Source organism: Bacteroides sp. L008 (assembly GCF_040812255.1).
GTDB lineage: Bacteria > Bacteroidota > Bacteroidia > Bacteroidales > Bacteroidaceae > Bacteroides > Bacteroides vicugnae.
The window spans coordinates 3,515,001-3,745,686 of the sequence record NZ_JBFNXO010000001.1 but is presented as its reverse complement, the minus strand read 5'-3'; the positions used below and the strand labels follow the sequence as shown (position 1 = coordinate 3,745,686).

Genomic DNA, 230,686 nt, shown 5'->3' with positions numbered 1-230,686 from the left:
CTTCCGTCAAAGGTTATCAAGGAGATGACTTGTCAGCAGAAAACCGTATGGCAGCTTGTCTGAAACATTATGTAGGTTACGGGGCATCCGAAGCCGGGCGTGACTATGTCTATACCGAGATCTCCAAACAAACTCTTTGGGATACTTATCTGCTCCCTTACGAGATGGGTGTGAAAGCAGGTGCGGCAACACTGATGAGTTCCTTTAATGATATCAGCGGTGTGCCGGGTTCGGCCAATCCTTACATAATGACCGAGATATTAAAGAAACGTTGGGGGCATGATGGATTTATTGTTTCCGATTGGGGAGCCATCGAACAGTTGAAAAATCAGGGATTGGCAGCGACCAAAAAAGAAGCAGCCTGGCATGCGTTTACTGCCGGTCTTGAAATGGATATGATGTCTCATGCTTACGACCGCCATTTGCAAGAGTTGGTAGAAGAGGGCAGAGTATCGGTAGCTCAAGTAGATGAAGCTGTACGTCGTGTTTTACTTTTGAAATTCCGTCTCGGCCTTTTCGAACGTCCTTATACTCCCGCAACAAGTGAGAAAGAACGTTTCTTCCGTCCGCAAAGTATGGATATTGCAGCCCGGCTTGCGGCGGAATCCATGGTCTTGCTGAAAAATGAAAACAAAACATTACCGCTGACTGATAAAAAGAAGATTGCCGTGATAGGACCAATGGCAAAAAATGGTTGGGACTTGTTGGGTTCCTGGTGTGGTCATGGAAAAGATACGGATGTTGCCATGCTCTATAATGGACTGGCTACTGAATTTGCAGGAAAAGCTGAATTGCGTTATGCAGCAGGCTGTGCTACGAAAGGAGATAACAGAGAAGGATTTGCAGAAGCATTGGAAGCTGCACGCTGGTCTGATGTAGTTGTTCTTTGTTTGGGTGAGATGATGACCTGGAGTGGTGAGAATGCTTCCCGTTCTTCTATCGCATTGCCGCAGATTCAGGAAGAGCTGGCCGCAGAACTGAAGAAAGCCGGAAAGCCTATTGTACTGGTATTGGTGAATGGACGTCCGTTGGAATTGAATCGTCTGGAACCGATTTCCGATGCTATACTGGAAATCTGGCAACCGGGTGTGAATGGAGCGTTGCCGATGGCCGGTATATTATCAGGACGTATCACCCCATCCGGTAAACTTGCCATGACGTTCCCTTATTCCACAGGACAAATTCCTATTTATTACAATCGCCGCAAGAGCGGACGTGGGCATCAAGGATTCTATAAAGATATAACAAGCGATCCGTTGTATCCGTTCGGGCATGGATTAAGTTATACCGAATTTAAGTATGGCACCGTTACCCCTTCTGCTACTAAAGTGAAGCGCGGCGATCGATTGTCTGCAGAAGTGACTGTCACCAATGTCGGTGCTCGCGATGGAGCAGAGACTGTTCATTGGTTTATATCCGATCCGTATTGCTCGATTACCCGCCCGGTGAAAGAACTGAAGCATTTTGAAAAACAGTTGATTAAAGCCGGAGAAACGAAGACTTTCCGTTTTGACATAGACCTGGAACGTGATTTCGGTTTTGTCAATGAGGATGGTAAACGATTCCTTGAAGCCGGAGAATATCATATTTTGGTACAGGGACAGACCGTTAAAATAGAACTGATAGACTAAAAATGTAAAGAACAAAAGTGTGTCAAGAGCTGATAGCCAAGTTGGTTTTTGACATATGCTATATTAATACAAAATCACCATGAAAAAGAAAATAGGAGGCATAGGTTTATGTATGCTTGCATGGAGCATATTAACCTGTGCGCAGACAATCACTCCCCAAGCCGAACAACGTGCCAGGGAAATTGTATCTAAAATGACTTTGCAAGAGAAAATAGAGTATATCTCCGGATATACCAGCTTCTCGCTTCGTGCAATCCCCCGTTTGGGAATTCCTGAAATAAAACTGGCGGACGGACCGCAGGGAATTCGTAATCATGCCCCCAAGAGCACTCTCTATCCTTCTGGAATACTTTCCGCTTCTACCTGGAACCGGAGTCTGCTTTATCAACTGGGGCAAGGATTGGGACAGGATGCCAAAGCTAGAGGAGTGAATATACTGCTCGGGCCGGGAGTAAATATCTACCGCGCTCCTATGTGTGGACGTAACTTTGAATACTTTGGCGAAGACCCTTATTTAACGGGTGAAACGGCTAAACAATATATCCTGGGCGTGCAATCGGAAGGAGTTATTGCCACCATCAAGCACTTTGCAGCTAATAATCAGGAATGGAGCCGTCATCATGCCAGTTCGGACATAGACGAACGTACTTTGCACGAGATTTATTTTCCGGCCTTTCGGAAAGCTGTACAGGAAGCGAATGTGAGTGCTGTTATGAACAGCTATAATCTTCTGAACGGTGTCCATGCTACCGAACATAAATGGTTGAATATTGATATCTTGCGTAATCTCTGGGGATTTAAAGGTATCTTAATGTCGGACTGGACTTCCGTATATTCTGCCGTAGGAGCCGCTAATGCCGGACTTGATCTTGAAATGCCGAAAGGACGTTTTATGAATGTCGACAATCTTATACCTGCTATCAAAAACGGTACGGTGACAGAAGAAACCATCAATCTGAAAGTGCAGCATATCTTGCAGACCTTGATTGCTTACGGCATGCTGGATAAGGAACAGAAAGACAGTAACATCGCGCAGGATAATCCTTTTTCCCGCCAGGCTGCTTTAGAACTGGCACGCGAAGGTGTAGTCTTACTGAAGAATGAAGGAAATCTACTCCCCTTAAAAGGAAAGACTGCTGTGATGGGACCCAATGCCGACCGCATTCCTACAGGTGGTGGAAGTGGTTTTGTAACTCCATTTTCTACGGTATCTGTTAGTGAGGGACTGGGAAAACTGAAAAAAAAGAACCTCGTTCAGTTGACGGACGATGTGATTTATGAGGATATTCTTCATGAATTTTATGCGGATGCCGCTCGGCAGACGAAAGGATTTAAAGCCGAATATTTTAAGAATAAAACGCTTTCGGGACAACCGGAGGTCACTCGTACAGAAGCATCAGTTGATTATGACTGGCAATATGGAGCACCACTGGAAGGTTTTCCGGAAGATGGATTTTCTGTCCGTTGGACAGCCAGTTATATGTCTCAAAAGGATGGATTATTAAAACTATCCATTGGTGGCGATGATGGTTATCGCCTGTTTGTGAATGATAAGCATATTACAGGCGATTGGGGTAATCATTCATATTCAAGCCGTGAAGTGGAACTGCCGGTTGAGGCAGGTAAAGAATACAGTTTCCGAATCGAGTTTTTTGATAATATCTCTTCAGCAATTATCCGTTTTAAAGCATCCAGGCTGAATGAAGAGAAACTTCGTCAAGGATTGGCAAAGGTGGATAACGTTGTATTCTGTACCGGTTTCAATAGCAATACAGAAGGAGAGGGGTTCGATCGCCCGTTTGGCTTGTTACATTATCAGGAATTATTCATTCAGAAAGTAGCTTCTCTGCATCCGAATCTGGTAGTAGTGTTAAATGCTGGCGGTGGAGTTGACTTTACCTCTTGGCATGAGGCTGCAAAAGCGATTTTGATGGCATGGTATCCCGGACAGGAGGGTGGACAGGCAATAGCCGAAATATTGACTGGAAAGATTTCTCCGAGTGGTAAGTTGCCGATTTCTATCGAAAAGAAATGGGAAGATAATCCGGTGCATGACAGCTATTATGAGAATCTGAAAGCGGAAATTAAGCGTGTCGATTATTCAGAGGGTGTTTTTGTTGGCTATCGGGGATATGACCGTTCGGGCAAAGAACCTTTTTATCCATTTGGCTATGGGTTGTCTTATTCTACTTTCGCTTATAGTAATTTAGCTGTGGAGAAAACCGGTGAACATCAGGTGACGGTTAGCTTTGATATAAAGAATACAGGAAAAATGGATGCTTCGGAAATAGCCCAGGTATATGTGCATGATGTAGAATCTTCCGTTCCCCGTCCTTTGAAAGAACTGAAAGGCTATGATAAGGTGTTCTTGAAGAAAGGAGAGACACAACGCCTTTCTATTGTATTGAATGAAGACGCATTTTCTTATTACGATATGAATCAACATCGCTTTGTAGTGGAAAAGGGTGTATTTGAGATTCTTGTCGGTCCGGCTTCCAATCAATTACCTTTAAAGGCTGCGATTGAATTATAATTACCGATGCATCAAAAGCCTTGTTCATGCCGGTAAACAATCTGTTTCGAGGCATGAAACAAACTGTTCGCAGGTTTAAAACAAATAAAACTGCCGTCAACCGGAAATTAGCACCTAAGTAATCAGGCACTAATACTCTATCCCTAGGATATTAATACCTGATTTGTAGAGTATATATACGCAATGTGTTGGATATATATATCCAACACATTGCGTATATATGCCCTGTATATTGGATCTATATGTCCTTAATCTATATGAAAGACCCTAATGGTGAAAGATGATATCTTCTGTATTTTGTGCTTTATGTCACTGTAAAACGTTGATTCATAGTTGTTAAACTGAAAATGAAACCTGTGAACCTTCTAAATGCTTCTTAATAGTTGTATATTCGTTTTCAGAAATCTAGTGTTGAGTTTATAACTATGAACCAGGTTCCAGTTTTCTACCCTTTTCTCCACTCTTCTCCATTTTTTATTTATAAATAAGTACCTGTTAAAATAGCTTCTTATCATCAGTTCTCTATCCATAAAGTTAATGATATTGATAGATAGGTGTTATTTAGTCAAAGGAAATGGGTAGTGTATATTGCAATATCGATTAGAGAAAGAGAGAAATGAAAACCGAGTTCTTGACGAACTTGGTTTTATTTTGATATGAAAACGAATGCCTTATTATTTTTAATTCTTAATAACAACAAAATAATCGTTCAGAATATCATTATAGTAAAACAAAAGTAGAATAAAATAAAGTATTACGCAAGTGAATCTACTAAAATATTTTAAAATAAAATAGTTGGATCGTTGTGCTTTCTGGCAACAAAAATGTGATAACAGTTTTATCAACTTGCCTTCGGTACCAAAATAAGTATTTATTATATAGCAATTTACATACAAATAGTATCGAACTCAAAACTGTGCGAGTGTATGGATGATTGTTTTATCTAAAATGTCCTTCCAAGTTGTATTTCCAAGCATAGGTAAAACCAAGTTCGTCAAGAACTCTGGCAAATATTAACCTAAGATAAAAATAGAAAAGCCTATGGAAAACTAAACACACAAATTGCCTGAAACATGGTGTCAAATAATATATGAAGGCACCACAAAACCTTAGAAATTCTAACTTACTAATGTCTAACTGAATAAATTAAAGTATGACAAGAAAAACTAACCGATGCCCGGCCTTTATGGAAGGACGGGGAACACGTTGCCTGAAAATGGCAGCAGTTGCTACTTTATTGTTATGGTGCACACAACCTATGCAAGCAGTAGCTAATACTAATGAAACACAGGAAACTGCTGATATACAGCAGCAAAAAGTAAAGACCACAGGTGTTGTAGTGGATGAAAACGGAGAACCTCTTATTGGAGTCTCTGTAAAGGTGCAAGGTACTGCCACAGGTACTGTTACTGATCTCAACGGACGCTTCTCTATCGATTCCCCCAAAGGAGCAGTTCTCTCACTTTCGTTTATTGGTTATAAAACTATTACCGTGAAAGCTGATGGGACACCCCTTAATATCGTTATGAAAGAAGATTCGGAACAGCTCGACGAAGTAGTCGTTGTAGGCTACGGAACACAAAAAAAAGTAAATGTAACCGGTGCGGTAGGTATGGTCGATGCGAAAGTGTTGGCTGCACGTCCTGTAACCAATGTGGCGCAGGCCCTACAGGGTACAGTGCCAGGCTTGAACTTCACGGTAGGAAGTGAAGGTGGAGCCTTGGATGGTTCGATGAGTTTTAATATTCGTGGTGCAGGAACAATCGGTGATGGTTCCGGGTCGTCTCCACTTGTGTTGATTGACGGTATCGAAGGTAATCTTAATTCGTTGAATCCGAATGATATAGAAACGGTTTCTGTTTTGAAAGACGCTGCTTCTGCCTCTATTTATGGAGCGCGTGCTGCTTTTGGTGTTATTCTGATTCAGACCAAGAAAGGGAAAGCGGGTAAAGCCAGAGTCAGTTATAATGGAAATGTCCGTTTCAGCGACGCGGTATCAGTGCCTGAAATGATGGACTCATATACTTTTGCACAGTACTTTAATCGTGCCGCAGAGAATGCGGGCAGATCCGGTGAGGCTCCGTTCTCATCCGAGCAGTTACAGAAAATAAAAGATTATCAGGAGGGAAAGATAACATCCGTCACAACACTGAATACGAATAATAACCGTTGGAACAATTATGGCGGAGCGAATGCCAATACGGATTGGTTTAAAGAATTCTACAATGACTGGGTGCCATCTCAAGAACATAATCTAAGTATTTCGGGAGGTAATGAGAAAATCCAATTTTCATTGAGCGGTAGTTTTATGGACCAGAACGGTCTGTTGCGGCATGGTGAAGATAATTTGCAACGTTATACAATGAACAGCACCATTACAGCGCAGATCACAGATTGGTTCCGAGTGAACTATTCTACCAAATGGACACGTGAGGACTTTGACCGACCCTCTTATCTGACCGGGCTATTCTTCCATAATATCGCTCGCCGCTGGCCCACCTGTCCGGCTTACGATCCTAATGGCTATCCCATGAATGGTGTGGAAATTACAGAATTGGAGGATGGTGGCCGACAAACCAACCAGAAAGACTTGAATACTCAACAGTTGCAGTTTGTGTTTGAACCGGTCAAGAACTGGACAATTAATATCGAGGGTGCTCTAAGAACGGAAAACAAAAATGAACATTGGGAAGTATTACCTATCTTCTCTCATGACGGTGACGGTAATCCGTATTCTATACCATGGGGAAGTTATGGAGCCGGCAGTTCCGTTGTGAACGAATATAATTATAAAGAGAACTATTACAGCACGAATATCTATTCCGATTATTTTAAACAATATGAAAGCGGTCATTACTTTAAAGTGATGGCAGGTTTTAATGCGGAGTTGTATAAGACAAGAAGTTTGTCGGGGCAGAAGAATACGCTGATCTCCAATTCTGTGCCTACACTGAATACAGCAACGGAATCTCCTACTACTTCCGGTGGATATGCACACAATGGGGTAGCCGGATTCTTCGGGCGTATCAACTATAATTATAAAGAACGCTATCTGATAGAGTTGAACGGTCGTTATGACGGTTCGTCCCGTTTCATTAATGACAAGCGTTGGGGATTTTTCCCGTCATTGTCAGTCGGATGGAATATAGCACGTGAAGATTTCTTCAGGAATATAGCCGATAAAGCTCATATTGATGTATTGAAATTAAGAGGTTCATGGGGGCAGTTGGGTAATACGGATACTAAGGATGCATGGTATCCTTTCTATCAGACGATGCCACAAGGCACTGATTATAACTGGTTGGTGAATGGAAAAAGACCGAATTATGCAAGCCTACCCGGTATCGTCTCCAGCTTGAAGACTTGGGAAACGATTGAAACCTGGGATATCGGTTTGGACTGGGGGCTGTTTAATAATCGCTTGACCGGTTCGTTCGACTACTTTGTGCGTTGGACGTATGATATGATTGGCCCGGCTCCGGAATTGTCTTCGGTACTGGGTGCTACTCCTCCGAAAATCAACAATTCCGATATGAAATCCTATGGTTTTGAGCTGGAACTGGGGTGGAGAGATATGATTGGTGATTTCTCTTATGGTGCCAAATTTACGTTAGCCGATGACCAACAGAAAATCACTCGCTATCCGAATGAAAACAACAAACTTTCCGAAGCATATTATCCGGGAATGATGAAAGGAGAAATCTGGGGATATGAAACGGTAGGTATCGCACAATCACAGGAAGAGATGGATGCTCACTTGGCCAAAGTGGATCAGTCTTCTTTGGGAAGCAAGTGGGGAGCAGGTGATATCATGTATAAGGATGTAGACGGCGATGGAGTGATCTCGACAGGTGATAATACCACAGAGAAACCCGGTGACCGTGTGATTTTGGGCAATAATACACCTCGATTTAAATATGGTATCACGTTGGATGCAGCATGGAAAGGTGTGGATTTCCGTATATTTCTGCAAGGAGTGGCCAAGCGCGATTATGTGTTGAGCGGTCCCTATTTCTGGGGAGCCAATGGAGTGGACGAATGGCAGGCTACCGGATTTAAGGAACATTGGGACTTCTGGCGCCCGGAGGGTGACCCGTTGGGTGCTAATACAAATGCCTATTATCCACGCGTGTTGAAAAGTGATTCGAGAAATATGGCGGTGCAGAGCCGTTATATTCAGAATGCAGCTTACTGCCGTATTAAGAATGTTCAGATTGGCTACACGTTGCCTAAGAGCTGGACGAATAAAGCTGGAATGTCTTCAGTTCGCGTATATGTGTCGGGTGACAATCTGTTGACATTCTCTCATATGTCCAAGATTTTCGACCCGGAGGCTTTGGAAAGCACTTATGATGCGAATAATGGTAAACTCTATCCGTTGCAGCGCACCATCTCGGTAGGTTTAAATGTTAACTTCTAATTTTAAGGCTTATGAAACTGAAACATATTATATTACAAACAATCTTGATGGCAGGAGCTACGTGGTCGCTTACATCTTGTAATGATTTTCTGGATATGGCGCCTCTGGATCAGGTGACTCCGCAAGAGTATTTCAATACGACGGACCACTTGGCTGCATATAGTATCTCGCAGTACAACAGTATCTTTTCAACGCATGGTGGATATGGAGTCGGTACAGTGAACAATGACCAGAATACAGATAATATGGTAGCCGGAGGATATTCTTCTACCTATTTTGAGAAAGACCAGTGGCGTGTTCCTAATACTGGAGGTGGCTGGGATTTTACTCAAATCCGCTATTGCAATTATTTCTTCGAAAATGTGCTTCCTAAATTCGAGGCGGGCAAGATTGAGGGCAATCGTGAACAGATTCTTCACTATGTCGGCGAAATGTACTTTATCCGTGCATGGATTTATTACAGTAAGCTGAAATCATTCGGAGATTTTCCAATTATAACCGAAGTCTTGCCGGATGATCAGTCTGTTTTGATAGAGAAATCTGTTCGTCAGCCGCGTAATCTCGTAGCTCGTTTTATCATCAATCAGCTCGATTCCGCCGCCAAATATATGGTGGATGATATTTCAGGAAACAAAACACGATTAACAAAGAATTGTGCGTTATTAATAAAGTCGCGTGTTGCTTTGTATGAGGCTACATTTGAAAAGTATCATAAAGGGACAGGGCGTGTGCCAGGGGATGCGACCTGGCCGGGTAAGAGAATACATACCGATTTCTCCACGAACATGGATAATGAAATCAATTTCTTTCTGGATGAGGCTATGAAAGCAGCGGAACAGGTGGCTGATGATATTACTTTGACCAATAATACCGGTCTGACCAATCCGAAAAACATATCGGGGATTGTTGGCTGGAATCCGTATTTCGAGATGTTTGCGGAAGAAGATATGAGCAGTTATTCCGAAGTTCTTTTCTGGAAGCAATATATGAATGGTAGTGGCGTGTCAATCACGCATGGTACACCGGCTTATATTTTTAGTGGAGGCAATAATGGTATGCTGAAGAGTTTTGTAGATTGTTTTGTCATGGAAGACGGACTTCCCTATTATGCAGCAGGAAATGAATATAAAGGTGACAAAACTATCATGGATGTGAAAGAGAATCGTGATCTGCGTCTGCAAATGTTTGTTTTGGGCGAGAAGGATTTGCTTCCATCCAGTTCGACAGAAGAGCCTGCACTTGAAGAATTCAAACAGCCTAATATTATATCATTGGAAGCCCAAACATCTGATAATACAGGGTATCGGATTCGGAAATGCTTGACATATAATAATAAGCAGATTATTTCCGGTCAGTCGCAATCGACTACAGGGTGCATTATCTTTCGTGGTGTCGAAGCTTATCTGAATTATCTGGAAGCCTACTATTTGCGTAATAATAAGGTAGATGGCAAAGCGAAAAGCTATTGGGATGCAGTACGCAATCGGGCAGGCATTACAGGCAGTTTCCAGACAACCATTGACAATACCGATATGAATAAGGAGACAGATTTGGCCGCTCATCCCGGTTCGTATGAAGTGGATGCTACCTTATATAATATCCGTCGAGAACGTCGTTGCGAGTTTATAGGTGAAGGAATGCGTTGGGATGACCTGGTGCGTTGGAGAGCTTGGGATGGCATACTTACTAATAAGTTTATTCCTGAAGGGTATAACTTTTGGGAAGAGGCTTATAAAACTTATGAACTTCCGGAAGACGTTACTTTAAAAGATGATCCGGATGATGCTACTTCTAATATTTCCTCCAGAGAATTCAAGTATGTTCGTCCTTTTAGCAAGGTGAGAATCAATAATCAGGTATATGATGGATATTCTTGGGCTAAAGCCAACTATTTGAGTCCGGTTGCTATTAATGAAATGAGACTTGCGTCTCCTGATAATAGTACAGATAATTCTGTTATTTATCAGAATCCGTATTGGCCGGAAAAAGTGGGTGGCACTGCTCTCGAATAGGTTGATATAACTATAGGTTACACGATAGAAAGAATGAAAGGCGTAGACAAGAGAATCAATTCTCTTTCTACGCCTTTCATTCTTTTATGGATTGAAGTGGTGAATTACTTCACTTCCCAAGTATCATTAGTCATTAGCAATTCCTGGAAATTATGATATTTCTTCTTGCCTTTGATTTCTTCAATCTGTCCAATTACAGCATCATTGTAGGTTGGAGCATCTACATCGCGGATCACACCGAGTGCAATCGGGAAATCAGGACCTTCCATTAACGCTAGTTTCAACTGAAGCGTATTATCTTGGCAGTGGGCATCGTGAATAAGAATATCTTTTTCTGTGATACCATTTTCACCAAGTTTCACCACTTTCAGTCCGAAACCTTCCTGCATCAATCCGAATTCCTTGTTTTCACCAAACAACATGGGTTTGCCATGTTCCAGATAGATAGCGTTCTTGGCACGTCCTTCTTTGGTGGCTACAGAAGCATGAGTGCCATCGTTGAAGATCACGCAGTTTTGCAGAACTTCTATAACAGAGGCGCCTTTGTGATTAGCAGCAGCTTTCAATACCTCTACAGAAGCGGCACCGTCTACTGCAATACAACGTGCAAAGAAATGTCCACGGGCACCAAAAGCAAGTTCTGCCGGATGGAATGGATCTTCTACGGTACCGTAAGGAGATGATTTCGTAACAAGTCCACGTTCCGAAGTCGGTGAATATTGTCCCTTTGTCAAACCGTAGATACGGTTGTTCAGCAGGATCATATTCAAATCGATGTTACGGCGTAATGCGTGGATGAAGTGGTTACCACCAATTGCCAGACCGTCACCGTCACCGGAAATTTGCCAGATTGTCAAATCAGGGTTGGCCACTTTTGCACCTGTTGCAACAGCAGCGGCACGTCCGTGAATCGTGTGGAAGCCATACGTATTTACATAGTAGGGCAGGCGGGAAGAACAACCGATACCGGAAATGACGGCAATATTGTGCGGAGCTACTCCCAATTCGGCCATAGCTTTGTGCAGTGAGTTCAGGAAAGCGTGGTCACCGCATCCCGGACACCAGCGAGGTTGGCCTGATTTATAATCTTGTACGGTATATACTTTATCGCTCATCTTTTATTCCTCCAATAATTTAGTGAATGCATCTATCAATTCTCTCGTAACGAAAGGTTGTCCTTTCACTTGGTTGAACTGGCTGATGTTCAATCCGGGTATCTTCATCCGTAAAAAACCTGCGAATTGTCCCAAATTCTGTTCAGCTACTACGATCTTCTTGTATTTACGCAATACATCGGCTGTATTCTTTGGCAGCGGGTTGATGTACTGGAAGTGTGCGAAAGCCACTTTCTTTCCATGATCGCGCATAAAGTCCATAGCCAGACGGAGATGACCATACGTGCCGCCCCAACCAACAATCAGTAAATCTGCATCTTCATCACCCAGTACTTCGAGTTCGGGGATATAGTCTGCAATCTTATCCACTTTAGCTTGGCGGAGATGAACCATCTTATTATGGTTTTCAGGTTCGGTAGAGATCGCACCTGTTTCATTGCTCTTTTCAAGACCACCGATGCGGTGCATGAATCCTTCAGTTCCCGGAATCGCCCAGTAGCGTGCACCGGTTTCTTCATTGCGTTGGTATGGAGTCCAGTTACCAGCCATGTCCGGAGTCACGTATGGAGGATTGATGGCAGGATATTCGTTTAAGTTAGGAAGTTTCCAGGCAGCCGAGCCGTTAGCAACGAAAGCATCTGTCAGCAGTACAACCGGAGTCATGTGTTCCAGAGCAATCTTACATGCCATGTATGCGGCATCGAAACAGTTTGTCGGTGAAGTTGCGGCAATCACCGGCATTGGACTTTCACCATTGCGTCCGTAAAGTGCCTGCAATAAGTCTGTCTGTTCTGATTTAGTAGGCAAACCTGTTGACGGACCGCCACGTTGCACATTCACAATCACCAATGGAAGTTCGCCAATTACAGCAAGGTTCATAGCCTCACTTTTCAAACAAATACCGGGGCCGGAAGTAGTCGTTACAGCCAAAGCACCGGCAAAAGCGGCACCAACGGCAGAAGCACAACCTGCGATTTCATCTTCGCACTGTACGGTTTTTACTCCCAGTGATTTATGTTTAGCTAATTCGTGCAGAATATCAGTGGCCGGAGTGATAGGATAAGAACCCAGGTAGAGTTCCAGACCTGCTTTCTCGGCAGCAGCAATCAAGCCATAAGCCGTTGCTTTATTTCCGTTGATATCTGTATAAAGTCCTTTTGATTTCGGAGCTTTACTTTCAATTTTATAAGTAGAGACAGAAGCATGTGTGTTGGCACCATAGTTGAAACCATCGTTCAATACCTTAATATTAGCTTCTGCAATTTCGGGTTTCTTGGCGAATTTCTCACGCAACATTTTTTCAGCAGCGGCAAGGTTGCGGTTGAACAACCAGCAAACCAGTCCGAGTGCGAACATGTTCTTACAACGGAGTGCTGATTTATTGTCTAGTCCGGAGTCTTTCAGGCTCTCTTTACACATGGAAGAGATGGGAACTTCCAGCACTTCCTGTTTTATGCCTAATTCCTCAAAAGGATTGTCAGTCTTGAATTGTGCTTTTTCCAAATCTCTGGCTTCGAATGAGTCGGAGTCGGTAATGATAAGTCCTTGCGGTTTACAGAATTTGATTTGTGTTTTCAGTGCGGAAGGATTCATAGCCACTAATACGTGGCAACGGTCTCCGGGAGTGTAAACCTGTCCGGCACCGATGTGGACCTGAAAACCGGAAACACCGGTCAGTGAACCTTGCGGGGCGCGGATGTCTGCCGGGTAGTCGGGGAATGTACAGATGTCATTTCCTACCGTAGCCGACACGTTCGAGAAGATGTTGCCGGCCAGCTGCATACCGTCGCCGGAGTCGCCGGAGAAACGTACTACTACTTCCTCCAATTCTTTAACCATCATTTCGTCTGCCATAACTTTAATTACTATATTTAATTTAAAAACTGATTTTACTTTCAATTTGTGAGCGCAAAGGTCGGAAAGTTAATCGAATTATCAAAATAAATCGAACTTTATTGTCCTATTGACGCCAATTATTTGAAATATCTGAAAGGAACCTGTATTTTTATTCTTGTTAAATCGACAGAAACCGTTATCTTTGCAAGCAAATTTGAAGCGGCCTTGTAGTTCAACGGATAGAATAGAAGTTTCCTAAACTTTAGATAGGGGTTCGATTCCCCTCGGGGCTACTACGGAGAATCTGTGAGAAGTTGTTTTGGTTTGCTTTCATGCTGTATCTGGTTTTAAGTTTAACAATGGCTTCTTTTAAGATGAACGTCTTATAGCTTCTATTTGTTTTAATAATCAATAGAAAAAGCCTCTACCGAATTGTTCGGAAGAGGCTTTTTCTATTTCTGGAATTTATTATTCTTCCGTAGTTACTGGTACAACTTTTTTGTTCTTCATCATGTTGTATGCAATCGGAGATGCAATGAACAGTGATGACAATGTACCGATAACAACACCCAAGATCATTGCGAATGCAAAGCTGCGGATTGAATCACCGCCAAGGATGAAGATACACAGCAATACGATCAATGTACTTAATGATGTATTGATAGTACGTGCAAGTGTAGTGTTCAATGAATCGTTGAACAACTGACGTTTGTCACGTTTCGGATACAGGCCGAAGAACTCACGCACACGGTCGAAGATTACCACCTTGTCATTGATAGAGTAACCGATAGCTGTCAGGATAGCCCCAATGAATGTTTGATCGATTTCCAGTGAGAATGGAACGATGCCCCATAACAATGAGTAAGCACCGATAATCATGATGGTATCGCACGATAGAGCTACGATAGAGCCAATACTATATGCGATGTTGCGGAAACGGATTAAGATATACAGACCGATAGCGATCAATGCCAATACTACAGAATAAATAGCACCTGTCTTGATATCGTCTGCGATACTTGGACCCACTTTTTGAGAACTTACAATACTACCACCTGTGTGATTATCACGGTCGATAAAGGTAGCTAGAGTGATGTTTTGAGTCAGCACAGGTTTCAAAGTCTCATATAAGTATGCTTCGATTTGAGAGTCAACATCGTTTCCTGCATCTTCAATACGGTAGTTGGTACTGATACGTACAGTTTTCTTGTCTGTACCGATAGCGATAACACTAACGTTAGCATCACCGAACTTGCTGGAGATCAATTCACGAATCTGTTCGGGTTCTACCGGATTCTCGAATTGTACTTTGAAATTACGTCCACCGGTAAAGTCGATACTCTGACTTAAACCACGCATGGCAAATGAACCGATACAAACGAGGATGATGGCTACAGTGATGATAAGGGATTTTTTGTTTGTTCCCATAAAATCAAAACGTGTGTTGGTCATCAAATTTCTTGAAACAGGGGTTGTGAATGTAAGGTTCAACAGTTTGTCCTTGTTCATGAAGTGTTCGTAAACTATACGAGTCATGAACACAGCGGTGAAGAAGGATACCAGAATACCGATAATCAATGTCGTGGCAAAACCACGGATCGGACCGGTACCGAAGTTAAACAGAATGATACCTGTGATGATGGATGTCAGGTTCGAGTCGAAGATAGCGGAGAATGCGTTGGAATAACCGTCAGCAAGTGCTTTCTTCACACCTTTACCCGCACGAAGTTCTTCTTTTGTACGTTCGTAGATAAGTACGTTCGCATCCACTGCCATACCTAGTGACAACACCATACCGGCAATACCGGACATTGTCAATGCTGCCTGGAAGGAGGAGAGGACACCTAATACGAAGAAGAAGTTCAGGAACAATGCACCATTGGCAATCATACCCGGTATGAAGCCGTACATCATACACATATAGATCATCAACAGAATCAGAGCCACTACGAATGAGAATACACCTGCATTGATAGATTCTTGACCCAATGACGGACCAACGATATCTTCCTGTACGATGTGAGCCGGAGCCGGCATCTTACCTGATTTCAATACGTTTGCCAAGTCTTTTGCTTGTTCAGGGGTAAAATGACCTGTAATCTGTGAACGTCCACCTGTGATTTCAGAGTTTACGTTTGGTGCAGAATATACATAGTTATCAAGAACGATAGCAATAGAACGACCGATGTTCTGTTTGGTCAACTGTGCCCAACGACGTGCACCGTCAGAGTTCATTGTCATGCTGACAGCCGGTTTGCTGTATTGGTCGAATTCGTCTTTCGCATCTGTTACTACATCGCCTTCCAACGGAGCTTTGCCGTTACGTTCGGTAGACTTGATAGCATATAATTCGAAAGTCTGTCCTTTCTTGTCAAATTCAGAAGGAGAAACACCCCATTTCAGACGAAGGTCTTTCGGGAGTTCTGCTTTAACTTCCGGCATAGCCAGATATTTGTTGATATCAGCAGTATCTTTGTAGTTAGCGTAACCGATGACAGGACCTTGTCCGCTAGAGTTCAATTGCAGGATAGCCAGCAGAGGATATTGCTTTTTAATTTCTGCCAGGTTGGCTGTTGAATTCTCTTCAGCAACTGCATCTCCTTTCAGGGCAGCAGCAAGACTGTCGGCAGCACTTACGCTTTTCTTGGCCGGAGTAGCTTCTGCAAGCGGAGCTTCTTTGGAAGAATCTACAGCGGCAGAGTCTACATCTGTCTCCTGTGCCAATATAGCGCGCAATTTAGCGTCTGCAGATTGCATGGCAGGAAGAACTTCTTTAGCTGTATAAGTTTCCCAGAATTCCAGGTTAGCAGAACCTTGGAGAAGTTTTCTCACACGTTCCGGCTCTTTGATACCCGGCAATTCCACCATGATACGCCCCATTTTGTCTTCCAGGCTCTGGATATTCGGCTGAACAACACCGAAACGGTCGATACGGGTACGAAGTACGTTATATGAGTTCTCAACAGCAGCTTTTACTTCTGTTCTCAATACTTTTTCAACTTCTGCATCCGATGATTTTTGGTTAACTTTGTCTTTCAACTGTTGTGTTGCGAAGAGTTCGGAAAGTTTTGCGTTAGGAGCAGCTTTGTGATATTCTCTAACAAACAGGGTGATGATATCGTCCTGGCTGTTGACAGCCTGTTTTGCAGCTTCTGCCAATGCATTGTTGAAAGCTTCATCCGGCTTGTTGTCAGCCAGTGCTTTGATAACATCAGGTACAGATACTTCAAGGATAACGTTCATACCACCCTTTAGGTCCAAACCTAAACTAATCTCCATCTCACGACATTGTTTCAGCGTCCAGTTACCCAACCATACTTTCTCATTGGAGAGAGAGTCGAGGTAGTCTTGTTCCACTTTCGGGTCACCGTTCGCAACTTCTTTCGCCTTGTTGGTATAATGGCGTGTTACGAAGGAGAAGGAAAGGTAGAACAAACATACCAATGTGAGTAGTACCGCAAAAACCTTTACAAATCCTTTGTTTTGCATTTTACTTTTAATTTATGATGATTACTTTTTTAATTTAATTTTCAGTTAAATTCTGTCGTACACAAGTTCTTTTTGCCGTATACAAGGCTGCAAATATAGTTTTTTTTTCACATTTATATGTAAGAAGCCCTCAAATATTTGATGTTTAAGGGCTTTTTTGCTGAATTATTTCATTCCTCTGTTTTTCAGTAGTGGTTCCAGGCTTGGTTCCGTTCCACGGAAATTTTTATAAAGCACCATCGGGTCTTCGCTGTCTCCCTTCTCCAATACGTTATGGCGGAACAGGTCGGCGGTGTTTTTATCAAAGATTCCGTGTTCTTTGAAAGCTTCGAAAGCATCATTGTCCAATACGTTGGCCCATAGGTAGCTATAGTATCCGGCCGCGTATCCGCCAATGATATGGTTGAAGTAAGTCACACGATAACGCGGTGCTATTTCGGGAATCAAATTAAGCTTGTCCATCGCTTCTTTTTCGAATGCAAGCATATCCAGATTCTTTACATCTGTCATCGTGTGCAGGTTCATGTCGAGGATGGCGGCAGCCAGTAATTCGGTGGTCATGAAGCCCTGGTTGAAAGTTTTCTGTTGCAGTATCTTCTCGATGATTTCGTCGGGTATCACTTCTCCTGTCTGATAATGTTTGGCATACATTTTCAGCACTTCCGGTTCAGTCGCCCAGTGCTCGTTGATTTGAGAAGGAAGTTCTACAAAGTCACGTACCACATTGGTTCCTGATGTTCCTTTGTATTCACATTTGGTCAGCAGTCCGTGCAGGGCGTGACCAAATTCGTGGAACAAGGTTTCCACTTCATCCATGGTCAATAAAGAAGGAGTGTCGCCTACCGGCTTGGTAAAACTACAAACATTGCATACCAACGGACGGGTTGTTCCACATTGCTCACGGTAGTTGCTCATCCATGCACCCCCGCTTTTCCCGGAACGTGGGAAATAGTCTACATAGAAGATACCGAGCTGGGATCCGTCTGCATCTTTCACCTCAAAGACTTCTACATCCGGGTGATAAGTCGGTATGCCTTCCAGTTTGCTTAGGGTGATGCCATATAATTTGTTGGCTACGGCGAAAGCACCATCGCGTACATTTTCCAGTTTGAAGTAAGGTTTTGTATCTTCTTCTGACAGATTGTATTTTTCTTTCCGCAATTTTTCGGTGTAATACCACCAGTCCCATGCTTCCAACTTTTCTCCTTTTCCTTCCTTGTCCATTAACTTTTGGAGTTCGCCAGCTTCTGCTTTCGCTTTGGGGAGTGCATAGCTCCATAGATTGTTCAGAAGGTTCATTACGTTGCTGGCGTTCTTTGCCATGGTTTCATCCAGGACGAAGTTTGCGTAACAGTCGAAACCTAATAAGTTCGCTTTTTCCAGGCGGAGAGAAACGATTTTGCGGATATTTTCCTTGTTGTCATTTCCATCGTTGTTGTTGCCGCGGTTGATATAGGCTTTGTATATTTGCTCCCGGAGAGGGCGATTTTCTGAATATTGCAGGAAAGGCAGACGGCTGGCGTTGTGCAAGGTGAACAGCCATTTTCCCGGTTGTCCGGCTGCTTTCGCTTCTTCAGCGGCACTTTGGCGGAACCATTCAGGCAATCCTGCCAGATCTTCTTCCTTGTCAACGAAAAGTTGGAAAGCATTATTCTCATTCAACACATTGTTGCTGAAAGTGATACCAAGTGTAGAAAGCTCCTTGTTGATTTCGCGGAGGCGAGCTTGATCTTTTTCGCTAAGGTTTGCTCCGGAACGGACAAATCTTTTATAAGTCTTGTCCAGCAGACGTTCTTGCTCCGACGTCAGATTCAATGAATCTTTCTTTTGGTAGACATCGTTCACCCGTTTGAATAGTTTCCCATTCAGGGAGATATTATCATTATGTTCCGAAAGAACCGGTGCCAGTTTGATGGAAAGTGCGGTCAGCGAATCAGTAGTTTCCGCATCTGTCATATTGAAGAAAATGGCGCTTACCCGGTCTAAGATAGGTGCGCTGTTATCTAAAGCTACAATCGTATTTTCGAATGTCGGAATTTCCGGACTTTCGATGATGGCTTCGATGTTTTGATTTTGTTCTTCTATACCTTTTAAAAAGGCAGGTTCATAGTGCTCTAATTCAATCTTGTCAAAAGAAGGAACACCATACTCGGTTTGAAACTCTGTAAAGAAAGGATTGCTTTCTGTTTTCGTAGCACAGGAGTACATCATACAACTTACTGCTAAAATGGTTAGTGTCTTTTTAATCATCATAAGTGTTTTTTTATTAGAGTTTTCAGTTCTCATCGTTTACTGATATAGCACCAGATCGGGTAATGGTCTGATGCCTTGATAGACCGGTCTACGGTGCAATTGTAGGCCTTCAGGTTGGGACTGATCAAGATGTTGTCTATGCGGAAATAGAACTTGTTCAGATTGTAGGAGATCCCCAGACCTTTGCCGGATTGTGTGAATGCGTCGTCCAGCTCTTGAGTTAGGATGCGGTGTGTGTACGAAATGGAACCATCGTTGAAATCACCGCATACGATGGTTGTCGGGTATTTACTTTCGGCAATGACTCTCGCCACGGAATCTGCTTGTGAAGCCCGAATGGCCGATGCTTCCGCTAGTTTTCTTATTAACTGTCTGAGTCCGGTTTTTACTTTCCTGGCATTCGGGTCTTTAATCATATCTTCATAAATCCCTCTGTCTTCTTTGGTGAGTTTGTTAGATTCCAGATGATTGTTGATTAATGTAAGAGTGTCGTTATTCACATTCAGTACATATCTCATGGAACCGTTATAATTGCTTTTATATTCGATAGGATGTGTCGAAAGTATAGGGAATTTGGAGAAACAGGCAAGCTGAACATCTCCTTTTCCTTGCTGGTGGATGGATTGGTAAGGATAGGCCTTCAATGCTTTTTTTACATCCTGTTCTGTCAGATACTTTTTGTTGGTAGCAGTGTTATATTCTTGCAGACAGATAATATCGGCATTGCTATCTGCAAGATAAGACAATATCGGGTTCTTTCCGCCTTTCTTCTCCAGATTGCTGAAACTCATTACATTGTACGACAGGATTTTGATGCTTCCTTCCGGAATAGTTTTAGTGGTGGAGTTGAAAGGGATATAAGTCCGTATCTGTGGAATACAAATGAGAAGGCCAATGGCGGGCAAAAGAGCATAGCGGTAATTGACGAATGCCCAGAAACCGATAAAAATTAGATTAATAGTCAGGAATATCGGAAATGCAAGTCCCAGACTGGAGGCAAGTGGATTTATTTTCGGGTTAAGGTAAGGGCTATAAGCACTTAATATCAACGTTCCCACAAAGAGAGCGTTGACAGCAAGTATCAAATATGTGACAAATTTGCCAATATGTTCCATTCTTTTATCTTTTGCTTGCGTCGAACAAGCTTTTCTTTTCTTCTGTTGTCAGACTGTCGTAACCGGATTTTTTTAGTTTTTCCAGGATACGGTCTACTTCATCAGACTGTGCTTTCTTTTGAGCGTTGTAATCATAATCCTTCTCACGACCGGTAGCACTGTTGCCATAGTGTACTTTCATTTTCGGTTTCCGTTTCCATGTTTTTTTCTGAAACAGGGAGATGAAACCATCCAGAATCCAGTTGATCCAGGAAGTTAAATCAGTTCCTTTGCTTAGGCTGGCGGCAAACCAAAGTCCTGCAAGGGCACCGCCTAAGTGGGCGATATGTCCTCCGGCATTGCTTGAGGTAATGGACAATACATCAATTCCGATAACGATCAGTGCCAGGTATTTGAGACGGATGGCACCGAAAAGAAAAAGTTGTACCCTGTAATTAGGCTCACGATAAGCTGTGGCAGCTACGATGGCTAACACGGAGGCCGATGCTCCTACTAATGTTGCCCCCGCTACTTGCGAGCTGAATAAAGGAAATACATTGTAGGCAACCATATACAGCAACCCTCCACAAATACCTCCCAGTACGTATAAACCTCTTAAATGTTTTGCCGAGAAAAAGTAGAGAAACAAACTTCCGAACCAATACAGCCAAAGCATATTGAATAGAATATGCAGGATGCCGGCATGCATAAACATATAAGTAAATAACGACCACGGCTGATGAATAAATCCGATAAAGGATGCCGGCAGGGCAAATATACCGAATATATCGGGGGTGCTTACTTCAAACAGTCGCAAGAAAACGTTGATCAACGTGCCGATTACAAAGATGCCTACGTTGATATAAATCAGTTGGATAAAAATATTTCCTCTTCTGAATGTCTCCTTTAAATCAGCTATGATATGTCCCATTGTTATTGCTTTTTTTTCTCCAGTACAAAATCAGGATCAATCCGAACAGCATTCCTCCCAAATGTGCAAAGTGAGCGACATTGTCTCCGGCACTATTGGCAAGTCCTGACCATAATTCAATTGCGGCATATCCTATAACGAAGAACTTCGCTTTGATAGGAAAAGGCAGCGGGAAGATAAACAACCGGTTATTGGGAAATAACATACCGAATGCCAGCAATATGGCGTAAACGGCTCCCGAAGCACCTACGGTAGTCATCATGTTCAGATACTCTTCCATTGGGATAACGCCTGTACCTATATTCACTTGTGCGTAGTGACTAAGTTCCGTTACATATTGAATATACTGTACTCCTTCTTGAATAAGTCCCGCACCGATACCGCATAGAATATAGTAGAAGAGGAAACGTTTGGGGCCCCAGGTTTGTTCGAGAATCGGTCCGAACATAAAAACGGCAAACATATTAAAGAAAATGTGGCTGAATCCGCCGTGCATGAACATATAAGTGATTAGCTGCGCCGGATTAAAGTCACTTGCAAGGAAAAAATGTAATCCCAGATAATTCGTTAAATCCAGACCGTAACGTTGGGCTACGATTGTTCCGAAAAATACTAGTACATTGATAATTATCAGGTTTTTAGTTACAGTTGGCATCATTTTAATTTCTGAATATTTAGATAATAGACGCAAAAGTACGAATAAATTCTGTTTTAAAGCATGAAAAATGCTTCCTATTAGCTCTTTTTCAATAATTTGCTGCGTTTTTTTTATGTTTTTATTTGATATGTTGTTTTGTTCGGCTATATTTGTGAAATCAATCCATTGTGGGATAATCTTTTGTGTAACATATATATTAATTAATCATTTTACGTATTATGAATAAGTCTGATCTTATTAGTGCAATGGCTGCCGAAGCTCAAATGAGCAAAGCCGATGCAAAAAAAGCACTTGATGCTTTCATCACTTCAGTTACTAACGCTATGAAAGCTGGTGACAAAGTATCTCTCGTAGGTTTTGGTACTTTCTCAGTAAGCGAAAGAGCTGAAAGAACTGGTATTAACCCTTCTACAAAGGCAACTATTACTATTCCTGCTAAGAAAGTAGCTAAATTTAAAGCTGGTGCTGAATTATCTGCAGCTGTTGAATAAGATAGATAGTTGAAAGAAATTAAGAGAGGAGACGTGATGCGTCTCCTTTTTTTGTATCTTTGCGCGCAAGAAATAACTTGATTATGAAGATAGAAGATAAACTTGTAGCGTCCGTTATCAGCGGACTCAAAGCACTTTACGGTCAGGAAGTCCCTGAAAAGATGGTGCAGTTGCAGAAAACGAAGAAAGAATTTGAAGGACATTTGACGTTGGTGGTATTTCCTTTCCTGAAGATGTCAAAAAAAGGACCGGAACAAACGGCACAGGAAATTGGTGAATATCTGAAGGTAAACGATCCGGCTGTAGCAGCGTTTAATGTGATAAAAGGCTTCTTGAACCTGACTATTGCATCGGCTACATGGATTGAGTTGCTGAACGAAATCCAGGCAGATGAACAGTACGGCTTGGTGCAGGTTACTGATGCTTCTCCATTGGTGATGATTGAGTATTCTTCTCCGAATACAAACAAACCGCTTCACTTGGGACACGTGCGTAATAACCTTTTAGGCAACGCATTGGCTAACATTGTAGCGGCAAACGGCAATAAGGTAGTCAAAACAAATATTGTAAACGACCGTGGTATCCACATCTGTAAGTCCATGCTGGCATGGAAGAAATACGGAAACGGTGAAACTCCTGAAACTTCGGGTAAGAAGGGTGACCATCTGGTAGGCGATTATTATGTATCTTTCGATAAGCATTATAAAGCGGAAGTAAAGGAGCTGATGGCTAAATTTACAGCGCAGGGAATGAGTGATGATGAGGCGAAGGCAAAGGCTGAAGCTGAATCTCCGTTGATGCAGGAAGCCCGCGAAATGCTGGTGAAGTGGGAAGCCGGTGATCCGGAAGTACGCGGATTGTGGGAAATGATGAACAATTGGGTATATGCCGGATTCGACGAAACCTACAAGAAGATGGGTGTCAGCTTCGATAAGATCTATTATGAATCCAATACTTACCTCGAAGGAAAAGAAAAGGTTATGGAAGGTCTGGAAAAAGGTTTCTTCTACAAGAAAGAAGACGGTTCCGTATGGGCCGACCTGACTGCCGAAGGACTGGATCATAAACTCCTTCTCCGTGGTGACGGTACTTCTGTTTATATGACACAGGATATCGGTACGGCTAAACTTCGTTTTGCCGATTACCCGATTAATAAGATGATTTATGTAGTAGGTAACGAACAGAACTATCACTTCCAGGTGCTTTCTATCTTGCTCGATAAACTTGGTTTCGAATGGGGTAAGAGTCTGGTACACTTCTCTTACGGAATGGTGGAACTGCCGGAAGGTAAGATGAAATCCCGTGAGGGTACGGTAGTTGATGCTGACGACTTGATGGAGGAAATGATTGCCACTGCTAAAGAAACTTCACAAGAACTTGGAAAACTGGATGGTTTGACGCAGGAAGAAGCTGATGATATTGCCCGTATTGTGGGGCTGGGAGCATTGAAATATTTCATTCTGAAAGTCGATGCCCGTAAGAATATGACATTCAATCCGAAAGAATCTATCGACTTCAATGGTAATACAGGTCCGTTTATCCAATACACCTACGCACGTATCCAGTCTGTACTTCGGAAAGCTGCCGAATCAGGTATCACAATTCCTGAACAGATTCCGGCTGGTATTGAATTGAGTGAGAAGGAAGAAGGGTTGATTCAGATGGTTGCCGACTTTGCTGCTGTTGTAAAACAAGCCGGTGAAGATTACAGCCCGTCTATTATTGCCAATTATACTTATGACTTGGTGAAAGAATACAATCAGTTCTATCATGACTATAGTATTCTGCGCGAAGAGAATGAAGCGGTGAAAGTATTCCGTATCGCTCTGTCTGCTAATGTGGCTAAAGTCATTCGCTTAGGAATGAATTTACTGGGTATCGAGGTTCCTTCCAGGATGTAAGACTTTCTCTGAATAAAATATACTTTTGCGGGGTTTCTTTTATATAAAAGGAACCCCGCATGTTTTATTCTCCCCATCCAATATCCGGCCTGCTCTTATTTAAATCGTATTAATCTTTATTTGTACCAATCTTTATTTTGTTTTCCATTCGATGATACCCATCCTGCGAACTTAGGATATGATTGATCGATTCGTTTCCCTTCCTCCGGAACCGGGAGATTACTTACCGGCATATTGATAGCAAACGGCATCAAGTCTGCTGAAACATAATACATCCCTTCTTCCGGTCTGTAGATGTCTTTTCCGGTTCCCAGTATTGATAAGTCGGCTTTGTCAGTCGGGGGGTAATTTATCAGATGTAATTCTTTGCCTCTACCCTCATTGGAACTGATGAAGATAAACGGATTGTAAGGAGGTACCACATCTTTCTCACTGGCTCCATCAAGCGTGATGGTTACAGTATATTCTTTCTTTGATTCATCAGTGACGTTTTTGAATTTGGTCATGTCGTCATACAACAAAATGGTTGGGTGAGACTGTCCAGGCTCTGTTTCTTTTCCTTCCATGTATATAGAACTTGATAAACCATTGGCATCAGGCCCCGTTATTTTTACACTCTTGACATTGCTGTTTGAGAGCTTGTGGAATTGATATCCAAATCCGTTTTGCAGATAACCTCCACAGTGCTGTGAGATAAACTTGTCTTCTATTTCGTAAATGCGATTGTCGAGAGCGTTTCGGGTCATGGTACTGGTGTACTTTACCATTACGTCATTCATATCGTAATCACCTAACTTAGGCCATAAATCTTCAAAAGCCAGTGTGCCGGAATAAGAAATTTTATATTGCTCAGGGATTGCTTCGGGGTTCTCAGGCAGTGAAGGCAATGTCGGGTCAATCGCATTCTTTTCTGACGTATGAATATAGAATATGGCATCTGCATAATCAAAGTCAGTATTATCTTCAAATCCTACCGCTACAATCTGCCCGGACTTGGAATCACGGAGAGATACGGTTCTTTGTGTATTATTCGTGTTTAGATTCCTGGTGGAGTAGCGTGCTCCCATACCTTTTATAATATCACCCACTTTGTCTTTATCTGTTTCTGAGGTGAGTTTGCTCTTGAATCCCATACCTTGCAGGCACCAGCCAATTGTGACTCCGGCGGGAAATTTGTCCTCGTATTCTTGTGTAGCTTCATTCCAATATTTGAGTTTTATTTCTTCGCCACACACTAATGCTCCTGCTCCTAAAGTCTTGTAAATAGGAGAGGTGTTTGGAAATGCGATTATTTGTTTTATATCACTTGCGCTCTGGGGCGGATTATCGGTCGGATAGGTATAATATCCAACTGTATTGTACCATGCAGCAGAGCTGGTTATAAATACGAGGCTCACTTCGGTCGGGTTAACAATTGGAATATCTGAAGTCATTTTAATGGTACCATCAAAAAACTCCGTATAATTCTGACTGATGTTCATAACCTTGTTTTTACCGTTTTCATCTTTGACTGTAACCTTTCGGAAAACATACTTGATGTTGTATAGTACGTCTGCCGGCGGTATATTTATTTTAGGTTCCAGGTTGGTTGGTCTTCCTCTGTCATCCCAGTCTGCATCGGGAAGAACATTCCATTCTTTTAGATAGGTATGTTGGTTCGTGGTTACTCCTCTGGTTTTTGATGCCGTTTGTGAACGTAAGGCAGCGATATATGCATCTTGATTAAATAAAAGCCGATGACTCTCGTCAATCGTTAGTTTAAGAGGAGATACGGTAGCTAAATAATCCGATGATAACCATACTTCCGAGATGTCCGCCGAGATATTATTCATCTCCCCGCTGAATTTGCCATCTTCATCTGTAACTGCGCGGTAGATAGGCTCTATGTCTTTTTTGGACGCGGTGCCGTCAGTTGAGTATTCAATGGGATCTTGATCGTAAACATCAAAAAGGACACGATAATTTTCGCTTTTAAAACAATAATCAATATCCAAAGCAACAGCTTGGGTCATGTTGAAGTCGAAGTATGCTTCTTTTGGCATATGTCTTCTCTCCCAGGATAAGTCACGCTCTTTGTCCATGCAACTGATGGAAGATATGATAAGTGCTCCTATCATTAAATACTTTAAATTTGTTTGCTTCATAAGTTTGTGTATTAAATAGATAAAGAGCAAATATATACATTTAATTATATAATTTGCTCTTTTTCTGTTTTTTTTTATTTCTTTTTTGCGAATCGTCCTTTTTTTGTGGTCGCTGGTCCTTTTTCATCTTGCAATTTGATGAGTTCCAAACAGCTAGCCAAACTCAAATCCTGCGGGACGATATCTTTAGGTATTTTATAATTGGAACCCTTATAGGTAATATAAGGTCCGTAACGTCCATTCAGAATCTCAAGTTCCGGCTCCTCTTCAAACGTCTTGATGTGGCGTTCCGCTTCCTTCTGGCGTTTCTCCAGAATCAACTGTTCTGCCTCTTCCAAAGTAATTTCCATCGGGTCAAGTGTTTTCGGGAGCGATACATATACCTTATTATGCAGGACATACGGACCGAAACGGCCTACGCCTACACTGACTGATTTTCCTTCATATTCGCCCAGTGTACGAGGTAATTTGAATAATTCCAGTGCATCTTCCAAAGTGATGGTTTCCATGGATTGACCTTTTTTCATTTGTGCAAAGCGTGGTTTTTCTTCATCTTCTACAGTACCAATCTGTACAACAGGACCGAAGCGACCAATCTTAACAGAAACAGTCTTACCTGTTCCCGGTTCTTCTCCCAGAATACGTTCGCCTACTTTATGTTCCGTCTTGATAGCCAATGTGTTTTCTACAGACGGATGGAACTTATCATAGAAATTCTTCATGATAGAAGTCCATTTCACTTCTCCTTCTGCAATCTCGTCAAATTCCTTTTCTACGCTGGCGGTAAAGTTGAAATCCAGAATGTCCGGGAAATATTCGGTAAGGAAATCATTTACCACAGTGCCGGTGTCTGTCGGGAATAACTTCGCCTTTTCTGCACCGGTAATTTCAGTATGGTTTTCATCCTTAATCTGACGATCTTTCAATGTCATGACATTAAACTGCCGTTCTTCCCCGTCTTTATTACCTTTTTCCACATATTCGCGTTGCTGGATGGTAGAGATAGTAGGTGCATACGTAGACGGACGTCCGATACCCAGTTCTTCCAACTTGCGTACAAGACTTGCTTCCGTATAGCGTGGAGGACGTTGGGTGAAACGTTCTGTTGCGGTGATAGGGCCGTGTTCCAACTTCTGGCCTTTTTTCAGAGGAGGAAGCAGGTGGCTCTCATCTTCCTGTTCGTTGTCATCGTCATAAGATTCACGGTATACACGCAGGAATCCGTCAAACTTAATCACTTCACCGATGGCTGTAAATACATCGCTGCTGCCACTTATTGTTATGGTAGCAGTTGTTTTTTCCAGTTCCGCATCTGCCATTTGTGAGGCAATGGTACGTTTCCATATCAAGTCGTACAGTTTCTTTTCCTGTGCTGTTCCTTCAATGGACTGGTTTTCCATATAGGTAGGACGGATGGCCTCATGCGCTTCTTGTGCACCCTTAGTCTTTGTTTCGAAATGGCGGGGATGTACGTAACGGTCGCCCATCATTTTAATGATAGCGTCTTTACTGCCTGCTGTCGCAAATTCCGAGAGGTTGACAGAGTCCGTACGCATATAAGTGATGAATCCCGATTCGTATAAGCGTTGCGCGAGCATCATGGTCTGCGCTACGGTATATCCCAGTTTACGTGCGGCTTCCTGTTGCAACGTAGATGTTGTGAACGGAGCAGGAGGTGTTTTCTTGACCGGGCGGGTAGTGATATCGTCGATGGCAAAGCTTGCTCCCTGACATGCGTTGAGGAAAGCTTTTGCTTCTTCTTTTGTTTTGATACGGCGAGCCAGTTCAGCTTTCATTTCCACCAGTTTTCCGTCCGTGTCCGGAACGAGGAATACGGCAGTGATACGATAAGCAGCTTCCGTTTGGAAAGCATGTATTTCACGTTCACGTTCAACGATCAGGCGGACAGCAACTGACTGAACACGTCCGGCAGAAAGTGCCGGTTTCACTTTTCTCCAAAGCACGGGAGAGAGTTCGAAACCTACGATACGGTCCAGAATCCGTCGTGCTTGCTGTGCATTTACGAGATTGAGGTCTATGTCTCGTGGTTGTTCAATCGCTTTTAAGATAGCGCTTTTCGTAATTTCATGAAATACGATTCGTTTTGTGTTTTCCGGTTTTAGTTTTAAGACCTCATAAAGATGCCAGGCAATCGCTTCTCCTTCGCGGTCCTCATCGGATGCGAGCCATACGGTTTCTGCGTCTTTAGCTTCTGTCTTCAGCGTGTTAACCAGAGCCTTTTTGTCTGCCGGAATTTCGTAGCTGGGTGTAAAATTCTTCTCTACGTCGATGCTGAATTCTTTTTTCTTCAGATCACGTATATGTCCGTAACTAGAAAGGACTTTAAAATCTTTCCCAAGAAACTTTTCAATCGTTTTTGCTTTTGCCGGAGACTCGACAATGACAAGGTTTTTCTGCATAATTCTTTCTTTTATAATGGCTTGTACCACAATATTCGGGGACAAAAGTAAAAAAAAAGATTCTCCCTACCTTATAATATAAGGAGAATTTAATAAAATCTTAAGATTTACATTTTATTGCAGGAAATAAAATATCAATTGGTATAGGTTAGTTTCTCTATATTCTACGTACATTTGTCTCATTAGTAAGTTGGTTTTCGTTTGACTTAAGTTGAACTATCGCTTGACTTAACTAAAACTATCGCTTGACTTAAGTCGAACGAAGATTCAATAGCATGATAAATAATTAATAATAGGGAAGTGGAGTTTAATCTTTCCTAATGAAATACTAATAGATAATGAGTGTAAATTATGATCTTTATGAGACTCCCGATCTCACAAAAAGTGGGGAAGAACAACCTTTGCATGCACGTGTCGTTTTGAAGGGAAGTTATACAGCCGAAGAATTTGTAGAACAAGTGACTGCATTTCAGCATATGCCTCATGCACAAGTGGTGGGTGTCATAGAAGCTATTTCGAAAGAATTGAGACATTTGCTTTTGAAGGGATTTTCCGTTGAATTGGGTGATATTGGCTATTTTACTCTTTCTTTGAGTGTGAACAAAGAAGTGACTGATTCAAAAGACTTGCGTTCACCGTCAGTATCTCTTAAAGATATTAATTTGAGAATCAACCGTCAGTTTAAGAAGGATATTGAGACTGAATTGGTATTACAACGTTATCATTCGCCTTTTCGTGTGAAGAATCTATTGGCAGAAGAAAAGTGCTTGCAGCGACTTAATAAATTCTTGGAAAAGAATCCATGTATTAACCGGCAGGATTATGCCTTACTTGTTGGAAAGACAAAAACACAGGCATTGCAGGATATTAATGCATTTATTGAAAAAGGAATTTTGAAAAAATATGGTTCAGGACGTTCGGTCGTATATATTAAGGCTGGATGAACCATTTTATCGGATATATATACTTGATATTAAACATTTTCTGCTTACCTTTGTTTGCATGAAAAAAGAAAATGGGAAAGGAGACGAACCTATGGCCAGTAATTATATTCGTTTCGATTGGGCTATGAAACGCTTATTGCGTAATAAAGCCAATTTTGCAGTTCTTGAAGGCTTTCTGACTACTCTTCTCAATGAAAAGATTGTCATTCAGAAATTGTTGGAAAGTGAGGGTAATCAAGAAGATGAGTTTGATAAGTATAATCGTGTTGATATGCTTGCGGAGAACTCTAAAGGAGAACTTATTCTGATTGAAGTTCAGAATAACAATGAGTATGCTTATTTCCAACGTATGTTGTTTGGTACTTCTAAATTGGTGACCGAGTACATCAATCGTGGAGAAGGTTATGATAAAGTACGTAAAGTGTATAGCGTCAATATTGTCTATTTTTCATTAGGCAATGGAAAGGATATAGTATATCATGGTAAAACGGAATTCAGAGGGATTCATCAGAATGATGTACTGGAGTTGACTCCGTTCCAAAAACAGACGTTTAAGGTCGATGCTGTCAGCCAGCTTTATCCTGAATATTATATACTAAAGGTGAATGACTTTAATCAGGTTGCCAAGAGCCCGTTGGAAGAATGGATTGGCTATCTGAATACAGGTGATATTCCTGATAGTGCTACTGCTCCCGGTTTGACGGAGGCTCGTGAACGATTGAAACTTGATAAAATGACGAAAACCGAACTTGAAGCATATTATCGTCATTTGGATAATATTGTAATATTGAAAGATAATATATTAACAGAACGTGCGGAAGGTCGTGCGGAAGGTCGTGCAGAAGGTCGTGCGGAAGAAAAAAAAGAAACAGCACGTAATATGAAGATTTTGAATATTCCTATTAATACTATTTCACAGATAACAGGTCTGTCGGTAGAAGAAATACAAGGCTTATAAATCTATTGGTGGCGGATTTGTGGTGGAGACAACGGAATAATTGAAGTTTAAGTTTTTGAGAAGGGGCGTTATCCGGAAATGGAAACGCCCCTTTCATTAATTTAGAACCGGAAACTCAATCCTCCTAAGAAGTTGAATCCTTCTGTAGGATAACCCAAATAATATTGATATTTCTTATTCAGCAGGTTATGTACTTGCGCATAAACGGATACTCCTTTGAATACATTATAGCTGGCTCCGATATGCAAATCATTAATTGCGGTCATTTTTGCATATTCTTTCACTTCTTTCCGGCTGATGTAATCATAGCCCAGATTTATGTTAAGAGCAGAGATCGGATGAATACGTACATTGAAAGACATTTCACTGACGGGTTTCACAGCCAACAGATATTCCTCTGTTTTGCTGTCCCAATTATGATAAGTGTATTTAGCTGATATTCCGAGGATATCTTTGTAATCGTAACTGATTTCACCGCCAAGGTAGAGATTATCTGTATTATCTTGAGCAAAAGTAAGATAAGAGCCTGAATGAATATTACTCGGGTCAAAACCTAAATAAGATAAGTCGTTCTTTAGATTTTGATAACCACCGAACACGTTGAACCAAAGTCCCGGATAAGGGCTTGCTTTGAATCCGATACTACCGTTGATTTGCTCGTAAGTATCATAAGGACGTTGTACATATCCCAAAGTAGCAGTGGTATTTGCCTCCGGCAGTTCACCGTAAGGACAGATGTTTTCTAATCTGCGGAAATCATTCAGTTGCTTACCGCCAGTTGCTTTTGCATAAACAATGTAGCTGTCAGAAAAAATATACTGTGCAGTGATATCGGGTGAGATACGGAAAGACTTGTCAAATCCGAAAGATAAATCTACATTGGCTCCGATATGCAGTTTCCAGTCATCATTATCCAGTTCATAATATGGATTTAAAAGAAGCGTTGTGTAGTTCTTGAAATATTCATCTCCGGTGGAAACATTCTTTGTATATCCGCTGTAGAGAAGATTGTTCATTTCCAAAGCGATAGTTATTGATTGTTGGTCGCCGATAGCTCCCGTGACATCGCCTTTGGTACGTATGATTGTCTCCTTGATACCTGTATTGGCTTCAGATTCATTGAACATATTATGCTGACGTTCATACATCAACAGATTTGTTTCTGCATTGAAATGCAGTGGTGCAGTCTCATCAATGAAATGAATGCCTGCATGAAAGTCACCGGATGTGAATTTCTGCTTGCTGTTTACGCTTTCCGGTTGGAAGTTGAAGTTGCTCAATCCGAAGTTTCCGGCAATATTTAAATCCAATTGATCGAATTGATGCGTATAATCCACATTAGCACGTGTGCGGTAGTAGAAAGCGTTCCATTTCTCTCCATCTGTGAAAGGAAGAGTTAACTTACCATCCATCCCATCCATTTGGAAACGTACATTCAGCTTATCTTTCTTCGACAGGCGGAATAGATAATTGGCAAGAACATCCAAATTGCCATAATTGCCATATCCGGCACGTACATATCCGGGAGTAGTGCCTGGCTGAATTTCTTTTCCGGTATAGGGACGCATCAGACCTGCCGGAACAGAAGTAGCCGGAAAGAATGTCGTAGCATATTCCACCTCTTTCTTACTCACTGTCGGTTCTTCTACTTTAGGCAGGACGTTCACTTTCGAAGCATCCATAATGTCCGGGTTATATTCTTGTTCCACAACGACCGTGCGGTTCATTGTCGTATCCTTCGGTTGGGTAGTTTGGGCTTGAAGGCAGGATGGCATTGAGATTGCCAATGCGAGTCCTCCTATTATATAATAAGATCGTTTCATACTTTTCTATTTTTTAATTCTCAATTCTCAACTTTCAATTTATGAAGTCTGCTTTCAATCATACTTTGAATATCGTCATTACCCTGGTAATTCTGTTGCAAACTTAACAGATACTGACGTGCATCCAGATCTTTACCCGTAGCGTGGTAAACATCAGACAGAAGGACAAAACTACGTGCCAGCCAATAAGCATGAGGTGTGCTCTGTTCTATATAGTTGAGCAACTCTTTCTCTGCAGCGGCATATTCTTTTGCATCGTAAAGTGATTGTGCAACCTGATATTTTGCTTCGGCACCATAAGAGTTACGCGTATCTTTAGCCAGTTCACGGTAGTCTTCCAGTGCTTTTTTGTCAGCCTTTTGCTTGGCGTAGGCTTTAGCACGGTAATAAAGAGCTTCGTTCCTTAACTCCGGACTTAGTTTGGCTTCTGCAAGTAGGTCAGTAGCTGCATGGATGGTTTCTATATCATCTCTCAACAGGAAGGCGCAACGCAAAATACCTGTTTCGGCAAGTTGGCGACGTTCTACGCTAGTTGCTTTTTCTTTCAGCATTTTATAGCTAGCCAATGCTTCAGCCATGTTTTGTTGGTTGAACTGCACTTCGGCACGCAAGATTAGCGCTTCTTCTGCAAATGGGTTGTTAGGATATTCCAATAACTTATCGGAATGGAGAAGTACCATATCGTAATTCTTCTGTTCGTTACCAATCAGGCAGAGGTAATAATGCGCATTCAGACTGAAAGCACCTTCCGGGAAAGTCTGCAAGTATTTGTTGAAACTTGTTTTGGCTTCTTCCATCCGGCCTTTTATATAAATCTTTTCTGCAGCGGCATACGTAAGTGAGTCTTGTTCATTGGCATCGAAACGGATATGTCCCGGCATGGCATTTGCTAAAGCTGCAAATTCGTCGATGCGGTTCAGGTCTACATAAATAGATTTCAAGTCACGCATGGCAAGGCGGGCTTCTTCGCTGCCCGGATATTTCTCGATCACTTCCTTGTAAGCTCCGATAGCCTGATTGTAGTCTCCTTTCTGATAGTACAATAATCCGATTTCTGCAGCGGCTTTCCGGCTGACAGGGCTTTCGGGGTATTTGTTCAGTAATTCTTTAAAAGAGGTAATGGCTTGATTGTTGTTATCCATCAGGACATAAGAACGTCCTTTCTCATAAATGGCATTTACTGCATAAGGAGAAGAAGGATATTTACCCACCAGTCGGTTTAATAAAGTGATTTTGCCGGAATAGTCTTTCTGTAATCCCGATACGAGAGCGAGTTGATAGAAAGAATAGTCGCCGGAAGAAGTATTCATTTGTTCCGCTTGTGAGTAGTAATGTTTGGCCTCTTCGAAGCTGCGTACATGCAGGTAGCAGTCGCCGATACGGTTATAGGCATCGGCAAGTGCGGTTGTATTTTCACCTTTTTCCAGTTGAATATATTTCTGAAAGTAGTTACTTGCCTGTGTATAGTCTTTGCGGTGGAAAGCGATATACCCTAAGTTGTAGTTGGCAAGTGCGTACATTTCGTTATTGGGCTGGGTGGTGAGTTGCAGGTAAGCGTTGAAGTCACGGGTTGCTTCCGTCATTCGGTTAAGGCGATAGTAAGATTCGCCGCACCAGTAGTAAGCGTCTGCTTTGGTCTGCCGGTTGTATTGTCCGATGGCGATGGATTGATTCAGATATTTAATAGCCTGTGTGAAATCAGCATTGGCAAATGCTTGTGTACCTAGTTGGAACAGGATTTTTTGTTTGGCTTCCAATATTTGTGCACTTGGTTTGGCAATCCGGTCGATGGATTTCAGGGCTGCATCATAACTGCGGGTATTCATGTAAACTTCTACCAAATAGCTGCTGACTTTTTCAGCGTAAGGAGAAGTCGGAAATTCATTCAGGAACTTTTCGAAGGCAGTGACGGATTCGCCGAAAGCGGAGAAGGAAGTTTCATGCAGGCAAAGAGCGTAATTGTAAGCTGCCTGTTCCTTGATTTGCATATTGGCACTGGAGGCGGCTGCCTGTTCGAAAGCCATGCGGGCTTTGCTTTTTTCCGCCAGTTGCAGATAAGAGAGCCCCATGTGGAGGTATGCGTTTTGAGTAAGGGCATCATTGGCAGTTGTAACCTTGCCTAATGTTTCGGCTGCTTTGGAATAGACTTTCGTCTGATAGTAGGAGAGCCCTAACATATAAAGAGCATCGCGACGTGGAGCCGAATGATCTTTGTTCAGGTAATTGTTGAATGCTTCTACAGCTTGGTGATATTGTCCGAAGTGGTAGTAGGCATCTCCCAGAATGCGATACATTTCTGCGGCATGTTCATTATTTGGATAGGCCGACAGATAGTTTTGTGCTACAATCTGTGCCTTATCATAGTTTTGGAGCTGTGCATAAATTTCGGCAATGTAATAGGGGACAAGTGCCTTGTATTTTGAATCGTCCTGCAACGGCAAGAAACCTTTCAGTGCTTCGTTATAGCGTTTTTGCGTATAGCGGATATAAGAGAGATAATAATCACAGTCTTTAGCATATTTGGGACTGTTGGCGCGCAATGTTTCAAACCAAATTGCGGCTTCTCGTAGATTATCGGTTTTCAGATAACAGGTAGCCAATTGGTAAGTGCAGTCATCCCGTTCCTCATTACCCAGTAGACCGAGGTCGGCAGAGTTGAAGAGTGCCAGTGCTTCGTCGTATTTTCCTTCATAGAAATAGCAGGAGGCTAATAGTGCATAAATACGGTTGGCGTAAGGAGTGTCAGGATAGCGGTCGAGATACTTGCGCAGGATTTCGATCCGGTTCTTGTCTTTCAGTTCATAAGCGGAACTGGCCAGCATGTATTCAGCGTCTTGAAGAAGGCTGGCGGCAGGCTTTTGTTTTACAAATGCTTTCAGTGCCGGTAGGGCGGCTGCATAATTTTTTTCCTGGAAAAGTTCTTTCCCTTCTTTATAAAGGTTGTCGGTCGAAGTGAACTTATCACTTGTCTGGGCAAATCCTATCATAGGAGTGCAGCAGATAGCCGCACAAATGAGTCTAGTAATTTCTTTTTTCATAATCGGGTGTTTATGCAAAAGTACAGAATGAAAGGGGATATGTTTCTGTAGTTTGTTATATTTTAACGAATTATCTGCCAGATAAGAACTTTTTAAGTCCTCGCCGGATAGAATCCAGCCCAAAATCTTCCGGTTGAATCTCGGAGAGAGGTAGGAAGAGAGAATCTGCTACATCATCCATGGCGGAGAAATGGCTCATGTCTTCTACGGTACAGAGGAAAAACATATCAAGTGTGTGTACAGGAAAACCTGAATAAACATAAATATTGGGAAGTGTGAACTGGTAAACGGCTTTTTTAACTTTCAGCCCTGTTTCTTCCAGTACTTCGCGGGTAACACCTTCTTCGCCTGTTTCATTCATGTCGATGAATCCGCCGGGTAGGTCGAGAGTTCCTTTGGCCGGCTCTTTGGCACGTCGGCAGACAAGCAGTTCATTTTTCTCATTCAAGATAAGTGCTACTGTGGCGGCAGAAGGATTGAAGTAATAGACAAAGCCGCAATCTGCACATTTTTTAGATTTCTCGTTGTTGACCTCAAAATGAGGGGAACCGCATTCAGGGCAATATAGGAATTGGGCAAGAGGATGTTCCATGATCGTATATATTTTCAGGTTTTTGTTTATGCTTGCAAAGTTATAAAATGCTTTTATTAATTTCATCTATCATGGCATAGAAATATTCGATTGGACTTTTTTTGCAAAGGCGGGGGGGCTGCCTTTATCTTTGCATCAGAAACAAAAAACAAAACGTTGTTTCTGATGTTATAAGTCAAATCAATTAATAACAATAAAAGCAATAAAGATTATGGAACCAATTTTAAATTCTCAACTTCCTGAATTCAGCGTTCAGGCTTTTCACAACGGAGCTTTCAAAACTGTAACCAACAATGACCTGAAAGGTAAATGGGCGATTCTTTTCTTCTATCCTGCTGACTTTACTTTCGTATGTCCTACTGAATTGGTGGATATGGCTGAAAAGTACGATCAGTTCAAAGCGATGGGGGTAGAAATCTACTCGGTAAGTACTGACTCTCATTTCGTGCACAAAGCTTGGCATGATGCTTCTGAAAGTATTCGCAAGATTCAATATCCGATGTTGGCAGACCCGACTGGCGCTTTGAGCCGTGCACTGGGTGTATATATCGAAGAAGAGGGTATGGCTTATCGCGGTACATTCGTTGTCAATCCGGAAGGAAAGATTAAAGTGGTGGAATTGAATGATAACAATATTGGCCGTGATGCAAGTGAATTGCTTCGTAAAGTGGAAGCTGCACAGTTTGTAGCCAGCCATGACGGAGAAGTTTGCCCGGCTAAATGGAAGAAGGGTGAGTCTACCCTGAAACCAAGCATCGACCTGGTAGGTAAGATTTGATAGATCTTGATAATGGTGATTATGGGAGGTCGGTAACGGAAGACGCTGCCGGCCTTTTTTCTCAAAAAACGAAAGGAAAAAGATATGTTAGAATCTGCATTAAAAGAACAACTAAGGGGTATTTTTGCTGGGCTGGAGGCAAACTTTACTTTTGATATATCCGTATCATCCGGCCACGAAAACAAAACCGAACTGGTGGAACTGCTGGGAGATGTAGCGGATTGTTCCGATCACATCACTTGTGTAGTGAATGAGGGAGACGCGTTGAAGTTTACTTTACTGAAGAATGGCAACCGTACCGGAATCACATTCCGTGGTATTCCTAACGGACATGAGTTCACATCGTTGCTTCTGGCTATCCTGAATCTGGATGGCAAAGGAAAGAACTTTCCCGATGAGGCCGTTTGCAACCGTGTGAAAGCACTGAAAGGCCCTATACATCTGACCACTTATGTTTCGTTGACTTGTACGAACTGTCCTGACGTAGTGCAAGCTCTGAATGCAATGACTACTTTGAATCCGGCTATTACGCATGAAATGATAGACGGTGCGCTTTATCAGGATGAAGTAGATGCACTGAAGATACAAGGAGTGCCCTCTGTCTTTGCAGACGGAAAATTACTTCATGTAGGCCGTGGTGAATTTGGCGAATTGCTTGCCAAGTTGGAAGAACAATATGGTATTGACGAAACCAAAGCGAATGCAGAGGTGAAAGAATATGATGTGATTGTGGCCGGTGGAGGACCTGCAGGAGTATCGGCAGCTATTTATTCTGCCCGTAAAGGACTCCGTGTAGCTATCGTGGCCGAGCGTGTCGGCGGACAGGTGAAAGAAACGGTAGGTATTGAAAATCTAATCTCTGTTCCGGAAACGACAGGAAATGAACTTGCCGATAATCTGAAAACACATCTCTTACGCTATCCGGTGGATTTACTGGAGCATCGTAAAGTAGAAAAAGTAGAAGTGGTTGGAAAACAGAAGCAGATCACTACCTCTGTTGGTGAGAAATTCCTGGCTCCGGCACTGATTATTGCAACTGGTGCAAGCTGGCGTAAACTGAATGTTCCGGGAGAAGCCGAATATATAGGTCGTGGTGTCGCTTTCTGTCCTCATTGCGATGGTCCGTTTTATAAAGGAAAGCATGTAGCAGTAGTAGGTGGAGGAAATTCCGGCATTGAGGCAGCCATTGACTTGGCCGGTATCTGCTCCAAAGTGACTGTTTTTGAATTTATGGATGAGTTGAAAGCAGACAGTGTACTTCAAGAGCGACTTAAATCATTGCCGAATGTGGAAGTGTTTGTAAGTTCACAGACTACAGAAGTGATAGGAAATGGTGATAAGCTGACTGCCCTGCGCATCAAAGACCGCAAAACGGAAGAAGAACGTTTGGTTGAATTGGATGGTGTATTTGTACAGATCGGGCTTTCTGCGAATAGCAGTGTGTTCCGCGACATAGTGGAAACTAACCGTCCGGGCGAAATCATGATTGATGCACATTGCCGTACGAATGTGACGGGTATCTATGCAGCCGGAGATGTTTCTACGGTTCCTTATAAGCAAATTATTATCTCTATGGGCGAAGGGGCGAAAGCTGCGCTTTCTGCATTTGACGATAGAGTGAGAGGGATTATTTAAAATGTACAGATAGAACTGGACACACACAAACAATTCATGGTAAAGGCAATAAAGGTATGAATACATATTTTTGTTGCCCTTTATTTTTTTTCTTACCTTTGGGGCACTTAACATTAACCCCCAAAAATGAGAAACATGAAAAAGATCTTTTTACTAATTTTCGTTATCCTATTTATTTTTCCGGTACAGGCCCAGCATACATTGAGACTGATGACTTATAATATTAAAAATGCGAACGGCATGGATGATATTTGTAATTTTCAACGGGTAGCCAATGTGATAAATAATGCTTCTCCTGATGTTGTGGCTATACAAGAGGTAGACAGTATGACCCGTCGGAGCGGACAGAAATATGTGCTGGGTGAGATAGCTGAACGTACACAGATGCATGCTTGTTTTGCACCTGCCATAGAGTTTGATGGAGGTAAATATGGAATCGGACTGCTGACAAAGCAAGTTCCGCTACGTTTACAAGCTATCCCTTTACCTGGTAGAGAAGAGGCTCGCACCTTGATTCTGGCAGAATTTGAGGATTATATTTATTGTTGTACTCATCTGTCATTAACGGAAGAAGATCGCATGAAGTCCCTGGAAATAGTGAAGTCATTTACTGCTTCCTATAAAAAGCCTCTTTTTCTGGCTGGGGACATGAATGCTGAACCGGAATCCGATTTTATAAAGGAGTTACAGAAAGACTTCCAGATACTCTCCAATCCTAAACAATCTACTTATCCGGCTCCTGATCCCAAGGAGACTATAGATTATATTACCGCATTGAAGTCAAATGCTAATGGCTTCGCTCTTATATCCTCTCAAGTGTTGGATGAACCGATGGCCTCCGATCATCGCCCTATCCTTGTAGAGCTGCGTACCGCTGAAAAGGCAGATAAAATATTCCGTACTAAACCTTATTTACAGAATCCCATAGGTAATGGTATGACAGTTATGTGGGAAACTACCGTTCCGGCATATTGCTGGGTGGAATATGGAACAGACACTACTCAACTGAAACGCGCTCGTACAATTGTTGACGGGCAGGTAGTCTGCAATAATAAACTACATAAAATACGTATCAACGATCTAATACCGGGACAGAAATATTATTATCGCGTATGTTCGCAAGAAATATTGCTTTATCAAGCATATAAGAAAGTATTTGGAAATACTGCCCAGTCAGATTTCTCAGAATTTACGCTTCCGGAAACGGATACAGATTCTTTCACTGCTATTGTTTTCAATGATTTGCATCAGCATACAAAAACCTTTCGTGCTTTATGCAAACAGATACAGAATATCAACTATGACTTTGTAGTTTTCAATGGTGATTGTGTAGACGATCCTGTCGACCACGAACAGGCAACGACTTTTATTAGTGAACTTACCGAAGGTGTACGCAGTGATCGCATTCCAACTTTTTTTATGCGTGGCAATCATGAGATTCGCAATGCTTATTCTATCGGTCTGCGCGACCATTATGACTATGTAGGGGATAAGACCTATGGTTCTTTTAATTGGGGCGATACCCGTATTGTCATGCTTGATTGTGGAGAGGATAAGCTAGACTCTCACTGGGTGTATTACGATTTGAATGATTTCACACAGTTACGTAATGAACAAGTCGATTTTCTGAAAGAGGAGTTATCTGCCAAAGACTTCAAGAAAGCGAAGAAACGTGTTCTTATTCATCATATTCCGCTTTATGGTAATGATGGAAAAAATCTCTGCGCTGACCTATGGACTAAATTATTGGAAAAAGCACCTTTTAATGTGAGCCTGAATGCTCATACTCATACGTATGCCTATCATCCGAAAGGTGAGTTGGGAAACAATTACCCGGTCATTATTGGTGGAGGATATAAGATGGATAGCGCTACGGTGATGATTCTGGAAAAGAAGAAAGATGAATTGAGGGTTAAGGTGTTGAATGTGAAAGGGGAGGTATTACTGGATATTACAGTTTAGAGAATGCTGTATAAAAATGATATAGAAATGAAGGCCACAGGATTATAAATGATTCCTGTGGCCTTTATTTTATAATCAGAGATATAGCTCGCACCGGCTTTGATTATACTCTTGTTTTTTATATATGAATAAAATTATGAGCTTCTTCGGGACTTAGAACTTTTGGAAACCACTCGCTTTTTCATAAGCTTTTTTCCCTTCCGTATCTTTATTGCTTGTATATCCGGGGCCGCCACCGGCAACATATCCATTACTTTCACCATTGGTACTTGGACTTACCCAAAATGCATACAAATCACCATTTTTGAGTTTGAATCTGAATCTGACTTCTTGTCCTGCCAGAGAGGATAAGTCACTGGCTCCATTCCATTCTACCTGTTGAATAGTAGAATCAATAGTAACTGCTTTACATTTGTCAGCCGAGAAGCCATCAATAACTTTATTATTTTTATCCAGGATCTCCACCTTGAGTTCTCCTGCCGGACAGTTGACATTGACAAACATATATTTTCCGCTGAATTTGACAGGGCGGGTTGTCAAGCTACCTTCTCCTGTTGTCGACATAGAAGCAAATCCGTCTCTGCGAAGAGTAGCCATACCAGTAGCACCGTTTGAATGCATATAGCTGGAGCTATCTCCACCTTTAAAACCGATGTAGTAGAATCTTAACTGGTCTCCTACAACAGTACAGATACCACCTACGGATTGTACATATCCACGATCCCAGCTACCGGGCACACGGGTAGCAGGAATAAATGCGTCCCTATAAGGTCTGTCCCAATGAAAACCATCACGGCTGAAAGAAACTTTCAACTCTGTGATTTTTGGTCTGTTGGCTGCTTTGGCAATTTCATTTTCATCCAATAGAATTTGGTGGAGTCCCAACATGATGCTTTCGTAACCTACAGCATTCAGATTATAAAGTTCCGGTGGCAGATTGAATTCCGGATCCGGGGTATCTTTATTATCTGCATTACACCAGAATACTACATCTGATTTTGACCAAACGGCTCCGGCCAGAAAGTCAGAGTGTTCCCGGTAATATCTGGCTCTTCCATGTGGAGAATTACCTAGTACACCCAGAGTACGTATGCTGAATACCCATTTCTTACGGAAAGGATTGTAGAACATAGTGCTTCTGTCACCGCAAGGACCAGTTTTGGTAAACCAGCTCCACTGCTTTCCATTCGAAGAAATCATACAATAGCCGGCATTGTCTGTTGCGTCAGCGTTCGGCGAGCGTAAAAACATTTTGTATCTCTCGTTGTCGGATGCCTCGTAATCCAGTACGACGGCGCATGAGTTTGCAGGAAATCTGGATAATGTCAGAAGTTCGTTCGAACCATTATTCAAATCCGGGCGTACCCAATTTACACCATCATTACTGGTCGCATAGGCCATTTTATTAAGCCATCCGGCCTCATACCACATTTTGAATATTTGTTCTCTGGGTTCCCACCACACACCACCGTCTTTGGCAGAAGCACCGGGAATGTTCGATGTTTCCAAAGCTGTTTCAGGTTTTAATATAGGGTTTTGTGCATACTTTTTAGGCTTATAGAATTTACGTTCCAGATCTGTGTTAGCAATCAGAAAATTGTCAAAGAACAATTGACGGCCTACATCAATGGGAACCACTTCCGGCGGAGTCTGCAAATAAGGGACATTCATCGGTTCATACGAACTGATATTGATGTTTTTGGGCGGCCATACGGAAGGTAGGATAATACCGTTGTATAAAGTTCTCCAGTCGTCCGATGGATCATCGGGATCTGGGGCAGGATCTGTTCCGGAATTTCCCGGAGGTTCGGATATTCCATCGTCTGATCCGCCACAACTATAAGATACTAAACATAACAAGAACATGCTAATGCATGCGTGCAGTTTTATTGATCTGCAAAGTGAGTACATATATTTCATAATCGTTCAGTTTATGTTTCTATTTATTCTTTGATTCGGCCATTAATTCGTCTGTCATATCTGTAGTTTTAGGGTTCAGCACTTTCAACTGCAGGAATATGGACAGACATACAGAGAAGATCATTATCAAAAAGACAAGATCTTTATAATTAGCTTCGAATGCTTTACCCAATTCATTGGTAATGATGGCTCCGGCAGCAATTCCGACAAAATTCATGAGACCGTAACCAGTGGCGCGGTAGCGTGAAGGGATAAACTGGCAAAGAATTGGCATATTATTGGTATCATACATTCCGAAGCCAAGTCCGAAGAGTATAGCTCCTGCTACAATAAACACAATGTTATTTCCGTAAACCATTAGCAAAAGAGCAGGAACGATCAGGGATAGTCCTGTGGCACTGGTGTAAACCCTTCCTTTGATATTCTTTTGCACCCACTTGTCGGAGATAAAGCCGCCAAGAAATACACCGACAAATGAAGAAAGGGCAAGGGTGGTGGTAGAAAGTGGCCCTGCGAATTCCATATCCATATTTAATGTATCGGAAACCATGGTCGGAAGCCAGTTTTTGGTAGTCCATCCAGGAAGATTAAGTGCGGCAAAATAATATAGCATTACCCAGAAGGCGATATTGCTGAACAATACAGCCAGTCCCTTGAAGGTCATAGAAAGATTTTCCTTAATGCTTTTCTTTTGTTCGGTTTGTACTGTATATGTTTTTTTCTCATGCAGCAATGCGATGAGTACCAGGCTATAAATAATACCTATCATACCAAAAGAATGAAAGGTAAATTGCCAAGAAGTATGTGCGGCTACTGTTGCTCCGAAGCCACCGATAGCTTGTCCCAGATAAATCCCCGAGGTCAGTACACCAATGGCGATTGACCTTGTTTTCCCCTGGTGATAATCGGCTGTGAGAGACAGAGCGGCAGGAATATAAAATGCTTCGCTGACACCCATTAAAGCTCTTAATATATACAAGTGGCTGATGTCATCAACGTATCCCATCATAAGAGTGACAGTAGACCATACGAACAAGCTGATGACAATTAGCCATTTACGGTTCAAACGGTCTGCAATCATTCCCGATATAGGGCTCATAATGGCATATATCCAGAGGAATATAGCCATCAACCGCCCGAAATTGGTGATAGACTCCAGCTCTTTGATGTCCACCATGATAAATGGACGCATCGTAGCCAGCATCTGTCTATCTAAATAGTTGAGTAGAGACACTACGACGAGCATCCCTACTACCATCCATGGATAAAATTTCTTATCTTTCAGCATATTTACATTTTGATTTTAATGACTATTTTCTTCACAGTCACCCCGTCTTCGTCTTTTATGCTGGGACGATGTGGATCCTTAGGGAAGAAAACATAGAAAAGATCGGGTGTTGCCACTTCATATATAGCCGATGCATCGGGTTTGAAGAAGACAATATCCTTTTCTTCATCATATTCACAAATAGGGACCACTTTGTCCAGTGTTGTTACCCCCATCTTCTCTTTTCCGCTAATCAGATATTGGAAGTCGATATATTTGCGATGTGCTTCAAAGTTGCATTCTGTTGCTTCTTTAGGGGTATATTCGCTGACAATAGCATATACTTCACGTCCTATGATTTCGTGTTCACCGGGAGACAGCCTGCCTAGATCTGTATTCTTCAGATACTCGAACGTGGCTTTCCATCTTTCCGGGTATTGGACCTGGTGCTTTTTCAGAGCATCCATATCGAGTATCGGACTGGCAGCTACTGTCCAACCGTATTTCCAATCTACTTCTGTAGAGTCGGTTGCGGATGTGGCAATGCTATTATTCTTTTTAATGTTTCCACAGGAACAAGTCATGGTAATAATTATTAGTAGAGTGATTAATTGGTTGGTTGTTCTCATAATACTTGAATGATTTGCTGTTTCAATTCTGCTACATTCTTTCTGATTGTTTCCAGATCGGCATTATTCACTTTTTGCAAAGGTTCGCAGATATAGTCGGTTATCAAGCCTTCTGTAAACAATGCCGCTTTCAGACCTTTGAGAAAGGATACACTTGACTTATCTACGGAATAAACTCCGGTGGAAACCTTCATTACCAGTTTCTGTAGTTTAAGTATTCTTTCTGTATCTTTCGCTTTGCAGGCTTTGAACAAGTTGACGTATAGTTTTGGAAACAGATTAGACCCGGAGTTCACGCCGCCATTGCCACCCAGTGCCATGGTAGAAGCCAACATTTCATCCGGCCCTACGAGAATGGTGAAATTGGGATATTCTGCTTTTATTTCTGCGAGTAGCGTGTTGAAGTAAGTACCATTACCGGAACTGTCTTTCATGCCGATGATGTTCGGATGCTTAGCCAATGTCTTGACTGCTTCAACGGAAATCATTAATTTGGTTTGCGCCGGGATATTATATAAGAACAAAGGCAGAGGTATATTATCGGCAATGGTAGTATAATAGTCGATAATTTCTTTTTGCGTCAGCCCTAGATAGAACGGAAGTGCGGATACTAAATAAGTAACTCCACATTCTTTTGCGTAACGGGCCATATTTAGGCTTTCTTCGATGCAGCAGTCGGCAATACTGACAAATACAGGAACACGTTCCTTTACGTATTCTACCGAATATTTGATTAAATCCTTTCTCATCCGGGGAGAAATACTTGTTCCTTCACCTGTAGTACCCATGAGAAACACACCGCTGACTCCGCCATTAATCAGATGATCCAGCAATTTTTCCAAGCCTTTGAAATCTATGTTTTCTCTGTCGATAAGGGGGGTAACCATTGGGGTTATCACACCTTCAAATAATTCTTTATTCATCATTCTTTATATTGTTATTACTGATTATTATCTTAACATCTTTCTAATAAGTTGGGAAAATCTTGTGCCTTTTTGTAAGCCCTCATCCCTTCTTTGTCTATACCACCGCTGAACCCCGGTCCTCCTGCTGCATTATATCCGTTGCTGGCACCTTCCGTATCGGGACTTACCCAGAATGAATACAAATCTCCATTGGTAAGATAGAATTTGAATCGGACCGGTTGGCTTTTTAAGGTAGACAGGTCTTTTTTATTCTTCCACCTGATCTGTGCAATCGTACTGTCTACTGTCAACGGTTTACAGTCATTGGCAGAGAATCCCTGAATGACTTTATTGTCTGCATCCAATACCTCGACCTTTAGTTCTCCGTTCAGACAGTTTACGTTTACAAACAGGTATTCCCCGGTAAATGTAACAGGACGTGTCACTAATGTTCCTTTCTCCTTTTGGGCGGAGTAAGATACAAAACCATCTCTGCGCAACACTGCTACACCGGTGCTTCCATTGGCATGCATCCCATTTTTCTCGTAGACAGTGCTTCTCTTTTTCTTGTTCCCTTCGAAGCCTATGTAGTAAAACCAAAGCTGATCTCCTACAATGGTGCACAGTCCACCCACAGATTGTACATATCCTCTGTCCCATGAGCCTTCTTTCCGTTCGGCCGGAATGAAAGTATGCCGGTCGGTACGATCCCAATAGAAACCATCGCGACTGTAAGCCACTTTCAGTTCGGTTATTTTAGGAACTCCGGCTTCTCTGCATCTCTCATTAGATGGTCCCAGGTGTATCTGGGGTAGTGATAGCATGATACTTTCGTAAGGAACTGCTGATAGATTGTATAATTGTGCCTTATCGCCAATATATGGATCCGGGTCATCCAGGTAATCGGCTCCTAGCCAGAAGATAAGGTCTTCTTTTGTCCATTTTGCCCCCTCCAGAAAGTTTGAATGCTCGTGGTAATAACGGAATCGTCCGATAGGAACCCGGTTTATGTTCTCCGGATTCCGAAGACTGTATACCCATTTCTGGCGGAAAGGATTGTAGAACATCGTACTTCGGTCTCCACATGGCCCAGTTTTGACTGGATTTCCCCAATGAATCCCATCCGGAGAAACCATACTAAACCCATAGTTGAAACGTTCCGTAGAGCCGGGTATGGAATTCGGAGAACGTAGGAACATCTTAAAACGTTCTTCCGGATTCTTAGTAAAATGATCCAGCCAAACCGTGGAAGAGTCTGCTACAATTTCCGGTACAATCTGGTTGGTTCCCGCTACTACATCCAGATTTGGGCGTTCCCAATGTATTCCGTCTTTACTTGTAGCGTAAGCCATTCTGTGCAACCAACCGGCTTCATACCACATTTTAAAAATATTATCTTTCGGATCCCACCATACTCCACCATCTTTGGCGCTCGCTCCGGGAATGCCATACGTTCCTTGTTCCAGTTCAGTTTCGGGTTTTAATACGGGATTAAAACTCATTTTGCGCGGTGTGTAAGATCTGCGTTCCATATCCGTTTGCTCAATCAGGAAATTATCGACAAAGAGTTGTCGGCCTAAATCGATGGGGACGATTGCCGGACGATTGATCAGATAGGGTAATGGCATAGGATCATAATTCATTCCAATATTTCTTGGAGGCCAGACGTCGGGAAGTGTGACGCCATTATACAGGGTGCTGTTTTGGGGAGCACCCCCTCTTAAAAAAGAGGGGAATGCTATATTAGGTACCAATGCAGCGGACAATGTTAAACCTGCGTTTCTTATAAAATCACGTCGTTTCATCTATATGCTTTTTATGATAGATTAGTTAATTGGAGGGGCTGTCCCAATGCGGATTTTGTTTCAGATTCGGATTGATGACGAGTGCGGAACTTGGCAACGGAGCCAGATAATCACGGTCTTCATTCCATGTTTTCACCTTGTCCGTATTAACTACTTTATTGCCGGAGTTTCCGTTGCTAAGGAAGATGCCAACATTTAGTCCGATTGAGTTTTTCTCTGTCAGATTACTGGGACGTTCGCCTATATATATGTAGAAATTGGCATTTCTGACTGTATACGCTGGTTTGTCCAGGTCATATTTGGTTGAAGGAGCTGATACTGTTGAAAAATAAACTCCCTTGAACTGCTCTTTGAAGAGATGCCCCGCTTTCCAACGCATGATATCGTCATAACGCAGATCCTCCATAACCATTTCAACTCTCCGTTCTCTCCGGATCTCGAGAATCACTCCTTTATTGCTACCGGATACCAACGGATATTGTGCTGCCAGTACTGGGTCCGGATTAGCATTTGCTGCTGCCATATTCATATTAGGCATTCCTACACGGTCGCGTATCAGTTTGATACTCTGTTCCAGATCAGTTTGGGTGAGCGTTCCCAATTCGGCCTTTGCTTCAGCGTAATTCAGCAGGACTTCGGCGTAACGATACAGGATGATGTCGTTCTCATTACTGGTTTGCTTATCATAATCTCCGGATTGTATGTATTTTATCGGCATATATCCGGTGGTAGAAATAATCATGGCTTCATACAATCTATTGACATCATGATCCTTACCGATACGGGCGTAACCGGGACATCTGACTGTTTGGAACATACGAGGATCTCTATTTTCAAACTCCTCGCCAAAAATCATAGTTGCGTATCCCGGTTTGTCGGTAAAGCGCGTACCGTCATTCATCAGATAAGAGTCCATGAATGCTTTACTAAGTCCAATCTGGTTTCCGCTGGCGTTAATGATCGAATAATTGGTGTTATGTTTTACGCCCAATGAAATGCTATAAGCATAGGCTGTGATTACCTCTACGTCACTCGCACTATTCGTCGCTGGCTGTGCAAACAGGTTGCGATAGGCTACGCTTGTTCCTTCCCCTTTATCAATGGTGTATTTGCCCGAAATCATCATTGCTTCAGAAGCTGCCACACATTCTTTCAGGAATTTCTCTGATCCCTCTATGTTATGGTATTTTCTGAATGTACCTTCGAACAGGCAGAAACGACTCTTCAGTGCTAATGCAGTCCATTTGGTTATCTCATTCAGGCTTTTAGTTTCCACTCCATTTTTAATGGCTTTATCCAGGTCTTCCAAAATTTTATCTGCAATTAGTTCTCGAGAGTCACGTGGTTTGTATAACTCCGGACTGTTATCTTCAAGTACGGTGTCATACCAAGGTACTCCGCCAAATGTTTTCAATTTGTCATAGTAGAACTGTGCCCTCAAATAATAAGCCATTGCATTATATTTCTCGCGTATAGTCTCATCCGGACAATTTACAGAGTATTTCAGAAAGATATTAATCTTTCGTAGATTATCCCAGTCCCAACTTCCAGCCGATTGTGTCGAGCTTCTTTTGCCAGTCATATAATCGGGGAGCGTAGGCCATATCACATCGTCAGTCTTTTCCATCATTTTCCCGGCGGCTACACTGGCGCCATTATCTACATTGGATGCTCCTGACAACATGGGGAGAAGTCCGTTGATGTATAACTTCAGTTCCGTTTCATTCTTTAGAGAGTTTTCCGGAGTCATCTGGTCCTGTGGTAACTGATCCAGTTCGCAGGCACAAAACGAAAGCGATAGTGAACTTATCAAAAAGGCTTTCTTTAGTATCGTTGTTGTTTTCATACTTATAGATGTTTAGTTTTGAAAAAATTAGAACGTCAGATTCACGCCGACAGACACCGTTTTAGAGAATGGATAAATACGTGCGTCATTGGCAGACATAGCTTGTTCCGGATCTATATAGTCTGTCTTGAAGGGTGACCAATAGCATAAATTTTCACCGGCAAAATAGATTCTCAATCGCTCGATTCCTGCTTTCGATGTAAGCTTAGCAGGTAATGTATAACCTACCGATAGATTTTTCAGACGCAGGTATGCCAGGTTCTGCAAATATCTGTCATTCACAACTTGCATCTGTCCGTCATCGTTATATGCGGCGCTACCACGTTCGAGGCGAGGGAAATATGCGCCCTTGTTCTCTTCCGACCATGCTTCTTCGGCTAGTCCTTTGGGGAGGAAAGCACTGTTGACACGTCCCCATGATCCCCAGAATTTTTCCATTTCTTTGTTCGGATATAAATCTCTTTTTCCAATACCTTGGAATGAGATGGCAAAATCAAATCCATTCCAGTTTATATTTGCTCCGAATCCATAGTTGTAACGCGGCGTTTCATTACCGATCACTTCGAGATCTCCATGATCGTCTAATGTATTTGCTCCATTGTTGATAATGTTATTACCATCCTTATCGAGGTATTTCATATCTCCACCACGGGCAACAGACCATTTACCCTGACTTTTCAAAATGTCTCTGTTTACTGCCGACTGGTCTATCTTACTAGTCCATTCCGTAGCTTCTTCATCCGATTGGAATAATCCGCCAGTTCTGTAACCCCAGATTTCACCGATTTTCTTTCCTACATAATAATCAGTCAGAATGTTCGTGTCATTTCCTTGGTATTTAGTGATTTCAGAGGTTGCGTCACCTATAGAACCGAAGATTTCATAATTCAGCGATCTTCCGGCCAGTTTGAAATTATCACGCCAGGTTACAGTGATTTCATATCCTTTTGTCTTCATTTCTCCAGCGTTTTGGCGGGGAGGGTTTGCACCGTAAACAGCAGGAAGAGTCACTCCGTCGACAAACATATCAGAAGTCTTTCGGATAAAGTAATCTCCGCTGAAGTTAAGTCTGTTGTCCAATACACTGATATCTATACCCATGTTGAGGGTACCTACCTTTTCCCAGGTATAATCGCCTGCTACAGGAGCGGGAGTCGTCAGATAATAGGCAAGCGAATTGCCAACAATATAAGAAGACTGTTTCTGGATAATGGTAGAATATGGATACATACTTACTCCCAACTGATTTCCCAGAACACCATAAGAGGCTCTTACTTTCAGATTATCGAAGATATTCAATCCTTTCATGAATTGTTCCTCGCTAATTCTCCATCCGGCTGATACGGAGGGAAAGAAACCATATCTATTTCCCGAAAGGAATCTGGAAGAACCGTCATATCTTCCGTTGACTTCCAACAAGTAACGTTCTTTATAATTATAATTGGCCCTAAAGAAAAGACCGAACAATTCGTAAGCAGATGCGCCTCCTGTGGCTTTGAGGTCTGAAGCTCCTGTTCCTGTTGCCAGATTCAAGTCGTTCAGTGTTTCAGATAGTACATCCGTGCGATAACCAAGTAGATCGTGGTTTTGTTGTTTCTCATAGTTCATACCTACTGTAGCCGATACATTATGTACTTTAGCAAAAGTATTGCCATAGGTAGCGTATGCATTGAATACGTGAGACGGATCGTAAGACATTGATTTCTGTATATAGTCTTTTTTGTGAGTGGAAGTTGTGCTCAACTGTGTCTCATCGGCATATCCGTTAGAAATATATACTAATCCCTGTCGTTTCCAATTATCATCCATAGTGAAACCGAATGTGTAATCAGCATTTACAGATAAATTCTTGATAGGAGTGATTTCAACAGAGAATGTATTCCGGAAACGCCTTTTTCCTACATTTCCTTTAGATACACCTCCGTAAATATCTGCTACACGTCCTTCATTGATGACTTTACCGTTTTTCATCAAACCAGTGTAGTTGCCATCCGGTCCGATGGGTACGTAATAAGGTGCACAGTTAATCATAGTTCTGGCAAAAGCTGCATTAGCTGCGTTCTCACCTGGATACGTGTGCGAACTATCAAAATAGTTTGTCTGGTTTCCGATTTTCAACCATGATTTTATTTCCGCATTGAATTTGGAAGTCAGGGTATACTGTGTGTATTTCTCATCAGCACGCTTCATCATACCATCTTTCGAATAGAAATTTGCAGATACGTAATATTGAATCTTGTCCGTACCACCGGAGATACTTACATTGTGAGATTGTGACGGCATTCTTTCTTTATACATCCAGTTCCACCAATCAAAGTTGGCATAATAATTGTATTTTTGTCTGCCATTACTTTCTGTGGTGGTAACTACCCATGGGCGATCCAGATTCTCTGTAGTGTCATACCGGCGTGCTTCCAATTCTTTATAATCTTCTTCCGTATATCCGGTGGCAGCTCCCATAAATCCTTTCTGTCCCATGTATGAAGTATCATAAATATAGGCATGGTCATAACCGGAGGTGACGAAATCGGTGGATACGGTCGGTTTCGACCACGAAAAATAACCGTCGTAAGAAACTTTGGCTTTGCCGGATTTAGCTTTTTTGGTAGTGACTAAAACGACACCAAAAGCAGCCCGTGCACCATAGATGGCTGCCGAAGAAGCATCCTTGAGTACGGAGATAGATTCGATATCATTCGGATTCAGTTGGTCTATGCTACCGGGAATACCATCTACCAGAATAAGAGGCGAACTGGAATTCACAGAACCCATTCCGCGAATGGAGATTGTTCCGCCTGCTCCGGGACTTCCCGTGTTTACCTGAATATTAACGTTGGGCATAGCTCCCTGTAGCATTTGTGTAACAGACGATGTAGACCTGTTTTCCAGTACTTCGGCTGTGACTTGGCTGACTGCGCCTGTCAGGTTCACCTTTTTCTGGGTACCGTAACCAACAACGACCACTTCGTCCAGCAATTGGTTGTCGTCATGCAGGGTTACATTGATCACTTTTTGGTTGGCTGGTACTATTACTGATTTGAATCCGATGAAACTGAATTCAATAGTAGCACTCGGATCTGCTTTTACCTGATAGTGACCGTTGAGGTCTGTGACAGTTCCGGTAGTCGTTTTCCCATGTTTGACGATGACGGAAACTCCTAACAAAGGTTCTCCGTTACCGTCTCTAACGGTACCAGATACAGAGTTTTGAGCATACATATTCATAGAGAAGATGAATAGGCAGCTTAATAACAGTATAAGTTTATGTCTTATACCGTCAGTTACTAACTGAAGATTTCTACCTGATAGAATAAATCGTCGGTTCGAGTAGGTTTTCATGTTCATTAAATTTAGAAGTTGAGCGATAAGGTAATTCGTTTTCTAGGATGAAGTGGTTCACTTCTTCGAGAGTAGGGATAGATGGTTGAGCACCTGAGCGGGTAACGGCAATTGCGGCCGCTGCATTCGCAAAATTGATGGCTTCCATATCTATCTCCTTTTGAGCACACATGACAGCCAATGCACCGCAGAATGTATCGCCGGCCGCAATTGTGTCAATGGCATTCACTTTGTAACTGGGAAGTCGGACGCTTGTATGAGCATTTTTCATATATACGCCATGGCTTCCCAGTGTTATCACAACATTTTGTGCACCTGCCGCCATCAAAGCTTCGGCTATCTTTTCCAGGTTATCCCCTGTATGTTTGATACCTGAAACAAATGCTGCTTCTACTTCGTTGACTACCAGAATATCGATAGCTTTCATCAACTCTGCATCAATCAGACAGGCAGGTGCAGGATTAAACAAAACCTTTTTACCTTTTTGTTGTGCTAATAGTGCAATACTCTTAATCGTATTGTAAGGAATCTCGGCTTGCATAACTACCATTTCCGTCTCATCGATCACTTTGGAAAAATGATTGATAGAGTCGGGAGATAAAGAGTAGTTTGCTCCCGGAGCTACGGCTATGCAATTCTCTCCGCTGTCTGCCACGAAAATTAGTGCGGTTCCCGTGGGGTGTTGGGTGTCATTGATAATATAATCCGTAGTGATTCCCTCTTTTTCAAAATTCTTTTTGAGTATGTCGGCATACATATCATTCCCTAGGGAAGTGACAAAGGTGACCGAACCTCCCAACCGTGCTGCAGCCACGGCCTGGTTTGCACCTTTTCCTCCAAGAGATTGCATAAAAGAGGCATCACCGACAGTTTCGCCGGGTGCCGGGAGATGGTTGACTTGGGCAACCATGTCGATGTTTGAGCTTCCAATAACTACTATTTTCATGTGAATCAGATTTATATTTAACCTAGGTCTATTTCTATTTATAAAGTGACTTCCATTTTATAAGGAATGGCACTTTGGGCACCGATACGGGTAACGGCAATTGCCGCTGCTGCATTGGCAAATTCAACAGCTTCTGTCAATGAGTGTTTTTCGGACAGACAAACGCTGAATGCTCCGCAGAACACATCTCCGGCTCCGGTTGTATCAATCGTTTCTACTTCTTTAGCAGGAATCATGGTATATTCTTCTTTCTCTTTCACGTAGGCTCCGTCTTTCCCTAAGGTGATGACGACATTTTCTATCCCTTTGTCTCCGATGGTTTTGGCGGCCCGGTGAGCACTTTTTATATCCATGACTTTAATCCCGGATAGCATTTCCGCTTCAATCCGGTTAGGAAGTATAGTGTGTACATTTCTTAGAAACGTATCACTAAGGGTAGATGCAGGTGCCGGATTGAGTATTACCTTTTTACCGTATTTGTTGGCAATAGTAGCTGCATATTCGGCAGTCTCTATTGGAACTTCAAGTTGCATTAATATAATATCAGCTTCCTTGATTTTTTCTTCAGCTTTGTTGATATCTTCAATGGAAAGGGAGCGGCTTGCACCCGGTGCAACAATAATGCTGTTTTCTCCGAAAGAATCGACAGAGATAAGTGCCACGCCTGATGGACTTTTCTGGTCAGTGAAGATAAATTCGGTATTAATTTTTTCTGATTTATATATTTCCAATGCCTGTAAACCGAACAAGTCATATCCGATTTTGGAAATGAAGGTGACTTCGGCTCCCAATCGGGATGCCGCAATTGCTTGATTGGCTCCTTTGCCGCCGGGATTCATATAAAATGTTCCGCCCAAGACGGTTTCTCCCGGTACTGGTAGTCTGTTGGCTTTTACAACCATGTCGGTGTTGCAACTTCCAATTACTACTACTTTGGGTTTATGAATAGATATAGTTTCCATAGTATTTAAAATTAGGATAATGCAAATGAAAGGAATAATAATGCATCGTTTTCTACATTAATAATTGATTTATATAATTTCAAAGATGATGTAATGAGACAAATTTTCCTTGATAATAAGGATGTATAGAATGAATATATAAAGTCTGTTTATATAATTACAAAGAGAAAAAGTGAACTTGAAAGATGCTTTTTTATAATAGGGAAAGGCTGCAATAACCTTCCTCTTTAAGGTTCTTTAGCATTTGCGCGTATTCTCAATACCTCGGAAAGCTTTTCTTTCCGGATTTTCGATTCTATCCATGCTGTGAAATCAAAGATGCGTAAAAGCTGGTTCTCGTATTTATCATTATATAGCTCCTGGATTTCCGGAGACAGCTTTTCCCAAAAGGCTTCCCGGTCTTTGCGCAGGATAGGGAGGTTCCTTTTATTCAGGAACCATAGAATAATTCGTTCAGTCTTAAATGTCTGTTCTTTCGGTGAAGAAAGACTTCGGGTAATGGAACGTGATTCGTGCCGGATCAGTTCGTATTCTTGTGTTTCGTAATAAGCGATGAGGCGAACCAGACGAATGGTTCTCATCAGTGGGAGGTATTTAATATTATGGTCGACAATAGCGTTACTTATATATTTTTTGGCTGCTTTATAGTTCTGATTACCAATATGCACAATCGTTGTATAAAGCAATAGTTCACTTTTACGTATAGGACTTAGCCATGCTTCTTTGTCGTAGAGCGTCTCCTGATAACGATTCATGACCTCTGTACAGTCTAAGAAATCTCCTTTGTCCAAATAAGGAAACAGTTCGTACTGAAAGAGCAGGCAGGTGGCATTCACTTTAAATTCAAGAGAAGAATCTTCAGCTATGAGTCTTTTTAATTTTTCCAAGAAATACGGCATCTCGTTGTAGTTGCCTACTGAACGTAAACTTCCGAGCACTCCTTCGAGCACTGACAAATAATAAATGGGTGGATTCGACCAAAACTGTTGGTTCTGTTCAAACAGAGAATTCAGTTCTTTGTATGAGTTTAGGGCGGCTCTGTAATCTCCCGCTCCCATTAAATAGTTTGCTTGAAAAAGTTTATGGTTTCGTGTCAATTCAAAATTCCCCTCCGCATCTGAAGAAGCGGCTATATAAAGTTCGTTGACCATGAGGTCATTCATATCCTGTTTCTGTTTTGAAGTCCGTATCGCCCCGATATGAGAGAGACGATATTTCAGTAAATTATGTAGTGAGGATTGCTCCGTTATCTTTCGGATTTTCTTTAAAGATTCATTCTGAATAAAATGCTTGTGAAAAAGTTCCTGTTCTGTCATGTTAGGGAAATTCAGCCGTAGCAGATATTCCAGTTCCTGTTTCAGGGCAATCGTCAGTATTTCGTTATTTTCATAGAATTGTGCTTGCTCTATTGTATTGGATAGAATCTCGAAACACTCTTCGAACAGAGAGCGCTCATAAAGCATACGGGCTTTGCATAGATCGTTTAGCAAATCATAGTAGATGTCTTTCTTCTTTCTTAATGTGAGTAGTGTGTCTACCAGTTTCTCATATAAATATTGAATGGATACTTCGAAAGAACCTTTAGGTCTGCGTTTATAAAATTCTTCTTTTACCGCATTTCCATTGGGCTGTTTACTCTTTGTGATAATATCATAAATGACCAGATAGTCTTTCTCCTCCTTATCTTTGACGACTTGCAAAGAGAAGTGTTTCTTTTCAGATTTCGATAGTGAATATATTAAGGAGATAACGGAATCGACTCTTTTCATGAAGCCCTTTCGATTAGTATTAGGCTGCAATAATCGGGAATTTCTGTGAGAAAAACAAGTTATTTGAGAAATTAACAAATCCGGCTTAAATGAGCTTAAGCCGGATTTGTCTTTAAATATTAATCATTAATACGGTTTCTTATGCTGCCGGATCCGGTGCTTCACCACCGCCTTCGTTTCCACCTTCTCCGCTGCCTCCATTTCCATTGTCAGGCGTACCGGAACTGTTGGTTTTAGAACTATCCAACTTTTGGATACTTATTGATTTTATCATACCTTTAAACATACTTCCGGGAGTGAAAATAATTTTACGGTTCTTCAGAGTTTCCGTAGTAACCTCTTTTTCATCATCCTGACTTTTACACCCGAAAGAAGGGCGGAAAGTTCCGAATTCTCCAAGGCTGACTGACGCCCCGATTTCCATATACGTTATCAGTGAATCAATCAATCCGTCTAGTACGGATTTTACAGTACCACGTGGAACGAATCCTACTTTTGTTACTTGATCGCATAGCATTTTAAAATCAACAGTAACCACGTTGAATGGTCTTGCTACATATTTTTCGGCTTTATCCTTATCAAAGCCAAAGGTTGTTTTCTTGACTACATATTTCAGTGCCATAATTCTTAATAGTTTTAATCGTTAGTAAATCTAGTTATTATTTTGTGATCACATTGCAAAGATATGGTGTCTGAATTTGCTGGGCAAGCGATTTTGAAGAAGTGCGTTCACAAAATAATTAATATTGAATCAATGGTTTGATTAGTAAGCGATTGTGTGTTTTATAATATTTACATGTGCTTATCCTTCTATCTTATGAGGATAGTTTAAGGGGGCTTATTCTATTTTTGTGTCTGTATACTGCTTTCCTCTAGTAAAATATATATTTGGTTAGTTATATTGTGACTGATAACTATTCAATAGGCGTATTTCTTTCCCGGTTATTTTTGAACTCGTTCGGTGTCATTCCTGTAAAGCGTTTGAACGTTTTACTGAAATAGCTCGGGTTGTTGAAGCCCAGTTGCCATGAGATTTCTGCGAAAGAAAGATTTGTCTCAATAATTTTGAGCTTGGCAACATCTATTTTTATTTTGTTGATAAACTCTGTAATACTTAAGTTGAGCAGTTTTTTGAGCTTATTGTATAAATGTGTTCTACTGATTTGCATATGATCTACTAAATGGTTGACATTTAAATCGGATTCTTGTATGTGTTCCAGGATATATTGGGTCAGAGTATTGATGAATTCCTCATCTTTATTATTCAATTTTTCATTGAGCTCGAATATTTTCATATCCTGATAATGCGCACGGATATTATTTTTAGCTTTTAGCAGATTGGTAATTCTCAAGTTCAGTTCGTCGAAAGTGAAAGGCTTTTCGATATATGCGTCCGCGCCAGCTGATAAACCTTGCAATTCATTTTCTTTAGAAGGTTGTGACGTGATTAGAATAACTGGTATGTGTGAATATTCATGTGATGTTTTTATATATTTACTTAAATCATATCCATCCATAAAAGGCATCATAATATCGCTAATAACTATATCGATAATGTGATTTTTGAGAATTTCGACTGCTTCACGTCCATTATAGGCGCTTTTAACTTTATATATTTTACAAAGTTTGCTTTTTAGAATTTTGTTAATATCTGGGTTGTCCTCAACTAGAAGTATCGATAGCTTTTTTTCTTTTTCCTGATAATTAATGTTTTCTTCCTGTATAGAGTTATCCAGTAAATATACTGTGTCGGCAACAATATCAGGTGAATTCACTATATTCGGCATTTTGTCCGGCACAATCATATCTTTTGTATCTTTTACTAACGGTAGTTGAATAATGAAAGTTGTTCCGGTTTCCTGTTTGCTTTCTATATCGATAGTACCCGATAATAATTGTACTAATCCGTTTACCAGTGCCAATCCGATTCCGGTATTAGAATATTTCGTATCTTTTGAACCTGTTTTATGGAACGGTTGCAAAACAGCTTCACGTTGTTCAGGATGAATATAAGAGCTCGTGTTTTGGCATGAAAGAATGAGCCGTTCCGTGTTTTTATCCACCTCAATACTAAAGTTTATTTCACTTTGGGCATCAGAGTGTTTGAAAGCATTGCTTAATAAGTTACTGATAATCTTTTCTATTTTGTCCTGGTCAAAAATCGTATAGAAAGTTTCCGGGCTCGATTTGTATAGATACCGTATTTGTTTTTGTTTGAAAACGGGAGTAAACAAATCAAATATAACCTTTCCATAACCCATGATGTCAGCTTTTACATACTTTATACTAGCATGGTCTGTTTCCACAGAACGGAAATCTAGTAACTGATTGATGAGGAACTGAAGTCGTTGGATATTTCGTTTGATGATATTGATTTCTTCTTTTTCCAATTGTTTTTCTTTTCCTATGGATATGTCTTCAAATATAGCCATAAGAATGGATAAGGGAGTTTTGAATTCATGGGTTATAAAAGTGAAAAAATTAAGTTTATGTTTATTCAGTTCTCGTAAGTTATTCTTTTCCATTCGTTCTATCTTGATATCCATTTTGTCTTTCATACGTGTCCTGTAGAAACGGATGATAATATATGCTATGCAGATACCTATAATGAAATAAACAGATATCATAAATTTGCTTGCGAGAAAATGAGGCTGGATATGAACATTTATTTCACGTTGTTCAATAATCGAACCATTCTTATGAATAACCCGTACATGGAATTTATATTTTCCCGGAGGAAGTGTATAAGTAATGGACTGTGGCATTTGTTGTGCAATATTCCAATTCTCTTCTATACCTTCCAGACGATATTCGCAGATATATTGTGATTGATAATTATCATTATAGTTAATGATTAGAAAATCAAAAGTAAGTGTATTCATGTCATGTTTTAAATCAATATTCGAGGTGTTGTCGATGTTGTTTTCTATTATTCCGTTTTTATCCGGTTGTATATGCTTGTTGAAAATTTTAAATTCGGAAAAAGTGATATGAATATTTTGTGTAGCGTTAGCTTGGTGTAATTCTTCCGGATGGAAAAAGCAGACTCCATTGATACTCCCAAAGTAAATAGTACCATCAGTGTCTTTATATCCTGAACATGCGTTAAATTGGTTTGAGATAAGATTGTCGGCTACCAAATAGTGAGTAAAGCTTTGGTTGTCGGGATTGAAACAGTAAATGCCATTATCTGTACTCATCCATAACAGCCCTGACAAATCTTCTTGTATGGAGTAGATATCTCTTTGTTTCAGTTCATTATCCTTGCCGTATATCTTCATATTGTTGCTGGAGTGATTGTATAACATAAGCCCTCCGTTGCTTGTGCCAAACCATATTCTTTTTCTGGAATCCATAAAGCTGCAATAAATATTATCACTGATTATTTCTTCGCATCCTTTCTTTCCTTTCCGGTATTGAGTAATCTTTCGATTGTCCGGATTATACATGAAAACTCCATCAAAGTGTGTTGCGAACCATAGACAGTTATGAGTATCCCGAAGAATATCATCTACGCGTATTGTTTTAAAAATATGGGGGAGAAAGCGAGTAAACCTGTCATCTTTGAAATGGTAAATATCTATGCCGGAACTAGTCCCTATGAACATTGAGTCGTTATTATGAATATATAGTTTGTATATTGAATTATCTGACAACCCGATACTGTCTCCTGTTATGTTCTTGTAGGACTGGACATGCCGGTTGCCATCTATTTTATGCAGTCCGTCTACGAAATTTCCTGCCCAGATATTTCCTGAAGGATCTTCAATTAATGCATGTACATTGTTTCCATTCAATTTAGGAGAAGTTGATTTATTGAGGTGCTGTATGCTTTGGTCGGGATATATGATAGAGATACCGTTATCTTCAGATGCGAACCATAAAGCACCTTTACCATCTCTTATGATATTGCTGATTGCTTTTCCTTTCAATGTTTGTTTCCCATTGTCAGGCAGTATATAGCTGAATTTATTATCAATGAGGCTTGTGTAGTTCACTCCGCCAAAGAAAGAACCGATCCACATCATTTCCTCCCGGCTTTTATAGATGGAATATATGGCATTGTCAGACAATCCGGTTTGTGATAGATTGGAATCTTGCAGATAGTGTTTGTAACTATCATCCGTATAGTCATAAATGAAGAGTCCATTTTCTGTCCCAATCCATAAATTTCCGCGCATGTCTTCTTTCAGACAGCGTATATAACGGATTTTTTTTCTATCTTGAGATGAGAGAGTAACAGGGAGAAAGGTTTCCCGGCTTTTATTATAACGGTATAGTCCATCTTCGGTAGTTCCCAGCCATATAGTTCCTTGTGAATCCCTGTAAATAGCTGAAAATTGGATGGAATATTGTGGCGATACTTCTGTTACCGCATACTTCCTTATAATATATCCACTATTGCGAAAACAATAAATTGTATCTGGAGTTATTCCCCATATATTGCTATTGATGTCAAGGGAAATCTTTAGGAGCCTGCCTTTAAATAAGCGGTTTATATTTTGTGAACGTTTGTCGTAGATATGTAATCCTGCCGTTGAAGCTACAAAAACCTTTGTTCCGTTTTCGGCCATGTCTGACACGTAAAAATTGCTATTGTCTGGGGAAGGAATCGATGAGAACTTTTCTTTTTGTGCATCATACAAACATAATCCTTCATTAGTTCCCAGCAATAAAGAGTCTTTGCCGATGAGGAGTATGCGTTCAATGCAATTAGATGATAATCCGTCTTCTGATTTATAAAATTGTTTGATATTATAGCCGTCATATCGGTTAAGCCCTTTTAAAGTAGCGATCCAGATATATCCATTGTTGTCTTGCACAATATCCCTGACTGCGCTATAGGTCAACCCGTGTTTACTTCCCAAATTATGGAAAATGAACTCATTCTGCTGTGCATAAGTAATAGTCGAGAATAATAGTATCAGGGTTAATGTAAATGTTTTCATGCGTATAAGAATTGTGTACGTCACAAATGTCTGAAATAAAAATGAATTAGGCTGTAACTATTGGTTATAAAGTGGTACTCATGTTCACTTCGCGTATTGGTAGTGTAAATGTGAACATAAGTATAAGTGAATAATTTATAGTTTTATGGTTTAGATGCTTTTTTCTCTACATTTGCCATCGAAACCAACTAATTATAATGCCTATGAACAGACCTTCTTTATTTCATGTCAGCGGGATATCCTTCCTTTTAAAGTTGACACTTTCTCTAAAAAAAGAATAATATAATCTTAATGACTAAATTACTAATATTATGAATCAAAGTTATCTACCAAAACTCAAGACAGGTATGGGGAATATGGCGAGGTTCTTTCTGCTGTTATGCCTGTTTTTATCTCTATCGATCGGGAGCTTTGCACAGGAAAAGAAAAGTATTTATGGCTACGTCAAAGAAACAGATGAGCAGCCTTTAGTGGGAGTAAATGTAAAAGTGAAAGGCACACAAAATGGAACTATCACTGATATAGATGGGAAGTATACTCTGAATAATGTGACTTCGGGTCAGGTTATCGTATATTCAATGATTGGAATGACAACAGTTGAAAAAACTGTGGGAAATCAGCAACAGATCAATGTCGTGATGAAATCAGGTATCGAGATTGATGAAGTTATTGTTACAGGATATCAGACACAACGTAAAATTGATTTGACAGGTTCTGTGTCCAGTTTGAATTCCGAACAATTTATGAAAACCAATCCATTAAGTATGGAACAGGCGTTGAAGGGAAAAATTGCAGGAGTTCAGGTGATGAACAATGATGGAGCCCCTGGCGGGGGAATTACCATCAAGGTGCGTGGAGCCAGTTCTATTACAGCGGGAAGTTCTCCTCTTTATGTGGTCGACGGTTTTCCCATCCCGATCTCGGATGATCCGCTTGACAATCCTCTGGCTACCATCTCTCCTGATGCTATTGAAAGCATTTCTATATTGAAAGATGTATCTTCCACCGCAGTTTATGGTGCACAAGGTGCCAACGGAGTAGTGCTGATAACTACCAAAAAAGGTTCTGCGGGGATGAGTGAGATTTCGGTAAAAGCCTCCTATGGAATTAGTAAACTGGCAAACTCTATCTCTATGTTGGGTGCAGAGGACTATATGCGAGCTTATATGCGGGATATGGTAATGAATGGTCAATGGCAGAATGCAGATTTCTATCAGGAATATAAAGACCAGATATGGAATACAGATCCTTCCCGTTTTCAATTCTATCCGGATCTTTGTCTTCAGAATGGAACCAAACAAAACTATGAGGTTTCTTATAGGGGAGGAACGGAGAAAATACAAAATTCTACGGTTCTATCCTTTATGAATGAAGACGGAATTGCAGTGAATACAGGGTTTAAGCGTTTTTATTTCCAAACGAATAACAGCATAAAACTCCTTCCGCAGTTGACATTGAATACAAATATATCTTATGAACATAATATACGCAGCGGTGCTTTTTGGACAGAAGACAATATCTTCAATGAAATACAGACATTCTCTCCGTTAGTTCCCAAAGAATGGACTTTTCAGGAAATAGATGATAATTTATATTACACAGGTAAAATGGATAATCCTTATCGAAAACTCAAGGATATTGATTATTCTAATAAGAATCATACTTTTTTCGGTCAGGCGGAACTTGTCTATAACATCACAGATAATTGGTTTGTGAAAGCGGGAATGGGTGTACGCACTCCTAAAGGGGAAATAAAAGAATTTGTTCCTAAAACTATTCAGCGAGGTTATGACAATAATGGATGGGCATCTTATGGGACGCAAAATGCACTGAATTTAAGAGGGGTAGTACAAGCAGGCTTCAATAAAGTATTTAACGAAGTGCACAATTTGTCTGTAAACGCTGTATATGAAGCCAATACGAATAAATATGAAACCTTTGGTCAGGAATATTCCCAGTTTAATACAGATTTGGGTTGGGAAGGAATATATGATGCAAAGAGTGGAAATCACGTGAAGTCTCCAACGATTGGTTATGAAAAGGTAGCCATGCTTTCCGGGGTGTTTATGGCAAACTATTCTTATAAAGGCCGTTATCTTCTCAAAGCCTCTATGCGTGCGGACGGTTCTTCCAAGTTCTCTCCGGATAATCGGTGGGGATTTTTCCCTTCAGGTGCTATTGGTTGGAGAGTTTCGGATGAGAGTTTCTTCAAGAATGTGTCATGGTTGAAAAAGAATGTTGATAATCTGAAGTTGCGTTTCAGCTATGGTCAGGTTGGTAATGACCAGATTGCGTCTTATGCTTATGCACAGACGTTGGCGTCAAGTAGTCGGCAAGCTGTCTTTGGTGATGGTACAATCTCTGCATTATACACCAATCGCATGGCGAACCCTGATATAAGTTGGGAAGTGACAGAAGAGTTTAATGGTGGTCTGGATTTGGATATGTTTAATAATCGTCTCAATATTTCTGTAGACTTATATACTAAAAAGACCAAAGACATGCTTCTGGAACAAAATTTACCGCGTATGTCCGGATTTAGTAAAGTGACGAGAAATATCGGTTCTGTTCGTAACCGTGGATTTGAGATCAGTGTAGGTGGACTAATCATCGATAAAAAAGATTTTAGTTGGAATGCTACGATTAATTTTAGTGCCAATCAGTCCAAAGTGTTAAGCTTGGGTACAGAGAACCAAATGCTTGAAAGCCGTCCTGTCGGTTCTGCTTCGGGTACGGAGAATGTACTTATCAAAGAGGGTTATCCGTTAGGACTGTTTTACGGATTACAAATGGAGGGTATCCGTAGTAACTGGTATTCCGATAGTAATGGTGTGGGTAGTGCCGATTCTCCTTGGTGGTATGCAACAGAGAGAGAAATGCCCTACGGATTCCCTTCCTTTGCCGATATAAACGGGGATGGTAAAATTAATATGGAAGACCGCGTTGTGATAGGAGATGTGAATCCGGTATTTATCGGAGGTTTGAATACACATTTCCGCTGGAAGTTTATTGAGTTGGCTATGGATTTCAGCTGGTCATATGGAAATGACATTATTAATGGTAACATATACAACCTGATGAATAACGGTGATATTCGTAATAAGTCATCTGTCTATTATAAAAATGCTTGGTTTGCTAACAACCCGACAGGTACGTTTACCGGTCCCGGTCCTATTTCCTGGTCAGGATATATGTGGACAGCTTCCAATTCCGAGATGGTGGAAGATGGTTCATTCCTGAAGATGAACAATCTGGCTATTACTTGCCATTTACCTAAAAAACTACTGAATGCCTGGAAAATAAAAGATATGTCTTTTACCTATTCTATTAATAATGTGTTCTGTTTGACAAAATATTCAGGATACGATCCGGAAGTACGTAGTGGGAACTCTGTAAATAATCGGATTTTGCCGGGAGTTGATATTTCATCCTATCCGTATGCAAGATCACACATATTTTCATTTAATTTTAAATACTAATCTGGTACTGTCATGAAAAAAATATTATTTATCCTTTTATCATCTCTTGTACTGGTATCGTGCGAGGGTTACTTCGATCAGTTGCCGAAAACGGAACTTCCGGCGGAGACATTCTATACTTCTTATGATGCTGCTTTACGTAACGTGGCTATTTTATATGCAAATGCGGGTAACACCAATGATGGAATTATGACGGACGACCGCTTTATGATGCCATCCCTGATAAACGAGGGTCCTTTTGACCTGACGGCAAGTTCGGGTAGTGTATTGAATTTATGGTCCAAACTGTATGCTTACATTGCCCAGGCCAATCAGATCTTGGAGAATCTGGAGGCACATCAGGATGCCATTGATTCCAGTATAGGCAGTTCCTCATTGGAGAAAGCTGCTATACAAGGATCCGCAACTGAAATGCTGATAGGTGAAGTCCGTTTTTTGCGTGCATACGCTTATTTTACGCTTTATCGTTATTATGGTGGCGTTCCTTTAATAATCAGACCGACGGGACCCAAGCCTGCTTACGTGCCCCGTGCTACCCGACAAGAAGTGTTTAAATTCTTATATGACGAAATGGAGTATGCTTTGAGTAAGTGTGCCGATAATAATTCGGGAATTGCTTATGGGCGTGTAACCAGGGGAGCAGTAGCTGGTATGCTGGCAAAGACGAAAATCTTTCATGCGTCTTATATTCGTCGTGCCGAAAAGTATGGAGATAAAATTGCCGAAAATACAACAGGAGACTTGTCTACTGTTTCTCTTTATACAGATGCAGTTAAATTATGCAATGATATTATATCCGGGGTTTATGGCAGTTATGAGTTGGAAGATTATTATCCTGCCGTATTTACGAAACGCAATAAAGAAATCATGTTCAGCGTACTTGCAGAAGAGGGCAATGGCACCGGTAATAAGATACCGATGGGATTTGCGGGAGAAGCCAAGTATGGGGCGACCAATGGTGTGCACCTGACTTCCTGGCTGACGCTATTATATGATATTCCGATGTGGGATCATAATTATAGTTTCAAGGAGGTATGTCGTGATTATGGGCAGATAGATCGATTTAATGCGGAATCTCCTAAAGCCGGAACCACTCCTAATGATTTGCAGAATCTGTATGAAAGTACAGGGAGATATACAATTACGGGAGATTTCACTCGTCGTATGTGGAGTTCTGTGAAAGGATGGGTCACCGGTCCCAGCAGTGGAAGCGCCCCGGTCGGACTCTGGGTATTTGAACCTGCCGGACGTGAACTGGGTACGAATTTCTATATTGAGCCGGGTAGAGGAAATAATTATTCTGATGATCAACTGAAAGTAATGGAAGTGGCACTGGAAACACACGAAAGGAACTGGTGGCAAAATGAAGCCAATGGAGCAAACAGACCTAATTTGTGGAATTGCAATTGGTGGCAACTTGGTAAATTCCGTAATTTGAATCCGAGTGAGATCGCTTCGACTTTTGATATAAATTATGCAGGAGTTGATTATCCGGTTTTGCGATTGGCCGAGATTTATTTGCTTAAAGCGGAAGCCCTGATTATGCAAGGGGAAATATCGCAAGGAGTGAAAGCTATGAACATTGTCCGAGACAGAGCTTGTAATCAAAGTACTGCGAAAGATATGTTTACCAGCCAGGGTGATGCTTCTTATACCTATCAGGAAAATTCTGTCATGATGATTCCGGAAGATATAAGTGCAGATAATGCGTTGAAAGAATTAATGTATGAACGTTTGAGGGAACTTGCGGCTGAAGATGATTGTGGCTGGCTCGATGTATCCCGTTTCCCGGATATTGCCATGAAAGATTTGGAAGATATTTGCCGTTATCGTGATCCTTTACAGTTCTATGCACCTTATGGTGATCCTGCACGCGGAGAATATTTGTGGCATCTTTTCAATGATGAAAAGGTATATCGTGTATTGATGCCTATACCATTTACAGAGTTGTCATTCTTCCCGGAAATGAAGCAAAACCCGGGTTATTAATTTAATTGCCAGAAGAATATGAAAACATATCAATCAATTTTAATTATAATAATGATGATGTCTGTTATGACATCATGCGAAAAGTATGGTTCGGATGTGGAAGCTCCGTCTGTTCATGTAACCGTATCTCCGGAGAATCCTAAAGTAGGAGATGAAGTGACGATTACCATTTCTACGGATGGTCAATATCTTTCTCTTTTTACGGGAGATGAGGGGAAAATGTTCGAGCGTTCACGCATCAAGGCAATCATGGAAAATGACTGGAATAGTTTTTATGAGAAAGGCTATCGGGTGTCTTATGCAAAGAATGGAGAGAAGACATTGTTCTATAAGTATTTCAAAAATTATCAGACGGTTGAAGATGTAAAAAAGGATTTTGAATTTTTTGGTGCGATAGAAAATATCCAATTGGTTCCTTATAAGAAAGGCGATTTTCCGGAAGCATTGATGGAAATGAGTTATATCGGGACCAATCAATTGAAGTTCACGGTATCAGATCGCAGAATCCCTTCGGGCATACGCATGAAGCCGGATATCCATATTCTGGGAGGTCTTGACAATCAACCCGGCAATACGGTAATTGAGAGTCGTTTTGTTGCTTGTGATGCGGACCGTGCGATCCGAAAATATTCCAATGATCCCTGGGTCGCTGCCTATTTTGGATTACATACGGAGCAACTGGCGGATTTTGCCGGACATGCTGCCGGTTATAAATACAACACTCTTATGGACGAACGTTCTTATGGAGCATTTCAAACGAACGATCCTATCTCCGGCAGACCGACAGAAGGCTTTTATAAACTCGGAGAGATGTATAATCGTGATTCGTATTTGCAGCAGTTTTTGAATGATGGAGAAAAGATAGTGCTTCGTCAAGTCGATATGTATGTGAATGGACGTTCTACTTATGCGGCGGCTGATGATTCACCTTATAAATATGATTTGGATGGAGATGGAATAGATGAGGCTTACGAATGTGAACTTAATCCTGCAACCGGTCTGCCTGTTCATGAAGCCGATTATGCTAAGTACAGAGGTTTTCAGGGCGATGTATACCTCTCGTTCATTGAGATGGGGACAGACGAATATGAGCCGTGGCATACGGGCGTCTCTCTGGGTTCTGTATATTCGACAGGGGGAATTCAGAAAACTTATAAGTATATTTACACCGAACCAGGTGAATTTACCATTACGGCTGTAGCTACCAACGTAGGTGATAAAAATTATAGTGGTATAGACTATAGCGAACAGAGAAGTAATTCACTGGACGATTATGCTCACAAAAGAACGTTGAGTACATTCAAAATAACAGTGAAAAATTAAACTTATGAGAATGAAGTTTTGTATGGCCGTTTGTTTGGCGTGGCTAGGTTTTTATGGGACTGCAGTGGCAACTGTGGTCCCTCGAATAGAGGTGAATCCGGATGGTAAGGGATTGAAATTGCTTGTTTTCGAAGGAAGCGACCATCACAGAAACTATATCGATCAGGGAAAGTTTCTGGGAGATTTATACTTTAATTACCTTGCAGACAATAAGACTTACGCAGTTAATCTTGCCGATCTACAACCTGAAATACTGGAAAATACGGCGAGAAAAGCACAGATCTTCTGGCAACTTCCTGCCGGAGTCCGGCTTTATCAGACTTTCTCTGTGAATGGAGAAGAGGTTGAGTGGGATCTTGAATTCTTCAACCGTAGCCGTCATGTGGTTCATATTACGGATATGTGCCTGACAGTGCCGATTGGAGCAATTGACGAATCCGTACAGGCTTGTCAGAACCTGAATAAACATTTCTCTTTAAATGGAAATTCGTCTTTTCTCTATTGGATACCATATACCGGTCAAGGAGATATTTTGTTGATGTCTATGAAGAAAGGAACTTCGTTGGAATATGCAACTTGGGACGGTAAGTATTATTTGCATGCAACGAATACTGTCGACCGGGTGAACGATACCTGGAGAATCCCCTCTACCTCAAAAACGGTAGCCCCTTATCAGCGTTATTCCGCAGGCTTTAATTTTGCTATTGCGAAGGACCATGCTGATTTAAGGAAAAGTTTATATGACAAAGAAAACGTTCTTGTGAAAATTGCTCCGGGAATGGTAGTAACGCCGGAAATGGAAGTGTATTGTGCTTTACAGACACATTTGCCCGTTGAACAGTTGACTGTTGAACATCCGGAGCAAATCAAAATAGCCAATATAGGCAAGACGAAAGATAATAAGTATATTTATAAGTTTCGTTTTTCTCGTTTAGGAGAGAATCTGATTACGGTAAATTATGGAAACGGACGAATGTGTTATCTGGATTTTTTTGTAACAGAACCTTTAGAAACGCTCATAAAGAAACGAGCCCGTTTTATTGTAGACAAACAGCAACACCGGGATTCCACGAAGTGGTACAATGGCTTGTATAGCTTGTGGGATATGCAAAAAGCCGAATTGCTTTCACCTGATTATTTGGGAGAACTTCGGGAAGAATTTATGGTGGGAGGTTCTGATGATCCTTCGAATAGTAAGCCTATTTATGTAAGCGAGAAGAATGTGATATATCCGGATAAGGACGAAATAGCTTCGTTGGAATATTATCAGAAGAATTTTGTTTGGGGTAAACTGCAGCGTACAGATAAGGAATTTCCCTATCCCTATGGTATCTATGGAAGTGAAAACTGGTATCAGAACCGTAGCGGAAAATCCGGAGGATATGAGGATGGAGGTTCGGGTAAAGGCCGTATGTGGAGAACCTTTGACTATACCACTCACTTTGCTATTTATTATAATTTGTACCGGATTGCGAAAGATCATCCGGATATGGTAACTTACCTCGATTCGGATGGATATTTAGAACGGGCTTACCGTACGGCAATGGCGTATTTTGAAGTGCCATATAATATATTGATGGGAAAACAATGGGCTTTCCACGGGTGGACTGACTGGGCTTATAAGCAAGGAAATTTTCATGAAAGGTATTTGTTATATATTATTTCAGCTTTAGAAAATGCAGGCAGGAAAGAAGCTGCAGCAAAATTACGCCGTGAATGGGAAAAGAAAGTGACATATATGATTTATGAAGATCCCTGGCCGTTTGGTTCCGAGATGTTTGTAGACCGTACTGCTTTTGAATCTTCCTATTACATTGCCGAATATGCGAAATTGAATCCGATGCAACCGGAGGAACAATTCTGGTATGATAAGAATAAGAAAAAATGGTATTCGTATACCTCCTTTGACACTGTTTCCATAGAGCGTTTCATGCAAAATCAGCTGGATGGGAATCTTGCTTTACGCGGAATTTTTGAACCGGGATATGCCAATCTGGGCACGGCATGGAGCGGGCATTACGTAAATCTTGATTATATGACGCAGATGGGTGGTGTGGCATTATTGGATTATGCGTATAGATTTTCCAATGAACCGGAGAAGTACATTAATTATGGCTATAATTCTCTGTTGGCTTCATGGGCGTTGATGAATACAGGTACGCAACAGACTGGCTTTGGGTATTGGTATCAAGGAAAAGAAAATGACGGCGCTGTGGGCTGGGCGTTTTCTCCTTATCAGAACTCCCGTACCTACATGGGTTATATAAAAACCGGACGTGCGCCGTGGCGGTATGACGGCGAAATAGATCATGGACTCACGGGTGGTATTCATGGAGCCGGAGTTTATTTAATAGATGATTCCGATTTCGGGCTGATAGCTTATGGAGGCAATGTGACGGTGGACAAAGATGGAACAATAAGCATGATTCCGTATGACGGGGTACGCAGACAGATACGGTTTCTTACGCCTGTTCAATTTTCGGTAGAATTGGGGCAGGATGGTTTCAGAAAGGATTATCCTGTTACGTTGAAAAAAACAAATGAGCTTGCTTTTGTTATCGAAAATCGTTCTGGGAAACCTCATCGTACAAGGATGACTCTTGAAGGTAAACTCCCTGAAGGAAAGTATACTGTTATAGCTGGACAAAAAGAAGTGAAAGATTTTGAAATAATGGATCAGGCGCATCCGTTTTGTCGGCTGGAAATACCGGTCATGGATAAATATACGCAAGTAATAATTAAAAAGAAATAGTAATGAGACATCTATTAGTAGGATTTAGTTTGTGCATCTTGTCGACGGCTTGTATGGAGGAAGAACAGCAGATCATCCCCATCCCCTTTAATCAGGTAACGTTGACTGATGGTTTTTGGAAAGAAAGAATGAAGACAGAGATAAGCGTTACAGTCCCTTTTTCTGTTTATCAGAGTGCACCGGCTGTTGAACGCTTCAGGCGTTGTGCTGCTTTTCGTGCAGGTAAACCCACCGAACTGCCGGAAACACATCGCTTCATCAGTTCAGATTTATATAAGGTAATGGAGGGAGTTGCCTACTCACTTATGATACAGCCGGATGAGAAACTGGAAAAGTTCATGGATGATGTGACAGAGTTGATTGCTGCTTCGCAACAAGAAGACGGGTATCTGTACATTTCTCATATTTGTGGTAATCCTGATCCTCGTGAGATGGGAGAGAAACCTTATTCTTGGTTGGTACATAGCCATGAACTCTATAATGTAGGGCATCTGTATGAGGCCGCTGTTGCTTATTATCAGGCAACGGGTAAAGATAAACTGTTAAATGTTGCTATTAAGAGTGCCAAGCATGTGAATAAGGTTTTCTTTGAAGGAGGAGACCCTCATTATAATAATGGAAAACCAATTAATCAAGCTCCCGGACATGAGGAAATAGAACTGGCTCTTTGTAAATTGTATCGGGTGACGAATGATCCATTATATCTTGATATGGCTAAAAAGTTTTTAGAGATTCGTGGAGTTACTTACCGTCCGGAAGGAGAAGGTGTGATGGCAGCTACTTATGCGCAGCAGCATGCACCGGTAAGCCAACAGACGGAAGCGGTGGGACATGCCGTGCGAGCAGCTTATCTTTATACAGCTATGGCACAGGTGGATGCACTGACCGGACGCCATGATTATGACAGGGCACTTCAGGCTATATGGAATAATTTGGTTACAACACGTATGCATATAACTGGAGGATTAGGTGCGGTAGAAGGTATGGAGGGGTTCGGTGCTCCTTACGAGTTACCTAATCTGACAGCCTATAATGAGACATGTGCTGCTGTAGCAAACGTGTTTTTTAATCAAGGATTATTTTGGGGTAGCGGTGATGCAAAATTCTGGGATATTGCCGAGTTGTCTTTATTTAATAATGCTTTGGCTGGAATTAACTTGAAAGGGGATCGTTTCTTCTATGTGAATCCTTTGGAGGCTGATGGGGAAAGACGTTTTAATCATGGTAATGGTGGTCGAGCCGAATGGTTTGGATGTGCATGTTGTCCTCCTAATATCTCTCGTCTCATCTTGCAAGTTCCGGGATATATGTATGCTTATAGTAAAGATAATATTTATCTTACTCTTTATGGTGGAAGCAGGACTAAGATTCCTTTAAAGGGAGGAAAAGTTGCTTTGGAACAAGAGTCTGGGTATCCATTTGACGGAAAAGTGCGCCTTGTTGTTAATCCGGAGAGGAAAGAACGTTTTTCAATCAGTATGCGTATTCCTACTTGGGCAGCGAAAGATGAATTTGTACCGGGTGGACTTTATCCTTACAAAGAACAACGGCATCTGCCAGTTGAGTTACGTGTAAACGGAGAAAAAGTGAAGTATGCGACAAAGAAAGGTTTTGCAGTAATAGAACGGGATTGGGTGAGTGGTGATATAGTAGAACTTGAATTGCCAATGCCTATTCGTTTTGTCGACTGTATTCCGGAAGTGAAGGATAATGTGGGGAAAATAGCTGTGACACGTGGCCCATTGGTTTATTGTGCGGAAGAAATAGATAATGGAAGACCTGTTCAGCAATTATTTCTGGGTGATGTGACAGAAAAAAAGGCGCAGGTTACGACTGAAGAAACTGGTGAACTAAAGGGACTTGATTTTATTAAAGTGGGCGGAATTTCTTTAGTGCCTTATTATGCTTGGTGTAACAGAGGAGATAATCGTACAATGCTTGTCTGGCTAAATAAGGAAGTTTCGACTGTAGGGATGCAATTAGAAAAAATGAAGTATATGGATTCGATTGAGAAAATAGCGGCTTCGTCTGTTGCAAGTGGGGATGCGATATCAGAGCAGGCGGTTTGTGATGGGAAAGTGGCTACTTCTTCTTCTGATTTTAGCCTGGAGAGATGGGTTTCTATTCCTGCAGAGAATGGAAAAGAGCAACAATTGACATTCGATTTTAAAACTCCCTATACTTTAAATTCTCTTTCTGTATATTGGCTGGAGAATCCTCAAGAAAACATTCTGCTACCTGTAAACTGGAAGGTAGAATATAAATCGAAAGGAATTTGGAAAGTGCTTGAATTATATGTTACAGATTCTTATCAGTTGGGTAAGGACAGGTTCAATGTTATCCATCCGAGTAGTAGTGTTGAGGTAGAGGCTATACGTTTGAATATAGATGCCCAACAGGGAAAATCCGTAGGCATTTCTGAAGTTCGCTTTGAATAGTAAATAATGAATGTGTCAAAAGTCTGAAGTATTTTTATAGCTTCACTTTTGACACATTTTTTTGGTCGCTTTATTTCTTTAAATATACCACCGTCTTGCCTCCTCCATATTTTCGTATCACCCCCTCTTCTATATATTTATTCAATAATCCAATCGCCTTATCCCGATTTATCCCGGCCAGTCTCATAAAATCGGCTCGGGTGATGCAACCTTGTTCTTCTAAATGTTGTATAAGGACGATACGGCAATTGTCTTCATTAAGACTGCCATCGTTGCGATAGGGAGATTCCATACGTTCCAACTGTAACGGTTCCATGCTTTCGCGGAATTTTTTGTTGACGCGAAGGTTTATCTTGTTCAAATGGATAGAAGGAGATCGGATTTCTTTCTTTTCCATTACCGGCCGACCGCATTTCAGCGATAAAGAGAAATGCCCTAATTCTCCGACTTCTACAATCCAACCTTGTTTTAACCAATGTTGTAATTCATCAGTAACAGCTTGCAGGCATCCTTCAATGGTAGCTTGACTGAAGCCATTACTTTTAGATACCAACTCTATGAATTTTTTGGCATCAAGAGTTCCTGACGGAATTATTCGTGCGTGAAGTGGCTGCTGCTCATCCTTTTTTTGTGGGTTGCCACTGGCATAAAGATCATAATAAATACTCATGTTTTATTTTGTTTTTAGTTATTCAGTAAATATTGCCTCCGATTGCATGATTTTATTCGTCGGACTATAGTCCGACGCAACATAAACTATAGTGCTTCTTTCGATGGACTATAGTTCTTCGAAAGAAGCACTACAGTCCGACGAATTGATTTGTGCACTCAAAGTTATTACTTTTTTCAGGTAAAGACACTAATTTGTGCATTAAATGAGGGAATACTATATGCCATATATATCCAATTAAGATTCATTAACTTATTTGCCGTAATACTTTTTAATATCTCTTGTGTATTAGCTAATAGATATCGAACTATAAACTTTAAAGACTAATATTATGGAAAAAGATTCTCCTTTTTCATCCACCGGCAGAAGGTGTATTGTAGCCCTAATGTGCATATTTGTCACAGCTCTTGTTTATGCACAGCAGCAAAAAATATCAGTTAGTATCAAAGAGCTTCCTCTTAAAGAAGCTATCAGTCAGATAGCAGAGAAGGCATCGATGAATGTAGCCTATAGCAAAGAATTTGTAGATACGAGTAGGAAAGTGTCATTGGAGGTGAAAAACACAGATGTAAACAAAGCATTAACTCTTTTGCTAAAAGGGACTAACATTGGGTTCCGTTTCTTGGATGACAGCATTTTATTTTATAATAAAGAATATCAAAATAAAAACACGTCCGAACCTGTTGATTCGCAAGAGAGTAAGAGAGAACTGTATGTGAAAGGTAAAGTTACTGATGAGAATGCGGAACCGATAATCGGAGCCACCGTGTCTGTAAAAGGATCGACTACGGGTACAATAACCGATATCAATGGTCAGTATTCCATCAAAGTACCCTATGGAAGTACACTTCGGTACTCATACGTCGGTTATCGTGAAGAAAGCATCATAGCGAAAGAAACGACAGTAAACGTAGTGATGAAAGAGAATGCTGTCAGCTTGGAAGACGTAGTAGTTGTGGGCTATGGCGTACAAAAGAAAGTAAACGTAACAGGTGCTGTATCTATGGTTAAAGCGGAGGCTATTGAGAACAGACCTATTACTAACGTAACTACGGGGTTACAAGGGTTGTTGCCCGGAGTTAGCATCGTTTCTTCTTCGGGACAGCCGGGTGCTGTGCCCAGTATCAATATTCGTGGTACGGGAACCATCAACAGTAGTACAGCACCTTTGATCTTGATTGATGGGGTAGCTGGGGGAGACATCAATTTATTGAATCCTTCGGACATTGAAAGTGTATCAGTGCTGAAAGATGCCGCCTCATCAGCCATTTATGGAGCACGTGCCGCCAATGGTGTTATTCTTGTAACTACTAAAAAGGGAGAAAAGAAAGAACGGGTAGTATTCCAATATAACGGATATGCCGGATTTCAGACTCCCACAGCATTACCGGAGCTTGTTAACGGAAGGGAATACATGGAACTCTCCAACGAAGCCATGAGTGCTGCCGGATTTTCCAAACCTTATACACAAGAGGCTTTCGATAAATATGATTCGGGACTGTACCCCAATGAATATTCCAATACTGACTGGATTGACGAAATATACAAAAGCCGGGCTTTTCAGACGGGGCATAATGTGAGTGCACGGGGTGGAAGCGAGAAAACCGGATTTTTTATGTCGTATGGTTTCTTGGATCAGGATGGGCTGATTGTAGGTGACGGATATAGTTCCAAAAGACATAATGCGCGTATCAGTGTAAACACAGAAGTGTACAATCGTTTGAAACTGAATGGGCAGATGAGCTATGTCGATTTCTACAAGAAGGACTTAGGTTATAGCGGCACATCAGGGGTATTTCGCCTGTCACAGCGTATGTCTCCGCTACTTCCTGTCAAGTGGCAAATTCCTGATGAAAACGGCCGGATGGTAGATAGCGAGAATTGGTCGTACGGTTCGGTGCGTAACCCCTTGCAGGTAGCCTATGAGTCGGGAATGGAAGAACGGAAAACTCGTGTGCTCAATGGAATATTCAATGCAGATCTCAAAATTATAGACGGATTGAATGTCGGTATGCAGTATTCTGCTAATATATACACCCGCCAGGTGGATGAGTTTAACCCGAAGATGTTGTCTTATTACTCGGACGGTAGCCCGTTGAAAGCAAATGAAGATGCCAAGGACTATATTTCCCAAAGCCATCTCGACGTTATGACCCAAACGTTGCAATTCACCCTGAACTTTAATAAAACCATAGGACGCCACGAGTTGGGAGCGTTGTTGGGATTTTCGCAAGAGTGGGAAAACCGAAGCACATTGGGTGCTACGCGTGATAATGTGATGGTTGAAGATATTCACGTTATCAGCGCCGGAATGATTAATTTCATGAATAGCGGAACAAAAGATGAGTGGGCTTTGCGCTCTTACTTTGGTCGTGTCAACTATGCTTTTGACGGTAAATATCTGTTTGAAGCCAACCTGCGTGCTGACGGAACTTCAAGATTTGCCAAGGGCAATCGTTGGGGATATTTTCCATCGTTCTCGGCAGGATGGAACTTTTCACGTGAAAAATTCATGGAGTTTGCTACTTCGGTATTGAACTCGGGTAAGCTGCGTGCTTCCTGGGGTGAATTGGGAAATCAAAATATTCCCGGTAATTACTACCCCTACTTGTCACCTATCATTACCGAGGAGTCCTATCCTATCGGAGCTTCTAATACACCTGTTATGGGACTTTGGCAGAACAAAATAGGTAATCCCGATATCAAGTGGGAAACCATTCGCATGATTAATTTTGGAGTAGACCTTAGTTTTTTGAGTAATAGACTGAATGTGGACTTTGATTGGTATAAGAAAGAAAATATTGACGCGTTGGTTCGTCCCGATGTTCCGGCTATTGTCGGGGTCTCCAGCAGTAACGTAGGCTATGTCAATCTTGGTAAGATTGATGTCAAAGGATGGGAACTCAATTTGTCATGGCGTGATAAGATCGGAAATGTAAATTACAATCTCGGATTCAATTTGTCGGATGCCCGTAATAAGATCACCGATTTGGGCGGAACTCCGGAGTCCCTGACCAGTACGGCTTCCGGTTCGTATCGTCGGGTAGGTGATCCGATAGGTGCTTTCTATGGTTATCTTACGGATGGGTTGGCACAAGTGTATGATTTCGAATCGGTGAATACAACTACAGGTAAGTATCAGAAACCAAAGTTCCCTCTTGTTGCCTCACAAAATGGCATTGTACAGCCCGGAGATATTAAGTATCGGGACATCAGTGGTCCTGACGGTGCTCCCGACGGGGTGATTGATGACTACGACAAAGTGGTATTTGGCGAGAAAGAGCCCCATTACACCTATGCAATCAAGGGTGGTTTGGAATGGAAAGGTATAGACTTCAGTTTCTATTTGCAAGGTGTAGGTAAAGTTGCCGGTTACCTTGAGGATGAGGCGCGGCATGCGTTTATCAATGACTACTCGATCCCTAAAAAAGAACATCTTGACAGATGGACGCCTATGAATCCAAATGCTTCTTATCCCAGACTTTATCAGTCGCAGGAGCACAACAGGCTCTTCAGTGACTATTGGAAAGAAGATGCATCGTACTTGCGTCTGAAGAATATTCAGATAGGTTATCGTTTTCCTGTCCGGATGGTGGCACCTCTTGGCATTAATAGTCTTAGAGTATATGCTTCGGCAGATAACTTGTTTACTAAAACCAATTACTTCGGGGCTTATGATCCTGAAGTGAGGACCACCAGCGGAGATGTCTATCCGCAAGTAAAAACCTATGTTTTTGGATTATCAATAACATTCTAACCTATTAAACGACTATAAAGATGAAATACTCAAAATACTTTTTAATCATTGCTTTATTTGGTATAGTTACCTCATGTAGTGATTTCCTGGATAGAACGAACCCTAACGAGCCGGACAATGTGACATTCTGGGTAAATGAAGAGCAGCTTAAAAATGCTTTGCCACCCTGCTATGAAGCTTTACAAAAGGACTATCTTGTGAATTGGAGCGAATCGACGGCCGAAACAGTTATGTGGGGGAATATTACCAGTGGACTAAGTAAGGTTTCGGGAGGCAAGCACTCTTATACTGACGGCTTTCCTTTTACTACCTATTGGACAGGAGCGTATAGCTATATTTATCGCTGCAATAATTTTTTAGACAATTATAATAAAGCTCAAGTGGCTCAAAACAAAAAAGACGTTTATGCTGCAGAAGTAAAAACTATCCGGGCGCTTATGTATTTTTACCTCACGACATTTTGGGGAGATGTACCTTGGGTAGGAGAAGTCATCCAGCCCGAAGATGCATATATCGAACGTACTTCCAGAGAGAAAGTCATTGACCAACTCGTCGAGGATTTGAAATGGGCGGCAGAGCGCATGCCTGAAGAAAGGTATACAGGCGATAAACTGGGAAGACTTGACCGCTGGGGCGCTTTAGCCATATTGGCACGTATCGCCTTGCAGAACGAAAGGTGGGAACTGGCTGCAAAAACGAGTGAATATATCATCGAAAACAGTCCCTATGGCCTGTATGAATACGAAAAACTATTTCATCACGAAGGGGATGTCGAGAATGATCCGAAGAATATCGAAGCCATCGTATATAGCCTTTTTGTACCCGAAGTCCGTACACAAAGTCTGCCCAATGAAACTTGTAGCCCGACAGACTATATACGTCTCAATCCAACGAAGTCGTTGGTAGATGCTTATCTGTGTACAGACGGTAAACCGGCAAAAACCGGATTGGAATATTATAAAAAGATTGGTGTGCAGACCTCATCATTATACAAGTCGCCTGAAGAGCATTATGCTGATTATTTCCAAAACCGGGATCCTAGAATGAAGATGACTTTATATGCTCCGGGTGACAAATGGCCGGGAGGAGATGACGGTGACCCTGATACAGATAAGGCCAACGAGATATTTAATCTACCTCGTTTTGCTTCATTACAAGATAATAATCGTGTGGGGGCAAATAGCCGTACAGGTTTCTATCTGAAAAAGTATAACGATATTGATTTGGCCGGCTCAAGTGTAGGTGGGCACGGTAATCTCAATGTCATCCGTTTTGCCGAAGTCTTGCTGATTTATGCGGAAGCCACTTTCGAACTACAAGGTAAGAAACTGACACAGACACAGGTTGATTACTCCATCAACAGACTTAGAGATCGTGTGAATATGCATCGTATGAACCTTGACGAACTTAGTGCATGGGGGATGGATCTCGAAACTGAATTGAGAAGAGAACGTCGTATTGAGTTGGCAGGTGAAGGTACAAGATATGCCGATGTGATGCGCTGGCGTGAAGGTGAACTTCGTTTTGGACGTGCCATCACCGGTCCCAGCCTGAAAGTATGTATGAACGATTTGGGTGCCAACCCATATCCCGATACCGGTGTAGATGAATTTGGCGATGTAATCTACGAAAAGTCTACCGCAGAAGGTGGAGCACGCTACTTCGACGCAACGAAACATTATTTGTGGCCTGTGCCTAATCCCGAACGTCAGAAAAATCCTCTGTTGGGACAAAATCCAGGATGGGAAAAGTAATCATTAAAAAATAGAAACCATGTATTCAATGAAGAAATATTTATTATTGTTTTTATGCCTGACTTTGGGCGTTGCCTATGCACAAGACACTCTACGAGTGCGGGTAATGACATATAATTTGAGATTTGGCGAACTGGCATCTTTAGAAGAACTTGCTCATCACATCAAATCCTTCAAACCTGATTTTGTGGCGCTTCAGGAAGTGGATAGCAAAACAGACCGTAAGCGTACCCCGCATCAGAAGGGGAAGGATTTTATATCCGAACTCGCCTATTATACGGGAATGTTTGGGCTTTACGGAAAAACGATTGATTATTCTACCGGTTATTACGGTATTGGAATGTTAAGTAAATATCCATATATTTCTGTTCAAAAGACAATGCTGCCCCATCCGGTCAAAGAACATGAGAGACGGGCTATGCTAGAGGGATTATTCGAAATGGGTAATGATACTATTGTTTTCACCTCTACGCATCTGGACGTTAACTCTCAAGAAACACGGGCGGAGCAAATAAAATTTATTACCGGGCATTTCAAAAATTATAAATATCCTGTAATTTTGGGAGGCGATTTCAATGCGCGTCACTACTCCGAGGCCATACGTGGTATGGATAGTTGGTTTGCCGCGAGTAACGATGATTTTGGAATGCCGGCATGGAAACCTGTGATTAAGATAGATTACTTGTTTGCTTACCCGCAAAAAGGATGGCGTGTGATTAGTACACAAACTGTCCGGTCGCTTTTGTCAGATCATTTACCGATTATTACGGAACTGGAATATGTGAAAGAAGCATCGAAAAAGAAATATTGATACTCACTTATAACATTTTGATTTTTTATGATACATACGATAATCAAGTATTTATTAATTTCAACAACGCTTTTTTTCTGCTCATGCCACAAGCCTAAGACGGATATTATCACCCCCGCCAAGCAGTTAATAGAACGTCAGATTGGGGAAAGAGCAAAGTCTATCCACTTTGAATATATCGAACCATCCGAAGGTAAAGATATATTTGAAGTGATAGCAAGCGACGGCAGGCTTACTTTAAGGGGAAGTAGCTCCGTTGCTATTTGTTACGCTTTTCATACGTACATGAAAGAAGCTTGTAAGAGCATGAAAACATGGAGCGGTGAACATCTAACATCAGTGATGCCGTGGCCCGATTATGAATTGTATGAACAAGTGTCCCCTTATGAGTTGCGTTACTTCCTGAATGTTTGTACATTCGGCTATACTACTCCTTACTGGGACTGGGAGCGTTGGGAAAAGGAAATTGACAGGATGGCTCTTTATGGTGTAAATATGCCCTTGGCTACAGTGGCCAGCGAAGCTATTGCTGAACGGGTGTGGCTGCGTATGGGATTGACCAAAGAAGAAATCCGTGAATTTTTCACAGCTCCTGCACATCTTCCTTGGCATCGCATGGGTAATCTGAACAAGTGGGACGGTCCCTTATCTGATGCTTGGCAACGTAACCAAATCGGCTTGCAGCACCAAATCCTGACCCGTATGCGCGAGTTGGGAATGCAGCCCATAGCACCTGCGTTTGCCGGTTTCGTGCCGGAAGGATTCGTACGGAAACATCCCGATACACAATTCCGGCATATGCGGTGGGGTGGTTTTGATGAACAGTATAATGCCTATGTACTGCCACCGGATTCGCCTTTCTTCCAAGAAATAGGTAAACTGTTTGTCGAAGAGTGGGAAAAAGAGTTTGGAGAAAATACTTATTACCTGTCGGACAGTTTTAACGAAATGGAACTACCTATAGATAAGGAAGATAAAGAAGCGAAATACAAGTTATTGGCCGAGTATGGAGAAACGATTTATAAATCAATTACAGCCGGAAACCCTGATGCCGTTTGGGTTACACAAGGATGGACATTTGGATATCAACATTCATTCTGGGATAAAGAATCGCTTAAAGCCTTGTTAAGCAATGTACCTGATGATAAAATGATTATCATTGATTTGGGCAATGATTATCCCAAATGGGTATGGAACACCGAACAGACATGGAAAGTACACGATGGGTTTTACGGAAAGAAATGGGTATTCAGCTATGTACCCAACTTCGGTGGGAAAAATACAATGACAGGAGATCTGGGCATGTATGCTAGTTCCTCGGTCAAAGCGTTACGTGCTGCAAATAAAGGTAACTTGATTGGGTTCGGTTCTGCCCCTGAAGGCCTCGAAAACAATGAGGTTGTTTACGAACTGTTAGCCGATATGGGGTGGACTTCAGACAGCATTGATCTGGACGATTGGATGAAGATATACTGTGAGGCCCGCTATGGGGGATATCCCGATGCTATGAAAGAAGCTTGGAAACTTTTTCGGAAAACAGCATATAGTTCTCTCTATTCATACCCCCGTTTTACCTGGCAAACCGTAGTACCCGATCAACGGCGGATCAGTAAAATCGACCTTAGTGATGATTACTTGCAGGCTATACTTTTGTATGCCAGTTGCGCTGACGAACTGAAAAACTCTGAATTATACAGAAACGACCTCATTGAGTTTGTTTCGTATTATGTAGCGGCTAAAGCTGAGAATTTTTATAAGCAGGCGCTGAAAGATGATTCGGAGAATCGTGTTCTCGCAGCGCAGCGTAATCTGCAACAAACTGTTGATTTGTTGATTGACGTTGACAGGCTGTTGGCTTCTCATCCTTTATATCGATTGGAAGAATGGGTGGAACTTGCACGTAATAGCGGAACAACTCTTCAGGAAAAAGATGCTTATGAAGCAAATGCCAAACGCTTGATTACAAGTTGGGGTGGTATTCAGGAAGATTATGCTGCTCGTTTCTGGAGCGGGTTGATTAAAGATTACTATATTCCTCGTATACAGCTCTATTTCACAAAAGACCGGAATAAAATTCGAGAATGGGAGGAACAATGGATTACATCTCCCTGGAGCAACAGTACAACTCCGTTTGATGACCCGGTCAAGGCTGCATTGGGTTTAATAGAGAAAACAAATAAGTGATAGCTTTTTATGAAAAAGATTGTATTGGCATTCGATTCGTTTAAAGGTTCGGTCAGCTCTTTTGAAATAGCGAAAGCTGCCGAAAAAGCGATTCAGGAGGAATTACCTGACTGTCAGATTATACGTTTTCCCATAGCTGATGGTGGCGAAGGGACTACAGAAGCCTTATGTTCTGCTCTTAGTGCTCAAACGGTGTCATGTCGGGTGCATGATCCATTCATGAAGCCAATCGATGTATCGTATGGTATCGCGAACAATGGTGCGATGGCTATTATCGAAATGGCTTCAGCCTGTGGTCTTCCATTGATTGATTCAAACCGGAGAAATCCAATGAAGACTACGACTTATGGAGTTGGAGAAATGGTTGCTGACGCATTAAAACGAGGGTGTCGGGAATTCATTATCGGGATTGGCGGAAGTGCAACAAATGATGCGGGAATGGGTATGCTGAAGGCTTTAGGGGCACGTTTTCTGGATAGAGAGAACAGTGAACTGGAACCTGTCGGCGAAAGTCTGATAAAAGTCCATCAAATAGATATTTCTCAATTAAATCCGGCATTGAAGGAGAGTAATTTTACGATCGCCTGTGATGTTAGTAATCCATTTTATGGAAAAGAAGGTGCGGCCTATGTATATGCTCCTCAAAAAGGGGCAACTATGCTGCAAGTGATAGAGTTGGATAATGGGTTGCGGCACTATGCACAGGTGATAAAGGAATATACAGATATGGATATATCGCAACTTCCCGGTGCCGGAGCAGCCGGAGGAATGGGAGGCGGTCTGCTTCCGTTTCTGAATGCAAAATTGCAATCCGGAATAGAAGTTATATTGAAAACTCTTCGTTTCGAAGAAGTCGTTCAACAGGCAGACCTGATACTGACTGGAGAGGGGAAACTGGATTGCCAGACTTGTATGGGAAAGGCGCTGGACGGAATCTTACGTGTCGGTGACAGATGTCAGGTTCCGGTGATAGCATTAGGAGGAGCGGTCGAAGCCACCGAAGCACTTAATAGGATGGGTTTTACAGCCGTACTTCCTATCCAGCCTTTCCCGGTAACACTTGAAGAGGCGATGCAACCGGAGTTTACGAAAGAAAACATAGAGAGAACGGTGCGACAGGTGGTGAGAATCATCAAACAATTTACTAAATAATACTCAATGACAGCGATAGGCGCATTAATCGGGCTTTCATTATCCATACTGTTAATCATAAGAAAGCTTTCTCCGACATACAGTCTGATTATCGGAGCGATAGTTGGAGGATTGTTGGGAGGACTATCTTTAAATGAGACTGTAACGGTGATGACCGAAGGGGTGAAAGAGATCACTCCGGCGGTATTGCGGATTCTGACGGCCGGAGTCTTATCAGGTATATTAATACAAACCGGAGCTACCACTGTCATTTCCAATGCAATTATACATAAAATGGGTGAGAAGCGGGTATTTATGGCATTGGCACTCGCAACTATGTTACTTTGTACTGTAGGTGTATTTATTGATGTGGCTGTGATAACTGTTGCACCGGTGGCTCTTTCGATAGGTAAGCGTTTAAACCTGTCTCCATCCGTGTTACTTATTGCTATGATCGGGGGAGGTAAGTGTGGAAATATCATATCACCTAACCCGAATACCATTATAGCAGCCGGAAATTTTAATGCAGATCTATCGGCTGTAATGTTTGCCAATATTTTACCGGCAGTGATCGGTTTGTTTTTCACCGTTTTCGTTATTGTCCGTCTAATGCCTCAAACAGTAAAAAACAAAAAAGAGGTGATACAAACTGTGAATAAAGAGGAAGAGAGAAATCTGCCGTCGCTAAGAGCCAGTCTGATTGCTCCTGTTGTTACTGTTGTTTTATTGGCATTACGCCCTATAGCAGGAATCAATATTGATCCTTTGATAGCTTTGCCGGTAGGTGGTTTGTGTGGCGCTATCTGTATGAGACAATGGAAAAATATTCTTCCAAGTATAGAGTATGGACTGCAGAAGATGTCTGTGGTAGCTATTCTGTTGATAGGAACCGGAACTATTGCCGGTATCATAAAGAACTCTTCTTTGAAAGACTGGATTCTTACAGGATTGGATCATGCTCATATTAGTGATGTGTTGATTGCTCCTATATCAGGCGCATTGATGTCAGCGGCTACGGCATCGACAACAGCCGGAGCGACATTGGCTTCTTCTTCGTTTGCTGAAACGATATTGGCTATAGGGATTTCTGCGGTTTGGGGGGCAGCTATGATTAATTCGGGGGCTACAGTTCTTGACCATTTGCCACATGGTTCGTTCTTTCATGCAACAGGAGGCGTATGCGAACTCAACTTTAAGGAACGTCTGAAGTTGATACCTTATGAATCGCTTATAGGGATAGTGTTAACTGCCGGAACGACTATTTTATATATAATAAGTAATTAAAAGAATAAAATATATGAATCCGAACAAACGGTTACTTTCACTTGATGTACTTCGGGGTATTACTGTTGCCGGGATGATCTTGGTCAATAACACAGGAAAGTGTGGGTATAACTTTGCTGTTTTTACACACGCCAAGTGGGATGGCTTTTCGCCAGCCGATCTGGTATTTCCGATGTTTATGTTCCTGATGGGTATTTCGACCTACATCTCTTTGTGTAAGTATAACTTCCAGTGTCGACCGGCTATTGCGAAAATCATAAAAAGAAGTCTCTTGTTAATATTTATTGGTCTGGTTATGGAGTGGTTCATTACATCAGTAGATGGTGGTAACTATTCTGATTTGAGTCAGCTCCGGTTAATGGGAGTGATGCAACGGCTTGGTATTTGTTATGGCATTACAGCCCTGTTGGCTGTAACAATACCGCATAAGCGGTTTATGCCATTAGCCATCATCTTGTTGGCTGTCTACTTTATTTTTCAGTTATTTGGAAACGGATTTGAGAAAAGTGCGGATAATATCGTCGGGATTGTTGACTCGGCTATTTTAGGGTCTAATCACATGTATCTTCAAGGCCGGCAGTTTGTCGATCCCGAGGGGATACTTAGCACGATTCCCGCTGTATCTCAAGTGATGATAGGTTTTGTTTGCGGAAAAATAATCATCGACATTAAAGACAATGACCGCCGGATGCTGAATCTATTTCTTATAGGTACCACTCTGTTGTTTGTCGGCTATTTGTTAAGTTATGCCTGTCCTTTGAATAAACGTTTGTGGTCTCCTTCGTTCGTTTTGGTCACTTGTGGGATCGCAGCATTGTCATTGGCTTTGCTGCTCTATATCATTGATGTGAAGCAGAATAAAAAGTGGTTTTCATTTTTCGAAGCATTTGGAGCGAATCCGCTTGTAATCTATGTGTTTAGTTGCATAGCCGGAGGATTGCTTGTGCATTGGCATATCCATACGGCTGTATTCAGTAATTTGCTTAACCCATTATTCGGAAATTACTTTGGTTCATTTATGTATGGTGTGTTTTTTCTGTTGTTCAATGGGCTGTTGGGGTATGTTTTATTAAAAAGAAAAATCTATATAAAATTATAAATCAGAATGAAGAGAAAAAGTGTATACATGTGTCTGGTTATGTTTTTTATGTCGTTGGCTCTTCAGGCTAAAGACAAAGACGTAGCTGTTGCCGAAGCATTAGTGAAACGTTTGCTGCCGTCATACATCGAGAGTTTTCAGTTTCAAAAGTTAAAAGGGGAGAAAGACTGTTTTACGGTAGAGTCCGTCAAAGATAAGATTGTAATCGGTGGAAACAACGCCAATTCAATGGCGATGGGACTGAACCATTACCTGAAATACTACTGTTTAACTACGGTATCGTGGTATGCGGATATAGCCGTTGAAATTCCTGATGAATTGCCAATGGTTGGCGAGAAGGTCGTTTCGGAAGCGAGAGTGGATACTCGCTTTTTCCTGAATTATTGCACGTATGGTTACACGATGCCTTGGTGGCAATGGAAAGAATGGGAACGCTTTATTGACTGGATGGCCCTTAATGGCATAAATATGCCTTTGGCAATCACCGGACAAGAAGCTGTGTGGTATAAAGTCTGGTCGAAAATGGGAATGTCGGACATCGAAATACGCTCTTACTTCACGGGACCGCCGTATCTGCCCTGGCATCGGATGGCTAACATAGATGGTTGGAACGGTCCGTTGCCGATGGAATGGCTGGAACATCAGGTAAGTTTGCAGAAAAAAATACTCGCACGTGAGCGTGAATTGAATATGAAGCCCGTATTGCCAGCCTTTGCCGGACATGTCCCTGCCGATTTAAAGCGGATTTACCCCGAGGCCGATATTCAGCATTTGGGCAAATGGGCAGGTTTTACTGATACATACCGTTGTAACTTTCTGAATCCTAACGACGCTTTGTTTGCGAAAATTCAGAAACTATTTCTTGATGAACAAAAAAAACTTTTCGGAACCGATCATATTTATGGCTTAGATCCTTTCAATGAGGTTGACCCGCCAAGTTTCGAACCCGAATATTTGCGGAAGATAGCTTCGGATATGTACGCCACGTTGACGGCTGCCGATCCCAAAGCCCAATGGATGCAAATGACATGGATGTTTTATCATGACAAAGAGAAGTGGACATCTCCGCGAATAGAAGCTTTACTGACGGGTGTTCCGCAGAATAAGACGTATCTGCTCGATTATCATTGTGAAAATATTGAACTTTGGAAAACGACTGATAAATTTCATGGACAGCCTTATATCTGGTGTTATCTGGGCAATTTCGGAGGAAACACAACTTTGACAGGTAACGTCAAAGAAAGTGGCGCACGACTTGAGAATGCTCTCATTAACGGTGGAGACAACCTTAAGGGAATCGGCTCTACGCTGGAAGGATTGGATGTTGTACAGTTCCCTTACGAATACATCCTTGAGAAAGCATGGAACTTGAATGTAGATGATAACAAATGGATAGAATGTCTGGCTGACAGACACGTAGGATGTGTATCGCAACCTGTGCGCGATGCTTGGAAAATATTATTCAATGATATTTATGTACAGGTGCCGCGTACATTGGGCACTTTACCCGGATATCACCCCGTATTGAATAAGAATAGTGAAAAACGGACTAGTAATGTGTACAGTAATGTTGAACTATTAGAGGTTTGGAGAAAACTGAACGAAGCGCCTTCTGACCGGAGGGATGCTTTTCGTCTGGATTTGATTACTGTAGGCAGGCAGGTGCTTGGAAACTATTTTCTTGATGTGAAAATGGAGTTTGACAGGATGGTTGAAGCTAAAGATTATCAGGCTTTGAAAGCTTGTGGCGAAAAAATGAAGGAAATATTGAATGATTTGGATAAACTGAATGCCTTTCATCCTTACTGTTCTCTGGATAAATGGATGGATGATGCGCGGAAGATGGGGGATTCTCCCCGGTTGAAAGACTATTATGAAAAGAACGCTCGCAACTTGATTACTACTTGGGGAGGAAGCCTGAACGATTATGCCAGCCGTTCATGGGCAGGACTGATAAGTGATTATTATGCAAAACGTTGGGAGGTGTATATCAATACATTTATCAATGCGGCTGAGAAAGGTGTGGAAGTGGATCAGCAACAACTTGAAGATGAGTTAAAAGAAATAGAAGCTGGTTGGGTAAATGCAACTGATAGGAAAGATATTCGGAAAGATGTTCCTTCAACAACTGACGGATTGCTATCATTCTCCACCTTTTTATTCAGCAAATATCAAAGACTGGTGAAATAAACAAGAGGCCTGTTTCATTTATTGTTCGCGATTTATGCTATATCAGAAAGAATTAATATATTTGAAAATAAGGGCTTGATATCATAAGCTTTTTGTTTTCATATTTAAAATGATTAAGATGTCCCAGAAATACTCACAGGATGAAGCCCAAGCTTTGGTTAAGGCTCTGAAAGAGGGGAACCAGCTGGCATTTAGTATTGTATACAAGACATATGCGGCGCAGACCTTTTCTTTGGCATTTAAATATTTGCTGAATAAGGAATTGGCTGAAGATGCTGTGCAGAACTTATTCTTAAAACTCTGGCTGAAAAAAGAAGAGATCGACGAAACAAAACCTATAAACAGATACCTTTTTACGATGTTGAAGAACGATCTGCTCAATACGTTGAGAGATTCAAAGAAAAATATCTATTTACTTGAGGATTGCCTTTCAATGGTTTTGGAATTGGAAGACAATTCTCAAAACGAAAACCTTAAGCAAGAACAAATGAACATTATACAACAAGCTCTTGAGCAACTTTCGCCGCAACGTCGTAAGGTTTTTGAAATGAAAGTTTCAGGAAAATACTCCAATCAGGAAATAGCTGATAAACTTAATCTTTCGATAAATACAATTAAATTCCAATATAGCCAATCTTTAAAGCAGATTCGCTCGATAGTGGGAGAGCTTAGCCTACTGTTACTTTATTGTATGATGTAGTTCTATCACTTTTACGGATATGGAACGTTCTTTTGAATTAACACGGTTTAACGTAGTCTGTATAATACTTTTTTGTAACAGTGTGTATTACTAATAGATATTGAAATATGAAATCAAAAAAGAAACATACAAGTCAGGACTTTGAAGTGGTTGACGGCATCGGAAAATATATTGATGACGACATTCAGAGGATAGTAGAAGGCAAACAGCTCGAACTGGGTGGCAGAGAACTGCCTCCTTTTGATGAATATCGCATTTATAAGAATATTCAGGAAGCCGTAATGCAGGAAGAAAAACGAAAGAACAGGAGAATCAGAATGCCATTGTTATTTAAGTGGACGGTGGCTTGTGCTATTGTTTTGCTTGTGATAAGTGCGGGATATAATTATTATCAAAGCCACAGTGAGGCAAATCTTGTTTATCGTGAAGTCTGTGCTGTAAGAGGTGAAAAGCTGCTTGTATTACTTCCTGATGGTAGCCGGGTGTGGTTAAATGCCGATTCTAAATTGACTTATCCGGAACAGTTTGCGAAATACAACAGGAATGTTATGCTGGAGGGAGAGGCTTATTTTGAAATAGCAGAAAATAAAAAATCACCATTTCAGGTACTTGCCGAGAATGTAAAAATACAGGTGACAGGAACGTGCTTCAATGTAAAAGCGTACGCTTCGGATAAGGTAGTAAAAACTACACTCGACGAAGGAAGTATCAATATCGGACATGTGCAAAGCCGTAGACCTATGCAGCAAATGCTTCCCGGGCAAACGGCCGTTTATGAAAAAAGGAGTAATGTAATAAAAATAAAAACTGATAGATATCACGATGATGCTTCGAGTTGGAAGAGCAACCGGCTTATTTTCAGAAATGCATCACTGAAAGAAGTGCTTACAACACTTTCGCGGCATTTTGATATAGAGATTACAGTTAAAAACGAAAAGATTGCTTCGTTTACATACAACTTCGTTTGTAAAGGGAACGACTTGAACTATGTGTTGGAGGTGATGCAATCAATAACACCGGTTAGCTTTAAAAAAATATCAGAATATGCATATACGGTTGAATAAGTAAACTTAATCTAATAACAAAAACAAATTTATGAAAGCACTTTTAAAGCCCATTGTATGGGTATGCCTTTTCTTCTTTGCGTATCAAAGTACGTATGCGCAGGCTCTTAAAATAATGAGCTATAATTGCCGGATGTCCGGTGAGATGACTGGTTACTCGGTGAAGGAGTATGCTGTATTTATCAGGAAATACAATCCGGATGTTGTAATGTTGCAAGAGATAGATTACAACACAAAAAGGAATAAAAATCAAGATTTCACCACTCAACTGGCCGCGGAGTTAGGGTTGTTTTCCGTATTCGGGAAAGCGATGGAGACTGGTGGTGGAGAATATGGAGTAGCCATACTTTCAAAATATCCTTTTGTTTATATCAACAACAAGCCTTTCGAAGGTATAGACGGAGCCAAAGAACCCCGGACGCTATTATATGTAGATATTCAGCAACCCGGCACTTCAAATGTAATCAGGATAGGAACGACTCATTTGGATCATTCGACGGACCTGATAAGGAGCGCAATGGCCGAACAAATTAATGAGCGGATTGGTACGGGAGATACACCGACGTTGCTGGGAGGAGATTTTAATGCCAGAACAGACTCTAATGTGATTTGTGAAGTAATGAAAAGCTGGCAGAGAATCTGCGATGATACATTCACCTATCCGGCAGATCAGCCGACAATCAAGATTGATTATCTATTCGGGCTTCCACAGAATAAGTGGAAGGTGAAGTCGTTTGAAGTTTTATCTAATCCGGCGGTATCTGACCACAGAGCTTTGTTTGCCGAAGTTGAATTTGTAAAATAAGTGAAATATGAAATCAAACTATCTATATCTGCTATTTATATGTATTACCTCTTGCCTGTTCGTTTCATGTAGTGATGAGGATAACAAGAGAGAAGAAATCCCTGAATGGAATCGGTTCAGAACAACTAACGTGTTGGTTTATGCACACTTGTCAGAGCAAAATTTATTTAGTTCTTGTAGTTATAAAGAGGTGGCGGCGTCTATCAGGAACACTGTTCATGCAGTGGCATTGTTGGATAGAACGAACGCTATTTATGGGCAAACTGCAATCATAAATACGGGTACGGAGACTGCTAGAGAGAGTAAAAGAGTGCCGGTGTTTGTACCTGTCAGCTATAGTAGCGGAGAAAAAAAGATAATCGGTAGTACTGTGCTTTTTCCTTCTACTATTTCCGAGATGACACAATATGTGGTAAAAAACGATTGCAGATATCTTGAAACAAAAACAGAAGCAGTGAACGGAATAGATATGCTCTTCTGTTCTATGTCACTAAATAGTGAAGATCTGATAGCTCCGGCCGTTGATGTATTCAAGAAAAGAGTAAACGAACAGACAGTTCTGGTGGGCACTGTTAAACGTGCGTTGTTGTCTAATCTTGAGTCGGCAATTACTTCTAACTTAACTTCTGATACTTATTTTTTCTCGGAAGTGGAAAATAGAAATAGAGACTCCGAGTATTGTATATTTGTCCTGACTTCACACAAATGGGCTTTTAGGGGGGTAACCGAAACAAGTGTAAGCGGGGATTTACATTGTTTTCAATTACAAATCGAATCTTTAAAATAAAAAATGAACAGTCATGAAGCAATATATCAAAAACACAATGATCCTGATGCTTGCCCTGTCATGGGGCTTGCTATTGACAAATTGTAGTGATAGTGAAGCCGATTATTCGGATGACAACGCATATCCGCCACCTACTGTAGAACTAACTTCTCCTTCCGAGATAGATGTGGTGGAGTATAATTCTACGGTGACTGTATCTGCCAGAAGCTTCTCTGCTGTGGGGATACATAGTATATATGCTACCTTGTTGAAGGTGGATGAAAATGGAGGATATGAAGAGATAAATGCGAATGAACGCCAACGTTTAAAGATAGATACTCTGGAAACTGATATGACACTTGAATTTGATTTGAATGTCAAGGTCAACACGCGTGAAGCAGCCGGAATACTAGTGACATCGACAGATGTTTTGACAAAAACGGCACAAAAGGTAATACCGATTAAAAAGATAACCAAACTTCCGTCCCAGATATTTACAGAACCATCAGATTTACCAGTTTTAGTACCCGATGAAGAGGTTTCTCTGTCTGTGGTGATCCGTTCTGCAGTGGGCATTAAGTCCGTAAAACATACTTTGTGCAATAAGGTACTGGGTGATCTGAAGGATTATACAACTATTCCGGTATCAGGTAATCCATTGGAAATGGAATTTATCTTGAAAACTGTCGTAGACAATAAGGATACTGATGGAATCAAGATTGTGGTGGAAGATATAGAAGGGTTGAGAGAGGAGAAGATTATCAATATCGAGGGCATTGAGGGTGTTGACAATAATGTCGCGCTTGTTTTCAACGATATTGAAATGGCACCCGAATGGGAACATTCAATAGAACCGGATCAACCTTATATTTTCTCCATAGAGGGAATAATGATACGCGGTGTGCAGAAGCATGTGTTAAGCTTGAAGGAAATTAAAGGATATGGCTCAAAGGCAAACGGCGTAGACTTTGCTTTCATTAATATATGGAGAAATCCAAGCTTTGTTGCCGTTAAAAACAGAGGTTTCTCTTATGTCAGTGCGTCAAGAATTAGTGGAGGACCAATAGGGAGAGCTTACGATGTGAATGACTGGATTAAACCGGCCGGTGTGGCCACCAACAAAACGCTGTTTACTCTTATACCTGATGATAAGGTTGCTGACCTTGGTATTGATGTGATGATGGCGAACGCGGCTCCGGACGTCAAGACTTTTGAGGCGTTGAATGTGTTGGAAAGTATAGCTAAAGGAGGTGCTGATATGTTAATGCAAAGAGTCAATGCGTCTGACGGGTATCCGGATGATCCTTGTAGCTTGCAGATAAAAGACAATACTTATATTGCTTTTGTTACCGCAATGGGTAAGTATGGTGTGATTCATGTTATTGAAGCCGCAAACGATATGGATGCATTAGTTGCCGGAGGATGTAAAATTGCTACTCCTACAGGAGTGGTGGGAAGCCAGGGGCCAGCCTACTCGGGAGCTGGCATAACCGGACTCACTTATGATGGCGTAGCATTACTCTATGGGCGTACATGCAAGTTGAAAATTGTGGTTCAGAAGTAAAGTTGTTATAATTTAAAGAATAAAGAACTATACATTTATATTTAGATGTAAAAGTTAAGAAAGGTCGGTTCAAAAAAAGAAAATGAACCGGCCTTGTTTTTTAGATGTTTCCTCAATATTGATTATGGTAGTTTGGGTGTTACTTCACTAATTAGTGTGTCAAACATGAAAATATTATTTTCTTCTATGCTTTTTGCAGGAAAAGTTATAACTTCGGAGCACTTTTTAATTTGAATAATAAATGTTGGATTTAAAGCAACTTACCACTGATGTATGCCGGATTGCTACAGAGGTTGGACATTTTTTGAAAGAAGAACGGAAGAACTTCCGTCGTGAGCGTGTGGAGGAAAAACATGCACATGATTATGTGTCTTATGTAGATAAAGAGTCAGAGGTGCGAGTGGTGAAAGCACTTGCTGCTCTACTGCCCGAAGCGGGATTCATAACAGAAGAAGGCTCTGCCACTTATCAGGACGAACCCTACTGTTGGGTCATTGATCCGTTGGATGGAACTACAAATTATATTCATGATGAGGCTCCTTATTGTGTATCTATTGCTTTACGCAATCGCACTGAACTTCTTTTAGGTGTCGTTTATGAAGTTTGCCGGGATGAATGTTTCTATGCCTGGAAAGGTGGAAAGGCTTTCATGAATGGTGAAGAAATTCATGTATCGAGTGTTGAGGATATCCAAGATGCCTTTGTTATTACAGAATTACCTTATAATCATCTGCAATATAAACAGACCGCTCTTCATCTCATCGATCAACTTTATGGAGTAGTGGGAGGTATTCGTATGAATGGTTCGGCTGCCGCTGCAATTTGCTATGTAGCTATTGGGCGTTTCGATGCGTGGATGGAAGCGTTTCTCGGAAAATGGGATTACTCCGCAGCGGCATTGATCGTCCAGCAAGCGGGAGGAAAGGTTACTAACTTCTATGGCGAAGATAACTTCATAGAAGGACATCATATTATTGCAACGAACGGAACTCTGCATTCTTTCTTTCAGAAACTTCTGGCAGAAGTCCCTCCATTGAATATGTAAGTGGTATTGCAACTTTGAAATCTCTATTATTATGAAACACACACTTCTTGTAAAAGACTGGCTTAGTTCTTTTTTATCTTTACTGTTTCCCCGTTGCTGTGTTGTTTGCGGCCGACCGTTAGCAAAGGGTGAGGAATGTATTTGTACAGTATGCAATATCAAACTACCTCGTACGAACTATCATCTTCGAAAAGATAATCCGGTAGAGCGACTTTTCTGGGGACAAATTCCTTTGGAACGGGCTACTTCTTTTTTCTTTTATGAGAAAGGAAGTGACTTCCGGCTGATTCTTCACCGTTTGAAATATGGTGGACAGAAGGAAATAGGTGCAATTATGGGACGGTATATGGCAGCAGAACTTTTATCTTCTCATTTCTTTCAAGGAATTGATGTTATAATCCCTATACCGCTTCACAAAAAAAACAGCAAATTCGCGGTTATAACCAGAGTGAATGGATTGCCCGTGGAATCACTGCTGTAACAGGAATTCCTATAGATACAGAATCCATATTGCGTAAGAAAAATACGGAAACGCAAACACACAAATCCATACTTGAACGTCGGGATAATGTGGAAGGTATCTTTGAGCTTCAACGTCCCGAAACACTTGTAAGGAAACACATACTGATCGTTGACGATGTATTGACCACCGGTTCTACTACGCTGGCATGTGCTTCTTGTCTGGTGAATGTGGAGGGAATACGGATTAGTATATTGACGTTGGCAACGGTGGAGTGATTATATACGAATAAATGATATTAAATAAGAAAGCCACCCATTCAGGTGGCTTCTTTTTTGCTCTTCCTCTTGGACTTGAACCAAGGACCCTCTGATTAACAGTCAGATGCTCTAACCGACTGAGCTAAGGAAGAATGTTTGCAATCAAGATTTTCAACTTTGCTCTTCCTCTTGGACTTGAACCAAGGACCCTCTGATTAACAGTCAGATGCTCTAACCGACTGAGCTAAGGAAGAATGTTTTTCTCAATTGCGATGCAAAAGTACTAGGTTTTTTTGAAATATGCAATATCTTTGCAAAAAAAATATTAGGAATGGACAAAATAATAGGATTGGGCAACGCCCTGGTAGACGTACTCGCAACCCTGAAGGATGACACTCTTTTGGATGAAATGGGTTTACCCAAAGGAAGCATGCAGCTCATCGATGACGCTAAGTTACAGCAGATTAACACAAAATTTTCACAGATGAAAACCCATCTGGCAACAGGCGGATCGGCAGGAAATGCCATCCTCGGACTGGCTTGTCTGGGTGCCGGAACAGGGTTTATCGGAAAAGTGGGAAATGATCATTATGGAGAATTTTTTCGTGAAAATCTGCGGAAAAATAAGATTGAAGACAAATTATTGACGTCAGATCGACTGCCTTCCGGTGTGGCATCCACTTTTATTTCACCGGATGGGGAGCGTACTTTCGGAACCTATCTGGGAGCAGCGGCTTCTTTGAGAGCAGAGGAACTGACCTTGGATATGTTTAAAGGTTACGCGTACCTATTTATAGAAGGCTATCTTGTTCAGGACCACGAAATGATTCTTCATGCCATTGAACTGGCTAAAGAAGCCGGTTTGCAGATTTGTCTCGATATGGCTAGTTATAACATTGTGGCTAATGATCTGGAATTCTTCACCTTGCTAATCAACAAATATGTCGACATTGTCTTTGCAAACGAAGAGGAAGCGAAAGCCTTTACCGGCAAGGAGCCGGAGGAAGCTTTGAGAGTGATTGCCAAGAAATGCAGTATTGCTATCGTAAAAGTCGGGGCAAATGGTTCTTATATCCGTAAAGGGACAGAAGAAATAAAGGCTTCAGCCATTTCGGTTCAAAAGGTGGTAGATACTACTGGTGCCGGTGACTATTTTGCTTCCGGATTCTTATACGGATTGACTTGCGGATATTCGTTGGATAAATGTGCAAAAATAGGTTCTATTCTCTCGGGAAATGTTATTCAGGTAATCGGAACAACGATATCACAGGAACGCTGGGATGAAATTAAGTTAAATATTAACAGGATTCTGGCGGAATAACAAAGGATTGAGCTACTTTTACGACTCATTTAGATTGAAAGAGGTATGAAAAAATTGCTGAACAGGCAGATAGCTATTGTTGCAGTAGCGGTGATAGCCACAGTTGCTTTCTTTAGTTTCAAGAGTGGAGACGACCGTAATTTCCAGATTGCAAAGAATCTGGATATATTTAATGCGATTGTGAAAGAACTGGATATGTTCTATGTAGATACCATTGATCCGAATAAAACGATTCGGGAAGGAATCGATAATATGCTTTATACGCTGGATCCTTATACGGAATATTTCCCGGAAGAGGATCAGAGTGAACTGGAGCAGATGATTAAAGGATCATTTGGTGGGATGGGTTCTTACATTGCTTATAATACGAAACTAAAGCGTTCGATGATTTCTGAACCTTTCGAGGGAACGCCTGCTGCAAAAGCCGGTCTGAAAGCGGGAGATATCCTGATGGAGATTGACGGACAGGATCTTGCCGGTAAGAATAACGCGGAAGTCAGCCAGATGTTACGCGGACAGGCAGGTACCAGTTTTAAGTTAAAGATTGAGCGCCCGAATGAGAAAGGCGGACGTACACCGATGGAATTCACGATTGTGCGTGAGTCTATTCAGAATCCGGCAATTCCTTATACTGCCGTGTTGGATAACAAGGTAGGTTACATCAGCCTTAGCACTTTCTCCGGCAACCCTTCCAAAGAGTTTAAGAAAGCATTTCTGGATTTGAAGAAACAGGGCGCTACTTCGTTGGTGATAGACCTTCGTAGTAATGGCGGCGGATTGCTGGATGAAGCAGTGGAAATTGCGAATTATTTCTTACCGCGTGGAAAGGTGATTGTGACGACAAAAGGAAAAATCAAACAGGCTAGTAACACTTACAAGACATTGCGCGAACCGTTGGATTTGGACATTCCGATTGTGGTACTGGTAAATAGCGGAACCGCTTCTGCTTCCGAAATCTTATCAGGTTCTTTGCAGGATCTCGACCGTGCCGTTATCGTTGGTAACCGTACCTTCGGAAAAGGACTGGTACAGGTTCCCCGCTCTTTGCCTTATGGCGGAACGATGAAAGTGACTACCTCCAAATATTATATTCCGAGTGGCCGTTGTGTACAGGCTATTGATTACAAGCATCGTAATGAAGATGGAAGTGTAGGAACCATTCCTGATAGTTTGACTAAGGTATTCCATACGGCTGCCGGACGTGAAGTACGCGACGGAGGTGGTGTAATGCCGGATATTGTTATCAAACAGGAGAAATTACCGAATATCCTCTTCTATCTGGTACGCGATAATCTGATTTTCGATTATGCAACACAGTATTGTTTGAAGCATCCTACCATCGTTGCTCCGGAGAAGTTTGAGGTGACAGATGCCGATTATAATGATTTTAAAGCGTTGGTGAAGAAAGCCGACTTCAAATATGACCAGCAAAGCGAGAAGATTCTGAAAACGTTGAAAGAAGCTGCCGAGTTTGAAGGATATATGGATGATGCTTCAGAGGAGTTCAAAGCACTTGAAAAGAAGTTGAATCATGATCTTGACCGCGACTTGGATTATTTCTCATCTGATATAAAGAAGATGATTGCTACTGAAATTATCAAGCGTTACTATTACCAACGTGGTAATATCATCCAGCAGTTGAAGGATGATGACGGTTTGAAGGAAGCAATGAAAATTCTGAATGATCCGGTGAAATATAAAGAAATGCTTAGTGCTCCGGCTGCTAAGGAATAAATGAATATATTTCGAACATAGATATATGCGGAAAACGCGGCTTTGTTACTAACAAGCCGCGTTTTCTGTATCTCTATATCTAATTGTAAAAGTCCTGTAAGGTCATGCCCGGACACTGATATTTGTGTCCTTAACCGATCTTTATTGGCGAATCAAAGGCAGGGTAAAATAGAATCTGCTTCCTTGTCCTTCCTGAGAGCGCAACCAGATACGTCCGCCCATCTTCTCTACTAACATTCTGCAAAGAGTTAATCCCAATCCTGTTCCCTGAACAAAATCGTTGACCTTTCCAAAGCGCCGGAAAATAGTGGCAATTCTTGCTGCCGGAATGCCGATGCCGCTATCTTTAATATAGAACTCTACAAAATCCTCCTTTTCCCGATAGCCGAAATGGATTTCTCCTTTCGGGGTAAACTTCGTAGCGTTACTAAGCAAGTTACTTATAATTTGTATGATGCGATTCCAGTCTCCCGAAGCATACATGTCCGTATCTACGTCGTCCAAAATGAGCCTGACACCGTTTTGCGTCTTATGGCAGAATTGTTGTTCCAGTTGCAGGCAGATATCTATTAATTTGATCGGGCGGATATTGAATTTTAGAGAATCAGCTTCAAGAGATGCCAAATCCAGAATATCATTGAATAGATTCAGCAGCATTTCCGAATTTCGTTCGATGATTTCCGAATATTGGTTCTTCTCTTCCGCAGATGCTGCGGAAGTGATTAGTTTGGAGAACCCTACAATGGCATTGAGCGGGGTACGTATTTCATGACTCATATTTGCCAGAAAAGCAGATTTCAGCCGGTCCGACTCTTCCGCCTTGATTCTGGCGGCCTTTAGCTCTTTCTGTTGTTGGGCATTCGTCTGTTCCGCCTCCCATTGTTGGGATATATCACGGCACATACACAATAGATATTCCTTATCCAAAGGAAAGATACGGTTTTCGTAGTGATGTAAAACACCGTCCAACATAAGATCATGTCTGGCTGTTGAACTTTCTCCTGTGAGAATCACCTTATCCATATTTTTGCGGACACTTTCATAAGCCTCTTTGGGTAGAATGTCTTTTACGTTAGTAGTGGTGATATTGTTGGCGCTGATACCTTCAACGTGATTAGTTGCCGGAGAAGAAGCAAGCTCTATGATGTTGGCGTCATGGTCGAAGACGGTGAGCATGTCAGGAAGAGCATCCAGTATCCGGGTGCTATATTTATCACGAAAACGTTCTTTGGAGGGAGAGGAAGAATCAGAAGAAGAATGAGAGGAAAGAAAATCTATTTTCTCCTCTAATTGTTCGATTATTTCTAAAAGGTCTTCCTTTGTTTTGTTTTTGTAATTCCTCATAGAAGATTTATTGTTATTCATTAGAATGTTGTAGAATTTGTTTTATCTGTTGCAAATATAAGACAATATTCCGAGATGCTGACTGCCTCTCTAGTTATTATAATATAAAAAAAACGGATAGCTTTTGCCCTACTAATCAGAATGTTCTATCTTTGCGTCCATTATATATAAATGATTTACAATATGTCTACAGAATTATTCTCTACTCTGCCCTATAAGGTGGCAGATATTACACTTGCTGATTTCGGACGCAAGGAAATCGATTTGGCAGAAAAAGAAATGCCCGGCCTGATGGCTCTTCGCGAAAAGTATGGAGAATCCAAACCGTTAAAAGGCGCCCGCATTATGGGCTCGTTGCACATGACCATTCAAACGGCTGTGCTGATTGAAACATTAGTGGCTTTAGGAGCTGAAGTACGTTGGTGCTCTTGTAATATATATTCAACACAGGATCATGCTGCTGCTGCAATAGCTGCTGCCGGCGTGCCGGTGTTTGCATGGAAAGGCGAGACTCTTGCCGATTATTGGTGGTGCACGTTGCAGGCATTGAGCTTTGACGGCGGCAAGGGACCGAATGTGATTGTAGATGATGGCGGTGACGCGACAATGATGATCCACGTGGGTTATGATGCAGAAAATAATGCTGCCGTATTGGATAAGGAAGTACACGCAGAGGATGAAATAGAACTGAATGCCATTTTGAAAAAAGTGTTGGCAGAAGACAGCACCCGCTGGCATCGTGTAGCGGAAGAAGTGCGTGGCGTATCTGAAGAGACAACGACAGGCGTACACCGTTTGTATCAGATGCAGGAAGAAGGCAAATTGCTGTTCCCGGCATTCAATGTGAACGACTCGGTAACGAAATCTAAGTTTGATAATCTGTACGGTTGCCGCGAATCGTTGGCTGACGGAATCAAGCGCGCAACAGATGTGATGATTGCCGGAAAAGTAGTAGTGGTATGCGGTTATGGTGATGTGGGTAAAGGCTGTTCTCATTCCATGCGTTCTTACGGAGCGCGGGTGCTCGTGACGGAGGTAGACCCGATCTGTGCACTGCAGGCTGCAATGGAGGGTTTCGAAGTAGTGACGATGGAAGAAGCTTGCATGGAAGGTAACATCTTCGTGACTACGACAGGAAATATCGATATTATCCGTATCGACCACATGGAGAAAATGAAAGATCAGGCTATCGTTTGCAACATCGGCCATTTCGATAATGAAATTCAGGTAGATGCTTTGAAACATTATCCGGGCATCAAATGTGTGAATATCAAACCGCAGGTAGACCGTTATTATTTCCCGGATGGACATAGCATCATCTTGTTGGCCGACGGTCGTCTGGTAAATCTGGGATGTGCAACAGGACACCCGTCATTCGTGATGAGTAATTCATTTACCAATCAGACATTGGCACAGATAGAACTGTTCAACAAGAAATATGATATCAATGTATATCGCCTGCCGAAGCATCTGGACGAGGAAGTGGCCCGCCTGCATCTTGAGAAGATCGGTGTGAAACTGACTAAGCTGACTCCCGAACAGGCCGCTTATATCGGTGTGTCGGTGGATGGTCCTTATAAAGCAGATCATTATAGATACTAATTAGATTTACGATTAGACGATTTACCATTTACGATTGATAAATGCAGGAGATTGATATCCCACCGTTATCAATTGTAAATGTTAGATTGCCAATCGTATTTATTTTTATATTCAAACTTCAATCGTAAATAGTAAATCGTCTAATCGTAAATGAAAAAGTTTCTTCCCGACTTAATAGCCATTCTGGCTTTTATCATTCTTTCTTTTGCCTATTTTTTCCCGGCTGATATCGAAGGTCGTATCTTGTTTCAGCATGACACGGCTGCCGGAGTCGGTGCAGGACAAGAATCGAAAGAGTACCTCGAACGTACTGGAGAACGTACACGTTGGACGAATTCGATTTTTGGAGGTATGCCTACCTATCAGATGTCTCCGAGTTACGACTCGACAACGTCTCTGAAAGGAGTGGAGAGGGTTTATCGCCTCTTTCTTCCGGATTATGTAGTGCTGACTTTTATCATGATGCTGGGATTTTATATCCTCTTGCGGGCATTCGGAATATCGGCCTGGCTGGCAGGATTAGGCGGAGTGATATGGGCATTCTCTTCCTATTTCTTCATTCTGATACCGGCAGGGCATATCTGGAAGTTTGTGACATTGGCTTATATACCACCTACGATTGCAGGTGTCGTCTTGGCTTACCGGAAGAAATATCTGTTGGGCGGAATCATTACGGCCCTGTTCATCGCCCTTCAGATTCAGTCGAATCACATTCAGATGAGTTATTATTTCATGTTTGTGATCCTGTTTTTTGTAGGAGCTTACTTTGAAGATGCTTATAAAAAGAAAGAATTGCCTCATTTCTTCAAGGCCAGCGGGGTTTTGGCACTGGCTGCCGTGGTAGGAGTCTGTATCAATATTTCCAATCTGTATCATACGTATGAATATAGTAAGGAGACGATGCGCGGCAAGAGCGAATTGAAGCAGGAGGGAGCTGCTGCCAGTCAGACGAGTAGTGGGTTGGATCGTGATTATATAACCAACTGGAGTTATGGTATCGGTGAAACGTTGACGTTGCTGGTTCCGAATGTAAAAGGGGGAGGATCAGGATCTACGATGTCGCAGAGCGAAGCTGCTATGGCAAAGGCTAATCCAATGTATAACGGTATCTACTCACAGTTACCTCAATATTTCGGCGAGCAGCCGTGGACAGCCGGTCCGGTATATGTGGGGGCATTTGTGATGTTCCTTTTTGTATTGGGGTGCTTCATTGTGAAAGGTCCTCTTAAATGGGCGCTGCTGGGAGCTACTATCTTCTCGATTCTGCTTTCATGGGGAAAGAATTTCATGGGACTGACGGACTTCTTTATCGATTATGTCCCGATGTATAATAAGTTCCGCGCTGTATCTTCTATTCTGGTAATAGCTGAATTTACAATACCTTTGTTGGCGATTTTTGCCTTGAAAGAGATTTTGAGTAAACCGGATATGCTGAAACAGGAAAAGAACTGCAGAGGCGTGATTGCTGCGTTGGTACTAACTGCCGGTGTTGCACTCGTTTTAGCTGTCGCCCCGGGCGTTTTCTTCTCCAGCTTTATAACGACGCAGGAGATGGCTGCGTTGCAACAAGCACTTCCTGCCGAACATTTGGCTCCGTTTGTGGCTAATCTGACTGAAATGCGCGAAGCCATTATTGCTTCGGATGCATGGCGCAGCTTCTTTATTATAGTGATCGGTTGCCTGTTCTTATTCTTGTATCAGCTGCGGAAGTTGAAAGCCTCTTTCACGCTGGCGGGTATTGCGCTTTTGTGTCTGATAGATATGTGGAGCGTCAATAAACGCTACTTGAATGACGAACAGTTCGTACCGAAGTCGAAGCAGTCAGAAGCATTCGTGAAGACACAGGCGGATGAGATTATTCTTCAGGATACGACTCCGAATTATCGTGTACTGAACTTCATCGGTTTCCCCGGTAATACATTTAACGAAAACAATACAGCATATTGGCATAAGAGTGTCGGCGGCTATCATGCAGCAAAGCTTCGCCGCTATCAGGAAATGATAGACCATCACATCGTGCCCGAAATGAAGGAAACTTATCAGGCTGTGGCTACTGCCGGTGGACAGATGGACAGTGTGGATGCTTCCAAATTCCGTGTATTGAATATGCTGAATACCAAATACTTCATTTTCCCTGCCGGAGAGCAAGGGCAGGCTGTTCCTGTTATGAATCCTTATGCATACGGTAATGCATGGTTCGTAGATAAGGTGCAGTATGTAAATAATGCAAATGAAGAAATAGATGCTTTGAACGATATTCTCCCAACGGAAACAGCCGTAGTGGATGTGAAGTTTAAAGAACAGCTGAAGGGTGTGACAGAAGGATATAAAGATTCATTATCTACCATCCAGTTAACCAGTTACGAGCCAAATCGTTTGGTTTATAAGGCTTCCACTCCTAAAGACGGAGTTGTTGTTTTCTCTGAAATATATTATCCGGGATGGCAGGTGACTATCGATGGTCAGCTGGTGGATATTGCCCGTGCAGACTATATCTTGCGTGCAATAAATATGCCGGCAGGAGAACATACCATCGAGATGTGGTTTGATCCGCAAAGCATACACGTCACGGAAAGTATTGCTTATGCAGCATTGGCTTTATTGTTAATCGGAGTTATGCTTCTTGCGTGGACACAGCGGAGCAAGATAGCGAAGAAGCCTTAAAATGTAATAGTCGTCAACCTTATAATGTATTGTAAGGCTGTAAAATAAAGGCGGCTCTCTTCCTCACGAAGAGAGCCGCTACTTTGCATTCACTAAAAAAATTATGAAAAACAAACGCTGTTCATAGAAATATATTAAGTGTGATGTTTTAGAGATTTTTCTGTTCAAAATCCGGTCTTTCGCCAGAGTGATTATCTTTGTGCATTCTTCTTTGAGCAGCCTTTTTCCGTGCGGCATTTTGTTCTGCCTGCCACTTTTCGTACTGCTCTTTTGTCAGAATCTTTTTTATCTTCTTTTCTTTGGCTTCTGCAGCTTTCTTTTGTGAATCGGCAGAATTGTTATCTTTGCTCATCATCGGTCCACCTCCCATTCTACCGGGAAAACCACCTTCTCTCATCATAGGCGGTTGGCCTCCACCCATTGGTGGGCGTCCTCCCCGCATCCCATGACCTTCTCCCATTGGCGGACGTTGACCATCCGAATTTTGCATAGCCTTGAAGAATGCTTTCTGCTCTTTCAGGTTCAGCTTGTATATTTTTTTATATTGTTTATCTGTCAACTGGAGTAACTTGTTCATTTGGTCTGTCATCTGCGTGGCTACCTTTTCCGGATTCAACACCTCACGTGGAAGACGCTTTTCTTGTTGCCTTTCTTGCGGCTCATTGGCTTCTTGTGCATTTATAAAACCTGCACAGCACGTTAAGCAGACTGCCAATCCTATCAATTTCATGTTTTTTCTCATCTCTCTTATGCTTTTATTTGTTTTAATACTTCAAAGCTAAGCAGATATCGGAACAGATAAAAATAAAATCGACTAAGTGCGGAGATTTGTCTATCAAAAGCTCAACTCTACTCTCCTGTGGCTTATATTATCTATGCCTTGGGATGGAAAGGAGTTACGAGGTGGTAAACAAGTAGTTTCAAGCGTTGAAACTGTTGTTTCTCCGGCGTGAAACTATTGTTTCCCCAGCGTGAAACTTTTGTTTCCCCGCCTTGAAACTATTGTTTCTCCAGCGTGAAACTATTGTTTCTCCACCTTGAAACTTTTGTTTCTAACGCTTGAAACTGATAGTTCCACGGCTTGAAACAAGTCGTTTCAATACGGGAAAGACTATTAAGAACGCGTTGATGTTCTCTTTAGCAATAACTATTATTTAATTTAGGTGGTGATAGGTGATAGATGCGGTGATAGGTTACTGACAACCTATCACCGCTCTGAAAACACTATGGATAAAGGGTTTGATAATGCTGGTGATAGGTTGAAAGAGGATTTCTGTTTTTATATATGAGAGAGAACCGGATATACACAGATTTCTATATCTATTCCTGTGTCGGCTGAATCAGCTGATGGTGTATCGGGTTGAATCATTTATTCTTTTTCGCCATAAGCAAGATCACCTGCATCACCCAATCCCGGAACAATATAAGAATGTTCGTTGATTTCCGGATCAATGGCAGCGCACCAAATGGTTGTCTTGTCTTCAGGAAATACATTCTTTATATGGTCAATGGCCTTTTGGCTGGCAATAATGGAAGCAACGTGGATTTCAGCAGGATGACCTTTCGTCAGCATTGCCTGGTAACTCAGTTCCATACTGCCTCCTGTTGCCAACATAGGATCGGTGATAATCAGTGTTTTATCGTCAATACGGGGGGATGCGATATATTCTATATGTATATCGAATTTCAGCGTATCTTTATATTTGCGGTAAGCAGAAACAAATGCATTTTCCGCCCCGTCGAAATAACTAAGGAAACCTTGGTGGAAAGGCAGACCTGCACGTAGAATAGTGCTGATTACTAAATTGTTGTCCGGCGTACTGACCGGAGCAATTCCCAGTGGTGTCTGGATATTCTTTACCGAGTATTTAAACTCTTTACTCATTTCATAAGCCATGATTTCTCCAATCCGTTCAATGTTACGGCGGAAACGCAGGCGGTCGTTCTGAACTTCTACATTTCTAATTTCGGATATGTACTGGTTTAGAATCGAATTAGTTTGGCCAAAATCAATTACTTTCATATTATATTTTAATCAAATTTTAATCTCATTTTCATAGTATTGTCAGCATACTGGCTTGCAAAGTAAATGATAATCTTTCAAATTGCAATATTCAGTTTGCAGATATTGTTAGGAATTTATAAAAGAGTTTCAATTAAGGAAAAATTTCTTCAATACCTTCTTCCTTTCCAAAGAAAGTATTACTTTTGTAGCCGGATTTACAAGGGGGTATTCAAAGCTCCCCATGTTAAGGTGAAAAGAGATAGAAAACAAAATACCAATTTTAATTAATTCAAAGAAAATGGCAAATTTAGATTTAAGCAAGTACGGCATCACAGGTGTGACCGAGATTTTGCACAATCCGTCTTATGATGTTTTGTTCGCTGAAGAAACAAAACCGAGTCTGGAAGGCTTTGAAAAAGGTCAAGTAACTGAATTAGGCGCTGTGAACGTGATGACAGGTATCTATACCGGTCGTTCTCCTAAAGATAAATTCTTCGTTAAGAATGAAGCTTCTGCTGATTCTGTATGGTGGACTTCTGAAGATTACAAAAACGACAACAAACCATGTACTGAAGAAGCTTGGGCTGACTTGAAAGCTAAAGCTGTAAAACAACTTTCCGGCAAACGTTTGTTCGTTGTTGATACTTTCTGTGGTGCTAACGAAGCTACTCGTATGAAAGTACGTTTCATTATGGAAGTAGCTTGGCAGGCTCACTTCGTAACTAACATGTTCATCCGCCCGACTGCTGAAGAACTTGCTAACTACGGAGAACCTGATTTCGTATGTTTCAACGCTTCTAAAGCAAAAGTTGACAACTACAAAGAACTGGGCTTGAACTCTGAAACTGCTACTGTATTCAACCTGAAGACTAAAGAACAAGTAATCCTGAATACTTGGTACGGTGGTGAAATGAAGAAAGGTATGTTCTCTATCATGAACTACATGAACCCGCTTCGTGGTATCGCTTCTATGCACTGTTCTGCTAACACTGATATGGAAGGAACTAGCTCTGCTATCTTCTTCGGATTGTCTGGTACAGGTAAGACAACTTTGTCTACTGACCCGAAACGTAAATTGATCGGTGACGACGAACACGGATGGGATAACGAAGGTGTATTCAACTACGAAGGTGGTTGCTACGCTAAGGTTATCAACCTGGATAAAGAAAGCGAACCGGATATCTACAATGCTATCACACGTGATGCTTTGCTTGAAAACGTAACAGTTGACGCTAACGGTAAGATTGATTTCACAGATAAGAGCGTGACTGAAAACACTCGCGTTTCGTATCCTATTTATCACATCGAAAACATTGTTAAACCGGTTTCTAAAGGTCCTCACGCTAAACAAGTTATCTTCTTGTCTGCTGATGCATTCGGTGTATTGCCTCCGGTATCTATCTTGAACCCGGAACAGGCTCAATACTACTTCTTGTCTGGATTTACAGCTAAATTGGCTGGTACAGAACGTGGTATCACTGAACCGACTCCGACATTCTCTGCTTGCTTCGGTGCTGCTTTCTTGTCATTGCACCCGACTAAATATGCAGAAGAATTGGTTAAGAAGATGGAAATGACTGGTGCTAAAGCATACTTGGTTAACACAGGATGGAATGGTTCTGGCAAACGTATCTCTATCAAAGATACTCGTGGTATCATCGATGCTATCCTTGATGGTTCTATTGACAAAGCTCCTACTAAGGTTATTCCTTTCTTCGACTTTGTTGTTCCTACAGAACTTCCGGGTGTTGATCCGAAGATCCTTGATCCACGCGACACTTACGAATGTGCTTGCAAATGGGAAGAAAAAGCAAAAGATTTGGCTGGACGTTTCATCAAGAACTTCGCTAAATTTACTGGTAACGAAGCTGGTAAGGCTTTGGTTGCTGCTGGTCCGAAACTCTAATTGGAGAATCAGATATAATATGGAAGGCGGTTCGATTTCGAACCGCCTTTTTTTGTTTATGCCTGTGCCTTTCTATGGGAATGAATGCTGCCTGTTTAAAACTTTTCCCTATATTTGCCAAAACAGGAGTACTAACCTTTAAAGGCAGTTATGGTATATTTTGATTACTTTTGTGCAAATTATATATAAGTGGATAATCTTGAATAATAATACGACGACCATGAAGAAATTTTATTTCCTTCTTATCAGTTCCTTATTCCTTACCTCCGGGCTTTATGCCGGAGAAACCGATTATACTCAAGGACTTTCCATCTGGTTTGACACTCCCAATACTTTGCAGGGGTATGCTGCCTGGTATGGCGGAAGACCGGATTTGTGGAAAGGTGAAAATAAACCGATAACAGCAGGAAGCGGACGTAATCTGGATGCCAGTTGGGAGTCACAGTCATTGCCTATTGGTAACGGCAGCCTCGGCGCAAATATTATGGGATCGGTGGAAGCCGAGCGTATCACTTTCAATGAAAAAACGCTTTGGCGCGGTGGTCCGAACACAGCGAAAGGTGCGGACTATTATTGGAATGTCAATAAGCAATCGGCCCATCTTTTAGATGAAATACGCAAAGCATTTACAGAAGGAGATCAGAAAAAGGCTGAAATGCTGACGCGGCAGAACTTCAATAGTGAAGTATCGTATGAAGCTGACGGAGAAAATCCTTTCCGTTTCGGCAGCTTTACTACAATGGGAGAGTTTTATGTAGAAACCGGACTGAATATGATAGGAATGAGCGATTATAAGCGCATTCTGTCTTTGGATTCGGCTATGGCAGTCGTGCAATTCAAAAAGGATCGTGTGGCTTATCAACGTAACTTTTTTATCTCTTACCCTGCCAATGTAATGGTGGTACGTTTTAGCGCGGATCAACCGGGGAAACAAAATCTGGTTTTCAGTTATGCGCCCAATCCCCTGTCTACCGGCAGCATGGCTTCTGATGGAAATAAAGGATTGGTTTACACAGCTTCTTTGGATAATAATGGAATGGAATATGTTGTTCGCATCCGGGCAGAAGCGAAAGGAGGAACACTGTCTAATGCAGATGGAAAGTTGACGGTGAAGGATGCAGACGAAGTTGTATTTTATGTCACAGCGGACACTGACTATAAGATTAACTTTGATCCGGATTTCAAAGATCCGAAAACATATATAGGTGTTAATCCCGAAGAAACGACAAAGCAGTGGATGAATAACGCAGTGGCGCAGGGATATACTGCTTTATTCAATCAGCATTATAATGATTATGCTACTCTGTTCAACCGGGTTCGGCTGAATCTGAATCCAGCGGTGAAAGGAGTGAACCTGCCTACTTCTCAACGTCTGAAAAATTATCGGAAAGGGCAGCCGGATTATTATCTGGAAGAGTTGTATTATCAATTTGGACGTTATCTTCTGATTGCCAGTTCCCGTCCGGGCAATATGCCTGCCAATCTGCAGGGGATCTGGCACAATAATGTTGATGGGCCGTGGCGTGTGGATTATCATAATAACATCAATATCCAGATGAATTATTGGCCTGCTTGTTCTACCAACTTGAATGAGTGCGTGCTTCCGTTGATTGACTTTATCCGTACGCTCGTGAAACCGGGCGAGAAGACTGCACAGGCTTATTTCGGTGCTAGAGGATGGACGGCATCTATCTCAGGCAATATTTTTGGCTTTACCACTCCGTTGGAAAGTCAGGATATGTCGTGGAACTTCAATCCGATGGCAGGTCCTTGGCTGGCTACCCATATCTGGGAGTATTACGACTATACAAGAAACTTGAAATTTCTGAAAGAAATCGGTTATGAACTGATTAAGAGTAGTGCCGATTTTGCAGTCGATTACCTGTGGCATAAGCCGGATGGAACCTATACGGCTGCTCCGTCCACTTCGCCCGAACATGGTCCTATCGATCAGGGAGCTACTTTTGTGCATGCCGTGGTGCGTGAAATTCTGATGGATGCGATTGAGGCAAGCAAAGTGTTGGGTGTAGATAAGAAAGAACGTAAGCAGTGGGAGCATGTGCTTGCCAATCTCGTTCCCTATCAAATAGGTCGTTATGGTCAGTTGATGGAATGGTCGGTGGATATTGATGATCCGAAAGATGAACATCGTCATGTGAATCATTTGTTCGGCCTGCATCCGGGGCATACGGTTTCTCCGGTCACTACTCCCGAACTGGCGAAAGCTGCTAAAGTAGTATTGGTGCATCGTGGTGATGGTGCTACCGGTTGGAGTATGGGTTGGAAGTTGAATCAGTGGGCGCGTTTGCAGGATGGTAATCATGCTTATACTTTATTCGGCAATTTATTGAAGAACGGAACCATGGATAATTTGTGGGATACGCATCCGCCTTTCCAGATTGATGGAAACTTTGGCGGGACAGCGGGAATTACCGAAATGTTGCTCCAAAGTCATATGGGCTTTATTCAATTATTACCGGCTTTGCCGGATGCATGGAAAGATGGTTCTATCAGTGGTATCTGTGCGAAAGGAAATTTTGAGGTGGATATGATTTGGGAGAATCATCTGTTGAAGGAAGCTGTTGTGCGCTCTAATGCAGGAGGCAACTGTGTTATAAAGTATGCGGATCAGACTATCTCCTTTAAAACAGTGAAAGGACACAGTTATCAGATTAGATATGATGCAGCCAAAGGGCTCATTAAAAATTAAACGCAAAATATCGGAAAGTTAGAAAGAGAGGATGGTACTGGAGTATTTAAAATTATTCGTGACATTTGCGAAGATTGGAATGTTTACTATTGGTGGTGGTTATGCCATGATTCCGTTGATTGAACGGGAGATTGTTGCCAAACAATGGATGGGTAAGGAAGAATTTATGGAGATGTTTGCTTTGACACAGTCACTTCCGGGGGTGTTTGCGGTGAATATTTCTATCTTCGTAGGATATAAGTTGTATAAGGTGGGTGGGAGTCTGGTGTGTGCATTGGCTACGATTCTTCCTTCTTTCGTTATCATGATGCTGATAGCCATGTTTTTTGCACGGTTTCAGGATAATGAAGTGATGATTCGCATCTTTAATGGAATACGTCCTGCCGTAGTAGCATTGATTCTGTTTCCTTGTATTTCTGCTGCAAGAGCTTTGAAACTGAAGTATTTTCAGTTGGTTGCTCCTGCCATAGCTACCGTGTTGATCTGGCAGTTCGGCTTATCACCTATTTATATTGTATTGGCCGGAATTATAGGGGGATTGGTATATACATTATGGTTGAAAGAAAAAATAGCGAATAAACAGGTATGATATATTGGCAATTACTTTGGGTGTATCTTAAAATAGGTATGTTCGGTTTTGGGGGTGGATATGCGATGCTTTCCCTGATTCAACATGAGATAGTGGATCTCCATCATTGGCTGACTCCTCAACAGTTTACGGATGTGGTCGCAATTTCGCAGATGACTCCGGGACCGATTGGTATAAATAGTGCTACGTACGTAGGCTATGCGGTAACACAAAGTGTTTGGGGAGCTGTGTTGGCCACTCTAGCCGTTTGTTTGCCTTCTTTTATTTTGGTATTGCTCATTTCTTATTTCTTTGCGAAGTGTAAGGATAATAAGTATATTAAAGCGGCTATGTCCGGACTGCTTCCTATGTCGGTCGCCCTGATTGCTTCTGCTGCATTGCTTATGATGAATAGAGAGAATTTTATGGACTATAAAAGCATCGGTATTTTCGCAGTCGCCTTTGGGGTTACATGGAAATGGAATCTTCATCCTATTCTATTGATTTGTCTGGCGGGTGTGGTAGGATTGTTGCTGTATTAGTAATGCTTATAGGAAAAAGAAAATCCCGGTTAAACACTGCGTTTAACCGGGATTTCTATTATAATATTATGAAAGAATGGTTAGTTCTTGTTTGCACGTTTACGTTCAATTTCGTCCAAAATCACTTTACGCATACGCATTGCTTTAGGGGTAACTTCTACATACTCGTCTTCCTTGATATACTCCAGTGCTTCTTCGAGTGAGAACTGGATAGGTGGAATCAGACGTACTTTATCATCCGAACCGGAAGCACGCATATTCGTCAACTTCTTCGATTTGGTAACATTGATAACCAGGTCGTTGTCGTGAGAATGCTCACCTACTACTTGTCCTGCATAAACATCATCCTGCGGGAAGATAAAGAACTTACCGCGATCCTGCAATTTGTCGATGGCATAAGCGAAAGCTGTTCCACTTTCCATAGCAATCATAGAACCGTTCGTACGACGTTCGATTTCTCCTTTGTGCGGCTGATATTCTTTGAAGCGGTGTGCCATGATGGCTTCACCGGCAGAAGCAGTCAGTACATTGGTACGCAATCCGATGATACCACGAGAAGGCATATCGAATTCGAGATTGATACGTTCGCCCGTGTTTTCCATCTTTACCATCTCGCCTTTACGACGGGTAACCATATCAATAATCTTGCTGGAATATTCTTCCGGTACATTGATGGTCAACTCTTCAATCGGCTCGCATTTCACACCGTCGATTTCTTTGAAGATAACCTGCGGCTGACCCACCTGTAATTCGTAACCCTCACGACGCATTGTTTCGATCAATACAGAGAGGTGGAGTACGCCACGACCGGAAACAATCCATTTACCGTCTTCCTCACTCTTTCTTACACGGAGAGCCAAGTTCTTATCGAGTTCTTTCATCAGGCGGTCATGGATGTGGCGTGAAGTCACAAACTTACCATCCTTGCCGAAGAAAGGAGAATCGTTGATCGCAAACAACATACTCATGGTCGGCTCATCAATAGCGATTGGCGGCAATGCTTCCGGATTCTCGAAATCACAAACTGTATCTCCAATCTCGAATCCGTCGATACCTACCAGTGCGCAGATGTCACCGGAAGAGACTTCGCTTGTTTTCACGCGGCCTAAACCTTCGAAAACATGGAGTTCTTTGATTTTGCTCTTGAACATATCGCCGTTGCGTTTCGCAAGCGTTATATTCATACCTTCTTTTAATGTACCGCGATGTACGCGACCTACGGCGATACGACCGGTATAAGAAGAATAATCCAGAGAAGTAATCAACATCTGGGGAGTGCCTTCCAGTTGTTTGGGTGCCGGAATATTTTCGATGATACAATCCAATAGCGGAGTAATACTGTCAGTCTGTTGCTTCCAGTCGGTGCTCATCCAGTTGTTTTTGGCGGAACCGTAGATTACGGGGAAGTCCAGCTGGTCTTCCGTTGCGTTCAGGCTGAACATCAAATCGAAAACCATTTCGTAAACCTCTTCCGGACGGCAGTTAGGCTTATCTACCTTATTAACTACCACGATAGGTTTCAAACCGATTTCCAGCGCCTTTTGCAGTACGAAACGAGTCTGGGGCATCGGACCTTCGAAGGCGTCTACCAACAGAATACAACCGTCGGCCATATTCAATACGCGTTCTACCTCACCACCGAAGTCGCTGTGTCCCGGAGTATCAATAATATTAATTTTTGTACCGTTGTAATTGATGGATACGTTTTTGGAGAGAATCGTTATACCACGTTCACGTTCCAAATCGTTGTTATCCAGGATAAGTTCACCACTATTTTGGTTGCTGCGGAATAAATTTCCGGCCAATAGCATTTTGTCAACCAGCGTTGTTTTCCCATGGTCAACATGGGCAATGATTGCAATGTTTCGAATATTTTGCATATAATACCTATTATTTGGCTGCAAAGGTACGAAAATAGGATTAGAAATATATGCAATGATAGCAATTTTTTCTTGTAAATCGTTGTGTGATATAAAGATAATGCCTATCTTTGCACGCTCAAAAGAATAATTTATCAATTAAAATTCTAAGAATTATGTATTTAGACGCTGCTAAAAAGCAAGAAATCTTCGGAAAGTACGGAAAGTCTAACACTGATACCGGCTCAGCTGAGGCCCAGGTGGCTTTGTTTTCCTACCGTATTTCTCACCTGACTGAGCACATGAAGCTCAACAGAAAAGATTATAGTACTGAAAGAGCGTTAACAATGTTGGTAGGTAAGCGTCGTCGCTTGCTCGATTACCTGAAGGCAAGAGATATCGAAAGATATCGTGCTATTGTTAAAGAGCTCGGTTTGCGTAAGTAATCTACTTGTCGCGAAAAGATTAAGAGCCGTTCCTCATTATAGAGGAGCGGCTTTTTTAGTTTCTTCTTTTTCTTCCTGACAGTCGTATTTTCTTCAGTTATAATTGTGTCCATCTAAAGATTTTGCTATTTTTGCAACTTAATTATTATAATTTATCACCTTTGATAACTAAAATGCTTTCAAAATGGATACAAGTAAGATTGTTGGCGAAAAGATTAAAGCCCTCCGCGAAGATAAATCAATAAGCATAGAAGAGTTGGCACAACGTTCGGGTTTGGCTATCGAACAAGTTGAACGTATTGAGAATAATATTGATATACCTTCTCTTGCACCGCTAATTAAAATAGCGCGTGTGTTGGGAGTACGTCTGGGGACTTTTCTTGATGACCAGGATGAAGTCGGACCGGTGGTATGTCGTAAGAAAGAAGCCAAAGATGCGATTAGTTTTTCCAATAACGCGATTCATTCTCGCAAACACATGGAATATCACTCGTTGTCCAAGTCAAAGGCAGATCGTCATATGGAACCGTTTATTATCGATGTGATGCCAACGGAGGATACCGACTTCGTGCTTTCTTCTCATGAAGGGGAGGAGTTTATCATGGTTATGGAAGGTATCATGGAAATCAGCTACGGTAAGAATACCTATTTGTTGGAAGAGGGTGATAGCATTTATTATGATTCCATTGTTCCTCATCATGTACATGCTTACGAGGGGCAGGCTGCAAAAATCCTGGCAGTAGTTTACACGCCGATTTGAGTTGAGTATAAAGTATTAAGTATTAAGTATAGAAAGAATCCCATGCAATTATTTGATCGTACTTTGGGACAGTGGCTCGAGCACTGGGCTGAAGAGACTCCCGATAAGGAATATATCGTTTATTCCGACCGCAATCTCCGTTTTACCTGGAGCCAGTTAAACCGTCGTGTGGATGATATGGCGAAAGGGCTTATCGCCATTGGTGTGGAACGTGGTACCCATGTGGGTATCTGGGCGGCTAATGTTCCCGATTGGTTGACATTGTTGTATGCTTGTGCGAAGATCGGTGCGGTATATGTTGCTGTGAATACGAACTATAAACAATCGGAGTTGGAGTATCTTTGCCAGGATTCGGATATGCATACGCTTTGTATCGTGAATGGCGAGAAGGACAGTGACTTTGTGCAGATGACCTATACAATGCTTCCCGAATTGAAAACCTGTGAACGCGGACATTTGAAGAGTGAACGTTTTCCGTACATGAGAAATGTAGTGTATGTAGGGCAGGAGAAACATCGGGGTATGTATAATACAGCGGAGATTCTGTTATTGGGAAATAATGTGAAAGATGATTGTTTGAGCGAACTCAAAAGCAAGGTGGATTGTCACGATGTGGTGAATATGCAATATACGTCGGGAACTACCGGTTTTCCGAAGGGAGTAATGCTGACACATTATAATATTGCCAATAATGGATTTCTGACTGGTGAACACATGAAGTTCACGGCAGATGATAAACTTTGCTGCTGTGTTCCGTTATTCCATTGTTTCGGAGTGGTGTTGGCTACCATGAACTGTCTGACTCATGGTTGTACGCAGGTAATGGTGGAACGTTTCGATCCGCTGATTGTATTGGCTTCCATTCATAAAGAACGTTGCACGGCTCTTTATGGAGTACCGACTATGTTTATTGCCGAGTTGCATCATCCGATGTTTGATCTCTTTGATATGTCTTGTCTTCGTACAGGTATTATGGCAGGTTCTCTGTGTCCTGTCGAACTGATGAAGCAGGTAGAAGAGAAAATGTATATGAAGGTGACTAGTGTGTATGGACTGACAGAGGCTGCACCGGGTATGACAGCTTCTCGTATTGATGATCCGTTTGATGTACGTTGTAATACGGTAGGGCGTGATTTTGAATTTACGGAAGTAAAAGTGATCGACCCGGAAACTGGTGAAGAATGTCCGGTTGGCGTACAAGGTGAGATGTGCAACCGTGGATATAACACCATGAAAGGATATTATAAAAATCCGGAAGCAACGGCAGAAGTGATCGATGAAAACAACTTCCTGCATTCCGGTGACTTGGGTATCAAGGATGAAGATGGAAATTACCGGATTACCGGACGCATTAAGGATATGATTATCCGGGGTGGTGAGAATATTTATCCGCGCGAAATAGAGGAGTTTCTTTATAAACTTGATGGAGTGAAAGATGTTCAGGTGGCAGGTATTCCTTCTAAGAAATACGGTGAGGCAGTCGGAGCATTTATTATCTTGCAGAAAGGTGTGAAAATGCAGGAAGCCGATGTTCGTGATTTTTGCAGAAATAAAATATCCCGTTATAAGATTCCGAAATATATATTCTTTGTGAATGAGTTCCCGATGACAGGTAGTGGAAAGATTCAGAAGTTCAGATTGAAAGATCTGGGATTGCAACTTTGTAAAGAGCAGGGAATAGAAATTATCTAGGACCTGTGATTGCTTAAAGACACACAAAGTTTTTCAATATAATAAACGGTGAACGGTGAACGAACTGCATGATTGTTTGCAGAGAGTTCACCGTTCATTATTTGTATTATTGTCTTATCCGGTTTTTGCTGTGGCGGGTTAAGTGCTGCGCGCTGCTAAATGAAATCATCACCCAGTTGCATTTGGGCGTCATTCACATATTTACGGATGGCATGTTCTTCATCTTTGCGGCAGATTAAAAGAACGTTGTCTGATTCTGCTATTAGAAATCCTTCCAATCCATCAATTACGGCCAGTTTTCCTTTTGGAAGTACTACCATGTTATCTTTACTATTATAAATAAGCGAATGGCATTTCAGAGTAACATTGCCTTCTGAATCCCTTTCCGATAAATCATAAAGTGATCCCCAGGTTCCAAGATCAGACCAGCCAAAATCTCCTAACGATACATACACGTTGTCCGCTTTTTCCATAATACCGAAATCGATGGATACATTAGGACATGCGGGGAAATTTTCTTCAATAAATGCTTTTTCCTTATCGGTGGCATAAATATCTTTTCCCGGTGCCAGTTTGGAAGCTAATTCAGGCAACAAATCTTCATTTGCTTTGATGATTGTATTTACATTCCACATAAACAGTCCGGAATTCCAGTAAAATTCTCCGCTTTCTACGAATACTTTAGCTAATTCCAGTTCCGGTTTTTCAGTGAATGTTTTTACTTTGTAGAAGTTTTCACCTGCGGGTTCATCTATTTGTATATATCCATATCCTGTTTCCGGACGATTGGGTTTAATACCTAATGTTAGTAGTTTTTCAGAGCGTGAAACAAATTCAAGTCCTTTTTCAATAGCGGCAAGAAACTCATCTTCTTTTAAAATTAAATGGTCTGAAGGTGCAACTACGATATTGGCGTTTGGATTCAGTGCCCGGATGTGGTAAGAGGCCCATGCTATACATGGAGCCGTATTTCGTCTTGCAGGTTCCAGCAGAATTTGGCTTTCGCTTACTTTTGGCAATTGTTCCTTCACTAAGTCTGCATACATTGCATTGGTAACGATGAAAATGTTTTCTGTTGGAATAACCTTTTGGAACCGGTCAAAAGTCTGCTGTAAAAGTGAACGACCCGTTCCGAAGAAATCTAAGAATTGTTTAGGCAATGTTTTGCGGCTAAACGGCCAGAAGCGGCTTCCAATGCCGCCACCCATAATCACGCAATAATTATCCTGGTTTGTCATGATAGTGACTCTATTTTAAAGTTTCTGCTAATGTACGGTTTATTCTCTGAATAGAGAAGTGTTTAAGATATGTTTTATTATTTTTTTCTCCTTTTTTTTGCCAAACTATTGTGGATTCAAAATAATGTCGTATCTTTGCACCGCAATTGAGAAATCAAGTATGCGCCCAGATGGCGGAATCGGTAGACGCGCTGGTCTCAAACACCAGTGGATTCACTTCCATCCCGGTTCGACCCCGGGTCTGGGTACTGAAGCGGAGAAAGTTGAAAAACTCTCTCCGTTTTTCTTTTCTACTCCTCGTAACTCGTTGGTTTGCTGATAGATTAAATCTGGTACTTTGTTATAAGAATTGGTTCGATATTACGGGCTTTGATGTCACTTTCGTGGATAATCTGATAAAACAGGATGAAATGTACATCCCCGCATTAAAGAAAAAAGTGCCGGTATTTTATTATTATGATTAGTGGTTTTTCGGATTTTTCGTTAGAATTTCCGGATTATTACTTCTATAGGTTGTAGTTGTGTAGTGTGTTGTTGTACTATGTACTGCCAGTGTTTGCAGGGTGTCCTGATCTTTCGGTATGACACCCCAGCAAATCTTGATTATAGAGCTAGTCAGTCGTTATCTGTCCAGCCATTTCTTGAATGTGGCAGCTTTCTCCCGGCTTATCAGAATTTCCTCCTGCGGATATCCGTTCATTTCTACCTTTAATTTATAGTTGAACCAGTTGCTGACTTTCTTAATGTGCCCCACCTGTATCATATGCTGGCGGTTTGCACGGAAGAAAGAAGTAGGGTTCATTTCCTTTTCCAGTTGGTCCAATGTGGAAGGAATGGTGGCAGAGGTGCCATCCGTCAGATAAAGGCGGGTTATGTTCTGTTGAGAGTGGATGAAACAGACGTTTTGGACTTCGATAGTGATATATTCGTCTCTGCGGGATACCAGAAATCTTTCCCGATAATGAGGGGTGGGAATAGCCCCACTCAGGTATTCCAACAGCTGTTCCAGATTCGGGGCAGTGGTAGTAGGAGATGAGGGGGATATTCTTTCTATCGCTTTTTGTATAGCTGCTTCCAATTCATCCGAGTCGATAGGCTTCAGCAAATAGTCGATACTATTGAATTTAAATGCCTGTATAGCATACTGGTCATAGGCAGTGGTGAAAATGATGGGCGAGACTATCTCCACTTGACGGAAAATGTCGAAACTTAATCCATCCTGTAGGCGGATGTCGGAGAATATCAGGTCCGGCTGCTCCCGTTGGAGGAAATCTATGCTTTGGACAATACTTTTGGTGATGCCGGAAATTTCGTAATCAGGGTGCAGTGCACAGATGTAACGTTGCAGGCGTTCGGCACTGTGGTTTTCGTCTTCTATAATCAGAACTTTCATGGAATTTATCATTTCGTTTAAAGCGTTGAAAGGGTGACACGATAGATGTGTTCATCCTGATAGATTTCAGGGGCGGGAGCACCAGTGAGCTGATACCGCTCTTTGATATTTCGCAGCCCGATGTGGTGGGTGGAAGAGTTCGGAGTAAGAGGTTTGCAGTTGTTTTCCACTACCAATTTGTTCCCATCAGAATATACACGGATGAATAGCGGTGTTTCTTCCGACACTTGATTGTGCTTGATAGCATTCTCCAGTAACATCTGCAATACAATGGGAGGGATCTGTCTCTCGCGGATAGCGTCCTGAACTTGTACTTCTACCTGTATGGCATCCTCAAACCGTATTTTGAGTAGGAAGATATAAGCCTCCAGACTGGATAATTCATCGGCAACGGATGAAAGATTCTTATCTACATTAGCTACGATATGCCGGTAAACTTTGGAGAGACATTTGATGTAGATGGGAGCTGTGGCATCTCCCGTCTCTACCAGGTCGAGCAGGATGCTGAGATTATTGAATATAAAATGCGGGTCTATCTGCATCTTCAGTGCGTCAAGGCGTGATTGCTGACGTTTCAGTTGTAGGTTTTTTTTCTTCTTTTGCAGAATGATGGAGATAGACATTAGAATGAGGATGACGGTAAAAGCAATGACAATAATCCAGCAATAGAAGACCCAGTAGCGGTAGTATTCTGCCTCTGCGACTTCGGAGTCACGGATCGTTTTTCGAAGTTTATCCACATTCTCTATTTGAGCAAGGTCCTCGTTATAAGCGATGCTGTCTATCTGTGCTTGATAGTGCGTCAGTCTTTCCAAGCAGTCTGATACACCATTGAGAGAACCGGTACGTATATTCAGATCTGTCAACTGGCGATAGGTTTTCAGGCAGATAAAGGGGTTATTACTCTGACTGCTTCGGTTTAGGTAAAAACGAGCGGAATCGATTTGTTGAAGATCGGAATGTATCTTGCCGAGCAGATAGTCGACCGAGTCCTGATATAAATGCGGGATTTGCAGAGCATAGATACGAGCGGAGTCGGACATGTGCTTGTCGGCATATTTTTCGCTAAGGAGGAATAATAACCGGGCTTGCAAGGAGCCGGAGTAGCCTTTCATAGAAGCTGTTTTGAGCAGAGGAATACTCTCATCACCGTCATTTGTCCGGGCGTAATAGTGGGTGAGTTCAGAGTAGGCTTCGGCAATGAGAGAGGGATTGTTTAGTTCCCTGGCTAGAGAGAGGGCGGCGAGTTTGGCCTCTTTCTCTTCTTTCATCATGTGCTTAGTGTGGTAAACCTGCCCTTTGAAGTTGTTGAGGTAGAAGTTTAGTTCGCGAAGATCGTACACATCGTTGTTGTATTGTGTGCAGAGGGTGAAATATTCTACGGCTTCGAGCAGGAAATTAGAGTGGCGGGCTATCTCGCCCCGGTAGTAATATATTTCCGTCAGGTGTAATGAGTCCGCTTTATATTTGAAGTAAGGACTGACGATGTTAAGTAGCGAATCCGGCACAAGATATTCCTGTATGCCGATGAGAGCACCGGCTTTTACTAAATCGCACATCATGTAGTTCCTTTCGCTCAAGAAAGTACGGTTTATCTGTTCCACATCTTCCAGTGCTTTTCGTGGATTCACTTCAATGAGTCCGTTGGCATACTCCAGACGGCTGCGTGCGGAGCGGTTCACACGATAGAGGTAGTAAGCGGAAAAGCTTACCACAAGCAGGAATATTGCGGCTGTGAGATAAATACGTTTTCTTATCATAACTGCGTAATCAAGTCTGAAATGCAAGTCTATTTATTAGGATGGACTCTTATCTTTGTTTGGGCAAAAGTAGTAAATAATACCAAATAGCATTACATCTTCATCACAACTTTATATGAAGAGGATAGGTCTTTGGCTTCATTCATTCCGTTTCACCACTTATCTCTGCGGTTTCGTCCCCCAAAAATCCGGCTTTGACCAGAATTACATTGCGGGAGCGGGCGCTGACACCTACTTTTGCACCGCTCTTGTGAGAACTAATCAATCACTATAATACATTGAATTTTATGAAAATGGAAACAAACAAAATGTGGCAAATCTTCATGCTGACAACACTCCTTACTCTTGCCGGATGCAAGAACGGAGGAGGAGAATATTCGCAGTCTGTATCGGAATATGCGACGATGCAGGTGGCACCAGTCAATAAAACTCTTTCTACCCAATACCCGGCGGCTATCCAGGGTAAGCAGGATATTGCTATCTTTCCGCAGGTGACGGGAACCATCACCCGATTGTGTGTAAACGAGGGACAGGCGGTGAAACGTGGACAAGTGCTTTTCATCATCGACCAGGTTCCCTATCAGGCAGCTTTGGCCACAGCCCGGGCGAATATGGAAGCAGCCGATGCTACATTGGCTACGGCACAACTGACTTACGATAGCAAGAAAGAACTCTTTGCTCAAAACGTCATTTCGGCTTATGAATTGAAAACGGCCGAGAATAATCTGTTGATGGCGAAAGCCGGACGCGCACAAGCCAAAGCGCAGGAGCTGAGTGCTGCCAATGACCTTTCCTACACCGAAGTGAAAAGTCCCTCGGATGGAGTGATCGGTACACTTCCTTATCGCGTTGGTACACTTGTTAGTGCCGGAATGGTACAGCCACTAACTACTGTATCAGACAACTCGGACATGTATGTTTACTTCTCAATGACGGAAAATCAACTCTTAGGACTCATTCGCCAATATGGTTCTAAAGAGAAGGCTTTGCAGTCGATGCCTGCTATCGAACTGGTGCTGAATGACCGGACTACCTACGAAGAAAAAGGTACCATAGCAACTATCAGCGGAGTAGTGGATGCTTCGACAGGAACTGTCAGTGTACGGGCTGCATTCCCCAACAAGAACGGACTGCTGCATAGTGGAAGCTCGGGAAATGTGGTGGTGCCGGCGGTCTACAAAGACGGTATCATCATTCCTCGTGCAGCAACTTACGAAGTGCAGGACAAGGTCTTTGTCTATAAGGTAGTGGATGGCAAAACGCATTCTACCCAAATAAGTGTGGAGCGTGTGGACGGTGGACAGGATTACATCGTGACGAACGGACTTGCCGTAGGGGATGAAATCGTGACAGAAGGTGTCGGACTACTACAGGATGGAATGCCGATAACAAAGAAGAAGTAACTAACTCAAAATTGAAAAAACAATGAACTTACGAATATTTATAGAACGCCCCGTGCTCTCCGCCGTCCTTTCCATTGTGATTGTAGTGGTGGGGATTATCGGGTTATTCACCCTACCCGTGGAGCAATATCCTGATATTGCCCCGCCTACTGTCCAGGTGTACACTGCATACGACGGTGCCAGTGCTGAAACGGTGCAGAAGAGTGTCATCGCTCCGTTGGAGGAAGCCATCAATGGTGTGGAAGACATGACTTATATGACTTCCAGTGCTTCCAATGCCGGTTCAGCCGAAATAACCATTTACTTTAAGCAAGGTACCAATCCGGACATGGCCGCTGTCAATGTACAGAACCGTGTGTCAAAAGCTGCCGGACAACTTCCTGCGGAAGTGACCCGTGTGGGTGTCAGTGTCAACAAGCGACAGAACGGTATGCTCCAGATATTTACCTTGCATAGTCCCGATAGCTCATTAGACGAGAACTTTCTCTCGAACTATATCAATATTAACTTGAAACCTGCCATCTTGCGTATTTCCGGAGTGGGAGATGTGCAGGTGATGGGTGGTGTCTATTCCATGCGCGTATGGCTTAAACCTGACGTCATGGCACAGTACAAGCTGATTCCTTCCGACGTGACTGCTGCACTGGCCTCACAAAACATTGAAGCTGCAACAGGCTCCATTGGTGAGAATTCCAAGGAAGCTAAAGCGTATACCATGAAATACCGAGGTCGATTGATGACTCCCGAAGAATTTGGAGAGATCGTGATCCGCAGCACTAAGAATGGTGAGGTACTTCGTTTAAAAGAGATTGCCAACATCAGTCTCGGACAAGAATCGTATTCTTATCAAGGTAGTTTCAATGGTAAACCCGGTGTGTCATGTATGGTTTATCAGACTGCCGGTTCTAATGCCACAGAGATTAATCGTGAGATTGACGCTTTTCTGGCAGACGCTTCCAAACGTCTCCCCAAAGGGGCGGAAATAACCCAGCTGATGAGTACTAACGAATTTCTCTTCGCCTCTATCCATGAGGTATTGAAGACACTGATTGAAGCAATTCTGCTGGTAATCCTTGTGGTATATGTTTTCTTACAGGATATTCGTTCTACACTGATTCCGCTGGTGGGTATTTTTGTTTCTCTTATCGGAACTTTCGCTTTCATGGCGTTGGTAGGATTCAGTATCAATTTGATTACGCTTTTCGCATTAGTGCTGGTCATCGGTACAGTGGTGGATGATGCCATTATTGTGGTCGAGGCAGTGCAATCCAAGTTCGATTCCGGCTACCGTTCGCCCTATATGGCCAGTGTGGATGCAATGAAAGGACTGTCGGGTGCTATCGTTACCACTTCACTGGTGTTTATGGCGGTATTTATTCCGGTGTCTTTCATGAGTGGGACTTCGGGTACATTTTATACGCAGTTCGGTCTGACAATGGCTGTGGCGGTAGGTATTTCCACCATCAATGCATTGACACTAAGTCCTGCCCTCTGCGCCTTGATTCTGCGACCCTATACCAATGAGGACGGCACACAGAAGCAAAACTTCGCAGCCCGTTTCCGCCGTGCGTTCAACACTGCGTTCGAATCATTGTCAGAGCGGTATAAAAAAGGAGTTCTCTTCTTTATCCGTCGCAAATGGTTGACAGGCGCCTTTGTTGCCGGGACAGTCGTAATCCTTGCCTTGTTGATGAACAGCACCAAAACAGGCCTTGTGCCCGATGAAGATCAGGGACTGGTGTTTGTTGCCGTATCCACTGCGCCGGGAAACTCACTTTATGCTACCGATGGCATTATGAACCGTGTAGAAGAACGTATTCAGCAAATCCCACAGGTGAAACAGGTACTCAAAGTGACCGGTTGGTCAATGGGTGGTGCGGGTAATTCTTCCGGTATTTTCTTTGTTCGCCTTACTCCGTGGGATGAACGACCGGAGGAAGAAGATCACGTGCAGGCAGTAATCGGACAGATTTATGCCCGTACCGGAGATATCAAGGATGCCACAGTTTTTGCCATGGCTCCGGGTATGATACCTGGTTATGATATGGGTAATGCGCTCGATATCCAAATGCAGGACAAGGCTGGAGGTGATCTCACAGAGTTTTTCAGCATCACTCGCCAGTTTATCGACTCGTTGAATCAGCGGCCTGAACTGGCAATGGCTTTTTCATCTTTCGAAATCAACTATCCCCAGTGGCAGGTCGATGTGGATGCTGCTAAGTGTCTGCGTGCCGGAATCATGCCTGATGAGGTGCTTTCTACCTTGGGGGGATATTATGGAGGTAGCTATGTCAGCAACTTTAACCGCTTTTCGCGCGTCTATCGTGTGATGGTGCAAGCTGATCCGAATTATCGTCTGGATGAGGCTTCGCTCAACCGTCATTTTGTTCGCTTGAGCAATGGAGAGATGGCACCGTTGAGTCAGTTCGTCACACTGACCAAAGTATATGGAGCCGAGAGCCTGAACCGTTTTAATATGTATAACTCCATTGCACTCAATGCCATGCCTGCCGAAGGGTACAGTTCGGGTGAAGCCATCCGTGCCGTACAGGAAACTGCTGCCCGTGTGCTTCCCGCCAACTATGATTTCGATTTTGGCGGACTGGCGCGAGAGGAGAGCAATCAGAGTAATACCACCATCGTGATTTTTGCTATCTGCCTATTGATGGTTTATCTGCTATTGAGTGCGCTTTATGAGAGTTTCTTCGTTCCGTTTGCCGTCCTGCTTAGTGTTCCGGCCGGATTGATGGGTAGCTTCCTCTTTGCCAAATTGCTTGGATTGGAGAATAATATTTATCTGCAAACAGGACTTATCATGCTTATCGGTCTGTTGGCAAAAACTGCTATTCTTCTCACCGAATATGCTACCGAGCGCCGTCGTGCCGGTATGAGTCTGACGTCTGCTGCGCTTATTGCTGCTAAAGATCGTTTGCGTCCTATTCTTATGACGGCACTGACGATGATTTTCGGTATGGTACCTTTGATGTTAGCATCTGGCGTAGGAGCCAACGGAAACAGTTCACTCGGTACGGGTGTGGTAGGCGGTATGCTGGTGGGTACATTGGCACTGTTATTCATTGTGCCGGCTATGTTTATTGTCTTCCAGGCAATACAGGAGAAAGTGCGACCGATTCAGTTTGATGCCACTGTTGCCGACTGGCAGATAAAGGAAGAGGTGGAGAAAGCCGATGAAGAAAGAAAACAATATTTGGAGAATAAGAAGAAATGAAAAGAAATATCATCACCCTTGCCATAACGACGCTCATGCTGAGTAGTTGCGGCATCTATACAAAATATCAACCGGCAACGACCGTCCCCGAAGATCTTTTTGGGGCGGCGGAAACGGTTTCTGATACAATTCATAATATTGCCAAGTTGAATTGGCGTCAATTGTTCGTCGATCCTCATCTGCAATCCCTCATTGAGCAGGGGTTGCGGAATAACACCGATCTACAGTCCGCTCACTGGCGAGTGGAAGAAGCCCGTGCTTCACTTAGTGCGGCCCGCCTGGCTTATCTGCCCTCATTCGCTTTTTCACCGCAGGGCACTGTGAGCAGTTTCGATAAGGGGAAAGCTGGACAGAGCTATTCCCTGCCTATTACTTCCTCTTGGGAAATTGATATCTTCGGTCGGCTGACGAATGCCAACCGTCGTGCTAAAGCTCTTTATATTCAAAGTCAGGAATATGAACTCGCTGTTAAGACACAATTGATAGCCAATCTAGCGAATACCTATTATACACTTTTAATGCTGGATGCTCAATTGGCCATCTCCGAGGAAACAGAAGTAAAATGGAAAGAAAGTGTACGCGTTATGCAAGCTTTGAAGAATGCCGGTCAAGGTAACGAAGCAGGTTTGGCACAAACCGAAGCCACCTACTATTCCATCTGTACCACTGTTTTGGATCTAAAGGAACAAATCAGGCAGGCGGAAAACAGTCTTTGCCTGATGCTGGGAGAAACTCCGCAATTTATCCGTCGTGGCACACTGGACGGACAGGTTTTGCCACAGGATTTATCCGTAGGTATCCCTTTACAACTTCTTGCTAATCGTCCTGATGTCAGATCATCAGAATTGGCTTTGGCGCAAGCCTTTTACACGACTAATGAGGCACGCTCTGCCTTTTATCCATCCATCACCCTCAGCGGTTCTGCCGGGTGGACAAATGGAGTAGGTGAGGTGGTTATGAATCCGAGTAAGTTGTTGCTGTCAGCTGTTGGCTCCCTTACGCAGCCCTTATTTAATAAGGGGCAGAATATAGCCCGTCTAAAAATAGCTAAAGCGCAACAGGAAGAAGCGAAGTTGTCTTTCACGCAAACCCTACTCAATGCCGGTGCTGAAGTGAACAACGCTTTGAAGCAAAATCAAACGGCCCGGGATAAATCCGATCTTTACCGGCGCCAGATCTCTTCTCTACAAACGGCTGTTACCAGCACACAGCTGCTTATGCAACATGGAAATTCCACTTATCTTGAAGTCCTCACCGCCCAGCAAACTCTACTGACAGCACAGTTGACACAGGTGAGTAACCGGTTTCAGGAGATACAAGGAATAATCAATCTGTATCAAGCACTAGGAGGAGGTAGGGAAGAGTAATGGAAATAATTGAATGACACTCATATCCGGCTGAATATTTATAATGTGGAGAAACAATAAATAATGTAAAAAAGCAGATTTTCTTTTCATCGTAGAATTAACTTTCAAACTTTAGTGAGGTCTAACATACATTACTCACTTAATATGATATTTAGAATTATGAGAAAGCAAATTTTAAGTTTGGCAGTTGCACTATTGATTGGCTCAACTGTATGTATGGCTCAAAATCGTCAGAAAGGAAAAGCTGATAGAGAGAAACGCATAGAACAAATGGTTACTGATTTGGGACTGAATGAAAAGCAGGCCAAAGATTTTAAAGCTGCAATGGAAGAGATGAGACCTGCAAAAAATAAATCGGATGAAAAACCTTCACGAGAAGAAATGCAAAAGAAAAAGAAGGAAGTCGATGCTAAAATAAAAAGCATTCTGACCGATGAACAATATAAGAAGTATCAGGATATGCGTAAGAAGGATAACGCGAAGAAAAAGAAAAAAGCACAATAAGTACTGTGAATTTAAGCTAAACCTATCATATGGATGATTATAAAAGATTGTCTGTTATGAGGCTATGTTTATTTCCTGTCCTTTCATAAATATTTATTTAATCTACATTTTAGTTTTCGTTCTACTAAAGTTGGATGTATGTTCTCCATTTAAGGTGAAAACATATATTCAACTTAGGTGGAGCGATTTTTTATGAGATAATGAAGAATATGAAGTTAAAGAGGAACTACAAGCAAAAAAGTAGCGGTAGTTATATCTATCTAATTGTGGGCTATTTTTTTATAATTAATGCATATTGAGAAATGCTTTGTCAACACATATATATAAAAGCATGAGATAGATAAAGCCTGCCAGTTTGGTAAGTCAAGATTGATAATCAAATTCGGAGATATTACTTCGGCAGTGACGGATGTTATTGTTAGTGCTGACGACGCTTATCTTTCAATGGGTGGAGGAGTTTCTGCATCTATCCTATGCAATTACGATAGACTGGTCTCAAAAGGACGAATTTACAGTAGAGAAATCCATTAACAGTATTATTAAAAAGAGCTTGAATGTATTGTCCGTTCTGGGATTGAAGAGCATTGCTTTTCCTGTAATAGCTACCAGAACTGCGCGATACAGCCTCATCGAACATACTTGCTTCAGAATACCATAAAAGCAACCCTGCTGGACTTCAATGTATTTGTCCGAATCCTGATAACCTCAAATGAATTATTCATAAATTTTATCCAAAAGAAGAGAAAAGAATAAAATAAACAAGAGACGTCGTAACAACCTATCCATAAAAAGATTATATTTATTGCAGCGAGAGAGCACTTTAAGTAATGCTTAAGAGGAAAAACGAAAAGTAGTATATATACTATATATTTTCTATTATTAATTACTTAAACACATTTTTTATGGAAGCCAAGAAATCAAAAAAGGCTGCAATTGAGAATCAACGGGGTTCTTGGTTGTTGATGGGTTTGGTTGTTGCGCTAGCCTTCATGTTCGTTTCGTTCGAATGGACACAACATGATGTCAGAGTTGCAGCACTATCACCAGATGATGAATCCATCTTTGTAACAGAGCTAGTTCCAATCACATTCCCAGACGAGAAACTGGAACCGCCTCCTCCTCCCGAAACTAAGGTAACAGAATTGTTCGAAATAGTGGAAAACAATATGGAGGTGACGGATGACGTTTCTACAGTGTCAGAGGATATGAATGCAGTTCGTGACGTTATTTGGATACCCCCAGTGGTAGAAACAGAAACGGTAGTTGAAGACATTATTCACGTAAGTGTTGAAGTCATGCCGGAGTTTATTGGAGGTACAGCTGCTTTAATGAAATATTTAAGTAGTAATATCAAATATCCAACGATTTCGCAGGAAACAGGTTCACAAGGAAAAGTCATTGTTCAGTTTGTTGTAGACAAAGACGGAACGATTTCCAATCCTGAAGTTGTGCGAGGGGTTGATCCTTATTTGGATAAAGAAGCTATCCGCGTGATAAGTTCTATGCCGAAATGGACTCCCGGAGTGCAAAATGGTAAGAAAGTTCGAGTGAAATTTACTGTACCGGTATCATTCAGACTACAGTAGTAACTTGGAATAAATGAGTATGAGGGTCGGTTCTTGATGGGAACCGACCCTTTTTCAATAAAAAAATATATCTTTGTCGGGAGAATAAAAATACGAATGATTGTTTTATGAATCTTCTACTCTGTATAAAAAGACCTTTTATCTGGCTTTCCCGCTTTCGTTATCGTTGCGGATATGGCGTACATTCCCCTTTTGCTTTTAGTCTGATTACCGATGTGATTTATGAGAAGATGCCTTACTATGCCTATTCTTCTTTGAAAAAAGAACAGCAAAAGATGATGAGAGAGCGTGGGTGGACGAAAGGTTCTCAAAAAGTGAACCGTTTCCTGTTCCGGTTGGTGAACAGAGTACAGCCTGATACAATCATAGAAGTTGGGCGTCCGTCCTCTACAACCCTCTACTTACAATCCGCTAAACCGTCGGCTTCCTACCTTTTTGCATCCGACTTGTCGGAACTGTTTCTGGATGCAGACACTTCAGTTGACTTTCTGTATCTGAATGATTACCGGAATCCCGACTTACTGGAAGAAGTCTTCCGGATCTGCGCACATCGCACTACTTCTAAAAGTGTATTTGTTGTTCATGGCATTTGTTATTCCAAAGAGATGAAAACACTTTGGAAAAAGCTGCAGACCGATGAAAGAGTAGGCATCACTTTTGACCTCTACGACCTCGGTTTATTATTTTTTGATAAAACGAAGATAAAACAGCAGTATATTGTCAACTTCTAAGAACCTTTGTACGTTTACCTTATAGTAACTGTAAAAAAGAAGATCATGAAAAAGAGTCTTGTATATACAAAGACCGGAGATAAAGGAACTACCAGTCTTGTTGGTGGAAGCCGCGTCCCGAAGACCCATATCCGTTTGGAAGCTTACGGAACTGTAGATGAATTAAATTCTCATCTGGGATGGTTGAACACCTATCTGCAGGATGAATCAGACCGTGGTTTCATCTTAAGTATCCAGCATAAGCTATTTGCTATCGGTTCACACCTCGCCACCGATCAGGAGAAAACACAGCTGAAACCTGCTAGCATCATAACTCCCGAAAACGTGGAGAATATTGAGCGGGAGATTGATAAGCTGGACGAACAACTTCCGGAGCTTTGTGCTTTTATTATTCCCGGAGGAAGTCGTGGAGCAGCTGTTTGTCATGTTTGCCGTACTATTTGCCGGAGAGCCGAAAGACGTATTCTGGCTTTGTCCGAAACTTGTACAATTTCTCCTGAAGTATTAGCATTTGTCAACAGATTATCAGATTATTTGTTTGTATTATCCCGAAAAATTAATTTTGATGAACAAAATAATGAAATATTTTGGGATAATAGTTGGAAATGATAGATTTTGTTATACTTTTGCCGAAAAATAGAAAACGAGACAAATTTAGTATTCATTTTAAATACTCAAGATTATGTATTGGACATTGGAACTAGCATCAAAACTTGAAGATGCTCCCTGGCCGGCAACCAAGGATGAATTGATTGATTATGCCATGCGTTCGGGTGCTCCTCTTGAAGTTATTGAGAATCTCCAAGAGATGGAAGATGAGGGCGAAATCTATGAGAGTATCGAAGATATTTGGCCGGATTATCCTAGTAAGGAGGATTTTTTCTTTAACGAGGAAGAGTATTGATTTAAGACCGAACATATAAAAATACCCGATAACCTTTGCAAGAAGGCTATCGGGTATTCTTATATTGTCAGCTACGGTTTCTGGCTTTAGAACTAGAATACAGGCATCTGCCAGATAAATCCCACAGAAATACGGTTAGTACTGTAATTCTCCTGTCCCAGCACTTTGGCGCGGGAAGTAAAATCATACGAACGTCCCACGTAGGTAACAAAGAAGTGCAGATTAGTTTCCATCGGGTAATATTCGATACCGCCCAGATATCCCCAGGAAGTACGGTAATTGCCCTTTTCTATACCTTCGGATGCCTTGCCTACGGAAGCCGTTTCGTACATACCCTTCACAAAAACATTCCATTTCGGAAGAAAGCGGTAATTACATTTGGCAACAACCGAAAGATAGTTCGCATCAAAAGCATTATGTCCGCCCGGACGACCTACGATACTGGTAATGATTCCTTTGCGGTCAATATCCTCTTTTGAATACATGAAATCGACAAAAGCATTCCATTTTCCAAGATTCAACTCATTACCTAAAGCATAATAATACATATTGTGACTTTTGGCCTCGTTCATGACAGAAGCCGACCAACGGGTTTTAAATACATTATTGAAATTACCGTTCCAGTTCAATGTGTAGACTAGTGGCATTTTGCCCGATTTCAGATCGGGGAGATTGCCTTCGGCATCCTCTGTAATCCCGTAAGTGCTGTCGAAAGAACTGTTACGGCTGTTCAATATCTGCAGGTTAAGCTGCTGTTCGGGAGTAATGTTATAACCCACATTCAATCCGGTCATGAAGTTGCTCATGTAATCAATCATATCGCTGTATTGATAGATGTCGATCGGATTCAGGTCGAACTCGATACCACCGTATGCGGCACATTGCTTTCCTGCAAAAAGACTAAACTGGTCATTCAGCTTGATACCGATTCCGGCATAGTCGATAGAAGTCGGGAGATTATCAATCATGCCGTTTGCATCGTTCGAGCGGTTGAGGCGCTGACGATAGCGGTAAGACAACCAGTTGTTGATATTTCCTTTCGCTTCGATACGGAGTTGGTGCATATTAAAGTCACCCTCCTGAAAACCATTCTGGAAATGAGCGTCAAAGCTCCCTTGCATATTCAGATAAAGATTGAATTTATCTGTTTTCTTTTTCACGTCTGTCAGCTCTTCAAACAGGGGAGTGTTCGGATTGAATTTCTCCTTTTTCTCTGTTTTTTGAGCATATACTCCCTGTATGCTGCCCGCCAGAAGCAGCATGAATATCCATTTTTTCATAAGTAAGTCCGGTTTTTAGTATTCGTTGAAATATTGCTGAATCTGTTTCCAGTCTGTCGTTTTTGTTAGTGCAAGCATTAACAAAACACGAGATTTCTGCGGGTTCAGTTCCTGCGAAGCCACAAACTGATATTTGGCGTCGTCCACCTCTGCATCCAGTGTGGTAGGTCCGGTCGGGACACGGGAAGAACGAACGACAAGAATACCTTTTTGGCGGGCATCCGTCAATACCGGGAAGATGTTCTGGTGAATATTTCCGTTTCCTACTCCTGCGTGGATAATTCCTTTGTAACCGTTGCTAAGCATCGGAGTCACCATATCGGCTTCAATGTTGGAATAGCTGTACACGATACCTACTTTGGGAAGCGCGTTCAGATGCGTGACATCAAAAACGGACTGGGTAGTATGTTTCTTTAGCGTTACTTGATTATAGAACACTTTTCCGTTCAGTACATAACCCAGTGCGCCGGAGTTGGGGGCTTGGAAAGTTTGCACATCGACAGTGTTCATTTTAACCGTACTTTGCGCTCCGAGGATAAGGCCGTTCATGGCAACCAATACCCCTTTGTCTTTCGATTCTTTTGCGGCTGCGGTAACAACGGCATTGTAAAGGTTCAACGGGCCGTCGGCACTTAGAGCGGTAGACGGACGCATGGCACCTACTAATACCACCGGTTTGTTGCTCTTGACAGTCAGATTCAAGAAGTAAGCAGTTTCCTCCATGGTGTCTGTTCCGTGAGTAATCACGATGCCGTCAATGTCCGGGCGTTTCAGTAGTTCGTTGATTTTCTTGGCAAGCGTCAGCCAAACCTGGTCGTTCATGTCCTGCGAGCCGATTTTAACGATCTGCTCTCCCGTTACGTTGGCGATGTCTTTAATTTCGGGCACAGCATCGAGCAGCGCACCGATGGCAACCTGTCCTGCCGTATAACTGGTTCCGGTAGCCGAGCTTCCCGTACCTGCGATGGTTCCTCCCGTAGCAAGAATATGAATATTCGGTTTTGCGGCGAATGCCATAGTTACGGAAAACAGTAGTGTGACTACTACCAGTCCAAAGCTTTTGAATTGTTTCATAACTGAATGATGTTTAGGTTAATAATATGAATCTATTAGAATATTTGTATAAAAAGCAAACCTAGTGCGATTGCCACAACGGTCGATATCAGACCGGGCATCATAAATGAATGGTTCAACACATATTTGCCGATTTTTGTTGTCCCGGTACGGTCGAAATTAATCGCAGCCACCACAGTAGGATAATTCGGAATAAAGAAATATCCGTTCACGGCAGGGAATAAAGCGATCAGCATATAAGGAGAAATTCCCAACGCGATACCCAGAGGAACGAGTGCCCGTACGGTGGCGGCCTGACTATACAGCAGAATAGACATCACAAACAGGGCGACACCGAACAGCCACGGCATTTGTTGTACGATCCCCTGGATAGAGAGCGTCAGTTGTCCCATATTTCCCTGAAGAAAAGTATCTCCCATCCAAGCAATACCGAAGATGGCAATCACCGCCTGCATACCTGCCGGGAATACGGAACCTTGCGTTGCCTTAATCCCGTCCGTCTTCGTTACTAACAGGATAATTGCGGCAGCCGACAACATCACGATTTCGATGATGGAAGACATTCCCAAGGTGACTATTTCCCCGTCAATCAGGAAACTGGGGCGCATTCCTTCAAAAGAACCGAAAAGCACGATAAAAGCAGTTGCCAATATAAAGATGATGACGGAAATCATTGCCGAACGTTTGTTCTTGACATCTTTAATCTCCACCTTTTTATTGTTGAATAAACCTTCTTTCAATCTTTTCTGATATTCGGGATCTTCCACCAGTTCCTTGCCGACTCTCATGGAAAACAAGGCGCCTACCAAAACTCCGACGATGGTAGCGGGAATCGTAATCTTGAGAATGTCGAACAGGGTAATGTCGAATCCGGCTAAGAGTCCGAGAAGTGCCACGGTAGCGGCAGAGATCGGACTTGCCGTAATGGCCTGCTGGGAAGCGATGACGGCAATCCCCAACGGACGTTCCGGGCGTATCTTTGTTTCGGTGGCAACCTCTGCGATCACCGGCAGTACGGAATAGGCCACGTGCCCGGTTCCGGCTACAAAAGTAAAGAGGTAAGTCACCAGTGGACTAAGCAGAGTGACGTGTGAAGGATTTTTACGAAGCAAATGTTCTGCCAGTTTCACCATATAGTCCAGACCTCCGGCTGCCTGCATACAGGAAGCGGCCGAAATTACAGCGGCAATCATTAACATAACGTCGATAGGAGGCGCAGTGGGTTGTAAACCAAAAACGAACGTAAGTATAGCCAACCCTACGCCTCCCATTACGCCAAGTCCGATACCTCCCAGGCGCGCGCCAATAATAATGGCTGTCAGAACAAATGCTAATTGTAATATCATAGATTGCTGTTTTAAGTTCCAAACAAAGATAAGTGATTTCTCTCTTTGTATTTTCTTTTTCTTGTATTTACAACAAAAAAGTCTTTGAATAGTTTTTGCATATTTATTAAAACAATAACAAAGTTCATTGGTTATTATAAGAACTAACGAAAACGTTATTACTATAAAACAACCGATATGGAACAGAATTTATCAAAAAAAACTCGTACAGAGAGTGACCTGATAGGTAGTCGTGAAGTGCCGGAAAGTGCACTCTATGGAGTACAGACACTCCGTGGTATCGAAAACTTTCGCATCAGCAAGTTTCATTTGAATGAATATCCTTTGTTCATTCAGGCATTGGCTATTACCAAGATGGGAGCCGCCGTTGCCAACCGTGAACTGGACTTATTAACAGAAGAACAAGCGGATGCTATCTTGAGAGCCTGTAAAGAAATACTTGAAGGAAAGCATCACGAGCAATTCCCCGTAGACATGATTCAGGGAGGAGCCGGTACGACCACTAACATGAATGCCAATGAAGTGATTGCCAACCGGGCATTGGAACTGATGGGACATCAGCGGGGAGAGTATCAATACTGTTCACCCAACGATCATGTCAACCGTTCGCAATCGACCAACGATGCTTATCCTACTGCCATCCACATTGGACTGTATTATACTCATTTGAAGTTGGTTAAGCATTTGGAGGTTCTGATCGAGTCTTTCCGGAAGAAAGCGAATGAGTTTGCGCATATCATCAAAATGGGGCGTACCCAACTGGAAGATGCCGTACCGATGACGCTTGGGCAAACCTTTAATGGCTTTGCAAGTATTCTGTCGCATGAAGTGAAGAATCTCGATTTCGCCGCACAGGATTTTCTGGCAGTCAATATGGGAGCAACGGCCATCGGAACAGGAATTACCGCCGAACCGGAATATGCGGAGAAGTGCATTGCCGCTTTGCGCAAGATTACGGGATTGGATATCAAACTTGCAGACGATTTGGTAGGAGCCACTTCGGATACTTCCTGCATGGTAGGCTATTCGGGAGCGATGAGGCGTGTTGCTGTTAAAATGAATAAAATATGTAATGACTTGCGGTTGCTGGCTTCCGGTCCGCGTTGCGGATTGGGGGAAATCAATCTGCCGGCAATGCAGCCGGGCTCTTCCATCATGCCGGGAAAAGTGAATCCGGTTATTCCCGAAGTCATGAATCAGATAGCCTATAAAGTAATAGGAAACGACCTCTGCGTAGCCATGAGCGGTGAAGCGGCTCAAATGGAACTGAATGCAATGGAGCCGGTAATGGCACAATGCTGTTTCGAGTCTGCCGATCTGTTGATGAATGGTTTCGACACTTTGCGCACGTTATGCATCGACGGCATTACGGCTAATGAAGAAAAATGCAGGAGAGATGTGCATAACAGTATCGGAGTAGTGACAGCCCTGAATCCGGTGATCGGATATAAGAACTCTACCAAAATAGCCAAAGAAGCATTGGAAACCGGGAAGGGAGTTTATGAACTTGTTTTGGAGCATAACATTCTTTCCAAAGAAGACTTGGATACTATCTTAAAACCGGAGAATATGATTAAACCGGTGAAGTTGGACATTCACCCGAATCGTTGATTGATATATAGTAAGTGGAGATTGGTTTAAGATGAGAAATCGCCGGGCAGATCATTGATCTGTTCCGGCGATTTTTGATTATTTATTACTTTGACCTTATATGGGAATAATTGCTAATTTATCCGGCGAAATGGTTATTGTTTATTACTTCGAAAGCGACGAACTTTGCAATATCATTCGTTGTTAACCTGATAAGCAAGTCTTGAACCCATTAAAAGTTATATAGATATGAATGCATTTGATGTTATTATTATCGGTTTCGGTAAGGGAGGAAAGACCCTTGCGGCAGAGTTTGCAAAACGTGGGCGGAAAGTCGCCATTGTTGAACGTTCTGATAAAATGTATGGAGGAACGTGTATCAATATCGGCTGTATTCCGACAAAGACGTTGGTTCATCAGGCTAAAATTGCTTCCGGTATGGAAGACTCCACATTTGAAGAAAGAAGTGCGTTTTATCGCAATGCTATTGCTGTGAAGGAGTCTGTGACAAGTGCGTTGAGAGGCAAGAATTACCATAATCTGGCGGATCATCCTAATGTAACAGTTTATACAGGTGTAGGTTCTTTTGTATCTGCCGATGTGGTTTCTGTCCGTACATCTACTGAAGAAATATGGTTGACATCAAAGCAAATAATTATCAACACCGGAGCGGAAACAATAATTCCGCCTATTGAAGGAGTTGCGGACAATTCTTTGGTTTATACCAGTACTTCAATCATGGAATTGACCGATCTTCCCCGTCGGCTGGTTATTGTTGGCGGCGGTTATATTGGTTTGGAGTTTGCGTCTATGTATGCTTCGTTCGGTTCACAAGTGACGGTACTCGAAAGTTATCCGGAGCTGATTGCCCGTGAGGATCGGGATATTGCTGCAAGTGTAAAAGAAACATTGGAGAAAAAAGGCATTGTTTTTCGGATGAACGCGAAGGTACAATCTGTGAAGCATGTTGAAAATAGGGCTGTCGTTGTTTTCTCTGACTCACAAACTGATGAGGTGTTCGAACTTGAAGCTGATGCCGTATTGTTGGCTACAGGACGCAGGCCGAACACGAAAGATCTGAATCTGAAAGTTGCCGGAGTGGAGACGGACGCACGTGGAGCGATCATTGTGGATGAATATCTGAAGACAACTAATCCGAATATACGTGCCGTGGGTGATGTGAAAGGTGGTTTGCAGTTCACTTATATTTCATTGGATGATTATCGGATTATCCGCGAAGATTTGTTTGGAGATAAGGAGCGGAAAACAAGTGACCGTAATCCGGTTGCTTATTCCGTATTTATTGATCCTCCATTGGCACGTATCGGATTGAATGAGGATGAGGCTCGTAAGCAGAATTTGGATGTGATTATCAAGAAATTGCCTGTTATGGCGATACCGAGAGCAAAGACATTGGGAGAGACGGACGGTCTGCTGAAAGCTGTCATTGATAAGAATACGGGAAAAATAGTAGGTTGTATGCTGTTTGCGCCTGATGCCAGCGAGGTCATTAATATAGTTGCCATGGCAATGAAAACAGGTCAGGATTATACTTTCCTGCGTGATTTCATCTTTACTCATCCCAGCATGAGCGAAGCGTTGAATGATTTGTTCTCATAGAGTAGTAAGAATACGTCTTTCTAGTCGCATACGCTGTGTGGGGCTCATCCTGATTTCAGTTGTCGGGTAAGTTGTGTTTTTCCCGTGATTACTGGTTGGCTAATTTCCGGTCAGTGGCAGCTTGAATTTGTTTAGAGGCTTGAAACAATCTGTTTAGAGGTGTGAAACAATCTGTTCGCAGGCTTGAAACTAAAGTTTCCCCTATGGGGGAACAATGGTTTCCCTACGGGGAAAATGTAGTTTCCTTACGGGGAAACTATAGTCTCTCACCGGGAAACTATTAGTATCATTACATGAAACTTTTATTCGTACTATTGGAAACTGGAACTTTCCTAATGGATAAGCCATTTGCAACGTGAGGGTAGTGTGAGGGTAACTTCTACCCTCACCTTTACTCTCACACCTGTAATGCCGATGAATAAAGGGATTGAACCAATGGGTGAGGGTGTGAGAGTAAAAACAGCTACAACTTTTATTTGTGAGAAAGTTCCATAATCAAGAACGAGAAGTAGAGTCGTCTTTTGTCAGATTCATTTTAATACATAACTTCCAGTATTTATTTCCATATTTCGACTGCATTTCAAAAAAAACATATATCTTTGCCGTACGCTTTCAGCCCATCAGCGTGATGGAATAGGCAGAAAGCGGTTTTATTTCCTTATTGGAGTAAAAGCGTATTATCTCTCGATCTTAGAAATAGCCAATCCAAACAAAGAGAGATGATACGGCAGATACTCCACGTGAACGGATGTATATCAACATATTCGTAAGAGATGTGTTATATATAAACGATTGACGTGGGTGTCTGCTGTTATCATTATCTTTTGTGAGGGTGTTGCTAGCCTTAAGATCAGATAATGGTACAGCAGCATCTGCGTCTTTCTTGTATTCGGCCGGTTATAAATTGCCCCAATTTTAACCTAGCCAATCCCCACCCGGCGGACTGCAAAAAAGCGTGGATGCTCGTTGTACTAATATATATGAATAAAATATTATTCATCCCTTATTTGTATCACACATGAAAAAACAAACGCTATGGCACAATGGATTAGTATAGAAGAGGCAGCTGCAAAGTACGGATTCGAGACAGAATATCTCTGGGTCTTGGTAGAAATGCGAGAAATCACTGTGGACTACGAAAGGCCGGGCATTGACATCATCAGTGATGACAGTGTTCAGGAGTTTATGAGTCGAAATGAAAAAGGAGCTACCTTGATGTATATCGAAAAACTGGAACGATATTGCATAGATAAGTCAAAACTTTGTTCAATATACCTATCACTCTTAGGCAAACAAGATAAAGAAATCACAAGATATAAAGCAGCCGGAATCCTCTATGATACCTTACAAGTCAAATGGCTGAAACAATGCGACCGGTTGCGGAAGTTGGAAAAAGAACTCGTCTTGGGGCAGACTACTTGCTGTACCTGTTGGCTGAAAAGAATCTGTATGAAAATCAGGAAGTAAAATCGGATTAATTTAATACTTATTTGCTAAAATATCAATTGCTTCATAACCGTACCAATTGGATAAAATCGAACTTATAAGAAATTCTTATTAGTTCGTCAGGAGGGGAAACGACGTCTTTAAATGAACAAACAACCAAGAATTTGTGTTTATTTAATCTAAATATATATCTTTGTCCCGAATTATAAACACGTAAATTTATGAAAAAGATTTTTGGTGCTTTAATGATTGCTATGTGTATAGCTATGGCAATGCCTGCTCAGGCGCAGATACACTTTGGTGTAAAGGGAGGTTTGAACTTGTCAAAGGCGAGTTTCTCTAATGTGAGCGAAAACTTTAAAAAGGATAATTTCACAGGCTTCTTTATCGGTCCGATGGCCGAGTTTAATATTCCAATCGTAGGGTTGGGAGTAGATGCATCTTTGCTTTTTGCTCAACGGGGTATCAAAGTTTCAGAAGGAAATGAAGATTTTACTGTTAAGCAAAACGGTATTGATATTCCTGTGAACCTGAAATATACCATTGGCTTGGGAAGTCTGGCAGGCATTTATCTGGCTGCAGGTCCTGATTTTTATTTCGATTTTGAAAAGAAATCGGGAATTGATAAGAAGAAAGCAGAAGTAGGTATCAATGTGGGTGCGGGTGTGAAATTGCTGAACCATTTGCAGGTGGGGGCTAATTACAATATCCCATTGGGCGATACTGCTGATATTGAAGGTACAAATGCTTCTTATAAGACTAAGACTTGGCAAGTATCTGTAGCCTATATTTTTTAAGTAGTCTGTCGCTTTACATAGTATATGAAAAAGAGTTTCCGATAACCGGAAACTCTTTTTTTGTTTGAGATGATCTTGTTACACTCTCGAATATATTTTCTTCTATTCTCGTATAAAGTAGAGTTTTCTTTTTAAGTGTTCTCCCTTCCTTCTTTTAAATCCCCGTTTTTTTATTGTATTTTTGTGGCTGCAATGAAAAAGTATGTAGATGTCATATTACCGCTTCCGCTTCCGAAGAGTTTTACTTACTCTTTGCCGGATGAATGTGCGGAAGATGTGAAGATAGGCTGCCGTGTGGTAGTTCCTTTCGGGCGGAAGAAGTTTTATACGGCTATCGTCCTCAACGTTCATTATTGTGCTCCAACGGAATACGAAGTGAAAGATATATCTGCATTACTGGATGCTTCTCCCATCTTGTTACCCGCTCAATTCAAATTTTGGGAGTGGATAGCCGACTATTATCTCTGTACACAAGGCGATGTTTATAAAGCGGCACTTCCCTCCGGACTGAAACTGGAGAGTGAAACGATTGTTGAATATAATCCTGATTTTGAAGCGGATGCGCCATTGCCGGAACGTGAACAACGTATTTTGGACTTACTTGCCATAGATTCGCAGCAGTGCGTCACTAAACTGGAGAAAGACAGCGGCATCAAAAATATCCTTGCTGTCATCAAGTCTCTGCTCGATAAAGAAGCGATTTTCGTCAAGGAGGAATTGAGACGTACTTATAAACCGAAAACAGAGGCACGGGTCCGGCTTGCGGGTGCAGCGGATGAGAAACGGCTTCATATCCTGTTTGATATCCTGTCTCGTGCTCCGAAGCAGTTGGCGTTGCTTATGAAATATGTGGAGTGTTCCGGTGTTTTAGGAGCGGGAACTCCGAAAGAAGTCTCTAAGAAAGAACTGTTGCAGCGGGCTAATGTGGCTCCTTCTGTATTGAATGGATTGGTGGATAAGAAGATTTTTGAAATCTACTACCATGAAATCGGCCGGTTGGACAAGCAGGAGAAGGAGATTGTCGAATTAAATCCTTTAAATGAGTTTCAACAACGTGCATTTGATGAAGTCGTACAGTCTTTTCAGGAGAAAAACGTTTGTTTGCTTCATGGGGTAACGTCCAGCGGTAAGACTGAAATTTATATCCATCTGATAGAAGAAGCGATTCGCCAGGGAAAGCAGGTGTTATATTTGTTGCCGGAAATTGCATTGACCACTCAAATTACGGAGCGTTTGCAACGGGTTTTCGGTGCTCGTCTGGGTATCTATCATTCTAAATTCCCCGATGCCGAACGGGTTGAAATATGGAGGAAGCAACTGGGAGAGAAGGGATATGATATTATTCTGGGCGTTCGTTCTTCTATTTTCCTGCCTTTTCGGAATCTGGGATTGGTGATTGTGGACGAAGAGCACGAAAATACATATAAACAACAAGATCCCGCTCCCCGCTATCATGCGCGTAGCGCAGCTATTGTACTGGCTGCCATGTACGGAGCTAAGACTCTGTTGGGTACGGCTACTCCTTCTATCGAGTCGTGGCAGAATGCAAGAGAGGGAAAATATGGTTTCGTACAACTGAAAGAACGATATAAAGAAATCCAGTTGCCGGAGATTATTCCGGTGGATATTAAGGAATTGCATCGCAAAAAACGGATGGTCGGACAATTCTCACCGCTCCTGATACAATATATGAAAGAGGCTTTGGAACAGAAAGAACAGGTGATTCTCTTTCAGAACCGTCGTGGGTTTGCCCCGATGGTGGAGTGTCGTACCTGCGGCTGGGTGCCCAAGTGTAAGAATTGTGACGTAAGTCTTACTTATCATAAAGGAATCAATCAGTTAACTTGTCACTATTGCGGTTATACCTATCAACTGCCGAAATCCTGCCCTGCCTGCGAGGGGACAGAACTGGTGAACCGTGGTTTCGGTACGGAAAAGATTGAAGATGACATCAAAATTCTTTTCCCGGAAGCTGCCGTAGCCCGGATGGATTTGGATACTACACGTACCCGCTCGGCTTATGAGAAGATTATTGCAGACTTTGAGCAGGGAAAGACGGACATATTGATTGGTACGCAAATGGTATCAAAAGGGTTGGATTTCGATCATGTCAGTATAGTAGGTATATTGAATGCCGATACCATGTTGAATTATCCCGATTTCCGTTCCTATGAACGTGCTTTTCAGTTGATGGCGCAAGTAGCGGGACGTGCCGGACGTAAGAACAAACGCGGACGGGTGGTATTGCAAACCAAGAGCATCGATCATCCTATCATTCATCAGGTCATTGCCAATGATTATGAAGATATGGTAGGCGGACAATTGGCGGAACGCCAGATGTTCCATTATCCTCCTTATTATCGGCTGGTATATGTTTATCTGAAAAATCATAATGAAGCGTTACTGGATCAGATGGCGGCAGTGATGGCGGATAAGTTGCGGTCAGTATTTGGCAATCGGGTATTAGGTCCGGACAAACCTCCTGTTGCCCGTATCCAGACTTTGTTTATCAAAAAGATCGTCGTCAAGATTGAGCAGAATGCCCCGATGGGACGTGCGCGGGAATTGCTGTTACGCATCCAGCGCGAGATGTTGGCGGACGAACGCTATAAATCTTTGATTGTTTATTATGATGTAGACCCTATGTGATTTAATATTTTTCCCCCATATAATAACCTTTATTAATTTAATTAACTAACCATGAAACGACTTACTATTTTTTCTCTGACTTGTCTTTTTAGCATGGGTGCAGTTTTTGCCCAGCAAGGAGTAACTCAATGCGGTGTTCCGACAGGACAACCGAAGTTCCCTTTACTGACTTATCAGGAGTTGCCTGATCCTACTGCACCTTCTGATAAAGAGTGGGCAGCGGTGACTTCCACTCAAGTCTCTTGGGGTACAACAGATGTCCGGTATGCAAAACATCAACTCCCGCAGTTGAAGAAACAACAGACTGTTTCCCTGAAAGGCTGGCGTGGCGAACGGGTGAACGCGCAAGCTGTTGTGTGGACAGGCGTAGAACTGAAGGATCTGAATTTCAGCTTTGGTGATTTCAAGGATAAAAAGGGAAATGTTCTTCCCAAAGATGCATTTACAGGTGGTTTTGTCCGTTATGTGATGACGGATGAATTGAACAAAGATGGGAGAGGGGCGTGCGGACACCGGAAATCTGTGGATTATGATTCATTATTGGTGGCCGACCCTATTGATACCAACCTGAAAACGATGGCTTTGCCTGCTCGTACTGTTCAACCGGTTTGGGTACAGTGCTGGATTCCGCAATCGGCTACTCCCGGAACTTACCGAGGGGAGTTATTAATCAATGACGGCTCGCGTTTATTGCAACGCCTGAATCTGGAAATTACCGTTTCTCCCCGTGAGCTTCCTCAACCTTCGGAATGGGCTTACCACTTGGATTTATGGCAAAGTCCTTATGCAGTGGCACGTTATTATCAGGTTCCTTTATGGAGTCAGGAGCATTTCGACGCCATGCGTCCTTTAATGAAAATGTTGGCAGATGCCGGACAGAAGATTATCACGGCGACTTTGACGTACAAACCCTGGAATGGTCAGACAGAAGATTATTTTGATACAATGGTCACCTGGATGAAACGGGCAGATGGAACATGGGCTTTTGATTATACCATCTTCGACCGTTGGGTGGAATTTATGATGAGTGTAGGCATTGATAAACAGATTAATTGTTACTCAATGGTTCCCTGGGAGTTGTCATTCCAATATTACGATCAGGCAACCAACTCTTTGCAATTCGTGAAAACTGCACCGGGTGAAGCGGCTTATGAAGAAATGTGGGGAGCGATGCTTGCCTCTTTCTCCAAGCATCTGAAAGAAAAAGGATGGTTTGATATTTGTGCCATTGCGATGGACGAACGTCCGATGGAAGTGATGCAGAAGACGTTGAAAGTGATTCGTAAAGCTGATCCGGATTTTAAAGTTTCATTGGCTGGAAACTATCATGCGGAGATTGAGCCGGAACTGTATGATTACTGTATTGTCATCGGACAGGATTTTCCGGAAGAGGTGCGTCTTCGTCGTGTTGCCGAGAACAAACGTACTAATTACTATACTTGCTGTACGGAAGCCCATCCTAACACGTTTACTTTCTCTGAGCCTGCAGAAGCAGCTTGGATGAGTTATTATTCATCTAAGAAACAGCTGGATGGCTATCTGCGTTGGGCATATAACAGCTGGCCGTTGGAACCGTTGCTCGATTCCCGTTTCCGTAGCTGGGCAGGTGGAGATACTTATCTTGTATATCCGGGAGCTCGCAGTTGTATCCGTTTCGAACGTCTGATTGAAGGAATACAGGCGCATGAGAAGATCCATATTCTTCGTCAGGAATTTGAGAAAAAAGGAAATAAGGCCGGATTAAAGAAAATTGAGAAAATGCTTGCTCCGTTCCATTTGGGTAGTATGCCGGAAATCCCGGCCGCAGTAACCGTGAACCGGGCTAATCAGATATTAAATTCGTTCTAGTACTGTGGTGAACTATCATATTTAGGCACGGATTACACGGATAACACGGTTTTTAATTGGTTAATCTTTTAAAACCGCGAAATCCGTGTAATCCGTGCCTAAAAATATATAAGTATTCTATATCATTTCTGTATCGTTAAAAGTAAATTATGAAGAAAATATTATTTGTCTGTTTAGGAAATATCTGCCGTAGCTCTACGGCTGAAGGCGTAATGCTTCATTTAATTGAAGAGGCGGGACTGGAAAAAGAATTTGTGATAGATTCTGCCGGAATCCTGTCTTATCATCAGGGCGAATTGCCGGATAGCCGGATGCGTGCTCATGCTGCTCGTCGCGGTTATCAATTAGTGCATCGTTCTCGCCCCGTCCGTACGGAAGATTTCTATCATTTTGATCTGATCATCGGTATGGACGACCGGAACATAGATGATTTGAAAGACAAAGCCCCTTCTCCTGAAGAATGGAAGAAGATTCATCGCATGACGGAGTATTGCACCCGTATTCCTGCAGATCATGTCCCTGACCCCTATTATGGAGGGGCCGAGGGTTTTGAATATGTACTCGATGTTCTTGAAGACGCTTGCGCAGGTTTGCTTACTTCTTTAACTCAGGATAACTGATCCGGGTATGATAAGCAATCTTTAGTTTTTCTTTGAACACAGTTTTCACAGTCGCTATGTCCTTGAAAGTGATAGGACATTCCTTAAAGTAACCTTCAGTGACCTGGGAATCGATAATCTTGTCGACCAGGTTGCTGATTGTTTCTTCCGTATATTCCGGGAGACTGCGTGATGCGGCTTCCACGGCATCCGCCATCATCAGGATAGCCTGCTCTTTGGTGAACGGATTCGGACCGGGATAGGTGAACTGTTCTTCATTCGGTTCTTCGTCCGGATGCTCGTTCTTCCAGGAAATATAGAAATATTTTGTTTTTCCCCGTCCGTGATGCGTGCTGATAAAGTCCTTGACAGCTTTAGGCAGATTGTGTTTATCAGCTAATTTCAATCCATCCGTCACATGACTGATGACGACCTGTGCACTTTGTTCGTAATTCAGGTTCTTATGCGGGTTTATTCCTCCTGACTGATTTTCTGTGAAGAAAGCAGGGTTTTCCATCTTGCCAATGTCATGATACAAAGCTCCTGTACGTACTAACTGGCTTTTGGCTCCAATACGGATGGCTGCTTCCGCAGCAAGATTGGCCACCTGCATGGAATGTTGGAATGTGCCCGGAACCGTTTCGGACATTTGCCGTAAAAGGTCATTATTGATATTCGAAAGTTCTACCAACGTTACATTGGAAGTAAATCCGAAAGTCTTTTCCAATAAAAAGAGTAAAGGATAGGTGAATAATAACAAGATTCCATTGATGATGAAGTAGGTGTACATTCGTATGTTTAACTTCGAAAAGTCGGTGGAAAGGCCGTTCTCTGTCATCAATTCGAAGGCGAAATAAATGGCTGCATAAGTCAGTATGACCAATAAAGCTGTCCGGAAAAGTTGGGACCTTTGCGATAGCTCTCTTAGACTGAATATTGCCACCAATCCTGCTGCCAACTGTGTCAGAATGAATTCATGCGGAAAGCGTAGGGATATGGAGCATATCAGTATGGTAATGACATGCGTCAGGAAAGCAGTCCTCGAATCAAGGAAGACGCGGATGATAATGGGCAGCATCGCGTACGGGATGATATACACATTAAATAGATTATGTGTTACCATGAAAGCGGTTATGACACTGTAAAATACAATCAACGTGAATAGCAATGACAGACTGCCTTTCCGTTGATAGTAGTCTTTCCGGAACAGGTCGAGATAAAGCATAAAACAAAGCATCAGCATTCCTACAAACAGAATCTGTCCGCCGAGAATCAGACGGTTCTGTCCCATGGACTCATTCCGTTTGATGGATTCTTTGCGTAATGACTCCAGGATATTATAGGTATGCGGGCTGATGATTTCCCCCCGGTCAATAATCTTTTGCCCGCTGACTACCAATCCGTTTGCCCAGGAATAGTTGTTCAGAATCTCTTCTTTGGCAGCCTGGGTACGTTCCTCGTCAAAGGTAAGGTTGGGAGTGATGTATTCGTTCAGTGAGCATTGCCTTAAAATTTCCCGGTTGAAATGAGTGGAATCTGCCGACAGCAAGTGCTCATAGGCTTTTTTTACTGTGTAAAGATTCTCGGTAGCCTGTGGATTAGCCAGTTTATCATCAATCACCATGACGGATGAAGTGCTGTCTTTGTGAAGCTGCTGTATATTCTCTGTCGAAACGATACCTGCCTGATAGATTTCTTTTAAAGTGCGTTCGATGTACCGTAAATAATCAATGGAAGGGAGAATACCTTTCAGATTCGTGTGGTAATTCTCCTTCAGTTTGGCGATTGCGTCTTTCTCTATATTCTTATCCAGTTGATAATAAGGTTGGAAGAAAGCCATCAGGCTATCTTGTTCCCTTTTTACTACTGCATCTTCTTTATAAATAGGAAAGTCGAAAGTAGCGATCAACTGTCCGTACTTCCAGGGCTTGTTGATGTCGAACTGGTAATTGAATTTTCCGTCACGTGGCAGGAAATAGACAATCAGTGTTACAGTGCCCACAAATAGCAGTGATTTATATAGTAAATCTCTCCATGAAAATCTTTTTTTCTTCTTCAAATGTTCCATATCCACTGAAATTTTTGCGAAAAGTACAAAAAAAAACAATAGTGTGGAAAAAAAGGTTTAATTTTGCCACGATTTACCTATACTAACCCAAATTATGGCAGAAAGAAAAGTAAGAGTTCGTTTTGCTCCAAGTCCTACGGGAGCATTGCACATCGGTGGTGTGCGTACAGCTTTGTATAATTATCTATTTGCGCGTCAACACGGCGGAGACTTGATATTTCGTATTGAAGACACTGACTCTAACCGGTTCGTTCCGGGAGCGGAAGAGTATATACTCGAATCTTTTAAGTGGTTGGGTATCCACTTTGACGAGGGAGTGAGCTTCGGTGGTGAACACGGTCCGTACCGTCAGTCGGAACGCCGCGAAATCTACAAGAAATATGTGCAGATTTTGCTGGAAAATGGAAAAGCATACATCGCTTTTGATACTCCGGAGGAACTGGACGCTAAGCGTGCTGAAATTGCTAACTTCCAATATGATGCATCTACCCGTGGTATGATGCGCAACTCATTAACTATGCCGAAGGAAGAAGTGGATGCACTGATTGCTGAAGGCAAACAATATGTTGTTCGTTTCAAAATCGAACCGAATGAAGATATTCATGTAAATGACCTGATTCGTGGTGAAGTAGTAATAAACTCATCTATTCTGGATGATAAAGTGCTTTATAAATCGGCTGACGAACTGCCTACTTACCATTTGGCAAATATCGTGGATGACCATTTGATGGAAGTTTCCCACGTGATTCGTGGTGAGGAATGGTTGCCTTCCGCTCCTTTGCATGTGTTGTTGTACCGTGCTTTCGGCTGGGAAGATACGATGCCGGAGTTTGCTCACCTGCCTTTGTTGTTGAAACCGGAAGGTAATGGAAAATTAAGCAAGCGTGACGGTGACCGTCTCGGATTCCCTGTATTCCCATTGGAATGGCACGATCCGAAATCCGGAGAAATCTCTTCTGGTTATCGTGAATCCGGTTATTTGCCCGAAGCTGTGATTAATTTCCTGGCTTTATTGGGATGGAATCCGGGTAATGATCAGGAAGTGATGTCGATGGACGAATTGATTAAATTGTTTGATCTTCACCGTTGCAGCAAGTCGGGAGCTAAGTTCGACTATAAAAAAGGAATATGGTTCAATCATCAATATATACAGCAGAAACCTAACGAAGAAATTGCGGAACTGTTCTTGCCTTTCTTGAAAGAACAAGGCGTAGAGGCTCCTTTCGAAAAGGTAGTGACTGTGGTTGGCATGATGAAAGACCGGGTAAGTTTCATTAAAGAACTGTGGGATGTATGTAGCTTCTTCTTTGTGGCTCCTACCGAATATGACGAAAAGACGGTGAAGAAACGTTGGAAAGAAGATTCTGCCAAATGTATGACCGAATTGGCGGAAGTGATTGCCGGTATTGAAGATTTTAGCATTGAAGGACAGGAAAAAGTCGTTATGGACTGGATTGCAGAGAAAGGTTACCATACCGGTAATATCATGAATGCTTTCCGTCTGACATTGGTGGGTGAAGGAAAAGGCCCGCACATGTTCGATATTTCCTGGGTATTGGGCAAAGAGGAGACGATAGCTCGTATGAAACGGGCGGTAGAGGTTTTGAAGTAATCGACACAGTACTATGCTTTACGACCTGGCAATAGTCATTTATGACTTTATCGTCCATTTGGCTGCTCCGTTTAGCCGCAAGCCCCGGAAGATGATGAAGGGGCATTGGGTGGTGTATGAACTTTTACGCCAACAAGTGGAAAAAGGGGAACAGTATATTTGGTTTCACGCTGCTTCACTGGGGGAGTTTGAACAAGGACGCCCTCTGATAGAAATGATTCGTGAGAAATATCCTAACTATAAGATATTGCTGACATTTTTCTCTCCTTCCGGTTATGAAGTGCGTAAGCATTACCGGGGGGCGGATATTGTTTGCTATCTGCCGTTTGATAAGCCGAGGAATGTGAAGAAGTTCCTGGATATTGCAAATCCTTGCATGGCGTTCTTTATCAAATATGAGTTTTGGAAGAATTATCTGGATGAGCTGCACAAGCGCCGTATTCCGGTATATAGTGTGTCGTCCATCTTCCGTCGCGAACAGATATTCTTTAAATGGTACGGTGGCACTTATCGCAATGTCTTGAAAGATTTCGATCATCTGTTTGTTCAGAATGAGGCATCCAAACGTTATTTGTCGAAAATCGGCATCAGTCGTGTGACAGTGGTGGGGGATACCCGTTTTGACCGTGTACTGCAAATCCGCGAAGAGGCTAAAGAACTCCCGTTGGTGGAGAAATTTAAAGGAAACAATTCTTTTACTTTTGTTGCCGGAAGCTCATGGGGACCTGATGAGGATTTATTCCTCGAATATTTCAATAATCATCCGGAAATGAAGTTGATTATTGCTCCGCATGTGATCGATGAGAATCACCTGGTTGAGATCATCGGTAAACTGAAACGTCCGTATGTGCGCTATACCCGTGCTGACGAAAGAAATGTATTGAAAGCGGATTGCCTTATAATAGATTGCTTCGGCCTATTGTCCTCTATTTACCGTTATGGTGAAATAGCTTATATCGGCGGTGGTTTCGGAGTAGGAATTCACAACACATTGGAAGCGGCTGTATATGGTATTCCGGTGATTTTCGGACCGAAGTATCAGAAATTCATGGAGGCTGTTCAATTGCTGGAAGCAAAAGGTGCTTATTCTATCAAAGATTACGATGAGCTGAAAACTTTGTTGGATCGTTTCCTGACAGATGAGGTCTTTTTGCGCGAAACCGGAACGAATGCCGGTTATTATGTGACTAGCAATGCCGGTGCGACGGAGAAGATTATGCACATGATTAATTTCTAAATATATTGTATCGATTAACGTAAGCCCTGATATAAGAGGGCAGTGCAAAAAACTTATAAATAAATGGAGAATCACCTTTAACACAATTTCTGTGCTAAAGGTGATTCTTCATTTATAAGGTAGTTTAGGTACACTCCTCATTGTTTCTCTATGTTGGTAGCCAAGCATTTTATTTGTTGACTTCTAACTTTCTCATAGTAGTTCTTTTATTGCATTTATTATTTCTTTATCAGTATTCTCTTTACTATAACCTCTGATTACTTTTCGTATGATTCGCTCTTGGTCCATAATGAAAAAGTAAGGAGCAGCACCACCTGTCTGATATTCTTTGATAACCTCATTGGTTGCATTTAGAATGGTATAATTCAGTTCCTTTCGGTTTGCATAGTTCCGGATAGCAGATGTTTTTCGACTCCAGGATTCTATGGCAATGAGATCAAACTCTTCACTATTGAATGAATCTTTTAACTGTTTTAAAAAAGGAATAGCTGCCTGACAAGCACCACAACCGATACCGGTGAAGTTGATGAGTATGATTCTGCTTTTGCAGTCGGCTAATGATACGGGTTGTGCTTCTATGTTTTCTAATATCCAAGTGGGAGCTTTTTTACCGATAAGTTTGGAGGCTGATGAATCTCCGTCTTTCTTGTGGAGGTCGCTGTATTTTACTATTTCATAATCTTCCGGGAAATAATGAGCTGTATTGAAGTCGTTGATTGTTAAGTTATTAATCTGAAGATCCGAACACGTTGAAACGCTAATGTCATGGGACATCTCTCTTCGTTTCTTATAAGGTAGATCATTCGATTTATCAATCCATAGTTCGTATATGGAAGTCGTATTGCCAATGTCGAATGGAGGAAGAGGCAGGTGATAAGCTTTTCCAAAGAATTCAACCTGCTGATTTTCATCAATTACTAATTTGAAATAGTAATTATTGCCTTCGTCTTTTAGTTCTAGTGTAGTATGATCTTTGGTAGTAAGTGCATATTGGATGATGTTCTTTGCGTGGTTGAAGAATGGAGGGCTCACTGGTCTGAAAGGAAGTGGCCTGAATGTAAAATCATCAATTACTAATTTCTTGTTATCATGATAGGTCAATGCTCTTATGTTGCCGTCATAATAAAAATCCATCTTTGTTGTATCATTGGCATCCAGTGAAACATAACTTGCACCTATGGTCGAGTCCATGGGATTATTGTATTCTTTAACGAATCCATGCAGGATGGACAATGCTGTTGAATCGCCATGCTGCCAGCTTTCATTAGTGATGTTATATGTGGCGGATTCAATCTTTTCCAGTTTGGTAAGTACCTTCTTTAAATATTCTTTTCCAGAGTTTTGGGCATGGATGGTGGGTAGTGCCGTAAGAAAGAAGATGATAAGTAGTTGTTTGATTCTCATAAATGATGTAGGGTTATATGTTTCTATATTATGTGTGTTACTTTGACCGATTTACAAAGCTACGAATAATTCGTATTTTGTCTATATCCAATAGGTTAAATAACTTGAATGTGGACAATTTACGAATAGTTCAACAGAATGGATTGATTGGAATTAAATAATATGGTGGGAGAATGATGGGAGACAGCTAAAAATAGAATGAGAAATAATTATATGAATGTTATTAGGTGGATAAAAAGATGAGAGATACTTGTTTTGAAATGTATCTCTCATCTTATATCTGTTTAGTTATCTGATGTTTATCTTCTACTTATACCATTGAGAATACATCAGATAGTTGTGAGCGATCTTCTGATTAAGCTCTTTGGCTTGCTCAGGGTCTACGTTTTTGATAAACTTGGCAGGTACTCCTCCCCAGATGCTTCCGGGTTCAATAATGGTATTGCTTAATACCAATGAACCGGCGGCAACAATTGCACCTTCTCCTACTACGGCATGGTCCAGGATGGTTGATCCCATTCCAACTAGAGCATAGTCTTTGATGGTTGCCCCATGGATCGTAACATTGTGTCCTACAGATACATGGTCGCCTATTTCAATAGTCGATTTCTGGTATAATGTATGCAAGACACTTCCGTCTTGGATGTTAACGCCATTGCCGATTCGTATAGAGTTGACATCTCCTCTTAATACGGTACTAAACCAGATGCTACAATCATTTCCTATTTTTACATCTCCTATAATAGTTGCGTTATCTGCGAGAAAACAGTTTTCTCCGATTTCGGGGGTGAATCCGCGTACTGATTTTATTAAAGCCATGAGATTTGTTTGATTTAATAATGTTTTTTAGTTGATACTATGTTATGTTGTCCGACACCCGGGTGTCGGTCGTCCTGACACCCGGGTCTTGGTAAGCTTGACATCCGGGTGTTGGGTATGCTGACACCCGGGTGTCAGACATCTTATTTCTTAAATAGAAGTGGTAGCTTCCTGTAACCAGACTTTTTCTTCCTCGTTAAGATCTGGAGATAGCTTTTCGTAAACAGTCTGATGGTAATTATTCAGCCATTCGATTTCCTCCTTTGTCAACATCTCCTTGATGATCCCCTTTTTGCAGATAGGACATAAAGTGATAGTCTCAAATTTAAGATATTCTCCAAACATTCCTTCTCCATCTTTGCAGACTAACGTCAGATTCTCCGTACGTATCCCGTGACTGCCTGCCTTATAAACACCAGGTTCGTTGGATGTAATCATACCGGGTTGGAGAATTACAGGGTTCTCATTCATACGAATGCTTTGTGGACCTTCGTGTACACTCAAGAAATGCCCGACGCCGTGCCCTGTGCCATGGAGAAAGTTCATTCTGTGGTTCCAGATAGGCATACGCGCCAGTACATCGAGTTGCGCACCACGGGTTCCGGCTGGGAATTTGGCCATAGCCAATGCTATGTGTCCCTTTAATATTAAGGTATAATCCGTCTTTTCCTCTTCCGTCAGTTCGCCTAATGCGATGGTACGAGTGATGTCAGTGGTTCCGTCCAAGTATTGTGCCCCTGAATCTAAGAGTAGGAACCCTTTAGGCTGAAGGGGGACATCGCTTTCCGGCGTTGCCGAATAATGCACGATTGCTCCATGCTCTTTATATCCTGCAATGGTGTCGAAGCTTTCTCCCATGTAGAGAGGCTGTGCTGCTCTGAACTCATGCAGCTTTTTATCTATACTTAATTCAGTTTCTTTTCCGGTGGATACAGATTCTTCCAGCCACTTGAGAAATCTGACAAGTGCCACTCCATCCCGTTGCATGGCAGCATGGATGCCGGCTATTTCCTGCTCATTACGAATGGCTTTCAATAATGTGACGGGAGACTCGCCGCGAATAATGGAACATTTCGGATGGATGGCCGAGTAAATCGCATAATTCGTTTTCCGTGGATCAATAAGAATATTTTCTCCGGAGAAAGAATTCAGGAATGTCTCTACCTCATCATATTTCTGTATTCCTATTTGTTGTTTCTTTAGATAAGTCTCGACCTCCGGCGTCACTTTTTCCGGAGAAATAAAGTAAGTCACCTCATCCTGTGTAATTAACAGGTAGCTCACTATGACTGGATTGCAATGTACATCGTTTCCTCGTAGATTGAGAGTCCATGCTATTTCGTCCAGTGCAGATATGAATAAAGCATAGACGCCTTTCTTCTTCAACTCCGAACGGATGGCGGATATTTTTTCTTCGCAGCTTTTTCCTGCATATTTGATATCATAAATAAAAGCTGGAGAGTCAGGGATGGAGGGACGGTCTTTCCAGATGTTTTTTAATGGATCTCCAAATATATCTACCTGTAACTGATGTACCGCTAGTTCTTCTTTCATTTGTTCTACCTGTTGCACGGAGAACATTTTCCCGTCAATGCTTACAGATTCTCCGGGTTTTAAGTGCTGGCAGAGAAACTCTGTTATGCTTGGAGTTTCCGGCAACATCTCTTTGTAGAGTGTGATGCCGCTGCCTTCCAGCTCTTTCTCTGCCTGAAGGAAGTAACGTGAGTCGGTCCATAATCCCGCTTTGTCCATCAGGATGACCGCTGTTCCTGCGGAACCTGTGAAACCGGAAATCCATTCGCGTGACATCCAGTGGGGAGCCACATACTCACTAAGATGAGGGTCGGTGCTGGGGATAATGAATGCTTTGATGTAATTGGGATGGAAGGTCATGCGCAAAGCATGCACTCGTTCTTTTATGTTCTGTTTCATACCTTATTATATTATTATAGACATGTAAGTGTTTCAAAGGTACTAACTTTCTGCATTTAATGACTTGTTTATGAATAGTTTTTGAGAAATATTTGCCGAAAGTTTTGTGAATAAAGAAAGTATGTGTAATTTTGCGGCGCAATTTGACTGCGGAATTTTTTTAATCATAACATATTAATAGTAACAAAATGATTGTAGTACCTGTAAAAGAAGGCGAAAACATTGAAAAAGCGCTGAAGAAGTTCAAAAGAAAATTTGAGAAAACTGGCATCGTAAAAGAATTGAGAAGCAGACAGCAGTTTGATAAACCGTCTGTAACTAAAAGACTTAAGAAAGAACGCGCAGTTTACGTACAACAACTTCAGCAAGTAGAAGATTAATAATTCGTAATTTCCTTTGAATTATTGAATTCTTTTCATACATTCGTTGCACGATTTTAGATGTAGCGATATTATGTTGATAGAATCTTTTCTTGATTATCTCCAGTATGAGCGGAACTATTCTGAAAAAACCGTTCTTGCGTACGGTGAAGATATAAAGCAACTGCAGGAGTTTGCTCAGGAAGAGTATGGAAAGTTTAATCCGTTAGAGGTCGAGGCGGAACTGATTCGTGAATGGATTGTTTCATTGATGGATAAAGGGTATACCTCAACTTCTGTAAATCGTAAGCTAAGTTCGCTCCGAACGTTTTACAAGTATCTCATAAGACAGGGAGAAACGACTATGGATCCTTTGCGTAAAATAAAAGGACCTAAAAACAAAAAGCCGTTGCCTGTGTTCTTAAAAGAGAACGAAATGAATCGGTTGTTGGATGATACGGATTTTGGCGAAGGATTTAAAGGTTGTCGGGACCGGTTGGTGATTGAAGTGTTTTATGCTACTGGCATGAGACTTTCGGAATTAATAGGTTTGGATGATAAGGATGTGGATTTTTCGGCTTCTCTTCTGAAAGTGACCGGGAAAAGAAATAAGCAACGACTGATACCGTTCGGTGATGAACTGCGGGAGTTGATGCTTGAATATATTAATGTAAGAAACGAAACGATTCCGGAAAGGTCGGAGGCTTTCTTTATTAGAGAGAATGGCGAACGGCTTTATAAGAATCTGGTCTATAATTTAGTGAAACGGAACCTGTCAAAGGTGGCAACGCTGAAGAAAAGGAGTCCTCACGTGTTGAGGCATACTTTTGCTACCACAATGCTGAATAATGAAGCGGAGTTGGGTGCGGTAAAAGAACTTTTAGGTCACGAGAGCATTACGACTACCGAGATCTATACGCATGCCACATTTGAAGAACTTAAAAAAGTGTATAAACAAGCTCATCCAAGAGCTTAAAAAAAGGAGGTAAGTATGGATGTTAGAATTCAATCAATTCACTTTGATGCGTCAGAGCAATTGCAGGCATTTATTCAGAAGAAAGTGTCTAAGTTGGAAAAATATTACGAAGATATAAAGAAAGTAGAGGTGTCATTAAAGGTAGTAAAACCAGAAGTTGCTGAAAATAAAGAAGCAGGCATTAAAATATTAATCCCTAATGGAGAGTTTTATGCAAGCAAAGTGTGTGATACATTTGAAGAGGCAATTGATTTAGATGTGGAAGCGCTCGGAAAACAGCTGGTTAAATACAAGGAAAAGCAACGTAGCAAATAAAAAAATCCCAAATATTTTGCGGGAAAGAAATAAATAACTAAATTTGCAGCCGTTTCGCTCGCGTTAGAACGTGACGGTTGCATTTTTTAGTAAGTTTGCCTCTTTAGCTCAGTTGGCCAGAGCACGTGATTTGTAATCTCGGGGTCGTTGGTTCGAATCCGACAAGAGGCTCAAAAAGAAACTGAAGAACAAAGAAAGAACATCTGTCTTTATCATATTGTTTGAAAAGAGTTCTTTTATTTCTTGATTTTGAAAAGGGCAAATACCAGAGTGGCCAAATGGGGCAGACTGTAAATCTGCTGGCTTACGCCTTCGGTGGTTCGAATCCATCTTTGCCCACAATCAGAGTGACAACTTTGGCAAGAATGCGGAAGTAGCTCAGTTGATAGAGCATTAGCCTTCCAAGCTGAGGGTCGCGGGTTTGAGCCCCGTCTTCCGCTCTCTTTTCTTGCTGTTATAGCTCAGTGGTAGAGCACTTCCTTGGTAAGGAAGAGGTCCCGGGTTCAAATCCCGGTAACAGCTCATAAAGGATGTAAATGCTGATTATTAATCAAATAAATAACAAGTAAAGCTATGGCTAAAGAGAAATTTGAACGTACCAAACCGCATGTGAACATTGGTACAATCGGTCACGTAGACCACGGTAAGACAACGTTGACAGCTGCTATCACTACAGTGTTGGCAAAAAAAGGTCTTTCAGAATTGCGTTCTTTCGATTCTATCGACAACGCTCCTGAAGAAAAAGAAAGAGGTATTACTATCAATACTTCTCACGTTGAATATCAAACAGCTAACCGTCACTATGCACACGTAGACTGCCCGGGTCACGCTGACTACGTAAAGAACATGGTAACTGGTGCTGCTCAGATGGACGGTGCTATCATCGTTTGTGCTGCAACTGATGGTCCGATGCCTCAAACTCGCGAACACATTCTGTTGGCTCGTCAGGTAAACGTACCTCGTCTGGTTGTATTCTTGAACAAATGCGATATGGTAGACGACGAAGAAATGTTGGAACTCGTTGAAATGGAAATGAGAGAACTTCTTTCATTCTATGATTTCGACGGTGACAATACTCCTATCATCCGTGGTTCTGCTCTTGGCGCATTGAACGGTGTTGAAAAATGGGAAGACAAAGTTATGGAGCTGATGGATGCTGTTGATACTTGGATTCCACTGCCTCCGCGCGATGTTGATAAACCATTCTTGATGCCGGTTGAAGACGTATTCTCTATCACAGGTCGTGGTACTGTAGCAACAGGACGTATCGAAACAGGTATTATTCACGTTGGTGATGAAATTGAAATCCTTGGTTTAGGTGAAGATAAGAAATCAGTTGTAACTGGTGTTGAAATGTTCCGTAAACTGTTGGATCAAGGTGAAGCTGGTGATAACGTGGGTCTTTTGCTTCGTGGTGTTGACAAGAACGAAATCAAACGTGGTATGGTTCTTTGTAAACCGGGTCAGATTAAACCGCACTCTAAATTCAAAGCTGAGGTCTATATCCTGAAGAAAGAAGAAGGTGGTCGTCACACTCCGTTCCACAACAAATATCGTCCTCAGTTCTACTTGCGTACTATGGACTGTACAGGTGAAATCACTTTGCCGGAAGGAACAGAAATGGTAATGCCGGGTGATAACGTAACTATTACAGTTGAGTTGATCTACCCAGTAGCATTGAACCCGGGTCTTCGTTTCGCTATCCGCGAAGGTGGACGTACGGTAGGTGCTGGTCAGATTACTGAAATTATCGACTAATACACAATAATTAATCAGTTCCCGGTTTTTCATCGGGAACTGATTATGTACACACGGGAGTAGCTCAGTTGGTAGAGCACCGGTCTCCAAAACCGGGTGTCGGGAGTTCGAGCCTCTCCTCCCGTGCTAATATTATTGAAATGAAAAAGGTAATAGCTTATATTAAAGAATCTTACGACGAACTTGTACATAAAGTATCGTGGCCTACGTATTCTGAACTTGCTAACAGTGCAGTAGTTGTTTTATATGCTTCCCTGCTTATTGCATTGGTAGTATGGGGTATGGATGTCTGTTTCCAGAACTTCATGGAAAAAATCGTTTATCCACATTAAAAAAATAGGAATTGAAAATGGCTGAGATTGAAAAGAAATGGTACGTTCTGCGTGCTATTAGTGGAAAAGAAGCTAAGGTAAAGGAATATCTTGAAGCTGATCTTAAGAACAGCGACCTTGGTGAATATGTATCTCAGGTATTGATTCCTACTGAAAAAGTTTACCAGGTTCGCAATGGCAAAAAAATTGTGAAGGAAAGAAGTTATCTTCCTGGTTACGTTTTGGTGGAGGCTGCTTTGGTTGGTGAGGTCGCTCATCACTTGCGCAACACTCCGAATGTGATAGGCTTTTTAGGTGGCTCCGAGAAACCGGTGCCTCTCAGACAATCAGAAGTGAATCGTATACTTGGTACAGTGGACGAACTGCAGGAAACGGGTGAAGAACTCAATATTCCGTACGTAGTGGGTGAAACTGTAAAAGTTACTTTTGGACCTTTTAGCGGATTCAGTGGCATCATTGAAGAAGTGAATAGTGAAAAAAAGAAACTAAAGGTCATGGTAAAGATATTCGGGCGCAAAACACCGCTTGAATTGGGCTTTATGCAAGTGGAAAAGGAATAACACGGAATTGTTACGCTGTTGTTGTTCTTCGTTTAATGTTTATATATAAATCAATAAAAAAATGGCTAAAGAAGTTGCTGGACTAATCAAGTTACAGATTAAAGGAGGCGCTGCAAATCCATCACCTCCCGTTGGACCTGCTTTGGGTTCTAAGGGTATCAATATCATGGAATTTTGCAAGCAATTCAATGCCAGAACCCAAGACAAAGCAGGTAAAATTTTACCTGTTATCATTACTTACTACGCAGATAAGTCTTTCGATTTTGTAATCAAGACTCCTCCCGTTGCTATTCAATTACTTGAAGTAGCTAAGGTAAAGAGTGGTTCTGCTGAGCCTAACCGTAAGAAAGTTGCCGAGCTTACTTGGGAACAGATTCGTACGATTGCTCAGGACAAAATGGTTGACTTGAACTGTTTTACTGTGGAAGCTGCCATGAGAATGGTTGCAGGTACAGCTAGAAGTATGGGTATCGCTGTAAAAGGGGAGTTCCCGGTTAATAATTAATAAACTTCAATTGTAATGGGTAAACTGACAAAAAATCAAAAGTTAGCTGCAGAAAAGATTGAAGCAGGGAAAGCATACTCACTGAAAGAAGCTGCATCTTTGGTAAAAGAAATCACTTTTTCCAAATTCGATGCTTCACTGGATATTGATGTACGTTTAGGGGTTGACCCGCGTAAAGCTAACCAGATGGTGAGAGGTGTTGTTTCACTTCCTCATGGTACTGGTAAAGAAGTGCGTGTGTTGGTACTTTGTACACCGGATGCTGAAGCTGCTGCAAAAGAAGCAGGTGCTGACTATGTTGGTCTTGACGAATATATTGAAAAGATCAAAGGTGGATGGACTGATATTGATGTAATCATCACTATGCCATCTATCATGGGTAAAATTGGTGCACTCGGTCGTGTACTCGGTCCTCGTGGATTGATGCCGAACCCTAAGAGTGGTACTGTAACTATGGATGTTGCTAAGGCTGTAAAAGAAGTAAAACAAGGTAAAATTGACTTTAAGGTTGATAAGAGCGGTATTGTTCACACTTCTATCGGTAAGGTATCATTCAGTCCTGATCAGATTCGCGACAATGCGAAAGAGTTCATCTCTACTCTGAACAAACTGAAACCGACCGCAGCAAAGGGTACATATATTAAGAGTATTTATCTTTCTAGTACAATGAGTGCGGGTATTAAGATCGACCCGAAATCAGTGGATGAAATCTAATAAAACAGAGAAATAATGAGAAAGGAAGATAAAAGTACGATTATAGAGCAAATTGCTGCTACAGTAAAGGAATATGGTCACTTCTACTTGGTGGACGTTACAGCTATGGATGCTGCCGCTACCAGCGCATTGAGAAGAGATTGCTTTAAATCAGACATCAAATTGATGGTGGTTAAAAACACTCTGCTTCACAAGGCACTCGAAAGTTTGGAAGAAGACTTTTCACCTCTTTACGGTTCTTTGAAAGGTACTACTGCTGTTATGTTTAGCAATACTGCAAACGTTCCTGCTAAGCTGATCAAAGACAAAGCAAAAGACGGTATTCCCGGACTGAAAGCTGCATATGCAGAGGAAAGCTTCTACATTGGTGCTGACCAATTGGATGCTCTCGTTTCAATCAAGAGTAAGAATGAAGTTATCGCCGATATCGTTGCCTTGCTGCAATCTCCGGCCAAGAATGTTATTTCTGCTCTTCAATCAGGTGGTAACACCCTACACGGAGTTCTCAAGACTCTTGGTGAACGTACCGAAGCGTAAAAATGGAAAAAGGTGTTATAGCCTTGGGAATAACATCCCGAATAATTTTCAAAAATCAACAAAGTATTTAAACAATTAAAATCATACAAAAAATGGCAGATTTGAAAGCTTTTGCAGAACAATTAGTTAACTTGACAGTAAAAGAAGTTAATGAACTTGCAACTATCCTTAAAGAAGAATATGGTATTGAACCTGCTGCTGCAGCTGTAGCTGTTGCTGCTGGTCCTGCAGCTGGTGCTGCTGCCGCAGAAGAAAAAACTTCTTTCGACGTAGTATTGAAGAGCGCTGGTGCAGCTAAACTTCAGGTAGTTAAGGCCGTTAAGGAAGCTTGTGGTCTAGGTTTGAAAGAAGCTAAAGACTTGGTAGACGGTGCTCCTAGCACAGTTAAAGAAGGTTTGGCTAAAGACGAAGCAGAATCATTGAAGAAAACATTGGAAGAAGCTGGAGCTGAAGTTGAACTTAAATAACATTGGCCTGGTAATCAGGTAATTCGGTTAAGAATCCTTCACAAGAGGGTTCTTAACCTTTTTGTGTATATATTTCAAATTAAGTTCTCCAAATTCATTAATAGATGTCTTCAAATACTGTAAATCAAAGAGTTAATTTTGCTTCGACTAAGAATCCGCTCGAATACCCGGATTTCCTGGAAGTACAATTGAAGTCATTCCAAGACTTTCTACAATTAGATACCCCACCTGAAAAGCGCAAGAATGAGGGATTGTATAAAGTATTTGCTGAAAACTTCCCTATTGCCGATACAAGAAACAATTTTGTTCTTGAGTTTCTGGACTATTATATTGATCCGCCGCGTTATACCATCGATGATTGTATAGAGCGTGGGCTTACTTATAGTGTTCCCTTAAAAGCGAAACTTAAGCTTTACTGTACGGACCCCGATCATGAGGATTTTGATACAGTGATTCAGGACGTATTCCTCGGCCCGATTCCTTATATGACTGATAAGGCTACTTTCGTCATTAACGGTGCCGAACGCGTAGTTGTGTCACAGCTTCACCGTTCTCCGGGTGTGTTCTTCGGTCAGAGTGTACATGCCAATGGTACGAAACTTTATTCGGCTCGTATTATTCCGTTTAAAGGTTCGTGGATTGAGTTTGCTACTGACATCAATAATGTGATGTACGCATACATCGACCGTAAGAAGAAATTGCCGGTAACGACTTTGTTGCGTGCAATTGGCTTCGAGAATGACAAAGATATTCTTGAGATTTTCAACCTTGCAGAAGATGTAAAGGTGAACAAGACAAATCTGAAGAAAGTGCTAGGTCGTAAATTGGCTGCACGTGTCTTGAAAACATGGATTGAAGATTTCGTTGATGAAGATACCGGTGAAGTGGTTTCTATTGAGCGTAACGAAGTTATTATCGACCGTGAAACCGTACTGGAAGAGGTGCATATTGATGAAATTTTGGAGTCGGGAGTTCAGAACATCCTTTTACATAAAGATGAACCGAACCAGTCCGATTTCTCTATCATATATAATACGCTGCAGAAGGACCCGAGTAACTCGGAAAAAGAAGCTGTGTTGTATATCTACCGTCAGTTGCGTAATGCCGATCCGGCTGATGACGCAAGTGCAAGGGAGGTTATCAACAACTTGTTCTTCTCTGAAAAACGATATGACCTTGGTGATGTAGGTCGTTACAGAATCAACAAAAAGTTGAATCTGACGACTGATATGGACGTGCGTGTCCTCACGAAGGAAGATATCATTGAAATCATCAAATATCTGATTGAGTTGATCAACTCAAAAGCAGATGTGGATGATATTGACCACTTGAGTAACCGTCGTGTACGTACGGTAGGTGAGCAGCTTTCTAATCAGTTTGCTGTTGGTCTGGCTCGTATGTCTCGTACGATTCGCGAACGTATGAACGTTCGTGACAATGAAGTGTTTACTCCGATTGATTTGATTAATGCGAAGACAATCTCTTCTGTAATCAACTCATTCTTTGGAACGAACGCATTGTCTCAGTTCATGGACCAGACAAACCCCTTGGCTGAAATTACGCACAAGCGTCGTATGTCTGCCCTTGGTCCTGGTGGTCTTTCCCGTGAACGTGCCGGATTTGAGGTTCGTGACGTTCACTACACACACTATGGTCGTCTTTGTCCGATTGAAACTCCTGAAGGTCCGAACATCGGTTTGATTTCTTCATTGTGTGTATTTGCTAAGATTAATGATCTGGGATTCATTGAAACTCCGTATCGTAAGGTCGAAAACGGGAAAGTGGATCTTTCTGATAACGGTCTGATTTATCTGACTGCTGAAGAAGAGGAAGAAAAGGTTATTGCACAGGGAAATGCTCCGTTGAATGATGACGGTACATTTGTGCGTAACAAAGTTAAATCTCGTCAGGATGCTGATTTCCCGGTTGTTGAACCGACAGAGGTTGATTTGATGGACGTTTCTCCTCAGCAGATTGCATCAATTGCTGCTTCATTGATTCCGTTCCTGGAACATGATGATGCTAACCGTGCATTGATGGGATCAAACATGATGCGTCAGGCGGTTCCTTTGTTGAGAAGTGAAGCGCCGATCGTAGGTACAGGTATCGAACGTCAGTTGGTAAGAGACTCTCGTACGCAGATTACTGCAGAAGGAGATGGTGTTGTTGACTACGTTGATGCTACTACTATCCGTATTTTGTATGACCGTACAGAAGACGAAGAGTTCGTAAGTTTCGAACCTGCTTTGAAAGAATATAGAATACCTAAGTTCCGTAAGACTAACCAGAACATGACGATTGACCTGCGTCCGATTTGTGACAGAGGCCAGCGTGTGAAGAAAGGTGACATCTTGACCGAAGGTTATTCTACAGAAAAGGGTGAATTGGCATTGGGTAAGAACTTGTTGGTTGCTTACATGCCTTGGAAAGGTTACAACTATGAGGATGCTATCGTATTGAACGAACGTGTGGTGCGCGAAGACTTGTTGACTTCGGTTCACGTAGAGGAATATTCTCTGGAAGTTCGTGAAACAAAACGTGGTATGGAAGAGTTGACTTCTGATATCCCGAATGTAAGTGAAGAAGCTACAAAAGACCTCGACGAAAATGGTATCGTAAGAATCGGTGCTCGTATCGAGCCGGGTGATATAATGATTGGTAAGATTACACCGAAGGGTGAATCTGATCCTTCTCCAGAAGAAAAATTGCTTCGTGCCATCTTTGGTGATAAGGCAGGTGACGTGAAAGATGCTTCCTTGAAAGCTTCTCCTTCTTTGAAAGGTGTTGTGATCGATAAGAAACTTTTCTCACGTGTGATTAAGAATCGTAGCTCTAAACTGGCCGATAAAGCATTATTGCCTAAGATTGATGATGAATTTGAAGCTAAGGTAGCTGACCTGAAACGTATCCTGGTTAAGAAACTGATGACTTTGACTGAAGGCAAGGTTTCTCAAGGTGTGAAGGATTATCTGGGTGCGGAAGTAATTGCGAAAGGTTCTAAGTTCAGTGTTTCTGATTTTGATTCACTCGACTTTACTTCTATTCAATTGAGCAACTGGACTAGTGATGATCATATTAACGGTATGATTCGTGATCTGGTAATGAATTTCATTAAGAAATACAAAGAGCTGGATGCAGAATTGAAACGTAAGAAGTTTGCTATTACAATTGGTGATGAACTTCCAGCTGGTATTATCCAGATGGCAAAAGTATATATTGCTAAGAAGCGTAAGATTGGTGTGGGTGATAAGATGGCAGGTCGCCACGGTAACAAGGGTATTGTATCCCGTGTTGTTCGTCAGGAAGATATGCCGTTCTTGTCCGATGGTACTCCGGTTGACATCGTATTGAATCCGTTGGGTGTGCCTTCTCGTATGAACATTGGTCAGATTTTCGAAGCTGTATTAGGGCGTGCCGGAAAAACATTGGGTGTGAAATTTGCAACTCCTATTTTTGACGGTGCTACAATGGAAGATCTGGATCAGTGGACAGACAAGGCAGGATTGCCTCGTTACTGTAAAACTTATCTTTGTGATGGTGGTACAGGTGAGCAATTTGACCAGGCAGCTACTGTGGGTGTGACTTACATGTTGAAGTTGGGCCACATGGTTGAAGACAAGATGCATGCTCGTTCTATCGGTCCGTACTCATTGATTACTCAGCAACCTCTTGGTGGTAAAGCACAGTTCGGTGGTCAGCGTTTCGGAGAAATGGAGGTTTGGGCACTCGAAGGTTTTGGTGCTGCTCATATCCTGCAGGAAATCCTTACTATCAAGTCTGATGACGTGGTAGGACGTTCGAAAGCTTATGAAGCAATTGTGAAAGGTGAACCGATGCCGCAACCTGGTATTCCGGAATCCTTGAACGTATTGTTGCACGAGTTGAGAGGATTAGGTTTGAGTATCAACCTAGAATAAAATAATAAAGAATATGTGGTGTCAACAAGCCGATGACGGTCTGTTGACATCCGTGTCTTTTCAATTTCCAATGATTCAATTATCAAATCTCAATTATATAGAGTATGGCTTTTAGAAAAGAAAATAAGACGAAAAGTAATTTCTCGAAGATCTCAATTGGTCTGGCTTCTCCGGAAGAAATCCTTGAGAATTCGAGTGGTGAAGTTTTGAAGCCTGAAACCATTAATTACCGTACGTACAAACCCGAACGTGATGGTTTGTTCTGCGAGCGCATTTTTGGTCCTATCAAGGATTATGAATGTCATTGCGGTAAATACAAGCGTATCCGTTATAAAGGTATCGTCTGCGACCGTTGTGGTGTGGAAGTTACTGAAAAGAAAGTACGCCGTGAACGTATGGGACATATCCAGTTGGTTGTGCCGGTGGCTCACATCTGGTATTTCCGTTCGCTCCCTAATAAAATCGGTTATTTGCTCGGACTGCCGACGAAGAAACTGGATTCGATTATATACTACGAACGTTACGTTGTTATTCAGCCGGGTGTAAAAGCTGAAGACGGTGTAGCTGAATATGATTTGCTCTCTGAAGAAGAATATCTGGATATTTTGGATACACTTCCAAAAGACAATCAATATCTTGAAGATAATGATCCGAACAAATTTGTTGCAAAGATGGGGGCTGAAGCTATCTATGATTTGCTGGCTCGTCTGGATCTGGATGCTTTGTCTTACGAATTGCGTCACCGTGCAGGTAACGATGCTTCACAGCAACGTAAGAATGAAGCTTTGAAACGTCTTCAGGTAGTAGAGTCGTTCCGTGCATCACGTGGACGCAACAAACCGGAATGGATGATTGTACGTATCGTACCGGTTATCCCGCCCGAACTTCGTCCGTTGGTTCCGTTGGATGGTGGCCGTTTTGCTACATCTGACTTGAACGACCTTTATCGTCGTGTAATTATCCGTAATAACCGTCTGAAACGACTGATTGAAATCAAGGCTCCGGAAGTGATCTTGCGTAATGAAAAACGTATGCTTCAGGAATCTGTCGATTCTTTGTTTGATAACTCACGTAAGTCAAGTGCTGTGAAGACAGACGCCAACCGCCCGTTGAAGTCATTGTCTGATAGCTTGAAAGGTAAGCAAGGACGTTTCCGTCAGAACTTGCTGGGTAAACGTGTTGACTACTCTGCTCGTTCGGTAATCGTCGTGGGGCCGGAATTGAAGATGGGTGAATGCGGTATTCCTAAATTGATGGCTGCCGAATTGTACAAGCCGTTTATTATTCGTAAGCTTATCGAACGTGGTATCGTTAAGACTGTAAAGTCTGCCAAGAAGATCGTTGACCGCAAGGAACCGGTGATCTGGGATATTCTGGAACATGTAATGAAAGGACATCCGGTACTGTTGAACCGTGCTCCGACATTGCACCGTTTGGGTATTCAGGCTTTCCAGCCTAAGATGATCGAAGGTAAAGCTATCCAGTTGCACCCGTTGGCATGTACGGCATTCAACGCCGACTTTGACGGTGACCAGATGGCTGTTCACTTGCCTTTGAGTAATGAAGCAATTCTGGAAGCACAAATGTTGATGCTTCAATCACATAATATATTGAACCCGGCAAACGGTGCGCCTATTACTGTGCCTGCACAGGATATGGTTCTTGGTTTGTACTATATTACTAAGTTGCGTGCTGGTGCGAAAGGTGAAGGTTTGACGTTCTACGGACCGGAAGAGGCGTTGATCGCTTACAATGAAGGTAAGGTCGATATTCATGCTCCGGTGAAAGTTATCGTGAAAGACGTTGATGAAAATGGTAACATTGTAGACGTAATGCGCGAAACTTCGGTAGGACGTGTGATTGTTAATGAAATCGTTCCGCCTGAAGCTGGTTATATCAATACAATTATCTCTAAGAAATCTCTTCGTGATATTATTAGTGATGTAATTAAGGTATGTGGTGTGGCTAAGGCTGCCGACTTCCTGGATGGAATCAAGAACTTAGGTTATCAGATGGCGTTCAAGGGTGGTTTGTCATTCAACTTGGGTGATATTATCATTCCGAAGGAGAAAGAAACGTTGGTACAGAAAGGTTACGACGAAGTAGAACAAGTCGTAAACAACTATAACATGGGTTTCATTACCAACAACGAACGTTACAACCAGGTGATCGATATCTGGACACATGTAAACTCGGAGTTGTCTAATATCCTGATGAAGACAATTTCTTCGGATGATCAGGGATTCAACTCTGTATATATGATGCTTGACTCTGGTGCCCGTGGTTCTAAAGAACAGATTCGTCAGTTATCAGGTATGCGTGGTTTGATGGCAAAACCGCAGAAAGCAGGTGCTGAAGGTGGTCAGATCATTGAGAACCCGATTTTGTCAAACTTTAAAGAGGGACTTTCCGTGTTGGAGTACTTTATCTCTACCCACGGTGCTCGTAAAGGTTTGGCGGATACCGCTTTGAAGACTGCCGATGCCGGTTATCTGACTCGTCGTCTGGTGGACGTATCACACGATGTGATTATTACAGAAGAAGACTGCGGTACACTTCGTGGATTGGTTTGTACAGACCTTAAGAATAACGATGAAGTTATTGCTACTCTGTATGAACGTATCTTAGGACGTGTTTCCGTACATGATATAATCCATCCTACAACAGGTGAATTGCTTGTTGCCGGTGGTGAAGAAATCACTGAAGAAGTTGGTAAGAAGATTCAGGATTCTCCGATTGAGAGTGTTGAAATCCGCTCGGTATTAACTTGTGAAGCGAAGAAAGGTGTTTGTGCTAAATGTTACGGACGTAATCTGGCAACGAGCCGTATGGTTCAGAGAGGAGAAGCTGTCGGTGTAATTGCAGCTCAGTCTATTGGTGAGCCGGGTACACAGTTGACATTGCGTACATTCCACGCCGGTGGTACTGCTGCGAATATTGCTGCTAATGCAAGTATCGTTGCTAAAAACAATGCACGTCTTGAATTTGAAGAGTTGCGTACGGTAGATATCGTTGATGAGATGGGTGAATCTGCTAAAGTGGTAGTGGGTCGTTTGGCCGAAGTACGCTTTGTGGATGTGAACACTGGTATCGTTCTTTCTACTCATAACGTTCCTTATGGTTCAACACTGTATGTAGGTGACGGTGATTTGGTAGAAAAAGGCAAGCTGATTGCTAAGTGGGACCCGTTCAACGCTGTAATTATCACAGAAGCAACTGGTAAGATCGAATTTGAGGGCGTAATTGAAAACGTTACTTATAAGGTTGAATCGGATGAAGCAACAGGTCTTCGTGAAATTATTATTATTGAATCCAAGGATAAAACCAAAGTTCCTACAGCTCATATCTTGACAGAGGACGGTGATTTGATCCGTACTTATAACTTACCGGTAGGTGGTCACGTAATCATCGAGAACGGTCAGAAGGTAAAAGCTGGTGAAGTAATCGTGAAGATTCCGCGTGCCGTAGGTAAAGCGGGTGATATCACGGGTGGTCTTCCTCGTGTTACTGAATTGTTTGAAGCTCGTAACCCGTCAAATCCGGCTGTCGTTTCTGAAATCGACGGTGAGGTAACAATGGGTAAGATCAAGCGTGGTAACCGTGAGATCATTGTAACTTCTAAGACTGGTGAGGTTAAGAAATATCTGGTTGCATTGTCTAAGCAGATTCTGGTACAGGAAAATGACTATGTACGTGCAGGTACTCCGTTGTCTGACGGTGCTACTACTCCAGCAGATATCTTGGCTATTAAAGGTCCTACAGCTGTACAAGAATATATCGTGAATGAAGTTCAGGATGTATACCGTTTGCAGGGTGTGAAGATCAATGATAAGCACTTCGAGATTATTGTTCGTCAGATGATGCGCAAGGTGCAGATTGATGAACCGGGAGATACTCGTTTCCTCGAACAGCAAGTTGTAGATAAACTGGAATTCATGGAAGAAAATGATCGTATCTGGGGTAAGAAAGTCGTAGTGGATGCTGGTGATTCTCAAAATATGCAAGCAGGTCAGATTGTAACTGCCCGCAAGTTGCGTGATGAGAACAGTATGTTGAAACGTCGTGACTTGAAACCGGTTGAGGTTCGTGACGCTGTTGCTGCTACCTCTACTCAGATCCTTCAGGGTATTACACGTGCTGCTTTACAGACTTCAAGCTTCATGTCAGCGGCTTCCTTCCAGGAAACAACGAAAGTCTTGAATGAGGCTGCTATCAACGGTAAGGTCGATAAGTTGGAAGGTATGAAGGAAAATGTGATTTGTGGTCACTTGATTCCTGCAGGTACCGGTCAGCGCGAATTCGAAAAACTCATCGTTGGATCAAAAGAAGAGTATGACCGTATCTTGGCTAACAAGAAAACGGTACTTGACTACAATGAAGTAGAATAAATACAATTCAATTGACTATATGAGAAGGAGCGATTACCAGATTGGGCAATTGCTCCTTTTTTTATTTCTTTTTTACTTGTGTGTATTGCTATTAGTCTCAGGAAAAATGTGTTATTTTGCAGGATAACTTTTTAATCATATAAAATATGGAAGAACAAAATAACAACGGACAATTACAGATTGAATTGAGAGAAGAGGTAGCGCAGGGCACTTATGCAAATCTAGCTATTATTACTCATTCTAGTTCTGAATTCATTCTTGACTTCGTGCGCGTAATGCCGGGTATACCAAAGGCTGGGGTGCAATCTCGCATTATTGTGGCTCCAGAACACGCAAAACGTCTGCTGCGGGCACTGGAAGACAATATAGCAAAGTATGAACGGGTATTCGGGCCGATTCGTACTTCAGATGAACCTTCTCTTCCTCCCTTGACAGGTGTAAAAGGCGAAGCGTGAGGATGATATAAAAACATTAAAAAAGAAAAAAAAGTTGTAGCGCATTGAATATTCAAATATTATTCGTATTTTTGCAGCCCAAAATGTATAGTTACGAAATTAATATAACAATAATATAAATCAAAAAACAATTAAAATGCCTACAATTCAGCAATTAGTAAGAAAAGGACGCGAAGTGCTGGTGGAGAAAAGTAAATCTCCAGCCTTGGATTCATGTCCTCAAAGACGTGGCGTTTGCGTGAGAGTATATACTACTACTCCGAAGAAGCCGAACTCTGCAATGCGTAAAGTAGCTCGTGTACGTTTGACTAACCAAAAAGAGGTGAACTCATACATTCCGGGAGAAGGTCACAACTTGCAGGAACACTCAATCGTTTTGGTACGTGGCGGTCGTGTAAAAGACCTTCCGGGTGTACGTTATCACATCGTTCGTGGTACACTTGATACAGCAGGTGTTGCTGGTCGTACTCAGAGACGTTCTAAGTATGGTGCTAAGCGTCCGAAACCGGGACAAGCTGCCGCTCCAGCTAAAGGTAAGAAAAAATAAGGATTAAGACCTAATTAAAATTAAAGTAATAACTTACGTTTTAGTTTGTTGGAAATGCTAAAGGTTGAGTAAATTCTCCGGAGGGAGAGTTGAAGAAGTCAAGAAGTAGACAACCAAGAACAAAAACATTATTTTTCAAACAAATGAGAAAAGCAAAACCAAAAAAACGCGTAATCCTTCCGGATCCCGTGTTTAATGATCAAAAGGTTTCTAAGTTCGTGAACCACTTGATGTATGATGGAAAGAAAAATACATCTTATGAAATCTTTTATGCCGCTCTGGAAACAGTGAAAGTAAAACTTCCTAACGAAGAAAAATCTGCTCTCGAAATCTGGAAAAAGGCTTTGGATAATGTAACTCCGCAAGTGGAAGTAAAGTCTCGCCGTGTAGGTGGTGCTACTTTCCAAGTTCCTACCGAAATCCGTCCGGACCGTAAAGAATCAATTTCAATGAAGAACCTGATTCTGTATGCTCGTAAAAGAGGTGGTAAATCAATGGCTGACAAGTTGGCTGCTGAAATTATGGATGCCTTCAATGAACAAGGCGGTGCATACAAACGTAAAGAAGATATGCATAGAATGGCAGAAGCTAACCGTGCATTTGCTCATTTTAGATTCTAATACTGTAAGAAACCAAATATAAACTTAAAGTAAAGGAATTGAAGATGGCTAAACATGATTTACATTTAACTCGTAATATCGGTATCATGGCTCACATTGATGCCGGAAAAACAACTACTTCTGAACGTATCTTGTTCTACACTGGATTGACTCACAAAATTGGTGAAGTTCATGACGGTGCTGCTACTATGGACTGGATGGAACAGGAGCAAGAACGTGGTATCACTATTACATCTGCTGCTACAACAACTAGATGGAAGTATGCTGGTGATACTTATAAAATTAACTTGATTGACACTCCGGGGCACGTTGACTTTACCGCAGAGGTAGAACGTTCATTGCGTATTCTTGATGGAGCTGTGGCTGCTTACTGTGCTGTTGGTGGTGTTGAGCCTCAATCGGAAACAGTATGGCGTCAAGCTGATAAATATAACGTTCCTCGTATTGCTTATGTAAATAAGATGGACCGCTCTGGTGCTGACTTCTTTGAAGTAGTTCGTCAGATGAAGGATGTTCTTGGAGCTAATCCATGTCCTATTGTTGTTCCCATCGGTGCTGAAGAATCTTTCAGAGGTCTTGTTGATCTTATCAAAATGAAAGCTATTTATTGGCATGATGAAACAATGGGAGCGGATTATACTGTAGAAGAAATTCCGGCAAATCTTGTTGACGAAGCGAATGAATGGAGAGATAAGATGCTTGAAAAAGTAGCTGAATTTGATGATGCTTTGATGGAGAAGTATTTCGATGATCCTTCTACTATTACTGAAGAGGAAGTGTTGAGAGCTCTTCGCAATGCAACAGTTCAAATGGCTGTAGTTCCTATGTTATGTGGATCTTCTTTCAAGAATAAAGGTGTTCAGACTTTGCTTGACTACGTTTGTGCTTTCTTGCCTTCTCCGCTGGATACAGAGAATGTTATCGGTACAAATCCTAATACAGGAGCTGAAGAAGATCGTAAGCCAAGTGATGATGAAAAAACATCGGCTTTGGCATTTAAGATTGCAACTGACCCATATGTGGGTCGTTTGACTTTCTTCCGTGTTTATTCAGGTAAAATTGAAGCAGGTTCTTATATTTACAACTCTCGCTCTGGTAAGAAAGAACGCGTTTCTCGTCTGTTCCAGATGCACTCTAACAAACAGAATCCGGTTGAAGTAATCGGTGCTGGTGATATTGGTGCAGGTGTAGGATTCAAAGATATTCGTACAGGGGATACTTTGTGTGATGAAACTGCTCCGATAGTACTTGAATCTATGGACTTCCCGGAACCGGTTATTGGTATCGCTGTAGAACCTAAGACTCAGAAAGATATGGATAAGCTGTCTAACGGTTTGGCTAAATTGGCTGAAGAAGATCCGACGTTTACAGTGAAAACTGATGAACAAACAGGACAGACTGTGATTTCTGGTATGGGCGAGTTGCACTTGGATATTATCATCGATCGTCTGAAGCGTGAGTTTAAAGTAGAGTGTAATCAAGGTAAACCACAGGTTAATTATAAAGAAGCTATCACTAAGACAGTTGATCTTCGTGAAGTGTATAAGAAACAGTCTGGTGGTCGTGGTAAATTTGCTGATATCATCGTTAAGATTGGTCCGGTTGATGAAGACTTCAAAGAAGGAGGTCTGCAGTTTATCGATGAAGTAAAGGGTGGTAATATTCCTAAGGAATTCATCCCTGCAGTTCAGAAAGGCTTTACGAATGCCATGAAGAGTGGCGTTTTGGCAGGTTATCCGCTGGATTCATTGAAAGTAACTTTGGTTGATGGTTCATTCCACCCAGTTGACTCTGACCAGTTGTCATTCGAAATCTGTGCAATGCAAGCCTATAAGAATGCATGCGCTAAGGCAGGTCCTGTTTTGATGGAACCTATCATGAAACTGGAAGTTGTAACTCCGGAAGAAAACATGGGTGATGTTATCGGTGACTTGAATAAACGTCGTGGACAGGTTGAAGGAATGGAATCTAGTCGTTCTGGTGCTCGTATCGTGAAGGCAATGGTTCCGCTGGCAGAAATGTTTGGTTATGTAACAGCTTTACGTACTATCACTTCTGGACGTGCAACTTCATCAATGACTTACTCTCATCACGCTCAACTTTCTTCTTCTATTGCCAAAGCTGTATTGGAAGAAGTAAAAGGACGTGCTGATTTACTCTAAAATATCTAAAGCAGCAGGCTAGCGAATGACTCTTAGCCTGCCGCTTTATCTTATTATAAATGTATTAATTAAAAAAAATAATGAGTCAGAAAATTAGAATTAAATTGAAATCTTACGACCACAACTTGGTTGACAAGTCAGCTGAGAAAATTGTAAGAACTGTAAAAGCTACAGGTGCTATTGTTAGCGGTCCGATACCTCTGCCTACGCACAAGCGTATCTTTACTGTGAACCGTTCGACTTTCGTAAACAAAAAGTCTCGTGAGCAATTTGAACTCTCTTCTTATAAGAGATTGATCGACATCTATAGCTCAACAGCTAAGACAGTAGATGCTCTGATGAAGTTGGAATTGCCAAGTGGTGTGGAAGTAGAAATTAAAGTTTGATAATTAAAAATTAGTGAAATGCCAGGATTATTAGGAAAAAAAATCGGAATGACATCCGTTTTCAGTGCCGATGGTAAAAATGTACCATGCACTGTTATCGAAGCAGGTCCTTGTGTTGTTACTCAAGTTAAAACTGTAGAAAAAGATGGCTATGCAGCTGTTCAGTTGGGTTTCCAAGACAAAAAGGAAAAACATACAACTAAACCGTTGATGGGACATTTTAAAAGAGCAGGAGTAACACCGAAGAGACACTTGGCTGAGTTCAAAGAATTTGAGACAGAATTGAATCTGGGTGATACTGTTACCGTAGAGATGTTTAACGATGCTAACTTTGTTGACGTTGTTGGAACTTCTAAAGGTAAGGGTTTCCAGGGTGTAGTAAAAAGACATGGTTTTGGTGGTGTGGGTCAGGCTACTCACGGACAGCACAACCGCGCTCGTAAACCGGGTTCTATTGGTGCTTGTTCTTACCCTGCAAAAGTATTCAAGGGAATGCGCATGGGTGGACAACTTGGTGGTGACAGAGTCACTGTACAAAACTTGCAGGTATTAAAAGTAATCGCGGATCATAACCTTCTTTTGATCAAAGGTTCTATCCCGGGTTGCAAAGGTTCAATCGTATTAATTGAGAAATAATGGAAGTTAACGTATATAACATTAAAGGTGAAGACACTGGGAGAAAGGTTACGTTAAACGAATCTATCTTCGGAATTGAGCCCAACGACCACGCTATCTATTTGGATGTAAAACAATTTATGGCCAATCAGCGTCAGGGTACTCATAAGTCAAAAGAAAGAAGTGAAATCAGTGGTTCAACTCGTAAGATCGGTCGCCAGAAAGGTGGTGGCGGAGCTCGTCGTGGTGATATGAACTCACCGGTTCTTGTAGGTGGTGCCCGCGTTTTCGGTCCGAAGCCAAGAGACTACTTCTTTAAGTTGAATAAAAAAGTTAAGACATTGGCTCGTAAGTCAGCTTTGTCTTATAAAGCTCAAAACGATGCAATCGTTGTCGTTGAGGATTTCACATTTGAAGCTCCTAAGACAAAAGATTTCGTTGCAATGACAAAAAATCTTAAAGTTTCCGATAAAAAGCTACTTGTAATTTTACCGGAAGCAAATAAAAACGTATATTTGTCAGCTCGTAACATTGAGGGTGCTAATGTGCAGACTATCTCGGGATTAAATACTTACAGAGTATTGAATGCTGGGGTTGTTGTGCTTACAGAAAACTCTCTGAAGGCTATTGACAATATCTTAATTTAAAAAGGAGGCTTAAATAATGGGAATTATTATTAAACCGTTGGTAACAGAGAAAATGACTGCAATCACAGATAAGCTGAATCGTTTCGGCTTTGTTGTACGTCCTGAAGCTAACAAACTGGAAATTAAGAAGGAAATTGAAGCTCTTTATAATGTTACAGTAGTTGATGTGAATACTGTGAAGTATGCTGGCAAAAATAAGAGCCGTTATACCAAAGCAGGTATCATCAATGGTCGTACGAATGCTTTCAAAAAAGCAATCGTGACATTGAAAGAAGGAGATACTATTGATTTTTATAGCAATATTTAATAAAAATGGCAGTACGTAAATTTAAGCCCACAACACCGGGGCAAAGACATAAAATTATTGGTACTTTCGAAGAAATTACTGCATCAGTACCAGAAAAGTCTCTTGTATATGGTAAGAAATCATCTGGTGGTCGTAACAGCGAAGGTAAGATGACTATGCGCTACATTGGTGGCGGTCATAGAAAGGTGATTAGAATTGTTGATTTCAAGAGAAATAAGGACGGTGTTCCAGCAGTAGTTAAAACAATTGAATACGATCCGAATCGTTCGGCTCGTATCGCTCTGTTATTTTATGCTGATGGAGAAAAAAGATATATTATTGCTCCCAATGGATTGCAAGTTGGTGCGACTCTAATGTCAGGTGAAACAGCAGCGCCAGAGATTGGTAATGCTCTTCCTCTTCAAAACATTCCGGTGGGTACTGTGATTCACAATATCGAATTACGTCCGGGACAGGGTGCTGCTCTGGTTCGTTCAGCTGGTAACTTTGCTCAGTTGACTTCTCGCGAGGGTAAGTATTGTGTAATTAAGTTGCCTTCAGGTGAAGTTAGACAGATTCTTAGCACTTGTAAAGCTACTGTCGGTAGTGTAGGTAACTCTGATCATGGATTGGAAAGTTCAGGTAAAGCCGGACGTTCTCGTTGGCAAGGACGTCGTCCTCGTAACCGTGGTGTTGTAATGAACCCGGTTGATCACCCGATGGGTGGTGGTGAAGGACGCGCTTCCGGAGGTCATCCAAGATCACGTAAGGGATTGTACGCTAAGGGACTTAAGACTAGAGCTCCTAAGAAACAGTCGTCTAAGTACATTATTGAGAGAAGAAAAAAGTAATCTGATTAATTGAGTAAACTATGAGTCGTTCATTAAAAAAAGGTCCATATATTAACGTTAAGCTTGAAAAGAGAATTCTTGCCATGAATGAATCTGGTAAGAAAGTCGTAGTAAAGACTTGGGCCAGAGCTTCAATGATTTCGCCTGATTTTGTAGGCCATACAGTTGCAGTTCACAATGGAAATAAATTTATTCCTGTTTATGTTACCGAGAATATGGTAGGACACAAGTTGGGCGAATTTGCTCCAACTCGTACATTCAGAGGACATGCTGGTAACAAGAAAAGATAACAGGATTTATTTGAAATAATAAAGTAATAAATAATAATGGGAGCAAGAAAAAAAATATCGGCTGAAAAGAGAAAAGAAGCCCTTAAGACCATGTATTTTGCAAAATTGCAAAATGTTCCTACTTCTCCGCGTAAGATGCGTCTGGTTGCAGATATGATCCGTGGTATGGAAGTGAACAGAGCACTTGGTGTTTTGAAATTTTCTTCAAAAGAAGCTGCTGCAAGAGTGGAAAAATTGCTTCGCTCTGCAATTGCTAACTGGGAACAGAAAAACGAACGTAAAGCGGAAAGTGGCGAGTTGTTCGTAACACAGATTTTTGTTGATGGTGGAGCTACACTCAAAAGAATGAGACCGGCACCACAGGGTAGAGGTTATAGAATTCGCAAACGTTCAAATCACGTAACATTGTTCGTTGGTGCTAAAAGTAATAACGAAGATCAAAATTAAGGTAGATGGGACAAAAAGTTAATCCAATAAGCAACCGTTTAGGAATTATCAGAGGATGGGATTCTAACTGGTATGGTGGAAATGATTACGGTGATTCTTTGCTGGAAGATAGCAAAATCCGTAAATATCTTAATGCAAGACTTGCAAAAGCAAGTGTATCAAGAATCGTAATTGAACGTACGCTGAAGCTCGTTACTATTACTGTTTGCACTGCTCGCCCGGGTATTATTATCGGTAAAGGTGGCCAAGAAGTTGATAAGTTAAAAGAGGAGTTGAAGAAGGTTACCGACAAAGATATTCAAATCAATATCTTTGAAGTGAAGAGACCGGAACTGGATGCCGTGATTGTTGCTAACAACATCGCTCGCCAGGTTGAAGGTAAAATTGCCTATCGCCGTGCCATCAAAATGGCTATCGCAAACACAATGCGTATGGGTGCTGAAGGTATCAAAATTCAGATTTCAGGACGTTTGAATGGAGCTGAAATGGCACGTTCTGAAATGTATAAAGAAGGAAGAACTCCGTTGCACACTTTCAGAGCTGATATCGACTACTGTCATGCAGAAGCATTGACTAAAGTAGGTCTTTTAGGTATCAAAGTTTGGATTTGTAGAGGTGAAGTGTTTGGTAAGAAAGAATTGGCTCCGAACTTTACACAAAGCAAAGAAAGTGGTCGTGGAAACAATAGTGGAAACAACGGCGGAAAGAACTTCAAAAGAAAGAAAAATAATCGCTAAACGAATTTGAATTTTAGGAAACTATGTTACAACCGAAAAAGACAAAATTCAGAAGACAACAAAAAGGCCGTCAGAAAGGTAATGCCCAGAGAGGCAACCAGCTGGCCTTTGGTTCTTTTGGCATAAAGGCTTTGGAGACTAAGTGGATTACAGGCCGTCAGATCGAAGCTGCTCGTATTGCAGTAACAAGATATATGCAACGTCAAGGACAGATCTGGATCCGTATATTCCCGGATAAACCGATCACTAGAAAACCTGCCGATGTACGTATGGGTAAAGGTAAAGGTGCTCCAGAGGGATTTGTGGCTCCTGTGACTCCAGGTAGAATCATTATTGAAGCTGAAGGAGTATCTTACGAAATCGCGAAAGAAGCATTGCGCTTAGCTGCTCAAAAGCTTCCTATTACAACGAAGTTTGTCGTAAGACGTGATTATGATATTCAAAATCAAAATGCGTAAGTGTTATGAAAATTGCAGAAATAAAAGAAATGACTACTAATGATTTAGTAGAAAGAGTAGAGGCGGAAACAGCTAATTATAACCAAATGGTTATCAATCATTCTATTTCTCCTTTGGAAAATCCTGCTCAAATCAAACAATTACGCAGGACTATTGCGCGTATGAAAACAGAATTGCGCGAAAGAGAACTTAACAATAAATGATCAGCTTGATGGAAGCAAGAAATTTAAGAAAAGAAAGAACAGGGGTTGTGTTGAGCAATAAGATGGATAAGACCATCACAGTTGCTGCCAAATTTAAGGAAAAACACCCTATATATGGTAAGTTCGTTAGTAAAACGAAGAAGTACCATGCTCACGATGAAAAGAATGAATGCAATATCGGTGATACTGTAAGCATCATGGAAACTCGTCCTTTGAGCAAGACTAAAAGATGGAGATTAGTAGAAATAATTGAAAGAGCTAAGTAATTATGATACAAGTAGAATCCAGACTTACAGTATGTGATAACAGTGGAGCGAAAGAGGCGTTGTGTATCCGCGTTTTGGGTGGTACAGGCCGTCGTTATGCTTCAGTGGGGGATGTCATTGTAGTTTCAGTGAAGAGTGTTATCCCTTCTAGTGATGTTAAAAAAGGTGCAGTATCAAAGGCTTTGATTGTACGTACAAAGAAAGAAATCCGTCGTCCTGATGGTTCTTATATACGTTTTGATGATAATGCTTGCGTGTTGTTGAATAATGCAGGTGAAATTAGAGGTAGTCGTATTTTCGGTCCTGTAGCAAGAGAGCTTCGTGCTACAAACATGAAAGTTGTGTCACTTGCGCCTGAGGTACTTTAATTTGTAAAAGATTTAAGTAATGAGTAAATTACATATTAAAAAAGGCGATACAGTTTACGTAAATGCTGGCGAAGATAAGGGCAAAACTGGTCGTGTATTGAAGGTTCTTGTTAAAGAAGGACGTGCATTTGTAGAAGGTATCAATATGGTATCTAAAAGCACAAAACCGAATGCTAAGAATCCGCAAGGTGGTATCGTGAAGCAGGAAGCTTCTATCCACATTTCAAACTTGAATCCGGTTGATCCAAAAACTGGTAAAGCAACGCGTATTGGGAGAAAAAAGAGTTCGGAAGGAACTTTAGTGCGTTATTCTAAAAAATCAGGAGAGGAGATTAAGTAATGAGTAATACTGCTAGTCTTAAGAAAGAATATGCAGAGCGTATAGCACCTGCATTGAAATCACAGTTCCAGTATTCTTCTACAATGCAGGTACCCGTACTTAAGAAGATTGTTATCAATCAAGGGTTAGGTATGGCTGTTGCTGATAAGAAGATTATCGAAGTTGCAATCAATGAAATGACAGCTATCACAGGTCAGAAAGCTGTAGCTACCATTTCTCGTAAAGATATTGCAAACTTTAAGTTGCGTAAAAAAATGCCGATTGGTGTTATGGTAACTTTGCGTCGTGAAAGAATGTACGAATTCCTTGAAAAATTGGTTCGTGTAGCTCTTCCTCGTATTCGTGACTTTAAAGGTATCGAAAGTAAGTTTGATGGTAAAGGTAACTATACCCTTGGTATTCAGGAACAAATCATTTTCCCTGAAATAAATATCGATAGTATTACAAGAATTCTCGGAATGAATATTACCTTTGTAACCTCTGCGGAAACAGATGAAGAAGGTTATGCTTTGCTGAAGGAATTCGGTTTACCTTTTAAAAACGCTAAAAAAGACTAATAGATATGGCAAAGGAATCAATGAAAGCACGTGAAGTAAAACGTGCTAAATTAGTAGCCAAATACGCCGAAAGAAGAGCTGCTTTGAAGCAAATCGTAAGAACAGGTGATCCTGCTGATGCTTTTGAAGCTGCACAGAAGTTGCAAGAGTTGCCAAAGAATTCTAATCCGATTCGTATGCACAACCGTTGCAAACTGACTGGACGTCCTAAAGGTTATATTCGTCAATTCGGAATTTCGAGAATTCAGTTCCGTGAGATGGCATCTAACGGACTGATCCCAGGCGTAAAAAAAGCAAGCTGGTAATTATTGTTTAAATATTGTCAGGGTAGTCCTGATTAATTTAATTTATTTTTATATGACTGATCCAATAGCAGATTATTTAACGAGGTTGCGGAACGCGATTGGTGCAAAGCACAGAGTTGTTGAAGTTCCCGCTTCGAACTTGAAAAAAGAAATCACTAAGATTCTTTTTGAAAAAGGCTACATTCTTAATTATAAGTTTGTAGAAGATGGTCCTCAAGGAACTATTAAGGTTGCCTTGAAGTATGATTCTGTTAACAAAGTTAACGCAATCAAAAAGTTAGAAAGAATATCTTCTCCGGGTATGCGTAAGTATACTGGTTACAAAGATATGCCGCGTGTTATTAATGGGCTGGGTATTGCTATAATATCTACTTCCAAAGGTGTAATGACTAACAAAGAGGCTGCAGAACTGAAGATCGGTGGTGAAGTCTTGTGTTATGTATATTAATTAGGAGGAATTAGAATGTCAAGAATAGGAAAATTACCCATTAGTATCCCTGCTGGAGTGACAGTCACTCTGAAGGATAATGTGGTTACCGTAAAGGGACCCAAAGGCGAAATGAGCCAATATGTGAATCCTGCTATCAATGTTGCCATTGAAGACGGACACGTAACTTTAACAGAAAACGATAAAGAAATGCTTGATAACCCGAAGCAAAAACATGCTTTCCACGGTTTGTATCGCTCTTTGGTTCACAACATGGTTGTGGGCGTATCTGAAGGATACAAGAAGGAACTGGAACTTGTAGGTGTAGGTTATCGTGCTTCTAACCAAGGTAACATCATTGAGCTTGCTTTAGGTTATACACACAATATTTTCATTCAATTACCTGCTGAGGTAAAAGTTGAAACTAAGTCTGAAAGAAATAAGAATCCTCTTATTATATTGGAATCGTGTGACAAACAATTGCTTGGTCAAGTTTGCTCTAAAATACGTTCTTTCCGTAAGCCTGAACCATACAAGGGTAAAGGTATTAAGTTTGTTGGCGAAGTAATTCGTAGAAAGTCTGGTAAATCAGCCGGCGCTAAGTAATTCATATAAAATTAGATTATTATGACAACAAAAATAGAAAGACGAGTTAAGATCAAATATAGAGTACGCAACAAAATTTCAGGTACTACTGAATGTCCGCGTATGAGTGTATTTAGAAGTAACAAGCAAATTTATGTCCAGATTATCGATGATCTTTCTGGTAAGACACTGGCTGCCGCTTCTTCTTTAGGTTTGACTGATAAAGTTGCTAAAAAAGAACAAGCTGCTAAAGTGGGTGAAATGATTGCTAAAAAGGCTCAGGAAGCAGGTATAACTACTGTTGTTTTCGACCGTAATGGTTACTTGTATCATGGGAGAGTAAAAGAAGTAGCTGATGCTGCTCGTAACGGTGGACTTAAATTTTAATCATTATGGCAGGAGTTAATAATAGAGTTAAGATTACTAACGATATAGAACTGAAAGATAGATTGGTTGCTATTAATCGTGTTACTAAAGTTACCAAAGGTGGTAGAACTTTTAGTTTCTCTGCAATCGTTGTTGTAGGTAACGAAGAAGGTATCATTGGTTGGGGACTTGGTAAAGCAGGTGAAGTAACAGCTGCTATCGCTAAAGGTGTTGAATCAGCTAAAAAGAACTTGGTGAAAGTGCCTATTTTGAAAGGTACTGTTCCTCATGAACAATCAGCTAGATTTGGTGGTGCTGAAGTATTCATCAAACCTGCATCTCACGGAACTGGTGTTGTAGCTGGTGGTGCTATGCGTGCTGTTTTGGAAAGTGTTGGTGTTACTGATGTTTTGGCTAAATCTAAAGGTTCTTCCAATCCGCACAACCTTGTTAAAGCTACAATCGAAGCTTTGAGTGAAATGCGTGATGCAAGAATGGTTGCTCAGAACAGAGGTATTAGTGTTGAAAAAGTATTTAGAGGATAAGGAGGAGATATGTCAACTATAAAGATTAAACAAGTTAAAAGTAGAATTGGTGCTCCAGCTGATCAGAAAAGAACTCTTGATGCACTGGGACTTCGTAAACTGAACCGTGTGGTTGAACACGAAAGCACTCCTTCAATTCTTGGGATGGTAGATAAAGTAAAACACTTGGTTGCCATTGTTAAGTAATTATTTGTTGAATAATAAAACGAAATTACAATATGAACTTAAGTAATTTAAAACCTGCAGAGGGATCTACTAAGACAAGAAAAAGAATTGGACGTGGAACTGGTTCTGGCTTAGGCGGTACTTCTACAAGAGGTCATAAGGGAGCTAAATCAAGATCTGGATACTCTAAGAAGATCGGTTTTGAAGGTGGTCAGATGCCTCTTCAACGTCGAGTTCCTAAATTTGGTTTCAAGAATATTAATCGTGTAGAATATAAAGCCATCAATCTGGATACTATCCAGAAACTTGCTGAAGCTAAGAGCTTGGCAAAAGTTGGTGTAAACGACTTTATCGAAGCAGGATTTATATCTTCAAATCAGTTGGTAAAAGTATTGGGTAACGGAACTCTGACTAATAAGCTGGAAGTAGAAGCTCATGCATTCTCTAAGACTGCAACTGCTGCTATTGAAGCTGCTGGTGGAACTGTAGTAAAACTCTGATTCAATGAGAAAAGCTATTGAAACATTAAAGAATATATGGAAGATTGAGGATCTGAGACAGCGGATCCTCATCACCATATTGTTTGTGGCAATTTACCGTTTCGGATCATATGTCGTATTACCGGGTATCAATCCGGCGATGCTGGCTAAATTGCACGAACAAACAAGTGAAGGCCTTTTAGCCTTGTTAAATATGTTCTCTGGAGGAGCATTTTCTAATGCCTCTATTTTTGCATTAGGAATCATGCCTTATATCTCTGCATCTATCGTAATCCAGTTGTTGGGAATCGCTGTGCCGTATTTCCAGAAGCTGCAACGCGAAGGTGAGAGCGGCAGAAGAAAAATGAATCAATATACTCGTTATTTGACGATTGCTATATTGTTAGTTCAGGCCCCTTCTTATTTGCTCAATCTTAAAATGCAGGCTGGCCCTTCCTTAAATGCTTCATTAGATTGGACTCTGTTTATGGTTACCTCTACCATTATTTTGGCAGCAGGTAGTATGTTTATTTTGTGGCTTGGTGAAAGAATTACTGATAAAGGTATTGGTAACGGTATTTCATTTATCATCTTGATTGGTATTATCGCTCGTTTCCCTGATGCTTTGTTGCAAGAAGTTGTATCCAGAGTAGCAAATAAGAGTGGTGGTTTGATCATGTTTATAATTGAAATCGTATTCTTGTTATTAGTGATTGGTGCTGCTATTCTTTTGGTACAAGGTACAAGAAAGATTCCTGTACAGTATGCAAAAAGAATTGTTGGTAACAAGCAATATGGTGGTGCTAGACAGTACATTCCTTTGAAAGTGAATGCGGCTGGTGTTATGCCTATCATCTTTGCTCAGGCAATCATGTTTATTCCAATTACGTTTATCGGTTTTTCAAATGTAAATGATGCGGGCGGTTTCTTGCATGCGTTTACAGATCATACAAGTTTCTGGTATAATTTTGTTTTTGCGGTAATGATTATATTATTTACATATTTCTATACTGCAATTACAATTAATCCGACTCAGATGGCTGAGGATATGAAGAGAAATAATGGTTTCATCCCTGGTATTAAACCGGGAAAGAAAACTGCAGAGTATATTGATGATATAATGTCTCGTATTACTTTGCCGGGTTCTTTCTTCTTGGCTTTAGTTGCTATTATGCCTGCTTTTGCCGGTATATTCGGAGTGCAAGCAGGATTTGCTCAATTCTTCGGCGGTACATCTTTGTTAATTCTTGTAGGTGTTGTTCTTGATACACTGCAACAGGTTGAAAGTCATTTGTTGATGAGACACTATGATGGTCTGTTGAAATCTGGTCGTATTAAAGGACGCGCTGGTGTAGCGGCATATTAATTCTTTAGATTAGAAATGATATTTCTTAAAACAGAAGATGAAATAGAATTGCTCCGTCAGAGTAACCTGCTTGTTGGTAAAACTCTTGCAGAGGTTGCCAAACTGGTGAAGCCTGGTGTAACTACACGTGAGTTGGATAAAGTTGCTGAAGAGTTCATTAGAGATCATGGGGCAACTCCAACTTTCAAGGGATTCCCGAATCAATATGGAGAACCATTTCCCGCATCTCTTTGTACTTCTGTTAATGAACAGGTTGTACATGGAATCCCAGGGGATATTGTACTGAAAGATGGCGATATCGTATCAGTGGATTGTGGGACTTACATGAATGGTTTTTGTGGTGATTCTGCTTATACTTTTTGTGTAGGAGAGGTGGACGAAGAAGTTCGTAACTTGTTGAAGGTGACTAAAGAAGCGTTATATATTGGCATTCAGAACGCAGTGCAAGGCAAAAGAATCGGAGACATCGGGTATGCTATTCAGCAATATTGTGAGTCTCACTCTTATGGTGTAGTGCGTGAGTTTGTTGGTCATGGCATCGGTAAAGAGATGCACGAAGATCCTCAAGTGCCTAATTATGGTAAAAGAGGATATGGACCTTTGATGAAAAGAGGCCTTTGCATAGCGATAGAGCCGATGATAACATTGGGAGACCGGCAAGTGATTATGGAACGTGACGGATGGACTGTGAGGACCAGAGATCGTAAATGTGCTGCACATTTTGAACATACGATAGCTGTTGGAGCTGGTGAAGCTGATATTTTGTCTTCATTCAAATTCATAGAAGAAGTTTTAGGAGATAAAGCAATATAATATGGCAAAGCAATCTGCAATAGAACAAGATGGAGTTATAGTTGAAGCATTGTCAAATGCAATGTTTCGTGTTGAATTAGAAAACGGACATGAGATTACTGCACATATTTCAGGTAAGATGCGGATGCATTACATCAAGATCTTGCCGGGAGATAAAGTGAGAGTCGAAATGTCTCCTTACGACTTATCGAAAGGAAGAATTGTGTTTAGATATAAATAAAATAAGATATGAAAGTAAGAGCATCATTAAAGAAACGCACGCCAGAATGTAAGATCGTTAGACGTAATGGCCGTTTGTATGTTATTAACAAGAAAAATCCTAAGTATAAACAACGTCAAGGATAATTTGTTATTTTTGCAAAAAAAATAATTAAGTATATGGCTATAAGAATAGTTGGTGTAGATTTACCTCAGAACAAAAGAGGTGAAATTGCGTTGACCTATGTATATGGAATAGGTCGCAGTAGTTCAGCAAAAATTTTAGATAAAGCTGGTGTAGATAAAGATCTGAAGGTTAAAGACTGGACAGATGATCAAGCTGCTAAGATTCGTGAGATTATCGGTGCAGAGTATAAAGTGGAAGGTGATCTTCGTTCTGAAATCCAATTGAACATTAAGCGATTAATGGATATTGGTTGCTATCGTGGTGTACGTCACCGTATTGGTCTGCCTGTTAGAGGTCAGAGCACAAAGAACAATGCACGTACTCGTAAAGGTAGAAAGAAAACCGTTGCTAATAAGAAAAAAGCTACTAAATAATAATTGTTGATATGGCAAAAAAAACAGTTGCAGCTAAAAAGAGAAATGTGAAAGTAGACGCTAATGGACAGTTGCATGTTCATTCATCTTTCAACAATATTATTGTTTCTCTTGCAAACAGTGAAGGGCAGATTATCTCTTGGTCATCTGCTGGTAAAATGGGATTTAGAGGTTCTAAAAAGAATACTCCTTATGCAGCTCAGATGGCTGCCCAGGATTGTGCAAAGATTGCATTTGATCTTGGCCTGAGAAAGGTAAAAGCATATGTGAAAGGTCCAGGTAACGGACGTGAGTCTGCTATTAGAACTATCCACGGTGCTGGTATCGAAGTTACTGAAATCATTGACGTAACTCCGCTTCCACATAATGGTTGTCGTCCTCCAAAAAGACGTAGAGTTTAATTTACCTTTAACTTACAATGATCTTGATTTTGTTTTTGGATTACATTTAATTTCTCTCTGTAATCGCGGCTGCAACAAATTAAGTTCATGAATAAACAATTAAATATTTAAAAAGAAATGGCTAGATATACTGGACCAAAATCGAGAATCGCCCGTAAATTCGGTGAGGGAATCTTTGGAGCTGATAAAGTTTTGTCAAAGAAGAACTATCCTCCCGGACAACATGGTAATTCAAGAAAAAGAAAAACTTCTGAATACGGTGTGCAACTTCGTGAAAAGCAGAAAGCTAAATACACCTATGGAGTACTAGAAAAACAATTCCGCAATTTGTTTGAAAAAGCAGCTACTGCTAAAGGTATTACCGGTGAGGTACTTCTTCAATTGTTGGAAGGCCGTCTTGACAACGTAGTATTCCGTTTGGGTATTGCTCCTACACGTGCTGCTGCTCGTCAGTTGGTTAGTCACAAGCATATTACTGTAGATGGTGAAGTGGTAAACATCCCTTCATTTGCAGTAAAACCAGGACAATTGATTGGTGTTCGTGAAAGATCTAAATCTTTGGAAGTAATTGCTAATTCTCTTGCAGGTTTCAATCACAGCAAGTATGCTTGGTTGGAATGGGACGAAGCTTCTAAGGTTGGTAAAATGTTGCACATACCTGAAAGAGCAGACATTCCTGAGAACATTAAAGAACATTTGATCGTTGAATTGTATTCTAAATAATAATTAATTTCATGGCGATATTAGCATTTCAAAAACCTGATAAAGTATTAATGTTGGAGGCGGACTCCAGATTCGGTAAATTCGAATTCCGTCCGTTGGAACCGGGTTTTGGTATTACTGTAGGTAATGCATTACGCCGAATCCTTCTTTCTTCATTAGAGGGTTTTGCTATCACTACTATCAGAATTGATGGTGTGGAGCATGAATTTTCTAGTGTACCTGGAGTAAAAGAGGATGTTACCAACATTATCTTGAATCTGAAACAAGTGAGATTCAAGCAAGTAGTTGAAGAGTTCGAGAGCGAAAAAGTGAGCATCACTGTCGAGAATTCCAGTGAATTTAAAGCAGGTGACATAGGTAAGTATTTGACTGGATTTGAAGTGTTAAATCCGGAATTAGTTATTTGTCATTTAGATTCTAAGTCAACTATGCAGATTGATATTACAATTAACAAAGGCCGTGGTTATGTACCTGCTGATGAGAATCGCGAGTATTGCACGGATGTTAATGTAATTCCAATCGACTCTATTTATACACCGATACGTAATGTCAAGTATGCTGTAGAAAACTTCCGTGTAGAACAGAAGACTGACTACGAAAAGCTAGTACTTGAAATTAGTACCGACGGTTCTATACATCCGAAAGAAGCGCTGAAAGAAGCTGCAAAAATTCTGATTTATCACTTCATGTTGTTCTCTGACGAGAAGATCACGCTTGAAAGTAATGATACTGATGGCAATGAAGAGTTTGATGAAGAAGTACTGCACATGCGTCAGCTGTTGAAAACCAAACTCGTTGATATGGACTTGTCAGTTCGTGCCCTCAATTGCTTGAAGGCTGCTGACGTAGAAACTCTCGGTGACTTGGTACAATTCAACAAAACTGACCTGCTGAAATTCAGAAACTTCGGAAAGAAATCGCTTACCGAGCTTGATGATTTGCTGGAAAGTCTGAATCTGTCGTTTGGAACCGACATTTCTAAATATAAATTAGATAAAGAATAAAAAATGAGACATAATAAAAAATTCAATCATTTAGGTCGTACTGCTTCTCATAGAAGCGCTATGTTATCTAACATGGCTTGCTCTTTGATCAAGCACAAAAGAATCACTACGACTGTTGCAAAGGCGAAAGCTTTGAAAAAGTTTGTTGAGCCTTTGATTACTAAGTCTAAAGAAGATACTACGAACTCTCGTCGTGTTGTATTTAGCAATTTGCAAGATAAGATTGCAGTAACAGAGTTGTTCAAAGAAATCTCTGTTAAGATTGCTGATCGTCCGGGTGGTTATACTCGTATTATCAAGACTGGTAACCGTTTGGGTGACAATGCAGAAATGTGCTTCATCGAGTTGGTTGACTACAATGAAAATATGGCTAAGGAAAAAGTGGCTAAGAAAGCTACTCGTACTCGTCGTTCGAAGAAATCTGCTGAAGCTGCTCCTGCTGCTGTTGAAGCTCCTGCAACTGAAGCTCCTAAGGCTGAAGAACCAAAAGCTGAATCAGCTGAATAATTTTACAGTTATTCTTATAGATATAAAAAGGGCTACCCTCATAGGTAGCCTTTTTTGTTTGTCTGCCGTTTACTAATACTAAGATACATTAAAATATATCTTAATAGAACTTTTCATAGAGAGAATCTGTTATATTTGCAAGTGAATATGGCAAAATTTGTAAAGGTAATATTGTTTCTGTTGCTGACAGTTGCTTTTCATAGCATAGCAGGCAATATTTCTACCGCGAAAGTGGTGGATGAACAGGAGCGTGCTATTACATATGCAATGAGACAACATGGGGAAATCAGCGCACCGGATCTTCCAGGTAAGCCTGTGGCTGAATTGAACAACTCGCAAAGCCATCAAATATCTGTAACACGTATTCAACGTGTGCAACTTGGAGAATATTTCTTTTCTTTGAAGAATGCGCTACAATGTTGTGCTGATCGTGAGAACTCACTTTCACAACACTTGGGGCGGATTTATGGTACAACAACTTCCTATTACTGCCAGCCATCAAGTGAATACTATGTATATACTTTGAGGCGCATAATTATTTAGTAGTAACTTATTAGTTTTGTTTATTTTGTGGTTACTGGTATCTTCTGTAATACCGGTGACTATATCTTTTTATCTTTATATTTTCACTAATAATTTAAACTTTAAATATTATGGCAACTACTCAAATGATTGATGCTACTATCTTCACATCTTCACACCCCGATATCGCAAAACGTACAAGTATTTCAGGAGTTTTAATTTCTTCTGTAATGTTATTGGTCGGTATTTTAGCTTTTGCTTCGACTTTCGAATTGGATGATAAGTCTTCTACGGTTAGTATGGCTTTGATGGTTCTGGGAACAGGTTTATTCCTTATGGGGATTTTCCGTCTCTTCTGGAAATCAAAAGAAGTTATTTATTTGCCAACCAAAAGTGTGGCTAAAGAGCATAGTATATTTTTTGATTTGAAACACATGGATGCTTTGAGGGATCTTGTGAATTCGGGGGCATTCTCTGCAGGTTCGAATATAAAGAGTGAGGCTAGTGGTAATATACGTATGGATGTGATACTCTCTGCTGATAAAAAATTTGCAGCTGTACAGTTATTCCAGTTTATACCTTATACATATCAACCAATAACATCAGTGCAGTATTTCACTAATGAACAAGCTTCAGCGGTCATAGCATTTCTGGCAAAAAGTAAAATGCAGTAAAAGTATATCTCCAGAAACTGTTTAACTTTGTTTTCCGGCAGATTAAAACAGGTAGCTTGAAATTTTATATTCAGTTTGCTGCTGCTAAATAAAGCAGGTTTTGGATGTTACCGCAATAGAAAACTTTGATTTTCATATAAGGAATGGGGATTAGTCGTTAATGACGGCGATTCCCATTTTCTTCATTAAGAAGCAGGCATTCATATTTTGTGCAACTCCATTTCTCATTTGGTAAGAGAAGGTAAGTTCGTTGTTCGTAATGTCAGCTTCGAAACAGTAATTCCGGATATTTTGTGGGAAGGAGTCCACTAAAGTCCCTAGCAACAAGTCATGGGTGGCGATGATGCCATTGGTGTTCATGTGCATGAATTGTTTGATGAGGGCGAAAGAACCTTTCTGTTTATCCATGGAGTTTGTACCTTTCAATATTTCATCAAGGATGATGAAAAGTTCTTCTCCTGCTTCAAGCTTGTCTATGATTAATTTAAGTCGCTTGAGTTCGGCAAAGAAATAAGATTCGTTGTCGGCTAAGGAGTCACTGGTCCGAAGACTGGTAACGAGGCGAGCCGGATATATTTTCATCTGCTTTGCCCAAACGGGAGCCCCTATACATGCTAGTAGATAGTTCACTCCTACAGTACGTAAATACGTGCTTTTTCCTGCCATATTGGCTCCTGTGATAATAATAAAGAAAGGACGTTTTTCAATGTCTATTCCGTTGCGTACACATTTGTTGCGATCCATTAAAGGATGCCCCAAAGCTTCAGCCTGCAGATGGAAAGATTGAGCAGCAATGGTAGGATAGATATAATCCGGATGATTATATGCGAATGTTGCCAGAGAACAATAAGCATCAATTTCTCCGATGGTTTCTATCCAGCGGGGGAGATCGGATGCATGGATTTCTTTCCACTTCTCGATTCGCATTACTTGGCGCAGCTCCCAGAATATCAGTCCGTTGAGTATCGTGCTTATTAGCAGATTACTTCGTTGATCGAGCGCGTTCATCAGTTTTGAAAGTTGGCGTACTGCTTGAGAAGCGGTTTGATTCTGGCTTGTAAGCTCCGCTTTTAACTTTTGCAGTATATGGCTTTGCATTTCTTTCTGTTCAGTGAGAAGAATCTGGTCGGCGTATGTCGAAAGAATTTGTAGCTTTTCCCCGTAGGTCGTTTGCAATTTAGTGATTCCTTTAGAGAAAATAGTGCTGAATAATACAAAGCTAACAAATACTCCTCCAGCTATATTAGCCGAGATAATACCTAAAATGGCTAAACCTATACATAAGAAATTAATGATCGTTACCGCTGTCGGGAGGATACGTAGAAGCGTTCGCTTCCGATAATAACTTGGACTGTTTGCCCATTCCTTGATTTCGGTGGTATCGGCAGGTTTTCCTTTATAGAGTAAGCCGAGTAAGCGGATTTGTTGACGATATTCTAAGTCTGTGGACAATTCATGTATAGCTTCCTGGCGATGTTCAATAGCTTCTTTGTTTTCGAGATGTGCATTGAACCAGTTTGCAAGATGCTGTTTGCCAATAGGCGTTGCAGTGCGGTTGATGTATTGGAAAAGAGAATGTTCACCAAATACGTCTAAATCAAGAGTGTAGAGATGAGATGGATTAACAAATTCTTTTCCGTCATCAAAATCAGAAAAGTCATATTGCATGGCACGTAGCTCCTGCTCATTGATTTCTATTTTCTTTTTCAGAAAATCTTTCCGGTAGAACCAGAAATTATGGCGTTTTACCAGCCAGATGAATAAGATAAAAGGCAGGATAGCAAAAACAAAGAGACATAACCACCCATCAGGCCAAAAGATTATAGCATTTGCTACAGCTCCTACGAATAAGATCAGACGGAGGAGACTGATATAATAGATACGTTTCCGGGCATTCTGTAACTCCAGTTCTGTTTTCTGAATGATTTGCTGATATGTAGTAATGATCTGCTCTTGTTTTTCCATGACAAATTTAATTCTTTTCCACAAAGGTAATATAATTCATAACGGTCGGGATAAGAGCTTGTTTTTGTCGAGAGCAGATTTACTGTTTATTAACGGAAGATAGAAAGGAATAACAAGCTCATATTGCGACTTGCCTGGATAACGCCTTTGCTAGCTGTAAGGAATGGGTATATAAGTTCTGTTTCCGTTTAACGAAAGTAGGGGGTATTTCCTGATAGTAGTTTTTTTTCAATATTTCTTTTCTCATTCTTGCATTTATCCGCTAAAATTTATAACTTTCCACTCGAAAAGGCGTTAGACAGGAAAGGAGGATGCTTATGAAGAAAGGATGTATCTTATGTTTGCTGATAAGCGTGATTAGCCTTCCGTTAATTGCGCAGAATGTTATTTATTCCAACCTGAAAGAGTTGTTGGCTCAACATGGCGATACGACAGCCGTGTTGCGTATAGAAAAACGCTCCAGAAATCAGATTGTATTGACAGGAGGGGCTGATTACCGGATAACAGCCGGTGATGACGAGTCGATGTGCCGACGTTTGAAGAAGCGTTGTTTTGCCGTGCGTGACGAAAAAGGAGATTTATATTTGAATTGTCGTAAGTTGCGCTATAAAAAGTTACGCTTCGGAGCATGGTATGCCCCTGCCGTTCAGTTGGGGAAAAATATCTATTTTTGTGCCATGCCTTTAGGCTCGGTTATCGGAGGAAACTTTGTGGAAGAAGATGACGTAAAACTGGGAGGGAATATCGGTGATGCTCTTGCCGCTTCAAGCTTGGTTACGAAACGTGTCTGTTATGAGCTAAATGGTGAAACAGGAAAAGTCGATTTTCTGGGGAAAGATAAAATGCTTCAATTATTGAAGAATGATCCGGAACTGAGACAGGCATATTTGAACGATGATAGCCAGGAGGCGAAGCATACCTTTAAATATTTGTTGGAGTTGCGGAATAAGCAAAAAAAGTAACCTTGTCGATCTTTGTTGGTATAGCAGGGAAGGAGTGTATTCATATACAACCATGGTCATAGTGATATGATTAGGGGTGCGGATTATGTCAATAGCATAGAACTCATAGCTCTGATTTAATGGAAAAATCCGCTATCCATTTTAATAAAAGACCTATTAATCCGTTTGGATAAAAGGCCTGCATTTGTATCTGTATAAAAGTATAAGCGACTCTTGAGATGGCTTATATCTTATCATTCTATTAAATTGTAAACCTAATAATGCCTTTCTGATAATAAAACCGTCTTTTTTCTTGCCTTTTATCTTCTTTTTTTCTATATTGCGAAGAGTTATAAGACTGTATTGCTTACAGTTTGTAATCCTTAATTCTGTTTATTATGAGAATAACTCTTGGCAACACACTACCTCCTTATCCGGATTTTGTAGAAGGTATCCGGAGAGCTCCCGACCGTGGTTATACACTTACCCCGGCGCAGACAATCACAGCATTAAAAAACGCTTTGCGTTATATTCCCTCCGAGTGGCACGAGCAACTGGCTCCTGAATTTATGGAAGAACTACGCACTCGCGGGCGGATTTACGGATACCGTTTCCGTCCTGCCGGAGACTTGAAAGCAAAGCCGATTGATGAATATCAAGGACAATGTATTGAGGGCAAAGCCTTTCAGGTAATGATTGATAATAACCTTTGCTTCGATATCGCCTTATATCCCTATGAGCTTGTTACTTACGGTGAAACCGGGCAAGTCTGCCAAAATTGGATGCAATATCGACTGATCAAGCAATATCTGGAAGAACTTACCCAGGAACAGACACTGGTTATTGAATCCGGACATCCATTAGGGCTTTTCCGCTCCCGTCCCGATGCTCCCCGCGTTATAATTACCAATTCGATGATGATCGGGCAATTCGACAATCAACATGATTGGCATATTGCCGCCCAGATGGGAGTTGCCAATTACGGACAGATGACAGCCGGAGGCTGGATGTATATCGGCCCTCAAGGGATTGTTCATGGCACTTTCAACACCCTCCTGAATGCCGGACGATTGAAACTCGGTATTCCACAAGACCAAGATTTGCGGGGACACTTATTTATTTCTTCCGGTTTGGGAGGAATGAGTGGTGCACAACCTAAAGCAGCCGAAATAGCAGGAGCAGTCTCCATCATAGCCGAAGTAGATCGTTCACGCATTGAAACACGCTATCGCCAAGGATGGGTGGGGCATGTGACTGCAGATATAACAGAAGCATACCGGATGGCAGCTGAAGCAATGCGACGCCGTGAACCTTGTTCCATTGCCTATCATGGAAATATAGTAGACCTACTCGAATATGCCGAGCGAGAAAAGATTCTGATCGAACTATTATCCGATCAAACCTCCTGTCACGCCGTTTACGAAGGTGGATACTGCCCTGCTGGACTGACTTTCGAGGAACGCACACGACTTCTTCACGAATCGCCGGAGCAATTCCGTCACTTGGTAGACATATCTCTACGCCGTCATTTCGAAGTTATCAAGAAACTGGTAGCCCGCGGAACTTATTTCTTTGATTATGGAAACTCCTTCATGAAAGCCATGTACGATGCCGGAGTAAAAGAAATCTCCCGTAATGGCGTTGATGAAAAAGACGGATTTATCTGGCCGAGCTATGTCGAAGATATTATGGGGCCCCAACTCTTTGATTACGGCTACGGTCCGTTCAGGTGGGTCTGTTTGAGCGGCAAACACGAAGATCTGATAAAAACAGACCGCGCGGCTATGGAATGTATCGACGTCCATCGACGCGGTCAGGATCTGGACAACTACAATTGGATACGGGATGCAGAAAAGAATCAACTCGTGGTGGGTACACAGGCACGTATTCTTTATCAGGATGCAGTTGGAAGAATGAAGATAGCCCTCCGTTTCAATGAGATGGTTCGCCGGGGTGAAGTAGGACCTATTATGCTGGGACGAGACCACCACGATGTAAGCGGTACGGATTCTCCTTTCCGGGAGACGTCGAATATCAAAGACGGAAGTAATGTGATGGCAGATATGGCTGTGCAATGCTTTGCCGGAAATTGTGCCCGTGGAATGAGTCTGGTAGCCTTACACAATGGAGGCGGCGTCGGCATTGGCAAAGCAATCAATGGCGGTTTTGGTATGGTATGCGACGGTAGCGAACGGGTAGATGAAATACTCCGTTCGGCAATGCTTTGGGACGTGATGGGAGGAGTAGCCCGCCGTTCATGGGCGCGTAATCCGCATGCGATGGAAACGAGTGAAGCATTTAATGAGTCCCATGTAGGAGATTATCAGATAACAATGCCTTATGTGGCGGACGAAGAATTAATAAAGAAGATAGTTCCATATATTGTGGGAAAGTAGTCTCACAATATAAGAGAAAACATTCCCATAAAATGAGGGAATAAATTCCCATAATATATGGAACAGTTTAAACATGCAGTTATTTTGGATAAACCAAGTAGTTATTTGATGTAAAACATATAGTTATTCAGTAAAGTATAACCTCTATAATAATAGATATTTGATATGAGTTGGAATAAGATTATTGAGTGCGTCCCCAATTTTAGTGAGGGACGTGATTTAGAGAAAATAGATCAGATAGTAGCCCCTTTCCGTGGTAAAGCTGGAGTAAAACTGCTTGATTATAGTAATGATGAAGACCATAACCGTCTGGTTGTCACACTTGTGGGAGAGCCGGAAGCACTGTGTGAAGCAGTAGTTGAAGCCGTTGGTGTAGCTGTCCGTTTGATCGACCTGAATCAGCACACCGGGCAACATCCTCGTATGGGAGCGGTAGATGTAATTCCTTTCATCCCGATTAAGAACACCAGTATGGAAGAAGCCATCGAGCTTTCTAAAAAAGTGGCTGCGAAAGTTGCGGAGCTATCTAATCTTCCCGTCTTTCTGTATGAAAAGTCCGCTACTGCACCACACCGGGAAAATCTCGCTTCCGTTCGTAAAGGCGAATTTGAAGGAATGGCCGAAAAGATCAAACTGCCCGAATGGCAACCTGACTTCGGACCTGCTGAACGACATCCGACCGCAGGTACCGTAGCAATCGGAGCCCGTATGCCACTCGTAGCCTACAATGTCAATCTAAGTACAGATAATCTGGAGATAGCCACTAAGATAGCGAAAAATATCCGCCATATCAATGGAGGCCTCCGTTATGTAAAAGCAATGGGAGTGGAGCTGAAAGAGCGAAACATCACCCAAGTGTCCATTAACATGACCGACTATACCCGTACCGCACTTTACCGTGCCTTCGAACTGGTACGTATCGAGGCCCGTCGTTACGGTGTTACGATTGTAGGTAGCGAAATAATCGGCCTTGTACCGATGGAAGCTCTGATTGATACCGCTTCCTACTATCTCGGACTCGAAAACTTTTCCATGCAGCAAGTTCTCGAAGCTCGTATCATGGAATAGACAATAAGAAAATAGAATGAATCACAATTGCTTTATGGCAAACATCATTCTAAAAGAACGTCCCATTCATATCTCCATTTATTATATGAACTAATTATGATGAACTATTTATGAGTGAAAACCTAATCATATTTAACGCCCGTATCGTAACCCCCATCGGCTTTTCCGCCCGTAAAGGAGAGGAAATGTCCCAACTGCAAATCATAGAAAACGGAACCGTGGAAGTGACCAAAGGAATCATTACCTACGTTGGTGAAAACCGTGGCGAAGACCGGGATGGTTACTACCAGCACTACTGGCATTATAACGCTCGCGGACATTGCCTTTTGCCCGGTTTCGTCGATTCCCATACCCATTTTGTATTTGGTGGAGAACGTTCCGAAGAATTTTCCTGGCGTCTGAAAGGCGAAAGCTATATGTCAATCATGGAGCGGGGAGGGGGAATTACAAGTACCGTAAAAGCCACCCGGCAAATGAACTACCTGCAACTTCGTTCAGCCGCCGAAAGCTTCCTGAAGAAGATGAGCACTATGGGAGTAACCACCGTAGAAGGTAAAAGTGGCTACGGTCTGGATCGGGACACAGAATTACTACAACTAAAAGTAATGCGCAGCCTGGATAACGCCGAGCATAAACGCGTCGATATAGTCTCCACTTTCCTCGGCGCCCACGCCCTTCCCGAAGAATACGCAGGAAGAAGCGACGAATACATCGACTTCCTGATTCGTGAAATGCTTCCCCTTATCCATTCCGGTAAGTGGGCAGAATGTTGTGATGTCTTTTGCGAACAAGGCGTTTTCTCTGTCGAACAATCCCGTCGCCTGCTTCAGGCGGCCAAAGAGCACGGTTTCTTGTTGAAACTTCATGCCGACGAAATCGTCTCTCTCGGCGGTGCCGAACTGGCCGCCGAACTCGGAGCACTATCTGCCGACCATCTCCTGCACGCTTCCGATGCCGGCATCCGTGCAATGGCCGATGCCGGAGTAGTAGCTACGCTGTTACCTCTGACAGCTTTCGCCTTGAAAGAACCCTATGCGCGAGGTCGTGAAATGATTGACGCCGGTTGTGCTGTGGCACTTGCCACCGACCTGAATCCCGGTAGTTGTTTCTCCGGTTCCATCCCGCTGACCATTGCTCTGGCCTGTATCTATATGCAAATGAGCATCGAAGAAACCATCACCGCTCTCACCCTGAACGGAGCCGCCGCTCTTCAACGAGCCGACCGGATTGGAAGCATTGAAGTAGGCAAACAAGGCGATTTCATCATCCTCAATTCCGACAACTATCATATTCTACCTTACTATATAGGCATGAATTGCGTAATCATGACTATTAAAGGCGGCATGCTTTATCCCGTCACTTAATAGTTGAAAAACTCTCATTCATTAATCACTTAAAAAAATAGAATACCATGTTAGCAGATTTAACCGTAAAAGATTTCTTAGATAAAGTAGCTTGCAGTGACCCTGTGCCCGGCGGTGGTAGTATTGCCGCTTTGAATGGAGCGCTGGCTTCCTCCCTTTCCACGATGGTGGCACGGCTGACCGTAGGAAAAAAAGGATACGAAGTCAGTGAAGAAGTAATGCAGCACGCACAAACCATCACCCTCCGTTTGCTGGACGAATTTATGGCACTTATTGACAAAGATTCGGCTGCCTACAACGAAGTATTTGCCTGTTTTAAACTACCAAAAACAACCGACGAAGAGAAAGCCGCCCGAAGTACCGCTATCCAGAAGGCAACCAAACAAGCCGCCCTCGTTCCGTTGGAAGTAGCCCGCAAAGCACTGGATATGATGTCCATTATAGCCGATGTTGCCCGCCTCGGCAACCGGAATGCCGTCACAGATGCCTGTGTAGCAATGATGTCCGCCCGTACCGCCGTATTGGGAGCCTTGCTGAATGTCCGTATCAACCTCGGTTCGCTCAAAGACAGAGATTTTGTCCTCCAACTGCAAACCGAAGCCGATGCCATCGAGCAAACCGCTTGCCAGAAAGAAAAAGAATTGTTGGATGCCGTAAATCAAGACCTGCGCGTATGAGTAAGAATGTATACCATATCGGTTCCGGAGCACTGACCTTCGAAATCATCGAACGGATTATAAACGAAAACCTGAAACTCGAACTAGCTCCCGAAGCCAAGTTGCGCATCCAGAAATGTCGCGACTACCTCGACCAAAAAATAGCTTCTTCCGAAGAACCGTTATACGGCATAACAACAGGTTTCGGCTCTCTATGCACTAAAAATATATCTCCCGATGAACTGGGGACCCTTCAAGAAAACCTGATAAAAAGCCATGCTTGCAGCGTAGGCGAAGAAATTCGCCCTGTCATCATCAAACTGATGATGCTTCTCAAAGCCCATGCCCTTTCATTAGGACATAGCGGCGTACAAGTTATCACCGTGCAGCGCATCCTCGATTTCTTCAATAATGACGTCATGCCTATCGTCTACGACCGCGGTTCCCTTGGAGCCTCCGGCGACCTGGCACCGCTCGCCAATCTTTTCCTTCCTCTGATAGGTGTCGGTGATGTCTACTATAAAGGAAAAAAGTGCGAAGCCATCAGCGTACTCGACGAATTTGGCTGGGAACCGGTCAAACTAATGAGCAAAGAAGGACTAGCCCTGCTGAACGGTACCCAATTTATGAGTGCCAACGGTGTGTTCGCTATGCTCAAAGCCTTTCGCCTCTCGAAAAAAGCCGACCTGATAGCCGCACTTTCCCTCGAAGCCTTTGACGGCCGTATCGACCCGTTTATGGACTGCATCCAGCAAATCCGCCCCCATCAGGGACAGATTGAGACAGGCGAAGCCTTCCGCAAACTACTGTCAGGCAGCGAACTAATCGAACGCCACAAGGAACACGTGCAAGATCCCTATTCTTTCCGTTGTATCCCGCAAGTACATGGCGCTACCAAAGATGCCATCCGCTACGTTGCCTCCGTACTGCTGACCGAAATCAATTCCGTCACGGACAACCCCACCATCTTCCCCGATGAAGACAGGATCATCTCCGGCGGAAACTTTCACGGGCAACCGCTTGCCATCTCTTATGATTTCCTTGCCATCGCTCTGGCCGAATTGGGAAATATCTCCGAACGCCGTGTCTCCCAACTGATTATGGGTCTCCGTGGGCTACCTGAATTTCTCGTAGCCAACCCCGGTTTGAACTCCGGCTTCATGATTCCGCAGTATGCCGCCGCCTCCATGGTCAGCCAGAATAAAATGTACTGCTATGCAGCTTCGAGCGATTCCATCGTCTCTTCCAACGGACAGGAAGACCATGTAAGCATGGGTGCCAATGCCGCAACCAAACTCTATAAAGTGATGGACAACCTGGAACATATCCTTGCCATCGAACTGATGAACGCCGCACAAGGCATCGACTTCCGCCGCCCGCAGAAAACCTCTCCCGTTCTTGAGCGTTTCCTCCATGCCTATCGGAAAGAAGTACCTTTTGTAAAAGATGACATCGTGATGTACAAGGAAATACATAAAACAGTCGCCTTCCTGAAGAGGACACAGATTGAATACTGACAATAAATTGATCCTTTTTCGCTTTTCGTTAATAATGGTGACTGTTATTGCCGGGTAAGTGTCGATTCTTATCGATATTTATCCGGCATTTATTGCCGGCCATCTCTTCTATTAGCGATAAAACTTTACTTCCTATATTCCTCCCTTTTACCTTTCCTCTGTGTTTGTTCCAAATTTCCTATTAACACTTGTTTTCATTTTACTCTATTGAATGATAATAAATCCCAAATGGACTATAAATAGATGGAAACTTGATTTGTTAATTGAGTTTTCTATATATCTTTGTTCCGTTTTTCCTTTGGAAATGAAGAGAAAACGAAAACTGCATTTTAATAAAATAGAAAAACGGATGATGACAGAGCATGGAAAAGACGCTTCCCAACGGGTAGAGTTAAGAGAACGGATCATAACGGCAGCAACAGAAGCTTTTACTTCAAAAGGCATCAAGAGTATTACGATGGATGACATTGCGGCAGCATTAGGAATTTCCAAACGTACGCTCTACGAAGTCTTTTCGGATAAAGAATCGTTGTTGAAAGAATGCATACTGAAGGCACAGGCAGACAGAGACAAGTATTTGCAGAAAGTCTTTGAACAGTCGCACAATGTGTTGGAAGTGATACTTGCAGTTTTTCAGAAAAGCATTGAGATGTTTCATCAGACGAACAAACGCTTTTTTGAAGACATTAAGAAATATCCCAAAGTATATGAGATGATGAAGAACCGGCAGGACAGCGATTCGATGAAAACCATGTCCTTCTTCAAAACAGGAGTAGAGCAGGGCATCTTTCGTCCGGATGTAAACTTCTCCATCGTCAATTTGCTGGTACGTGAGCAATTTGACGTGCTTTTGAATACAGACATCTGCAACGAATATCCTTTCATTGAAGTGTACGAGTCCATCATGTTTACTTATATACGCGGTATCTCCACCGAAAAAGGAGCAAGGGTACTGGAAGACTTTATACAAGAATATCGCAAGAACCGCATCGAATACTAGAGCAAAAGTGAGGTTCTATTGACAAACAAGTAAGATTAAATTAGAAATTTAGTTTATGAACAAAATGAAAAGATTGACAGGTCGGAAGATTCTTCTGGTAGCTGTGGCACTCTGCGCATTTGGTTTTGCAAAGGCACAGGACACGCAGATGGAGAAGAATACACTAACCTTAACCTTAGACAAAGCCTTGGAAATTGCATTGGATGAGAATCCGACAATGAAAGTGGCAGCAGAAGAGATCGCCTTAAAAAAAGTTGCCAGTAAGGAAGCCTGGCAGAGTCTGTTGCCGGAGGCTAGCATTGCCGGTTCCTTAGACCATACGATTAAAGCGGCTGAAATGAAATTGAACGATATGTCGTTCAAGATGGGGCAAGACGGAACGAATACCGCCAATGCCGGGTTGAGCATTAACCTGCCACTTTTTGTGCCGGGTGTTTACCGGGCTATGTCGATGACAAAGACGGATATTGAACTGGCAGTAGAGAAGTCACGTGCTTCCAAACTGGATCTGGTGAATCAGGTAAGCAAGGCTTATTATCAGTTGATGCTTGCGCAGGATAGCTATGAAGTGCTTCAGGGCAGCTATAAACTGGCAGAAGATAATTACAATGTAGTGAATGCCAAATATCAGCAGGGAACTGTGAGCGAATATGACAAGATCAGTGCGGAAGTACAGATGCGCAGCATTAAACCGAACCTGATCGCGGCAGCCAATGCGGTGACTTTGGCTAAGTTGCAGTTAAAAGTTCTGATGGGCATCACTGCCGATGTGGAGATAAAGATTAATGATAATCTGACCAACTATGAGACAACCATGTTTGTCAATCAGTTGAAAGAAGAGAATGTAAATCTGAACAACAATACCACCATGAAGCAGTTGGACTTGAACATGAAGTTGCTTGAAAAGAATGTAAAGTCTTTAAAGACGAACTTTATGCCGACTCTTTCCATGAGCTTCTCCTATCAGTATCAGTCATTGTATAATCCGAATATCAATTTCTTCGATTATAACTGGAGCAACAGTTCCAGCCTGATGTTCAATATCAGCATACCTTTATATAAGGCAAGCAACTTTACGAAAGTAAAATCTGCCCGTATACAGATGCGCCAGCTCGATTGGAACCGTATCGATACGGAAAGACAGTTGAATATGCAGATTGTCAGTTGTCGCAATAATATGAGTGCCAGCACAGAGCAGGTAGTCAGCAACAAGGAAAATGTGATGCAGGCAAAGAAAGCGGTGGTGATTGCCGAAAAACGTTATGATGTGGGTAAGGGCACGGTGCTCGAACTGAACAGTTCGCAAGTGTCACTGACACAGGCGCAACTCACCTACAATCAGTCCATATACGATTACCTGGTTGCTAAGGCAGACCTCGATCAGGTGCTGGGAAAAGAATAAAGATAGACAACTAAAAAATTACAAGTAAGGAATATGAAAAGAAGTATCCAATTGGTAGCCCTGCTGTTAACTGTGTTTATGGGCTCATGTACAGGTGGAAAAGACAAAGCTGCTGCGGAACATGCCGACGCAAAGCCCATTGTGAAGCTGGCAGACGTAAAAGCTCGTCCCGTAGATCAGATACAGGATTACACAGCAACGGTGGAAGCAGAAGTAAAGAATAATATTGCACCTTCGTCTCCCGTGCGTATCGACCAGATTTTTGTGGAAGTGGGCGACCGTGTGTCCAAAGGACAGAAACTTGTGCAGATGGATGCGGCCAACCTGAAACAGGCGAAGCTGCAACTTGACAATCAGGAAATAGAATTCAACCGTATCGACGAACTATATAAAGTGGGCGGTGCGTCCAAATCTGAATGGGATGCTTCGAAGATGCAACTCGATGTGAAGAAAACCGCTTATAAGAATTTGCAGGAGAATACCTCTTTGCTAAGCCCCATCAATGGTGTGGTAACTGCACGCAACTATGATAACGGCGATATGTACAGCGGTGGAGAACCGGTCTTGGTAGTAGAACAGATCACTCCCGTGAAACTCCTGATCAATGTGTCCGAAACCTACTTTACGAAAGTGAAGAAAGGTACCCCCGTCGACGTGAAACTCGATGTATATGGAGATGAAGTATTTACAGGAACCATCAATCTGGTTTATCCGACTATAGATGCCACTACCCGTACATTTCAGGTAGAGATCAGACTGGACAATAAAGACCAGCGCGTACGTCCGGGAATGTTTGCCCGTGCCACATTAAATTTCGGAACGGCAGAAAATGTAGTTGTTCCTGATTTGGCAATTGTTAAACAGGCAGGTTCAGGCGACCGTTATGTATTCGTTTATCAAGACGGCAAGGTGTCTTATAATAAAGTCGAATTGGGTAGACGCATGGGTGCGGAGTATGAGTTGAAATCCGGTGTGCCTGATAATTCGCAGGTTGTAGTTGCCGGACAGTCACGTTTGGTGAACGGTATGGAAGTAGAGGTGGAAGCCTCTTCCAAATAGAAGGTGTAAAATTCCTTTCGCCTAATGCTTTTATTAATTAACCAGATTTATAAAACAACATGAGTTTATACGAAGGTGCGGTTAAGAAACCGATTATGACCTCCCTCTGCTTTCTGGCAGTCGTGATTTTTGGTCTTTTCTCTTTGTCCAAGTTGCCTATTGACTTGTATCCGGACATTGACACGAATACAATCATGGTGATGACCGCTTATCCCGGCGCAAGTGCCTCGGATATAGAAAATAATGTGACTCGCCCACTCGAAAATACGTTGAACGCGGTGAGCAACCTGAAACATATTACCTCCCGTTCTTCCGAGAATATGTCACTGATTACATTGGAGTTCGAGTTTGGTAACGATATTGACGTGCTGACCAATGATGTGCGCGATAAACTCGACATGGTAAGTTCGCAGCTTCCCGATGATGTCGAGAATCCGATCATCTTTAAGTTTAGTACGGACATGATTCCGATCGTGTTGCTTTCCGTACAGGCTAATGAAAGCCAGTCGGCACTTTATAAGATATTGGACGACCGTGTGGTAAATCCGCTGGCACGTATTCCGGGAGTCGGAACGGTGTCTATCAGCGGTGCGCCGCAGCGTGAGATTCAGGTATATTGCGACCCTAACAAACTGGAAGCCTATCATCTGACTATCGAAACAATCAGTTCCATTATCGGAGCCGAGAACAAGAATATTCCCGGTGGTAACTTCGATATTGGTAGTGAAACCTATGCGCTGCGTGTAGAAGGTGAGTTTGATGATTCCCGCCAGCTGGAAGATGTAGTGGTGGGTACATACAATGGGGCGAATGTCTTTCTGCGTGATGTAGCCCGTATTGTTGATACCGTGGAAGAACGTGCACAGGAAACCTATAATAATGGGGTGCAAGGTGCTATGATTGTAGTTCAGAAACAGTCGGGAGCCAATTCGGTAGAAATCTCCAAGAAAGTGGCCGACGCGCTGCCGAGGCTTCAGAAGAACCTGCCGAGCGATGTGAAGATTGGTGTCATTGTCGATACTTCGGACAACATTTTGAACACCATCGACAGTTTGACGGAGACCGTTGCTTATGCCTTGCTCTTCGTTGTCATCGTCGTGTTCCTCTTTCTGGGACGTTGGCGTGCGACGCTGATTATCTGTATCACCATTCCGCTTTCATTGATTGCCTCGTTCATCTATCTGGCGGTTAGTGGAAATACAATTAATATCATTTCGCTTTCGTCACTTTCTATCGCTATCGGTATGGTGGTGGATGATGCGATTGTGGTACTTGAAAATGTAACGACCCATATCGAGCGTGGTTCCGATCCGAAACAGGCAGCCGTGCACGGAACGAATGAGGTGGCAATCTCTGTAATCGCTTCTACACTGACCATGATTGCCGTGTTCTTCCCGTTGACGATGGTAAGCGGTATGTCCGGTGTACTTTTCAAACAGTTGGGTTGGATGATGTGTGCTATCATGTTTATTTCTACGGTCGCCGCACTATCCTTGACTCCGATGCTCTGTTCCCAGTTGCTTCGTTTGCAGAAGAAGCCGTCGAAGATGTTCAAGCTCTTCTTTACTCCGATTGAGAAAGCGCTCGACGGACTCGATACCTGGTACGCGAAAATGTTGAACTGGGCTGTACGTCACCGTCCGATTGTGATTGTGGGATGTATCGTTTTCTTCGTTATCAGTTTGTTGTGTGCAAAGGGGATTGGTACAGAGTTTTTCCCGGCACAGGATAATGCCCGTATTGCCGTACAGTTGGAACTCCCGATCGGTACACGAAAAGAGATAGCGCAGGAACTTTCAGAAAAGTTGACTAACCAATGGCTGACGAAGTATAAGGACATTATGAAAGTTTGTAACTATACGGTTGGTCAGGCTGACTCCGACAACACTTGGGCATCCATGCAGGACAACGGTTCGCATATTATCTCTTTCAACATCAGTTTGGTAGACCCGGGCGATCGTAACATTTCTTTGGAAACAGTCTGTGATGAGATGCGTGAAGATTTGAAAGCCTACCCTGAATTCAGTAAGGCGCAAGTAATCCTTGGAGGTAGTAACACAGGTATGTCCGCTCAGGCAAGTGCTGACTTTGAGGTTTACGGATACGATATGACAATGACCGATAGCGTGGCAGCCCGCCTGAAACGTGAACTGCTGAAAGTGAAAGGAGTGACTGAGGTAAATATCAGCCGTAGTGACTATCAGCCTGAATATCAGGTAGACTTCGACCGTGAGAAACTGGCGATGCATGGCTTGAATCTTTCGACTGCCGGTAACTACCTGCGTAATCGTGTCAATGGTGCGGTAGCATCTAAATATCGTGAAGACGGAGATGAATATGATATTAAAGTGCGTTACGCACCCGAATTCCGTACAAGTCTGGAAAGTCTGGAAAATATCCTCATTTATAATGCGCAAGGACAATCCGTTCGTGTGAAAGATGTCGGAAAGGTAGTCGAACGTTTTGCACCTCCTACCATCGAACGTAAAGACCGTGAACGTATCGTGACCGTTTCCGCCGTAATCTCCGGAGCTCCGCTGGGCGACGTGGTGGCTGCCGGAAATAAGGTGATAGATAAAATGGATCTTCCGGGAGAAGTCACTATCCAGATTTCCGGTTCGTACGAAGACCAGCAGGATTCGTTCCGCGATTTGGGAACACTTGCCATCCTGATTGTCATTCTCGTATTTATCGTGATGGCAGCACAGTTCGAGTCACTGACTTATCCGTTCATTATCATGTTCTCACTGCCGTTTGCGTTTAGTGGTGTTTTGATGGCATTGTTCTTTACGAACAGCACATTGAGCGTCATGAGTTTGTTGGGAGGTATCATGTTGATTGGTATTGTGGTGAAGAACGGTATTGTGCTTATCGACTACATCACCCTTTGCCGGGAACGTGGACTTGCAGTGTTGAACTCTGTGGTAACAGCTGGTAAGAGCCGTCTTCGTCCGGTATTAATGACTACTGCCACTACTGTGCTCGGTATGATTCCGATGGCTATCGGTGGCGGTCAGGGTTCTGAAATGTGGAGTCCGATGGCGATTGCCGTCATCGGTGGTCTGACAGTATCTACTGTGTTGACATTGATTTTGATTCCTACTTTATATTGCGTATTTGCAGGAACGGGTATCAAGAACCAGCGTCGCAAACTTCGCCGTAAACGTGATTTGGATGTTTACTTCCAGGAGAATAAAGACAGCATTATTAAGAAATAACAAAAAAAGAAATATGAAATCAGTATTGATAACATTCGACCAGGCTTATTACGAACGAATCATGGCGTTACTCGACCGTTTGGGATGTCGTGGTTTTACCTACCTCGAAAAAGTACAGGGGCGTGGTTCGAAGACAGGTGATCCGCATTTCGGAAGCCATGCCTGGCCAAGTATGTGTTCGGCTATCCTGACGGTAGTAGATGATAGCAAAGTCGATCCGTTGCTGGACACCTTGCATAAGATGGACTTACAGACGGAGCAATTAGGCCTGCGCGCATTTGTGTGGAACATTGAACGGACCATTTAAGAACGATCCGGTAGATAGATAAAAAGGAAAGGGGAATCTAATAAATAATGTAGATTCTCCTTTCTTTTTGTGGCTTTTATCTATCTTTGCGGTCGTTTTGGATTTTAGGAACATGATGGAGATAATAAAGAATTATTTGAAATATTCGTTGTGGTTTGTACTGATTGTATTTGCAGCCTTACTCGGGCTTCATTGGCTTCCGGTATTGACTATTGACGGACACACGATGAGGCGTGTAGACCTTTTGAGCGATCTTCGTTACCCCGAATCGGAGACTGCCGCAGCTGATTCGGACAGCATCCCTTTGCCTCCTGTTGTAAAACCGGCTTTTGTGGATACCTGCCGTGCGGGCATGACTTGCATAGAAGATTACAGTGATTCCACCTTCCGGGGAATGGCTCCTTTCTATGAAGCACTCGACCGTGTCTCTTCCGCTGACTCCGCTGACAAACAGGTACGCATTGCCGTATTCGGAGACTCTTTTATCGAAGCGGATATATTTACGGCCGACTTGCGCGAAATGCTTCAGAAACAATTCGGCGGTTGCGGTGTAGGTTTTGTCACCATCACTTCCATGACCAGCGGTTATCGTCCTACGGTGCGGCATACATTTGGCGGATGGTCCAGCCATGCGGTAACAGACAGCGTGTATTTCGACAAGAAGAAACAAGGAATTTCCGGACACTATTTCGTCCCCCGAAACGGAGCTTATGTAGAACTGCGCGGACAAAATAAATATGCCTCCCTGCTCGATACTTGTCAGCGTGCCTCCATCTTCTTTTATAATAAAGATTCTGTTCTTCTTTCTGCCCGTGTGAACAAAGGAGAAAACAAGAATTACTCTTTAGCTCCTTCCGATGGATTGCAGCAAATTCAGGTGGACGGACGTATCGGTTCTATCCGTTGGACAGTAGATCGTGCGGACTCTACCCTGTTCTATGGCTTGGCAATGGATGGAAAGAAAGGAATCATTCTCGATAACTTCTCGTTGCGTGGCAGTTCCGGTCTTTCCCTGCGTGGTATTCCGGTACAAATGCTGAAGCAGTTTAACCGCCAACGTCCTTATGATCTGATTATCCTCGAATATGGCTTGAATGTAGCTACCGAACGGGGGCGCAATTATGATAATTACCAGAAAGGATTGATTACTGCTATCGAGCATCTGAAAGAATGTTTCCCACAAGCGGGAATCCTGTTGTTGAGTGTCGGTGACCGTGATTATAAAAACGAAAACGGTGAACTCCGCACTATGCCCGGTGTCAAGAATCTGATTCGTTATCAGCAGAACATAGCTGCCGAAAGCGGCATTGCATTCTGGAATATGTTTGATGCAATGGGTGGAGACGGCAGTATGGCAAAACTCGTCCACGCCAAACCTTCTATGGCAAACTATGATTATACGCATATAAACTTCCGTGGCGGTAAACATTTGGCAGGATTACTTTATGAAACCATGATCTATGGTAAGGAACAATACGACAGGAGGCGTGCTTATGAGAAGGAGTAATCTGCTGTTCATCTTTGTTCTTATTTTCTCCGGTCTGTTAAGTAGCCCTTGTTTTCTTACAGAAACAATTGCGCAAGACCGTATGCCTGTATGCCCTCCATTGGGAAAGACTGCAAAGCGGATAAAGCCTTTACGGGAAATGAATTGGGCGAATGATACGATCAACGTACAAATAGCCTTCCCTGCAGCTTTTCGCGAAACCGGACGGAATGAGATTATTGACAGCATTGCTCTGTTGGCTCCCGTCTTTGAACATCTCCGCCAGGTACGTGCCGGACTCTCCGAAGATACAGTCCGCATCGTTCATATTGGCGATAGCCACGTGCGTGGACATATCTATCCTCAAACCACCGGTGCCCGTTTGACAGAAACCTTTGGCGCCATTTCTTATATTGATAAAGGCGTCAACGGAGCTACTTGCCTAACATTTACCCATCCGGATCGTATTGCCGAAATTGTTGCTTTGAAACCCGAATTGCTGATTCTCTCTTTCGGAACCAATGAAAGCCATAACCGGCGTTATAATATAAATGTGCACTACAATCAGATGGATGAACTTGTGAAACTGTTGCGCGACAGTCTTCCTAATATCCCTATTCTTCTGACTACCCCTCCCGGTTCCTATGAAAGTTTCCGGCAACGGAGGCGTAGACGCACGTATGCCATCAATCCCCGTACGGCAACAGCAGCGGAAACCATCCGCCGTTATGCAAAAGACCATCGCCTGCTCGTGTGGGATATGTACGATGTAGTCGGAGGGAAGCGTCGTGCCTGCACCAACTGGACAGAGGCAAACCTGATGCGTCCCGATCATGTACATTATTTACCTGAAGGATACATCCTGCAAGGAAATTTATTATACCAAGCACTTATACAAGCATATAATGACTATGTTTCCCATTGATATAGATTTCAGTAGACTAAAAGAGGTACTTACCTACGATCCGCAAGCCCCGATGATATTCAGCAGCGGTATCTTCCTTTGGCTGTTCGCTGCTTTCATGGTGGTGTATGTGTTGTTACAACGTAAATACACTGCCCGTATCTTGTTTGTCACCCTCTTTTCCTATTATTTCTACTACAAGAGTAGCGGCACATATTTCTTTCTGCTTGCTATAGTCACCGTTGCCGACTTCTTTCTTGCACAGCTAATGGACCGTGCAGAGGGGTATTGGAAACGTAAAGGATTAGTCGCTTTGAGTCTGAGTGTCAATCTGGGACTTCTTGTCTATTTCAAATATACCAATTTCCTCGGTGGAGTGATAGCGTCATTGATGGGAGGAGAGTTTACCGCTCTTGATATATTCCTGCCGGTCGGTATCTCCTTCTTCACTTTCCAGTCGTTAAGCTACACCATCGACGTTTACCGGAGAGATATAAAGCCTTTGACTAATCTTCTGGATTATGCTTTTTACGTATCTTTCTTTCCCCAGTTGGTAGCGGGACCTATCGTGCGTGCCCGCGACTTTATCCCGCAAATCCGGAAACCTCTCTTTGTTTCGCAGGAGATGTTCGGCCGCGGAATCTTTCTGATCGTATCCGGTCTTTTCAAGAAAGCCATTATCTCCGATTATATCAGCATCAACTTTGTAGAACGTATTTTTGATAATCCTACTCTCTATTCGGGGGTTGAGAATCTGATGGGAGTGTATGGTTATGCTTTACAGATTTACTGCGACTTTTCCGGATATAGTGACATGGCTATCGGTATCGCTTTATTGTTGGGCTTTCATTTCAATCTCAACTTTAATTCTCCTTATAAGTCTGCCTCCATTACCGAATTCTGGCGTCGTTGGCACATCTCTTTGTCCAGTTGGCTGCGGGATTATCTGTATATCTCTTTAGGAGGAAACCGGAAAGGCAAGTTCCGGCAATATCTGAATCTTATCATTACCATGTTTCTGGGTGGATTGTGGCATGGTGCATCTTGGAACTTCGTTCTTTGGGGAACTTTCCACGGTGTTGCTTTAGCATTGCATAAAATGTGGATGACTATCACCGGGCGTAAGAAAGGAGAACAAAGTTATGGTTGGCGGCGTGTGTTCGGAGTGATTATTACTTTTCATTTTGTCTGCTTCTGCTGGATTTTCTTCCGTAATGCCGATTTTCAGAACTCAATGGATATGCTGGGACAGATATTCACTACTTTCCGTCCGCAACTGTTCCCACAGTTACTTGAAGGATATTGGAAAGTATTCGCATTAATGTTGCTCGGCTTCCTGCTTCATTTTGCTCCCGATAGTTGGGAAAATGCAGCTTGCCGGGGAGTGATCCGTTTACCGTTCGTAGGAAAAGCAGTATTGATGGTAGCTTTGATTTACCTTGTTATTCAGATGAAGAGTTCGGAGATTCAGCCGTTTATTTATTTCCAGTTCTGATCCGCCTTCTTTTTAATATCCGGTTGAAGCCGTAATTGGAATATTTTTCCTTTCTTTGTGAAAGGAAAATATAAACATTCTGCTTTATGGAAAACTCTTTCAGTTATCAGCCGGCAGCCGGTCGCTACGAACAGATGCCATATAAATATTGTGGCAAGAGTGGCTTGCAGTTACCCCTAATCTCTTTGGGATTGTGGCATAATTTCGGTAGTGTGGACAATTTCAATGTAGCAACCGACATGATTAAGTATGCTTTCGATCACGGTGTTACTCATTTCGACTTGGCAAATAATTACGGCCCCGCTCCCGGAAGTGCCGAAGTAAATTTCGGGCGAATCTTGAAAGAGAACTTTCAAGGCTACCGGGATGAAATGATTATCTCTTCCAAAGCCGGTCATGAGATGTGGGCAGGTCCTTATGGCGGAAATAGCTCTCGAAAAAATCTGATGGCGAGCATTGACCAAAGTCTCTGCCGGACAGGTTTGGAGTATTTTGATATCTTTTATAGTCATCGTTATGACGGAGTCACTCCGGTCGAAGAAACCATTCAGACATTGATTGATATTGTGAAGCAAGGTAAAGCATTGTATATCGGAATTTCTAAATATCCTCCCGAACAAGCCCGTGTTGCCTATGAGATGATGGCAAAAGCCGGTGTTCCTTGTCTTATCAGCCAATATCGATATAGTATGTTCGATCGTGCGGTTGAGGCTGAATCACTTCCTTTAGCAGCGGAGTACGGTTCCGGCTTCATAGCTTTCTCTCCTTTGGCACAAGGATTATTGACCGATAAATATCTGAACGGCATTCCGGAAGGTTCCCGTGCTGCCCGTTCTTCGGGTTTTCTTCAACAATCTCAAGTGACGCATGAAAAGGTAGAAGCTGCCCGTCAATTAAATGAAATAGCCCGCCGCCGTGGGCAAACGCTGGCTGAAATGGCTTTGGCATGGGTGCTGAAAGACGAAAGAATGACATCAGTGATTGTAGGTGCAAGTTCTGTGAATCAGTTAGCCGACAATTTGAAAGCGCTGGAACATTTGGAGTTCACGGCAGACGAGTTGAAAGAAATAGAGCAAATTTTACCCGGATAAATTCAGGCGCATCGGCAGATGTCCGTGGCAAGCTAACCAAAGATACGACTCACACGAAACAAGAAGAAAGTGTAGTCTGACACTCCATGTAGCTTCGCCCTGAATCTCTTCAATTTTGAATTGAGTGATTCGGCAGCAGCATTTGTAGATCGGTTAATGAAGTAATTCAATACCTGCTCCTCTCTGGACTTGATCAAGTCACGTGCGGCTTTCACTTCTCTCATAGTACATTCTGCCACTTTTTGATACCACCCGTGCAGTCTCTTTGTTGCTTCTTCCCTTGACAGCTTTGAACGGAAGACAGCCCGAAGCGAATCTACCAGTTCATAGGCTTCCTTAATTTTAGGGTATAACCCAAACAAAAGTGCAGCCCTTGTCTTTTGGCTGTCACTCCATTTGTCTCTGCTCATTGAGAGAAGATGCTTGCTTTTAGTGATTAGCTCCACCTTGGTCTCTCCATTGTCGAGCGTTGTAGGACGAAATGCAGAGTTGCCTCTTATAGGTTTACGGCCACGTTTCTTCCCCTTATATTTCTTCGGATGTCTCTTTCTGTAATACTTTCGCTGTTTGCGGTTGCGCTCCTGTTTCTTCTTAAAATCGGCACGCTCTTTGTTTTGCTCCGTAATGGCCAGACGTTTTTTCCGAAGACGGATTTCCTCCGTCGCGTCACGAGTGCGCTTGATGATATGGAAACAGTCTATCACTATGGTTGCATTTGGAAATGCTTTCTCTGCTCTTTCAGCTCTTTCAATTAAAGTATGATTGTGTAAGATTGATTCGTATATCTGATTCCCATATAAAAATGTTCCACCATGTACGCTAATCTTACGGGAAGCGGGCGGGATTTGGAGACACAATGCTCGTATTTCATTTTAGAGCTATCAAGAAATCTTTCTACTATTCTTTATGGGCAGTGATAATTGTATAGCTAGTCGCATTTACGGTCAAACATAAGGGGGCAGGGGGGGAAGCCTCACCCGCTATATATAAGCAATGGATTCAGCGGTGGACCGAAAGCATTTTTCAGTATCATCTCCCTATGCTGTTTATCTCACAGGGCTTCCGTACATTCACCGCAGGGCTTTCGTTCATATTCCGAATCCCTTTCGCTCGCGTGCGGAAAGAATGAAAGATAGATAATATATTAATCAGCTGTATAGCAAACACTTATCAAACATAAACAATATATTATCTAACAAGAAGGCTCTAAGAAAAAACGCAAATGCCGAGACATACGCTTGAATTAAGTTCAAGACATACATCCCGACACAATGATTTTACCAACAAAATCACTCGGTCAACAGAATCCTAACAGGACCCAAGATGCCCGATTCAAGAGAACCACAATAGCGGGAAGGAGTCGAGCTATAGTGATTGCCTGAAGTATTTATCACAAAGACCTCGATCAAATTATCACCTTGATTCACTTTATCTGAAATGTCGAATACGTAGGGAGCTGCCAATCGCAAGCCCACTTCTTGTCCATTTACCTTCAGCCGAGCAGTAGAAACCACCTTACCCAAATCCAACATCATCTGTCCTTGTACAGGTTTGTCTACCTTAAGGTGGTATCGATACCATGCACCACCGGAATACTTCGTCAATCCTTCTATTTGCGACCAATCACCTATTCTGATGATTCCTTCCGAGCAAACCTGTTCGATCGGTCCATCAATAACACTACCATCGGCATATCCCCATGGCTCGTCTACCTTGATTATCACTCGTGAAGGTTCGAGTTGTTTCTCTGGCAAATCGGCTCGAATCATCATTAAGCCATCTGTATATGTTTTCAACACATTCATTTTGGCCTCAACTCCATTGACCGTAACTTTTGCTTTTCCATACGAAGAGAACAGCAGAGATTCCAGTCCTGGAGCAGAAAGGAAGGTAAAACGTCCTTTTGTATCAGCCTGCTTACGCGTATCAAATAATAACAGAGACCTATCACCACGGAACTTCATCCGAAGAGGAGTCTCAGCAAGTGTACGTGCTTCAATGTCCGGTTCTGCTTTCCGAAGAGCAAAGCGTGAAACTCCGTAGCTGCTGAAATGCAACAAGATTTCATTAACTCCTTTTTTCAATTTCAAAGCAGAAACATCTGAAGTCTTTTCTCCATTCAGATAAATCGAGGCTGGGCGCATTTCTCCATATTCGGCCATATACATACCTTCCTCCGGTGCCATCACACGTGTAAAGAAATAATAGTTTTGTTCACCATTATCCTCCTTCATACGTTGTATTTCATTGGCATTCCACGTGGGCACTTTCTTTCCGACACGGATAAAATCATCATACATTTTAGCCTTCAGGCCATGCCATCCCTGGTGTCCGTAATCATGCTCCACACCCCATCTCCAAGAGAATTCATAGGGTTGCCATGTGTACTGGACTCCATTGACATTGACCATAAATTCATCTTTTGTCAACGATGTAAGAAGTTTCTCCGGCTCTATTTCCGGGACTGCACCCAGCATAAGCATCTTTGTACCAAATGTAAATGTACGCATGACGGGCTCTCGGCCTAAATCATTCGTGTAGTTAGCCTGGTATATCATAGCCCCCACTTTTCCATTATAAGCTGGCAATAAGAAGTCACCGTAGGTATTATCAAGGGTAGGAACAATCTCAAAATTCCACTCATCATTCAATAACCGTCGTTCTTTCATCTGCTTCTCGGCCATAGGCTCTGCGACCTGAGCTTTTCCTTTCGGATCGAAACAAATGACATAAACGTCACTTGACTCTTGCGACACGTAGAGCACTGTACCTTCTTTTGTCACACGCTGAGCAGAAATGGAGCGAATCGTGCCATCCCACGGATTCCACAAAGTGACTGCACCGTGTGCGCGGAAGAAACACTCTCCACCTTTCGATACATTGTATACAAAATAGAAGTCCTTGCCGTCAATATAACGATGTTGGAAATAGGGAATATCCTTGACCGGATAGCCGGATAGCACTCGGAAGTCGCGAGGCATACTTCGGTCAATAATTTCAGTTACCTGCTGATAATTGTCAACTTGATATATATTATTCTTGCTATCATCATTAAAAATGGCTTCCAACAATTTCTCCACAGGTTGAGTCATACGTCCTTTTTCTGTCGCTTCCGGACGTTCACCAATGTTAATAATAATTCCACCATTGCGCTTAAACTCCAGTATTTTCTCTAATGACGAATGACGAATGGCCTTCATCGAAGGAATGACAAGCACCTTAAAATGCTCGCCTGCAATGTTCAGGCACTGATTCTTCACTTTACAGCGAGCCAATGACTCATAGTCCATGAAATCGAAATCAAATCCATTTCGATACAAATAATCACCTGCATCAAAGGCCGTCTTCACACAATCATCGCCATAGCCTGCCACTACCGGCTCCACAGGATAGAGCACAGCTACGTCAGCCCGATGATACCCTTGAGAAAGAATATAGCTCAATCGCTCCGTACAAGTGAGCAATGGTTGCATTTCTTCCCAATAAGCCTCATGGATATGATTACATGGAGGTGCCCACTCCCACCAGCCGCCCATTGTGCTGTAATAGAAACCATGCAGACTCAGAATATTTTGCCCCAATGCGTAGTTAGCAAATATAGCATCATACAGTTGGTCGGTATTGGTTGACCATCCACTGCTATGGAATCCTTCTAACCAAACCCGTTGACGTTCGTACAAATGCGAGATAGAGGCTGCCACTTTATCCTTGACTATATCTTTCTGAATGTAGGGTTGGTCACATCCCGGAGCCTGATTCCAACGTTGAGTCCGGAAATAATCACCAAATTCCCCCACATCCTTTCCTCGACCGCCATGGTCACAACCAAACAATAATCCCCTTTCATTATGCCAATTGTATAACGGAATAAAGAAATTCTCTTCACTCAGGCTGACAAGCACATCATTGAAATCAAGACGAACGGCAGGAGTTTTTTCGCCTATATCCATGTATAAAGCATCCAGCAAAGGAGCTACGTCATAACCTTTCCGCTTCTGAAATTCTGCTCTAAACGTATCGTTCCACAAGAATCCGGAAAGGTTAAAGCTCAACTCATCAGAAAAAAAGAAGTTCAATCCCGATTGAGCAGAATTGGGAACATGATCCTCAAACTTCTGGAAGAAATGGCGCACATAACTCTTTCCCGAGCGAGGATTCATCGGATCTAATGAGGGAATTACCCGCTCGGCACGAACTTCGGATACAATCATCTTGTCCCAACCGGAGTTCCATTCCACCTTTCCATTCTTGGCACATGACAACAGTTCCTTTCCCGGCAACTCAAGTTCTCCATTTTCCTTCAGCTTATAGGCTGTTAAAGAGAGAGGGAGCTGTTCGTATTCATGAGAGAATTTTCCACCGACAATCGTATCACGGCTAAATTGAAGTTTGGAACCGTGCAAAGACGGGTCTTCGTTCAACATATCATCTACGTAAGACCCCTGCCCCACGCCCAATGTGTAATCGCTCAAGCTGACGCTCATATTCCGCTTCTTTGCTTCCTCAAGAAACCACTTGAAGAGTTCCCACCATTCATCTGTAAAAATGGCAGGCTGAGAAGGAAGAGTCTTACCATAGGTAATACCTCCCCTGTCACTGTGAGCATAATTGATTTGCAAGCTACTAATATGCATATCTTTCAGCTTGTCCAAATGCCACGAGAGGTGCTCGCGAGTGATTGTATCTCCCATCCACCAATAGAAAGGAACTTCTCCATATCCCTTGGGAGGAGTCTGGAACTTTCCTTTAAGGTTGGTTATTTTGTCTCGCTCGGGATATCCCGGTGGAGTCGACTGCGCAATAGCGCAGTCGACAGCTGTCATTCCCAGGAAATAAAGGCCGATAATGGATTGTATAACTTTCTTCATTCCTTATACCTAATATTAGTTACGTATTTTACCGTCTCTTTGATAAAGTGCAATAGATGCAAATGCTTCCAGATACACACTTTGATTAATCAAGTAGCTGATGTTACCGGGATTGTTTGCATCGCCTTGAATGTTCTGATAGAAGAAACCTTCAGCCGTCCGTTTATTCTTGTATACCCAAGTAACATAACTAGTGTATGCGTTAATGTATTGTTTAGCACGTGAATAATAAGGAGCTAAAGCCAAATAAGCACGGAACAACTTTATGTTAGATCCTGTGAATTCCCCAGGGAAGAGCAAAACACCGTCTCCATATACTACGAAATGATTGAAAGAAGCATCTGCACTCAGAATGGCATTGTCCAAATACATACGGTCGCCAGTCAGTTCGTAAAGCAACACGCCACACTGCATCACCATTCCTGTAATTGCAGGGTCCTTTGCCTTATTGATCGTTCCGTTGTCTTGAATATCACCCCAATAGAGATAATCTTTATCTTGCAACACATCGGTCATCCAATTATATACACTTGTTGCTGTGCCCAATATGCTTTCATCTTTCATCCCATCCGGACATGCCTTATAATATTTCAGCAGAGCCACGGTAAACGGACCATTCGTACAAATGGGTTTGTATTTTTTGCCATTGGTCGGGTCGCGACGTGCTTCATTCCACCAAACTCCTCCGCCCAGTTCGTCATCCAAACCTGTATAAATGAAATCTATAGTAGCCTTTGCCTGTTGCAAATACTTCTCATCCTTGGTCTTTTCGTAAGCATCAACCAAATTAATTGCTACCCAAGCGTTGTCATCATAATAGCGGTCGCCCGTTTTATTTCCACTATTCACTTCACCAGCTGTTCCAGATGAGTAGCCAGGTGTTTTATACTCCACTCCAGTGAAATAATGGATACCATTTCCATCGGGTTGCCAATAACGTTGGTAGTTTTCCACTCCATACACATAGTTGACATCGTAACCTAAATCATCCATTAGTGTCACAGCCGACATATACCAGTCGTACGGCCAAATGAAAGAACAAGCAGGGTCATTGGATTTTTTTGGCGCATTCTCCTGCATAAGCCCCTTATGCGTTCCGTCCGTAATCCGATAGTTCTTTTCGATTATATCAAACACTTCCTTAGCGATTGCGCTATAATCCATCTTTGTTTTACCGCCGGAGACAACTTCATCATCCGTATCTTCGCACGAACAAAACATAAGTGGCAGCGTGCACATCAGTAACAATATTCTTTTCATAATGATAATCTATTAATCGTTTCTTTTAAAGTTTTCGTCTTACTCAGCAAGTTCAATAGAGTGGTACATTTTACCATCTTCTCCTGCGAAAATATTAATATGGCACAACTTGTCACGAAACACATCGCGCATCATCCAGAACACATCACGATAGTAGTTCCACAGTTCCTTATCGTTTATCAAGAAATAAGAAAGCGGAGTGGAATTAGTAGGTGCATTTGCCTGCTCGTTGTTACGCCAATGATATTCTGTTCCGTTCACCTTAGCTACAAAATAGTAGCGTCCGTCATCGTGGTATTCGCCAGCGCCCCACCAAGGATTACGATGTATAAAGTTCGGAGTAACAGTCAGCGTAAACACTCCGCCTTCGGTGTAATAGAAAGGTGAAGGTGCGTTGTAGCCGTTCGATTCGTCAGCTCCAAAGACTTGGTCTGTATCACGCCAAATAGCCCTCAGCTCCGTTACAGTTCCAAAACTCAAAGAGTTGTTATTCAAATCTACGATGATTCGAGTAGCATACTCGTCCGTAGACGTCACCTGTATAGAGCCTTCTCCTTCTTGATAGATATTCTGAACATTGTTGAAATAAATTTGAGTGGCTGTTTCGTTGGTTCCATCTTTCAGATAGATTTCTCCATCTGTCAACTTGGTATAGATGACAAACACACCTTCTTCTCTCTTACCGAATATACGTCCACCTTGTCCTCCATTCTCCGTGGCACTTCCATAAAGGTAAAGTTTTTCAGGCATCTCTGATAATCCGTTATAACGAGTTATTTTAATCTCCTTTCCCGGTTTATACAATTCACTTTTGTCTCCTTTTGACGTTCTTACTGTCCAGATTACACCGACCGTTTCACCCGGCTTAGCTCCTGCCAACTTAGCAATATTATTCAGTTGAGCATGTTGCATCGTCACTCGTTTAACACCACCCAAATCGCCTACTTGGGTATAGAGCGGAGAAGAGAAATCTCCCCCTTTTTTGTCGAACAGGACTTCATACTGTACATACATTCCGTCATCGGCACCACCGCCTTCCCAACTGAACAACACTTTCTTAGTCGACCCGGATACAAGTGTAACCTCTTCGGGTGAGAAGATTTCGTCCGGCAAGGAGAAATTGATATTCAGTTCACCATAATCTTCCGCACATGAACACAGTATGGAAGTTATAAATAGAAATATCGCTATCTTTTTCATTATTGTTTCGTTTAAACAGATGAATATAAAATTGAAATTCTCTTAGGTTTACCAATTGGAGTTCTGTCCCAAATTCTTGTTAAGTAGTCTTTCAGCTTCGGGAACAGGCCACAAATAGTGTTTGTTCTTATCAAACTTTCTTTTCTCTATGATACGATATCCGTTCATCATGATAGAGCCAGATTCTCCGGTATATTTGCCCAAAGCATTTCCGTTGAGCACATCTTCTGCAATCCTCCAACGAATGATGTCGGTGTAGCGCAGTCCCTCCAAAGCCAATTCGCATCTTCTTTCACGACGCACAATATCAATCAATTCTTCTTTCGACTTGGATGACGGGAAATCCAATGCTCCAGCTTCTGTAAATCCTGCTCTTACTCGCAACGGACGGATGGTCTTGTTCCAAACTTCCTCAGTGAGTTTGTTTTGCTCGGCCATAGCCTCTGCGTACATCAGCAGAATATCAGCGTAACGCAGGTAGATGATATTCAGTCCTGAGCCATTACCTCCAGCCACTAAATTGTAGTCATAATACTTCCGTGTGTAATATCCCGTAGGAGTGGCTCCACCATTGGTAAAGGCTTGGTCTCTTCCGGATTCCGTGTCAATCGGTGATCCTCCGGGATAGCTGTGTCCATGATAAACAATCGTTGAAGCCAAACGCGGGTCACGATTTTCAAACTCATGTGCAAGAGTCCATCCCGAACCGTCATCTGTACGCTGCTTTCCGTTCAGCATAATATAATCATCTACCAAAGACTGGAGAGGAGCTACCACGCAGTAACCACCCATAGTGGGAGGCATCATATCCAGGACATTGCTATGTTCTCTGACTGATCTTGCATATTGCACATCGATGATTACCTCCTTGCTGTTTTCATTATCGGGGCTAAAGATCTCCTCGTAAGTGGAACACAATTCACATCCCGAATCCTGCATGAATTGCTTCGTAACCTTTTCCAGTTCCGTCCAATTGTTTTGGCTCAGATGGATACGAGCAATCATACCCATAGCTCCCCACTTCGTAATGCGTCCGAGGTTGTTTGCATCATACGATTCCGGCAACATATCGTTATCCAGCACTTCTTGCAACTCAGCCAATATATTGTTGATTACCGTTTCCTTGGGAGTACGTCCGATAGACTGTGATTCTGGAATGGTCAGTGTATGCGTAAAGTAAGGTATATCCCCAAAACGTATCACCAACTCATAGTAAGATATAGCCCTCAGCACCTTGGCTTCGCCGATGTATTGTTTCTTCAGCGTTTCGCTCAATCCCGGGACTTTATCAATATTGTCCAATACTTTGTTACAAAGTCTAATACCTCCATATCTTCCACTCCAAACACCGCGCACAAATCCATCTTCCACCGTAAAAGTACCGTTTCCGATAAATGCCGGATAGCTGGCATCGCTCTTGTTGGAATAGGCATTATCACTCATGGCATCCCTATAGAATATCTCATGAGGATTTGTCAGCCAAGGATAACAGGTATTTATTGCTATTTCAGCCGCATTGGGTTTGCCCCAGAATGTTAGGTCTGTATCTGTATCATAGGGAGTAGTATCTATGTCTACACATGATGTTGTCATGATTAAAGAGCACAATGATGCTATTTTGAATATATTATTCTTCATATTGTTTCTATTTAAGTATTTAGTTCTTTAGTCCTTCTTCTGTAAGTTCTTGCAACGCTACAGCTCTGAAGTTAGCGACTCGCGAACTCATCATCTTACAAACTTATAATTAAAACTTAAGATCGACTCCTATCGCGAAAGTCTTAGTCACAGGATAAGTACGTCCTGAACCTTCTCCAAACTCAGGGTCCCATCCAGTATCCAACATTTTAGAGAATGTGAACGGATTCTGAACACTGGCGAAGACGCGCAAATGCTGTGCAAAGAATTTCTTCACGATGTGGTGCGGGAATGTGTATCCCAACTGAATGTTCTTCACGCGGAGATAGGCTGCATTCTGAAGCCAGAACGTAGAGTTCTGATAGTTATTGGCTGCTTCGGCAATGGTCGCTGTCAGACGCGGATAGCTGGCGTTCGGATTGGTTGGTGTCCAACGGTCAATGTGTCTGTTCAACACTGGACCAGTGTTATTGTTGTGGAAGGCTTCTACTGCTTCACCTCTCAGCCATGCTGTACGTTTTGCTACACCCTGCAAGAAAATGGCAAAATCAAGTCCTTTCCACTCTACGTTGTAATTGAATCCGAAAGTATAGCGCGGATCACGCGTGCCCAGCACAAACTTATCGTTTTCGGGAGTTATCGAACCGTCACCATTTTTATCAACAAACTTGATGTCACCCGGTTTCACATTAAATGAAGGAGTGGCGCTTTCGAAGATTTCCTCTTCATTCTGGAACAGGCCGTCTGCTTTGTATGCATAGTATGCCCATATCGGAGAGCCTTCGCGCAAGATGTTAATGTTACTGATTTTTTCCTCACCACGCAAGCTAACCACTTTGTTTCTACTATCAGAAACATTGGCAGCCAATTTGTGATGAACTTCGCCTGTATTGAAGCGGTAATTCACGTTCAATTCCCATCCCTTAGTGCTTACGATACCGGCATTTTGATTGGGGTCTCCACCTCCGTATGTTGTAGGAGTGGGAAGTTGGAGAAGTATATCTTTAGTCCTATTGAAGAAGTAGTCAAATGTCACATTCAAGCGATTATCCAAGAATCCCAAATCGACACCGACATTAATCATACGGGTGATTTCCCATTTTAGCATTTCGTTTGCTGTTCCGTAGCCCAACGTCATAACCGGTCTGTCACCGAACATATATCCGCTGGGAGAAGTTGAAATAACCGATTGATAACTGTATCGGCCGATACGGTCGTTACCCAGCATACCGATAGAAGCTCTCAATTTAGCAGAAGGAAGGATGCTGCTCAATTGGCTATCTTGATAGAATTTCTCTTCAGACATTCTCCATCCCAATAGCAAAGAAGGGAATACTCCGCTACGTCTGCCTTTTTTAAATTTAGAAGAATGGTCGTTACGGATGTTGAAGTCTACCAAATAACGGTCATCATAGTTGTAAGTAGCTCGTCCAACAACTGAGTACAGCGCATCGTCTCCGGCTCCTCCAGAGTTAGTCATACGCAAGGTTTCTGAACCTACCACTTCACCTCCGAGCACATCGTATCCGGCTTCCGGAATTTTAGTACCATCTGCTCCACGGTCAGTATAAATACTAGAATCATGATTACCCTCATAAGCAAATCCAGCCATCACATCAAAAGAATGTTTGCCAAACTGACGCTGATAATCCAAGAATACGTTGGTGGTCAATCTGTATGTACGACCTGCCGATTCACACATCTGCCAAGAGATATCGGTAGAGCTTTCTTCGATAATGGCATGACGATTAGTGTGAGAACGAGTATTGTTGATATTGGTTCCGGCAGATGCTTTCAAGGTCAACTTATCAAAGATATTCCATTCACCATTGATAACGCCACCGACTTCATCGTAAGAACTGAGGTTATATCCACCTTTTTCCAATCGACCCAACGGGTTGTGTGCGTACGACTGCGGATATTGAATTTCATCTCCTATCTTAATCTCATAGATAGGCGGAGTACGGACAGACTGCTCAATAATCCACTCTTCCCAATAAGCAGTGCTTCGCGTTTCTCTACGATTATAGAACGTATTTACACTAAATTTCAGTCGTTTATTGAACTCATGTGACAGATTCAAACGAACATTGAAGCGTTTTGCGCCGAAATTGTCATTGTTGACAAACAAGCTCTCTTGGTTGCCGTAAGCAGCAGACAGGTAATAGGTGGTTTTATTCTCTCCACCCGTCAGGCTGATACTGTGAGTCTGCATGGGAGCATTGTTCTTATAGATATGATCTATCCACTTACAGTTAGGAGCAGTTCCATTCTTAAAAGCGGCAATCTGATCAGCCGTAAATTCCGGAGCAAGTCCAGAGTTAATCAAGGCTTCGTTACGCAACTCTGCATACACCCATGAATCCGCTAAATCTGGCAATCCGGTAGGGGTATTCCATCCGTAACGGAATTCATAGTTAATGCTTGACTTTTTCGGTGCTCCTTTTTTAGTTGTAATCAGGATAACACCGTTTGCTCCACGTGAACCGTAGATAGAAGCTGAAGCATCTTTCAATATTGATATCTGTTCAATATCACTGGTGTTAAGAAGGTGCATATCTCCTTCAACTCCATCAATCAGCACCAACGGATTGTTATCGTTCAGTGTATTGAGTCCTCGAATGTTGACATTCAGCGTCGAGCCCGGTTTAGAGGTAGGCTGCGTGATAATCAGGCCCGGTGTGGTTCCCTGCAAGGCTTCAGTTACCGAGAACACCGGTTTACCTTCCAGTTGTTCTATATCAACCGTAGCTACTGCACCTGTCAGGTTAATCTTTTTCTGAGCAGAATAACCAATGGTCACCACTTCGTCCAATTTATTCACATCTTCTGCCAGTCCGATTCTGAGATGCGAATTGTTTCCCACTGTTTTCTTAACGGTTCTGTAACCTACGTAAGAGACTTGAATTACATCTTGCGATTGAGCCTTTAGCGAGAATGTTCCATCCATTCCGGTAATCACTCCGTTGGAAGTACCCTGAACGGATACCGAAGCTCCGATTAACGGTTCATTGCTGTTTTCATCAAAAACAAGACCCGTAATCACTCTTGTCTGTGCCAGACCTATGGAAGGCAGGCAAAATAGCATCATGACGGCGTAGAAGATTTTCCAAGTATATTTGTATCTTTCTACCCCATTACTGTTGATTTCTTTTAACTTCATAAGGCTTTTAAATTAGGTATTAGCATAATATGTTTTGGTATTCTCTGTATCAGCAAACCCTCACCACAGGGATATTCAGCAAGAAGGCCACTTTTTCCAGTTTGTCTGCCACATGGGCGACTCCGATGGCGCAATGATGAGAGGGACCCGCCTTGCTCCATTTATCCATAAAGACCCGCGCGCCGCAGCTGAAGCGGTAGCGGCTGTTGGTGTTTCCTATCTGAAGTGTGGAACCTTCCACCGATTCGCCCTCGGCGACGAGCAGGAACACACCGTCTTTTCCTTCACAAACAGACAGGAAGGTGACGTCTCCATGCTTGACACTCATCTGTATGGAAAGGCCTTTTCCCGGCTTTCCGTGGTAGATAGGGAGGGGAACCAGTTTCACCCGACCTTCGGCTATGGCAAAATGTGCCGGACCATCGTGTCCCCACATGACCACATCGTCGTTGAAATCCATGGCATAGGGCTCTGAGAACGAACCACCTGCACCCAGCAGCGACATGATTTTCATCGCTTGCACATTCTTCACTTCGCATTCACCGGCCACAGGAATTCCCTTTCCGGTAAGCAATGTGTTTCCTGCAATAACAGAGGTCACGATGTTCTCATATTCATTGCCGGAATAGCCTTCATAGTAGTAGGCCATAGATCCAAGATTGTGTGCAGCTATCAGTTTGTCCAAAGCAACGGATGTACGCGCAGCGCGTTCCAACTCATAAGCCTCACACTCTGCCACGACATCAAACTTATCGTTGAATTCCTGCAACTTATCCTTCAACTCGTCCTCTGTCACTGCATCACGATAAGCTTTCAGTTCGCACATCTCCACCTGTTCGATATGGGTGCCAAACACGGCGGATTGCATCGTGGTGTCCGTATACACGTCCAGCATACCGCAATAATAATGTCCGAGAATGCCCATGCGGTTCTCACGCATGCCTTTGACAGCACGTGCTGCGTCAATCCATGCTTCGATTTCTTTCCACACTGCGTCTTCCTGCAAGTATCCGGTGATGATGTCATAACGGATGCCGGCCCGATTGAACACACAAGCAAACTCCGGTGTGGAACATGCCTGACAGTGGGCAAGCCATTCGTCGGTCATTTCGCCACGATCACCCATATTGTTAATATAAGTGTAGTCGATGGCAGGGACAGGTTGTACGTTCAACAATACGACCGGAACTTTGACGCGCTGTGCGATAGGTAGAAGTGTAGACGACAAGGCGTATGTCGAAATGAAGATGAAAGCAATCTCCACTCCATTGTTTTGCAAGAGGGCAGCGGCATCCACTGCCTTTTGAGGTGTATCTACCATTCCGGCATCTACCACATCGGCACGGAGTCCATTCATTTTCTCCTTGATTTCTTTCTGATAGCCCTGCAAACGGGGAAGGAGCCCTTTGAATTGTCCCCAATAGGTATCAAGACCCACTCCGATTAATCCAACTTTAACAGTCGATTGCGTTGTTTCCATACATATTTGCGTTTTTAAGTTCGTTTGTACGCGCAAAAGTAGGATGGAATTGGAATGTAGAACCTTGTTTTTTGATTTAAGACCCTTGTTTTTTGAGAAAGCTATTTTAAAACATACTATTCCCGAAAATCGCTCGGCTTCTTGCCCATTCTCTTTTTGAACAGTGTGGAGAAATAATCGGGTGATTCGAAGTTCAGCGAGTAGGCTATTTCTTTGATGGATAGCGAAGTGGTACAGAGCAACTCTTTGGCTCGTTGCAGTTTCAAGTCTTGGAAATAGTGGGCGGGCGACAATCCCGTGTATTCCTTGAACTGTTTCCGGAAGGTAGAATAGCTGAATCCCAGCCTATCGGCAATTTCTTGTATGGTGAGCGCGGTTTCCATCTCTTCACGCATGATGATACGCGCCTTGTCTATCTTTTCAGACGGCAATCGGTTCTTGTTCAGCTGGATATTCCTATCCAAGCTATACATCAGTCCCAAGAGATGATTGGTGATTCCGGCCAACATTTGCTGAAAGTAGGCTTTCTCATGTTCCGCTGCTTCGATGGCCTTCCGATAGAGATGAATGATTTCATCGTTCACCCCGACATCGAATATCGGCGATTTTTTCCGTAGGAATCCTTGCTGCACTCTATTGTCTATGTTTGTCCCCTTAAAGCCTATCCAATATTGCTTCCAGCCGACATTGACGTCCGGAGCATAAGTATGCCACTCATCGGGGAACAGCAGAAACATCGTCCCTGCCTTGACAGAGGTGGTCTCCACGCTTTGTGTTCTGAATGTGCCACTTCCTTCGGGGATATAAACCAACTGATAATCTTGTAACACTCGTCCTTTCTGAGGGTCGAAATAGTAGCCCTGCTGATGGTTGGCTGTGGGATATTTCATTCCTTTACCAATCGTTTCACATCCCACGGTAGTGATGGAGAGCCCCCACAGTAGATCGCGTTCATTCTCTACGATGTATTTTATTTCTTTCATGGTTCGTATTTTTAAGCCGACAAGGGAACTGCGTTTTCTGACTTATCAATCGGTTTCGCAAAGCTACAGAATTTCACCCAAAGAACCATAAATTTTGCTAAAAATTTGTTCCATCTGTGAACGATAAAAATAGGGGGAAAATAGGAAAGCCCTTCCACTCGCGTCCCGAAGCCCTGCGGCTGACGAGCGAAAGGGCTGCGGGGCAATTGCCTATTTAGAAACTGTTTTGATTTTATCGTCTAATGGTTTGAGATGCTTTTTCGAGGTATATTTTTCAACTTGATGAGGAAGATAGCGGGCTATCTGACGAAGAAAATTGGAAAATAGAACTAAAAAATTCAGCCTGATTCATATTTCAGTGGGATCTTAAAGTTTGAGTAATTTTTGTGTTTCTGGAAGATTATATATTATCTACATTTACTTGATACCCCTTGTCTATCAAGATGTAGTTATACCCTCTTGATATGCATTGCTCTAAATTGTGTCTATTAGTTTTACTCATTTCTTCAAAGGGAGTATCTGTTGACAGTCTTTTTTCTATGATACTCTCATATTTTAAAATGTCCTGAAAATTGTGTTTTATGTATTCTTGGCTAAATATGAGGCAGATGTATTTCATTTGTTGCGTGTATTCTTCTGTAAAGTCCTTTTCCCAGCCAAAAGGGATATAGCATCCTTCGATGATTATATTTTGAGAGTTCTCAATACAGTTTTTTATGATCTCCTTAATAATAGGCCATAGGTAATCTGTGAGTTCAGAGTCGCTACTTTCGGTAGAGAGTTTACATTGTCCGCTTCTGATAAGTCCCATTTTTAAGTGGTCTATTGATAAATAGGGATATTGGTATTTCTCCAGCAGCTTTTGTGCTAATAGAGTTTTCCCGGTGTGTGTATCTCCTGCAATTAGAATAACCATAATTTTATATAATGTATATCTTTCCAAATGTTTTTCGCTCTATTTGCAAATATGGGAAAAGTTCTGTTCATTACGGTGCATACTAGAAATGATTTTTCGTTTTCATTTCTCATGTTCTCATAATATACGTAATAATCATCTGTAAATCAGATATGTAATACTATGAGAAATAAAATAGGAAATGGTATTTCTCATAGTATTACCAGCATTTTGTCCACAAAACAAGGTGTTTCTCATAGCTTTTCAAGGCATTTCTCATAATCTTTCGTAGGGCAAAGAGGCTTTTGTAATAGATTCAATGCTACATATTCAGTTCTGTATTGATTAATAATATATTATAAAGCGTTTCTGGAAGTGTATGGAGTAGGTATTCGTATGTTTTCCTACCGGTATCTGAATCGTTCCACTAGAGTGGAAAGGTCTGTTCACTAGAGTGGATAGAACCGTTTACTCCAGTGCAATGATCTGTTCACTAGAGTGCAACGATACGAATAGTGGTAGGAAGAAATAACAATGATTAGGGAAAAACATAAAGGTATAAGGTGAATAACATACAGGAAAGCAGTAAATAGCAAGAAGTTGCTTAATAAAACCGAAGAAGGAAAGGAGTAATCGTAAATCCGACAAAAGTCCGGAAAAACTACAGTTATACTGTATGAGAAATGAGTAAAATGTATAGACGGAGTATGAGAATACTATGAGAAATGGTTTAAACCCTATGAGAAATGCTCTATTTTACGGACTAAATCATGAAACAGCTATGAGAAATGCCCTTTCGTGTTTTATTTCTCATAGTATTATCTATTTGATTTACAGTTGATTATTATGTATATTATGAGAACATGAGAAATGAAAAAGAAAAATCCTTTTCAGTAAACTGAAGATTCTACGTATCATTCTCATACCAGTATCATATTAAGGAATCAAACTAAGGAATGGAATCCACTATAAAACCACTATCTCTTATATTTGTCTTTCTTTCCTCTTATTTTAATGAACTGATTCTTTAATTGCTCCCTAACGCAAACTGATCCCCGGCGCACTTACGCGCCCGCGTGTGATATAATAATGTGTATTTCTCTTCTTGTTTCCGCGCACAATCTATCTGTAACTTAAAAATATGTTCTACAACATCGTTCTTCCTCAGCACTTTAGCAAATGTATTCAAAAATAATTAGAAAAAATAGTTTGATATATTTGGATTGTATACCAAAAGGGGCTACTTTTGCACCCGCTTTCCAAGAGAAGAAAGCCTTGAAAAATTGACTTAGTGAAAAAGCGGAATCCCACTTAAAGAAAAGAACAAAAAACTTCCGAAAAAGTTTGGATAGTACTAAATAAAGTTCTTATCTTTGCAGTCCGATTCGCAAAGAAAACCGGCGAGTTCTTCTTTCATACATTCTTTCCCTTTCGCATAGAGAGCCAGAGAAATTGAGTAAAAAGAAAAACTGAAAAAAAACTTCCGAAAAAGTTTGGTAGTTAAAAATAAAGCCCTTACCTTTGCACCCGCTTTTAAAACGAAAGCAACAAGTTCTTTGAAATATTGATAAACAATACAAGTAGTACAAGTAAAAAATAGAACCGTCAATACTTGTCTTATTCAGTAGCGATACAGTTAAGACTAACAGGTATTTGAATAAGGTCAATAAAATTACGGCGTCCTGAACAGAGCAAAAAGATCATCTTAACGGATGATAAAAAATACTTTTACAATGAAGAGTTTGATCCTGGCTCAGGATGAACGCTAGCTACAGGCTTAACACATGCAAGTCGAGGGGCAGCATTTCATTTTGCTTGCAAAGTGAAGATGGCGACCGGCGCACGGGTGAGTAACACGTATCCAACCTGCCGATAACTCGGGGATAGCCTTTCGAAAGAAAGATTAATATCCGATAGCATATCAATCCCGCATGAGATTGATATTAAAGAATTTCGGTTATCGATGGGGATGCGTTCCATTAGTTTGTTGGCGGGGTAACGGCCCACCAAGACTACGATGGATAGGGGTTCTGAGAGGAAGGTCCCCCACATTGGAACTGAGACACGGTCCAAACTCCTACGGGAGGCAGCAGTGAGGAATATTGGTCAATGGACGTAAGTCTGAACCAGCCAAGTAGCGTGAAGGATGACTGCCCTATGGGTTGTAAACTTCTTTTATATGGGAATAAAGTATTCCACGTGTGGGATTTTGTATGTACCATATGAATAAGGATCGGCTAACTCCGTGCCAGCAGCCGCGGTAATACGGAGGATCCGAGCGTTATCCGGATTTATTGGGTTTAAAGGGAGCGTAGGTGGATTGTTAAGTCAGTTGTGAAAGTTTGCGGCTCAACCGTAAAATTGCAGTTGAAACTGGCAGTCTTGAGTACAGTAGAGGTGGGCGGAATTCGTGGTGTAGCGGTGAAATGCTTAGATATCACGAAGAACTCCGATTGCGAAGGCAGCTCACTAGACTGTCACTGACACTGATGCTCGAAAGTGTGGGTATCAAACAGGATTAGATACCCTGGTAGTCCACACAGTAAACGATGAATACTCGCTGTTTGCGATATACAGTAAGCGGCCAAGCGAAAGCATTAAGTATTCCACCTGGGGAGTACGCCGGCAACGGTGAAACTCAAAGGAATTGACGGGGGCCCGCACAAGCGGAGGAACATGTGGTTTAATTCGATGATACGCGAGGAACCTTACCCGGGCTTAAATTGCATTTGAATATGTAGGAAACTATATAGCCGCAAGGCAAATGTGAAGGTGCTGCATGGTTGTCGTCAGCTCGTGCCGTGAGGTGTCGGCTTAAGTGCCATAACGAGCGCAACCCTTATCTTCAGTTACTAACAGGTCATGCTGAGGACTCTGGAGAGACTGCCGTCGTAAGATGTGAGGAAGGTGGGGATGACGTCAAATCAGCACGGCCCTTACGTCCGGGGCTACACACGTGTTACAATGGGGGGTACAGAAGGCAGCTACCTGGTGACAGGATGCTAATCCCAAAAACCTCTCTCAGTTCGGATCGAAGTCTGCAACCCGACTTCGTGAAGCTGGATTCGCTAGTAATCGCGCATCAGCCATGGCGCGGTGAATACGTTCCCGGGCCTTGTACACACCGCCCGTCAAGCCATGAAAGCCGGGGGTACCTGAAGTACGTAACCGCAAGGAGCGTCCTAGGGTAAAACTGGTAATTGGGGCTAAGTCGTAACAAGGTAGCCGTACCGGAAGGTGCGGCTGGAACACCTCCTTTCTGGAGTGATGCCGTAAACGATGTAATTCTGCATGAATAATGTAAAATACAACATCGTAAAAAAAAGTGACTTTAAAGGTTCTGTTTTTGTACTACTGGTACTTGTTTATTTATAATATATAGATCAACCATCTATAGAAGTATAGATAGAGATAAACAAGAGAAAAAAGAAGCCGAGTCTAACATACAGGTAGACAAGGTTGAACTAGTCCTATAGCTCAGTTGGTTAGAGCGCTACACTGATAATGTAGAGGTCGGCAGTTCAACTCTGCCTGGGACTACCAAGCTCAAGAACGAAGGAATGACGCGTCAGCGGAATGCAGCAATTCTTGATAACCTCTTGGGGGATTAGCTCAGCTGGCTAGAGCATCTGCCTTGCACGCAGAGGGTCAACGGTTCGAATCCGTTATTCTCCACCATCTCTGAAAAAGAGAAACGATCTTTGACATGATGTACAAAAAGTAAAATTTTAGTAAGAGCTAAAAGTATATATCAAACCGTACGTGTTCGAGTATGCAATATTGATAGAAGGAAGCAATTCCAATACCAATACCAGTACGAGAATAAAACGTTTGAAAGAAAGTAAGCAAGGGCGCATGGCGGATGCCTTGGCTCTCGGAGGCGATGAAGGACGTGATAAGCTGCGATAAGCTTCGGGAAGGTGCAAATAACCTTTGATCCGAAGATTTCCGAATGGGACAACCCGGCATTCTGAAGGAATGTCATCCAACCTAGTTGGAGGCTAACACAGGGAACTGAAACATCTTAGTACCTGTAGGAAAAGAAAATAATAATGATTCCCCTAGTAGTGGCGAGCGAACGGGGATTAGCCCAAACCAATGTTGTTACGGCAATATTGGGGTTGTAGGACCACGATATCGCAAGAACTTTAGTGAGAAGAACCCTTTGGAAAATGGGACCATAGACGGTGATAGTCCGGTATTCGAAGCTAAACGAAGCGTAGTGGTATCCTGAGTAGCGCGGGACACGAGGAATCTTGCGTGAATCTGCCGGGACCATCCGGTAAGGCTAAATACTCCCGAGAGACCGATAGCGAACCAGTACTGTGAAGGAAAGGTGAAAAGCACTTCGAATAGAAGAGTGAAATAGTCCCTGAAACCGTGCGCCTACAAGCGGTCGGAGCTTTGTAAGAAGTGACGGCGTGCCTTTTGCATAATGAACCTACGAGTTACTTTTTCCGGCAAGGTTAAGTGTCTTAAGACATGAAGCCGAAGCGAAAGCGAGTCTGAACAGGGCGATTAGTCGGAAGGAGTAGACGCGAAACCAAGTGATCTACCCTTGGTCAGGTTGAAGGTTAGGTAACACTAACTGGAGGACCGAACCGATAAGCGTTGAAAAGCTTCCGGATGAACTGAGGGTGGGGGTGAAAGGCTAATCAAACTTGGAGATAGCTCGTACTCCCCGAAATGCATTTAGGTGCAGCCTTGGGAATTACTACTGTGAGGTAGAGCGACTGATAAGATGCGAGGGCTTCACCGCCTATCAAGTCTTGATAAACTCCGAATGCGCAGTAGTTCGATCCCAGGAGTGAGGGCATGGGTGCTAAGGTCCATGTCCTAAAGGAGAAGAATCCAGACCATCAGCTAAGGTCCCCAAATAATTGCTAAGTTGAACTAACGAAGTCAGATTGCTAAGACAGCTAGGATGTTGGCTTGGAAGCAGCCATTCATTTAAAGAGTGCGTAACAGCTCACTAGTCGAGGAGTTTGGCGTGGATAATAATCGGGCATCAAGCAATTTACCGAAGCTATGGGATCCGTAAGGATCGGTAGGGGAGCATTCCACTCTGCGTCGAAGGTGAAGCGTGAGCTTTGCTGGAGCGTGTGGAAAAGCAAATGTAGGTATAAGTAACGATAAAGGGGGTGAGAAACCCCCTCGCCGAAAGACTAAGGTTTCCTGATCAACGCTAATCGGATCAGGGTTAGTCGGGTCCTAAGGCTCAGCCGAACGGTGAGGCCGATGGCAGAACAGGTTAATATTCCTGTACTACCTTAAAGAGTGACGTGGAGACGGAGGAGTGACAGCGCCGCGGACTGACGGAATAGTCCGTTGAAGGGTGTAGATGTTGATTGCGGCAGGCAAATCCACCGCAAGAGTCGAACCTGATAGTATACCGAATTCTTCGGAATGAGGTAATAGTGCGTGTAAACATACTCCCAAGAAAATCCGCTAAACTTAATCTTTAAGGTACCCGTACCGCAAACGGACACACGTAGTCGGGTTGAATATACTAAGGCG

At 42.1% G+C, this 230,686-nt stretch carries 172 protein-coding genes, 11 tRNA genes, 2 rRNA genes and 1 pseudogene (2 of these 186 only partly in view); 135 read left to right on the top strand and 51 right to left on the bottom strand.

The window, feature by feature from the left end:
• The 4 genes from AB3G73_RS15000 to AB3G73_RS14985 all read left to right on the top strand — a co-directional run.
• Nucleotides 1-1,631 carry the 3' portion of a glycoside hydrolase family 3 N-terminal domain-containing protein gene (locus tag AB3G73_RS15000; RefSeq protein WP_322019546.1) on the top strand. 577 nt of this gene lie to the left of the window's left edge, so only the last 1,631 of its 2,208 coding nucleotides appear in the window; its start codon lies off the left edge, out of view; its stop codon occupies nucleotides 1,629-1,631.
• A gap of 79 nt (nucleotides 1,632-1,710) precedes the next feature.
• Complete coding sequence (locus AB3G73_RS14995; RefSeq protein WP_322019545.1) at nucleotides 1,711-4,164, top strand: glycoside hydrolase family 3 C-terminal domain-containing protein; 2,454 nt, start codon at nucleotides 1,711-1,713, stop codon at nucleotides 4,162-4,164.
• Between the two features lie 1,153 nt (nucleotides 4,165-5,317).
• Nucleotides 5,318-8,584 carry a TonB-dependent receptor gene (locus tag AB3G73_RS14990; RefSeq protein WP_217720945.1) on the top strand — a complete coding sequence of 1,089 codons (3,267 nt, stop codon included), beginning with the start codon at nucleotides 5,318-5,320 and terminating at the stop codon, nucleotides 8,582-8,584.
• A gap of 11 nt (nucleotides 8,585-8,595) precedes the next feature.
• Nucleotides 8,596-10,596 carry a RagB/SusD family nutrient uptake outer membrane protein gene (locus AB3G73_RS14985; protein ID WP_217720946.1) on the top strand — a complete coding sequence of 667 codons (2,001 nt, stop codon included), beginning with the start codon at nucleotides 8,596-8,598 and terminating at the stop codon, nucleotides 10,594-10,596.
• A gap of 104 nt (nucleotides 10,597-10,700) precedes the next feature.
• Here AB3G73_RS14985 and AB3G73_RS14980 read toward each other — a convergent pair whose 3' ends face one another.
• Together AB3G73_RS14980 and AB3G73_RS14975 are read right to left on the bottom strand one after the other, a co-directional pair.
• Nucleotides 10,701-11,711 carry a 2-oxoacid:ferredoxin oxidoreductase subunit beta gene (locus AB3G73_RS14980; protein WP_148365601.1) on the bottom strand — a complete coding sequence of 337 codons (1,011 nt, stop codon included), beginning with the start codon at nucleotides 11,709-11,711 and terminating at the stop codon, nucleotides 10,701-10,703.
• Nucleotides 11,712-11,714: 3 nt separating this feature from the next.
• Nucleotides 11,715-13,565, bottom strand: coding sequence for a 2-oxoacid:acceptor oxidoreductase subunit alpha (locus tag AB3G73_RS14975; RefSeq protein WP_217720947.1), 1,851 nt, complete (start codon nucleotides 13,563-13,565; stop codon nucleotides 11,715-11,717).
• Between the two features lie 203 nt (nucleotides 13,566-13,768).
• On the opposite strand from AB3G73_RS14975, the gene AB3G73_RS14970 reads away from it, so the two are divergent.
• A tRNA-Arg gene (locus AB3G73_RS14970) sits at nucleotides 13,769-13,840 on the top strand.
• 175 nt (nucleotides 13,841-14,015) lie between these two features.
• On the opposite strand, the gene secDF is transcribed toward AB3G73_RS14970, so the two are convergent.
• From secDF to AB3G73_RS14945, 5 genes are all read right to left on the bottom strand, one after another.
• On the bottom strand, nucleotides 14,016-17,036 hold the full coding sequence (gene secDF, locus AB3G73_RS14965) for a protein translocase subunit SecDF (protein WP_148365599.1): 3,021 nt from the start codon (nucleotides 17,034-17,036) through the stop codon (nucleotides 14,016-14,018).
• A gap of 165 nt (nucleotides 17,037-17,201) precedes the next feature.
• Nucleotides 17,202-19,286: a M3 family metallopeptidase gene (locus AB3G73_RS14960; RefSeq protein WP_148365843.1), complete on the bottom strand. Its 2,085-nt coding sequence runs from the start codon at nucleotides 19,284-19,286 to the stop codon at nucleotides 17,202-17,204.
• 32 nt (nucleotides 19,287-19,318) lie between these two features.
• Nucleotides 19,319-20,404, bottom strand: coding sequence for an endonuclease/exonuclease/phosphatase family protein (locus tag AB3G73_RS14955; RefSeq protein ID WP_217720963.1), 1,086 nt, complete (start codon nucleotides 20,402-20,404; stop codon nucleotides 19,319-19,321).
• Nucleotides 20,405-20,408: 4 nt separating this feature from the next.
• Complete coding sequence (locus AB3G73_RS14950) at nucleotides 20,409-21,314, bottom strand: rhomboid family intramembrane serine protease (RefSeq protein ID WP_195649337.1); 906 nt, start codon at nucleotides 21,312-21,314, stop codon at nucleotides 20,409-20,411.
• Nucleotides 21,295-21,969 (bottom strand): rhomboid family intramembrane serine protease, encoded by a 675-nt coding sequence (locus AB3G73_RS14945; protein WP_217721032.1) that lies wholly within the window; start codon nucleotides 21,967-21,969, stop codon nucleotides 21,295-21,297. The genes AB3G73_RS14950 and AB3G73_RS14945 overlap by 20 nt, the downstream gene beginning before the upstream one ends.
• Before the next feature lie 221 nt (nucleotides 21,970-22,190).
• Between AB3G73_RS14945 and AB3G73_RS14940 the strand changes: the two genes are divergently transcribed.
• Nucleotides 22,191-22,463 (top strand): HU family DNA-binding protein, encoded by a 273-nt coding sequence (locus AB3G73_RS14940; protein ID WP_004296482.1) that lies wholly within the window; start codon nucleotides 22,191-22,193, stop codon nucleotides 22,461-22,463.
• Nucleotides 22,464-22,546: 83 nt separating this feature from the next.
• Nucleotides 22,547-24,364 carry an arginine--tRNA ligase gene (argS, locus tag AB3G73_RS14935; protein ID WP_259021674.1) on the top strand — a complete coding sequence of 606 codons (1,818 nt, stop codon included), beginning with the start codon at nucleotides 22,547-22,549 and terminating at the stop codon, nucleotides 24,362-24,364.
• 116 nt (nucleotides 24,365-24,480) lie between these two features.
• Here the strand turns inward: argS and AB3G73_RS14930 are convergent, their stop codons facing one another.
• Together AB3G73_RS14930 and topA are read right to left on the bottom strand one after the other, a co-directional pair.
• On the bottom strand, nucleotides 24,481-26,508 hold the full coding sequence (locus AB3G73_RS14930) for an LruC domain-containing protein (RefSeq protein ID WP_367745178.1): 2,028 nt from the start codon (nucleotides 26,506-26,508) through the stop codon (nucleotides 24,481-24,483).
• 74 nt (nucleotides 26,509-26,582) lie between these two features.
• Nucleotides 26,583-28,928, bottom strand: coding sequence for a type I DNA topoisomerase (topA, locus tag AB3G73_RS14925; RefSeq protein WP_148365594.1), 2,346 nt, complete (start codon nucleotides 28,926-28,928; stop codon nucleotides 26,583-26,585).
• Nucleotides 28,929-29,266: 338 nt separating this feature from the next.
• Between topA and AB3G73_RS14920 the strand changes: the two genes are divergently transcribed.
• Together AB3G73_RS14920 and AB3G73_RS14915 are read left to right on the top strand one after the other, a co-directional pair.
• On the top strand, nucleotides 29,267-29,872 hold the full coding sequence (locus AB3G73_RS14920; protein ID WP_148365593.1) for a DNA-binding protein: 606 nt from the start codon (nucleotides 29,267-29,269) through the stop codon (nucleotides 29,870-29,872).
• Nucleotides 29,873-29,930: 58 nt separating this feature from the next.
• Nucleotides 29,931-30,830: an Rpn family recombination-promoting nuclease/putative transposase gene (locus tag AB3G73_RS14915; protein ID WP_143259277.1), complete on the top strand. Its 900-nt coding sequence runs from the start codon at nucleotides 29,931-29,933 to the stop codon at nucleotides 30,828-30,830.
• A 101-nt stretch (nucleotides 30,831-30,931) separates the two neighbouring features.
• Here the strand turns inward: AB3G73_RS14915 and AB3G73_RS14910 are convergent, their stop codons facing one another.
• From AB3G73_RS14910 to AB3G73_RS14900, 3 genes are all read right to left on the bottom strand, one after another.
• On the bottom strand, nucleotides 30,932-32,653 hold the full coding sequence (locus tag AB3G73_RS14910; RefSeq protein ID WP_322019543.1) for a TonB-dependent receptor: 1,722 nt from the start codon (nucleotides 32,651-32,653) through the stop codon (nucleotides 30,932-30,934).
• 20 nt (nucleotides 32,654-32,673) lie between these two features.
• Nucleotides 32,674-35,691: a tetratricopeptide repeat protein gene (locus AB3G73_RS14905; protein ID WP_148365590.1), complete on the bottom strand. Its 3,018-nt coding sequence runs from the start codon at nucleotides 35,689-35,691 to the stop codon at nucleotides 32,674-32,676.
• 70 nt (nucleotides 35,692-35,761) lie between these two features.
• Nucleotides 35,762-36,283: an NUDIX domain-containing protein gene (locus AB3G73_RS14900; protein ID WP_217720967.1), complete on the bottom strand. Its 522-nt coding sequence runs from the start codon at nucleotides 36,281-36,283 to the stop codon at nucleotides 35,762-35,764.
• 211 nt (nucleotides 36,284-36,494) lie between these two features.
• Here AB3G73_RS14900 and ahpC point away from each other — a divergent pair, with 211 nt between their 5' ends.
• From ahpC to AB3G73_RS14885, 3 genes are all read left to right on the top strand, one after another.
• The gene (gene ahpC, locus AB3G73_RS14895) at nucleotides 36,495-37,061 is read left to right on the top strand and encodes an alkyl hydroperoxide reductase subunit C (protein ID WP_004307892.1); all 567 of its coding nucleotides are present in this window, start codon (nucleotides 36,495-36,497) and stop codon (nucleotides 37,059-37,061) included.
• A gap of 84 nt (nucleotides 37,062-37,145) precedes the next feature.
• A complete protein-coding gene (gene ahpF, locus AB3G73_RS14890) occupies nucleotides 37,146-38,696 on the top strand; it encodes an alkyl hydroperoxide reductase subunit F (RefSeq protein ID WP_298047854.1) in 1,551 nt (516 codons plus the stop codon).
• A 135-nt stretch (nucleotides 38,697-38,831) separates the two neighbouring features.
• Nucleotides 38,832-40,658: an endonuclease/exonuclease/phosphatase family protein gene (locus tag AB3G73_RS14885; RefSeq protein WP_367745177.1), complete on the top strand. Its 1,827-nt coding sequence runs from the start codon at nucleotides 38,832-38,834 to the stop codon at nucleotides 40,656-40,658.
• A 153-nt stretch (nucleotides 40,659-40,811) separates the two neighbouring features.
• Here AB3G73_RS14885 and AB3G73_RS14880 read toward each other — a convergent pair whose 3' ends face one another.
• From AB3G73_RS14880 to AB3G73_RS14825, 12 genes are all read right to left on the bottom strand, one after another.
• Complete coding sequence (locus AB3G73_RS14880; RefSeq protein ID WP_367745176.1) at nucleotides 40,812-42,524, bottom strand: glycosyl hydrolase family 32; 1,713 nt, start codon at nucleotides 42,522-42,524, stop codon at nucleotides 40,812-40,814.
• Between the two features lie 73 nt (nucleotides 42,525-42,597).
• Nucleotides 42,598-43,866 carry an MFS transporter gene (locus AB3G73_RS14875; protein ID WP_367745175.1) on the bottom strand — a complete coding sequence of 423 codons (1,269 nt, stop codon included), beginning with the start codon at nucleotides 43,864-43,866 and terminating at the stop codon, nucleotides 42,598-42,600.
• Nucleotides 43,867-43,868: 2 nt separating this feature from the next.
• Complete coding sequence (locus AB3G73_RS14870; RefSeq protein WP_367745174.1) at nucleotides 43,869-44,474, bottom strand: YhcH/YjgK/YiaL family protein; 606 nt, start codon at nucleotides 44,472-44,474, stop codon at nucleotides 43,869-43,871.
• Entirely contained in the window at nucleotides 44,471-45,400 is a 930-nt protein-coding gene (locus tag AB3G73_RS14865) for a dihydrodipicolinate synthase family protein (protein WP_367745173.1), read from the bottom strand. Before AB3G73_RS14865 ends, AB3G73_RS14870 begins: the two co-directional genes overlap by 4 nt.
• A gap of 29 nt (nucleotides 45,401-45,429) precedes the next feature.
• The gene (locus AB3G73_RS14860) at nucleotides 45,430-47,184 is read right to left on the bottom strand and encodes a glycosyl hydrolase family 32 (RefSeq protein WP_367745172.1); all 1,755 of its coding nucleotides are present in this window, start codon (nucleotides 47,182-47,184) and stop codon (nucleotides 45,430-45,432) included.
• Nucleotides 47,185-47,209: 25 nt separating this feature from the next.
• Entirely contained in the window at nucleotides 47,210-49,030 is a 1,821-nt protein-coding gene (locus tag AB3G73_RS14855) for a RagB/SusD family nutrient uptake outer membrane protein (RefSeq protein ID WP_367745171.1), read from the bottom strand.
• Nucleotides 49,031-49,057: 27 nt separating this feature from the next.
• The gene (locus AB3G73_RS14850; protein ID WP_367745170.1) at nucleotides 49,058-52,255 is read right to left on the bottom strand and encodes a SusC/RagA family TonB-linked outer membrane protein; all 3,198 of its coding nucleotides are present in this window, start codon (nucleotides 52,253-52,255) and stop codon (nucleotides 49,058-49,060) included.
• 73 nt (nucleotides 52,256-52,328) lie between these two features.
• Entirely contained in the window at nucleotides 52,329-53,315 is a 987-nt protein-coding gene (gene rbsK, locus AB3G73_RS14845; RefSeq protein WP_367745169.1) for a ribokinase, read from the bottom strand.
• A gap of 38 nt (nucleotides 53,316-53,353) precedes the next feature.
• Complete coding sequence (gene rbsK, locus AB3G73_RS14840) at nucleotides 53,354-54,277, bottom strand: ribokinase (protein WP_181985780.1); 924 nt, start codon at nucleotides 54,275-54,277, stop codon at nucleotides 53,354-53,356.
• A 227-nt stretch (nucleotides 54,278-54,504) separates the two neighbouring features.
• The gene (locus tag AB3G73_RS14835) at nucleotides 54,505-56,046 is read right to left on the bottom strand and encodes a hypothetical protein (RefSeq protein WP_367745168.1); all 1,542 of its coding nucleotides are present in this window, start codon (nucleotides 56,044-56,046) and stop codon (nucleotides 54,505-54,507) included.
• Nucleotides 56,047-56,185: 139 nt separating this feature from the next.
• Nucleotides 56,186-56,668: a DNA-binding protein gene (locus tag AB3G73_RS14830; protein ID WP_367745167.1), complete on the bottom strand. Its 483-nt coding sequence runs from the start codon at nucleotides 56,666-56,668 to the stop codon at nucleotides 56,186-56,188.
• A gap of 292 nt (nucleotides 56,669-56,960) precedes the next feature.
• Nucleotides 56,961-60,995 (bottom strand): two-component regulator propeller domain-containing protein, encoded by a 4,035-nt coding sequence (locus AB3G73_RS14825; protein WP_367745166.1) that lies wholly within the window; start codon nucleotides 60,993-60,995, stop codon nucleotides 56,961-56,963.
• Nucleotides 60,996-61,342: 347 nt separating this feature from the next.
• Between AB3G73_RS14825 and AB3G73_RS14820 the strand changes: the two genes are divergently transcribed.
• Genes AB3G73_RS14820 through AB3G73_RS14800 form a run of 5 tightly spaced genes read left to right on the top strand, consistent with a single transcriptional unit; the run spans nucleotide 61,343 to nucleotide 72,976 of the window.
• Complete coding sequence (locus tag AB3G73_RS14820; protein ID WP_367745435.1) at nucleotides 61,343-64,474, top strand: SusC/RagA family TonB-linked outer membrane protein; 3,132 nt, start codon at nucleotides 61,343-61,345, stop codon at nucleotides 64,472-64,474.
• 12 nt (nucleotides 64,475-64,486) lie between these two features.
• Entirely contained in the window at nucleotides 64,487-66,463 is a 1,977-nt protein-coding gene (locus AB3G73_RS14815; protein ID WP_367745165.1) for a RagB/SusD family nutrient uptake outer membrane protein, read from the top strand.
• Between the two features lie 18 nt (nucleotides 66,464-66,481).
• On the top strand, nucleotides 66,482-67,786 hold the full coding sequence (locus tag AB3G73_RS14810) for a hypothetical protein (protein WP_367745164.1): 1,305 nt from the start codon (nucleotides 66,482-66,484) through the stop codon (nucleotides 67,784-67,786).
• A 4-nt stretch (nucleotides 67,787-67,790) separates the two neighbouring features.
• Entirely contained in the window at nucleotides 67,791-70,538 is a 2,748-nt protein-coding gene (locus AB3G73_RS14805) for a DUF5695 domain-containing protein (protein ID WP_367745163.1), read from the top strand.
• Nucleotides 70,539-70,540: 2 nt separating this feature from the next.
• Nucleotides 70,541-72,976: a glycoside hydrolase family 127 protein gene (locus AB3G73_RS14800; RefSeq protein WP_367745162.1), complete on the top strand. Its 2,436-nt coding sequence runs from the start codon at nucleotides 70,541-70,543 to the stop codon at nucleotides 72,974-72,976.
• A gap of 70 nt (nucleotides 72,977-73,046) precedes the next feature.
• Here the strand turns inward: AB3G73_RS14800 and AB3G73_RS14795 are convergent, their stop codons facing one another.
• A complete protein-coding gene (locus AB3G73_RS14795) occupies nucleotides 73,047-73,646 on the bottom strand; it encodes an HU family DNA-binding protein (RefSeq protein ID WP_367745161.1) in 600 nt (199 codons plus the stop codon).
• Between the two features lie 331 nt (nucleotides 73,647-73,977).
• Between AB3G73_RS14795 and AB3G73_RS14790 the strand changes: the two genes are divergently transcribed.
• From AB3G73_RS14790 to AB3G73_RS14720, 15 genes and pseudogenes are all read left to right on the top strand, one after another.
• Nucleotides 73,978-77,403: a TonB-dependent receptor gene (locus AB3G73_RS14790; RefSeq protein WP_148365577.1), complete on the top strand. Its 3,426-nt coding sequence runs from the start codon at nucleotides 73,978-73,980 to the stop codon at nucleotides 77,401-77,403.
• Between the two features lie 20 nt (nucleotides 77,404-77,423).
• Nucleotides 77,424-79,157 carry a RagB/SusD family nutrient uptake outer membrane protein gene (locus tag AB3G73_RS14785; RefSeq protein WP_217720973.1) on the top strand — a complete coding sequence of 578 codons (1,734 nt, stop codon included), beginning with the start codon at nucleotides 77,424-77,426 and terminating at the stop codon, nucleotides 79,155-79,157.
• A gap of 19 nt (nucleotides 79,158-79,176) precedes the next feature.
• Nucleotides 79,177-79,968 carry an endonuclease/exonuclease/phosphatase family protein gene (locus AB3G73_RS14780; RefSeq protein WP_148365575.1) on the top strand — a complete coding sequence of 264 codons (792 nt, stop codon included), beginning with the start codon at nucleotides 79,177-79,179 and terminating at the stop codon, nucleotides 79,966-79,968.
• Nucleotides 79,969-79,995: 27 nt separating this feature from the next.
• Nucleotides 79,996-82,152 carry an alpha-N-acetylglucosaminidase gene (locus AB3G73_RS14775; RefSeq protein ID WP_195650228.1) on the top strand — a complete coding sequence of 719 codons (2,157 nt, stop codon included), beginning with the start codon at nucleotides 79,996-79,998 and terminating at the stop codon, nucleotides 82,150-82,152.
• 9 nt (nucleotides 82,153-82,161) lie between these two features.
• A complete protein-coding gene (locus AB3G73_RS14770) occupies nucleotides 82,162-83,304 on the top strand; it encodes a glycerate kinase (RefSeq protein WP_234133068.1) in 1,143 nt (380 codons plus the stop codon).
• Between the two features lie 6 nt (nucleotides 83,305-83,310).
• Entirely contained in the window at nucleotides 83,311-84,567 is a 1,257-nt protein-coding gene (locus AB3G73_RS14765) for a GntP family permease (protein WP_148365572.1), read from the top strand.
• A gap of 13 nt (nucleotides 84,568-84,580) precedes the next feature.
• Nucleotides 84,581-85,666: an acyltransferase family protein gene (locus AB3G73_RS14760; protein ID WP_367745160.1), complete on the top strand. Its 1,086-nt coding sequence runs from the start codon at nucleotides 84,581-84,583 to the stop codon at nucleotides 85,664-85,666.
• 6 nt (nucleotides 85,667-85,672) lie between these two features.
• The gene (locus AB3G73_RS14755) at nucleotides 85,673-87,856 is read left to right on the top strand and encodes an alpha-N-acetylglucosaminidase (RefSeq protein WP_367745159.1); all 2,184 of its coding nucleotides are present in this window, start codon (nucleotides 85,673-85,675) and stop codon (nucleotides 87,854-87,856) included.
• 118 nt (nucleotides 87,857-87,974) lie between these two features.
• Nucleotides 87,975-88,556, top strand: a complete 582-nt coding sequence (locus AB3G73_RS14750; RefSeq protein WP_367745158.1) for an RNA polymerase sigma factor — start codon at nucleotides 87,975-87,977, stop codon at nucleotides 88,554-88,556.
• Nucleotides 88,557-88,663: 107 nt separating this feature from the next.
• Entirely contained in the window at nucleotides 88,664-89,620 is a 957-nt protein-coding gene (locus tag AB3G73_RS14745) for a FecR family protein (protein ID WP_148365568.1), read from the top strand.
• A 31-nt stretch (nucleotides 89,621-89,651) separates the two neighbouring features.
• Complete coding sequence (locus tag AB3G73_RS14740) at nucleotides 89,652-90,425, top strand: endonuclease/exonuclease/phosphatase family protein (protein ID WP_148365567.1); 774 nt, start codon at nucleotides 89,652-89,654, stop codon at nucleotides 90,423-90,425.
• 7 nt (nucleotides 90,426-90,432) lie between these two features.
• On the top strand, nucleotides 90,433-91,212 hold the full coding sequence (locus AB3G73_RS14735) for a hypothetical protein (RefSeq protein WP_234133074.1): 780 nt from the start codon (nucleotides 90,433-90,435) through the stop codon (nucleotides 91,210-91,212).
• A gap of 13 nt (nucleotides 91,213-91,225) precedes the next feature.
• Nucleotides 91,226-92,755 (top strand): hypothetical protein, encoded by a 1,530-nt coding sequence (locus AB3G73_RS14730; protein WP_367745157.1) that lies wholly within the window; start codon nucleotides 91,226-91,228, stop codon nucleotides 92,753-92,755.
• A 241-nt stretch (nucleotides 92,756-92,996) separates the two neighbouring features.
• Nucleotides 92,997-93,800 carry an inositol monophosphatase family protein gene (locus AB3G73_RS14725; protein ID WP_148365564.1) on the top strand — a complete coding sequence of 268 codons (804 nt, stop codon included), beginning with the start codon at nucleotides 92,997-92,999 and terminating at the stop codon, nucleotides 93,798-93,800.
• Between the two features lie 31 nt (nucleotides 93,801-93,831).
• Nucleotides 93,832-94,538 (top strand): annotated as a pseudogene (locus AB3G73_RS14720) (ComF family protein).
• 60 nt (nucleotides 94,539-94,598) lie between these two features.
• On the opposite strand, the gene AB3G73_RS14715 reads toward AB3G73_RS14720, so the two are convergent.
• Together AB3G73_RS14715 and AB3G73_RS14710 are read right to left on the bottom strand one after the other, a co-directional pair.
• Nucleotides 94,599-94,672 (bottom strand) — tRNA-Asn (locus AB3G73_RS14715).
• A gap of 28 nt (nucleotides 94,673-94,700) precedes the next feature.
• A tRNA-Asn gene (locus tag AB3G73_RS14710) sits at nucleotides 94,701-94,774 on the bottom strand.
• 77 nt (nucleotides 94,775-94,851) lie between these two features.
• Between AB3G73_RS14710 and AB3G73_RS14705 the strand changes: the two genes are divergently transcribed.
• Together AB3G73_RS14705 and AB3G73_RS14700 are read left to right on the top strand one after the other, a co-directional pair.
• Nucleotides 94,852-95,841 carry an adenosine kinase gene (locus AB3G73_RS14705; RefSeq protein ID WP_234133078.1) on the top strand — a complete coding sequence of 330 codons (990 nt, stop codon included), beginning with the start codon at nucleotides 94,852-94,854 and terminating at the stop codon, nucleotides 95,839-95,841.
• Between the two features lie 45 nt (nucleotides 95,842-95,886).
• A complete protein-coding gene (locus tag AB3G73_RS14700) occupies nucleotides 95,887-97,575 on the top strand; it encodes a S41 family peptidase (protein WP_258978617.1) in 1,689 nt (562 codons plus the stop codon).
• Between the two features lie 141 nt (nucleotides 97,576-97,716).
• Here AB3G73_RS14700 and AB3G73_RS14695 read toward each other — a convergent pair whose 3' ends face one another.
• Nucleotides 97,717-98,919 carry an ATP-binding protein gene (locus AB3G73_RS14695; RefSeq protein ID WP_195650239.1) on the bottom strand — a complete coding sequence of 401 codons (1,203 nt, stop codon included), beginning with the start codon at nucleotides 98,917-98,919 and terminating at the stop codon, nucleotides 97,717-97,719.
• Nucleotides 98,920-99,102: 183 nt separating this feature from the next.
• Here AB3G73_RS14695 and ahcY point away from each other — a divergent pair, with 183 nt between their 5' ends.
• Entirely contained in the window at nucleotides 99,103-100,521 is a 1,419-nt protein-coding gene (gene ahcY, locus AB3G73_RS14690) for an adenosylhomocysteinase (RefSeq protein WP_187343931.1), read from the top strand.
• Nucleotides 100,522-100,671: 150 nt separating this feature from the next.
• Nucleotides 100,672-103,185 (top strand): YfhO family protein, encoded by a 2,514-nt coding sequence (locus tag AB3G73_RS14685; RefSeq protein WP_258978614.1) that lies wholly within the window; start codon nucleotides 100,672-100,674, stop codon nucleotides 103,183-103,185.
• A 148-nt stretch (nucleotides 103,186-103,333) separates the two neighbouring features.
• Here AB3G73_RS14685 and AB3G73_RS14680 read toward each other — a convergent pair whose 3' ends face one another.
• Both AB3G73_RS14680 and upp read right to left on the bottom strand, forming a co-directional pair.
• Nucleotides 103,334-103,927 (bottom strand): hypothetical protein, encoded by a 594-nt coding sequence (locus AB3G73_RS14680; RefSeq protein ID WP_148365558.1) that lies wholly within the window; start codon nucleotides 103,925-103,927, stop codon nucleotides 103,334-103,336.
• A 627-nt stretch (nucleotides 103,928-104,554) separates the two neighbouring features.
• A complete protein-coding gene (gene upp, locus AB3G73_RS14675) occupies nucleotides 104,555-105,208 on the bottom strand; it encodes a uracil phosphoribosyltransferase (protein WP_004310703.1) in 654 nt (217 codons plus the stop codon).
• A 280-nt stretch (nucleotides 105,209-105,488) separates the two neighbouring features.
• Here upp and pckA point away from each other — a divergent pair, with 280 nt between their 5' ends.
• The 4 genes from pckA to AB3G73_RS14655 all read left to right on the top strand — a co-directional run bounded on the left by pckA (nucleotide 105,489) and on the right by AB3G73_RS14655 (nucleotide 110,916).
• Nucleotides 105,489-107,096: a phosphoenolpyruvate carboxykinase (ATP) gene (gene pckA / locus AB3G73_RS14670; RefSeq protein WP_143259220.1), complete on the top strand. Its 1,608-nt coding sequence runs from the start codon at nucleotides 105,489-105,491 to the stop codon at nucleotides 107,094-107,096.
• 220 nt (nucleotides 107,097-107,316) lie between these two features.
• Nucleotides 107,317-109,806, top strand: coding sequence for a glycoside hydrolase N-terminal domain-containing protein (locus AB3G73_RS14665; RefSeq protein ID WP_367745155.1), 2,490 nt, complete (start codon nucleotides 107,317-107,319; stop codon nucleotides 109,804-109,806).
• Nucleotides 109,807-109,837: 31 nt separating this feature from the next.
• On the top strand, nucleotides 109,838-110,395 hold the full coding sequence (locus AB3G73_RS14660; protein WP_320975087.1) for a chromate transporter: 558 nt from the start codon (nucleotides 109,838-109,840) through the stop codon (nucleotides 110,393-110,395).
• Entirely contained in the window at nucleotides 110,392-110,916 is a 525-nt protein-coding gene (locus tag AB3G73_RS14655; protein WP_367745154.1) for a chromate transporter, read from the top strand. Before AB3G73_RS14660 ends, AB3G73_RS14655 begins: the two co-directional genes overlap by 4 nt.
• A gap of 80 nt (nucleotides 110,917-110,996) precedes the next feature.
• On the opposite strand, the gene typA is transcribed toward AB3G73_RS14655, so the two are convergent.
• Nucleotides 110,997-112,796, bottom strand: coding sequence for a translational GTPase TypA (typA, locus tag AB3G73_RS14650; protein ID WP_148365553.1), 1,800 nt, complete (start codon nucleotides 112,794-112,796; stop codon nucleotides 110,997-110,999).
• A gap of 155 nt (nucleotides 112,797-112,951) precedes the next feature.
• Between typA and rpsO the strand changes: the two genes are divergently transcribed.
• The 3 genes from rpsO to AB3G73_RS14635 all read left to right on the top strand — a co-directional run bounded on the left by rpsO (nucleotide 112,952) and on the right by AB3G73_RS14635 (nucleotide 115,673).
• Nucleotides 112,952-113,221: a 30S ribosomal protein S15 gene (gene rpsO / locus AB3G73_RS14645; protein ID WP_004296393.1), complete on the top strand. Its 270-nt coding sequence runs from the start codon at nucleotides 112,952-112,954 to the stop codon at nucleotides 113,219-113,221.
• Nucleotides 113,222-113,405: 184 nt separating this feature from the next.
• Nucleotides 113,406-113,981 (top strand): helix-turn-helix domain-containing protein, encoded by a 576-nt coding sequence (locus AB3G73_RS14640; RefSeq protein ID WP_004296396.1) that lies wholly within the window; start codon nucleotides 113,406-113,408, stop codon nucleotides 113,979-113,981.
• Nucleotides 113,982-114,023: 42 nt separating this feature from the next.
• A complete protein-coding gene (locus AB3G73_RS14635; RefSeq protein ID WP_367745152.1) occupies nucleotides 114,024-115,673 on the top strand; it encodes an AMP-binding protein in 1,650 nt (549 codons plus the stop codon).
• A gap of 155 nt (nucleotides 115,674-115,828) precedes the next feature.
• Here the strand turns inward: AB3G73_RS14635 and AB3G73_RS14630 are convergent, their stop codons facing one another.
• Nucleotides 115,829-116,911, bottom strand: a complete 1,083-nt coding sequence (locus AB3G73_RS14630) for a mannose-1-phosphate guanylyltransferase (protein WP_195650244.1) — start codon at nucleotides 116,909-116,911, stop codon at nucleotides 115,829-115,831.
• Nucleotides 116,912-117,075: 164 nt separating this feature from the next.
• On the opposite strand from AB3G73_RS14630, the gene AB3G73_RS14625 reads away from it, so the two are divergent.
• Together AB3G73_RS14625 and AB3G73_RS14620 are read left to right on the top strand one after the other, a co-directional pair.
• Nucleotides 117,076-117,159: transfer RNA gene (locus AB3G73_RS14625), tRNA-Leu, on the top strand.
• Nucleotides 117,160-117,174: 15 nt separating this feature from the next.
• Entirely contained in the window at nucleotides 117,175-117,375 is a 201-nt protein-coding gene (locus AB3G73_RS14620) for a hypothetical protein (protein WP_195650245.1), read from the top strand.
• A 158-nt stretch (nucleotides 117,376-117,533) separates the two neighbouring features.
• Here the strand turns inward: AB3G73_RS14620 and AB3G73_RS14615 are convergent, their stop codons facing one another.
• Nucleotides 117,534-118,304, bottom strand: coding sequence for a LytTR family DNA-binding domain-containing protein (locus tag AB3G73_RS14615; protein WP_148365550.1), 771 nt, complete (start codon nucleotides 118,302-118,304; stop codon nucleotides 117,534-117,536).
• A gap of 17 nt (nucleotides 118,305-118,321) precedes the next feature.
• On the bottom strand, nucleotides 118,322-120,064 hold the full coding sequence (locus tag AB3G73_RS14610) for a histidine kinase (RefSeq protein ID WP_367745151.1): 1,743 nt from the start codon (nucleotides 120,062-120,064) through the stop codon (nucleotides 118,322-118,324).
• Between the two features lie 323 nt (nucleotides 120,065-120,387).
• On the opposite strand from AB3G73_RS14610, the gene AB3G73_RS14605 reads away from it, so the two are divergent.
• From AB3G73_RS14605 to AB3G73_RS14565, 9 genes are all read left to right on the top strand, one after another.
• Entirely contained in the window at nucleotides 120,388-121,467 is a 1,080-nt protein-coding gene (locus AB3G73_RS14605) for an efflux RND transporter periplasmic adaptor subunit (protein WP_234133110.1), read from the top strand.
• Nucleotides 121,468-121,489: 22 nt separating this feature from the next.
• Nucleotides 121,490-124,696: an efflux RND transporter permease subunit gene (locus tag AB3G73_RS14600; RefSeq protein ID WP_254009343.1), complete on the top strand. Its 3,207-nt coding sequence runs from the start codon at nucleotides 121,490-121,492 to the stop codon at nucleotides 124,694-124,696.
• Complete coding sequence (locus AB3G73_RS14595) at nucleotides 124,693-126,063, top strand: TolC family protein (protein ID WP_367745150.1); 1,371 nt, start codon at nucleotides 124,693-124,695, stop codon at nucleotides 126,061-126,063. The genes AB3G73_RS14600 and AB3G73_RS14595 overlap by 4 nt, the downstream gene beginning before the upstream one ends.
• Nucleotides 126,064-126,222: 159 nt before the next feature.
• Nucleotides 126,223-126,567, top strand: a complete 345-nt coding sequence (locus AB3G73_RS14590; RefSeq protein ID WP_148365546.1) for a hypothetical protein — start codon at nucleotides 126,223-126,225, stop codon at nucleotides 126,565-126,567.
• 409 nt (nucleotides 126,568-126,976) lie between these two features.
• Nucleotides 126,977-127,225, top strand: coding sequence for a hypothetical protein (locus AB3G73_RS14585; protein WP_320980386.1), 249 nt, complete (start codon nucleotides 126,977-126,979; stop codon nucleotides 127,223-127,225).
• Between the two features lie 244 nt (nucleotides 127,226-127,469).
• The gene (locus AB3G73_RS14580; protein ID WP_320975092.1) at nucleotides 127,470-128,153 is read left to right on the top strand and encodes an energy transducer TonB; all 684 of its coding nucleotides are present in this window, start codon (nucleotides 127,470-127,472) and stop codon (nucleotides 128,151-128,153) included.
• A gap of 107 nt (nucleotides 128,154-128,260) precedes the next feature.
• Complete coding sequence (locus tag AB3G73_RS14575) at nucleotides 128,261-128,884, top strand: hypothetical protein (RefSeq protein WP_217721017.1); 624 nt, start codon at nucleotides 128,261-128,263, stop codon at nucleotides 128,882-128,884.
• 45 nt (nucleotides 128,885-128,929) lie between these two features.
• Nucleotides 128,930-129,493, top strand: coding sequence for a cob(I)yrinic acid a,c-diamide adenosyltransferase (locus AB3G73_RS14570; protein WP_148365544.1), 564 nt, complete (start codon nucleotides 128,930-128,932; stop codon nucleotides 129,491-129,493).
• Between the two features lie 73 nt (nucleotides 129,494-129,566).
• Nucleotides 129,567-129,788 (top strand): DUF2795 domain-containing protein, encoded by a 222-nt coding sequence (locus tag AB3G73_RS14565; RefSeq protein ID WP_002558131.1) that lies wholly within the window; start codon nucleotides 129,567-129,569, stop codon nucleotides 129,786-129,788.
• Between the two features lie 92 nt (nucleotides 129,789-129,880).
• Here the strand turns inward: AB3G73_RS14565 and AB3G73_RS14560 are convergent, their stop codons facing one another.
• Genes AB3G73_RS14560 through AB3G73_RS14550 form a run of 3 tightly spaced genes read right to left on the bottom strand, consistent with a single transcriptional unit; the run spans nucleotide 129,881 to nucleotide 133,488 of the window.
• The gene (locus AB3G73_RS14560; RefSeq protein ID WP_148365538.1) at nucleotides 129,881-131,068 is read right to left on the bottom strand and encodes a porin; all 1,188 of its coding nucleotides are present in this window, start codon (nucleotides 131,066-131,068) and stop codon (nucleotides 129,881-129,883) included.
• A gap of 15 nt (nucleotides 131,069-131,083) precedes the next feature.
• On the bottom strand, nucleotides 131,084-132,142 hold the full coding sequence (gene ansB / locus AB3G73_RS14555; protein ID WP_122137468.1) for an L-asparaginase 2: 1,059 nt from the start codon (nucleotides 132,140-132,142) through the stop codon (nucleotides 131,084-131,086).
• Nucleotides 132,143-132,177: 35 nt separating this feature from the next.
• Entirely contained in the window at nucleotides 132,178-133,488 is a 1,311-nt protein-coding gene (locus AB3G73_RS14550) for an anaerobic C4-dicarboxylate transporter family protein (RefSeq protein ID WP_148365536.1), read from the bottom strand.
• 177 nt (nucleotides 133,489-133,665) lie between these two features.
• Between AB3G73_RS14550 and aspA the strand changes: the two genes are divergently transcribed.
• The 7 genes from aspA to AB3G73_RS14515 all read left to right on the top strand — a co-directional run bounded on the left by aspA (nucleotide 133,666) and on the right by AB3G73_RS14515 (nucleotide 144,058).
• Complete coding sequence (gene aspA / locus AB3G73_RS14545) at nucleotides 133,666-135,099, top strand: aspartate ammonia-lyase (RefSeq protein WP_148365535.1); 1,434 nt, start codon at nucleotides 133,666-133,668, stop codon at nucleotides 135,097-135,099.
• 228 nt (nucleotides 135,100-135,327) lie between these two features.
• Complete coding sequence (locus AB3G73_RS14540; RefSeq protein ID WP_148365534.1) at nucleotides 135,328-136,698, top strand: FAD-dependent oxidoreductase; 1,371 nt, start codon at nucleotides 135,328-135,330, stop codon at nucleotides 136,696-136,698.
• A gap of 1,035 nt (nucleotides 136,699-137,733) precedes the next feature.
• Nucleotides 137,734-138,165, top strand: a complete 432-nt coding sequence (locus AB3G73_RS14535) for a hypothetical protein (RefSeq protein ID WP_148365533.1) — start codon at nucleotides 137,734-137,736, stop codon at nucleotides 138,163-138,165.
• A gap of 200 nt (nucleotides 138,166-138,365) precedes the next feature.
• Nucleotides 138,366-138,941: a porin family protein gene (locus AB3G73_RS14530; RefSeq protein ID WP_148365532.1), complete on the top strand. Its 576-nt coding sequence runs from the start codon at nucleotides 138,366-138,368 to the stop codon at nucleotides 138,939-138,941.
• 192 nt (nucleotides 138,942-139,133) lie between these two features.
• On the top strand, nucleotides 139,134-141,590 hold the full coding sequence (gene priA, locus AB3G73_RS14525) for a primosomal protein N' (RefSeq protein WP_148365531.1): 2,457 nt from the start codon (nucleotides 139,134-139,136) through the stop codon (nucleotides 141,588-141,590).
• Nucleotides 141,591-141,641: 51 nt separating this feature from the next.
• Nucleotides 141,642-143,438, top strand: a complete 1,797-nt coding sequence (locus AB3G73_RS14520; RefSeq protein ID WP_367745149.1) for a glycoside hydrolase domain-containing protein — start codon at nucleotides 141,642-141,644, stop codon at nucleotides 143,436-143,438.
• Nucleotides 143,439-143,587: 149 nt separating this feature from the next.
• Nucleotides 143,588-144,058 carry a low molecular weight protein-tyrosine-phosphatase gene (locus tag AB3G73_RS14515; RefSeq protein ID WP_148365529.1) on the top strand — a complete coding sequence of 157 codons (471 nt, stop codon included), beginning with the start codon at nucleotides 143,588-143,590 and terminating at the stop codon, nucleotides 144,056-144,058.
• On the opposite strand, the gene AB3G73_RS14510 is transcribed toward AB3G73_RS14515, so the two are convergent.
• Complete coding sequence (locus AB3G73_RS14510; RefSeq protein ID WP_148365528.1) at nucleotides 144,033-146,105, bottom strand: HD family phosphohydrolase; 2,073 nt, start codon at nucleotides 146,103-146,105, stop codon at nucleotides 144,033-144,035. The two genes, AB3G73_RS14515 and AB3G73_RS14510, sit on opposite strands and share 26 nt — an antisense overlap.
• Nucleotides 146,106-146,199: 94 nt before the next feature.
• Between AB3G73_RS14510 and gltX the strand changes: the two genes are divergently transcribed.
• Together gltX and AB3G73_RS14500 are read left to right on the top strand one after the other, a co-directional pair.
• Nucleotides 146,200-147,717, top strand: a complete 1,518-nt coding sequence (gltX, locus tag AB3G73_RS14505; RefSeq protein ID WP_122137475.1) for a glutamate--tRNA ligase — start codon at nucleotides 146,200-146,202, stop codon at nucleotides 147,715-147,717.
• 13 nt (nucleotides 147,718-147,730) lie between these two features.
• Entirely contained in the window at nucleotides 147,731-148,954 is a 1,224-nt protein-coding gene (locus AB3G73_RS14500) for a 3-deoxy-D-manno-octulosonic acid transferase (protein WP_004296372.1), read from the top strand.
• A gap of 192 nt (nucleotides 148,955-149,146) precedes the next feature.
• Here AB3G73_RS14500 and AB3G73_RS14495 read toward each other — a convergent pair whose 3' ends face one another.
• From AB3G73_RS14495 to AB3G73_RS14485, 3 genes are all read right to left on the bottom strand, one after another.
• Nucleotides 149,147-150,358, bottom strand: a complete 1,212-nt coding sequence (locus AB3G73_RS14495) for a TlpA disulfide reductase family protein (protein ID WP_217722731.1) — start codon at nucleotides 150,356-150,358, stop codon at nucleotides 149,147-149,149.
• A 306-nt stretch (nucleotides 150,359-150,664) separates the two neighbouring features.
• Nucleotides 150,665-151,177 (bottom strand): gamma carbonic anhydrase family protein, encoded by a 513-nt coding sequence (locus AB3G73_RS14490; protein WP_008997822.1) that lies wholly within the window; start codon nucleotides 151,175-151,177, stop codon nucleotides 150,665-150,667.
• 150 nt (nucleotides 151,178-151,327) lie between these two features.
• Nucleotides 151,328-153,109 (bottom strand): aminopeptidase P family protein, encoded by a 1,782-nt coding sequence (locus AB3G73_RS14485; protein WP_148365527.1) that lies wholly within the window; start codon nucleotides 153,107-153,109, stop codon nucleotides 151,328-151,330.
• A gap of 188 nt (nucleotides 153,110-153,297) precedes the next feature.
• Here AB3G73_RS14485 and rpsU point away from each other — a divergent pair, with 188 nt between their 5' ends.
• From rpsU to AB3G73_RS14220, 53 genes are all read left to right on the top strand, one after another.
• Nucleotides 153,298-153,489 carry a 30S ribosomal protein S21 gene (rpsU, locus tag AB3G73_RS14480; protein ID WP_002558090.1) on the top strand — a complete coding sequence of 64 codons (192 nt, stop codon included), beginning with the start codon at nucleotides 153,298-153,300 and terminating at the stop codon, nucleotides 153,487-153,489.
• Nucleotides 153,490-153,562: 73 nt separating this feature from the next.
• Nucleotides 153,563-154,444 (top strand): tyrosine recombinase XerC, encoded by an 882-nt coding sequence (gene xerC / locus AB3G73_RS14475; RefSeq protein WP_367745148.1) that lies wholly within the window; start codon nucleotides 153,563-153,565, stop codon nucleotides 154,442-154,444.
• Nucleotides 154,445-154,459: 15 nt separating this feature from the next.
• A complete protein-coding gene (raiA, locus tag AB3G73_RS14470) occupies nucleotides 154,460-154,759 on the top strand; it encodes a ribosome-associated translation inhibitor RaiA (RefSeq protein WP_004310895.1) in 300 nt (99 codons plus the stop codon).
• A gap of 97 nt (nucleotides 154,760-154,856) precedes the next feature.
• Nucleotides 154,857-154,930: transfer RNA gene (locus AB3G73_RS14465), tRNA-Thr, on the top strand.
• A gap of 85 nt (nucleotides 154,931-155,015) precedes the next feature.
• Nucleotides 155,016-155,098, top strand: a tRNA-Tyr gene (locus AB3G73_RS14460).
• Nucleotides 155,099-155,126: 28 nt separating this feature from the next.
• Nucleotides 155,127-155,199, top strand: a tRNA-Gly gene (locus tag AB3G73_RS14455).
• A gap of 10 nt (nucleotides 155,200-155,209) precedes the next feature.
• Nucleotides 155,210-155,281: transfer RNA gene (locus tag AB3G73_RS14450), tRNA-Thr, on the top strand.
• Between the two features lie 51 nt (nucleotides 155,282-155,332).
• Nucleotides 155,333-156,517 (top strand): elongation factor Tu, encoded by a 1,185-nt coding sequence (gene tuf, locus AB3G73_RS14445; protein WP_008997824.1) that lies wholly within the window; start codon nucleotides 155,333-155,335, stop codon nucleotides 156,515-156,517.
• Between the two features lie 53 nt (nucleotides 156,518-156,570).
• Nucleotides 156,571-156,643: transfer RNA gene (locus tag AB3G73_RS14440), tRNA-Trp, on the top strand.
• A gap of 14 nt (nucleotides 156,644-156,657) precedes the next feature.
• The gene (gene secE / locus AB3G73_RS14435) at nucleotides 156,658-156,849 is read left to right on the top strand and encodes a preprotein translocase subunit SecE (protein ID WP_004296363.1); all 192 of its coding nucleotides are present in this window, start codon (nucleotides 156,658-156,660) and stop codon (nucleotides 156,847-156,849) included.
• Between the two features lie 17 nt (nucleotides 156,850-156,866).
• A complete protein-coding gene (gene nusG / locus AB3G73_RS14430; protein WP_004296362.1) occupies nucleotides 156,867-157,409 on the top strand; it encodes a transcription termination/antitermination protein NusG in 543 nt (180 codons plus the stop codon).
• 61 nt (nucleotides 157,410-157,470) lie between these two features.
• Complete coding sequence (rplK, locus tag AB3G73_RS14425) at nucleotides 157,471-157,914, top strand: 50S ribosomal protein L11 (RefSeq protein WP_004307548.1); 444 nt, start codon at nucleotides 157,471-157,473, stop codon at nucleotides 157,912-157,914.
• A 15-nt stretch (nucleotides 157,915-157,929) separates the two neighbouring features.
• Nucleotides 157,930-158,628 (top strand): 50S ribosomal protein L1, encoded by a 699-nt coding sequence (gene rplA / locus AB3G73_RS14420; protein ID WP_004296360.1) that lies wholly within the window; start codon nucleotides 157,930-157,932, stop codon nucleotides 158,626-158,628.
• Nucleotides 158,629-158,643: 15 nt separating this feature from the next.
• Nucleotides 158,644-159,165 (top strand): 50S ribosomal protein L10, encoded by a 522-nt coding sequence (rplJ, locus tag AB3G73_RS14415; RefSeq protein WP_099145748.1) that lies wholly within the window; start codon nucleotides 158,644-158,646, stop codon nucleotides 159,163-159,165.
• 92 nt (nucleotides 159,166-159,257) lie between these two features.
• Entirely contained in the window at nucleotides 159,258-159,632 is a 375-nt protein-coding gene (rplL, locus tag AB3G73_RS14410; RefSeq protein ID WP_004296358.1) for a 50S ribosomal protein L7/L12, read from the top strand.
• A gap of 104 nt (nucleotides 159,633-159,736) precedes the next feature.
• Entirely contained in the window at nucleotides 159,737-163,549 is a 3,813-nt protein-coding gene (gene rpoB / locus AB3G73_RS14405; protein ID WP_099145749.1) for a DNA-directed RNA polymerase subunit beta, read from the top strand.
• Between the two features lie 104 nt (nucleotides 163,550-163,653).
• Entirely contained in the window at nucleotides 163,654-167,937 is a 4,284-nt protein-coding gene (gene rpoC / locus AB3G73_RS14400) for a DNA-directed RNA polymerase subunit beta' (RefSeq protein ID WP_148365525.1), read from the top strand.
• A gap of 146 nt (nucleotides 167,938-168,083) precedes the next feature.
• The gene (locus tag AB3G73_RS14395; RefSeq protein ID WP_148365524.1) at nucleotides 168,084-168,392 is read left to right on the top strand and encodes a DUF3467 domain-containing protein; all 309 of its coding nucleotides are present in this window, start codon (nucleotides 168,084-168,086) and stop codon (nucleotides 168,390-168,392) included.
• A gap of 136 nt (nucleotides 168,393-168,528) precedes the next feature.
• Nucleotides 168,529-168,939 carry a 30S ribosomal protein S12 gene (gene rpsL / locus AB3G73_RS14390; RefSeq protein WP_002558078.1) on the top strand — a complete coding sequence of 137 codons (411 nt, stop codon included), beginning with the start codon at nucleotides 168,529-168,531 and terminating at the stop codon, nucleotides 168,937-168,939.
• Nucleotides 168,940-169,082: 143 nt separating this feature from the next.
• Nucleotides 169,083-169,559: a 30S ribosomal protein S7 gene (gene rpsG, locus AB3G73_RS14385; RefSeq protein ID WP_148365523.1), complete on the top strand. Its 477-nt coding sequence runs from the start codon at nucleotides 169,083-169,085 to the stop codon at nucleotides 169,557-169,559.
• A gap of 44 nt (nucleotides 169,560-169,603) precedes the next feature.
• On the top strand, nucleotides 169,604-171,721 hold the full coding sequence (gene fusA / locus AB3G73_RS14380; RefSeq protein ID WP_148365522.1) for an elongation factor G: 2,118 nt from the start codon (nucleotides 169,604-169,606) through the stop codon (nucleotides 171,719-171,721).
• 80 nt (nucleotides 171,722-171,801) lie between these two features.
• The gene (rpsJ, locus tag AB3G73_RS14375; RefSeq protein WP_002558075.1) at nucleotides 171,802-172,107 is read left to right on the top strand and encodes a 30S ribosomal protein S10; all 306 of its coding nucleotides are present in this window, start codon (nucleotides 171,802-171,804) and stop codon (nucleotides 172,105-172,107) included.
• An 18-nt stretch (nucleotides 172,108-172,125) separates the two neighbouring features.
• The gene (gene rplC, locus AB3G73_RS14370) at nucleotides 172,126-172,743 is read left to right on the top strand and encodes a 50S ribosomal protein L3 (protein WP_148365521.1); all 618 of its coding nucleotides are present in this window, start codon (nucleotides 172,126-172,128) and stop codon (nucleotides 172,741-172,743) included.
• Nucleotides 172,743-173,369 (top strand): 50S ribosomal protein L4, encoded by a 627-nt coding sequence (rplD, locus tag AB3G73_RS14365; RefSeq protein ID WP_004296348.1) that lies wholly within the window; start codon nucleotides 172,743-172,745, stop codon nucleotides 173,367-173,369. The genes rplC and rplD overlap by 1 nt, the downstream gene beginning before the upstream one ends.
• Before the next feature lie 16 nt (nucleotides 173,370-173,385).
• A complete protein-coding gene (gene rplW, locus AB3G73_RS14360; protein ID WP_004296347.1) occupies nucleotides 173,386-173,676 on the top strand; it encodes a 50S ribosomal protein L23 in 291 nt (96 codons plus the stop codon).
• Between the two features lie 5 nt (nucleotides 173,677-173,681).
• On the top strand, nucleotides 173,682-174,506 hold the full coding sequence (gene rplB, locus AB3G73_RS14355) for a 50S ribosomal protein L2 (RefSeq protein ID WP_148365520.1): 825 nt from the start codon (nucleotides 173,682-173,684) through the stop codon (nucleotides 174,504-174,506).
• A 20-nt stretch (nucleotides 174,507-174,526) separates the two neighbouring features.
• Nucleotides 174,527-174,796 carry a 30S ribosomal protein S19 gene (gene rpsS / locus AB3G73_RS14350; RefSeq protein WP_004296345.1) on the top strand — a complete coding sequence of 90 codons (270 nt, stop codon included), beginning with the start codon at nucleotides 174,527-174,529 and terminating at the stop codon, nucleotides 174,794-174,796.
• A gap of 36 nt (nucleotides 174,797-174,832) precedes the next feature.
• The gene (gene rplV, locus AB3G73_RS14345; protein WP_004296344.1) at nucleotides 174,833-175,243 is read left to right on the top strand and encodes a 50S ribosomal protein L22; all 411 of its coding nucleotides are present in this window, start codon (nucleotides 174,833-174,835) and stop codon (nucleotides 175,241-175,243) included.
• A gap of 5 nt (nucleotides 175,244-175,248) precedes the next feature.
• Complete coding sequence (gene rpsC / locus AB3G73_RS14340) at nucleotides 175,249-175,980, top strand: 30S ribosomal protein S3 (protein WP_004296343.1); 732 nt, start codon at nucleotides 175,249-175,251, stop codon at nucleotides 175,978-175,980.
• A gap of 23 nt (nucleotides 175,981-176,003) precedes the next feature.
• On the top strand, nucleotides 176,004-176,438 hold the full coding sequence (gene rplP, locus AB3G73_RS14335) for a 50S ribosomal protein L16 (protein ID WP_004291234.1): 435 nt from the start codon (nucleotides 176,004-176,006) through the stop codon (nucleotides 176,436-176,438).
• Between the two features lie 5 nt (nucleotides 176,439-176,443).
• Nucleotides 176,444-176,641, top strand: coding sequence for a 50S ribosomal protein L29 (rpmC, locus tag AB3G73_RS14330; protein WP_004296342.1), 198 nt, complete (start codon nucleotides 176,444-176,446; stop codon nucleotides 176,639-176,641).
• A complete protein-coding gene (gene rpsQ, locus AB3G73_RS14325; RefSeq protein ID WP_004296341.1) occupies nucleotides 176,638-176,907 on the top strand; it encodes a 30S ribosomal protein S17 in 270 nt (89 codons plus the stop codon). The genes rpmC and rpsQ overlap by 4 nt, the downstream gene beginning before the upstream one ends.
• 2 nt (nucleotides 176,908-176,909) lie before the next feature.
• Nucleotides 176,910-177,275 (top strand): 50S ribosomal protein L14, encoded by a 366-nt coding sequence (gene rplN, locus AB3G73_RS14320; protein ID WP_004296340.1) that lies wholly within the window; start codon nucleotides 176,910-176,912, stop codon nucleotides 177,273-177,275.
• 19 nt (nucleotides 177,276-177,294) lie between these two features.
• Nucleotides 177,295-177,615: a 50S ribosomal protein L24 gene (gene rplX, locus AB3G73_RS14315; RefSeq protein ID WP_004296339.1), complete on the top strand. Its 321-nt coding sequence runs from the start codon at nucleotides 177,295-177,297 to the stop codon at nucleotides 177,613-177,615.
• Entirely contained in the window at nucleotides 177,615-178,172 is a 558-nt protein-coding gene (rplE, locus tag AB3G73_RS14310; RefSeq protein ID WP_004296338.1) for a 50S ribosomal protein L5, read from the top strand. Before rplX ends, rplE begins: the two co-directional genes overlap by 1 nt.
• 5 nt (nucleotides 178,173-178,177) lie before the next feature.
• Nucleotides 178,178-178,477 (top strand): 30S ribosomal protein S14, encoded by a 300-nt coding sequence (gene rpsN / locus AB3G73_RS14305; protein ID WP_004296337.1) that lies wholly within the window; start codon nucleotides 178,178-178,180, stop codon nucleotides 178,475-178,477.
• A 52-nt stretch (nucleotides 178,478-178,529) separates the two neighbouring features.
• Nucleotides 178,530-178,925, top strand: a complete 396-nt coding sequence (rpsH, locus tag AB3G73_RS14300) for a 30S ribosomal protein S8 (protein ID WP_004296336.1) — start codon at nucleotides 178,530-178,532, stop codon at nucleotides 178,923-178,925.
• 15 nt (nucleotides 178,926-178,940) lie between these two features.
• On the top strand, nucleotides 178,941-179,510 hold the full coding sequence (gene rplF / locus AB3G73_RS14295; protein WP_004296335.1) for a 50S ribosomal protein L6: 570 nt from the start codon (nucleotides 178,941-178,943) through the stop codon (nucleotides 179,508-179,510).
• A gap of 21 nt (nucleotides 179,511-179,531) precedes the next feature.
• A complete protein-coding gene (rplR, locus tag AB3G73_RS14290) occupies nucleotides 179,532-179,876 on the top strand; it encodes a 50S ribosomal protein L18 (protein ID WP_004296334.1) in 345 nt (114 codons plus the stop codon).
• 5 nt (nucleotides 179,877-179,881) lie between these two features.
• Nucleotides 179,882-180,400 carry a 30S ribosomal protein S5 gene (gene rpsE / locus AB3G73_RS14285; protein WP_004296333.1) on the top strand — a complete coding sequence of 173 codons (519 nt, stop codon included), beginning with the start codon at nucleotides 179,882-179,884 and terminating at the stop codon, nucleotides 180,398-180,400.
• 9 nt (nucleotides 180,401-180,409) lie between these two features.
• Entirely contained in the window at nucleotides 180,410-180,586 is a 177-nt protein-coding gene (gene rpmD / locus AB3G73_RS14280) for a 50S ribosomal protein L30 (RefSeq protein WP_004296332.1), read from the top strand.
• 32 nt (nucleotides 180,587-180,618) lie between these two features.
• On the top strand, nucleotides 180,619-181,065 hold the full coding sequence (rplO, locus tag AB3G73_RS14275) for a 50S ribosomal protein L15 (protein WP_044655423.1): 447 nt from the start codon (nucleotides 180,619-180,621) through the stop codon (nucleotides 181,063-181,065).
• Nucleotides 181,066-181,069: 4 nt separating this feature from the next.
• Nucleotides 181,070-182,410 (top strand): preprotein translocase subunit SecY, encoded by a 1,341-nt coding sequence (secY, locus tag AB3G73_RS14270; protein WP_004296330.1) that lies wholly within the window; start codon nucleotides 181,070-181,072, stop codon nucleotides 182,408-182,410.
• 15 nt (nucleotides 182,411-182,425) lie between these two features.
• Entirely contained in the window at nucleotides 182,426-183,223 is a 798-nt protein-coding gene (gene map / locus AB3G73_RS14265; protein ID WP_148365519.1) for a type I methionyl aminopeptidase, read from the top strand.
• Between the two features lies 1 nt (nucleotide 183,224).
• Nucleotides 183,225-183,443 (top strand): translation initiation factor IF-1, encoded by a 219-nt coding sequence (gene infA, locus AB3G73_RS14260; protein WP_002558052.1) that lies wholly within the window; start codon nucleotides 183,225-183,227, stop codon nucleotides 183,441-183,443.
• An 8-nt stretch (nucleotides 183,444-183,451) separates the two neighbouring features.
• Entirely contained in the window at nucleotides 183,452-183,568 is a 117-nt protein-coding gene (gene ykgO / locus AB3G73_RS14255; RefSeq protein ID WP_002558051.1) for a type B 50S ribosomal protein L36, read from the top strand.
• A gap of 33 nt (nucleotides 183,569-183,601) precedes the next feature.
• Nucleotides 183,602-183,982: a 30S ribosomal protein S13 gene (rpsM, locus tag AB3G73_RS14250; RefSeq protein WP_004296328.1), complete on the top strand. Its 381-nt coding sequence runs from the start codon at nucleotides 183,602-183,604 to the stop codon at nucleotides 183,980-183,982.
• Between the two features lie 11 nt (nucleotides 183,983-183,993).
• Nucleotides 183,994-184,383, top strand: a complete 390-nt coding sequence (gene rpsK, locus AB3G73_RS14245) for a 30S ribosomal protein S11 (protein ID WP_004296327.1) — start codon at nucleotides 183,994-183,996, stop codon at nucleotides 184,381-184,383.
• Between the two features lie 117 nt (nucleotides 184,384-184,500).
• On the top strand, nucleotides 184,501-185,106 hold the full coding sequence (gene rpsD / locus AB3G73_RS14240; RefSeq protein WP_004296326.1) for a 30S ribosomal protein S4: 606 nt from the start codon (nucleotides 184,501-184,503) through the stop codon (nucleotides 185,104-185,106).
• 11 nt (nucleotides 185,107-185,117) lie between these two features.
• On the top strand, nucleotides 185,118-186,110 hold the full coding sequence (locus AB3G73_RS14235; protein WP_004296325.1) for a DNA-directed RNA polymerase subunit alpha: 993 nt from the start codon (nucleotides 185,118-185,120) through the stop codon (nucleotides 186,108-186,110).
• 3 nt (nucleotides 186,111-186,113) lie between these two features.
• A complete protein-coding gene (gene rplQ, locus AB3G73_RS14230) occupies nucleotides 186,114-186,617 on the top strand; it encodes a 50S ribosomal protein L17 (protein WP_099145751.1) in 504 nt (167 codons plus the stop codon).
• A 147-nt stretch (nucleotides 186,618-186,764) separates the two neighbouring features.
• Nucleotides 186,765-187,160 (top strand): hypothetical protein, encoded by a 396-nt coding sequence (locus tag AB3G73_RS14225; protein ID WP_099145770.1) that lies wholly within the window; start codon nucleotides 186,765-186,767, stop codon nucleotides 187,158-187,160.
• A 110-nt stretch (nucleotides 187,161-187,270) separates the two neighbouring features.
• The gene (locus tag AB3G73_RS14220) at nucleotides 187,271-187,813 is read left to right on the top strand and encodes a hypothetical protein (protein WP_099145752.1); all 543 of its coding nucleotides are present in this window, start codon (nucleotides 187,271-187,273) and stop codon (nucleotides 187,811-187,813) included.
• A gap of 150 nt (nucleotides 187,814-187,963) precedes the next feature.
• On the opposite strand, the gene AB3G73_RS14215 is transcribed toward AB3G73_RS14220, so the two are convergent.
• Nucleotides 187,964-189,778 (bottom strand): hypothetical protein, encoded by a 1,815-nt coding sequence (locus AB3G73_RS14215; RefSeq protein ID WP_367745144.1) that lies wholly within the window; start codon nucleotides 189,776-189,778, stop codon nucleotides 187,964-187,966.
• Nucleotides 189,779-190,095: 317 nt separating this feature from the next.
• On the opposite strand from AB3G73_RS14215, the gene AB3G73_RS14210 reads away from it, so the two are divergent.
• From AB3G73_RS14210 to AB3G73_RS14140, 15 genes are all read left to right on the top strand, one after another.
• Nucleotides 190,096-190,740 carry a DUF6563 family protein gene (locus AB3G73_RS14210; RefSeq protein WP_217722717.1) on the top strand — a complete coding sequence of 215 codons (645 nt, stop codon included), beginning with the start codon at nucleotides 190,096-190,098 and terminating at the stop codon, nucleotides 190,738-190,740.
• A gap of 377 nt (nucleotides 190,741-191,117) precedes the next feature.
• Nucleotides 191,118-193,115: a urocanate hydratase gene (locus AB3G73_RS14205; RefSeq protein WP_367745143.1), complete on the top strand. Its 1,998-nt coding sequence runs from the start codon at nucleotides 191,118-191,120 to the stop codon at nucleotides 193,113-193,115.
• 165 nt (nucleotides 193,116-193,280) lie between these two features.
• The gene (gene ftcD / locus AB3G73_RS14200; protein ID WP_148365514.1) at nucleotides 193,281-194,183 is read left to right on the top strand and encodes a glutamate formimidoyltransferase; all 903 of its coding nucleotides are present in this window, start codon (nucleotides 193,281-193,283) and stop codon (nucleotides 194,181-194,183) included.
• Between the two features lie 110 nt (nucleotides 194,184-194,293).
• A complete protein-coding gene (gene hutI, locus AB3G73_RS14195) occupies nucleotides 194,294-195,547 on the top strand; it encodes an imidazolonepropionase (protein ID WP_367745142.1) in 1,254 nt (417 codons plus the stop codon).
• Nucleotides 195,548-195,594: 47 nt separating this feature from the next.
• On the top strand, nucleotides 195,595-196,224 hold the full coding sequence (locus AB3G73_RS14190; protein WP_122138265.1) for a cyclodeaminase/cyclohydrolase family protein: 630 nt from the start codon (nucleotides 195,595-195,597) through the stop codon (nucleotides 196,222-196,224).
• Nucleotides 196,221-197,720, top strand: a complete 1,500-nt coding sequence (hutH, locus tag AB3G73_RS14185) for a histidine ammonia-lyase (protein WP_148365512.1) — start codon at nucleotides 196,221-196,223, stop codon at nucleotides 197,718-197,720. The genes AB3G73_RS14190 and hutH overlap by 4 nt, the downstream gene beginning before the upstream one ends.
• Nucleotides 197,721-198,069: 349 nt before the next feature.
• The gene (locus AB3G73_RS14180) at nucleotides 198,070-198,720 is read left to right on the top strand and encodes a TetR/AcrR family transcriptional regulator (RefSeq protein ID WP_148365511.1); all 651 of its coding nucleotides are present in this window, start codon (nucleotides 198,070-198,072) and stop codon (nucleotides 198,718-198,720) included.
• A gap of 55 nt (nucleotides 198,721-198,775) precedes the next feature.
• Entirely contained in the window at nucleotides 198,776-200,122 is a 1,347-nt protein-coding gene (locus AB3G73_RS14175) for a TolC family protein (protein WP_148365510.1), read from the top strand.
• Nucleotides 200,123-200,155: 33 nt separating this feature from the next.
• Nucleotides 200,156-201,181, top strand: coding sequence for an efflux RND transporter periplasmic adaptor subunit (locus AB3G73_RS14170; RefSeq protein ID WP_148365509.1), 1,026 nt, complete (start codon nucleotides 200,156-200,158; stop codon nucleotides 201,179-201,181).
• Nucleotides 201,182-201,240: 59 nt separating this feature from the next.
• Nucleotides 201,241-204,399 (top strand): efflux RND transporter permease subunit, encoded by a 3,159-nt coding sequence (locus AB3G73_RS14165; protein ID WP_148365508.1) that lies wholly within the window; start codon nucleotides 201,241-201,243, stop codon nucleotides 204,397-204,399.
• 13 nt (nucleotides 204,400-204,412) lie between these two features.
• Nucleotides 204,413-204,706, top strand: a complete 294-nt coding sequence (locus AB3G73_RS14160; protein ID WP_005675458.1) for a PG0541 family transporter-associated protein — start codon at nucleotides 204,413-204,415, stop codon at nucleotides 204,704-204,706.
• A 115-nt stretch (nucleotides 204,707-204,821) separates the two neighbouring features.
• Complete coding sequence (locus AB3G73_RS14155) at nucleotides 204,822-206,213, top strand: SGNH/GDSL hydrolase family protein (RefSeq protein ID WP_367745434.1); 1,392 nt, start codon at nucleotides 204,822-204,824, stop codon at nucleotides 206,211-206,213.
• The gene (locus AB3G73_RS14150) at nucleotides 206,200-207,117 is read left to right on the top strand and encodes an SGNH/GDSL hydrolase family protein (RefSeq protein WP_167511795.1); all 918 of its coding nucleotides are present in this window, start codon (nucleotides 206,200-206,202) and stop codon (nucleotides 207,115-207,117) included. Before AB3G73_RS14155 ends, AB3G73_RS14150 begins: the two co-directional genes overlap by 14 nt.
• Nucleotides 207,104-208,591, top strand: a complete 1,488-nt coding sequence (locus AB3G73_RS14145) for an MBOAT family protein (RefSeq protein WP_195649646.1) — start codon at nucleotides 207,104-207,106, stop codon at nucleotides 208,589-208,591. The genes AB3G73_RS14150 and AB3G73_RS14145 overlap by 14 nt, the downstream gene beginning before the upstream one ends.
• An 86-nt stretch (nucleotides 208,592-208,677) precedes the next feature.
• On the top strand, nucleotides 208,678-209,682 hold the full coding sequence (locus AB3G73_RS14140; RefSeq protein ID WP_217722714.1) for an aldo/keto reductase: 1,005 nt from the start codon (nucleotides 208,678-208,680) through the stop codon (nucleotides 209,680-209,682).
• A gap of 32 nt (nucleotides 209,683-209,714) precedes the next feature.
• On the opposite strand, the gene AB3G73_RS14135 is transcribed toward AB3G73_RS14140, so the two are convergent.
• From AB3G73_RS14135 to AB3G73_RS14095, 9 genes are all read right to left on the bottom strand, one after another.
• On the bottom strand, nucleotides 209,715-210,539 hold the full coding sequence (locus tag AB3G73_RS14135; protein ID WP_258978598.1) for a transposase: 825 nt from the start codon (nucleotides 210,537-210,539) through the stop codon (nucleotides 209,715-209,717).
• 432 nt (nucleotides 210,540-210,971) lie between these two features.
• Nucleotides 210,972-214,550: a glycosyl hydrolase gene (locus AB3G73_RS14130; protein WP_298047254.1), complete on the bottom strand. Its 3,579-nt coding sequence runs from the start codon at nucleotides 214,548-214,550 to the stop codon at nucleotides 210,972-210,974.
• 15 nt (nucleotides 214,551-214,565) lie between these two features.
• Nucleotides 214,566-215,810 carry a glycoside hydrolase family 76 protein gene (locus tag AB3G73_RS14125; RefSeq protein ID WP_217722708.1) on the bottom strand — a complete coding sequence of 415 codons (1,245 nt, stop codon included), beginning with the start codon at nucleotides 215,808-215,810 and terminating at the stop codon, nucleotides 214,566-214,568.
• A 39-nt stretch (nucleotides 215,811-215,849) separates the two neighbouring features.
• Nucleotides 215,850-217,010 carry a SusE domain-containing protein gene (locus AB3G73_RS14120; protein WP_217722705.1) on the bottom strand — a complete coding sequence of 387 codons (1,161 nt, stop codon included), beginning with the start codon at nucleotides 217,008-217,010 and terminating at the stop codon, nucleotides 215,850-215,852.
• Between the two features lie 48 nt (nucleotides 217,011-217,058).
• On the bottom strand, nucleotides 217,059-218,648 hold the full coding sequence (locus AB3G73_RS14115) for a RagB/SusD family nutrient uptake outer membrane protein (RefSeq protein WP_217722703.1): 1,590 nt from the start codon (nucleotides 218,646-218,648) through the stop codon (nucleotides 217,059-217,061).
• A 109-nt stretch (nucleotides 218,649-218,757) separates the two neighbouring features.
• The gene (locus AB3G73_RS14110; protein ID WP_234133947.1) at nucleotides 218,758-221,811 is read right to left on the bottom strand and encodes a TonB-dependent receptor; all 3,054 of its coding nucleotides are present in this window, start codon (nucleotides 221,809-221,811) and stop codon (nucleotides 218,758-218,760) included.
• A 49-nt stretch (nucleotides 221,812-221,860) separates the two neighbouring features.
• Nucleotides 221,861-223,291, bottom strand: a complete 1,431-nt coding sequence (locus AB3G73_RS14105) for an L-fucose/L-arabinose isomerase family protein (RefSeq protein ID WP_234133948.1) — start codon at nucleotides 223,289-223,291, stop codon at nucleotides 221,861-221,863.
• 116 nt (nucleotides 223,292-223,407) lie between these two features.
• The gene (locus AB3G73_RS14100; protein ID WP_217722700.1) at nucleotides 223,408-224,274 is read right to left on the bottom strand and encodes an AraC family transcriptional regulator; all 867 of its coding nucleotides are present in this window, start codon (nucleotides 224,272-224,274) and stop codon (nucleotides 223,408-223,410) included.
• A 400-nt stretch (nucleotides 224,275-224,674) separates the two neighbouring features.
• Nucleotides 224,675-225,190, bottom strand: a complete 516-nt coding sequence (locus AB3G73_RS14095; protein ID WP_217722741.1) for an adenylate kinase — start codon at nucleotides 225,188-225,190, stop codon at nucleotides 224,675-224,677.
• Between the two features lie 1,709 nt (nucleotides 225,191-226,899).
• On the opposite strand from AB3G73_RS14095, the gene AB3G73_RS14090 reads away from it, so the two are divergent.
• The 4 genes from AB3G73_RS14090 to AB3G73_RS14075 form a co-directional block, all read left to right on the top strand.
• Nucleotides 226,900-228,428, top strand: a 16S ribosomal RNA gene (locus AB3G73_RS14090).
• 207 nt (nucleotides 228,429-228,635) lie between these two features.
• Nucleotides 228,636-228,712 (top strand) — tRNA-Ile (locus AB3G73_RS14085).
• 58 nt (nucleotides 228,713-228,770) lie between these two features.
• A tRNA-Ala gene (locus AB3G73_RS14080) sits at nucleotides 228,771-228,847 on the top strand.
• Nucleotides 228,848-229,004: 157 nt separating this feature from the next.
• Nucleotides 229,005-230,686, top strand: a 23S ribosomal RNA gene (locus tag AB3G73_RS14075); it runs 1,198 nt beyond the window's last position.
• Together the 16S and 23S rRNA genes with 2 tRNA genes alongside form the textbook arrangement of a ribosomal RNA operon.

Excerpts from the sequence above, each read along its gene's own strand:
- AB3G73_RS14995 (WP_322019545.1), top strand. The coding sequence starts at position 1,711 with ATGAAAAAGAAAATAGGAGGCATAGGTTTATGTATGCTTGCATGGAGC.
- AB3G73_RS14990 (WP_217720945.1), top strand. The coding sequence starts at position 5,318 with ATGACAAGAAAAACTAACCGATGCCCGGCCTTTATGGAAGGACGGGGA.
- AB3G73_RS14985 (WP_217720946.1), top strand. The coding sequence starts at position 8,596 with ATGAAACTGAAACATATTATATTACAAACAATCTTGATGGCAGGAGCT.
- AB3G73_RS14980 (WP_148365601.1), bottom strand. The coding sequence starts at position 11,711 with ATGAGCGATAAAGTATATACCGTACAAGATTATAAATCAGGCCAACCT.
- AB3G73_RS14975 (WP_217720947.1), bottom strand. The coding sequence starts at position 13,565 with ATGGCAGACGAAATGATGGTTAAAGAATTGGAGGAAGTAGTAGTACGT.
- secDF (WP_148365599.1), bottom strand. The coding sequence starts at position 17,036 with ATGCAAAACAAAGGATTTGTAAAGGTTTTTGCGGTACTACTCACATTG.
- AB3G73_RS14960 (WP_148365843.1), bottom strand. The coding sequence starts at position 19,286 with ATGATTAAAAAGACACTAACCATTTTAGCAGTAAGTTGTATGATGTAC.
- AB3G73_RS14955 (WP_217720963.1), bottom strand. The coding sequence starts at position 20,404 with ATGGAACATATTGGCAAATTTGTCACATATTTGATACTTGCTGTCAAC.
- AB3G73_RS14950 (WP_195649337.1), bottom strand. The coding sequence starts at position 21,314 with ATGGGACATATCATAGCTGATTTAAAGGAGACATTCAGAAGAGGAAAT.
- AB3G73_RS14945 (WP_217721032.1), bottom strand. The coding sequence starts at position 21,969 with ATGCCAACTGTAACTAAAAACCTGATAATTATCAATGTACTAGTATTT.
- AB3G73_RS14940 (WP_004296482.1), top strand. The coding sequence starts at position 22,191 with ATGAATAAGTCTGATCTTATTAGTGCAATGGCTGCCGAAGCTCAAATG.
- argS (WP_259021674.1), top strand. The coding sequence starts at position 22,547 with ATGAAGATAGAAGATAAACTTGTAGCGTCCGTTATCAGCGGACTCAAA.
- AB3G73_RS14930 (WP_367745178.1), bottom strand. The coding sequence starts at position 26,508 with ATGAAGCAAACAAATTTAAAGTATTTAATGATAGGAGCACTTATCATA.
- topA (WP_148365594.1), bottom strand. The coding sequence starts at position 28,928 with ATGCAGAAAAACCTTGTCATTGTCGAGTCTCCGGCAAAAGCAAAAACG.
- AB3G73_RS14920 (WP_148365593.1), top strand. The coding sequence starts at position 29,267 with ATGAGTGTAAATTATGATCTTTATGAGACTCCCGATCTCACAAAAAGT.
- AB3G73_RS14915 (WP_143259277.1), top strand. The coding sequence starts at position 29,931 with ATGAAAAAAGAAAATGGGAAAGGAGACGAACCTATGGCCAGTAATTAT.
- AB3G73_RS14910 (WP_322019543.1), bottom strand. The coding sequence starts at position 32,653 with ATGAAACGATCTTATTATATAATAGGAGGACTCGCATTGGCAATCTCA.
- AB3G73_RS14905 (WP_148365590.1), bottom strand. The coding sequence starts at position 35,691 with ATGAAAAAAGAAATTACTAGACTCATTTGTGCGGCTATCTGCTGCACT.
- AB3G73_RS14900 (WP_217720967.1), bottom strand. The coding sequence starts at position 36,283 with ATGGAACATCCTCTTGCCCAATTCCTATATTGCCCTGAATGCGGTTCC.
- ahpC (WP_004307892.1), top strand. The coding sequence starts at position 36,495 with ATGGAACCAATTTTAAATTCTCAACTTCCTGAATTCAGCGTTCAGGCT.
- ahpF (WP_298047854.1), top strand. The coding sequence starts at position 37,146 with ATGTTAGAATCTGCATTAAAAGAACAACTAAGGGGTATTTTTGCTGGG.
- AB3G73_RS14885 (WP_367745177.1), top strand. The coding sequence starts at position 38,832 with ATGAAAAAGATCTTTTTACTAATTTTCGTTATCCTATTTATTTTTCCG.
- AB3G73_RS14880 (WP_367745176.1), bottom strand. The coding sequence starts at position 42,524 with ATGTTCTTGTTATGTTTAGTATCTTATAGTTGTGGCGGATCAGACGAT.
- AB3G73_RS14875 (WP_367745175.1), bottom strand. The coding sequence starts at position 43,866 with ATGCTGAAAGATAAGAAATTTTATCCATGGATGGTAGTAGGGATGCTC.
- AB3G73_RS14870 (WP_367745174.1), bottom strand. The coding sequence starts at position 44,474 with ATGAGAACAACCAACCAATTAATCACTCTACTAATAATTATTACCATG.
- AB3G73_RS14865 (WP_367745173.1), bottom strand. The coding sequence starts at position 45,400 with ATGATGAATAAAGAATTATTTGAAGGTGTGATAACCCCAATGGTTACC.
- AB3G73_RS14860 (WP_367745172.1), bottom strand. The coding sequence starts at position 47,184 with ATGAAACGACGTGATTTTATAAGAAACGCAGGTTTAACATTGTCCGCT.
- AB3G73_RS14855 (WP_367745171.1), bottom strand. The coding sequence starts at position 49,030 with ATGAAAACAACAACGATACTAAAGAAAGCCTTTTTGATAAGTTCACTA.
- AB3G73_RS14850 (WP_367745170.1), bottom strand. The coding sequence starts at position 52,255 with ATGAATATGTATGCTCAAAACTCTGTATCTGGTACCGTTAGAGACGGT.
- rbsK (WP_367745169.1), bottom strand. The coding sequence starts at position 53,315 with ATGAAAATAGTAGTTATTGGAAGCTCAAACATCGACATGGTTGCCCAA.
- rbsK (WP_181985780.1), bottom strand. The coding sequence starts at position 54,277 with ATGGAAACTATATCTATTCATAAACCCAAAGTAGTAGTAATTGGAAGT.
- AB3G73_RS14835 (WP_367745168.1), bottom strand. The coding sequence starts at position 56,046 with ATGAAAAGAGTCGATTCCGTTATCTCCTTAATATATTCACTATCGAAA.
- AB3G73_RS14830 (WP_367745167.1), bottom strand. The coding sequence starts at position 56,668 with ATGGCACTGAAATATGTAGTCAAGAAAACAACCTTTGGCTTTGATAAG.
- AB3G73_RS14825 (WP_367745166.1), bottom strand. The coding sequence starts at position 60,995 with ATGAAAACATTTACATTAACCCTGATACTATTATTCTCGACTATTACT.
- AB3G73_RS14820 (WP_367745435.1), top strand. The coding sequence starts at position 61,343 with ATGGGGAATATGGCGAGGTTCTTTCTGCTGTTATGCCTGTTTTTATCT.
- AB3G73_RS14815 (WP_367745165.1), top strand. The coding sequence starts at position 64,487 with ATGAAAAAAATATTATTTATCCTTTTATCATCTCTTGTACTGGTATCG.
- AB3G73_RS14810 (WP_367745164.1), top strand. The coding sequence starts at position 66,482 with ATGAAAACATATCAATCAATTTTAATTATAATAATGATGATGTCTGTT.
- AB3G73_RS14805 (WP_367745163.1), top strand. The coding sequence starts at position 67,791 with ATGAGAATGAAGTTTTGTATGGCCGTTTGTTTGGCGTGGCTAGGTTTT.
- AB3G73_RS14800 (WP_367745162.1), top strand. The coding sequence starts at position 70,541 with ATGAGACATCTATTAGTAGGATTTAGTTTGTGCATCTTGTCGACGGCT.
- AB3G73_RS14795 (WP_367745161.1), bottom strand. The coding sequence starts at position 73,646 with ATGAGTATTTATTATGATCTTTATGCCAGTGGCAACCCACAAAAAAAG.
- AB3G73_RS14790 (WP_148365577.1), top strand. The coding sequence starts at position 73,978 with ATGGAAAAAGATTCTCCTTTTTCATCCACCGGCAGAAGGTGTATTGTA.
- AB3G73_RS14785 (WP_217720973.1), top strand. The coding sequence starts at position 77,424 with ATGAAATACTCAAAATACTTTTTAATCATTGCTTTATTTGGTATAGTT.
- AB3G73_RS14780 (WP_148365575.1), top strand. The coding sequence starts at position 79,177 with ATGTATTCAATGAAGAAATATTTATTATTGTTTTTATGCCTGACTTTG.
- AB3G73_RS14775 (WP_195650228.1), top strand. The coding sequence starts at position 79,996 with ATGATACATACGATAATCAAGTATTTATTAATTTCAACAACGCTTTTT.
- AB3G73_RS14770 (WP_234133068.1), top strand. The coding sequence starts at position 82,162 with ATGAAAAAGATTGTATTGGCATTCGATTCGTTTAAAGGTTCGGTCAGC.
- AB3G73_RS14765 (WP_148365572.1), top strand. The coding sequence starts at position 83,311 with ATGACAGCGATAGGCGCATTAATCGGGCTTTCATTATCCATACTGTTA.
- AB3G73_RS14760 (WP_367745160.1), top strand. The coding sequence starts at position 84,581 with ATGAATCCGAACAAACGGTTACTTTCACTTGATGTACTTCGGGGTATT.
- AB3G73_RS14755 (WP_367745159.1), top strand. The coding sequence starts at position 85,673 with ATGAAGAGAAAAAGTGTATACATGTGTCTGGTTATGTTTTTTATGTCG.
- AB3G73_RS14750 (WP_367745158.1), top strand. The coding sequence starts at position 87,975 with ATGTCCCAGAAATACTCACAGGATGAAGCCCAAGCTTTGGTTAAGGCT.
- AB3G73_RS14745 (WP_148365568.1), top strand. The coding sequence starts at position 88,664 with ATGAAATCAAAAAAGAAACATACAAGTCAGGACTTTGAAGTGGTTGAC.
- AB3G73_RS14740 (WP_148365567.1), top strand. The coding sequence starts at position 89,652 with ATGAAAGCACTTTTAAAGCCCATTGTATGGGTATGCCTTTTCTTCTTT.
- AB3G73_RS14735 (WP_234133074.1), top strand. The coding sequence starts at position 90,433 with ATGAAATCAAACTATCTATATCTGCTATTTATATGTATTACCTCTTGC.
- AB3G73_RS14730 (WP_367745157.1), top strand. The coding sequence starts at position 91,226 with ATGAAGCAATATATCAAAAACACAATGATCCTGATGCTTGCCCTGTCA.
- AB3G73_RS14725 (WP_148365564.1), top strand. The coding sequence starts at position 92,997 with ATGTTGGATTTAAAGCAACTTACCACTGATGTATGCCGGATTGCTACA.
- AB3G73_RS14705 (WP_234133078.1), top strand. The coding sequence starts at position 94,852 with ATGGACAAAATAATAGGATTGGGCAACGCCCTGGTAGACGTACTCGCA.
- AB3G73_RS14700 (WP_258978617.1), top strand. The coding sequence starts at position 95,887 with ATGAAAAAATTGCTGAACAGGCAGATAGCTATTGTTGCAGTAGCGGTG.
- AB3G73_RS14695 (WP_195650239.1), bottom strand. The coding sequence starts at position 98,919 with ATGAGGAATTACAAAAACAAAACAAAGGAAGACCTTTTAGAAATAATC.
- ahcY (WP_187343931.1), top strand. The coding sequence starts at position 99,103 with ATGTCTACAGAATTATTCTCTACTCTGCCCTATAAGGTGGCAGATATT.
- AB3G73_RS14685 (WP_258978614.1), top strand. The coding sequence starts at position 100,672 with ATGAAAAAGTTTCTTCCCGACTTAATAGCCATTCTGGCTTTTATCATT.
- AB3G73_RS14680 (WP_148365558.1), bottom strand. The coding sequence starts at position 103,927 with ATGAGAAAAAACATGAAATTGATAGGATTGGCAGTCTGCTTAACGTGC.
- upp (WP_004310703.1), bottom strand. The coding sequence starts at position 105,208 with ATGAAAGTAATTGATTTTGGCCAAACTAATTCGATTCTAAACCAGTAC.
- pckA (WP_143259220.1), top strand. The coding sequence starts at position 105,489 with ATGGCAAATTTAGATTTAAGCAAGTACGGCATCACAGGTGTGACCGAG.
- AB3G73_RS14665 (WP_367745155.1), top strand. The coding sequence starts at position 107,317 with ATGAAGAAATTTTATTTCCTTCTTATCAGTTCCTTATTCCTTACCTCC.
- AB3G73_RS14660 (WP_320975087.1), top strand. The coding sequence starts at position 109,838 with ATGGTACTGGAGTATTTAAAATTATTCGTGACATTTGCGAAGATTGGA.
- AB3G73_RS14655 (WP_367745154.1), top strand. The coding sequence starts at position 110,392 with ATGATATATTGGCAATTACTTTGGGTGTATCTTAAAATAGGTATGTTC.
- typA (WP_148365553.1), bottom strand. The coding sequence starts at position 112,796 with ATGCAAAATATTCGAAACATTGCAATCATTGCCCATGTTGACCATGGG.
- rpsO (WP_004296393.1), top strand. The coding sequence starts at position 112,952 with ATGTATTTAGACGCTGCTAAAAAGCAAGAAATCTTCGGAAAGTACGGA.
- AB3G73_RS14640 (WP_004296396.1), top strand. The coding sequence starts at position 113,406 with ATGGATACAAGTAAGATTGTTGGCGAAAAGATTAAAGCCCTCCGCGAA.
- AB3G73_RS14635 (WP_367745152.1), top strand. The coding sequence starts at position 114,024 with ATGCAATTATTTGATCGTACTTTGGGACAGTGGCTCGAGCACTGGGCT.
- AB3G73_RS14630 (WP_195650244.1), bottom strand. The coding sequence starts at position 116,911 with ATGACAAACCAGGATAATTATTGCGTGATTATGGGTGGCGGCATTGGA.
- AB3G73_RS14615 (WP_148365550.1), bottom strand. The coding sequence starts at position 118,304 with ATGAAAGTTCTGATTATAGAAGACGAAAACCACAGTGCCGAACGCCTG.
- AB3G73_RS14610 (WP_367745151.1), bottom strand. The coding sequence starts at position 120,064 with ATGATAAGAAAACGTATTTATCTCACAGCCGCAATATTCCTGCTTGTG.
- AB3G73_RS14605 (WP_234133110.1), top strand. The coding sequence starts at position 120,388 with ATGCTGACAACACTCCTTACTCTTGCCGGATGCAAGAACGGAGGAGGA.
- AB3G73_RS14600 (WP_254009343.1), top strand. The coding sequence starts at position 121,490 with ATGAACTTACGAATATTTATAGAACGCCCCGTGCTCTCCGCCGTCCTT.
- AB3G73_RS14595 (WP_367745150.1), top strand. The coding sequence starts at position 124,693 with ATGAAAAGAAATATCATCACCCTTGCCATAACGACGCTCATGCTGAGT.
- AB3G73_RS14590 (WP_148365546.1), top strand. The coding sequence starts at position 126,223 with ATGAGAAAGCAAATTTTAAGTTTGGCAGTTGCACTATTGATTGGCTCA.
- AB3G73_RS14585 (WP_320980386.1), top strand. The coding sequence starts at position 126,977 with ATGTTATTGTTAGTGCTGACGACGCTTATCTTTCAATGGGTGGAGGAG.
- AB3G73_RS14580 (WP_320975092.1), top strand. The coding sequence starts at position 127,470 with ATGGAAGCCAAGAAATCAAAAAAGGCTGCAATTGAGAATCAACGGGGT.
- AB3G73_RS14575 (WP_217721017.1), top strand. The coding sequence starts at position 128,261 with ATGAATCTTCTACTCTGTATAAAAAGACCTTTTATCTGGCTTTCCCGC.
- AB3G73_RS14570 (WP_148365544.1), top strand. The coding sequence starts at position 128,930 with ATGAAAAAGAGTCTTGTATATACAAAGACCGGAGATAAAGGAACTACC.
- AB3G73_RS14565 (WP_002558131.1), top strand. The coding sequence starts at position 129,567 with ATGTATTGGACATTGGAACTAGCATCAAAACTTGAAGATGCTCCCTGG.
- AB3G73_RS14560 (WP_148365538.1), bottom strand. The coding sequence starts at position 131,068 with ATGAAAAAATGGATATTCATGCTGCTTCTGGCGGGCAGCATACAGGGA.
- ansB (WP_122137468.1), bottom strand. The coding sequence starts at position 132,142 with ATGAAACAATTCAAAAGCTTTGGACTGGTAGTAGTCACACTACTGTTT.
- AB3G73_RS14550 (WP_148365536.1), bottom strand. The coding sequence starts at position 133,488 with ATGATATTACAATTAGCATTTGTTCTGACAGCCATTATTATTGGCGCG.
- aspA (WP_148365535.1), top strand. The coding sequence starts at position 133,666 with ATGGAACAGAATTTATCAAAAAAAACTCGTACAGAGAGTGACCTGATA.
- AB3G73_RS14540 (WP_148365534.1), top strand. The coding sequence starts at position 135,328 with ATGAATGCATTTGATGTTATTATTATCGGTTTCGGTAAGGGAGGAAAG.
- AB3G73_RS14535 (WP_148365533.1), top strand. The coding sequence starts at position 137,734 with ATGGCACAATGGATTAGTATAGAAGAGGCAGCTGCAAAGTACGGATTC.
- AB3G73_RS14530 (WP_148365532.1), top strand. The coding sequence starts at position 138,366 with ATGAAAAAGATTTTTGGTGCTTTAATGATTGCTATGTGTATAGCTATG.
- priA (WP_148365531.1), top strand. The coding sequence starts at position 139,134 with ATGAAAAAGTATGTAGATGTCATATTACCGCTTCCGCTTCCGAAGAGT.
- AB3G73_RS14520 (WP_367745149.1), top strand. The coding sequence starts at position 141,642 with ATGAAACGACTTACTATTTTTTCTCTGACTTGTCTTTTTAGCATGGGT.
- AB3G73_RS14515 (WP_148365529.1), top strand. The coding sequence starts at position 143,588 with ATGAAGAAAATATTATTTGTCTGTTTAGGAAATATCTGCCGTAGCTCT.
- AB3G73_RS14510 (WP_148365528.1), bottom strand. The coding sequence starts at position 146,105 with ATGGAACATTTGAAGAAGAAAAAAAGATTTTCATGGAGAGATTTACTA.
- gltX (WP_122137475.1), top strand. The coding sequence starts at position 146,200 with ATGGCAGAAAGAAAAGTAAGAGTTCGTTTTGCTCCAAGTCCTACGGGA.
- AB3G73_RS14500 (WP_004296372.1), top strand. The coding sequence starts at position 147,731 with ATGCTTTACGACCTGGCAATAGTCATTTATGACTTTATCGTCCATTTG.
- AB3G73_RS14495 (WP_217722731.1), bottom strand. The coding sequence starts at position 150,358 with ATGAGAATCAAACAACTACTTATCATCTTCTTTCTTACGGCACTACCC.
- AB3G73_RS14490 (WP_008997822.1), bottom strand. The coding sequence starts at position 151,177 with ATGGCTTTAATAAAATCAGTACGCGGATTCACCCCCGAAATCGGAGAA.
- AB3G73_RS14485 (WP_148365527.1), bottom strand. The coding sequence starts at position 153,109 with ATGAAACAGAACATAAAAGAACGAGTGCATGCTTTGCGCATGACCTTC.
- rpsU (WP_002558090.1), top strand. The coding sequence starts at position 153,298 with ATGATTGTAGTACCTGTAAAAGAAGGCGAAAACATTGAAAAAGCGCTG.
- xerC (WP_367745148.1), top strand. The coding sequence starts at position 153,563 with ATGTTGATAGAATCTTTTCTTGATTATCTCCAGTATGAGCGGAACTAT.
- raiA (WP_004310895.1), top strand. The coding sequence starts at position 154,460 with ATGGATGTTAGAATTCAATCAATTCACTTTGATGCGTCAGAGCAATTG.
- tuf (WP_008997824.1), top strand. The coding sequence starts at position 155,333 with ATGGCTAAAGAGAAATTTGAACGTACCAAACCGCATGTGAACATTGGT.
- secE (WP_004296363.1), top strand. The coding sequence starts at position 156,658 with ATGAAAAAGGTAATAGCTTATATTAAAGAATCTTACGACGAACTTGTA.
- nusG (WP_004296362.1), top strand. The coding sequence starts at position 156,867 with ATGGCTGAGATTGAAAAGAAATGGTACGTTCTGCGTGCTATTAGTGGA.
- rplK (WP_004307548.1), top strand. The coding sequence starts at position 157,471 with ATGGCTAAAGAAGTTGCTGGACTAATCAAGTTACAGATTAAAGGAGGC.
- rplA (WP_004296360.1), top strand. The coding sequence starts at position 157,930 with ATGGGTAAACTGACAAAAAATCAAAAGTTAGCTGCAGAAAAGATTGAA.
- rplJ (WP_099145748.1), top strand. The coding sequence starts at position 158,644 with ATGAGAAAGGAAGATAAAAGTACGATTATAGAGCAAATTGCTGCTACA.
- rplL (WP_004296358.1), top strand. The coding sequence starts at position 159,258 with ATGGCAGATTTGAAAGCTTTTGCAGAACAATTAGTTAACTTGACAGTA.
- rpoB (WP_099145749.1), top strand. The coding sequence starts at position 159,737 with ATGTCTTCAAATACTGTAAATCAAAGAGTTAATTTTGCTTCGACTAAG.
- rpoC (WP_148365525.1), top strand. The coding sequence starts at position 163,654 with ATGGCTTTTAGAAAAGAAAATAAGACGAAAAGTAATTTCTCGAAGATC.
- AB3G73_RS14395 (WP_148365524.1), top strand. The coding sequence starts at position 168,084 with ATGGAAGAACAAAATAACAACGGACAATTACAGATTGAATTGAGAGAA.
- rpsL (WP_002558078.1), top strand. The coding sequence starts at position 168,529 with ATGCCTACAATTCAGCAATTAGTAAGAAAAGGACGCGAAGTGCTGGTG.
- rpsG (WP_148365523.1), top strand. The coding sequence starts at position 169,083 with ATGAGAAAAGCAAAACCAAAAAAACGCGTAATCCTTCCGGATCCCGTG.
- fusA (WP_148365522.1), top strand. The coding sequence starts at position 169,604 with ATGGCTAAACATGATTTACATTTAACTCGTAATATCGGTATCATGGCT.
- rpsJ (WP_002558075.1), top strand. The coding sequence starts at position 171,802 with ATGAGTCAGAAAATTAGAATTAAATTGAAATCTTACGACCACAACTTG.
- rplC (WP_148365521.1), top strand. The coding sequence starts at position 172,126 with ATGCCAGGATTATTAGGAAAAAAAATCGGAATGACATCCGTTTTCAGT.
- rplD (WP_004296348.1), top strand. The coding sequence starts at position 172,743 with ATGGAAGTTAACGTATATAACATTAAAGGTGAAGACACTGGGAGAAAG.
- rplW (WP_004296347.1), top strand. The coding sequence starts at position 173,386 with ATGGGAATTATTATTAAACCGTTGGTAACAGAGAAAATGACTGCAATC.
- rplB (WP_148365520.1), top strand. The coding sequence starts at position 173,682 with ATGGCAGTACGTAAATTTAAGCCCACAACACCGGGGCAAAGACATAAA.
- rpsS (WP_004296345.1), top strand. The coding sequence starts at position 174,527 with ATGAGTCGTTCATTAAAAAAAGGTCCATATATTAACGTTAAGCTTGAA.
- rplV (WP_004296344.1), top strand. The coding sequence starts at position 174,833 with ATGGGAGCAAGAAAAAAAATATCGGCTGAAAAGAGAAAAGAAGCCCTT.
- rpsC (WP_004296343.1), top strand. The coding sequence starts at position 175,249 with ATGGGACAAAAAGTTAATCCAATAAGCAACCGTTTAGGAATTATCAGA.
- rplP (WP_004291234.1), top strand. The coding sequence starts at position 176,004 with ATGTTACAACCGAAAAAGACAAAATTCAGAAGACAACAAAAAGGCCGT.
- rpmC (WP_004296342.1), top strand. The coding sequence starts at position 176,444 with ATGAAAATTGCAGAAATAAAAGAAATGACTACTAATGATTTAGTAGAA.
- rpsQ (WP_004296341.1), top strand. The coding sequence starts at position 176,638 with ATGATCAGCTTGATGGAAGCAAGAAATTTAAGAAAAGAAAGAACAGGG.
- rplN (WP_004296340.1), top strand. The coding sequence starts at position 176,910 with ATGATACAAGTAGAATCCAGACTTACAGTATGTGATAACAGTGGAGCG.
- rplX (WP_004296339.1), top strand. The coding sequence starts at position 177,295 with ATGAGTAAATTACATATTAAAAAAGGCGATACAGTTTACGTAAATGCT.
- rplE (WP_004296338.1), top strand. The coding sequence starts at position 177,615 with ATGAGTAATACTGCTAGTCTTAAGAAAGAATATGCAGAGCGTATAGCA.
- rpsN (WP_004296337.1), top strand. The coding sequence starts at position 178,178 with ATGGCAAAGGAATCAATGAAAGCACGTGAAGTAAAACGTGCTAAATTA.
- rpsH (WP_004296336.1), top strand. The coding sequence starts at position 178,530 with ATGACTGATCCAATAGCAGATTATTTAACGAGGTTGCGGAACGCGATT.
- rplF (WP_004296335.1), top strand. The coding sequence starts at position 178,941 with ATGTCAAGAATAGGAAAATTACCCATTAGTATCCCTGCTGGAGTGACA.
- rplR (WP_004296334.1), top strand. The coding sequence starts at position 179,532 with ATGACAACAAAAATAGAAAGACGAGTTAAGATCAAATATAGAGTACGC.
- rpsE (WP_004296333.1), top strand. The coding sequence starts at position 179,882 with ATGGCAGGAGTTAATAATAGAGTTAAGATTACTAACGATATAGAACTG.
- rpmD (WP_004296332.1), top strand. The coding sequence starts at position 180,410 with ATGTCAACTATAAAGATTAAACAAGTTAAAAGTAGAATTGGTGCTCCA.
- rplO (WP_044655423.1), top strand. The coding sequence starts at position 180,619 with ATGAACTTAAGTAATTTAAAACCTGCAGAGGGATCTACTAAGACAAGA.
- secY (WP_004296330.1), top strand. The coding sequence starts at position 181,070 with ATGAGAAAAGCTATTGAAACATTAAAGAATATATGGAAGATTGAGGAT.
- map (WP_148365519.1), top strand. The coding sequence starts at position 182,426 with ATGATATTTCTTAAAACAGAAGATGAAATAGAATTGCTCCGTCAGAGT.
- infA (WP_002558052.1), top strand. The coding sequence starts at position 183,225 with ATGGCAAAGCAATCTGCAATAGAACAAGATGGAGTTATAGTTGAAGCA.
- ykgO (WP_002558051.1), top strand. The coding sequence starts at position 183,452 with ATGAAAGTAAGAGCATCATTAAAGAAACGCACGCCAGAATGTAAGATC.
- rpsM (WP_004296328.1), top strand. The coding sequence starts at position 183,602 with ATGGCTATAAGAATAGTTGGTGTAGATTTACCTCAGAACAAAAGAGGT.
- rpsK (WP_004296327.1), top strand. The coding sequence starts at position 183,994 with ATGGCAAAAAAAACAGTTGCAGCTAAAAAGAGAAATGTGAAAGTAGAC.
- rpsD (WP_004296326.1), top strand. The coding sequence starts at position 184,501 with ATGGCTAGATATACTGGACCAAAATCGAGAATCGCCCGTAAATTCGGT.
- AB3G73_RS14235 (WP_004296325.1), top strand. The coding sequence starts at position 185,118 with ATGGCGATATTAGCATTTCAAAAACCTGATAAAGTATTAATGTTGGAG.
- rplQ (WP_099145751.1), top strand. The coding sequence starts at position 186,114 with ATGAGACATAATAAAAAATTCAATCATTTAGGTCGTACTGCTTCTCAT.
- AB3G73_RS14225 (WP_099145770.1), top strand. The coding sequence starts at position 186,765 with ATGGCAAAATTTGTAAAGGTAATATTGTTTCTGTTGCTGACAGTTGCT.
- AB3G73_RS14220 (WP_099145752.1), top strand. The coding sequence starts at position 187,271 with ATGGCAACTACTCAAATGATTGATGCTACTATCTTCACATCTTCACAC.
- AB3G73_RS14215 (WP_367745144.1), bottom strand. The coding sequence starts at position 189,778 with ATGGAAAAACAAGAGCAGATCATTACTACATATCAGCAAATCATTCAG.
- AB3G73_RS14210 (WP_217722717.1), top strand. The coding sequence starts at position 190,096 with ATGAAGAAAGGATGTATCTTATGTTTGCTGATAAGCGTGATTAGCCTT.
- AB3G73_RS14205 (WP_367745143.1), top strand. The coding sequence starts at position 191,118 with ATGAGAATAACTCTTGGCAACACACTACCTCCTTATCCGGATTTTGTA.
- ftcD (WP_148365514.1), top strand. The coding sequence starts at position 193,281 with ATGAGTTGGAATAAGATTATTGAGTGCGTCCCCAATTTTAGTGAGGGA.
- hutI (WP_367745142.1), top strand. The coding sequence starts at position 194,294 with ATGAGTGAAAACCTAATCATATTTAACGCCCGTATCGTAACCCCCATC.
- AB3G73_RS14190 (WP_122138265.1), top strand. The coding sequence starts at position 195,595 with ATGTTAGCAGATTTAACCGTAAAAGATTTCTTAGATAAAGTAGCTTGC.
- hutH (WP_148365512.1), top strand. The coding sequence starts at position 196,221 with ATGAGTAAGAATGTATACCATATCGGTTCCGGAGCACTGACCTTCGAA.
- AB3G73_RS14180 (WP_148365511.1), top strand. The coding sequence starts at position 198,070 with ATGATGACAGAGCATGGAAAAGACGCTTCCCAACGGGTAGAGTTAAGA.
- AB3G73_RS14175 (WP_148365510.1), top strand. The coding sequence starts at position 198,776 with ATGAACAAAATGAAAAGATTGACAGGTCGGAAGATTCTTCTGGTAGCT.
- AB3G73_RS14170 (WP_148365509.1), top strand. The coding sequence starts at position 200,156 with ATGAAAAGAAGTATCCAATTGGTAGCCCTGCTGTTAACTGTGTTTATG.
- AB3G73_RS14165 (WP_148365508.1), top strand. The coding sequence starts at position 201,241 with ATGAGTTTATACGAAGGTGCGGTTAAGAAACCGATTATGACCTCCCTC.
- AB3G73_RS14160 (WP_005675458.1), top strand. The coding sequence starts at position 204,413 with ATGAAATCAGTATTGATAACATTCGACCAGGCTTATTACGAACGAATC.
- AB3G73_RS14155 (WP_367745434.1), top strand. The coding sequence starts at position 204,822 with ATGGAGATAATAAAGAATTATTTGAAATATTCGTTGTGGTTTGTACTG.
- AB3G73_RS14150 (WP_167511795.1), top strand. The coding sequence starts at position 206,200 with ATGAGAAGGAGTAATCTGCTGTTCATCTTTGTTCTTATTTTCTCCGGT.
- AB3G73_RS14145 (WP_195649646.1), top strand. The coding sequence starts at position 207,104 with ATGTTTCCCATTGATATAGATTTCAGTAGACTAAAAGAGGTACTTACC.
- AB3G73_RS14140 (WP_217722714.1), top strand. The coding sequence starts at position 208,678 with ATGGAAAACTCTTTCAGTTATCAGCCGGCAGCCGGTCGCTACGAACAG.
- AB3G73_RS14130 (WP_298047254.1), bottom strand. The coding sequence starts at position 214,550 with ATGAAGAAAGTTATACAATCCATTATCGGCCTTTATTTCCTGGGAATG.
- AB3G73_RS14125 (WP_217722708.1), bottom strand. The coding sequence starts at position 215,810 with ATGAAAAGAATATTGTTACTGATGTGCACGCTGCCACTTATGTTTTGT.
- AB3G73_RS14120 (WP_217722705.1), bottom strand. The coding sequence starts at position 217,010 with ATGAAAAAGATAGCGATATTTCTATTTATAACTTCCATACTGTGTTCA.
- AB3G73_RS14115 (WP_217722703.1), bottom strand. The coding sequence starts at position 218,648 with ATGAAGAATAATATATTCAAAATAGCATCATTGTGCTCTTTAATCATG.
- AB3G73_RS14110 (WP_234133947.1), bottom strand. The coding sequence starts at position 221,811 with ATGAAGTTAAAAGAAATCAACAGTAATGGGGTAGAAAGATACAAATAT.
- AB3G73_RS14105 (WP_234133948.1), bottom strand. The coding sequence starts at position 223,291 with ATGGAAACAACGCAATCGACTGTTAAAGTTGGATTAATCGGAGTGGGT.
- AB3G73_RS14100 (WP_217722700.1), bottom strand. The coding sequence starts at position 224,274 with ATGAAAGAAATAAAATACATCGTAGAGAATGAACGCGATCTACTGTGG.
- AB3G73_RS14095 (WP_217722741.1), bottom strand. The coding sequence starts at position 225,190 with ATGGTTATTCTAATTGCAGGAGATACACACACCGGGAAAACTCTATTA.